Source organism: Curtobacterium sp. MCBD17_026 (assembly GCF_003234895.2).
Taxonomy (GTDB): Bacteria; Actinomycetota; Actinomycetes; order Actinomycetales; family Microbacteriaceae; genus Curtobacterium; species Curtobacterium flaccumfaciens.
In genome coordinates this window covers 2,625,585-2,851,883 of record NZ_CP126281.1, presented here as the reverse complement: position 1 = coordinate 2,851,883, position 226,299 = coordinate 2,625,585, and the positions used below count along the sequence as shown (strand labels likewise).

The following is a 226,299-nucleotide window of genomic DNA, read 5'->3' as shown; positions in this document are numbered from 1 at the left end:
ATCAACTCCGACCCCACGTCGCTGCTGCCCGTCGGGTTCAGCCTGGGCGGGTTCGAGCGGGTCTTCGGCCTGCAGTCCACCGAAGAGGCGTTGGCACAGGGGGGCTCCGGCGCCGCGCTGAACTTCTGGCGCTACCTGCTCAACTCGATCCTGGTGTCGACGCTCGTCACCGTCGGCCAGGTGTTCTTCTCGGCGGCGGCCGCCTACGCCTTCGCCCGGCTGCGCTGGCCCGGTCGCGACAAGGTGTTCGGGGTGTTCCTGGCCGGGCTGATGGTCCCCGCGATCTTCACGCTGCTGCCGAACTTCACGCTCATCAAGCAGCTCGGGCTCGTCGACAACCTGCTCGGCATCGCCCTGCCGACGATGTTCATGACCCCGTTCGCGGTGTTCTTCCTGCGGCAGTTCTTCCTCGGCATCTCGAAGGAGGTCGAAGAGGCGGCGCTCATCGACGGCGCCGGCAAGGTGCGCGTGTTCTTCCGGCTCGTCATCCCGATGGCGGCCGCCCCGATCGCCACGCTCGCCGTGTTGACGTACATCACGAGCTGGAACGACTACTTCTGGCCGCTCATGGTGTCGTACACCGACAACTCTCGGGTGCTGACCGTCGCGCTCGGCGTCTTCAAGTCGCAGACCCCGCAGTCCGGCACCGACTGGGCCGGGCTGATGGCCGCGACCCTGGTGGCGGCGCTCCCGATGATCCTGCTGTTCGGCGTCTTCGCCAAGCGGATCGTCAACTCCATCGGCTTCTCCGGGATCAAGTGACCCGGCTGTCGGACAGGACGAACACCATGACGAACCAACTGACCCGCCGCACGCTCTTCGCCGGCGGCGCCTCCGCCCTGGCCCTCGGCGCGCTCGCCGCCTGCTCGTCGCCCGGTCGCCGCACGACGAACCGGTCGGGTGCGCGCACCGTGAGCTACTGGCTCTGGGACGCCAACCAGCAGCCCGCGTACCAGGCCGTCGCCGACGCGTTCCACCGCGCGAACCCGGACATCACCGTGCAGATCACCCAGCTCGGGTGGAACGACTACTGGACCAAGCTCACCGCGGGCTTCATCGCCGGCACCGCGCCCGACGTCTTCACCGACCACCTGACGAAGTTCCCGCAGTACGCCGACCTCGACGTGCTCTACAAGCTCGACGAACTCGACGCCACGAAGAGCATCCGCGACGACGACTACCAGTCCGGGCTCGCCGAACTGTGGAAGGGCCAGGACGGCCACCGCTACGGCTCCCCGAAGGACTGGGACACCGTCGCGATGTTCTACGACGAGAAGGCGATGGCGAAGGCGGGGGTCTCCGCCGAGGAGCTCGGGTCGCTCGAGTGGAACCCGGACGACGGCGGCACGTTCGAGCGGATGCTCGCGCGGCTGACGGTGGACTCGAAGGGCCGACGCGGCGACGAGGACGGCTTCGACAAGGACGACGTCGCCGTCTACGGCATCTCGTCGAACGGCTCGGGCGGTGACGGCTTCGGACAGACCCAGTGGTCGCCGTTCACCGGATCGGTCGACTGGTTCTACACGAACGAGAACCCGTGGGGCGACAGGTTCCGCTACGACGAGCGGGTCGTGCAGGACACCCTCGCCTGGTACTACCGGCTGGCCGAGAAGGGCTACATGGCGAAGTACGGGGTGTTCTCCACCACGACCGGGCCCGAGGTCCAGCTCGGCGCCGGCAAGTGCGCGCTGTCCTTCAACGGCTCGTGGATGATCGGCTCGTACCTGGGCATGGAGGACCTCGACGTCGCGGTCGCGCCCACGCCGATCGGCCCGTCGGGTCACCGTGCCTCGATGTTCAACGGGCTCGGCGACTCGATCACGAAGCAGGCGAAGGACCCCGAGGCCGCGGCGAAGTGGGTGGCGTTCCTGGGCAGTGATGAGGCGCAGCGGATCGTCGGCGAGAGCGGCATCGTGTTCCCGGCCCGTCCCGCGGGCACCGAGGCCGCCGTGGCGTCGTTCCGGAAGCGCGGCCTCGACGTCTCGGCGTTCACCCGGCAGGTCGAGGAGGACACCACGTTCCTGTTCCCGGTCACGAAGAACCCCGCCGACGTGCAGGCTCTGCTGCAGCCCGCCTTCGACGACGTCTACGCGAACGGCAAGCCGATCTCGACGCTGACCGGGGTCAACGAGCAGGTCAACAACCTGCTCGCCCTCACCTGATCGACGCCCTGCTGGTCCGCCCGTCGTCCGCATGCCGCGCCGTCCGGTGCGGTGTGCGGACGACGCGTTGACCGTGCCGCCGACCACGATCCAGACTGCAGGGGATGACTTCCCTCACCTCCCTCGTCTACATGTCCGTCGCCGTCGACGACCTGACCGACGACCAGCTGGTCGCCATGCTGCGCGAAGCGCGCCTCCGCAACCACGCGCTCGGCGTCTCCGGGCTCCTGCTCGCCAAGGGCGGCCGCTTCATGCAGGTGCTCGAGGGCCCGGTCTGGAGCGTCGAGGACCGCTTCGCCGCGATCGAGCGCGACCCGCGGCACACCGGCGTGAAGTCGCTGTCGCGTGAGTCCATCAGCACGCGTCGGTTCGACGGGTGGGCGATGGCGTTCGGCAGCCCGACCGGGGACGAGCTCCGTGACGAGCCCGGCTTCAGCACCTTCCTGAGCGACCGCACCGGTCTTCCGACCGGGGTGGCGGGCACGCCCGCCGACTGGCTGCTCCGCTGGTTCCGTGGGCGCGACCTGCAGGACCTGCCCGAGGAGCGCGTCACGCTCGGCCGGCACGCGGCCTGAGACGCACCACCCCTCGGACTGGTGGCGCGGTGCCAGCTGGCACCGTCCCTCCAGACTGTGAGACTGGTCCCGTGGAACGACGTGAGCAGATCCTGGTGGCCGCGGCGGAGGAGTTCGACCGCGTCGGCTTCGCCGGCGCGACGATCGCGGGCATCGCCCGCACGGCGGGCGTCTCGCAGGGCACGCTGCACTTCCACTTCCCGACGAAGCTCGCCCTGGCGCTCGGCGTCATCGGCGAGCAGAACGCCCGCACCTTCGACGTCGTCAGCCACACCGACAGCTCACCGGTCGCCGCGCTGGTCGGAGCGTCGCACGGCATCGCCGACCTGCTCCGGACCGACCCGATCGTGCGGGCGGGCATCCGGCTGTCGCTGGAGCGCGGCGAGTTCCAGACCGCGACGCTGAGCTTCTACGAGCAGTGGATCGGCGGGATCGTCGACGTGTTCCGGTTGGCGATCGCGAGCGGGGAACTCCGGACGGACCTGACCGCGGAGCAGCTCGGATCAACGGTGGTGCCCTACTTCACCGGCGTGCAGCTCGTGTCCGACGTCCGGACGCGGCGCACCGACCTGATGCCGGCGGTGGCGACGATGTGGCGCGTGGTGATCGCGGCGACGGCGGACCCGAAGCACCGCGACCGGCTGCTCGCGGTCGTCGAGGACGCGTTCGGCGCTGACTGAACCGCTGGTACGGCGATGCGGACGGGTGCGGCGCTGCCGGCGGGTCAGCGGTCGTGCAGCTCGCGGTCGCGGAACCACTTCAGCAGCCAGGCCGCACTGGTCCGGTCGAACGATCGCGGGAAGTCCATCGTGCCGGACAGGAACGGGCTGAAGCCGTCCTCCAAGCGGACGTCGTCGTCGTCCAGCGCCCGGTAGGCCATCGACCAGCCGTCGAAACGTCGGCGCTCGATGTCCTCGCGCACCAGTGACTTGACCTCACCGTGACGTCGGTCCTTCGCGATCACGTCGTACCGGTCCTGCACGCTCCACGCCGGCCCCTCGAGCAGCTGCATGAAGCGGCCGCCCTTGGCGAGCAGGAGTCCGGAGACCCCGAGCGCTTCGTTGCGCAGCCGGGACTCCGCGAGCAGCACCGCCATGGCCTGGTCGTCGAAGGGGACGACGGCACGGCTCATGTAGACGATGGAGACGAGCACTCCTCCATCCTGCTGGGTGGAAGGCCGCTGCGCGAAGTGGATGTCCGCAACGCGCCCTCCGGATCGGCGCTGCGGATCAGCCCTGCGGCAGCTCGTGCGCGGTGACGTCCTCGTTGCGCTTCTTCCGCCACGGGCGGGCCGGGGTGTTCGGACCGTCCCAGACCAGGATCGCGCCCCAGGCGGCGGCGAGCAGCGGCACCGAGATGATCGCGCCCGTGATGCCGGCCAGGACGGTGCCCGCGGTCAGACCGATCAGGATGACGAGGCCGTGCAGCTTGAGCGTGCGACCCATCAGGACCGGCTGCAGGAAGTTGCCCTCGAGCTGGTTGACGACGATCACGATGCCGATCACGAAGAGGGCCTGCACCGGGCCGAGGGCCACGAGCGCGACGAGGGCGGCGAGGATGCCGGCCGCGGTGGCACCGACGATCGGGATGAACGCCGTGATGAACACGATGACGGCCAGCGGCAGGGCGAGGGGGACGCCGACGATCGCGATGCCGACACCGATGCCGATCGCGTCGACCGCAGCGACGGTGGCGGTGCCGCGGACGTACCCGCCGAGGGTCGAGACGACCCGGTCGCCGACGCGGCGTGCACGGGCGTAGCGCTCACCGGTGAAGGGGCGGAGCAGGAACTCCCAGATGCTCGGGCCGTCCTTCAGGAAGAAGAACAGCACGACGATCATCAGGACGAGCCCGGTCAGGAAGTTCGCGGTGGCCGAGGCACCGGCGAGGGCACCGGAGCCGAACTGCGCGCTCGTGACGAAGTCGGAGGCGCCGGCGACGGCGTCGTCGATCTGCTTGTCGGAGATCGAGAACGGCAGGGTCTTCGCGAACGTCTGCAGCTGCTGGAACCCGTCGACGGCGGACTTCTGCAGCTGTGCCCACTGGTTCTCGACCGCGACGACGATGAGCCAGCCGATCAGGCCCAGGACCGCGAGGACGCCGATGAGCACCGCGAGGGTGGCCAGCACCGACGGCACCCGGTGCTTGCGGAGCCACGACACCACGGGGTGCATGGCCGACGCGATGATGAGCGCGAGGAGCACGGGGATCGTGACGACGCTCAGGATGTTGCTCGCCCAGACGATGCCGGCGACGACCACCACGACGATGATGAGCTGCAGGCAGCGGGTCGCGAGGTGCCCGGCGGAGTCGGACCACGCGGCCTGGACCCTCGACGGAACGGGCGGAGCGGTCGGGCGTGGAGCGTCGCGGAAGAACGGCATGCCCGAGACGCTACCGACCGGACGGCCGACGCGCCGGTTCCGCCGGCTCGATCGTCCGCCCGGTGTCCTCTCCCCGCGTCGCCGGGGCGACCACGAACGCCGCGACCAGCAGGACGAGGGGCACGAGCATCGCCGTCTGCAGGCCGAGGTGCTCCCCGACGAACCCGAGCAGCGGCGGCCCCACCAGGAACGCGATGTACCCGGCGGTGGCCACCACCGACACCCGGCGGTCGCCGTCGGTGGGGTGGTCGCCCGCGGCGGAGATCGACAGGGGGAACCCGAGGGCGATGCCGAGACCCCAGACGCCGGCCGCCGCCGCGGTGACGACCGGACTCGGTGACAGCACGACGAGCAGGACCCCCACCGCACCGACGGCTGCACAGACCCGGACGACCGGGGCGCGACCGAACCGGGCGACGAGCGGGGTGCCGGCCGCGCGACCGATGAGCATGGCCAGGGCGAACCCGGTGAACACGAGGGACCCGACGGACTCCGGAGCGTCGTGGTCGGTGGTCATCAGCAGCGGGAGCCAGTCGCTCGCGGCACCCTCGGCGAAGGCCATCGCCAGGGTGATCACGGCGATCATGGCGAGCTGCACGGTGAGGACGGAGCGGCGGGCTCCCCGACGGGTGCCCGGGGCATCGGCCGGCGCATCGGTGGGTGCGTCACGGGGCACCGGCCGCAGGTTCAGGGCCGCGAACACCGCCAGCGCGGCCATCACCGCGGCACCGACGAGCAGGTGCACCCCGACCGGGGTCCGCGCGGCCGTCATGGCGATGCCGACGACCCCACCGACCACGCTGCCGAGGCTGAAGCAGGCGTGCAGCACCGGCACGACCGGTCGTCCGATCTGCCGTTCGACCGCCGCGGCCTCGACGTTCAGCCCGATCTCGGCGACCCCCGCCCCGAAGCCGATCAGGAACAGTCCGGCCCAGACCCCGGCGGCGACCTGCGCCGGGGCGAGCAGCGCGACGAGCACCATGCCGACGACGGGCAGCGCGCCCCCGAGCAGGATGAGCGGGCGGTTGCCGAGCCGCCGCACCAGGGCCCCGGCACCGAGGATCCCGATCATCGACCCGATCGACAGCCCGAGCAGGACGAGGCCCATCGCCTCGATCGAGGCACCGAGCTCGTCGCGGATCGCGGGCGTCCGGGTGATCCACGTCGCGATCCCGAACCCGGTCACCGTCGACGTGGCGAAGAGTGCGAGTCGATGCCGCCCGGCCATGCCCCCATCTGATCGGTCCCCGGGCGGCCCGTCAAGGGCGACCGCGTCCCGCGCCTAGGATCGGGCGCATGGCGACCGTCCTCCTCGTCCGTCACGGACGCACCACCGCGAACGCCACCGGCGTCCTCGCCGGACGCACCGCCGGCGTGCGACTCGACGCCGTCGGCCGCACCCAGGCGGAGCGGACCGCGGAGCGCATCGCCGCGGTGCCCGTCGTCGCCGTGGTGTCGAGTCCGCTCGAGCGCTGCCGGCAGACCGCCCGTGCGATCCTCGACCGGCAGACCGACCGGCAGACCGACCGGCAGACCGGGTCACCCGCCTCGCTGATCGAGCGGGCCATCACCGAGGCCGACTACGGGCAGTGGCAGGGCCGGAAGCTCGCCGACCTGGCGAAGGAGCCCCTCTGGCGCACGGTGCAGGCGAACCCGAGCGCCGTCGTGTTCCCCGGCGGTGAGTCCATGCAGACGATGCAGTCCCGGGCCGTCGCGGCCGTCCGGCGCATCGACGCCGAGGTCGAGGCGGAGCACGGACCCGGCGCGGTCTGGGTCGCGGTGAGCCACGGCGACATCATCAAGAGCGTCCTGGCCGACGCGTTCGGCATGCACCTGGACCTGTTCCAGCGCATCGGCGTCGGCCCGGCCTCGGTGTCCGTCGTGCGCTACGGCGAGCACCGCCCCGAGGTCGTCGCGACGAACACCGAGTCGGGCGACCTGTCCTGGCTGCGCACCGCCCAAGCACCCAGCGGGGACGCCGCGGTCGGCGGCGGCGCGGGCCATCCGGAACCCGATGCGCACACCGGCACCGGGCGTCCGGCACCCGACGCGCCCGCGGGTCCTGCCCGACCCTGAACGGGCGGAGCCGAGCGCTCCTACAATGCGGGTATGCCCACCATCGTCCACGGCTTCGACTGGCCGGACCGCCTCGTCGTCGGCACCATCGGCCGTCCGGGTGAGCGCGCCTTCTACATCCAGGCCCGCTCCGGTCGACGCGTCACCAGCGTCGCGCTCGAGAAGGAGCAGACCGCCGTGCTCGCCGACAAGATCGACGAGCTCCTCGACGAGGTCGCGACCGTCGACGACAACCGCTTCAGCGTGCCGCCGTCGGTGCCGGTCGAACTCCGCGACCCGGAGCCGCTCGACCAGCCCGTCGAGCCCGAGTTCCGCGCGGGAGCACTGAGCCTGGGCTTCGACCCCTCCACCGCGCAGGTCGTCATCGAGGCGTACCCGATCGACGACGAGATCGAGATCGTGTCCGAGGAGAGCGAGGACGGCATCGAGATCGAAGCCGTCGTCGAGATCCCCGAGCCCGCGGAGCTGTTCCAGGTGAAGATCCCGGTCGGCACCGCCCGGGCCTTCGTCGAGCGCACGCGCGAGGTCGTCGCCGCCGGTCGTCCGCCCGGCGACGCATGAGCGACGGCTCGCTGTCCGTCCGGGCGCGCATCCGCGAGGCGTCCAACGCCACCTTCCTCGCCGAACTCGACGGCGCGACCGTCGTCTACAAGCCCATCGAGGGCGAGCGCCCGCTGTGGGACTTCCCGGACGGCACGCTCGCCGGCCGCGAGATCGCCGCGCACCTGGTCTCCGAGGCGTTCGGCTGGGGTGTCGTCCCGCCCACGTGGATGGGCGACGGTCCGTTCGGCCCTGGCATGGTGCAGCGCTGGCAGGACGTCGACCCCGAGCAGGACGCCGTCGACCTGGTGGCGCCGGAGCTCGCCGAGGCGGACGATTCGCCCTGGCTGCCCGTGCTCGAGGCGATCGACGAACAGGACCAGCCCGTCACGCTCGTGCACGAGGACTCCGAGGCCCTGCGCCGGATGGCCGTCTTCGACGTGGTCGTGAACAACGCCGACCGCAAGGGTGGGCACGTGCTCGCGATGCCCGACGGCCACCGCTTCGGCGTCGACCACGGGCTCACCTTCCACGTCGAGCACAAGCTCCGGACGGTCCTGTGGGGCTGGATCGGGGAGCCGCTCGGGCCGGACGAGCTCGAGGGCCTCGACCGGGTGTCCGAAGCCCTGCGCGGCGGTCTCGGCGACGAGCTCGCCGAGCACCTGACGGACGAGGAGATCGACACGCTCCGAGCGCGCTGCGCGGCCCTGCGTGCCGTCGGGATCTTCCCGCCGCCGCCCGGTCACGGCCCCGCCGTGCCCTGGCCACTGTTCTAGACGCACCCGACAATGGACTGGAGGCCCGTGGCGGTCTCGCCACGGGCCTCCAGTCCGTCCCGTGAGGGCTTCAGAGCCCCCGGTCGTCGCGGAAGAGCGCGCCGTCGGCCCCGCGACGCGAGCCGAGGTACGAGCCGACCACGGCGACCCCGAGGTCGTCGTTCTCCGGTGCCACGACGCTGCCGTCCACCCGCTTCGCCATCGCGTCGATGAACCGGGCGAGCCCCGGGTCCTCGCCGAGGCGGAAGAACGTCGTCTGGGCGCCGAGGCGTCCGGCGTTCTCGAGCTCCCGCACGGTCAGCGCGATCGTCACCGGGTCGGGTGGGTAGTCGAACCAGACCTGCCCGTTCGGCTCGAGGTGCGACGTCGGCTCGCCGTCGGTGACGATGAGGAGCACCGGCTGGGCCGTGGGGTGCTTCCGGAAGTGCCGGTTGGCGAGCAACAGGGCGTGGTGCAGGTTCGTGCCCTTGTCCCACATCGCGTCGAGACCGACGAGCTGTTCGACGTCCATCACCTCGGCCTCGCGACCGAAGGCGATGAGCTGCAGGTCGTCGCCGCGGAACCGGGTCGACACCAGGGTGTGCAGCGCGAGGGCGGTGCGCTTCATCGGCACCCAGCGGTCCTCCATCGCCATCGAGAACGACGTGTCGACGAGCAGCGCGACGCAAGCCTGGGTGCGCGCCTCGGTCTCCTGCACCTCGACGTCCTCGATGCTCAGGCGCACGCCCGCACCCCGTCGACCGCTGGCCGCCGTCCGCACCACGGCGTTCGTGATCGTGCGGGGGATGTCCCACGGCTCGGTGTCGCCGAACGCCCACTGCCGCGACGCCCCCGAGGGTTCGCCCGCGGCGCCCGAGCGACGGAGGTCCCGCGCGCCCTGGCGACCGGACATCCGCTGGGCGACGTCCTTGAGCAGGCTCTTGCCGAGCTGCCGCATCGCCTTCGGGGTGAGCCGGAGCTGCCCGTCGGCTCCACGGCGCATCGCCCCGGAGTTCCGGAGCGCCTGTTCGAGGCGCTGCAGGGTCTTCGCGTCGACCGCCGCCTCGTCGCCGAGCTGCCGGGACAGCGCGTCGAGGTCCAGGTCGTCGAGCTCCGAGCCCGGCCCGGACTGGGCGAGCTGGTCGGCGAGGGCGTCGAGGTCCGCGATGTCCTGGAAAACCCCGGTGCCGTCGCCCAGCCCGAGGCCCTGTTCGCCGTCCATGCGTTCCGATCCGCCCCAGTCCTCGCCGGGACGCAGTGCGCGAAGGTTGCCGTCGAGCTGGGACAGCTGCCCCATCAGGTCGGGGGAGCCGAAGGCCTGCTGGGCGAGGGCGTCGAGTTCGTCCCGCTGCTCCTGGGTCATCGAGTTCCGCATGCGCTGCGCCGCGGCCGCGCGGGCTGCCAGGTCGTCGAGCAGCTCGTCGACGTTCGCGGGGTCCGACGGGAAGTACTCGCCGTGCTGGTCCATGAACTCGTCGAACTGCTGCTGGGTGTCCTCGCCGCGGGCGTGCGCCTCGAGCAGGGCGTTGAGGTCCTGCATCATCGCGCTGACCGCGGCCCGGTCCTGGTCGGTGGCGCCCTCGAGCGCCTGCTTCATGCCGGCGAAGCGCTGGTCGAGCACCTCGCGGCCGAGCAGGTCCTTGATCTCGTCGTACTTCCGGCGCGCGGTCGGGCTCGTCCAGTCGTAGTCGCCGAGCTCCTGCACCGCGGCGGCGGGGGAGGGTGACAGGCTGTCGAGCTGCAGTTCGGCCAGGGCCCGGTCGCCGTCGTCGAGGTCGACGTTGCGGGCGAGCTCCCCGCGCTCGGCGAGCAGCGCCTGCTCGAGGAGCTCGCGCACCTGCTGCAGGGTGCCGTCGAGGTTGTTCCTGCTCGTCAGCTCACGGCGGCGCTCGGCCACCCGTCGGGCCAGGTCGTCGAGGCCGCGCTGCGTCCGGCCGCCGCGCCGCAGGAACTCCCGCATCGCCCGCTCGGGCGACGTGCCGCCCATCACGTCCTGCCCGATGGCGTCGAGCGCCTCGGCCAGGTCGACCGGGGCGGCGAGCGGGTCGGGTCCGTCGGTGTAGCGGCCGTACCGGGTGTCGCGCGTCAGGCGCCGGTTCTGCCTAGCCATAGACGGCTTCGCCCCCGCCGGACTCCTTGCTGATGCGCCGGGCCAGGAACAACCCCTCGAGGGCGAGCTCGATCGCGCCGGCGCGTTCGCCGTCGTTCGTCGCACCCATCCGGTCGCACACCTGGTCGTACAGGTCGGACTCACCGATCGACGGCAGGCCTTCGAGGAACGCCCGGGCGCTGACCTGCTCGCCCGTGGTCACCATCGTGCCGCCCTCGAGCGCGTCCACGAGCACCGTGAAGTCGAGGCCCTTGAACCGGGAGCGCACGGTCTCGGCGGTCGCGGTGCGGAGCAGGTGCTCGAGGACCTCGTCGGCCCGGTCCTCTTCGCCGTTCTCGAACTCGATCTTGCCGCCGAGGACGTCCACCGCGGTCTCGAGGTCGATCGGCCGCGCGACCGCCTCGTCCTCGCCCTGGCGAGCTGCGCGGTGCACCGCGGCGGCGGACACCGTCTCGGCACCGGCGATCGCGAACCGGGCGCTCACACCGCTGCGCTGGTCGACGGCGCTCGAACCACGCAGTGCCCGGGTGAACCGGGCGAGGATCTCGATCAGGGCGTCCGGGACCTCGGCCGTCAGCTGCGCCTCCTGCCGGATGACGGCGATCTCGTCGTCGAGCTCGATCGGGTAGTGCGTGCGGATCTCGGCGCCGAAGCGGTCCTTCAGCGGCGTGATGATCCGGCCGCGGTTCGTGTAGTCCTCGGGGTTCGCGCTCGCCACGACGAGCACGTCGAGCGGCAGCCGCAGCACGTAGCCGCGGATCTGGACGTCGCGCTCCTCCATCACGTTGAGCATCGCGACCTGGATGCGTTCGGCCAGGTCGGGCAGCTCGTTGATCGCGACGATGCCACGGTGCCCACGGGGGACGAGCCCGAAGTGGATGGTCTCCGGGTCGCCCAGGCTACGGCCCTCGGCGACCTTCATCGGGTCGACGTCCCCGATCAGGTCGGCGACGCTCGTGTCCGGCGTCGCGAGCTTCTCGACGTAGCGGTCGTCCCGGTGCCGCCAGCTGATCGGCAGGGCGTCGCCGAGGTCGTCGGCACGCCGGATGCTCGCGGTGGTGATCGGTTCGTACGGGTGCTCGCCGAGCTCGGAGCCGGTGATGACCGGCGTCCACTCGTCGAGCAGGCCCTGCAGGGTGCGGAGCAGCCGGGTCTTGCCCTGGCCGCGCTCGCCGAGCAGGACGACGTCGTGGCCGGCGATCAGGGCACGTTCGAGCTGGGGGATGACGGTGGTCTCGAAGCCGTGCAGCCCGGGCCACGGATCGGTGCCCTGGCGCAGGGCGGTGAGCAGGTTGTCGCGGATCTCGGCGCGGACCGTCTTCTGGACGTGACCAGAGGTGCGGAGCTCGCCGACCGTGCGGATGTCAGGTCGGGTCACGTTCTGGACGTTACGCCGTTGCGGACCGGAGGCGCGGTGTCAGCCCGCACCGCGCCTCCAGCCCGCTTGTGGGTTCCCATCGCACTTGCGATCATTGGGATCCCGGCGACGGAGCCGGATTCGAAGTAGGGGGATCCGGCTCCGTCCCCGGTTCCTCGTTCCGCATCTGAACCACATCGGCGATCTCGGCGTACGGTCCCATTTCGTGAGCAGCGCGAACGCAACCATCAAGAGCCTGGTGCCCGCCAGGATGGACCGCTTGCCGTGGACCCGGTTCCACTGGAGCGTCGTCGTCGGACTCGGCGTGTCCTGGATCCTCGACGGTCTCGAGATCCAGATCGTCTCGAACGCGGGCTTCCAGGCGGACCTGAACCTGTCCACGCAGCAGGTGACGTCCCTCGGCACGATCTACCTGGTCGGCCAGGTCGTCGGTGCCCTGGTGTTCGGGCGCATGTCCGACCGACTGGGGCGGCGCAAGCTGTTCATCCTGACGCTCGCGATCTACCTGATCGGTTCGGGCATCGCGGGCCTCGCGCAGGACTTCTGGTTCCTGGCGGCCTTCCGGTTCGTCGCGGGGTTGGGCATCGGCGGCGAGTACGCGGCGATCAACTCGGCGATCGACGAGCTCATCCCGGCGAAGTACCGCGGGCACGTCGACATCGCCATCAACGGCACGTACTGGGGCGGTGCCGCACTCGGCGCGTTCGCGAACATCTACCTGCTCGACACGTCCTACTTCGCCGAGAACATCGGCTGGCGCATCGGGTTCTTCCTCGGCCCGGTGCTCGGCATCGCGATCATCTTCCTGCGACGGCACATCCCGGAGAGTCCGCGGTGGCTGATGACGCACGGGCGCGAGGAAGAGGCCGAGGCCACCGTCTCGCGCATCGAGGAGTCGGTGGAGAAGGCGACCGGCAAGCCCCTGCCGGAGGTCGACCAGTCGAAGGCGATGACGGTCACGCCGACCGACCGCGTCGGGTTCCTCGCCATCGCGCGCGTGCTGCTGAAGCAGTACCCGACCCGCACGCTCGTCGGCGCGACGATGATGATCACGCAGGCGTTCCTGTACAACGCGATCTTCTTCACCTACGCCCTGGTCCTCACGAACTTCTTCGGCCTGAAGACGGCGGAGACGGCGGTCTACTTCTTCCCGTTCGCGATCGGCAACCTGCTCGGCCCGATCATCCTGGGGCGCTTCTTCGACACCTGGGGTCGACGCCAGATGATCTTCCTGACGTACCTGGTGTCCGGCCTCGTGCTCGCCACGTCGGCGTTCCTGTTCCGGGCCGACGCGATCTCGGCGACGGTGCAGGTCGCGTTCTGGTGCGTCTCGTTCTTCTTCGCCTCGGCCGGGGCGTCGAGCGCCTACCTGACCGTCAGCGAGATCTTCCCGCTCGAGCTGCGGTCGCAGGCCATCTCGTACTTCTTCGCCCTGGCGCAGATCTTCGGTGCGGTCGCGCCGGCCATCTACGGCGCCTTCATCGGTGACGGGTCGTCGCGGGAGCCGCTGTTCTGGGGGTACCTGCTCGGATCCGCGGTGATGATCGGTGGCGGCGTGGTGGCCTTGATATTCGGGGTCGACGCCGCGCGGAAGGGGCTGGAGGACGTCACCCAACCGCTCTCGGTGCTCACCGGGGACGCGAAGTCCGACCGGAGGTGAGCCCGGCGGCGGCGGTCTGACATTCTGTATTCAGAGTGTTTAGCGCCGCCGTCGCCGCGCTGTCACTGTGCGTGCATGGCACTCCTCCACAGCACGACACCGGCCACCACGATCCACGGCAGCGACCGCCCTCGCCTCGGGGGTGCCGCCCGTGCGTGAGCCTGGGGTGATGGAGCACACCCCCACCCGAGCCGGTGCCGACGGACTCGATCCCCACGGCCTGCGCCGCAGCCTGCTGCGCGACGCGGTGTTCCTGCGACTGCTCGACAACGTCCTGCGGGGGGAGTACCGCCGCGGGCAGCGGCTGCGGCTCGACACCCTGGCATCGGACATGCGGGTGTCGCGCACACCCGTGCGCGAAGCCCTCGTGACCCTCGAGTCCCTGCAACTGGCCAGCGTGCAGCGGTACGTCGGTGTCGTGATCTCGCAGTGGTCGGTCGACCAGATGATCGAGCGACTGCGGATCGCCCAGGCCCTGCTCGTCGATCCGCCGTCGAACTCCGTCGGGTACCACGACCGGTTCGACAAGGCGTGGCTGCGCGACTGCTGGACCGAAGCAGGTGCCTTCGTCGAACTCGGGGCCTGGTACCTGCGGCGCCGCGGGTCGTCGGTCAGCGGCGACTGGTTGCTGTCGCAGCGCATCGTGCTCGACATGTTCTTCACCGACGACGTCGCCCTGGCGAACGGCATCGATGCGGTGGTCGACCGCCGACGACGGGTCGCGATCGTCGAGCGGGCCGTGGACGCGGCGGAGCGAGACGCCCTCGACGACTGCGCCGCGGCGCTCCTCGACCTGTCGTCCGCCCTGATCGCGCTGCCGGACCGCTTCCGGGTGGTCGTGTCGGCCTGAACCGGCGGCGGCTGCGGATCCGCTCAGCTCCGCTCCCACCGCCATGGTCCACGGGTCCCGACGCCGCGCAGTGAGCGGTGCCGGTGCCCCTCGCACTGGATCGTCAGGCAACGTCGTGGCAGCCTTGACCGGTTGCCGTCCCCGGCGTGTCCACCGACGACAGGAGTGCCCGTGAACGACGTCCGCGATCGATCCCACCGCTTGAACCGAGCACCGGGGATCGCACGGCACGGACGTCTGCGGCGCTCGAGCCCCCTCGCGACCGCTGCCAAGACGGTGTCCGGCGTCGTCGCAGTGGCCCTGGTGAGCTCGGTCTCGGTGACGGCGATCGCGGCGAAGCAGGTCACGGACGACCTCGGTGACGGCGTCGAGATCCAGGGCCAGCCCGCACCGCAGGCGCAGGGCGGTGCGAAGCCGCTCAGTGCCTTCACGGGCGGGTTCAACATGCTCGTCGTCGGCACCGACAACGACCCTGACCAGAGCCCGGCGTTCGGAGAGCGCGACGCGACCCTCAACGACGTCAACATCCTGCTGCACGTCTCGGCCGACCACACCAACGCGACCGCGGTGAGCATCCCGCGCGACCTCGTCACGCCGATCCCGGCCTGCAAGAAGACCGACGGCACGGGCACCGCGCCGGCGATGGCGGCGCAGCCGATCAACACCTCGTTCGGCGAGGGCGGCCTGAACTGCGTCACGCAGACGGTCGCCGGGCTGACCGGACTCGACATCCAGTACTCGGCCGCGGTGTCCTTCAAGGGCGTCATCGAGATGTCGAACGCGATCGGTGGCGTGCCCGTCTGTGTCGCCCAGCCCATCACCGACTCCTACTCAGGGCTGGACCTGCCCGCCGGCACCTCGACCCTGCAGGGTGACGATGCCCTGGCGTTCCTGCGCACCCGGCACGGGGTCGGCGACGGGTCGGACCTCGGCCGGATCTCGAGCCAGCAGGTGTTCCTGTCGTCGCTGCTCCGCACCGTGAAGTCGAACGACACCCTCGGTTCGCCGGCCCGCCTGTACAAGCTGGCCCGGGCGGCGGCGTCGAACATGCAGCTGTCCCAGAGCCTGAACGACATCGGGACGATGGTGCAGATGGGCCTGGCGCTGCGCGATCTGCCGCTGGCGCAGGTGAACTTCGTGCAGTACCCGGGCACCACGGGCGGCACCGGTGTCTACGAGGGCAAGGTCGAGCCGACGACGTACCTGGCCGACCGGCTGTTCGCGAAGATCAAGGCCGACCAGTCGTTCTCCCTCGGGGCGGACAGCACGGGCATCGGGTCGGAGACGAGTCCGACGCAGCCGAACCCGACGCAGCCGACCGCTGCGCCGTCGTCGCCGGCCGCTGCGCCGGAGCCGGCGACCCCGGCAGCGCCGTCGTCCGCTGCGCCGCGCACCCCCTCGGCGACGCCCGAGACCATCGACGGGCTCGAGGGGCAGTCCGCCGACCAGCAGACCTGCTCGAAGGCGTTCGGGTACTGAGGCGCGGCGCAGGCGGTCCCTTGCCGTCCCCGAGTCTCGGCTGCGCGGACTCTTTGCGGCCTTCAGCGCCCGTGCACTGTCCGCGGGGACGAGTCTCGGCTCGGTGCCTCCCCGCCCCGAACCCAGAAACGGGGGCGCGGTGGTGGGCCGCGCCCCCAGGGGAAGTCGCTCCCCGCCGGGCGCCACGCGATCGGGCGCGCCGGGCCCGCACGGGGAACGACGTCGGGTGCTGTGTCGCGACGACGGGGACGAGCCCCGGAACGTGATTGCCGCGTCCCGATGATGCTATGCAGTGGGGTACGCCCCGACAACCCCCACGTGTCCCCACTTCGGGGGACCGCGCGCGACGGGTCGTGCCACGCGCGGGCGTGCGTCGGGTCGAGAGTGGCGCGGTCCTCCTGTATGGTGGTCGCAGCGCTCGCGAGAGTGCTTGGAGACGTCGCATAGTCCGGCCGAGTGCACCACCCTGCTAAGGTGGAGTCCCCTTTGAGGGGACCGAGGGTTCAAATCCCTCCGTCTCCGCACTGCACGAACTGCAGCACGAAACCCCGGTCCGATCGGACCGGGGTTTCGTCGTTCCCGGGCGCCTCGCATGGTGGCCGAGCCCGCTGGAACCAGGTTCCGGACACCACACCGCGGAAACGCCCGGTGCTGTGTCCGGAACCAGGTTCCGCGGCTCGAGGGCGCGCGCGTCTGACCTCGGGTCACCTCGCACCCGGCCTGGAGGCTCGGCGCACCTCCGCCCCGCCGGCGTCGGCCCCGGCGTGGTCGCCACTCAGGCGCGCGGCGGCCCCGTCGTCGACCGCACGACGAGCGTCGGCGGCACGAGCGTCCGGATGGGATCTGGGGGAGCCGCCGCGACCGCGCCGATCCGCTCGACCAACCGCGCAGCCGCCAGGCGCCCGACCTCGTCGTTGTGCGGGTCGACCGTCGTCAGGCGCAACAGGGGTGACGCGGCGAGCGGGGTCTCGTCGTTGCCGATCACCGAGATGTCCTGCGGCACGCGGAGTCCGGCTTCCTGCACGGCGGCGATCGCGCCCATCGCCATGACGTCGTTCGCGGCGAACACCGCGGTCAGGTCGGGGTGCTCCCGGAGTGCGAGCCGCACGCCCTCGTAGCCGGTGGTCTCCGAGGTCGGGCCGGAGCCGTAGACCAGCGGCTCGATGCCGGAGGCGACCAGCTGCGCGACGGTGGCCTGACGGCGGACGGCAGCCGGGCCTCCCGAGCCGGTGACGTGGGCGATGCGGCGGTGACCCAGGCCGATCAGGTGATCCGCTGCCAGGCGTCCGCCGGCGGCTTCGTCGGAGGCGACCACGTCGAGTCCGCCCGGTACGTCCTCGCGCGCGCCGGCGATCACGACCGGGGTGTCGGCGGGGACGACGACCTCGGGGAAGCCCTCGGCGGCGAGGACCACGCCGTCGACCCGCAGGGAGACCAGGTCGTCGAAGGGCGAGGAGTCGAGGTGGGCGTTGGCGCGGGTGTCGGCGAGGGTGAGGCGGAGTCCGTGCGGGGCGAGGGCCTCACGGATGCCGTCGAGCATCGGGACGTACCAGGGGTTCCGGAAGTCATCGACGATGACCCCGATGGTGCGGGTCCGGGTGCCGGCGAGGATGGCGGCGGCGCGGTTCGGGCGGTAGCCGAGCTCCGCGACGGCGGCGAGCACCGCGGACCGGCGAGCGGGGGAGACCCCGGGGTCGTCGCGCAGCACCATCGACACCAGCGACTTCGAGACGCCCGCGCGTGCGGCGACGTCGATGATCGTCGGCGGGCGAGGGGTCACGCTGAGCCTTTCCGGCACGGTGCTTGACAGGACATGGGCTGGTGCGGTTACAGTCTACCGACACGTTCTGGAACGTTCCAGAATCGGGATCCAGCGACCTTCTCGAAGGAGAGAACATGAGCGACAGCATCGGCGTCGCCGTCATCGGTGCGGGCATGGCGGGCAAGGCCCACATGGCTGCGTGGCGGAACGCCCCCTCCCTCTTCGCCCCGACGCTGCCGCCCGTCCGGCTCGTCTCGGTCGGCGACATCTACGAACCGCTGGCCGCCGAGGCCGCACGTCGCTTCGGCTTCGAGCGGCACGACACCGACTGGCGGGCCATCGCGGCGGCCGACGACATCGACGTGGTGAGCGTCGTCGTCGCGAACACGCTGCACCGCGAGATCGTCGAGGGGCTGCTCGCCGCCGGCAAGCACGTGCTGTGCGAGAAGCCGCTGTCCGACTCGCTCGACGACGCACGCGCGATGGCGACCGCCGCTGCCGACGCCGCACAGCGCGGGGTGCTCGGCCGCATCGGGTTCACCTACCGCAGGGCTCCCGGCCTCGCTGCCATCAAGGAGCTCGTCGAGGACGGCACGCTCGGCCGGGTCCTGCACGTCTCCGGCCGGTACTGGACCGACTACGGCGCCTCGCCCGACGTCCCGTTCTCGTGGCGCTTCGCGGGGGAGCCGGGGTCGGGCGCGCTCGCCGACGTCGGCTCGCACCTGACCTACGTCGCGGAGTTCCTGGCCGGCCCGGTCCGGAGCGTCAGCGGTGGCACGTTCACCACGTCGATCACCGAGCGCCCCGTCGCCGCCGGACACGCCCTGCGGGGGCAGGCCGTCCCGCTCACCGGTGAGACCGCGGCCGTCGGCAACGACGACTACGCCACGTTCAGTGCACGCTTCGGTGACGGCACGGTCGTCGGGTCGCTCGAGGCCTCCCGCGTCGCGGCCGGGCACCCGAACGGGCTCGTCGTCGAGGTGTTCTGCGAGCGCGGCGCCGCCCGATGGGACCAGGAGCGCGCCTCCGAGATCGGCCTCGCCCTGCGGTCCGACGGCTCGCGCCTGGGCGGGTACCGCCAGGTCGTGCTCGGCCCGGACCACCCCTACGTCGCGGGCGGGATGGCGATGGACGCCCCGGGCGTCGGCTGGGGGCAGAACCAGATGTTCGAGTACCAGGCGCGGGCGTTCCTCGACGAGATCGCCGGGCTGTCCGGCACCGTGTCCGACGCCCTGCCCGCGAACGCCACGTTCGACGACGGCGTGCACAACATGGAGGTCCTCGACGCGGTGGCACGGTCCGCCGCGGCCGGGGGCACCACCGAGACGATCAAGGAAGCAGTGACGGCATGAAACTCGGTCTCTACGACGCGATCCTGCACGACCGGCCCCTCGCCGACGCGATCCGGGTCATCGCGGCCAACGGCCTCACCGGCATCGAGCTGAACACCGGCGGGTTCCTGCCCCCGGTGCACGTGCCCGACATCGACGCGATCCTGCAAGACGACGGGGCGCGTGACGCGTTCCTCGCGCAGTTCGCGGGGACCGGCGTCTCGATCGCCGGGCTCAACTGCAACGGCAACCCGCTGCACCCCGACCCGGCGATCGGTCCCGCGCACGCCGAGGACGTCCGGCGCAGCATCCGCCTCGCGGCCCGCCTCGGGCAGGACCGCGTGGTCACGATGTCCGGACTGCCGGCGGGGGAGCCGGGCGGGACGCGACCGAACTGGATCGTGAACGCCTGGAACTCGGCCGCGCTCGACGTCCTCGAGCACCAGTGGAGCGTCGCGGTGCCGTTCTGGCAGGAGATCGACGCCCTGGCCCGGGAGCACGGCGTCAAGGTCGCGCTCGAGCTGCACCCGCAGAACCTCGTGTTCAACCCGGCGTCGATCCGGGAGCTCGTCGAACGCGGCGGGCTGACCAACGTGGGGGTCGAGCTGGACGCCTCGCACCTGTTCTGGCAGCAGATGGACCCGGTGGCGGTCGCCCGCGACCTCGGGCCGCTCGTGTTCCACGCCGCCGCCAAGGACGTCCGGATCAACCCGCACGCTGCGATCAACGGGGTGCTCGACAACTCGTTCCGCCGGTTGTCACCGGACGAGTCACGCACGAACCTCGGCGGCGACGAGTGGGCGAACGAGTGGCCGAAGCCGTCGGCGTGGGACTTCGTCGCGCTCGGCAAGGGGCACGACGAGGCGTACTGGACGACGTTCCTCGAGGCCCTGCGTGCGATCGACCCGGACATGTGGGTGAACATCGAGCACGAGGACACCGAGCTCGGGCGCGAAGAAGGGGTCGCGGTCGCTGCGCGCGTGCTCCGCGCCGCGGACGCGGCGCTGGCGCCCCGGTCCTGACCGTCCGGCAGCTGACCCGGACACTGCCTGGAGGCCCGTGGGTCGTTCCGCGCACGAGGTGACGGATCGGCGTGTGGTGGGCCGTGCCTCCCGGCCCCACCACCCGCGGATCGGCCGCCGGTGCGCGGAACGACCAGTCCGTGCACCCGTACCGGGTGCTGTCACCGGCCCGATGTAGCATGCACGACACCTGTCCCCGACGATGGAGCCCTGCGTGCCGGACCCGACCGACCCCGCCTTCCCGCTCGAACACGTGCGGGCGGTGGGCGACGACATCGTGGCCTCCGTGGCCACGGTGATCGACGGCAAGGCGGAAGCCATCCGCACGGCCCTGACGGTGATGCTCGCCGAGGGGCACCTGCTCGTCGAGGACGTCCCCGGCGTCGGCAAGACCGTGCTCGCCAAGGCGCTCGGTGCCTCGGTCGGCGGGTCGGTGAACCGCATCCAGTTCACCTCGGACATGCTGCCGTCCGACGTCACGGGCGTGAACATCTTCGACCAGTCGTCCGGCACCTTCCGGTTCTCGCCCGGCCCGGTGTTCGCGAACGTGGTCATCGGCGACGAGATCAACCGCACCAGCCCGAAGACCCAGTCGGCCCTGCTCGAGGCGATGGCGGAGTCGCAGGTGACCGTCGACGGTGTGACGCGCCCGCTCGACCGTCCCTTCATGATCGTCGCGACGCAGAACCCGATCGACATGGAGGGCACGTACCCGCTGCCCGAGGCGCAGCGGGACCGCTTCATGGCGCGCATCGCGATGGGCTACCCGAGCGTCGACGCCGAACGGCAGATGCTCGCCAACCGCGGCGGCAGCGACCCGCTGTCGCGCCTGCGGCCGATCGTCGACGTCAGCACACTGCGGGCGATCATCGAGACCGTCGCCGGGGTGCACATCGCCCCCGACGTCGAGGCGTACATCATCGCGATCGTCCGGTCGACGCGCACCCACCCCGACCTCGTGCTCGGTGCGAGCCCCCGCGCGACGCTGCACCTGGCGCAGGCCGCCCGTGCGCACGCCGCCCTGCTCGGCCGCCCGTTCGTCACCCCCGACGACGTCGCGACGCTCGCCCCGATCGTGCTCGCGCACCGGCTCGTGCCGGTCGCCCGTGGGCTCGGCGGCACCGGCGAGGACACCGTGCGCGAGATCGTCGTCCGCATCGTCTCCGACACCGCCATCCCGTTCACGGCCACCCCCGTCCGCTCCTGATGGCCAGTCCATCGGCACCGCCGTCGCTGCTGCGACGCGTCGGTGCCGCGCGGTCCACGGCGGCCCGGTTCGGCCGCCGCGGGCTGTCACTCGCACGCCGCACCCCGTTCCCGCGCCCGACGATCCGGGGCTGGACGGTCATCGCCGTCGGCATCGGCCTGGTCGGCGGCGGCCTGGTCGGCACCACGAGCGTCGCCGTCACGGCCGGCCTGCTGCTGCTCGTGCTGGTCGTGCTGGGCATCGTGATGGCGTTCGTCGTCGCCACCCCGCTCCGCGGCAGCCGCAGCACCGCTCGGGCGATCGTCCAGGTGGGCGAGGTCTACCGGGAACGCATCACCCTCGGCAGCACCAGCCTGCGGATCGGCCCGCGGGCGACGCTGCTCGTCCGCGAACAGCTCGAGGACGCCTTCGCCAGCCTGGCCGAGGCGGAGACCTACGCCGAGGTCGGGCCGAACCTGCCGCCGGCGGTGCTCGACGTCGAGGCGCTCGCGATGCACCGCGGCCGCACCCTGGTCGGGCCCGTGACGATCCGGGTGGAGGACCCGTTCGGCCTGCTCCGGATCGACCGTCCCGTCGTCCCGGCCGAAGAGGTCGTCGTGGTCCCGGCCTCGGCACCCCTCGGGGCGATCGACGCCGGGGCGCTCGCGGGTGCGGTCTCGGCCGACGAGGGCCGGGTCGGACAGGGTGGTTCCGCCGACGACAGCGAACTCCGCCCGTACCGCCCGGGTGACCCGATCCGCCGGGTGCACTGGGCCCAGAGCGCACGGCGCGGTGAACTCCACGTCCGCCAGACCACCCAGGCCCAGCCGCCCGAGGCCGTGATCGCACTGGACGTGCGGCGCGAGTCCTACCAGCGGCTCGGTCGGGAAGACCTCGCCGAGCTCTCCGACCTGGGCGGCGACCAGGCCTTCGAGCACGCCGTCGTGGTGGCCGCCAGTGTCGCCCGCGCGCTCGCCGCCCGGACCTCGCGTGTCGTGCTCGTGTTCGACGGTCCCGAAGGCGCGACCCGGCACGCGGGCGACGTCGGCGGGCTCACCGACGTGCTCGTCGGGCTCGCCGACGTCCGGCTGCGTACCGATGCCCGACAGGTGACCGACGTCCTGCCCGAGGTCCGTGGCCGCGACGTGCACGGCATGACCGCCGTCGTGACCGGCACCTGCACCGCGGCGGAGGCCGCCGAGCTCGTCGGCGCGACCAGTGGGTCGAGCCGCGGCATCCTGGCGACGATCGTGCCGCCGGACCCGGCCGTCCGGGGCATCCTCGACCGTGGCGGCTGGCGGACCCTCGTGGTGCCGGTCGTCGGCGCGACGCCGTCCGGAGCCGCACGGTGACCGGGGTGAGTGCACCGGCGCGTGGTCATGCCGACGTACGCGAGATCCTGGACCGCGACGACGACCTGCGTGACGTCCCGAGCGCCTGGGTCGTGGCCCTCGCGCCGGTGCCGGTGCTCCTCGCCGCGCTCGCCATCCGGCCGCTCGTGCAGGGCATCGCCTGGTGGGCATCGGGCGTCGTCGTCGTCGCCGTGCTCGTCGCCGTGATGCTCGCGGTGCGCCGCCAGACACCCGGGATCCGCTTCGTCGTGCTGGTCGGCACGGTCATCGCCTGCTCGTGCGCGGCCGCCCTGGTCAACGACATCCAACCGCTCGGGTGGCTCGACGCCGACGGGGCCCTCGGACAGACGCTCGCCGCGATCCGCCTGAACCCCGCACCGCTGCCGCAGACCGACGCGATCCGGCTCGTCGTCACCGCGTCGATCGGCTGGGTGGCGGCCGTCTCGCTGTTCCTCGCCGCCATCGCCCGGATCCCGTCGCTCGCCGCCGCCCCGGCCCTCGTCATCCTGATCGTGCCCGGTGTCATCACCGGGCAGCCCGCCGGCACCCCGCTCGTCATCACCACGGCGGTGGCGTTCCTCGCCCTGCTCTGGCTGTCCGTCCGCCCGGTGCAGCGCGCACTGCCGGCCGCCGTCGTCGGGGCGATCGGGCTCGTCGTGGCCATCGGGCTGCCGACGATCGTGCCGCTCAACGCCAGCTGGTTGTCCGGCGTGACCGGTGCGATCCAGTCGCCGATCCAGCCCGGACGGCCCGGCACCCTGCTCGAACTCGGCAACGACCTGCGCCGCCCGAGCGAGCTCGAGGTGTTCCGCTACCGCTCGTCGAACGGGCAGCCCGAGTACCTCAAGCTCGCCGACCTCGACGAGTTCGGCACGGGGGACTGGGTGCCGACCGTGACGAACGCGGCCGAGGCCGACACCGCCGACGAGCAGCAGTGGGCCGAGGGCGTCAACCCGCGCCTGGCGAGCCGTGGCGACGTGACGGTCCGGATCACCGGGCTGTCCAGCACCTACCTGCCGGTGCCGTCGGGCGCGGTGTCGATCGAGTCGCAGTCCACCAACCTCGACCTGTCGCAGTGGCGGTGGATGGGGAACTCGAGCACCGTCCGGTCGACCGGAGCCGCGACCGCCCGCGGTGCCATGTACGAGGTCTACGGGGCCTCGACCTTCGCCAACGACTACCTCGACGCGGTCGCCGCCTCGGGGGTGCTCGCCCGCTCCGACGGCCGTGGCTTCCGGGAGCCCAGCCGCCAGCAGTTGCGCACCGACCTCGCCCTGCCCGACGACCTGCCCGCCAACATCTCGACCGCCGCCACCCGCGTCGCCGCCGCCGCGACCGACGACTACGGGCGGGCGCGGGCGCTCGAGCAGTGGTTCCGCAGCGACCTGTTCACGTACTCCGAGACGGCACCGGTGGAGCAGGGGTACGACGGCGACAGCATGGACGTCGTCTCGACGTTCCTGCGGGTCCGCGACGGGTACTGCGTGCACTTCTCGTCCGCGATGGCTGTGATGGCCCGCACGCTCGGCATCCCCTCGCGCATCGCGGTCGGGTATCGGGCCGGTTCGCCACAGCCCGACGGCGAGTACGCGGTGTCGAACCGGCAGCTGCACTCCTGGCCCGAGCTGTACATCCGGGGCGCCGGGTGGGTCGCCTTCGAGCCGACGCCCGACTCCGACGAGGCCGCGCCGTCCGAGGAGCCCTCGGCTTCGCCGACCGCGGTGACGCCGGAGACCCCGCTGCCGGCGCCCGAGCAGACCACCCCGGCGCAGGATTCAGCGTCACCGACCCCGTCGGCGTCCCCGGCACCGGGTGCCGCGGGTGCGTCCGGAACGGGTGGCACAGGCGGCCCGGTCGGGCTGCTCGTGGGCCTGTTGCTCGTGCTCGCGGTCCTCGTCGCTCCGGGCCTCGTGCGGGCAGTTCGTCGCCGGTCGAGGCTGTCGGCGATCGCCGCCGGGCGCTCACCCGCCGTGCAGGCGTGGCGGGAGTTGCTCGACGACGTCGCCGACCACGGGTACGCCCCGGGCATCGCGCCGCCGGGTGATGCCGCCGCGGTGGCCCGGACCGCCCGAGCGGTGCTCGGACGCCTGCGGCCCGGGTTGCCGGCGTCGGTCGTGCCGCACCTGGAGGCCACGGTCGACGCGGTCGACCGCGAGCGCTTCGCCGCCGACGGGATCGCGTCGGTCGACAGCGCGGCGCTGGAGCGTCACGTCCGCGAAGCTCGTGGCGCTCTCGACGCGTCCGTGCCCGCTCTGCGAGTCGTGCGGTCGCGCCTGCTGCCGCCGAGCCTGCTGCCGTCGTCCGCCTGGTCCCACGACGGGCCGAAGCCCCGCCGTCGGGATCGTCGCACGGCCTGACGCGGGCGCGTGCGCGTCAGCACCGTGCGAGGGTCCGCCCACCGCACCCCGCGTCAGCGCCGGCGGACGACCGCTTCGACCAGGGCGGCGATGAGCTCGCCCGGGTCGACGCCGGGCAACGCCGGCGTGTCGAACACCAGGCCGACGTTCGCCCCGATGAGCACGGTCGCGAACTCCTCCGGGGTCATGCCGACGTCGACCTCGGGGTGTGCACCGAGCCACAGCCGCACCAGCTCGAGCACCCCGTCCTGCAGGACCCGGCGCTGCCGGATGAACTCGGGCAGGAACTCCGGGTGGCGCACGGCGTACCCGCGGAACGCCGAGAGCAGCGCGAACTGCTCGCTCTGGTCGTGCTGTCCGAACGCAGCGCGCAGGACGTCGCCGACGTCGACGGCGGCGATGTCGGCGTGCACGAGCTGCTGCAGTGAGCCGAGCACCAGGTTCGTGGACCGCTGCATGACCTGCGCGAGCAGGTCCTCCTTGGACGAGAAGTTCGAGTAGACCGCACCCTTGCTGAACCCCGCGCGCGCGGCGACGTCGTCGAGCCGGGCGCCGTAGACACCCTGTTCGGCGAAGACCGCGGCTCCGGCGGCGAGCAGGCGTTCCCGGACCTCGGCACGCGGGATGCGCTGGGTGCGGGAAGCGTCGTCGCTCATCGGTTGCTGCTCCGACCTGTGGTGGTGGTCGTCGGGGGGGAGCATCGTGGTGGAGACCTGCCGCGCCGCGCGTCTGATCCCGCGCGGCATCAGCGAAGCCCCCATCCCCACGTCTGCTCGGAACCGGCGCGTTCGGGTCGCGTCGGTGCTGTGCGGACAGCGTTCACCGGGATCATCCCCGGCAGAACTGCCAGGACGATACCCGGCGGTACTGATCGTACCGTCGCGGAGGCGCGGAAGACAGCCCCTCAGTCCTCGTGCTCTTCTCGGACACTGCCGGCACCGGTTCGACGGCCCGGCCGGCGGAGCAACCGGAGCGCGTCCGGCCGCAGGCTCCGACCCCGCCGGAGCAGCGAACCGAGGGTCGACTTCGGCTGCCAGTCACGGCCGTTCGGCAGCCCCCAGCCCCGGCGGACCGCTCCCCAGCGGAGCCCGAGCGACAGGGTGATCGCGAGCAGGATGCCGAGCGACGGCGACCCGAGCGCCGAGGCGATCACCATCACGGCCGACGCGGCGACGGCCACGGTGGCGTACAGCGCGTTCCCGCCGAACACCGCCGGCACCCGCCGCAGCAACAGGTCGCGCATGGCCCCGCCGCCGACCGCGGTGATGGTCCCCATGATGATCGCCGCGGGCCAGTCGAGCCCGGCGTCGTAGGTCCGCTGCACGCCGACCACGGCCCAGAACCCGATCACGGCGGCGTCGAGCACGGTGAACAGCCGGTCCCACGTCACCTCGGAGAACGACACGAGGAACGCGATCAGCGCCCCGGCGACGGCGACCGGCACGTACAGCGGGTCGACGAGCGCGACGGGTGGTCCGTTCTGCAGCAGGGTGTCGCGGAGGATCCCGCCGCCGAGTCCGGAAACGAACCCGACGACCAGGAACCCGAACAGGTCGAAGTCCATCGCGCGGGCGATGGAGCCGCCGAGCAGGGCGGACGCGAACACCCCGGCGAGGTCGAGCACGTTCGTGACCGACGCCAGGCCGTCGACGGACAGCAGGTTCATGAGAACCATCAAACATCACGTCGCACGGCTGGCGGGCCGTTCGGCGGTTAGGTTAGCCTCACCTTCGTCATGCTCGCCACTCTCGTCATCGGTCTCCGTGAAGGCCTCGAAGCCACGCTCATCGTCGGCATCATCGCCGCGTTCCTGCGTCGCAACCGCGTCCCGCTCGCCCCGATGTGGTCGGGCGTCGGGCTCGCGGTGCTGCTCAGCATCGCCGTCGGCTTCGGGTTGCAGGCCGTCGAGCAGGCGCTGCCGCAGGCCCAGCAGGAGGGCATGGAGGCGGTCATCGGCATCGTCGCCGTCGTCTTCGTCACGGGCATGATCGTCTGGATGCGCACGCACGCACGCACCCTGACTGCCGACCTCGAGGCCAGTGCGACCGCGGCACTCGGCCGGGGCACCGCCTGGGCACTCGCCGGCATGGCGTTCCTCGCCGTCCTGAAGGAGGGCTTCGAGACCTCGGTGTTCCTCCTCGCCACGTTCCAGGCGTCGTCGGACACCGGCCTCGCCGCCCTCGGGGCCGTGATCGGCATCGCGGCCGCGGTCGTCGTCGGCTTCGGCATCTACACCGGTGGCGTCCGCCTCGACCTGTCGCGGTTCTTCACCGGCACCGGGGTCTTCCTGGTCTTCGTCGCCGGCGGCCTGGTGCTGACCGTCCTCCGCCGCGCGCACGAGGCCGGCTGGATCGTCATCGGCCAGCAGCGCACCGTCGACCTGTCGTGGCTCGCCCCGAACGGTTCGGTGCAGGGCGCCCTGGTCACCGGCGTGCTCGGCATCCCGCCGGACCCGCGGGTCATCGAGGTGCTCGGCTGGTTCCTCTACGTCGTCCCGGTGCTGGCCCTGACCCTCTGGCCGCGCGCCTGGCGTCCGTCGCCGGAGCGCGTGCCCCGGGTACGCGCCGTCGTCGCCGGTGCACTCGCCGTGGCCGCAGCGGCGCTCGCGATCGCCGTGCCGACGGGCGGGGTGGACCTGCCCCGCACGACCGCGGTCAGCGGCGACGCCAGCTCCGTCTCCGCCAACGTCGACGGTGCGTCCGGCGTCCTGCGGGTGGCCGGCACCGGAACCGGCCAGGAGGCCCCGATCGCCCTGCCGACATCGGCCCACCGCCGCGTCACCCGCGCGGGCGTGACCGCCGACCGGTGGCGCGTCGTGCAGGCCGGCACCGGTGTGCAGGACGGGGCCGGCGATCAGGGGAGCGGTGCCGACCGTCCGTCGACGCTGACCCTGGACGACCTCGTCACCCTGTTCGGCCGCCTGCCCGTCGGGGTCTCCCCGTCGACGAACCCCGGTCCGTTCGCGGCCCGCTGGGCCGTGCGCGACACGGTGACCCTGTGGACGGTCCGCGGTGGGGTCCTGGACGCGACCCGCGACCAACGCGAGGTGCTGACGCTGAGCGGTGGGGGCCTCCCGTCCGCGCGCACCACGACCCTGGACCGCACCGTCTGGTCCGTCCCCGACGCCCGCGTCGAGCGGTCGGCCGCCTCGGTGGCCGCAGCGGACTCGCGATCAGCCGACCTGCTGCTCTGGAAGGCCTGGCTGCCGATCGCCCTCGGCACCGCGGCCGCCGTCCAGGCGCTGCTGGCCCTCCGTGACCGGCGTCGCCGGCGCCTCCCCACCATCCCCACCCCCGAACCCGTCCCCGCTCGTGGCCCTCCGGCCGCGGACCCTGCAAGGAGCACCGACCATGTCCTTCGGTAAGCCCGTCCGACCCCTGATCACCCTGGGCGCCCTCGGCGCCGTCACCGCCCTCGCACTCACCGGGTGCGCCGGTGGGTCCGCCGACGCAGGCGGCTCCGGCTCCGGCGACGACGCGAAGGTCTCCCGCGTCACCATCACGCTCACCAACGACGGGGAGGACGCCTGTGCGGTGTCCTCGACGAAGGTCCCGGCGGGCCCCGTCACCTTCACGGTGAAGAACGAGTCGTCGACCGCGATCACCGAGGTCGAGCTGCTGCAGGACCAGCGGATCCTCGGCGAGAAGGAGAACCTGGCGCCTGGCCTCGACGCCGTCCGCTTCACCGCGACGCTGACCGGCGGGGAGTACCAGGTGTACTGCCCCGGAGCCGAGACCGAGCTGACGGACTTCACCGTCACCGGCAAGGCCGCGTCGACCGCGAACAGCAGCGCCTCGACCCTGCTCCGCGACGGGGCGAAGGGCTACGCGACCTACGTCGACGGCCAGGTCACCGACATGGTCGCCGCGGTCCAGCAGCTGCAGAAGGACATCGACGCCGGCGACCTCGACGCGGCGAAGACCGACTACGCGAACGCCCGCCCGTTCTACGAGCACGTCGAGAGCGACGTCGACGGCTTCGTCAAGAAGGGGTTCAAGGCCACCGACAACGCCGGCAACCTCGACTACCTGATCGACATGCGCGCCTCGAACCTCGACCCGGCCGTCGGCTGGAGCGGGTTCCACGCCGTCGAGAAGGACCTGTTCCAGGCCGGGAAGATCACCGCTTCGACCAAGCAGACCGCCGCGGACCTGACCGAGGACGTGCAGCTGCTCGCGAAGCTCGTGCCGACCCTGGACTACAAGCCGGAGGACCTGGCGAACGGTGCCGCCGGCCTGCTCGAAGAGGTGCAGTCGAACAAGATCACCGGCGAGGAAGAGGCGTACAGCCACATCGACCTCGTCGACCTCGCCGCCAACGTCGAGGGTGCCCGTCAGGCCTTCGCGTACCTCAAGCCGGGGCTGACCAAGCTCGACCCGGCCCTGACGAAGCAGATCGCGAAGCAGTTCGACGCCACGAACACGCTGATGGACGGCTACCGCGACGCCGACGACCTGGGCGGCTTCGCGAGCTGGGACGCCGCCACCAAGCAGTCCGACGCGAACACGATCTCGCAGCAGATCCAGGCGCTCCAGGACCCGCTGTCCCGCCTGGCCGAGAAGGTCGCGACCGCGTGACCGAGCCGGACGAGGCACCCCGGGCGAACGTCTCCCGCCGCGGACTGTTCGGCGCCGGCCTCGCGGTGGCCGGTGCCGGGGTCGGCGCGGCAGCGGGCGTCGGCGGCGCCACCGCGGCGACCGGCGTGAACCCGTTCACGGCGGCGACGAACGGCGACGAGTCGATCGACCTGTCGCAGAGCCAGCCGTTCTACGCCACCGCGGCACGGCAGCCACAGGGCGGGATCCGCACCACCCCGCAGCGCTACTGCGTCTACATGACGTTCGACCTGTCGACGACCGTCACGACCGAGTTGCAGGTGCTCCTCGCCCGGTGGTCGGCCGCGATCGCCCAGCTGCAGGCCGGCAAGACCGTCGGCAGCGTCGAACCGGCGCACGGCAACGGGGTCGGCGCCGACACGGGCGAGGCGCTCGACCTCGGGCCGGCGTCCCTGACCGTGACGGTGGGCCTCGGCCCCGGCGTCTTCGACGAGCGCTTCGGGCTGGCCGACCGGCGCCCGGCGTCGCTCGCCGACATCCCGACGCTGCCGAGCGACAACCTGCAGGAGGGGCTGAGCGGCGGTGACCTGTCCCTGCAGGCCTGCGCCGACGACCCCCAGGTGGCGTACCACGCGGTGCGCGACCTGGCACGGATGGCCCGTGGCACCGCGACCGTCCGCTGGACCGTGCTCGGCTTCGGCCGCGCGTCGGCGGGGCCGCACCAGAGCACGCCCCGCAACCTGATGGGGTTCAAGGACGGCACCCGGAACATCACGACCGACGCCGACCACGACCGGTTCGTCTGGCTCGACCGCGACGCCGGGTGGATGGCCGGGGGCAGCTACCAGGTGGTGCGGAAGATCCGGATGAACATCGAGACCTGGGACGCCGACGTCGTCAGCGACCAGCAGCGGGTGTTCGGGCGGACGAAGATCCAGGGCGCACCGCTCTCCGGCGGACAGGAGCACACCACCCCGGACTTCCACGCGAAGGACGACGACGGTGCGACGAAGATCGACGCGACGTCGCACATCGCCCTCGCCGCCCACGAGGCGAACGGCGGCGTGAAGATCCTGCGGCGGCCGTACAACTACACCGACGGGCTCAACGAGTACGGCCAGCTCGACGCCGGGCTGCTCTTCATCGCCTACGTGAACGACCCGGACCACTTCACGCGGCTGCAGCGGAAGCTCGGCGCCTCGGACCGGCTGAACGAGTACGTCTCGCACATCGGGTCCGCGGTGTTCGCCGTCCCGCCGGCACCCCGCAAGGGCTCGTACATCGGCGAGCAGCTGTTCCACTGAGACGGGGAGTGGGCGCCCTCCGCCGTTTCCCTGGAGGCGGAGGACGCCCGCGTCGCGGAGTCTCGCCGAACGGAACCACCGTCGACTTGCTGAAAGCGACCCGGCACGACGCGTCGCGGTGCGACACTCCCGAGAGTACCCCGCGGATCCGCGGATCCGCAGCGATCGACCGGGATGGGACAGCAACCGTGACCGCCGGGGTGCGCGACGTTCGCGCCGGGCGTGTCCCGGGCCTCCTGACCGACGCGAACGGGCCGCCTCACCAGGGTGAGACGGCCCGTTCGCATCGTGTGCCCGCAGGCTCGCGGTCAGTCCGTCAGGACCGTCGCGCCACGTCGTGCGCGGTTGCGGCGGAGGACCACGAGTGCCGTGATCCCGGCGAGCAGGAGCAGGCCCGCCGCGATCGCCGGAGCGGTCAGGTCCGCACCCGTGTAGGCGAGGTCGCCACCGGCGCGCGGGTCGTCGACGGTCCCGCCGACGCCACCGATGCCGGCGTCGTCACCGGCACCCGCGCCGGGGCCGGGGGTGACCCCGCCGCCCGTGCCCGGGGTCGGGTCGACCGGGTCCGTCGGGTCCGTCGGGTCCGTGGGGTCGGTCGGGTCGACCGCTGCGGCCACCGGGATGGTCACGGCGAGGGTGATGGTCTGGCCCGGCAGGGTGACCACGAGCGGTGCGTCCGTCGTGGCGACGGGCTCGGCCACCGCGGCGAGCGAGACGGAGCCGGCGGTGCGGGCGGCGGCGCGTGCAGCCGGGGCCTCGATCTCGGGGACCGTGACGGTCAGGGTCGCGCGACCCTGCTCGTCGTTCTTGTCGGTGATCGTCGGGTCGATCGCGGCCGATGCCAGCTCCTTGCCGTCCGCGCTGACCGAGACGGTGCCGGCCTTCGCGGGGTCTTCGCTGCTGAACACGAGCGACGACAGGTCGAGCTGGATCGCGTCACCGGGCTGGAACCCACCAGCCGGGGTCGGCGTGACCGTGACGCCGACGGCGCGCTGGTCCTTCAGGGGTTCGACCTTCGGGTGGGCGAGGAAGTAGTCCACCTGGGCCTGCAGGTCGACCTGGCCGGAGTCGGCGACGTTCGTGCCGGTCGCGAAGGCGGCGAAGTTGTCGCCACCGGTCGACAGGAACGAGTTGACGGTCACCTTGAGGGTGTCGGTCAGCGCGATCGCCTCGCCGTCGAGGGTCATGCCGGTGATGCGCTCGCCGCGGCCCTTCGACGGGTCGTAGGTGTACGCGAAGCCGTCCGAGACGCCGAGCTTCAGGAACGGACGCTCGAGTCCGTCCGGCTGCCACTGCTGCTCGAGGGCGTTCTTGATCTGCTGGCCGGTCATGTCCTTCGTCACCAGGGTGTTGGCGAACGGCTGGACGAGCGCGGCTTCCTTGTAGGTGACGGTGCCGTCCGGGTCGCCGGCGCCGCTGGACGCGTAGACCATGTCGGTGCGGAGGCCGCCCGGGTTCATGAAGGCGATCTTCGAGCCGTTGCGGGCGGTGGCGCTGCGCTGGACCTCGGCGATGTAGTTGCCGAGCACGGACTCGCCACCGCGGTTCTCGGCCTTGCGGTCGGACTGCACGGCGCGACGCAGGTCACCCGTGATCTCGCCGAGCTTCTCGCTGCCCTTGACGTCGGCGACGGCCTTCGCGGCGGTCACGATGCCGCTCACGGCGTTGACCGAGGTGGCGTCGACGGGCACCCGGGTCTCGGCGTTGACCGACTTGACCTCGGACGTGATCCCGGTGAGCTGCTTGTCAGCGTCCACCGTGAGCCGCAGGTGCCCGAAGGCGACGCCGTAGGAGCCGGCCTGGATCACCGGACGCTTCGTGCCGCCGGGGCCGGCGATGGAGTGGTCGTACGTCGCGTGGGTGTGCGCCGAGACGATTGCCGAGACCTTCGACGAGACGCCGGAGGTGATCTTGCCGAACGAACCGGTGCCGGTGGCGTCGGCGAGCGCGCTCGTGGTGGCGCCCTCGTGCACGAGCAGGACGAGCACGTCGGCCTCGCCGTTGTCGTCCTCGCCGTCGGTGAGCTGCTCCGCGTACCGGTTGACCTGGCTGACGATCGGCGCCATCGCGAGGCCCTCGACCCCGCCGGGGCTGACGAGTCCGGGGATGAGGTCCTCGGTGGTCGCGCCGATGAAGCCGACCTTGACGCCGCCCTTCTCCACGATGGAGTACGGCGTGAACGCGGGGTCGGTGGTGCCGGCCTTGACGATGTTCGCCGAGACGTACGGCCAGTCGGCACGGTCCTCGATTCGGCCGGTCAGGTCGCTCTGACCCTTGTCGAGCTCGTGGTTGCCGATCGCGCTCACGTCGAGGTCCATGGCGTTCAGGGCGTCGATCGTGGGGGAGTCCTGCTGGATGAGCGAGGTGAAGGTCGAGGCGCCCACGTTGTCGCCGACGCTGGCGAAGATCGTGTTGGGGTTGGCCTCGCGGTACGACTGCACGACGCCGGCGAGCTTCGCGGCGCCGGCGGCCTTGTCGGCGGCGGTGCCCTCGGACTCGATGCGACCGTGGAAGTCGTTGACGTCGATGATGTCGATCGTCGTGTCACCCTCGGCGGCGACGGCTGCGGACGGGACGGACAGTGCGACCAGGACCCCGGCGGTGGCGAGGGCCGCGCCGGCGCCGAGGCGTCGTCGGGTCTTCGCACCGGCGGTTCCGGTGGTGTGGGAAGTGTTCATCGCCGTCGAACCTACGAAGGCGCACAGGCGACTCGCCAGACCCCATCGCAAGTCGTCACACGACGTTCACACGGCCGTCCCCCCTCGCACCGCCCGACCCGGTTCAGTCGCGGCCGAGGGCGCCCTTCACCCGCTCGGTGACCTCGGTCGCCATCGCCTTGGCGGAGTCCTTCACGACGTCGAACTCGACCGGGTCGCCCTTCAGCAGGCTCTTCGCCGTGTTGATCGCGTACTCCTTCGTGATGTGCGGGGGCAGCGGCGGGACGCTCCGGCTGACGTAGGCGTCGATGAGGGTCACCCCCTGATGGGCGAACGCCCGCTCGACCGCCGCCTCGACCTCGGAGTCCTCGTGCACCGCGATGCCCTGGAACCCGAGCAGCGTCGCGTACCCGGCGTAGTCGATCGACTCGACGTCCTGCGAGCCGCGCCACATCGGGTTGCCGTCCTCGGTGCGCATCTCCCACGACACCTGGCCGAGGTCGTCGTTGTGCATGACCACGATGACGAGCTGCTGGTTCGGCCAGGCCGCCAGGTACTTCTTCACGGTGATCAGCTCGTTCATGCCGAGCATCTGGAAGGCCCCGTCGCCGATCGTGCACACCGCCGGACGGTCCGGGAACGCGAACTTCGCCGTCACCGCGTACGGCATCGCCGCGAGCATCGTCGCGAGCCGGCCGGACATGTCGCCGCGCATCCCCTCGCGCAGCCGGATGTGGTGGCCGTACCAGTCGGCGGTGGTGCCGGCGTCCGCGGTGACCGTGACGCCGTCGGGCAGCCGGTCGTTCACGGCCTGGATCACCCGGCGCGGGTTCACCCCGTCGTCGTAGGCGACCTCGGACTGCGCACGCATCTCCGACTCCCACTCGCGCATCTCGTGGGCGACCGTCTGCTGGAAGGACCTGTCGGTCTTCTGCTCGAGCAGGGGGAGCACGGCGTCGAGCGTCGAGCCGACGTCGCCCCACAGGTTCAGCTCGGTCGGGTACCGCAGACCGAGCTGCTCCGGCTTGATGTCGACCTGGATGCCCCGGGCCTGCCCGGACTTCGGCATGTACTCGCCGTACGGGTAGTTGGTGCCGAGGAGCACGAGGGTGTCGCAGTCGCGGATCTGGTGCAGCGACGGCAGCGACCCGAGCAACCCGAGCTGCTGCGAGTGGTACGGCACGTCGGACGGGATCACGTCCTTGCCGCGGAGCGCCGTGATGATCCCCGCGCCCGCCTTCTCGGCCGCGGCGAGCACCTGGGCCGTCGCACCGCGCGCACCGGCGCCGACCAGGAACGTCACCTTCGACCCGGCGTTGATGATCTCCGCCATCTTCCGCACCTCGTCGGCGGGCGGCGTGATCCGGGTGGACGCGGGGACGTCGCTCGATCGCGAGGCCCAGTGCTCCAGCGGCGGTGCGTCGTACGTCATCGCCTGCACGTCGTGGGGCAGCACGACGACGGCCGGCTGCTTGCGGAGCGACGCCGTGCGGAAAGCGGTGTCGAGCACCACGCCGACGGCTTCGGGAGTGGCCACCGTCTGCACGTAGCAGGCGACGTCGGCGAAGACGCGCTCCAGGTTCGACTCCTGCTGCGTGAACGAGCCCATCGCGGCGAGCCCCTGCTGACCGACGATCGCCACCACCGGCTGGTTGTCCATCTGCGCGTCGTACAGGCCGTTCAGCAGGTGGAAGGCGCCGGGACTCGACGTCGCGACGCACACCCCGACCTCGCCGGTGAACTTCGCGTGCGCGGTCGCCATCAGCGCCGCGATCTCCTCGTGCGTGGGCCGGACGTACTCCAGGCCGTCACCCTTCGACGCCGCCTTGCCGAGCGCGCCGTCGAAGGCGCCGATCCCGTCGCCGGGGTAGCCGAACACGCGGGAGACCCCCCACGCCTTGATGCGGTCGATGACGAAGTCGCTCACGGTCGTGCTCATGGCACCAGCGTGCGCGGGCGCGCACGGGTCCGTTCACAGGCTCTGGTCGGGAGGCCCGGATCGCGTGACCGACGTCGGTCACGTGGTCCGGGCCTCCCGGCCAGTGCCCGTGGTCGCTACGGCTCCTGCGCGATCAGCGGACGGAGCGTGCGGTGCGCGATGCGCAGTCCCTCGAGCACCCTGTCGTCGGTGCCGCCCCAGAGCGGGTCCTCGTGCTCGACGCTCAGCGTGCCGTCGAAGCCCGCTTCGTAGAGGCGGTCGACGACGTGCGGCCAGTCCACCACACCGCGGCCGGGCACCCGGAACCGCCACCACCCCATGTCCCACGGGTCGTCGCCCTTGTCGACCTTGCCGAAGAACCCGTAGGCGTTGCGCCGCTCGGGGAACAGCTCGAGGTCCTTCGCCTGGGCGTGCACGATGTGCTCGGCGAACGGCAGGATCGTCTCGACCGGGTCGATCCCGATCCACGTCAGGTGCGACGGGTCCCAGTTCAGGCCGAAGCCCAGACCGGTCACCCAACCCCAGAGCTCGGGGGAGTACGCGATGTTGCCGGGGTAGCCGTCGGGGTGCCAGCCCTCCATCACGCAGTTCTCGATGATCAGCCGCACGCCGCGCTCGCCGGCGTAGTCGACGATCTCGGGCAGGACCCGGTCGCCCTCGCGCATGTTCTCGCGGACGGACTTGGTGGTGTCACGGCCGATGAACGTGCCGACGTAGGGGATGCCGAGCGCCTGCGCGGTGTCGATCGCGTGCTTGAGGTGGGTCCGCACCGCGGCACGGCGCTCCGGGTCCTGGTGCAGGTTGTTCTCGTAGTACGCGAGCGCGGAGATCTCGAGGCCGGTGCGGTCGAGCAGGTCGCGGGTGGCCAGGGCGTCCTCGTCGGTGAACGTGGCGACCGGCAGGTGCGCCGCCTCGAAGTCACGGCCGCCGGTGCCCGGCCAGACGGCGACCTCGAGCCGCTCGTAGCCCTGCTGCTGGGCGAACCCGGCGATCCGGTCGAGCGACCAGCCGGGCAGGCAGGCGGTCAGCATGCCGAGCTTCACCGGATCTCCCGCCACGTCGTCTCGGCCGCGCTGCCGATCACGGCCTCGATGATGTCGGCAGAGCGGGCGCCGTCCGCGAAGGTCGGCAGCCCGTCGGGAGCCACCCCGGTGCGGACCGCGGTGTAGGTGTCGGCGACGAAGGCCGCGAAGGCGTCGAGGTACCCCTGCGGGTGCCCGGCCGGCACGACCGCCAACCGGCGCTGGTCGGGGTACCCCTGCGACGGGTCGCGGACGACGATCTGTGCGCCGCGCTCGTTGCCGAACCAGGCGGACTCGGGCTGCTCCTGGTCGAAGGCCGCGCTGCCGCGGGTGCCGTCGACCTCGAACCACAGGCGGTTCTTGCGGCCGGAGGCGACCTGCGAGATCACGACGTTGCCGATGCGGCCCGTGGCCGTGCGGAAGGTGGCGACGGCGGTGTCCTCGGTGGTGACCTCGGCGCGCTCGGCCGCGTCGGCCACCGGGTCCGGGTCCGGGGATCCGGAGAACGACGGACCGGACGCCGCCGGCCGGGTCGGGTAGACGATGTCGGTCGCCGCGGACACCGAGGCGAAGCGTTCGCCCGTCACGAACTCGACCAGGTCGCACCAGTGCGACCCGATGTCGGCGAACGCGCGGGACAGCCCGCTCGAGGTCGGGTCGACCCGCCAGCTCGAGGCGTCCTCGTCGAGCATCCAGTCCTGCAGGTAGTGGCCGTGCACCGCGAGCAGCCGGCCGAGCTCCCCGTCGGCGATGCGCGCCCGGATCTCGCGGACCATCGGATGGTACCGGTACACGAACGGCACCGTGGCCACGACACCGGCCTCGGCAGCGGCGGCGACGAGCTCGGCGGCCCGGGCGGGGTCGATCGCCAGGGGCTTCTCGCACACCACGTTGATGCCGGCCGCGATCACCGCGAGCGCCTGCGGGTGGTGCTGGTCGTTCGGGGTGCAGACGTGCACGACGTCGGGGGCATCGGCGATGACCTCGTCGAGCGAGGCGTAGCCGCGGGGCAGGTCGAGCTGCGCGGCCACCTGCTCCGACCGGGCGGCGTTCCGGCCGAGGACACCGAGCACCTCGGCACCGGAGGCCCGGGCCGCCCGGGCGTGGACCCCGGCGATCATGCCTGTCCCGACCACGGCGACACGGAGGCGTCGCCCTTCGTACCCACTGCTCATGGTGCTCCCTCGCGCCGGACTGACACCACCGTAGCGGCCCGGCCGTCCCCGGGGGACGGTGAGTACGGTCTGGTGCATGTCGAGCCTCCAGACCAGCCTGCTCATCCTCGGCGCCAGCGGCGACCTGTCCAAGCGCCTGCTGCTGCCCGGCCTCGCCACCCTGCTCCAGGTGAAGGACGACTGGGACGTCCAGCTCGTCGGGGCCGGTGTCGAGGACCTGTCCGACGCCGACTGGAAGGCGCAGGTGCGCGAGTCCTTCGAGAACGCGCAGGCGTCGAAGAACGAGGAGGACGAGGGCGCCTCGGGCGAGACGTCGCTGCCGGCCCGACTGCAGGCCGTGGTCGACGCCTCGACCTACCGGAAGGCCGACGTCACGGACCCGGACGACCTGCGGGCACTGCTCGCCGCGTGCGACCACGACCCGGCGATCTACTTCGCACTGCCGCCGGCGGTCACCGAGAAGAGCTGCGAGCAGCTCGCCCACCTCGACCTGCCCGCCGGCACCCGCCTGGCGCTCGAGAAGCCGTTCGGCACCGACGCCGACAGCGCCTCGCACCTCAACGACCTGCTGCACTCGTTCATCCCCGAGGAGCGCATCCACCGCGTCGACCACTTCCTCGGCCGCTCCACCGTGCTCAACCTGCTCGGGCTGCGCTTCGCCAACCGCATCATCGAACCGCTGCTGTCGTCGCAGCACGTCGAGCGCGTCGACATCGTCTACGACGAGACCCTCGGGCTCGAGGGCCGGGCGCGCTACTACGACAAGGCCGGGGCGCTCACCGACATGATCCAGAGCCACCTGCTGCAGGTGATGGCCGTCGTCGCGATGGAGGCCCCCGCCTCGATCAAGGCCGACGACCTCCGCACCCAGAAGGAGCTCGTGCTGCGGGCCGTCCGGCCGTGGGGCGGCGACGTCGTCACCGCGGGCAAGCGCGCCCGGTACACCGCCGGCACCGTCGGGGACCGCCAGCTGCCGTCGTACGTCGACGAGGACGGCGTGGACCCGTCGCTCGGAACCGAGACCCTCGCCCAGCTCACCCTGGAGATCGCGAACTGGCGCTGGGCCGGCGTCCCGTTCACCCTGCGGTCCGGCAAGGCGCTCGCCGCGCAGCGCCGCGAGATCGTCATCACGTTCAAGGACTCCCCGCACGTGCCCGAGGGGCTCACCGGCACCGAGCTGCCCGACCGGCTGCGCATCTGGATCGCCCCGGACGAGATGCAGCTCGAGCTCAACGTCAACGGTGCCGGCGACCCGTACACGATCGACCACACGAGCCTCGAGGTGACCTTCAACCCCGGGCGCCTGAGTGCCTACGGCGAGGTGCTGGCCGGCGTGCTCGAGGGCGACGCCACGCTGTCGGTCCGCGGCGACAGCGCCGTGCAGGGCTGGAAGGTCGTCGGGCCGTTCCTCGACGCGTGGAAGGCCGGCAAGGCACCCCTCGACGAGTACGCCGCCGGGTCCGTCGGCCCCGACGGCTGGGACAACATCGAGGCCTGAGCCCGAGCGGCGGCGTAGCGTCGGGCGACGTGAACACCACCGACGACGTCCTGCAGACCGTTCCCGAACCCGCCGGCGCCGACATCCGTGTCGACGACGTCTCCTACGACCACGAGGGCACCGAACTGCTCGGTGTGCTCGCGAAGGACGCCGCGATCGCGGGCCGTCGTCCGGCCGTCCTCGTCGTGCACGACTGGCACGGCGTGAACGAGCACGTCGAGGCCCGGGTGACGATGCTCGCCCGACTCGGCTACGTCGCCTTCGGCGCGGACATCTACGGTGCGGGCATCCGCCCAGGTGACGACACCGCGGCCCAGGTCGCCGGCGGTTTCTACCGGGACCTGCCGCTGCTGCGGGCCCGCGCCACCGCCGGGCTCGAGCGACTGCTCGCCGACCCGGACGTCGACCCCGCCCGCGTCGTCGTGATGGGGTACTGCTTCGGCGGCTCGACCGCACTCGAACTCGCACGGACCGGGGCCGACCTGGTCGGTGCCGTGGCGTTCCACGGCGGCCTCATCGCACACGACCCCTCGGACGCCGCGGACATCCGGGCGAAGCTGCTCGTCCTCACCGGGGGCGCCGACCCCGTCGTGCCGGACGATGCCGTGCACGCGTGGCAGGACGAGATGCGGGCTGCGCCGGACGTCGACTGGCAGGTCGTGACGTACTCCGGCGCGATGCACGCGTTCGCGGTGCCCGGCACCGACGCCCCGGACCACGGCGCGCAGTACCAGGAGCGTGCCGACCGCCGATCGTGGCAGGCGCTCCGGGTGTTCCTGGCCGAGGTGTTCGACGAGGAGCCCGCGGCGCTGTGACGGTGCGGCCGTCGGAGACCGCTCGCGACACGCCGAGCACGGGGGCCGGAGCGCCTCGATTGGCGCCCGGGCCGCACCTGTTGTAGAGTCTTCCACGGCCGCAAGGCCACGCGCTCGTAGCTCAATGGATAGAGCATCTGACTACGGATCAGAAGGTTGGGGGTTCGAGTCCCTTCGAGCGCACAGGCAAGCAGAACGACGAAGGGCCCCGGTGGATTCCACCGGGGCCCTTCGTCGTTGCACGGCTGCGGGTCCGGGCCCGTGCGTCGCGTCACGTCCGTGCGACTCCGTTCCTGCTCACGAAGTGGCGGGGGAGTACGGTTCCGCGGCCGCGACGACCTCCGACGCACCGGCGATGCCGAAGGACGTGAAGAGCGGTGCCACAGCGCCCTGCGCTACGCCGAGCTGGGCGCGTCCGGTGAAGCGCTCGGTCCCGCACGACCGACGGGAGGCCCGTGGCGGTGTCGCCACGGGCCTCCCGTCCGATCTGTCGGTGCGTCGACTACGCGACGGTCGCGCGCGCCTCGGCCAGCGACGGGTAGTCGGTGTAGCCCTCGGCGGTCGCGCCGTAGAAGAGCTCCGGACGGGGCTCGTTGAGCTCGGCGTCGTGCTCCCAGCGGTGCGCGAGGTCCGGGTTGGCGATCGCGGCGCGGCCCACCGCGACGGCGTCGGCGTGGTCGCCCTCGACGATCGCGATGGCCTCGTCGCGGGTGGTGAGCGACGAGAAGCCCGAGTTCACGATGAACGGCGCGGCCGCGGTGCGGCGGACGTGCTGCACCAGGTCGCCGGTCGGCTCGGCGTGCAGGACGTCGACGAAGGCGAGCCCCAGCGGCGCGAGGCCCTCGGCGACGGCGGTGTAGGTGGCGCGGACGTCGTCGGCGTCGTCCTCGATGACGCCCTGGATCCCGTGCTCGGGCGACAGGCGGATGCCGGTGCGGTCGGCGCCGATGGCCTCGGCGATGGCGGTGGTGACCTCGATCGCGAAGCGCGCGCGGTTCTCGGGGGAGCCGCCGTACTGGTCGGTGCGGGTGTTCGACACCGGCGACATGAACTCGTGCACCAGGTAACCGTTGGCGCCGTGGACCTCGACACCGTCGAGCCCGGCGGCGATCGCGTTGCGGGCGGCCTGCACGAAGCCCTGCACCGCCTCCTGCACCTCGGCGGTGGTCAGTTCGTGCGGGACGGGCATGTCGGCCTTCGAGCCGTCGGCCAGGTGCGTCTGCCCGGGGGCGGCGATGGCGGACGGGGCGACGATGCGCGGGGTCTGCGAGATGTCGGTGTGCGAGACGCGGCCGCCGTGCATGAGCTGCATGACGATCGTGCCGCCGGCGGCGTGCACGGCGTCGGTCACGCGGCGCCAGCCGGCGATCTGGTCGTCGGTCTCGATGCCGGGCTGCCCCGGGTAGGAGCGGCCCTCCTGCACGGGCCAGGTGCCCTCGGTGATGATCATGCCGAGGCCGGCGCGCTGTCGGTAGTGCTCGACGAGCAGGTCGTTCGGGACGCCGTGCTCGCCGGCGCGGGTGCGCGTGAGCGGGGCCATGACGACGCGGTTCGACAGGGACAGGGCGCCGATGGAGGCGGGTTCGAAGAGCTTCACCTCAGGGCGAACGACGAGTTGTCCGATGCAATTCCACCTCGGAGCACTTCTTCAGGCAGTGCGGTCAGTCGCGCGGGCACACCAGCGTCGACGAGCGGACCTGGCCCTCGGGCCGGATCACCTGGTGCTGGGAGAGGGGCTTGCCGCACAGGGGGCACCCCCGGTCGATCGTCCGGTCGTCGATGCCCTCGGGGCGACCGGCGCCGATCTGCGAGGGGCCCATCTTGTCGATGAGCGTCGTGTTCCACCGTTCGTACCACTGGCCGAAGCGTCCCACGGTGCATCCTTTCGTTCGTGCACGAACCATTATGGCACTGATGGCCACGGATCACACCTGGTCGACGCGCTCCAGCAGCTCGGTCAGCTCGTCCTTCAGGGACTCGAGCCGGGCGAGTGGCCACCCGAGCCGGTCGGCGACGGCGAGCGGCACCGCCTGGGCTCGGTCGCGCAGGGCGTGCCCAGCAGTCGTCAGGGAGACCTCGAGCTGGCGTTCGTCGGCGGCGCTGCGGGTGCGGCGGACGTAGCCGGAGGCCTCGAGCCGCTTGAGCAGCGGGCTCAGCGTCGCCGAGTCGAGTCGCAGCTCGCCGGCGATCTCGCGCACCGACCGCGGGTCCCGCTCCCACAGGGCGAGCATCACGAGGTACTGCGGGTGCGTCAGCCCCATCGGTTCGAGCAGGTCGCGGTACAGCCCGATGACGCTGCGGCTCGTCGCCGCGAGTGCGAAGCAGAGCTGCCGGTCGAGCGCGAGCGGGTCCGGTGCGGTCTGGGTCATGGGCCCAGGGTACTTCGTTCGTGCACGAAGTGGTGTGCGCCGAGTGGGTGCGACGCTTCGATGCGTGTGCATCTTCCGACATTCCACCCGTCGATCGACGCGTGGAACGTCGGAACATTCGTATGCGGGAGGGGCACCGCCCCGGGGCGGTGGGCGCAACGGCCTGGAGGCCCGGTGCCGGTCTCGTGGACCGGCACCGGGCCTCCAGGGTGGTGGCGCTGGTGCGTCGACTACGCGCGGTGCGCGGGCGGGTGCCCCGAGTCGTGCGTGGTCGCGTCCGGCTCCACGGGGAGCGCGTGGGTGCCGGTGTGCGTGTCCTCGTGGCCGGCGACCGGGTGGGTGCGCTCGAGCTTCGCGCCCTCCACGTCGACGTCGGGCACGATGCGGTCGAGCCACTTCGGGAACCACCAGGCGCTCTTGCCGAGCAGGTGCATCGCCGACGGGATGAGCAGCATGCGGACGACGAAGGCGTCGATCAGCACACCGAACGCCAGCCCGAAGCCGATCGGCTTGATGGTGGACGAGTCCGAGAAGATGAAGCCCGCGAACACGGAGATCATGATGATCGCCGCCGCCGTGACCACCGCGCGACCCGCGTGCAGACCGCGCTGGACGGCCACCTTCGCGCTCGCACCGTGGGCGTAGGCCTCACGCATGCCGGACACCAGGAACAGCTGGTAGTCCATCGCCAGACCGAACAGGATCCCGATCTCGATGATGGGCAGGAAGCTCAGGATCGGTGCCGGGTCGTGCACACCGAAGACCGAGCCGAGCCAGCCGAACTGGTAGATCGCGGTCAGACCACCGAACGAGGCCAGGACGGACAGGATGAACCCGGCGGTGGCGGTGATCGGCACGAGGAACGACCGGAACACGATGATCAGGATGATCAGCGACAGCCCGACGACCACCACGAGGTAGAGCGGCAGCACGTTCGAGAGCTTCTCGGACACGTCGATGTTCGCCGACGCGTTGCCGGCGACGCCGAGGGTGACCTTGCCGTCGTCGGTGGAGACCGTCTGCTCGCGCAGGTCCTTCACGACGTCCTCGGTGGAGATGCTGTCCGGGCCGCCGGCGGGCTTCACCTGGAACGCGATGATGTCGCGGTCCTTCGAGGCGCCGATGGGCAGTACGGCCTTGACGTCGTCGTTCTTCGCGATCGCCTGGCCGATGGTGACCTCGGTCGCGGTGACGTCGCTCTTGCTGATCGACTCCGGCAGGGTCGCCACGACGAGCAGCGGGCCGTTCTGACCGGCGCCGAACTCCTTCTCGAGCGTCTTGTACGCCTTGTACTGGCTCGACTCGACGGCCTCGGACGAACCGCTCGGCAGGCCGAGGCGCATCTGCGTCGCGGGCAGGGCGATGGTGCCCAGCACCGCGACACCGAGGACGAGCGTGATGACCGCGCGCCAGCTCGACATCGGCTTGTTCGGGATCCGCGTGGAGTCGGTGTTGCCGATCTTCGCGCGCTCCTTCTTCCGCAGGATCCGCATGCCGATGAGCGACAGCAGGGCCGGGGTGAACGAGGTCGCGATGAGGATCGCGAAGAGCACCGCGACAGCACCGACCGTGCCCATCAGGCCGAGGAACGGGATGCCGGTGATGTTCAGCGCGAGCAGCGCGACGATGACCGTCGCACCGGCGAACACCACGGCGTTGCCCGAGGTGCCGTTCGCGAGCCCGATCGACTCGTGCACCTGCATGCCCTGCTTCAGCTGGGTGCGGTGCCGGTTCAGGATGAACAGCGAGTAGTCGATGCCGACCGCCAGGCCCAGCATCACCCCCAGCACCGGCGTGACCGAGATGAACTCGACGACGCTCGAGAACGACAGGGCGGTGAGCGAGGCGACGCCGACGCCGAGGACAGCGCTGACGAGCGGGACCGCGGCGCCGATGACCGTGCGGAGCATCAGGAGCAGCACGATCGCGGCGATGATGACACCGCCGATCTCACCCGGGCCGAGGATCGACGGCACACCCTGTGCGATGTCGTTCGAGACGTACACGTTGACGCCCTGGATGTCGGCCGACTCAGCGTCGTCCGCGATGGCGGTCTTCGTGTCCGCGGGGACCTCGTAGGTCGACTTCGTGAACTGCACGGTGCCGATCGCTGCGCTGCCGTTGTCCGACACGAAGCGGATGTCCTTCGACAGGTCGAGCAGGTCCGAGCCCTGTTCGAGCTCCTGCTCGTTGTCGTCGAGCTTCTGCTTGTTCGTGTCGATCGTCTTCTGGGCGTCGGCGAGCTGCTGCTCACCGGCGTCGATCTGGGCCTGCTGGGCGTCGATCTGCGCCTGCGCCTGCTGGAGCTGGGCGGCCGCAGCCTGGGCCTGGGCAGCGGGGACCGCTGCGCCGCCGGCTGCCTGTGCCTGGGCCTTCTGCGCGTCGAGCTTTGCCTGGGCGTCCGCGATCTGCTGCTTGCCGGACTCGAGCTGCGCCTTCTGCGCGTCGAGCTGCTGCTGGCCGGTCTCGATCTCCGCGCGACCGGACTCGATCTGGTCACGCCCGTCGACGATCTTCTGCCGCTGGTCGTCGAGCTGCTGCTGGGTGTCGAAGCCGCTCGTCGTGCCCTTGACGCCGTCGAGCTCCTCGAGGCCGGTCAGGAAGTCGTCGATCTCGGACTGCTGCGACGACGAGAACGCCTTGCCGTCCTTCGTCTCGAAGACGATCGTGCCGTTGCCGCCGTTCGCCGACGGGAACTTGTCGGCGAGCTGGTCCTGCACCTGACTGGTCTTGGTGTTCGGGATCGTGATCGACGACGAGATCGTGCCGGCGAAGAGCGTGTACGTGACGCCCGCGACGGCCATGATCGCGACCCAGGTGATGATCACGAGCCAGTGGCGTCGTGCGGAGAACCGTCCGAGACGGTAGAGGAGACCGGCCATGCGGTTGCCTGCGGTCCTTTCGTTGTCAGGTGCTGGTGGTGCGGGGTGCGCCGGTGGACCCCTGGGGGATGAGGAGGTGGGGCGGTGTCAGTCGTCGGCCATGTAGCCGCTGCGGACACTGTGCACGAGTCGTGCGAGCAGGTCGTCCCACGCGTCGAGCGCCGGTTGGTCGAGCTCGGGGCCGGACGTCGCCAGCCAGTGCTCCGCGATGACGACGATGCCGCTCATGAGCGACTCGACGAGCAGCGCGGCGTCGAGGGGGTCGGCGGCCGGGTAGCGCCGGGCGACCTCGTGCCGGAGTCGTTCGGTCACACGCGAGAACGCCGTCTGGGTCAGGACCGCGGCCTTCGGGTCGTCCTTGCCGGGGTCGCCGAGGATCCGGTACATGCTGGCGATCGCCGGAGCCAGGTCGGCGCCGCGGGCCGCGGACTCGAGCTCGTCGAACATCGACGCCCGGCTGCCGTCGCCCACCGGGGTCCGGGCCATGTCGGCGAGGAACCGGTCGATGATGACGGACAGCTCCTGTTCGCACACGGCCAGCAGGACCTCGTCGAGCGAGGCGAAGTGGTTGAAGACGGTGCGCCGGGCGATGTCGGCCCGGGCGGCGAGGTCGTCCACGCTGAAGTCGCGGCCGCCGCGCTCGTCGATCAGGTCGCGAGCGGCCTGCAGGATCGCCGCACGGTGCTTCGCCTTGAGGGCAGCACGGCGGTCGGTCGCGATGGTCACGAGATCGAACACTAGGTGCATCGATGCACTCGGTGCAACGAGGTTGAGTGCATCCCCAGGTTCGTCTCCCGGTGCGGAACGCCCGTGCTGCACCGTTGTTCTGTCGGAGGTGTCGGGTGCCAGACTGGACGGACGAACCGCCGCGTCACCGTCTGCGGATCCGCCGCCGTACGAAGGAGTACCCGATGCCCGTCCGCCTGTCCCCGGAGACCCTCGACGAGATCGCCGCGAGCGGTGTCGCCGTGCCCACCTACGACCGCGACGGCATCACCGCTGGCATCGTCCACTTCGGCGTCGGCGGGTTCCACCGCGCGCACCAGGCGATGGTGATCGACCGGCTCCTGCAGCGTGGCGAAGCCCGCGAGTACGGCATCTGCGGCGTCGGCGTGCTCGAGCAGGACCGTCGGATGGCGACCGCGATGGCCGAGCAGGGCGGCCTGTACACGCTCGTCCTCAAGCACCCGGACGGCACCCGCGAGTCCCGTGTCATCGGCAGCATCGTCGAGTACCTGCTCGCCGTCGACGACCCGCACGCCGTCGTCGAGAAGATGGCGCACCCGGACACCAGGATCGTCAGCCTGACCATCACCGAGGGTGGCTACAACTTCGACCACGTCACCGGCGAGTTCGTCGCCGACGAGCCCGGCGTCGCGGCCGACCTGCGCGGCGACGGCCCGCCCCGCACGGTGTTCGGCCTGGTGGTCGAGGCGCTGCGTCGCCGACGGGACCGCGGCCTCGACCCGTTCACCGTGATGTCCTGCGACAACATCCAGGGCAACGGGCACGTCGCGCGGTCGATGTTCACCGCCTACGCCCGGCTGCAGGACCCGGCCTTCGCGGACTGGATGGACGAGCACGTGGCGTTCCCGAACTCGATGGTCGACCGCATCACCCCGGTCACCGCCGACGAGGACCGCGCCTGGGTCCGCGACGAGCTCGGCATCGACGACGCCTGGCCCGTCGTCGCCGAACCCTTCTTCCAGTGGGTGCTCGAGGACGACCACCCCGCCGGCCGCCCGCCCTACGAGGACGCCGACGTCCAGCTCGTCGACGACGTCGAGCCGTACGAACTCATGAAGCTCCGGCTGCTCAACGCCAGCCACCAGGGGCTCTGCTACTTCGGGTACCTGTCCGGGTACCGCTACGCGCACGAGGCCACGCAGGACCCGGCCATCGCGACCTTCCTGCGCCGCTACATGGACGAAGAGGGCACGCCGACGCTGCACCCGGTGCCCGGCATCGACCTGGAGGACTACAAGTCGACCCTCATCGAGCGCTTCCAGAACCCCGAGGTGCGCGACACCCTCGCCCGGCTCTGCGCCGAGTCGAGCGACCGGATCCCGAAGTGGCTGCTCCCCGCCGTGCGTGAGAACCTGGCCACCGGTCGGCCCGTCACGCTGTCCGCCGGCATCGTCGCGTCGTGGGCCCGCTACGACGAGGGCACCGACGAGGCCGGTGAACCCATCGAGATCGTCGACCGGCTCGCCGAGCCCTTGCACCGCATCGCCCTGACCCAGCGCGAGGACCGCCTCGCCTTCATCGCGAACCGCCAGGTCTTCGGCGACCTGGTCGACGACGAACGGTTCGTCGCCGCGTACCGGGACGCCCTGGACGGGCTCATCGCGGACGGCGCGCACGCCACCGTTACGCGCCTGTCGCGGTCCTGAGACGCGACCGAAAGGCGGACGGGAGGCCCGTGGCGGCGCCGCCACGGGCCTCCCGTCCGCCTGCTGCCCGCGTGACGGGCGTGGGACGGCGGTTCGTGTCCGCGCGCTGACGGTTCCGGTTCGCGAACCCCGAGGATCGTGAACCAGAACCGTCAGCCGCTCACTGCGCGACGTCGTCCCACGGCACCGGGGTGGTCTCGCCCGTCTCCCAGTCGCGGCGCAGCACGCCGTAGCCGACCGACCCGACGGCCGGGCCGCCGTCGACGGGCCACGCCTCGCGGTAGTGGGCCTCCTGCGCCCACCCGGCGCGGACGAAGACCCGTCGCATGGCGGTGTTGTCCTCGCGGGTCTGCCCCTCGAAGCGGGTGATCGCAGGCATCGTCCGGAACACGTGGTCGGTCACCGCACGCAGGGCGGGGACCCCGAGGCCCCGACCCCGGAACCGACCGGCCAGGCGCAGGTCGAACAGGGGGACGGGGTCGGCCAGGTCCTCGAGGCGGACCAGACCGATGCGGCCGTGGTCGTCGTGGTCGAGCCAGGAGGTGTCGTGCTCGTCGTCGCGGTAGGCACCGGAGTCGACGGCGCTCGCCGCGTCGGCCGCGCTGATGCGGCGTCGGACGTGGAACGGGAACTCCTCGGAGGTCAGGAACGCGAGCAACTCCTGGCGGTCGGCGCCGGCGGGGTCCAGGCGGGTGAGTCGGACGGCGGGAGCTGGCATGCCGCTCAGGGTAGTTGCACGATCGTCGGGCAGGCTCGGGGTGTGCGAGGTGGGACGAAGACGACGACCGCGGCCCTGACGGTCCTGGTGCTGGGCGGGCTGGTGGGGTGCTCCGGCGGCCCGGGTGGGGCGACGACCGGGCCGACGTCGTCGGCGTCGGCTTCTGCAACGGCTTCTGGTTCTGGGTCGGCTTCCGAGTCCGTGGCGCCGTCGACCGACCCGGCCACCGCCCGGGTCTTCGCGGCGCTGGAGCAGCGGTACGACGCACGGCTCGGGGTCGTCGCCGTCGACACCGGGAACGGTCGGACGATCGCGCACCGCGCGGGGGAGCGGTTCGCGTTCGCGTCGACGATCAAGGTGTTCATCGCGGCGGCGGTCCTCGACGCCTCGTCCGACGCCGACCTGGCGGCCGTCGTGCACTACGACCGCGGCGACCTGCTCGAGTACGCGCCCGTGACGAGCGAGCACGTCGACACCGGGATGACGGTGCGCGAGCTCATCGACGCTGCGCTCCGCTCCAGCGACAACACCGCGGCGAACCTGCTGGTGGAGCGGCTCGGCGGGCCGGACGCCGTCGAGCGGTGGCTCCGCGGCGTCGGGGACCGGACGACGCATGTCGACCGGGTCGAACCCGACCTGAACGAGGCGACTCCGGGCGACCGGCGGGACACGACGACGCCGGAGCGGTTCGCGGCGGACCTCCGGACCGTGCTGCTCGGGGACGCCCTCGACGCCGCCGACCGGCGGGTGCTCCGCGAGGCGATGCTCGGCAACACGACCGGCGACGCGACGATCCGTGCCGGGGTGGACCCGTCGTGGCGGGCCGCCGACAAGACCGGCACGGCGTCCTACGGGGTGCGGAACGACATCGCGATCGTGACGCCGCCGGGCCGGGCACCCATCGTGCTCGTGGTGATGACGAGCCGGGCCGATCCCGACGCGGAGCCGTCGGACGCGCTCGTCGCCGCGGCGACCCGTGCCGCGGTCGCCGGTTTGACCGACTGAGTCGCCAGCGTCGCGGGACTAGCGGAGCGTGGTCGCCCAGCGCCCGATGGCGTCGTACGCCCGTTCCCGCACCTCCGGCGCGGACAGCACGACGTCGTGCAGGGCGCCTTCGAGCCGGCGGACCGTCACCTCTTCGCCGAGGGAGAGCGAGCGGTGCGCCACCGTGTCGACGTTCAGGGCGACGTCGGCCCGCGCCATCCCGGGGTCCCACCGCGGCTGGAGCATGCTCTTGTCGCTCAGCATCACCAGGGTCGGGACCCCGATGCCGAGGCCCTTCTCGACCTGTGCCTGGCCGTCGAAGACCGCGGCGAGCCAACCGGGGTGCAGGGGGAACCCGCGCTCCGGCCGCCACTTCTGCTCGTAGGTCCACGACCCCTCGCCCTCGGCCGAGACGGTGCGGGTGTAGAAGCCGGGGTCGACGGCGGGCATGGGAGCGAGGGGGTTCCGACGGGCGCCGAGCTTGATGACCGGTGCGACGATGGCCCGGCCGACCGCGGTGGCCTGGAACTCGAGCCAGGGGCTGTTCAGCACGAGGCCGTGCACGAGCTCCGGGTGCCGAGCGGTCCAGAGAGACAGGGTCAGGCCGCCTGTGGAGTGGCCCATCGGGACGAGCCGGCGGCGGTCCGAGCCGGGGTGCTCGGCCGAGATCGCGTCGAGCGCTGCGGCGATGTCCTCGTCGTACACCGCCAGGTCGTCGACCATGCCCGGGGTCTGGTGGGGGCGCAGGCTCCGACCGTACTTCCGCAGGTCCAGCGCGTGGAACCGGGCACCGAGCCGCTCGAGGCGTTCGGCGAGCTCGACCTGGAAGAAGTAGTCCGACCAGCCGTGCACGTAGAGCACGTCGACCCCGTGCAGGGGCCCGCGACCGTGCAGCAGCAGGTCCGTCGGGGTGTGCCGGCGGCGGACCAGGGTGGCGACGACGGGGCCCTCGGAGTCGGTGCCGAGCGGCAGTTCGAGCCGTTCGTACGGTGCTCCGAGCACGTCCTCGTGCCACCCCTGGTCCGTCATGCGCCGAGCGTATCCGGCGGTGCTGCGGGTGGTGCTGGTGCGGCGGGGTCGTGCGGCGGTCACCCGGCCAGGACCACGACCTTGCCGCTGATCCGTCCCGCGGCCGCCTCGGCGTGCAGCGACGGCAGTTCCGTCAGCGGGATGCGCCGGGTGACCTCGACCGTGAGCGCCCCGGCGTCGACCAGGGACACCAGCTCCGCCAGGCGTTCTCGGTTGCGCAGGACGAACACCGTCGCCGCCCGGACCCCGCGGGACTCGTCGCCCGGTGTGGCCATGAACGCCGTGGTGCTGACGACCGCGCCGCCGTCGCGCACGACGTCGACCAGTGCCGCGAAGTCCTGCGGGTCGATCGGGGCGAGGTTGAGCAGCACGTCGACCGGCTCCGTCACGGCGGCGCGGACGTCGGTGGTGGTGTGGTCGATCACCTCGTGGGCGCCGGCCGCCCGGACGGCCTCGATGCTGCGCGGGCTCGCCGTCGCGATGACGTGGACCCCGGCGCGGACGGCGAGCTGGATCGCGTACTTCCCGACGACACCGCCGGCGCCCATCACGAGGACCCGCTGGCCCGCCTCGAGCCGACCGTCGTCGAACAGGGCCTGCCACGCGGTGAGTGCCACCGAGGGCAGTGCCGCCGCGTCGGCCAGCGGGATGCTCGTCGGTGCGGCGACCACCGCGTCCGCCGGGGCGATGACGTACTCGGCCGCCCCGCCGTCGAGTTCCATCGGCAGGAACGCGATGACGGCGTCCCCGATCGCGATCCCCTCGACACCGTCGCCGAGCGCATCGACGGTGCCGGACACGTCGTAGCCGGGGACGTGCGGCAGCTGGACCGGGATCGGCAGGAACCCGCCCCGCATCCCGTTGTCCGCGGCGTTGAACGCCGAGGCGGCGACGCGGAGTCGCACCTGCCCGGCACCCGGGGTGGGCTGCTCGACGTCCTCGGTGCGGAGCACCTCGGGACCGCCGACCTCGTGGAACCGTACTGCCTGCATGATCGTGCCCTTCGTCGGTGTTGCTCGTTGTGCTTCGAGTTCGAAGCAACTGACGATGACGCTAGCACTGCTTCGAACTCGAAGCAACAGGTAGGATGGGTTCCGTGACGGATGCGCCGAACTCCCTGACCCCGACGCAGCTCGGGGCGTACTTCGCCTTCACCGAGGTGAGCAGCTTGCTGCGCCACGCGGTCGAGCGGCAGCTGCGCGACGTGGGCGGCCTGAGCTACGTGCAGTTCCAGCTGCTCGCCCGGCTCGGTGACGCACCGGGCGGGCAGCAGCGCATGACCGACCTCGCCGACGGGGTCGTCTACAGCCGCAGCGGTTTGACGTACCAGGCGCAACTGCTCGAGCAGCGTGGGCTGGTCACCCGCGGGCCCTCGCCCGACGACGAACGCAGCACGGTCGTGACGATCACCCGGGGCGGTCGTGACGTCCTCGCAGCCGTCTTCCCCGGTCACATCGAGGCGCTGCACACCCTGCTGTTCGCGTCGATGTCGGACGCGGACGTCGACGACCTCGCGCGGATCCTCGGGGGAGCGGCGGAGCACCTGCGCGCGAACCCACCACGGTCCGCGGGCGCGCGGCGGCGCAGCTGACGGAACGCTTGCGCTGCGCCGTCGCGCCAGCCGGGGCTCGCGGTCTAGCTGCGGGGTGCCCGCACCAGGAACAGCGTGACGGCGCCGAGGACGACCGCGGCGACGATGAGCGCCCAGGCGAGCACGATGACCGGCCCGTCCCAGGGGGTGAAGAGCAGTCCGACCCCGATCACCAGGGCCACGGCGGCGCCGATGAGGGCGAGGCGATGCGGTCGTACCGGAGCGGTGCGTGTCACAGCGCCCACGGTACGCGCGCCGGGCTGGCAGTGCGGCGTCGAGCGGGCACGCCGGTCACACGGTCGTGCGCATCACCCACCGCCACTTCGCGATGCGGCGGTCGCGCACGAACCCGAACTGCGTGAACAGTTCTTCCGGTCCGGTGTGCAGGTAGGCCCCGCGCTGCGGCTTCCGCTCGACCGTCTGCTCCGGGTAGGCCTCGACCGTCCCGCCGCCCGCCCGTCGGATCTGGTCGAGCGCGGTCGTGACCGCGGCGCGTGCGACCCCCTGGCCGCGGTGTCGGGACTCGACGAACACGCAGCCGATCCGCCAGTCCGGCGAGGTGCCGGCCTCGCGGGCGTAGGCACCGGGGTTCAGGATCGTCGGCAGCTCGACCGGCCGCCCGAACTGGCACCAGCCGACCGCCGTGCCGTCGGCGTAGACGAGCACCTGGTGGTTCGTGCCGTTCCGCACGTGTCGGTGCTTCGCCTCCTGGTGGGACACCGTCGGGTCGGGCGTCCCGCGTGGGCCGTCCGGGTGGAAACCGATGCACCAGCACCCGCCCCACACGCCGTTGCTGCGGGTCACGAGCGCGGCGAAGTCGGGCCACGTCTCCTCGGTGAGCATCGCCGTCGAGTACTCCATGGGCCGATGATCCTCCGGTCCGGGTGATCCCGCCACCGGAACGGAACCACGAACGGCCTGGAGGCGCGGTGCCAGCTGGCACCGCGCCTCCAGGCCGCCGTGGGTGTGGGTCCTAGGACAGCTTCTTGCTGTCCTCGAGCCACCCCGCGAGCTTGGTCATGTAGTCGGCCTGCGACGCGTAGTCGAGGGCCGGGAACGTCCAGCTGTGGACCTGGCCCGCCTCGAGTGCGGCGTTGTCGGCGAAGGTCGGCTGCTTCTCCAGATCGGCGACCTGGTAGCCCTGCTGCGACAGCAGCAGCACGTCACCGGTGATCTGGCCGGCGTTCTCCCACGAGTAGATGCCCCAGTAGAAGCCCTCGGGCTTCGGGTTGACGAAGTCGACCCCGTACGACGCGTACATCTGCAGCGACGGCTCGTCGGTCGGGCGGGTGACGTAGGCGCCGTCACCGTCGGCGTACATCGAGACGACCGACAGGTCCTTCTCCTTCGAGACCTTCTCGAGCTCGTCGGCCGCGGTGTCGAAGCGCTCCTCGGCGGCGTCGACCGTCGACTCCTTCGCGCCGAGGGACTCGGACAGTTCCGCGATCTTCTCGATGACGTCCTCGCCCTTGCCGCCCCACTTCACCTGGACGACGGGCGCGATGGCCTCGATCTGCTTCTCCTGCGCCGTGTCCTTGAAGCCGTAGCCGGGCTGCTTCGTGTCGAGCGTGCCCTTGGCGTCGGTCGGGTAGACCGAGGTGACGACGAGGTCGGGCTTGAGCGCGGCGAGCTGCTCGAGGTCGATGTCGCCGTAGGCGGTGCCGAGCTGCGTGATGCCGTCGGTGTCCAGGCCCTCGAAGCGGGCGTCCTTCGCCATCGTCAGCTGCCCGAAGGTGCCGACGGGCTTCAGGCCGTACTCGATGAACGACAGGGCGATGTCGTTCAGCACGACGACACGCTTCGGCGTGTGGTCGACCTTCACGGTGGCGCCCGTGGCGTCCTCGTAGGACCACGCCTTCGACGCGGCGGTGCCGCCGTCGGAGTCGGAGTCGTTCGAGTTGCCGGTGCTCGAGCAGCCGGTCAGGAGGAGTGCCGAGACGGTCACGGAGGTCAGGAGGGCGGCGCGCAGGTGGCCACGTCGGGAGGTCTTCACGTTAGGAGAGGCTAACCTAAGTTCGCGGCACTCGCCAGCACGTCTTCGGTTTTCGTCGAGACCGTGTGCTCGGTCGGGGCACTCGGGACCGTGTGCTCGGTCGGGGCACTCTGGACGGGGTCGTGCTCGTCCGCCTCGGGCACGATCATCGGTGCACCGGTCACCGGGTCGGGGAACACCCGGGCGTGCAGGCCGAACGCGTGCTCGAGCAGTGCCGGGGTGAGGACGTCGTGGGGTGTGCCGTCGGCGACGACCCCGCCGTCGTGCAGCACCACGAGCCGGTCCGAGTACCGCGCCGCGAGCGACAGGTCGTGCAGCACCATCACGATCGTCGAACCCTGCTCGCGGTTCAGCCGCCGGACGAGCCGCAGCACCTCGAGCTGGTGCGCGAGGTCCAGGTAGGTCGTCGGCTCGTCGAGCAGGAGTGTCTGGGCCTGCTGCGCAACGACCATGGCGATCCAGGCGCGCTGACGCTGCCCGCCGGACAGGCTCGTGACGTCGCGGTGCGCGACCTCGGTCAGACCGGTGGCGGCGATGGCCGCTTCGGCGACGGCCGCGTCCTCGGCGGTCCACGGCTTCGCCCACGACTGGTGCGGGTTCCGGCCGCGCATCACCAGGTCGAGCACGCTGGTGCCCGCGGGGGCGACGGGGGACTGCGGCAGGATCGCGAGCTTGCGGGCCACCTGGCGGTTCGGCTCCCTGCGGATCGGGGTGCCGTCGAGCAGGACCTCGCCGGCCTGCGGCTTGAGCACGCGGCCGAACGCCTTGAGCAGCGTCGACTTGCCGCAGCCGTTCGCACCGAGGAACGTCGTGACGGTGCCGCGTTCGATGCGCAGGTCCAGGTCCCGCAGCACGGGCTGGCGGTCGTAGCCGACGGACAGGCCCGTGGCTTCGAGGACGGGGGTGTCGTGCTGGTGCTGGTTCTGGTGCTGGTGCTGGTGCTGGTGCTGGTGCTGGTTCTGGTGCTCGTGCTCGTGCTGGTTCTGGTGCGGTGCTGTCATCGGGACATCTCCTTGCGGTGACGGACGAGGAGCCAGATCAGGTACGGCGCCCCGATCACGGTGGTGATGATGCCGACCGGCACCTGCCACGGGAACGCGGAACGGGACAGCAGGTCGGCGGCGAGCACGAGCACGGCGCCGAGGGCACCGGCGAGCAGCAGCGGCGGCCGGTTCGTGCCGGCGAGCCGGAGCCCGACCTGCGGCACGACGAACGCGACGAAGCCGACCGGCCCCGCGGCGGCCACGGCGGCGGCGGTCAGCACGACCGCGAGCGCGATGACGAGCAGCCGGTGCCGCTGGACGCCGAGTCCGACGCCCGTCGCGACCTCGTCGCCGAGCTGCCCGATGCCGAGCGCCGCACTCGTCGCCAGTGCGATCGGCACCGCGACGGCGGCCACCACGAGCAGCGGCCAGACGCTCTCCCACGAGGTGCTCGACAGGCTGCCGACGAGCCACTGCGACGCCGCGGTGGCGACGGTGATCTTCGCGCGGACGAGCAGGTAGCTGGTCACGGCGTCGAGCGTCGCGCTCACGCCGATGCCGACCAGCACGAGCCGGTAGCTCTGCACGCCGCCGCGCCAGCCCAGGCCGTACACCAGGACCGCAGCGACCAGGGCGCCGATCGTGGCAGCCACCGGGATCCCGCCACCGAGCAGCAGGGACGAGACCGAGTACGTCCCGCCGCCGAGGACGATGGCCGCGACCGCACCGACGCTCGCGCCCGCGGTGACACCGATGATGTCCGGGGTCCCGAGGGGGTTTCGGGTGAAGGTCTGGGTGAGCGCGCCGGCGACCCCGAGTGTCAGGCCGACGAGAGCCCCGGTGAGCACGCGGGGCAGCCGCAGGGTGGTGATGATGAAGGCGTCCGGCCCGGACTCCAGGCCGAGCAGGGACCGGATGACGACCCCGGGAGCGATCCATGTGGAGCCGAACGCCGTCCCGATCACGATGAGCACCAGGACGGTGGCGAGCGAGGCGACGGTGTACCAGAACACCCGCGGGCGCCAGGCGAGGCCGACGGGGCCGATGCGGATGCCGGCGCGGCCGGGGGCGTGGGCGGCGGGGGCGGGCGTGCCCGGCGTGGTGGTCTCGGGCGTGCTGCCGGGCGTGCTGCCGGGCGTGCTCCCGGTGCTGCGCACCGCTGCCCCGCTCACAGCGACACCAGCGATCGGCGACGGGCCACGGCGACGAACACGGGGCCACCGATGACGGCGAGCACGATGCCGACCTCGACCTCGGAGAACCCGCCGATCAGGCGACCGATGACGTCGGCGAGCAGCACGAGGGCGGCGCCGACCAGGCCGGAGACCGGCAGGGTCCAGCGGTGTCCTGTGCCGACGAGCGCGCGGGCGACGTGCGGCACGGTCAGGCCGACGAAGCCGATCGGGCCGGCAGCAGCGGTCGCCCCGGCGGCGAGCAGCGTGATCCCGCCCAGGCCGACGAGCCGGGCGACGAGCACGTTCTCGCCGAGCCCCTTCGCCAGCTCGGACCCGAGCCCGAGGGCGTCGAGGGCGCGGACGTTCAGCACCGCGAGCACGAGCCCGGCGGCCAGGAACGGCCATACCGCCCCGAGGATGTCGAGCTGGCGTGCGGCGAGCGATCCGACGACCCAGAGCCGGTACGCGTCGAGCGAGGCCTGGTCGGTCAGCACGACGAAGGAGGTCAGGGCCGCGAGGAGCGCCGAGACCGCGGCCCCGGCGAGGGCGAGCGGCACCGGACTGGCCGTGCCGCTGCCGGCGATGGTCACCGAGAAGACGACGACGCTGGCGACCAGGGCCCCGACCAGGGCGAACCAGACGGTCGCGCTCGTGCTCGTCACCCCGAACACGTAGACGCCGAGCACCACCGCGAGCCCCGCTCCCGACGAGACGCCGAACAGGCCTGGGTCGGCGAGCGGGTTGCGGGTGTGTCCCTGCATGAGCAGCCCGGCGATGCCGAGAGCCGCACCGACCGCAGCACCGATCAGCGTGCGCGGGATGCGGGAGCCCCAGACGATCGCCTCGTCGGTGCTCGACCCGGAGCGTGTGAGCCCCGCCCACACCTCGGCGACACCGATGCGGTTGCTGCCGAGCAGCATGCTGGCCACGGCGACGAGCACCAGGGCGACGACGAGTCCGACGATCACCGCGGTGCGCCGCCGCATCGCGGTCCGGTGGACGCCGACGGCGCGCGACGCATCGCCGTCTCGGGCGCTGGACGCGACGGGTTCGGGGGCCTCCGGACCGGAAGCCAGAACGGGATTGGGGGCTGGCACGGAAGTCATCTTAGGTTAGCCTTGCCTCATGGCGAAGACCCCGCGGCTCCTGCCGACGAACCCCCGGCTCTTCCGCGCCCGTGTCCTCCGGACCCAGCGGGTGACCCCCTCGATGCAGCGCGTCACCGTCACCGGGGACGACCTGCACGAGTTCGGTTACCTCGGCTTCGACCACTGGTTCCGCCTGTTCGTCCGACGCCCCGACCAGGACGCCTTCCGGATGCCCGACCTGGACGGCAAGAAGTGGTGGCCGACGTTCCTCGGCATCCCCGAGGACATCCGCCCCCACTGCGCGAACTACACCGTCGCCGCGTACCGCCTGCTCGCCGACGGCACCGCCGAGCTCGACATCGACTTCGTCGTGCACCTGGACCACCGCGGCGAGCTCGAGGGCCGCGCCGCGATCTGGGCATGCGCCGCACGTCCCGGCGAGGAGCTCGCGATGCTCGACCAGGGCTGCATCTTCGATGTCCCCGCCGGCACCAGCGAGGTCGTCGTCGCCGCCGAGGAGACCGGCCTACCCGGCGTCGTCGGCATCGCCGCCTCGTTGCCGCGTGACACCGTCGGCCGCATCATCCAAGAGGTCCCGACCGCCGCCGACATCCGCGACCTCGACGCCCCCGCCGGCGTGCAGGTGACCTGGATCGTCCGGCAGCCGGGCACCGTCCCGGGCAGTGGCGCCCTCGCCGAGCTGCAGCGGCACGTGCCGTCCGACGACCAGGGTTACGCGTTCGTCGTGGGGGAGTCGCGACTCGCAACGGAGGGCCGCCGCCACCTGCACCGTGCGGGCCTGCCCAAGTCGCGCATCACGTTCTCCGGGTTCTGGAAGCACGATACGAAGGTCTCCGTCCCCGCCTGACCCGCGCGGTGCCTGGTGCTTTCGCGCGTACCGCCCCCGGAACTTCCGCCCCGGTACGCCCGTTTTGCCCAGGTATGCCCGCTTCGGCCAGGTACGCCCGGTCCTTCCCCTAGCGCGCGTGGTGCCTGGTGCTTCCGGGCGTACCGCTACAGAACTTCTGCCCAGGTACGCCCGTTCTGCCCAGGTATGCCCGGTTCCGCCAGGTATGCCCGCTTCGGCCCGGTACGCCCGGTCCTTCCCCTGGCGGGCGCGATGCCTGGTGCTTTCGGGCGTACCGCCACAAAACTTCCGCCCAGGTATACCCGATTCCGCCAGGTATGCCCGACTCCGCCAGGTACGCCCGATCCTTCCCCCGGCGCCCGCGATGCCTGGTGCTTCCGGGCGTACCGCTCCAGAACTTCCGCCCAGGTACGCCCGAAAGCACCAGGTGCGCCGCGCACGCGACGCGACCCACGGACGGACGGGAGGCCCGGTGCCAGCTGGCACCGGGCCTCCCGTCCGTGGTGGGGTGGCGTCAGCCCTTGAGGCCCGAGCCCGTCACGCCCTCCACGATCTGCCGCTGGAAGATCAGGTAGAGGATGATCAGCGGCAGCGCCGCGAGGATCGCACCGGCCTGGATGTCGGCGTAGCGCTGACCGAAGCTGCCCTGGACCGTGGCGAGCCCGACCGGGATCGTCATGAGGTCCGGGTTGGACAGCACGAACAGCGGCAGCAGCAGGTTGTTCCACACCCCGACGAAGGTCAGGATCGTCACGGCCGCGATCACCGGACGCGACAGCGGCAGGATGACCGACCAGTAGACCTTCCAGATGCCGGCGCCGTCGATGCGCGCCGCCTCTTCCAGCTCCTTCGGGATGCCGTCGAAGAACTGCTTGAAGATGAACACCGCGATCACGGCTGGCACCTGCGGGAAGATCACCGACCAGTAGGTGTTGAGCAGGCCGACCGCGTTGAGCTCCTGGAAGATCGGGATGATCAGCACCTGCGTCGGGATCATGATCCCGAGGATGATGAGCAGGAACGCGATGTTGCGGCCGCGGAACACCAGTCGCGACAGCGCGAACGCCGCCATCGACGCGAACAGCACGGTGAGTGCCGCCGTGACGACGCTCGTGATGGCGCTGGCGAGGTACCAGTTCCAGATGTCGCCCGCCTGGAACAGCGACGAGTAGGAGTGCAGCGTCGGGTTCCAGTTCGACAGGATCGCGTTCGCGCCGAGGGCGGCGACGCCGTTTTCCGACAGCGACGTCTTCAGGGCGAACACGCTCGGGATGAGCCAGATGATCGCGAAGATCGTCAGGACGATCCCCGACGCGATCGTGAAGCCACGACCGCTGACGCCGATCTTCGCGGCGCTCGTGGGAGCGGCCGAGGAGACGCCGGTGCGGAGTTTGCGGCCGGTGGTGGTGATGCTCTCGGTGGCGGTCATGTCAGGCCCCGATCTCTCGCTTGGCGGCAGCGCGCTCGACGAGCTGCCGGATGACCGCGATCGCCACGATCACGATGAACAGGAGGACCGACGCGGCCGATGCGGCACCGAGTCGGTTGTCGGTGAAGCCGACGCCGGTGATGAGCTGCAGCGAGACCTGGGTCGAGATGCCCGGCCCGCCGTTCGTCATCAGGTAGACCTGGTCGAAGATCTTCAGGCTCGCGATGATCTGCAGCAGGACGACCAGCGTCGTGGTGCGGCCGAGCAGGGGGAGCGTGATCGACTTGATCTGCTGCCAGTTCGACGCACCGTCGACGGCGGCGGCCTCGTACAGTTCACGCGGGATCTCCTGCAGGCCGGCCAGGTAGAGCACGAAGTTGAAGCCGAGGGTCCACCACACGGTGGCGATCGCGACACCGATCATGGCGGTGTTCGGGCTCGACAGCATGCCGGAGCCGGGCGTCATGCCGATCGCCGACTGCAGGCTCGCCCACAGACCGGTGCTCGGCGTGAAGATGAACACCCAGATCAGCGAGATCGTCGCCGACGGCAGGATGAACGGCAGGAAGAACGCCAGGCGGAAGAACCACTGCCCGCGGTTCATCCGGTTCGTCAGCACGGCGAACACGAACGCCAGGATGACGAGCGGCGGGGTCGTGTACAGCGTGAACTGCAGCGTGTGCCAGAGCGACGACCAGAAGTCGCTGCGCCCGAGCATCTCGGCGTAGTTCGCGAACCCGGCGAAGCTGCCGAGTCCGGTGCGGACGGTCGAGGTGTTGAAGAAGCTCGTGACGATCATCCAGATCGTCGGGCCGAGCAGGAAGGCCACGTAGAACAGGCCGAACGGGGCGAGGAACAGCCAGCCGCTGCGGCCCTGGCCGCGGTTGACGCTGGAGCCGTAGGAGCGGTTCCGGCGGAGACGCGGCGCGGTGGCCGCGTCGGTCGGCCGGTCGAGGACAGGTGCTGTGGTCACGTCATCGTGCCTTTCGCGCGGTGTTCACGGCGATCGCGGTGGTCGTCTGCCCGGAGTGGTCCTGCCGGGCGGTCGCGTGCCGGGTCACAGGGGGCTCGGGGTGTTGAGGTAGGTCGCGAGCTGCGACTTGATGGCGCGCAGTGCCTGCGCGGGGGACGAGCTGCCCTGCTGCACGAGGGCGAGCTGAGCGCCCACCGTGCCCTCGAACGTCGAGCCGGATCCGCCGTACCAGGCGGCGTCGTCGAACACGGCGGTCTCGGCTGCGGCCGCGTAGTTCGACTGCGGCGTGAGCTTCTTGTACGCGGAGCTGTCGAACGTCGGGATGTAGGCCGGCACGTGCCCACCCTCGGCCCAGGTCAGGCTCTGCTCGAGCATCTGCTTGATGAAGAGCATGTGCTGCTTGCGCTGCTCCGGCGTGCGGGCCTTCTTGGGCAGGACGAACGTGTGCGAGTCCGCCTGGGTCGCCGGCTTGTCGTAGAGCTGCGGGATCGGCGCCATGCCGAAGTTCAGGCCCTTGATCGACTGCGCGGTGCTGATCTCCCACTCGCCCTGCATGAAGAAGCCGGCCTTGCCGTCGAACATGAGCGACTGCGCGGTGGCGTAGTCGAGGGCCTTGTTCAGCCAGCCCTCCTTCACCCACTTCTGGGTGCGGCTCGTGACCTCGTTGTAGGCGTCCTCGTTGACGGTGAGCTTCGAGCCGCCGTCGCTGATGAACGGGGTGGCGTCCTTCAGCTGGTTGTACATCGTCCAGAAGAAGCGCCACGGGGTTGCCGTCTCCGGCACCACGTTCGCGACGTTGAGCGCCGTGCCGCCGGTGACCTTGGCCACCGCGGCGAGGGCCTTCTCGAAGTTGTCCATGCCGTTGAGGTCGACGAGGTTGCCGTCACCGTCGATCAGGCCGGCCTTCTTGCAGACGTCGACGTTGTAGAACAGGACGAAGGGGTGGGTGTCGAGCGGGACCGCGATGTTGTTGCCGTCGGTCTTCTGCGCCGCCCAGGCCTTCTGGTTGAAGTCGGCGGCGCTCAGGCCGACGCTCGCCAGGTCGTCGGAGGTGATCGGGTCGAGCAGGTCACCGTCCCAGAGCGGCTTCGCGCGGGTCAGGTGCGCGACCGCGACGTCCGGCGGCTTGTTCCCGACGGTCGCCAGTGTCAGCTTCGAGTAGTACGGGTTGCCCCACGCGAACGTGGTGCCCTGCAGCGCGCTCGAACCGCCGTGCTGCTTCGCGTAGCCGTCCTCCATGGCCTGCATGCGGACGCCGTCGCCGCCGCCGAACAGGTTCCAGAAGACGAGCGTCTCGGGGTTGAGGGCGCTGCCGGCGAGACCGGCGGCGAGGGGGCTGGAACAGGCGGCGAGCGGCAGGACCGTCGCGGCCGCTGCACCGGCGGCGAGGAAGCCCCGGCGCGACAGGCGCGACGCGGGTGTTGCGGGTGGGATCGGCATGGCATCACTCCATCGGGATGGGCCGGGCTCGGGAACAGGGTCGGTGCTCCCGCCGGAGCATCGCTGCTCCGGACCCGGAGCACTGCTGCTCCGGACGCGGAACGACCTTCCGGTGCTCCGTGAGCGCTCACATTAGCGCTCGCTCCCGGCATCCGCCACCCCTTTCGCGACGGCGCGGAACCCGGTAGCGTTTCCGGCAGGTGAGCGCTCACTTTCGTGACGGCCCGCTTCGGTTCCCGAAGTGTCCTCCGCCCAGCACGCCACCCTGCTCACCGCACGAACCGCACTGCCACGATCGAAGGAGATCCATGCCCCGCACACACCTCGTCCTCGACGCCGCGTTCACCGTGGGGCCGGTGCGACGTCGCCTGTTCGGCGGGTTCGTCGAGCACCTCGGCCGCCACGTCTACGACGGCATCCACGAGCCCACCCACGAGACCGCCGACGAGCACGGCTTCCGCGGGGACGTCGTCGAACTCGTCAAGGAACTCGGCGTCTCCGCGATCCGCTACCCCGGTGGCAACTTCGTCTCCGGCTACAAGTGGGAGGACGGCGTCGGCCCCGTCGAGCAGCGCCCCCGCCGCCTCGACCTCGCCTGGCACTCGACCGAGACGAACGAGGTCGGCCTGCACGAGTTCCAGCACTGGCTCGACCAGGTCGGTTCGGAGCTCATGCTCGCCGTGAACCTCGGGACCCGCGGCACGCAAGAGGCCATCGAGCTCCTGGAGTACGCCAACATCGACGCCGGCACCGCACTGTCCGAGTACCGTCGTTCGAACGGTCGCCAGGAACCCTTCGCCATCAAGATGTGGTGCCTCGGCAACGAGATGGACGGCCCGTGGCAGCTCGGCCACAAGAACGCCGACGACTACGGCAAGCTCGCCGCCATGACCGCCAAGGCCATGCGCCAGATCCAGCCCGACCTCGAGCTCGTCGCCTGCGGTTCCTCCGGCGCATCGATGCCGACGTTCGGCGAGTGGGAGCGCACCGTCCTCGAGCACACCTACGACGACGTGGACTACATCTCCGCGCACGCCTACTACGAGGAGGACGACGACCTGCCGTCGTTCCTCGCCTCGGGCGTCAACATGGACCACTTCATCAAGACGGTCACCACGGCCGCCGACCACGTCCAGGCGCAGAAGAAGTCCGACAAGCGCATCGACATCTCGTTCGACGAGTGGAACGTCTGGTCGATCAAGAAGTGGGAAGCGAAGGCCAAGACCTTCACGCTCGACGAGTGGCCGGTCGCCCCGCGTCTGCTCGAGGACGTCTACACCGTCGCCGACGCCGTCGTCGTGGGTGGCCTGCTCATCTCGCTGCTCCGCCACGCCGACCGTGTCGCTTCGGCCTCGCTCGCCCAGCTCGTCAACGTGATCGGCCCGATCATGACCGAGCCCGGTGGCCCGGCCTGGCGCCAGACGACGTTCTTCCCGTTCTCGGTCACCTCGCGCCTGGCGCAGGGCACCTCGCTGCAGGTCAAGGCCTCCGGTGACACGGTCGACGGCGGCAAGCACGGTGAGGTCCCGGTCGTGGACTCCGCCGCCACCGTCTCCGAGGACGGCAAGGCCGCGGTCTTCCTGGTCAACCGCCACCCGTCCGAGCCGACCACGGTGACGATCGACCTCGCCGGCATCGGTGCGACGGGCGACGTCCACGCCGAGGGCGTCTGGGACGACGACCTGCACGCCGTGAACGACCTGGAGAACACCTCGCGCGTGGGACTCCGCACGAACGAGTCGGTCCGCCGCGAGGGCGACACGGTCACGATCGAGCTCCCGCCGGTCTCCTGGACCGCCGTCTCGATCGGCTGACAAGACGCCTCGGCGCACGCCACGGCGGGCGTCGAGTGAGCACAGAGGACGTCGGGCGCTCGCGCCCGACGTCCTCTGCTCGTTGCGCGGGTGCGGCGGGCGCGAGTTCACGGGGTGGGCGACACCTCACGGGGTGACGGGCGCGTGGACTGTCGCTGGGCCCGAAACGTGGCCCGCGCGGCGGCCGGGAGGCCCGTGGTGGCCTGGCACCGGGCCTCCCGGCCGGCGTGCGGTCGCGGCCACGGGCCGAATCTCGTCTGGGCGGACGGGATGCGGCACGCGCACGGCACAGTCTGTCCGCGTGGCCGAGTCTCGGCGCGGCCGTCAGCGCGCCGGCGGCGCCGCCGTGCTCGCGCGCTCGACGAGCCGCACCGGCACCAGGTCGGCCGCCACGCTGACCCGTTCGCCGTCGATCTGGGCGAGCAGGTTCGCCACCGCTCGGCGGCCGACCTCGTCGAAGGACTGGTGCACGGTGGTCAGCGGCGGCCAGAACGAGTCGGACTCGGGGGAGTCGTCGAACCCCACCACGCTGAGCGACGACGGCACCGGGCGACCGGACTCGTGTGCGGCGCGCAGGACCCCGAGGGCGGTCTGGTCGTTCGCGGCGAACACCGCGGTGATCTCCGCCCGTGCGGCGATCTCGAGCCCGGCCTCGTACCCGTGCTCGGTCGTCCAGCCGCCGCGGAACACCGGGGGCACCTGGCGTCCGGCGCGTTCGAGGGTGTCCTGCCATGCGGCGAGGCGACGGGCTGCCGAGTACGACGACTCCGGGCCGGCGACGTGCCAGACGGTCTCGTGCCCCAGGTCGAGCAGGTGCTGCGTGGCCTGCCGGGCGCCGTCGGCCTGGTCGGTGTCGATCGCGGGGTGGTCGGTGCTGCCCGTGGAATCGATGATGACCATGGGCACGCCGTCGGGCAGCACGACCTCGGCGGTGTCGATGATGTGCGACTCGATGATGATCACGACGCCGTCGACGGCCTGTTCGTGCAGGCGCGAGAAGGCCGACCGGACACCGGCCTCGGTACGCGAGGCCATGGGCAGCAGGGTGATCGTGAAGTCGGCGACGCCGGCGGCGTCGGCGATCGCCTCGAGCGTGCGCATGTTGCCGAAGGAAGCGAGCGTGAACATGATCACGCCGATGGTGCGGAAGCGGCCGGAGCGCAGGGCGCGGGCGGCACGGTTGGGCCGGTAGCCGAGGGACTCCATCGCGCGCTGGACGCGGTCGCGGGTCTCCGGGCTGACGTTGTCGAAGCCCCGGGCGACGCGCGAGACCGTCTGCATCGACACCCCGGCGGCGTCGGCCACGGCGGCCATCGAGGGTGCGCGGCGGGTGCCGGCGGGGGACTCCATCGTCACGCTGGCGCTCCTTCCGGATCGAGGTGGCCGAGCGGTCGGCCTCCCCGGACGCTAGCGCATGTTGACGTTGCCATGCTATCGTCGCGTCGTTCGATGTTGACGTCAACATCGGTGACCGCCCGGACACCCTGATCCGGCCCGGGCCGAGCCGCCGACATCGACCACCCGAACGCAGCAGACGAAGGAGTCACATGAGCACGCTCGCAGCGCGCCCCGGTGAGGCAGCACCGCGCCCCACCGCCGAGCGCCCCGCCGGCCGCCGCCCAAAGCCGCGGGGACGGTTCACCGGATGGCTGTTCGTCGGCCCGTTCGTCGTCGTCCTGGTCCTGATGCTCATCGTGCCGATCGGCTACGCGCTCTGGCTCAGCCTGTTCCGCGACCAGCTCATCGGCGGCAACCAGTTCGTCTGGTTCGCCAACTACGTGCAGCTCTTCCAGGACGCCAAGTTCTGGTCCGGGTTCGGTCGGGTCGCGATCTTCCTGGTCGTCCAGGTGCCGATCATGCTCGGCCTCGCGCTCGTCGCCGCCCTGGCCCTGGACAGCGCCCGACTGTGGGGGACGAGCTTCTTCCGCATCGCGGTGTTCCTGCCCTACGCCGTCCCCGGGGTCGTCGCGGCTCTGATCTGGGGCTTCATCTACGGCAACCAGTTCGGTCTGACGGGCGCCGCGAACGACGCGCTCGGCATCGACCTGCTGCAGCCGTTCAGCCCGAGCTGGGTCCTGACGTCGATCGGCAACGTGGTCACGTGGGAGTTCCTCGGCTACAACATGCTGATCTTCTACGCCGCACTCCGCACCGTCCCCGGTGAGCTGTACGAGGCGGCCGAGCTCGACGGTGCCGGCCCGATGCGCACGGTCTTCTCGATCAAGCTCCCGGCGCTCCGCGGCCCGATGGTCATCGCCACGATCTTCTCGATCATCGGCAGCTTCCAGCTCTTCAACGAGCCGAACCTGCTCAAGACGCTCGCCCCGAACGTCATCGGCAGCGCCTTCACCCCGAACATGTACGCCTACTCGCTGTCCTTCAGCGGACAGCAGTTCAACTACTCCGCCACGGTCGCGATCGTGATGGGCGTGATCACCGCGGTGATCGCCTACGTCGTCCAGGTCCGCGGCACCCGCGAGGAGAACCGATGAGCACCATCCAGCACCCCGCCGGGCCCGCAGCGGCCACGGTGACCGAGGCGACCACGACGCAACGTGCGCCGCGCACCCGCTCGATCCGGGCCTCCAGGAAGGCGGAGCAGCACGTCGACGGACGCAAGCCGAAGCGTTCCGGCCTGCTCACCGCGGTCATGGTCGTCTTCGTCGTGTACTCGTTCGCGCCGCTGTTCTACCTGCTCGTGAACAGCACGAAGACGCAGGCGTCGCTGCTCTCCACGTTCGGTCTGTGGTTCGGCGGGGACTTCAACCTCTGGCAGAACATCGTCGACACGCTGACGTACAACGACGGCATCTTCCTGCAGTGGTTCGGCAACACGCTGCTCTACGTCGTCGTCGGTGCCGGCGGGGCCACCCTGCTCGCCACCGTCGCGGGCTACGGCATGGCGAAGTTCCAGTTCCCCGGTCGCCGCGCGGTCTTCGCCGTCGTCCTCGGCGCCATCGCGGTCCCCGGCACGGCCCTGGCGGTCCCGACCTTCCTGCTCTTCTCGCAGGTCGGCCTGACCAACACCCCGTGGGCGATCATCCTGCCCTCGCTGATCAGCCCGTTCGGCATGTACCTGATCTGGACGTACGCGGTCGACGCGATCCCGGCAGAACTGCTCGAGGCCGCCCGCATGGACGGCGCCGGTGAGTTCCGGATCTTCTTCACCATCGCGCTCCGCCTGCTCGCGCCCGGTGTCGTCACCGTCCTGCTGTTCGCGGTCGTCGCCACCTGGAACAACTACTTCCTGCCGCTCATCATGCTGAGCGACCCGAAGTGGTACCCGCTGACGGTCGGCCTGAACCAGTGGAACGCGCAGGCCACCGGGTCCGGCGCGCAGCCGATCTACAACCTCGTCGTCACGGGATCGCTCCTCACGATCATCCCGATCGTGGTCGCGTTCCTCTTCCTCCAGCGCTTCTGGCAGTCCGGCCTCGCGGCCGGGTCGGTCAAGGCCTGACCCCTCGGACACCAGGCTCGTGGCGACCCCGCCACGCGCCGGCCGGTCCGGCACACAGCAGCACCACCCCCTCCACGAAGAAGTGAAAGGCACTCCCATGAACAAGCGTCTCCGGCGCGGGCTCAGCGCCCTCGCCATCGGCGTCACCGCCGCGATCGCCCTCGCCGCGTGCGCCTCCGGCGGCTCCGGCTCCGGCGGTTCGGCCGACGACATCGACAAGGCCCTGAAGGACGGCGGCACGCTGACCTACTGGTCGTGGACCCCGTCGGCCAAGGCCCAGGTCGCGGCGTTCGAGAAGCAGTACCCCAAGGTGAAGGTCAAGCTCGTCAACGCGGGCACCGGCGCCGACCAGTACACGAAGCTGCAGAACACGATCAAGGCCGGCTCGGGCGCCCCCGACGTCGCCCAGGTCGAGTACTACGCCCTGCCGCAGTTCGCGCTGTCCGAGTCGCTGCTCGACCTGTCGAGCTACGGCTTCGACTCGCTCGAGAAGGACTTCGCGAAGAGCACCTGGAGTTCGGTGTCGATCGACGGCAAGGTCTACGGCCTGCCGCAGGACTCCGGCCCCATGGCGCTGTTCTACAACGAGAAGGTCTTCGACAAGCACGACATCGCCGTGCCGAAGACGTGGGACGAGTACGTCGCCGCTGCCAAGAAGCTGCACGAGGCCGACCCGAAGGCCTACATCGCGGCGGACTCCGGCGACGCCGGCTTCACCACCAGCATGATCGCCCAGGCCGGCGGCACCCCCTTCGCCACCGACGGTGACAAGGTGACCATCAACCTGCAGGACGAGGGCACCAAGAAGTGGACGAGCACCTGGAACGAGCTCGTCGAGCAGGGCCTGCTGTCGAAGACGGTGGGCTGGACCGATGACTGGTACAAGCAGCTCGGCAACGGTGAGATCGCCACGCTGATCACCGGCGCCTGGATGCCCGGCAACCTGGAGTCCGGCGTCGCCCAGGCCTCGGGTGACTGGCGCGTCGCCCCGATGCCGACCTACGACGGCGGCACCGCCCAGACCGCGAACAACGGCGGCAGCGCCCAGGTCGTCATGAAGCAGTCGAAGAACCCGGCCCTCGCCGCGGGCTTCCTCAAGTGGCTGAACTCGTCGAAGGAGTCCACGAAGGTCTTCATGGAGTCCGGCGGCTTCCCGTCGACCACCGCGGACCTCGAGTCGTCGGCGTTCCTCGACGAGAAGCCGGAGTACTTCGGCGGCCAGCAGATCAACAAGGTGCTCGTCGACGCGTCGAAGTCCTCGGACAACGACTTCACCTACCTGCCGTACCAGGTGTACGCGAACAGCGTCTACGCCGACACCGTCGGTCAGGCGTACGAGAACGGCACCTCGCTCGACGCCGGCCTCGAGGCCTGGCAGAAGGCCCTCGCCAAGTACGGCAAGGACCAGGGCTTCACGGTCTCGTCGAAGTAGTTCGAGGTATCCCCGCGGGGCCGTGCGGACACGTCCGCACGGCCCCGCTCCACGCCCGGCACCCCCGGCAACGAAAGAGTCACACCATGCGCTTCGCCATCGGCGACACCGACTTCCTGCTCGACGGCGAGCCGCACCGGGTCCTGTCCGGCGCGATCCACTACTTCCGCGTGCACCCCGACCTGTGGGCCGACCGGATCCGCAAGGCGAAGCTGATGGGCCTCAACACCATCGAGACCTACGTCGCCTGGAACGCACACGCGCCGTCGCCCGGGGTGTTCGACCTGTCGGGTGGCCTGGACCTCGGTCGCTTCCTCGACCTCGTGGCCGCCGAGGGCATGCACGCCATCGTCCGCCCCGGCCCCTACATCTGCGCCGAGTGGACGAACGGTGGTCTGCCGTACTGGTTGTTCGCGGACGGCACCGTGGGCGTCCGGCGCAACGAGCCCGGGTTCCTCGCAGCGGTCGAGACGTACCTGCAGCACCTGGCCCCCGTGCTGGTCCCGCGGCAGATCGACCAGGGCGGGCCCATCGTCCTGGTGCAGGTCGAGAACGAGTACGGCGCCTACGGCTCCGACCCCGAGTACCTGCGCGCACTCGAGCAGATGCACCGCGACATCGGGCTGACCGTCGCCTTCACGAGCGTCGACCAGCCGATGGGCACCATGCTCGAGGACGGCTCCCTGCCCTCGCTGCACAAGACCGGTTCGTTCGGCTCACGCTCCGCCGCCCGGCTCGAGCGCCTGCGGCAGGCCCAGCCCACCGGGCCCCTGATGTGCTCGGAGTTCTGGGATGGCTGGTTCGACAGCTGGGGCGAGCACCACCACACCACGCCGGCGTCCGCCAGTGCCGAGGACCTCGACGTCCTGCTCGCCGCCGGCGGCTCGGTGAACATCTACATGTTCCACGGCGGCACGAACTTCGGCTTCACGAACGGCGCGAACGACAAGGGCGTCTACCGCCCGATCGCGACGTCGTACGACTACGACGCCCCGCTCGACGAGGCCGGCCGGCCGACCGAGAAGTTCCACGCGTTCCGCTCGGTGATCGCGCGGTACGCGCCCGTCCCGCCGCTGCCCGCGACGATGGAGCCGGGTGGATCGGGTCGACTCGCGTCCGATGCGGCGGACGGAGTCGGTCTGGAGGCCCGGGTCACCCCCGCCACGGACCTCGCCGTCCGCCTGGACCGCGTGGCGTCGCTCCGCTCCCTGCTGCCCGCCCTCACGGCGTGGTCCGCGCACGACGAGCCGCCGACCTTCGACTCCCTCGGGGCCGCGAGCGGCTTCGTCGCGTACCGCGCCGAGGTCGACCTGCCCGCCGGAGGGGTGCTGACCGTCGGCACCGAGGTGCGCGACCGAGCGATCGTGTCGGCCGACGGTGTCGTCGTCGGGGTCCTGGAGCGTGAGCACCACGACCGCGCGATCGCCCTGCCGCCGGTGACCGGCACGCTCGAACTCCTCGTCGAGGACCAGGGCCGCGTCGACTACGGCGTCCGCATCGGCGAGCCGAAGGGCCTGATCGGCGGCGTCTCGATCGACGGCGCACGGGTGGCCCGGTGGACGGCATCGCCGCTCGCCCTCGATCCGATCGCCCCCGCTGCGATGACCGCGCTGTCCGAGGTCGCTCCGACCGGTGGCGAGGTGCTCGCCGGACCGACGTTCGCGGCTGGCTCGTTCGACCTCGACACCGTGGACGATCGGTACCTGTCGCTCGACGGGTTCCGGAAGGGTGTCGCCTGGGTCAACGGGTTCTGCCTCGGTCGGTACTGGTCGCGAGGCCCGCAGCAGACCCTGGCGATCCCGGGGCCGGTGCTCCGCCACGGTCGCAACGAGCTCGTCGTGCTCGAACTGCACGCCGCCGCTTCCCGCACAGCGTGCCTGCTCGTCGAGCCCGACCTGGGCCACACCGAGGCTTAGTCGCGCGCCTGGTCGAACCGGGCGTACCTGGTCGAATCGGGCGTACCCGGTCGGAAGTTTCGACCAGGTACGCCCGATTCTGCTCTCCATCGCGGGCGTTATGGGAGGGATCAGTCGGCGTCGAGGGCGTCCAGGTCGGCGAGGGCGCGCTCGGCGTCGGCGATCCGGTCGGCCTCGGGGCGGGACCACCACTCGGGGCCGCGTTCGCCCAGCCCGTGCTTCGCCAAGCCGTTCCGGTGCCGTGCCGCCGCCAGGGCCTCGTCGTTGCCCGCGCGCTTCGCGGTCTTCACCGCGTTCCGCCCGCGCCCCAGGTGGGAGCGGAGTGCGGCGGCGAGTTCCTCGGGCAGGGCGGGGTCGGTGCGGCGCCAGCGTCGGCCGTCCACGACGAAGAAGTGGTCGTCGGGTTCGGCGGTCATGGTCCGAGTCTGCACCGTCGGTGGTGCCGGGTAGACAGGAGCCGATGAGCCACGAACGCGTCCGCCCGATGCTCGACGTCCGACGCATCTACGCCGAGCCGGCCGCCCTCGAACTGCAGCGCGGGCAGGAGATCGTCGGGCGTTGGCCGGACGCCGAGATCGTCCCGGTCGAGTCGCACTGGAACATCCCCGAGGTGCACGGCGACGAACGGAACGTCCAGCGCTGGGTGCGGATCAAGACCGAGGCGCTCGTGCTCGGCGTGAAGAAGTCGCTGGTGACGCGGCCGAACGGTCGCTCGGCCGACTTCATCGCACCGTCCACCGCGAACGGCTGCGCGATGGCGTGCGCGTACTGCTACGTGCCGCGGCGCAAGGGCTACAGCAACCCGGTGACCGTGTTCGCGAACATCGACCAGATCACGAAGCACGTGGCGCGGAACATCGCCAAGCAGGGACCGAAGACCGAACCGAACCAGTGCGACCCGGAAGCCTGGGTCTACGACATCGGCGAGAACAGCGACTGCTCGGTCGACGCGATGATCAGCGACAACGTCCGTGACCTCTGCGACCTGTTCCGGATGACCCCAACGGCCAAGGCGTCGTTCGCGACCAAGTACGTCAACCGTGACCTGCTCGACTGGGACCCGATGGGCCGGACCCGGATCCGCTTCTCACTGATGCCGCACGAGACCGCGAAGGTCACCGACATCCGCACGAGCCCGATCGCCGAGCGGATCGCCGCGGTGAACGACTTCGTCGACGCCGGGTACGAGGTCCACCTGAACTTCTCGCCGGTCATCCTCACGCCGACGTGGGAGTCGGACTGGGCCGAGCTGCTCCGGCAGGTCGACGACGTGCTGTCCCCGGCCGCCAAGGCGCAGCTCGCGGCCGAGGTGATCTTCCTGACCCACAACCAGCCCCTGCACGAGGTCAACCTCGGGTGGCACCCCAGGGCCGAGGACCTGCTGTGGCGTCCGGACCTGCAGGAGCAGAAGGTGTCCCAGAACGGTGCCGTGAACGTGCGCTACCGGTCCGGCATGAAGGGGCAGCTCGTCGAGCGCTTCCGCGAACTCGTGGCCGAGCACCTGCCGTCGTGCCGGATCCGGTACGCCTTCTGATCGGCGACCTCCCCGATCAGGGGATGAGCCGGTCCGTCCGGTACCGGTCGAACAGGTCCGCGAAGGCCTGCTCGGTCCGGCGGAACGCCGTGAACCCGGCGTCGCGGCTCTTCCCCATGTCGGTGACGACCTCCATCGCTCGACCGAGGTCGGCGTCGGTGTGCCACCACGAGGCGAGCCGGGTGATGTCGGCCTCGGCGAGACCGTGGCGCTCGGCGATACCGGCCCACTCGGACTCGTACGGCGCCATCTGCTCCTGGAGCGGTCGCGGAGCGTCCTCGTAGCCCACCACGCGCGTGGGATCGACACCGAGGTGCGCGGCCAGGCGCGGCCACATCCAGCGCCACCGGAAGACGTCGCCGTTGACGATGTTGAACGGCTCGTCCGCACCCTCGGGCGACGTCGAGGCCCACACCATGTGCTCGGCGAGGATCCCGGCGTCGGTCATGTCGGTCAGGCCGTTCCACTGCGCCTCACTGCCCGGGAACACGAAGTCCAGGTCGAGTTCCTTCGCCAGCGTGGCCTGCACGGCGAGCGTGAGGCCCATGTTCATGGCGTTGCCGACCGCGTGCCCGATCACGGTGTGCGAGCGGTGCACGGACCAGGTGAACCCCTGGCGCTCGGCGGCGGCGAAGAGTTCGTCCTCTTGCGCGTAGTAGAAGTTCGGGGTGTCGAGGCGCGGCTCCTCCTCGTGGAAGGGGGTGTCGGGCATCTCGCCGGCGGCGTACGCCTCGAACGGGCCGAGGTAGTGCTTCAGGCCGGTGACGAGGGCGACGTGCTCGAGCGGAGCGTGCGACAGCGCCGCGAGCAGGTCGCGGACCATGCCGCCGTTCACGCGGATGTTCTCCGCCTCGGTGTCCTGCCGCTGCCAGGCGGTGAAGAAGACGTGGGTCGGGTGCTCGTCGGCGAGTGCGGCCGCCAGGCTGTCGGGAGCACGCAGGTCGGCCGCGACGGTGCGGACGCCCTGTTCGGCGAGCGGCCGGCGGGAGAGTGCCGTCACGTCCCAGCCGAGGTCGAGCAGGTGGCGTACCAGGGCGGAACCGGTGATGCCACTGGCTCCGACGACCAGGGCTTCGCGGCGGGCAGGAGTCTGTTCGGTCGATCCGGTTGCAGTCATCCCTCGATGCAACCCACAGTGGACGACACGTGTTCCCTCACTGCGTCCCGGTCCCAGTCCAGTGTGCACAATAACGCACCACTTGTACCGTTGAGCGGTACACTCCTTGCGGAGGACTCGACATGCAACTCGTGCAACCACTCGCCACGCTGCTGGGAGCCACACAGGCCGACGCGCTCCGCGTCCTCGCCCGGACCGATTCCGGCATGACCGGACGACAGGTTGCACGGGTCGCGGGCGCTCCGCAGCACACCGGCATCAAACGAGCGCTCGACAAGCTCGAGGCAGCAGGGCTCGTGCAGGTCGAGCGCGGTCTGCAGCACTCGGCCTACCGGGTCAACCGGGAACACCTGCTCTGGCCGGCGGTGGAACTCGGACTCGAAGCCGGCGACGAACTCGAACGTCGCATCGGCGCGTACGTCGAGTCGGCGCGGGCCGGGGTCCTCTCGGTCTCGATCTTCGGTTCAGTGGCCCGGGGCACCGCGACGCCGACGTCCGACCTGGACCTCCTCGTCGTCTTCGAGCAGACCGTCGACATCGACGTCGTCGTCCGCCTCGGTGACCTCGTCCGGCGGTGGACCGGCAACGAGTGCCAGGTCTTCGACGTGACCCGCGCTGATCTCCGTCGGTTCGTGGCCGAGGGAGACCCGCTCGTCGGGTCGTGGCGAGAAGAAGCCCGAACAGTCTTCGGCGAGGAGATCAGGACGTACATCTGATGGGTGCCCGCGTGCGCGCCGTCGACAGGGCCGCAGTCGCGATGCGCCGAGACGAAGCGGAGTCCTACCTCGAGGTCGCGCTCCTCTACGTCGAGTCGACGAGTCACGCGGATTGGAAGGCCGCCGGCGCGAACGCTGTGCTCGGCGGGATCGCGGCGTCGGACGCGATCTGCGGTGCGATCCTCGGCTACCACCACCTCGGCGACGACCACGCCGCCGCTCGACGCCTGCTCGACGCGGCCTGCGCACCGGACACGCGACCCGGCCTGCACTTCAAGCGCCTGACCGATGAGAAGACGAACTTCCAGTACTCGACGTCGCGTGTGACGCAGGAGAAGACACGGGCGCTGGTGACCGCACTCGAACGGCTCATCCGTACGGTCCACGAGCGCACCTGAAACGGGCACGCCGCGCCCCTGATCACCGCGGACGGCGGATGCGGATCGGACCCTTGGCGCTCGACGGGTCGACGACGGACCCGCCCTGGGTGATCTCGACCTCGCCGCGCGCGACCATGCGCCGGGCGGCTCGACGTGCCGGCTCCATCAGCGGTCGCCAGTCGTCCGGGTCCAGCGAACGCGCGACCTCGGACGGGCAGATGCTCGAGGTCCGTGCCCGTGCCGCGAGCAGTTCGTCGATGCGCTGCTCCAGAGCCCGGTCGACGTCGTCGAGGCCGTGTCGACGGCAGGCTCCGGAACACCACTTCGCCTCCGGCGCCGCCGACGACGGCATCCGTCGCCCGCACGAGGCGCAGGTGCGCTCGGCGTGTGCCGACTCCGACGCCGACGCATCGGCTTCCGTCCTGATCGCCCGTCCCATGGCCCCCATCCTCGTCCTGCTCGGCATGGCGGTACACAGCGACCACGCACACGGTCCAGGTGCGCCTGGCAGCATCGGAGCGGTGAACCCCGACACCGTCCCTGCCCGTCCGTCCGAACCGGCCTGGGTCCAGCACGTGATGTGGTGGCACGTCTACCCGCTCGGCTTCGTCGGCGCCGAGGTCCGTCCGACGTCACCGGTGGGGGAGCGTCCGCTCGAACACCGCCTCGACCGCCTGACCGAGTGGCTCGACCACGTCGTCGACCTCGGTCTGAACGGCCTGTTGCTCGGCCCGGTGTTCGCGAGCTCGACCCACGGGTACGACACGGTCGACCACTTCCGCATCGACCCGCGCCTGGGCGACGACGCCGACTTCGACGCCCTGGTCTCCGCGGCGCACGAGCGGGGCGTGCGGGTGCTGCTGGACGGGGTGTTCAACCACGTCGGCCGTGAGCACCCGGCCTTCCGAGCGTTGTCCGACCACGGCCCGGAGGCGCCGACCGCCGACCTGTTCGCCATCGACTGGTCCGGGTGGCAGCCGGGGGAGCCCGTGCCCGTCGGGCTGTTCGAAGGCCACGACATCCTCGTCGCGCTCGACCACGACAGCCGCGCCACCGAGGACCTCGTCGTGCAGGTCATGACGCACTGGCTGGACCGCGGGGTGGACGGCTGGCGACTCGACGCGGCGTACGCGGTGCCGCCGGCGTTCTGGGCGCGGGTGCTGCCGCGGGTGCGGGAGCGGTTCCCGGACGCCTGGTTCAGCGGCGAGGTGATCCACGGTGACGCGGCGGCGATCGCGCGCGACTCGACGATGGACTCGCTGACCCAGTACGAGCTGTGGCAGGGGATCTGGCACGGCATCGCGGACCGCAACGGCCACGAGCTCGCGCACGCGATCGAGCGGCACGACGCCCTGCTGCCCACCTTCGCCCCGACGACGTTCGTCGGCAACCACGACGTCACCCGGATCGCGAGCGCGGTGGGGGACCGGTTCGCCGGGCACGCCGCCGCGGTGCTGTTCACGGTGGCGGGGACCCCGGTGGTCTACGCGGGCGACGAGTACGGCTGGGCCGGGGTGAAGGAGGAACGCGAGGGCGGCGACGACGCGGTCCGCCCGGAGTTCCCGGCCGAGGTGCCGGAGCCGACGGACCTGACCCACGCGTACGAGGCGCTCATCGCCCTGCGTCGCCGGAACCCGTGGCTGCACCGCGCGCACACCGACGTCGTGCACCTGACCAACACCGCCGTGGTGCTGCGGACCGCGACGGCGGACGCCGCCGTGGTGACCGCCCTGAACCTGTCGGACGATCCCGTCGAGGTGCCCGTGGCCGACGCGACGCAGGTCGAGGCGGGCGGTGCCGATCTCGGGGACGGGACCCTGCGCCTCCCGGCCGGGGGTTGGGCCGTCCTGTCGCGATCGTGAGCAGAAACGGTCGGGTCCCCATCGAGGACCCGACCGTTCCTGCTCACGAAGCGAACGCGCGAACGCGCGAACGCACGACCGCTACTTGCGCGCGGATGCCGCCCGGCGCTTGTTGAACACGTCGAACGCGACGGCGGCGAGCAGCACCAGACCCTTGATCAGGGACTGGAACTCGGTGCCGACACCGAGGATCGACATGCCGTTGTTCAGCAGGCCGATGATCAGACCACCGACGATGGCACCCGGCACGGTGCCGATGCCGCCGGTGACGGCAGCACCACCGATGAAGACGGCGGCGATGGCGTCGAGCTCGAAGCCGTTGCCAGCGCCCGGCGCCGCCAGGTTGAGCTGGCCGGTGAAGACCACGCCCGCCAGGGCCGAGATGACACCCATGTTGACGAAGAGCAGGAACGTGACGCGCTTCGTCTTCACACCCGACAGCTGCGCGGCCAGGGCGTTGCCACCGATCGCGTAGATGTGGCGGCCGAACACCGCGCTCCGCATGACGACCGAGTAGATCACCACGAGGGCACCGAGCACGACGAGCACGATCGGGGTGCCGTTGTAGCTGGCGAGCAGGAGTGCCACGTAGATCACGAGCACGGCGCCGAACGCCGTCTTCACGATGAACCAGGCGAACGGCTCGCTCTCGAGCTGGTACTTGCGACGCGTGATGCGACCGCGGAACGCGGCGATCACCATGACGGCCGCGGCGGCGAAGCCGAGGATCATCGTGAGCGGCTCGTACCCGGTGGTGCCGAAGGACGGCAGGAAGCCGGAGCCGAGCGAGCGGAAGCCGGCGGGGAACGGCGAGATCTGCTGGTTCTGCAGGACGATCTGCGCCGCACCGCGGAACGCGAGCATGCCCGCCAGCGTCACGATGAACGCCGGGATCCCGAAGTACGCGATCCAGAAGCCCTGCCAGGCACCGACGAGCGCACCGACCACCAGGCAGAGCACGACCGCGATCGGCCACGGGATGTTCCACTGCGTGATCATCACGCCGGCCATGGCACCGGTGAAGGCGACCACCGAGCCGACCGACAGGTCGATGTGGCCGGCGATGATGACCATGACCATGCCGATGGCCAGGATGAGGATGTAGCTGTTCTGGACGATCAGGTTCGAGACGTTGATCGGGGCCAGCGTGATGCCGTTCGTGGTCACCTGGAAGAAGATGACGATGACGATCAGCGCGATGAACAGGCCGATCTGTCGGAGCTGCCCGGTGAGGTAGCCGACGGCGGACTTAAGCGCGTTCATTGACAGGGGTCTCCCGTTCCTGGGTCATGTACTGCATGAGGACCTCGGGCGTCGCCTCGGCGCGCGGGACGTCGGCCGTGATGGTGCCCTCGGAGAGGGTGTAGATGCGGTCGCAGATGCCGAGCAGTTCGGGGAGCTCGGAGGAGATCACGATGACCGCCTTCCCCTGGTCGGCGAGCTGGTTGATGATCGTGTAGATCTCGTACTTCGCGCCGACGTCGATGCCGCGGGTCGGCTCGTCGAGGATGAGCACGTCGGGGTCGGCGTACATCCACTTCGACAGGACGACCTTCTGCTGGTTCCCGCCGGAGAGCTTCCCCGTCACGACGTCGACGTTCGGCGCCTTGATGTTGAGGCTCTTGAGGAACTGGCTCGCCACCGTGGTCTCCTCGGAGGAGTTCACGAAGCCCCAGTTCGCGAGCTTGCCGAGCGCCGACCCGGAGATGTTCCGCTTGATGTCGTCGATCAGGTTCAGGCCGTAGCGCTTGCGGTCCTCGGTGACGTAGGCGATGCCGTTGTCGATCGCCTGCGAGACGGTGTGCGTCTTGATCGGGGTGCCGCGCTTGTAGACGGTGCCGCTGATGCCGGTGCCGTAGGACTGGCCGAAGACGCTCATCGCGAGTTCCGTGCGGCCGGCGCCCATGAGCCCGGCGATGCCGACGACCTCGCCGGCGCGGACGTTGAGGTTGGCCTGGTGGATGATCTCGCGCGACGAGTCGAGCTGGTGGTGGACGGTCCAGTCCTCGATCCGCAGCAGTTCCTCGCCGATGACGGGGTTCTCGCGCTCGGGGTACCGGTTCGACAGGTCACGGCCGACCATCCCGCGGATGATCCGGTCCTCGGACACGTCGTCGGCCCGCATGTCGAGCGTCTCGATGGTCTTGCCGTCGCGGATGATCGTGACCTTGTCCGCGATCGCCTTGATCTCGTTGAGCTTGTGGCTGATGATGATCGCCGTCATGCCCTCGGCCTGCAGCGAGCGGATGAGCTCGAGCAGGTGCGCGGAGTCGTCGTCGTTCAGCGCGGCGGTGGGCTCGTCGAGGATGAGGAGCTTCACCTCCTTCGAGAGCGCCTTCGCGATCTCGACGAGCTGCTGCTTGCCGACACCGAGGTCGACGACCTTGGTGACGGGGTTGTCCTTCAGCCCGACCCGCTTGAGCAGTTCGGCGGCCGTCAGGTTCGTCTTGTTCCAGTCGATGAAGCCGCCCTTGGACTGCTCGTTGCCGAGGAAGATGTTCTCGGCGATCGACAGGAAGGGGCTGAGCGCCAGCTCCTGGTGGATGATCACGACGCCCGCAGCCTCGGAGTCGTTGATGTTCGCGAACCGCACGGGTTCGCCGTCGAGCAGGATCTCGCCGTCGAAGGAGCCGGCCGGGTAGACACCCGACAGCACCTTCATGAGCGTCGACTTGCCCGCGCCGTTCTCGCCGCAGATCGCGTGGACCTGGCCGCGCTCGACCTCGATCGAGACGCCCTGCAGGGCCTTGACGCCGGGGAACGTCTTGGTGATGTCCCGCATCTCGAGGATGGTGTCCGCCATGTGGACGCCTTTCCGTCGTGCGCGCGTGGGCGCGCTGGTGGAGACGGACTGGAGGCGCGGTGCGCAGCTGGCACCGCGCCTCCGGTCCGTGAGATGGGCCTGACTACTTCAGGTCGGCTTCGGTGTAGTACCCCGAGTCCACGAGGACTTCCTTGTAGTTGTCCTTCGTGACGACCGTCGGCTGGAACAGGAAGGTCGGGACGACCTTGACCTTGTTGTCGTAGCTCTTCGTGTCGTTGACCTCGGGCTTCTTGCCGGTGAGCAGGTCCTCGGCCATGGTGACCGACTGCTTGGCGAGCTTGCGCGTGTCCTTGTAGATCGTCGAGTACTGCTGGCCGGCGATGATCGACTTGACCGAGGCGGCCTCGGCGTCCTGGCCCGTGACGGTCGGGAGCGGACGGTCGCTCGTGCCGTACCCGGCGCCCTGGAGCGCCGAGATGATGCCGATCGAGATGCCGTCGTACGGCGAGAGCACGCCGTCGAGCGTGGTGCCGCCCGAGTAGGACTTGGCCACCAGGTTCTGCATGCGGGCCTTGGCCGTGGCCGGGTCCCACTGCTGCGTCGCGGCCTGGGACAGCTCGTCCTGGCCGGACTGGATCTTCAGCGTGCCGTCCTCGAGGTACGGCTTGAGCGTCTTCATGGCGCCGTTGAAGAAGAAGCCCGCGTTGTTGTCGTCGAGCGAGCCGGCGAAGACCTCGATGTTGAAGGGGCCCTTCTCGCCGGTCTTCTCGCCGTCCGCGTCGAGCACACCCAGGCCGGTGAGCAGGCTGTTCGCCTGGTCGACGCCGACCTTCTCGTTGTCGAAGGACACGTAGTAGTCGACGTTCTCGTTGCCCGTGAGCAGACGGTCGTACGAGATCACCTTGATGCCGGCCTTGGCGGCGGCGTCGAGCTGGTCGGAGAGCGCGCCACCGTCGATCGACGCGATGATCAGGACCTTCGCGCCCTTGGTGATCATGTTGCTGACCTGCTGGGCCTGCTGCTGGACCTTGTTGTCGCCGTACTCGAGGTCGACCTTGTAGCCGGCCTTCTCGAGGTCGCTCTTGACGGCGTTGCCGTCCTTGATCCACCGCTCGGAGACCTTGGTGGGCATGGCGACGCCGACGAGGGCGCCCTTGTTGTCGCCGCTGCCGCCACCATCGGTGGACGCACGGCCGCCGGCCGAGCAAGCGGCCAGCGAGATCGCGATGCCGACGGCTGCGACGCCCGCGATGATCCTGCGCTTCATCATCGAAGTACCTCTGTTCCTTCGCGTCGTCCTCGACGCGGTCGGGTGCCGGGGCTGCTGTGCCCCGCGGGATGCGCTCGTGTGAGCGCTCACATCTTGTGGGTTCCGTGACGGGGTGTCAACTCAACACCGCCGTTTCGTGATCTTGCCGCGGCGGCCGGACCGAGCGGTACGGTTGGCCACGTGAGCACCACGACCGCCCCCGAGGGCAGGGGCGGCAAACGCCGGAAGGCCCCGACGATCTTCGACGTCGCCGAACGCGCCGGCGTGTCCCACCAGACCGTCTCCCGCGTGATCAACGGCGACCCGACCGTCCGCGAGCAGTACCGGACGCAGGTCACCGACGCCGTCACCGAGCTCGGGTACCGGCCCCGCGCCGCCGCCCGGGCCCTCGCCGGTGGGCGGAGCAAGGCGCTCGGCATCATCACCGCCGGCGACGCGCTGTACGGTCCGTCGAGCACCTCGATCGGCTTCGAACGGGCCGCGCGATCCGCGGGGTACCACGTGCTGCTGTCGACCCTGCCGGAGGAGCCGCGGCCGTCCGACCTGTCCGGGGCGCTCACCACGCTGCTCGCGCAGGACGTCGCCGCGATCGTGCTGGTCGCCGCCGACAACCGGGTGCTCGACGCCCTCGCGTCGCTCACCGTTCCGGTCACGGTGCCCGTCGTCGTGTCGAACGCCGTGCAGCGCGACGCGGTCCGGACCCCGGTCGCGCCGAGTGTCGCCGCCGTCGCCATCGACCAGGCGGCGGGCACTTCGCTCGTCATGCAGCACCTGTTCGACCGCGGGCATCGCCGGATCGTGCACATCGCCGGGCCGCACGTGTCGCAGGAGTCCGAGGTGCGCCGCGCCACCTACGTGCGGATCATGCAGGACGCCGGGCTCGAACCGGTCGTGCTCGAGGGCGACTGGACCCCGGCGAGCGGCTTCGCGGCCGCACGGCACATCGACGTGGGGACGGTCGACGCCGTCTTCGCGGGCAACGACCAGATGGCGCTCGGCGTGCTGCACGCCTTCGCCGACGAGGGGCTGCGGGTGCCCGACGACATCGCGGTCGTGGGGTTCGACGACGTCCCCGAGGCCGCGCACTTCACGCCGCCGCTGACCACCGTGCGGCAGGACTTCCGGGCGATGGGGGAGCGGGTGCTCGACACCGTGCGGGCCCTGGTCGAGGGGGATCCCCGCGACGAGACGCTGCTCGCGCCCGAGCTGGTGGTGCGGCGCAGCACGTAGCGACCCCTCGCACCGTGCGAGGTCCGCACCGCGCCGGCTCCGCGGCGCGCTCGGCGGCGCGCTCGGCGGCGCGCTCGGCGGCGCGCTCGGCGGCGCCCCTCGCACGGTGCGAGGGGCGCCGCCGGCGAGCTGACCCGACCGTCAGCCCTTCAACGCCCCGGACGACAGCCCGGCGACGTAGAACCGTTGCAACCCGACGTACAGCGCGATGCACGGGATCATCGCCACCACCGACCCGGCGACGAGGTTGCCGTACGACACCTGCCCGTACGCCCCGGTCTGCAGGTTGAGCAGCGCGACCGGCAGCGTGTACAGCGAGTCCTTCGTCAGGAACGTCAGGGCTCCGAGGAACTCCGTCCACGACGCCAGGAACGCGTAGAGCGCCGCGGTCGCCGCCCCCGGCAGGAGCAGCGGGCGGAGCACCGACACCACGACCCGGAAGCGCGAGGCCCCGTCGACGAAGGCCGAGTCCTCGAGCTCGGTGGGGATCGACTCGAACGCGTTCCGCATCACGAACACCCCGAACGGCAGGTTCACGGTCGTGTAGAACAGCACGAGCCCGAGCAGCGAGTTCGTCAGCCCCATCGCGTTCATCTCGAGGTACAGCGGCGTGAGGATGGCCTGGAACGGCACCATCATCGTCAGCAGCACCAGGCCGAACACGAGCCCGGCGCCCCGGAACCGGAAGCGGGCGAACCCGTAGCCGGCCATCGTCGCGATCACCGCGGTCAGCACCGCCGTGGCGATCGACACGATGAGCGAGTTCACGACGCCGGTGAGCAGGTGCGAGGACGAGGCGAACACGGCGGTGAAGTTCTGCCACCCGAGCTGGAAGAACGTCGCCGGGTCCGGGGCCTGCGTGATGACGGCCTCGGACTGGAACGCCCGCAGGATCGACCAGACGAGCGGGACGCCGAACACGAGGGCCGAACCGATGCCGGCGATCGCGTACAGGGTGCGCTTGACGGTGGTGTCGCGGGGGTGCTGGACGCTGCCCTGCTGGTGGCGCCGACGTCGGCCGTCACCCGTGGTGGTCAGGGCCCTGGTGGACAGGTCCGGCGCCGCGAGGGCCGCACGGGAGGTCGTGGTGCTCATGGCGTCAGTCCTTCTCTCGCAGTGCCCAGAACTGGAACACCGTCACGGCGGCGATCACCACGACGAGGGCGATCGACTGGGCGGTCGCGGCCCCGAGCTGCAGGTTCACGAACCCGCGGTTGTAGATCGCGTTCACGATCGTGGTGGTCTCGGTACCCGGCCCGCCCTGGGTCAGGATGTAGAACTGGTTGAAGGCGAGCAGCGAGCCGATCACCGAGATGATGACGCTCAGCGCGACGGTCGAGCGGATCATCGGGAACGTGATGAGGCGTTCGGTCTGCCACCAGGAGGCCCCCTCGAGCTGCGCCGACTCGTAGACCTCGTCGGGGACGCCCTGCATCGCCGACATGAGCAGCACCATGGTCAGCCCGGACACCGCCCAGACCACGAGCACGCAGATGAGCAGCGTCGCCAGCGGACCGTTCACGAGCCACGCGGTGCTGCCGTCGGTGATCCCGAGCCACCGGAGCACCATGTTGACGGCCCCGGAGTTCGGCTGCGCCTCGAGCACGAGCATGAACGAGAGCGTCGTCAGCCCGACCACGTACGGCAGGAAGAACACCGTCCGCAGCACCGTGCTGCCACGGCGGCGTGCGCGGACGAGCACGGCGAGGAAGTACCCGAGCGCCAGGATCGGCAGGGTCACGATCGCCGTGTACAGCAGCGTGTAGCCGATCGCGTGCACGAACGTCGGGTCCTGGAACAGCGTCAGGTAGTTCTGCAGCCCGATGAACCGGTACGGGCCGATCAGGGGCCAGTTCGTGAACGAGATGTAGAGCGCGAACACGAGCGGGACGAGCACGAAGACGGCGACGAACAGGATCGCCGGGGCGACGAGGACGGCGCCGGTGCGCGGCGGGTGGGTGAGCGAGTTGCGGGTCCGGACGGAGCCGCCACGCCCCGGGCCGCGGCCCACGGTGGGGCGGCCCGCGCCGGTCCGGCCGGCGGGGCGCCGGGTGGAGATGGTCGACATGCGTGCACCTCTCTGTGCATCAACAAGAGCGAGACGAGCGAGACGAGCGAGACGAGCGAGACGAGCGAGACGAGCGAGACGAGCGGAGCAGGAGCAGGCTCAGGCCTGCACCTGGTCGAGGATCCGCTGGTAGTCGGACTGCGCCGTCCGCATGGCGGCAGCGCTCCCCGACCCGAACACGGCCTCGCGGAACATCGCGAAGTACGGCGACGACGGCTGGTTGTTGAGCAGGTTGTACGCCAGCGTCTGCGGTGCGTAGCCCTTGTCGATGGCGTCGAGCGGCCCGTACGCCAGCGGGAACCGCTTGCGGTACTCCGGGGTGGCGGCGTCGGACCGCGTCGGGAAGTACCCGCCGTCCGGCAGCGCCTGCTGCTGCTGGAGCCCGTTCGCGTACTGCATGAACGCCCACCCGCCGGACGGGTTCGCCGCCCCGTTCGGGATGCACATGTTGTCGCCGCCGTCGAAGAACGACCGCTGGCCGTCCCACGACGGGATGAGCACCGTCTGCATCTTCGCCCGCATCGCCTTCGTGGCCGCGGGCACGGTCGCCCCGTACGAGGTCGGGAAGATCCCCACCTTGCCGGCCCGGAAGTCGGCACCCCACGTGGTGCCGGCGTCGGAGTACGTCGCCTTCGACAGCACCCCGTCCTTCCACAGCTGCCGGTAGAACTCGAGCATCCGTTCGAGGGCCTCGTTGCCGGTGATGTCCGCCCGCTGGGATCCCACCTCGCCGGTCATCATGTCGACCCCGGTCGCCCAGACGTGCGGCTGCGTGACGAAGCCGATGATGCCCGCGGCGTTGCCGGAGATCGACCAGCCGTACACGTCGTCGTCGAGCTTCCGGATGGCCTTCGCCGCGTCGAGCAGCGTGGACAGGTCCTTCGTCGACTCCTCGACGTCGAGGCCCGCACGGTCGAACAGCTCGGTGTTCACGAACAGCTGCGAGTTGTCGGCCAGGTACGGCAGGCCGTAGTAGCGGTCGCGGTACTCGAGCAGGCGCAGGTGCCCCGGTGAGATCGCGTCGAAGTAGTCGAGGCCCTCGACCACGTCGGTCAGGTCGGCGAACGCCTCGCGGAAGATGAACAGCTGCGAGTTGATGTCGTCGATGTCCACGACGTCCGGCGGCTCACCCCCGCGGATCGCGGTCGCCAGCTTGGTCACGTACTGCGCGTCCGGCACCGGCGTCAGCTGGACCTGCAGTTCCGGGTTCGCCTTGTTGAACCCGGCGACGGCCGACGTCAGGCCGGCCTGGGTCGCCGACCGGCACCACACCTGCACGGTGCCGGTCGCGTTCTTCCCGAAGCTCGCGGGCTTCGCGACGACCTTCGGCAGGGTGCCGGAGCACCCGGCCAGGGCGAGGGCGGCCCCGCCGGCGACGCCGCCGACGAGGAACGCACGGCGGTCCACGCCGGTCACCGCGCCAGCGGGAGCCAGACGCGCATCGGCGCGGCTCCCCGGTTGGCCCACGCGTAGTACGGGACCGCGGTCGCGGTGACGTCCTGGAGGCCCGTGGTGGCGCCCTGCGGACCGGCCGCGTCGTCGACGTTGGTCGCGTCTCCGGCGTGATCCGCGCCTCTCCCCACGTGCTCGGCCGCCACGTCGCTCCGCAGGCTCCGCGACGCGTCGGAACCGGCACGCGTGGGCCCAGACCGGGTCGCGTCGAGACGCTGGTACGGCCAGGCCGGCTGCACGTGCTCGGCCGGGGCGTGCCCCGGGATCCGCAGCGTGACGACGCCGTCGAGCAGGTCGTCGCGGCGCTCCTCGGTGATCGGCGCGTCCGCGTCGACCGTCAGGTCGTCGACCGTGAAGCCCTGCTGGTCCGCCTGCTCGACCGCGTACACGAGCGGGCCGCGCTCGATCGCGACCTGCCCGCGGGCGGCGTCGATGCGGGCGTCGGCGACGTAGCGGTGCGGCGTCGTGTCGAAGACGAGCTCGACCGTGTCGCCCGCCGACCACTCGCGGTCGACGACGTGCAGCGTCCCCGCCGTGGGGCTCGCGGAGCCGTCCGGACCGGTGACGGTCGTGGTGTCCGACCAGGCCGGGATCCGCAGGCCCAGGGAGAGCGGGCCGTCCTCGGTGACCGTGACGCGGACGCGGCCGTCGTGCGGGTAGTCGGTCTCGACCCGCACCGGACCGAGGTCGGCGGTGGCGTACTGGTGGACCTGCAGCCCGCCGTCGGTCGCCGTGGCCAGGTAGCCGTCGAGGCTCGCGAAGGTGCGCATGATGTTCGGCGGGCAGCAGGCGCAGTCGAACCAGCCGCGTCGCCCGTGGGCAGGGGAGCGGTTCTCGTCCTGGTGGGCGTGGTCGCGCTGCTGCAGCGGGTTCACGTAGAAGTACTCGGTGCCGGCCAGGCTCACCCCGGCGAGGAACGCGTTGTAGAGCAGTCGCTCGATCGCATCGGCGTAGACAGGCTCGCCGGTCGCGAGCAGCAGGCGCCAGGCCCACTGCACCCCGCCGATGGCCGCGCAGGTCTCGGCGTAGCCGCGGTCGGTGGGCAGCTCGTACGGGTCGCCGAACGCCTCCCAGTCCCAGCGTGCGCCGAGGCCTCCGGTGATGAAGGCCTTCGTCGCCATCATGTCCGCGAACTGGCGCTCGCTCGCGGCGAGGAGCTCGGTGTCACCGGTCTCGATCGCGACGTCCACGGCACCCGCCGCCAGGTACACGGCGCGGACGGCGTGCCCCTCGACGGTCGTGGCCTGCCGGCTCGGCACCCGGTCGGAGAAGTACGTCGGCTCGCCGCCGGCGCGCTCGATGATGCCGTGTCCGCGGGCATCGACGAACCAGTGCGCCAGGTCGAGGTAGTCACGGTTGCCGGTCTCGCGGTACAGCTCGACCAGGCCCATCTCGACGACGGGGTGGCCGTCGACGTCGCGGGTCTTCGGCGTGCCGTCCGGTGCGGTGCCGTCGCCGAACGTGCGGACCAGGTGGTCGGCGTTCTTGATCGCGACGTCGAGCAGCCCGGTGTCGCCCGTCGCACGGTGCTGGGCCACGGCCGCCTGGTACAGGTGCCCGGCGCAGTACATCTCGTGGCTCCACTTGAGGTCCGTGTACCGCTCACCCTTCCCGCGCACCTGCTGCACGGAGTCCAGGTACCCGTCGTCGGCCTGTGCCCGGGCGTACAGGGCCGTGACCTCGCGCTGCAGGTCGAGCAGGTCCTCGGCGGGGGCGCGGCCGTACTCCCACGCCACGGCCTCGAGCCACTTCGTCACGTCGGAGTCCATGAAGATCGGGCCGACGGCCTCGCCCTCCTCGAGCCCGGCGGCGATGCGGAGGTTGCGGAAGTTGCCTGCCGTCTCCAGCTGCTGGTAGCCGCTGCGGACGGCGTCGCGGCCGTTGCGCTCCTGGCGGAGCGCCCAGAAGCCGCCGGTGATCCGGGCGTCGCCGGTCGGCAGCGGCCGGAGCGTGAGGTGCGCGTCGGCGGTCGGGAGGACCGGGGTCGCGGTGTGCGCGCCGCGATCGGTCGCGAGCGTGGTGGTCATGTCGCCTCCTTGCGATGTGACTGGAGCCGTCCGAATGGTTCGAGCCAGCCGGAAAACGGTTTCTGCCGTGGACGTTACGACACGGGGTGCACGCCGCGCAAGGGTGTCCCGGCGGTTTTGTGTAAGGTCATCGGCACGTCCTGATCGTCGGAAAGGTGGTTGCCGTGACGCTCGAACGCACCGGTCAGCCGATCCGGATCACCGACGTGGCGGCGCTCGCCGGGGTGTCGATCGGCACCGCGTCGAAGGCGCTGAACGGCACCGGGCAGCTGCGGGACGCCACCCGGCTGCGGGTGAAGGAAGCCGCCGAGAAGCTCGGGTTCGTCGGCGATGCCCGGGCCCGTGCGCTGTCGTCGGGGCGGACCTACACCGTCGGCATGATCACCACCGACTCGTTCGGCCGGTTCTCGATCCCGGTGCTGCTCGGCGCCGAGGACGCCCTGTCCGCCGGGCGGATGGCCGTCCTGCTGTGCGACACCCGCGACGACCACGTGCGCGAGGCCCACTACCTGCGCTCCCTGGCGGCCCGCGGCGTCGACGGCATCATCGTGACCGGCCGTTCCGCCGACGCCCGACCCCCGATCGACGTGTCGATCCCCGTCGTCTACGCCTTCACGCCCTCGACCGACGACGCCGACGTGTCGATCACCCTCGACGACGCCGCCGGTTCGGCACTCGTCGCCTCGCACGTGCGTTCGCTCGGGCGGCAGCGGGTCGCGATCGTGACGGGGCCGGCGCGACACCGGTCCGCGGCACGACGGGTTGCCGGTGCCTCGTCGGTCCTCGGGTCGCACCTGGTCACCGACCCGCTGTACGGCGAGTGGTCGGAGCGCTGGGGGCGGCAGGCGGTGGACGTGCTCGCTCGGGAGTCGCCCGACGTCGACGCGATCGTCTGTGGCAGCGACCAGATCGCCCGGGGAGTGTGCGACCGGCTGCGGGAGCTCGGGCGTTCGGTGCCCGGAGACGTCGCGGTGACCGGGTTCGACGACTGGGACGTGATGGCGCTCGCCTCGAGGCCGCCGCTGACCACCGTGGACCTGCGGCTCGAGGAGCTCGGACGCGTCGCGGGGCAGGCGCTCCTCGCCCTGATCGACGGCGGGACGGCGGCGTCGGCGGCCGTGACCCCGTCGCTCGTCATCCGCGAGAGCACCGTCGGCGCGTAGGGCGGTCACGACACCCCGTCCGCCGTGGTCGTGCGGTCACGACACCCCGTCCGCCGTGGTCGTGCGGTCACGACTCGTCGCTCGGCGCACCTCCAGCCGACAGTTCGTGACCGCGCGGTCACGAGACCTCGTCCGCCGTGGTCGGGCGGTCACGACACCCCGTCCGCCGTGGTCGTGCGGTCACGACTCGTCGCTCGGCGCACCTCCAGCCGACAGCTCGTGACCGCGCGGTGGGGAGGCAGCGGGGTGTCGTGACCGTCCCCGGCGCCGCGGTTCGGGGTGTCGTGGGGTCGGCGGGCCGGTGGTCGGGACTTGCGCGGGTGGGGGTGGCGGGTGGTCGAGGGCTTGCGCGGGTGTGGGGTGGCGGGTGGTCGGGACTTGCGCGGGTGTGGGGTGGCCGGTGGTCGGGACTTGCGCGGGTGTGGGGTGGCCGGTGGTCGGGACTTGCGCGGGTGTGGGGTGGCGGGTGGTCAGGACTTGCGCGGGTGGGTAGCGGATGGTCGCACGTCGTCGTCGACCTCGTTCGTCGCGCGGTCAAGACCCGTCGTGCGTTGGGCGTCGAGTGGTCAGGAACGGTCGTCTGCCGATGCGCCGGACGACGGTTCGTGACCGGTCGGGGGAACTGAGCGGGGTGTTGCGACCGGTGGGGCTGGCGGGAGAGCGGGACGGGCGGGAGGGCGGGACGAGCGGGACGAGCGGGAGGGCGGGACGAGCGGGACGAGCGGGACGGGGGCAGCCAGTCGCGGGCGGGGGAGCGGGGCGGGCGGGGGGACGACCGGACGACCGGACGACCGGACGACCGGACGAGCGGGACAGACCGGACGGACGGGCGGCGCGCCGCGGCGTTGCGTGAGTGAGCGCTCACGTGCCAGGATGTGAGCGCTCACTGGGGACGACGAGGTTCTGGAGGAACGCATGGGTGACGACCGCCGACAGCGGATCGTGGACGGCCGCACCACACTCGGGATCGAGCTCGGCTCCACCCGCATCAAGGCCTGCCTGGTGGACGAGGACCTCGTGCCCATCGCGGCCGGTTCCCACGAGTGGGAGAACGAGTACCTCGACGGTCGCTGGACCTACTCGCTCGGCGCCGTCGAGACCGGACTCCGCGCTGCGTACGCCGCCCTGGTGGCCGACGTCGAGGCGCAGTACGGAGTCACCCCGACCACGTACCGCGCCGTGGGCGTGAGCGCGATGATGCACGGCTACCTGGCGTTCGACGCCGCGGGCGAGCTGCTCGTGCCGTTCCGCACCTGGCGCAACACCTCCACGGGCCCCGCGGCCGAACGGCTCAGCGAGGCGCTCGGCTTCAACATCCCGCTGCGGTGGTCGATCGCGCACCTGTACCAGGCGGTCCTCGACGACGAGCCGCACGTGGCCGGGATCGCCGGTGTCACGACGCTGGCCGGCTACGTGCACCGCCGCCTGACCGGGCGGAACGTCCTGGGCGTCGGTGACGCGAGCGGCATGTTCCCGATCGAGGGCGGCCCCGTCGACAGCGGCCCCGGCGACCCCGGCGCGAAGGACTTCGACCACGCCATGCTCGCCACCGCGCAGGACCTGATCGGCGTACCGGACCTGCGGTCCCTGCTGCCCGAGGTCCTCGTCGCCGGAGCCGAAGCCGGCGAGTTGACCCCCGAGGGCGCGGCCTGGCTCGACCCGACCGGCACACTCGAACCCGGCGCACCGCTCTGCCCGCCCGAGGGCGACGCCGGAACCGGCATGGTCGCGACGAACGCCGTCGCCCCGCGCACCGGCAACGTCAGCGTCGGCACGAGCATCTTCGCGATGGTCGTGCTCGAGCAGCCGCTGACCACCGCGCACGAGGAACTCGACGTCGTGACCACACCAGCCGGCGACGCCGTGGCGATGGTGCACTGCAACAACGGCGCGAGCGAGATCGCGAGCTGGGCCCGGGTGTTCGGACGCTTCGCCGAGGCCTCGAGCGAGCGGACCGGCGCGACGCCGATCGGCATCGACGACGTCTACGCCACCCTGCTCGCCGAGGCCGTCGCCGACGACACCGACTCGGACGCCGGCGGCCTGCTCTCCTTCAACTACCTGGCCGGCGAACCCGTCACCCACGTCGAGGACGGTCGGCCCCTGCTGCTCCGCACCCCCGGCGCACGTTTCACGCTCGGCAACCTGGTGCGCTCCGAGGTGCACGGAGCCTTCGCGACCCTGGCCATCGGCATGGACGTCCTGCACGGCGAACAGGTGCAGGTGGACCGGATGACCGCGCACGGCGGGCTCTTCCGCACGCCCGGCAGCCCGCAGCGGCTCCTCGCCGCGGCGTTGCGCGTGCCGATCGCGCTCGAGGAGACCGCGGGCGAAGGCGGCGCGTGGGGGATCGCCGTGCTCGCCGCCTACCTCGAGCACACCGACCAGCAGCTCGCCGACTACCTGTCCGACACCGTGTTCGGCGGGGACGCCGTGCACGTGGCCGAACCCGAGCAGGCGGACGTCGCCGGGTTCCAGACGTACCTGGAGCGCTACCGGGCCGCACTGCCCGTGCAGGACGTCGCCGCGGCGGCGACCCGCCCCGGCGCGACCACAGGACCGACCGAGCAGACCGACGGCGCCGACCCGCGCCTCCAGACAGAGGAAGTGACCCGATGACGGACGCGATCGACGAGACCACACGCCAGGCGGTGGCGACGACGCGGGAGCGCGTCGCGCGCCTGCACGGCGAACTCGTCCGCTACGGCCTCGTGATCTGGACCGGCGGCAACGTCTCCGAGCGCGTGCCAGGGACGGACCTGTTCGTCATCAAGCCGAGCGGGGTGTCGAGCGACGACCTGACGCCGGAGAACCAGGTCGTCTGCACCCTCGACGGCGTGCCGGCCGAAGGCTGGGGCAACGAGCACGGCCCGTCCAGCGACACCGCCGCGCACGCCTACGTGTACCGGAACATGCCCGAGGTCGGCGGCGTCGTGCACACCCACTCGACCTACGCGACCGCCTGGGCCGCCCGCGCCGAGGCGATCCCCTGCGTGATCACGGCGATGGCTGACGAGTTCGGCGGACCCATCCCGGTCGGCCCGTTCGCGATCATCGGCGACGACTCGATCGGCCACGGCATCGTCGACACCCTGAGCGGCCACCGCAGCCGTGCGGTCCTGATGCAGAACCACGGCGTCTTCACGATCGGCAAGGACGCGAAGGACGCCGTCAAGGCGGCCGTGATGTGCGAGGACGTGGCACGGACCGTCCACATCTCGCGGCAGCTCGGCGACGCGGTGCCGATCCCCGAAGCCGACATCGATCGACTCTTCGATCGCTACCAGAACGTCTACGGACAGAACCCCGAAGGAGCCATGCGATGACGCAGGACACCACCGTCGACCCCCAGGCCACGCTCGACAGCTACGAGGTCTGGTTCCTCACCGGCTCCCAGGGGCTCTACGGCGAGGAGACCCTGCGCCAGGTCGAGGAGCAGAGCAAGGCGGTCCACGCGGAACTCGCCGGGCACCTGCCGGTGAAGCTCGTCTGGAAGCCCGTGCTCAAGGACGCCGACGGCATCCGCCGGGCGCTCATCGAGGCGAGCGCCGACGACAAGGTCATCGGCGTCACCACGTGGATGCACACGTTCAGCCCGGCCAAGATGTGGATCGGCGGCCTGCAGGCGCTGACCAAGCCGCTGTTGCACCTGCACACGCAGGCGAACGTCACGCTGCCCTGGGCGGACATCGACTTCGACTTCATGAACCTCAACCAGGCCGCGCACGGCGACCGTGAGTTCGGCTACGCCCTGGCCCGCCTCGGCGTCCGGCACGCCACGGCCGTCGGCCACGTCTCGGACCCCCGCGTCCAGCAGCGCGTCGCGAACTGGACCCGTGCCGCCGCCGGTGCCGCCGCTGTCCGCGAGCTGAAGCTCACCCGCTTCGGCGACAACATGCGCTACGTCGCCGTCACCGAGGGCGACAAGACCGAGGCCGAGATCGAGCTCGGCGTGCAGGTCAACACGTGGGCCGTCAACGAGCTCGCGGCAGCGGTGGAGGCCGCAGAAGCGGACACGGCAGCGGTCGACGCGCTCGTGGCCACGTACGAGCGCGACTACGACGTGGACCCGTCACTCCGCAGCGCCGGCGGCGAACGGCACGCCGCGCTCCGCGACGGTGCCGCGATCGAGATCGGCCTCCGGACGCTCCTGCAGCAGAACGGCAGCGCCGCGTTCACCACGAACTTCGAGGACCTCGGCTCGCTCAAGCAGCTGCCGGGCCTGGCGGTGCAGCGCCTGATGGCCGACGGCTACGGCTTCGGTGCCGAGGGCGACTGGAAGACGGCGGTCCTGGTCCGCGCGATGAACGTCGCCGGTGCCGGCCTGCCCGGTGGTGCCTCCCTGATGGAGGACTACACCTACGACCTCACCCCGGGTGCCGAGAAGATCCTCGGGGCGCACATGCTCGAGGTCTCGCCGACGCTCACCGCCACGAAGCCGACGCTCGAGATCCACCCCCTCGGCATCGGTGGCAAGGACGACCCGGTCCGCCTGGTCTTCACCGCCGACTCCGGCGAGGCCGTCGTCGTCGCGCTGTCCGACACCCGCGACGGTTTCCGCCTCACCGCCAACGTCGTCGACGTCGTGCCCCCGACCGAGGCCCTGCCGAAGCTGCCCGTCGGCCGCGCGGTCTGGGAGCCCCGGCCGTCGTTCCCCGTCGCCGCCGAGGCCTGGCTCACCGCCGGCGCCGCCCACCACACCGTGATGACGACGGCGGTCGGCCTGCAGGTCGTCGAGGACTTCGCGACCATGGTCGGCACCGAGTTCCTGGTCATCGACGAGTACACCACCGCACGCGGGTTCCGCGACGAGCTGCGTCTCCAGCAGACGTGGCACCGTCTCGACCGCGGCTTCTGAGGAGTCAGGACACCACGATGAGCGACGTGATCGCGGCCGAGCGCACCCGCACCAACTGGGCGGGCAACGTCACCTACCGCGCCTCGGCGCTGGCGCGGCCGACGTCGGTGGACGAGCTCCAGCAGCTCGTCGCCTCGACGCCGCGCCTGACGGCGCTCGGCTCGCGACACTCGTTCAACACCATCGCCGACACCGATGCCGTCCAGGTGTCGCTGTCGGACCTGCCGCCCGTGCTCGACATCGACACGTCGCGTCGCGTCGTACGGGTCGCTGCCGGCATGACGCACAGCCAGGTCGCGGCCGGTCTGGAGGCCCGTGGCTGGGCCCTCGGGAACCTCGCGTCCCTGCCGCACATCTCCACGGCCGGGGCCGTCGCCACGGGAACGCACGGCTCCGGCGTGCGGAACCCGTCGCTCGCGCAGGCGGTCGTCGGCCTCGACGTCGTCCGCGCCTCCGGTGAGCTCGCGCACGTCGACGCCTCGTCGCCGGACGGGCTGCTCGACGCCCACCGGGTGGGGATCGGCGCGCTCGGCGTCGTCACCGCGGTGGAGCTCGCGATCGAGCCGACGTTCCAGGTCGCCACGACGGTGCACCTCGACCTGCCGTGGGACGCCGTCGCCGAGCAGTTCGACCAGGTGATGTGCGACGCGTACTCGGTGTCGATGTTCACGTCGTTCGACGACCGCGGCGCCCGGCAGGTCTGGGTCAAGCAGCGCGTCGACGAGGCCGCACCGACGGTCGACCTCGTCGCCCTGGGGGCCCGAGCGGCCTCGGGTCCGGTGCACCCGGGCGAGAACGACCCCGCCGGCGTCACCGAACAGGGCGGCGTGCCGGGGCCGTGGTCCGAGCGGCTGCCGCACTTCCGGTCCTCGTTCACCCCGTCGACCGGGGCCGAGATCCAGGCGGAGTACCTGATCCCTGCGGCGTCTGCCGTTGCGGCCCTCGAGTCGCTCCGACCGCTGGCGTCGCTGTTCGCCCCGATCCTCATCGCCGCCGAGGTCCGCACCATCGCAGCCGACACCGCCTGGCTCGCGCCGTCGTCCGGACGGCAGTCGGTCGGCCTGCACTTCACGTTCCGTCGCGACCCCGCCGCCGTGGCCGTGGCGGTGGCCCGGATCGAGGACGTCCTGGCACGGTTCGACCCGCGGCCGCACTGGGGCAAGGTCTCCGCCGCGAGTGCCGAGCGGCTGCACGAGGCGTACCCGCGGCTGTCCGACTTCGCCGCGCTCGCCCGCGACCTCGACCCCACGGGGCGGTTCCGCAACGCGTTCCTGGCGCGCATCCTGTCCTGACGCGATGGACAGGTGCCCCGCACCACCGGCTGCGATGCGGGGCGCCCGGGTCCTGAGTCCTTGCGGGACAGGTCGATCAGGAGCCTGACCACGGTCACGAGCAAGCTCGCGACACGTGGATGTGTCCGCTCGAATGCAGGGCGGTTCTCACAGGGGATCCCCATCGGATGCCCTGGCGAACCCCCGGCTCGGTGCCGGTCGCTCACATGTGAGGACGTAAAGGTCGGGGCATGGCGAACCTCAACCGCATCCTCGGCATGGCCTCCAAGGCCATCGACAAGCAGCTCCAGAAGCGTGGGCAGGGGGGAACGGCACCCGGCGGAGCGCAGCAGGATGGGACCGACTGGCGCGGCATCGTGCGCAGCGCCGCGGACAAGCTGACCGGCGACGACCGGAACCAGCAGCAGCCGCAGCCGCAGCAGTACGGCCAGCCGCAGCAGTACGGCCAGCCGCAGCCGCAGCAGTACGGCCAGTCGCAGCAGTACGGCCAGCCGCAGCCGGCGCAGTACGGCCAGCCGCAGCAGAACGCTGGCACGCCGCAGCACGGGGCCGACGCCGACAAGGTCGCCCTGGCGAAGTACGACTACCTGCTCCGCACCTCGTCGCCGGAGCAGCTCGAACAGGTCCACCACGACGCCTTCGCGCGGCTCACCCCCGCGCAGCGCCAGCAGGTCCGCGACCGCCTCAACTCCGAGCTCCCGCCCCACGAGCACCTGCGCGACGACTCGGCGGGCGGCATGGCCCGTGCGATGACCCGCGGTGAGATGTCGCGTCCGGGTCTGGTCCGACGGGTCCTCGGCGGTTCCGGCGGCTCGGGTCGGTCGGGTCCCGGCCGGGGCCGTGGCGGCGCCTTCGCCGGTGGTGCAGCGGTCGGCGCCGGCGCGATGGCGTTCGGTGGCCTCGCCGCCGCGGTGGCAGGGGGAGCGGTGCTGAGCGCCGCCGCCGGGCCGGTCCTGGCAGGGGCCGCCGACCTCGGCGTGGACTTCGAGGGCATCGCCTCGGGCATGGGCGACCTCGGGCTCGGTGACCTCGGTGGTGGCGTCGAGGGGCTCGTCGGTCAGGGCGAGCAGCTCCTCGGCGGGTTCGGCGAGCAGGCCGCGGGCTTCGGCGAGCAGGCGTCAGGTCTCGGCGAGCAGGCATCGAACCTCGGCAACGACTTCCTCGGTGGGCTCTTCGACCGCTGACGCACCGCTGTGCGAACGCATCGGGAATAGCGGGACGGCGTGCGGCGCTTGCAATGTTTCGTCGTGCGTCGTCCGAGGCGCGCGAGATTCGGACGGGCCACCGTCGCGGTGTCAGGATGGACGCCGCCCGGCGGGTGAACCGTTCCGCCGTCGCAGCGACCGCCACCGCGATCGCGACCCCCTTCCCCGAGGAGCAGCACCGTCATGAGACGCCCCAACCGCCTGACGATCACCGCGGCCGTCGCCGCAGCAGCAGCCCTGGTCCTGACCGGCTGCTCGGGTGGGGGTTCGTCCGACGACGGCGCCGAGGGCACGGCGAAGGGCGGCACGCTCAACATCCTGACGCCGCAGACCTCGTTCCACCTCGACCCCGCGACCAGCCAGAGCCTCGGCATCACGTCGCTGGGCCTCGTCGCCCGACGGCTCACCACGTGGGACGTCGAACCGGGCAAGACGGCGAAGGTCGTCCCCGACCTGGCGACCAACACCGGGGTCTCGAGCGACGACGGCAAGACCTGGACCTACACGCTGAAGGACGGCGTCGAGTTCCAGGACGGCACGCCGATCACGACGAAGGACATCAAGTGGGGCATCGAGCGCTCGTTCGCGCCGACGCTGAGCGGTGGCCTGAGCTACCACAAGTCGCTCCTGGTGGGCGGTGCCGACTACAAGGGTCCGTTCGACGGCGAGTCGCTCGACAGCATCGAGACCCCGAACGACAAGACCATCGTCTTCAAGCTGAACGACGCGTACGGCGACTGGCCGTGGCTCGCGTCGATGCCGGCCTTCACGCCGGTGCCCGAGGGTGACGGCAAGGACACCGGCGCCTACGACCTGAAGCCGGTCGCGTCCGGTCCGTACCAGGTGCAGTCGAACACGCAGGGCTCGCAGGTCACGCTCGTCCGCAACGAGAACTGGAGCGCGAAGACCGACGAGGTCCGCACCGCCGGCCCGTCGAAGATCGTCTTCAAGGAGAGCCAGGACCAGTCCACGGTGACGCAGACGCTGATCGCGGACAACGGGGACGCCAAGAACTCGTTCGGCGCCATCTACCTGGGTGCCGCCGAGCTCAACCAGGTGCGCAGCAACCCGGCAGCCCAGGAACGCCTGGCCACGTCGAAGGCCGGCCCGATCAGCTACATGGCGATCAACACGCAGCGCGGTGAGCTCAAGGACCTCAAGGTCCGCCAGGCGCTGCAGTACGCGGTCGACCGCAAGTCCTTCCGGATCGCCGCCGGCGGCGCGATCGCCGGTTCGTACGCCTCGACGCTCATCACCCCGGGCATCGCCGGTCGCCAGGACTACGACCTGTACGAGACGAAGGCCACGGGCGACGTCGACAAGGCGAAGCAGCTGCTCAAGGAGGCCGGTGTCACGGGCCTGAAGCTGACCCTCGTGACGCAGAACGACCCGACCTACCTCGCCCAGGCCCAGGCGCTGCAGTCCGGCCTGAAGCGCGCTGGCATCGCCGTGACGCTCAAGCCGCTCGACTACGACTCCTTCACCCAGGCGACCACCAACGGCACCGACTTCGACCTGTCGCTGTCGAGCTGGCAGCCGGACTTCCCGAGTGCGAACGCCAACCTGCAGCCCCTCTACGACTCGTCGCAGATCGGCGGCGGTGGCTACAACGTCTCGAAGTACAGCAACCCCGAGGTGGACGCCCTCATCGCGAAGGCGAGCTCCACGGTCGACCAGGACGACGCGCAGAAGCTCTGGGCCCAGGCGGACCAGAAGATCATGGCCGACGCCCCGGTCGTGCCGTTGATCTACGCGAAGCAGTCCTTCCTCGCCGGTTCGAACGTGCAGAACTTCCAGATCGCGGACTTCCCCGCGTACCCGAACTACCTCAAGGTCTCGCTCGAGCAGTGACCGAACCGATCCTGCAGGTCGAGGGGCTCCGCGTCGCGTTCGGTGACGCGGAGCCCGTCGTCCGTGACGTCTCCTTCGACCTGACGCCCGGCCGGGTCCTCGCCCTGGTGGGGGAGTCCGGTTCGGGCAAGTCCGTCAGCGCCATGAGCGTGCTCGGGCTCCTGCCGCCGCAGGCCTCGGTGTCGGGCAGCGCCCGGTTCCGTGGCGAGGAACTCATCGGTGCCCCCGTCGAGACGGTCCGCGCTGTCCGGGGTGCGGGCATCGGCGTGGTGTTCCAGGAGCCGATGAACTCCTTCACGCCGGTCCTCTCGATCGGCACGCAGATCGCCGAGGCCGTCCGGGCACACCCGACCGGGCTCGACCGCGCCGGGGTCCGGGCACGCGTCGACGAACTGCTCCGTGACGCCGGGCTCACCGACCCGGAGCGCATCCGGAAGGCCTACCCACACGAACTCTCCGGCGGCCAGCTCCAGCGCGCGATGATCGCGATGGCCCTGGCCGGCGACCCGGTCGCACTCTTCGCCGACGAACCCACGACCGCGCTCGACGTCACCGTGCAGGCCGGCATCCTCGACCTGCTGCGGCGGCTCGGCCGCGAGCGTTCCCTCGCCGTGCTGCTCATCACCCACGACATGGGCGTGGTCGCGGACGTCGCGGACGACCTGCTGGTGCTGCGCCGCGGCGACCCGGTCGAGCACGGCACCGTCGCCGAGGTCTTCGCCCACCCGACCGCCGACTACACGCGCGAGCTCCTGGCGGCCGTCCCCAGCCTGGAGGCGCGCCCCGCCTCCGACGAGCCGCTCGCGTCGACCGAGACTCGGCCTGCCGGACAGGATGCGGCCTCCGAAGGCCGCGATCTGTCCGCAGCGGCGAGTCTCGGACGGGCGCAGGCCGGCCCCGCAGCGGCGAGCCGCGCCTCCCGGCCGCCCGTGGCGCGCCTGCGCGACGTCGCCGTGCGGTACTCGCGCCGGGGCGGACCGACCGTGTCCGGCATCGACCTCGACCTGCACGCCGGCGAGACCGTGGGCCTGGTGGGCGAATCCGGTTCCGGCAAGTCCACGATCGGGCGTGCGCTCGCGGGGCTGGTGCCCGTCGTCGCCGGCTCGGTCGAGGTGGACGGCAGCGACCTGCGCACCGCTCGCGGACGACGACTGCGCGAGCTGCGCAGTCGGGTCGGCATCGTGTTCCAGGACCCGGCGTCGTCGCTCAACCCGCGACAGACCATCGGCTGGAGCATCGCGGAACCGCTGCTCGTGCACGGTACCGACTCCGCCGCCGACCGCGCCGAGCGGGTCCGAACGCTGCTGACCGCCGTCCAGCTCGACCCGACGTGGGCGGAGCGGTTCCCGCACCAGCTGTCGGGCGGACAGCGGCAGCGCGTCGCCGTCGCACGTGCGCTCGCACTGCGGCCGGCACTCCTCATCGCCGACGAACCGACCTCGGCACTCGACGTGACGGTGCAGGCCGCCGTGCTCGACCTGCTCGCCGGGCTGCAGCGGGAGTTCGGCTTCGGCATGCTGCTCATCAGTCACGACCTCGCCGTCGTCCGCCAGCTCGCCGACCAGGTGATCGTGCTGCGCGACGGCCGGGTCGTCGAGCGGGGGAGCACCGACGCCGTGCTCGACGACCCGCAACAGGACTACACGCGCATGCTCCTCGCCGCAGCACCCGTCGCCGATCCCGTGCGACAGGCCGCTCGCCGCGAGGCGTGGCGCGCGTGGGAAGGAGTGGCCTCGTGACGGCCAACGTCGTCGACCGACCGGTCGCACCGTCCGGCCGCACGACCGGCTTCCGGGCCGTGGTGCGACGCGTCCGGCAGGACCGCTGGGCGGTGGCCTCGGCCGTCGTCATCGCGGTGTTCCTGGTGGTCGCCGTGGCGGCCCCGCTCATCGCGAAGGCGTCCGGGCAGGACCCGTACTCGTACGACATCGACGCGCTCAACTCGTTCGGTGCACCCCGGGGCGCCGGCGGCGGCATCAGCGGCGAGCACTGGTTCGGCGTCGAGCCCCTGACCGGGCGTGACCTGTTCTCGATCGTCACGTACGGTGCACGGACCTCGCTCGGCATCGGACTCGCCGCGACCCTGGTGTCGATCGTCATCGGCGTGCTCGTCGGCGTCACGACCGGGTTCTTCGGTGGCTGGTACGACCGGGTGCTCTCGCGGGTCGTCGACGTGATCTTCGGGTTCCCGTCGCTCGTGTTCATGATCGCCCTCACCGCGATCGTGCCGTCGACGTTCCCGAAGCCCGTGCTCGTCGTGCTCGTCATCGGGTTCTTCGGCTGGCCGGCCGTGGCCCGTGTCGTGCGGGGGCAGACGCTGTCGCTCGTCAGCCGCAACTACGTCGTCGCCTCCACCGCGATGGGCGCCGGGCGCTGGCACGTCATCCGCACGCAGCTGCTGCCGAACCTCGCCGCGACGATCACCGTCTACGCCACCATCTCGATCCCGTCGATGATCGGCGCCGAGGCCGCGCTCTCGTTCCTGGCCGTCGGCGTCAACCCGCCGACGCCGTCGTGGGGTCGCAGCATCGGCGACGCCATCGGCTGGGTGCAGACCGATCCCATGTACCTCGTGTTCCCCGGAGCCGCACTGTTCCTCATCACCCTCGCCTTCAACGTGCTCGGTGACGCCCTGCGCGACGCCCTCGACCCGCGAGGGGGCACCGCGTGAACGCCGCCACCCTGCGGTTCCTCGCGATCCGCGTGCTCGGGGCCGCCGTCGTGCTGCTCGTCGTCGCGGCCATCACGTACGCGCTCTTCATGCTCCTGCCGACCAACCCGGCTCGGGCGATCTGCGACAAGCCCTGCACCGCCGACCGGTTGCGTGAGGTGCAGGCGTTCCTCGGTACCGACAAGCCCTGGCTCGCACAGTTCGGCGCCTACCTCGGCGGCATCTTCGCCGGCCGGACCTTCGGCAGTGGCAACAGCGTCATCGAGTGCGCGGCGCCGTGCTTCGGGTACTCGTTCCAGCTGCACGAGAGCGTCACCGAGCTGATCCTGGCGCGCCTGCCCGTCACCGCCTCGATCGCCGTCGGCGCCGCCGTGCTGTGGCTCGTCGCCGGGGTCTTCGGCGGCACCGTCTCGGCGCTGCGCCGCGGCACCTTCGTCGACCGGGCCGTGATGACGGTCGCGGTCGCCGGCGTCTCGTCCCCGGCGTACCTGGTCGGGCTGCTCGGCATCCTGCTCTTCGGCTTCGTGCTCGGGATCCTGCCGACCAGCGGGTACGTGGCCTTCAGCGACGACCCGGTCGGCTGGTTCACCCACCTGATCCTGCCGTGGTGCGTGCTCGCCTTCATCAGCGCTGCGATCTACGCCCGGTTGACCCGTGGTGAGATGCTCGAGTCGATGTCGCAGGACTTCGTGCGGACCGCCCGGGCCAAGGGGCTGCGGGAGCGCCAGGTCGTCGTGCGGCACGGGCTCCGGACGGCGATCCTGCCCGTGGTGACGCTGTTCGGGCTCGACCTCGGGTCGCTGCTCGGCGGTGCGGTCATCACCGAGAAGGTGTTCTCGATGCAGGGCCTCGGTGCACTGCTCATCGACGCGGTGCACACCCTCGACCTGCAGGTGGTCGTCGGCTTCACGGTGTTCTCGGCGCTGCTGATCGTCACGGCGAACGTCATCGTCGACGTGGTCTACGCGTTCGTCGACCCGCGGGTGCGACGCCGGGCGTAGAGCCGCCTCCGCTCGCGCCCCACCACGCGGGCGACGTCCGTCAGAAGTACGTGATGCCGTGCGGCGTCCGCGGCGGCAGCAGCATCGCGCGGAGCAGCTCCACCGACGCCTGGTCCGCAGCGCGGACGAGCCCCGCGGCGGCCAACGTGACGGGGGAGACCGAGCCGATCAGCAGCGCACCGAGCTCCGCGACGTCGAGCTGGACGTCGGACCCGGCCACGTCGACGTCGTCGGCGACGCGCGTGACGGTGCCACGGGCCTCCTGGACGTCGAGGCGGTACGTGCCGGTGGTGAAGCCGAGCGCGTCGGTGACCCCGAGTGTCAGGGACCCGTCGACGGCGAACGGCCGCGAGGCCAGCACCGCCGGTACGTCGAGCACACGCAGCCAGACGTGGTCCTCTTCGTGGTCGACGTCGTACGCACGGTTGTCGCCGAGCGCGGCGACGATCGGGTCGTCGAGGCGGGAGCGGTTGTACTTCACGACGTCGTTGAGGTCGACCGAGAGCAGGAACTCCCACAGAGCGGTGTAGGCCTGGTCGTCCGCGTACACCAGGTCGACGATCTCGACCGCGGTGTCGGAACCGCGGTCCTCCTTGACGCGCCAGGTGACGTAGCCGTCGATCTCGTCGGAGCCGTCGGGACGGTGCACCGCCGCACGGACGTCCTTCGCCTTCTGCCCGTCGTGGCCGAGCAGGCCGAACGCGACCGGCCAGGTGCCGGTGTTGCGGACCATCGAGCCGGGGGTGCGGACGTGGAACCGGTCGAAGACCGCCTTGCCCGGGCCGTCGGCCAGCCACTGCGGCGTCACGACCGACACCGTGCCGGACGTCGGGGCGAGCAGGGGGAGCGCACGCTCGCGGCGCACGTGCACGGCACGCTCGCGGATGGCGCAGCCGAAGCCGAAGCGGCGGTAGATGGTGCCCTCGGACGCGGTCAGCGACGCGACGGCGTACCCCTCGGCGACCCCGCGCTCGAGCGCGTGCGTCATCATCCGGCGCAGGATGCCGCGGCGACGCTCGGTCGGGCGGACGGTGACCGCGGAGATCGCCTGGGTGTCGACGGAGGAGCCGTCGCCCCAGCTCAGCGCCTTGCGGAACCACGTGAAGGTACCGGCCGGCCACGTCTCGTCGACGGACCCCGGGAACGGCTCGCGCACGTAGACCCCGAGGAACGTCTCTTCGTCGGCGATGAAGTACGACGCCATGCGGGCCGCGCCCTCGGGGTCGGGGTCGGCTTCGTGGAAGCCCATCCCGACGGCCTGCATCCACGCTGCCGTCTCGGCGTTCGGTGCCCCCTTGTCGTCCGTCCCGGGCGCGAACTCGCGCAGCTCGTAGCGGTCGTCGAATGCCTCGTTGCTCACGTCCCGACACTATCGGGACCGGGTGACGTCGCGACAGGCGCGTGGTCGGTCCGGTCGGCCTGGAGGCCCGGATCGCGTCCGGTGGACCGTGTGCCGTGTGGGGTCGGCCGGCTCAGGGCCCGTGCCCGGTGCCGCGTCAGTCGGTCGCGCCCCGCGGGGGATCGACGAGCAGCCCGACGCGGTCGTCCAGGTAGTCGGCGAGGGGGACGGCGGCGCCGGCCGTCGGGGACCACCGGACCGACGGCACGTCGTCGATGACGACGAGCACGCCCTCGGCGTCGAGCAGGGAGTCGTCGACGGGGATCGGGGCGGCGCCGTGGTTCACCGTGTCACCGGCGCTGAAGTGCCCCTTCGCGGCGGCGGCTCGGTAGGCGCGACGGACCTCGGCCGAGACCGACTGGTACTGCGACCGACCGGGTTCGGTGACGCGGGTGATCGACCCGGTGGCCCAGACGCGGCCGGCGGTCTCGGGGGACGACCCGATCAGGAGTGCCCCGACCCGCCACACCCGACCGAGGGGCCGCATCGTCGGGTCACGACGGATCCCGAGGACGGCCTTCGGCTGCACGTACTCGCCGAGTGCTTCGTCCGGGACGTCCGCGGCGCGGAGCCGTCGGGCCGCTGCGTCGAGGAGCTCCCGCGCCCGCTGCACTCCGTCCGTCACGTCCACCGAGCCTAGACCGGGTGGTGGTCGTCGTCTCGGTGGTGGTCCGTTCGACGTGGTGCGCTGCGCTGCGTCGTCCGTGGCTGGTGCCGACGCGGCGGGTGTCGGCGCGGCTGGTGTCGGCGCGGCGACGGCGTGCGGCGCTCACGAAGCCCGCGGTCATCATGACCGCCCCGTAGGTCAGGAGCACGCCGGCGACCGCGGGGACGAGCCAGCTCCGCGACCCGTTGACGACCTGGTTGACGATGCCGATCTCCGGCACGGAGTACCAGACCACGCCACGGATCTGCACGGCGGTGACCGGTGCCGGGTCGGCCTCGGCGTTGTTGTCGCCCTTGAGCACGAAGGTCCGCTCGCCGTCCGACGACGACGACACCGAGACCACGCGGTGGCTGACGACCGCGGGCTGGCCGGACACGATCTGGTAGGTGACGACGTCGCCGACCCGGATGTCGTCGATCGGGGTCGGACGGACCACGAGCAGGGTCCCCGGGGGCAGGGTCGGCTCCATCGACTGCGTCAGGACGGTGAGCGGCATCGAGCCCGTGGCCTTCGGCACGACGATCAGCACGACCGCCAGGGCAGCGACGAGCAGCAGGAGCCCGGTGCTGAGGCCGAGCACGACGGCGTGGACGACGGCGCGCCAGCCGGACCGCGGGGTGGGGGTGCTCATGCGCCGCATCGGATCGCCGCCCCGTTGTCCTGCGTGAAGAGCGTGACCTTGCCGGTGCCCGCGACGGTGCTCGTGGGGTTGCCGGCGCTGTCGAGCACCTTGACGGTGACGGTCAACGTGCCGGAGGTGCCGGCGCTCGCGGGGACGTCCGTCGGTGCGATGGTGATGAACGCGGAGTAGTCCTGTGCCTTCTGTCCGACCGGGGTCGAGCCGACGAAGGCCCCGTACCAGGTGTCCATCGGGCGGTTCGCGGCGTCCCACCGGATCTCGACGTACCAACCGCCGTGGTCGGTGCAGACCAGCGCGGGGGTCGTGTCGACGACCGCAGCCGGGGTGGTCAGGGTGAAGCCGCCCGCCACGACGCCCGAGGTCCAGGTGCCGCTCGTGACGGTGAGGTTGACGTTCACCTTGGCGGTCGAGGCAGCCGGGGCCGACGACTGCAGGGTACTGCGCGTGCACCAGACGGCGGAGGCACCGGCGGCGAGCTTCGCGCTCATGCTCGGCAGCGACGCCCAGGTGCCGGTGACGGACCCGGAGCCCACGGCCGTGCTCGTGGTGCAGCCCGCGGTCGAGGCGACCGGCCAGGCGACGACGGTGACGGCCTTGGCGAGTGCGGTCGAGCTGCCGGACACGACGGAGACCGTGGTGGTGGCGGTGCCGGCGAGGGTGCCCGAGTCGGTCAGGGTGATCGGCTTCGTCGTCGAGGTGACGCTCGACGAGAACGCCGTGGTGAGGGCGCTCGTGCCGCTGATCGACGCCGTGACCGTGCCGACGGTGGTGCTCGCCGCGGTGGTGCCCGACGCGCTCCACAGTGCCCACGCGGCGCTCGAGGTGCCACCGACGAACACGGCGGTGAGCAGCACGGTGACGAGGAGTCGGAGGCGGCGGTTCATGCGGAGACCTGCGTTCCGGTGACGGTGAGGGTGAAGTCGGTGGTGGCACCGGCGACGGTCTGCGGGGCGTCGGCGTCGAGGCCCATCTCGAGGCACGCGATCCCGCTGACCCCGGCCGGCAGGGTGAGGGACCCGGTGCCGGTGTCGAAGGTGGCCAGCCGACCGCTCGTGCCGGTGAGTCCTGGTGCGCACTTCGCGGCCGACGACACCATCGCGAGGTGGAGCGTCAGTTCACCGGTCGCCGCCGCGACGGACGACTTCGAGGCCGTCGTCGTGACGCGCACCGACAGGGGGACCGACCCGGTGTTCCGCACCGTGAAGGTGCCGGTGGTGCTCGTGCCCGGCCCGAGGACCGCGGTGTTCATCGCCGTGGTGCTGCTGACGCTGACGGTCGCCGTGGCGGAGCGCACCGTGGTGGCCGCCGTGCTGGCGGTCCCGTTCCAGAGCGCGTACGTGCCGCCGGTGCCGAGGAGCGCTGTTCCGACCGCGACGACCAGGGCGAGCGCGACCGGCCAGACCCAGCGGTGCCGTCGGGCTGCGCGGTGGCGTCCCGTCGTCCGCGGTGTGGCGGTCATGTGCCTGCTCCTGGTCGTCGTGGTCGGTGGGGTGCGATCGGTGGATCAGGAACCGATCGCGGTCTGGGTGAGCGTGAAGGCCAGCGCGCTGAGGTTGATCGAGCCGCCCTGACCGGTGGTCGCCGACGCGGGGAGCGTCACCGTGAAGACGACCTTGACGGTCGACGTGGACGAGGACGGCGAGACCACGAAGGTGTTCGCGTTCGACGAGGACTGCACCACCGAGGCGCTCGTCGAGGTGACGGCCAGCGTCTTCGTCGTGGCGGCGAGCAGCGCGGCGTCACCGGTGATGCTCTGGTTGGCGTAGGTCAGGTTCGCCTTGAGGTCCTGTCCGGTCGCGCCGATGTTCAGCGTCTGCGTGAACTGGAACGTGTTGCCCGGGACCATCAGGGCCTTCGTCGGGTCGATCGCGGTGGAACGACCGTTCGTGATGTCCGTCCAGGCGCCGTCGTTGTTGGCGCTCAGCGTCAGGGTGCCGGCGCTCACGGCGGACGCGGCGCTCGAGGCGCTGGCGTTCCAGAGGGCGAACGTGCCCGCACCGCCGAGGAGGAGTGCGACGCCTGCTGCGCCGGCGATGGCACCGGTGACGATCTTGTGCATGGGGAGGATCCGTTCCTGCGTGCTCGGGGCACGCTGAAGCCCACCGGGGACATTCGGGCGTCGTGTCCGGTGGGGAGGTTGTCATCGACCCAGTGGTTGGAGGGGGTCGCGGCTGACCGGTGCCGAGAGCGGTCGCCGGGCCCCGGAGCGCATGTGCTGCTGCTCGGGCGGGCTGGACTCGCTCTGGTGTCGACGTTACCTGTCCCCCAAAGTGCGGACAAGTGAGAACGATCGTTCACGTGAACCCAGAACGGGGGTCATTTTGGTCCCCGACAAGGAGGACACGTTTTGTACCCCGATATTCTGAGCGTGCGCTTTGCGTGCGCAGAGCGATCACAGAAGGAATGCCGGTAGGCACGGCGTCGTTGCACCGTCCGGAAACGAGGAGGGCCCATGGACATCGTGCGCTGGTTGTTCGACGCGCAGATCGTCATCGGTGACCAGACGGTGCTCTGGCGCGAGGTGATCGGCAACGTCTTCGGGCTGCTCAGCGCGTTGGGCGGCATGCGTCGGAAGGTCTGGGCCTGGCCCGTCGGGCTGGTCGGCAACGCCCTGCTCTTCACCGTCTTCATGGGGGCGCTCTTCGACACCCCGAACCCCGTCAACCTGCTCGGGCAGGCCGGCCGCCAGGTCATGTTCATCATCGTGAGCATCTACGGCTGGTACCGGTGGACGCACCGCCCCGAGGACGCGACGACCGTGATCGACCCGCGCTGGGCCTCCTGGCGGTCCCGTCTGCTGCTCGTCGTCGGGATGATCGGCGGCACCGCCCTGCTGACCCCCGTGTTCCGGGCGCTCGGGTCGTACGAGCCGGTGTGGAGCGACGCGTGGATCTTCGTCGGCTCGCTGCTCGCCACCTACGGCATGGCGAAGGGGTGGGTCGAGTTCTGGCTCATCTGGGTGGCGGTCGACCTGGTCGGCGTGCCGCTGCTCTTCTCCGCCGGGTACTACGCCTCCGGGCTGATGTACGTCTTCTACGGCGTCTTCACCCTGACCGGGTTCTTCGTGTGGATGCGCCAGCGGGTCCGCCCGCCGGCGGCGCCCGTGACCGTCGGCTGACCGCCGTGGTGGCGGCGCGCTGACGCGGCAGGGAGCACGGCCCCCGCTCTGGGACGAGACAAACGGCCCGGAATGCGCTGAGATGGTCGGATGGAACCCCTGCACGGCGAACGCGTCGAGGACGACGAGTCCCTCGCAGAACGCACGGTGCGCGCGGCGATCCGCGCCTACCGGTTGCACCCGTTCGACGACGTCGACGCGGCAGTCGTCGCCGACGTCGCGGGCATCCCGCTCGAGACCGTCGAGCGGCTGTTCCCGACCTGGGACGCCCTGCTCCTGGTCACCTACGACCGGTGGTCGCAGCTGCGGGGGACCCGGCGGAAGAACCCGCCGGCGTGCACGATCGAGCACGTCCGCCTGACCCTCGCCGAGGACGTCGCGGACCCCGGGCTCGTCCGGGTGCTCGCGGGGCTGATCACCGTGGCCAGCTCGGAGTCCGGGTTCGCCGAACTGTTCCGCAAGCGGTTCGAGGAGTACGCCGAGCAGCTGACCGTCGGGCTGCAGCGTGACTTCGACAAGGGCGCGGAAGAGGCCGGCATCCCCGCCTACCAGGCAGCGACGCAGCTGCTCGCGGTCTTCGAGGGGCTGCAGATCCAGATGCTCGTCCGCCCGCACATCGACGTCCTGGTCGAGTTCGACCGTGCGGCGAACACCCTGCGCCAGGGATGGAAGCGGCACGCTGTCCCGTCGTGGGACCTCGACGAGGCACCCGTCCGCGTCTGACGCCGCGCGGCGACGACCGACGGGGTCAGCCCCGCCGCCCCCGCCACGACAACACCTGCCGCACCGTCACCTTCGACCCGTACTGCGCGACCGAGTGCCGGAACAGGTACTCCGCGAACCACAGCAGCAGCCCGGCGACGACGAACACCTCGACGATGCAGACCACCGACTCCGTCACGGTCAGGGCCCCGACGGCGTTCCGCACCATCGCGGTGATCGGCGTGAAGGTCGGGAAGTACGTGAAGAACTGCGCGACGGGCGACGTCGGCGTCGTCATCACGAAGAACGCCGCGTACAGGGGGATGATCAGCGCGAAGATCGCCGCCGACTGCAGGGCCGAGGCGTCCTTGATCGACGGCACGGCGGCGCCGACGGCGACGAACAGCCCGGACGCCAGCAGCACCCCGCCGACGAGCAGCAGTGCCCCGGTCACCATCCGCCACGGGTCGACCGTCAGCCCACCGAGCTGCGACGACACCAACGGCAGGGCGACGAGCAGCCCGACCAGGCCGGGCACGACGAACACGCTGACCTGCACGAAGCCGACGAGCAGCATGGCGACGACCTTGCCGCGGATCAGGTCACCCGCGGTCACCGTCGTCAGGATCATCTCGGAGATCCGGTTCTCCTTCTCCTCGACCACGACGGTGACCATCCGGGCGGCGAGCAGGATGACGAGCCCGAAGAACGCCGCGACGAACAGGAACGGCGGCACGACCGACAACCAGCCCGGCGCGACCCGGCCGTCGGCGTAGGTGGTGACGTCGGTGGCGGGTGGACTGCGGAGCAGCTCCACGGTCTCGGGGTCGTCGACCGAAGCGGCGACGCTCTGCTCGAGCACCCGTTCCGCCAGCGACGACCAGACCCCGTTGGCGAAGAGCCCGCGGTCGGCGGCGTCGACCCGGATGGCCGTCGTGGACGGCGACGACGGGAACACGATGAAGGCGTCGAGGTCGCCGGACCGCACGGCGGCGCGGTCGGCGGCGGCATCGGTGGACGGGGTCCCGCCCCACTTCGCAGCGACGGACTCCGACACCAGGCCGGACTCGTCGACGTAGTGGAACGGGGTCTTCGTGGCGGACGACCCGGACACCACGGAGTTCGTGCCGGCGGCCTGCCCGATGCCGACGAGCAGCGAGACGACCACGATGACGACCGGCAGCGCGAGGGTGCCGATCCAGAACGCGGGCTTCTTGACCGCGCGGACGAACTCGAACCGGACGACCGTGCCGAGGTTGCTCATGCCGCGGCTCCGTCCGACGAGGCAGCGGCGAGGGCGTCGTGCCCGTAGACCTGCACGAAGATCTCGTCGAGCGGGATCCGGCGCATCTCGAACGCGGTGACGTGCACCCCGGCCGCGACCAGTTCTGCCAGGACGTCCGCACCGTCCGGAGCGGCGGCCCGGGTCGGGACCAGGTAGGCGACGTGCCCCTCGTGGCGGGCGAGTCGGTACAGCGGCGACTTCGGCACCGGGCCGTCGAGCCCCACGCGGGCGACGGCGCCACCGAAGGCGTCCTGCACGTCGGGCACGGATCCGTACGCGGCGGCCCGCCCGTCCTTGAGGAGCAGGATGCGGTCGCAGAGCCGCTCGACCTCGTCCATGTGGTGCGTCACGAGGACCACGGTCGCGCCGTCGGCCTTCCGTTCGTCGACCAGGTCGAGCAGGAGTCGCCGGTTCACCGGGTCGAGCCCCTTCGTCGGCTCGTCGAGGATGAGCAGCCGCGGCCGGTCCATGATCGTGATGCCGAGCTGCACCTTCTGCTGCTGCCCGCCGGACAGCTTGTCGACGCGCAGCTTCGCGCGGTCGGCGAGCCCCACCCGGGCCAGGTAGTCCATGCTCCACGCGGTCGCCTCGGCACCGCGGAGCCCGCGCAGGCGCCCGAAGTAGGTCATCACGTCGATGACGGACTCCTTGCGGTACAGCCCGCGCTCTTCGGGCAGGTAGCCGATGCCGCCGGTGGCCGGCCGGTAGGGGAGGCCGTCGATCGTCAGCGTGCCCGCCGTCGGGGTGGTGATGCCGAGCAGGGCCCGGATCGTCGTGGTCTTGCCGGAGCCGTTGCTGCCGAGCAGCCCGAACGTCTCACCGGGGGCGACGTCGAACGACAGCCCGTCGACCACGTTGCGGTCGCCGAACCGCATCACGAAGTCCTGCACGCTGATGCTCGCCCCGCTCATGCGGCGACCCTACCGGGACTTTCTTCCCAGAACGGCCGCGATGGGATGCGAGAACGGGCGTACCTGGTCGGAACTTTCGACCCAGTACGCCCGTTTCCGGCAGGTACGCCCATTTCCGGCAGGTACGCCCGTTTCCGGCGGACGGGAGGCGCGGTGTCAGCCGGCACCGCGCCTCCCGTCCGTCGTCCGCTCGCGCCCAGGGCGCGAGCGTCGCGTCAGGAACGCAACCAGGCCGTCCCCACGCCCGACAGGGCGCCGTCGACCACGGGGGCCGAGGCGAGCAGCAGCTCGCCGGCCGGCAGCGCGAAGGGGTCGTCGCCGAAGACCGTCACGCTGGTCCAGCCGTTCGGCCGACGGAATGCCAGCACGTCGTCTCGGCCGGTCTCGATCCACTCGAGCTGTTCCTCGGACTGCAGCTGGCCTCGCAGGCCGAGCGCCTTCCGGTACAGGTTCAGGGTGGAGTCGGGGTCGGCGTCCTCGGCCTCGACGCTGGAGTCCGCGAACCACGCCGGCTGCGGCAGGTGCGATCCGTCCGGACCGAAGCCGAACGACGAGCCGGTGCGCGTCCACGGGATCGGCACGCGGCAGCCGTCACGACCGACGTCGACGCCGGGGTTGCGGAAGAACGCCGGGTCCTGGCGGTCGGCGTCCGGGATGTCACCGACCTCGTGCAGGCCGAGCTCCTCGCCCTGGTACAGGTAGGCGGAGCCGGGCAGGGCGAGCTCGAGCAGCGTGGCGGCCTGTGCGCGGCGCAGGCCGAGCGACCGGTCGAGCGCGTCCTGCGAGCCGCCGGCGAGCAGCCAGGCGCTGCCCTGCTTGTCGGTGCCACCGGCGCGGGGCGGCAGGGCGTAGCGGGTGGCGTGCCGGACGACGTCGTGGTTCGAGAACACCCACGTGGTCGACGAGCCGGACTGCTCGGCGAGGCCGAGGTTGAACTCGATGATCGTGCGGAACTGGCCGGCGTCGAAGTCGGCCTCGAGCAGGTCGAAGTTGAACGCCTGACCGAGTCCCTCGGCGCTGGCGTAGCGGGCGCGGCGGTGGGCGGGGACCCAGGCCTCGGCGACCGCGGTGCGGGCCGGCGTGTACTCGTTGAAGACCGTCCGCCACTCGGCGTAGATCTCGTGCACGTCATCGCGGTCCCAGAGCGGGTGCGTGCCGTCCTTCGGCATCTCGGCGAGCTCGGCCCAGGTGGGCAGGGTCTCGCCCAGGTCCTTCGCCAGGCCGTGGGCCACGTCGATGCGGAACCCGTCGACGCCGCGGTCGGACCAGAAGCGCAGGGTGTGCAGGAAGTCGTCTCGGACCTCGCGGTTCGCCCAGTTCAGGTCGGGCTGCTCCTTCGCGAAGCTGTGCAGGTACCACTGGCCGTCGCCGACGGCGGTCCAGGCCGGGCCGCCGAAGATCGAGATCCAGTCGGCGGGGGCGTCCTCGCCGGAAGGTCCGCTGCCGTCGCGGAACACGTAGCGGTCGCGGGCGGGGGAGCCCTTGGGTGCCGCGAGGGCCTCGCGGAACCACTCGTGCCGGTCACTCGTGTGGTTCGGGACGACGTCGACGATCACCCGGATGCCGGCGGCGTGCAGTGCCTCGACCATCCGGTCGAAGTCGTCGAGTGTGCCGAGGCGCGGATCGACGTCGCGGTAGTCGTCGACGTCGTAGCCGCCGTCGGCCAGGGCGGACGGGTAGAAGGGGCTGAGCCAGACGGCCTCGATGCCGAGCGAGGCCAGGTACGGCACCCGCTCGGTGATGCCGGGCAGGTCGCCGATGCCGTCGCCGTTCGCGTCGGCGAACGAGCGGGGGTAGATCTGGTAGACGCTGGCCTGGCGCCACCAGGTCTCGTCGTGCGTGGTGGCGGCGGGCTGGGCGAGGGTGTCGGTCACGTCGGGCCTTTCGTGGTTCGAGGGGTTCGAGGGGTGTGTGTCGGTCGGGCCTGCGCCGGCGATCGCGGTCGGGCCCGCACCGGCGGTGTCGGTCACTTGATGGCGCCCTGGGTCACGCCGGCCATCACCCACCGCTGGGTGACGAGGTAGACGATGATCGCCGGGGCCATCGCCATCAGGTACGAGGCGAACGACACGTTGTAGTTGTTGCTGAACTGCGTCTGGAACATCTGCTGCAGCACCGGCAGGGTCTGCAGCGCCGGGTCGGAGGTGATCAGTGACGGCATCACGAAGTCGTTCCAGGACGCGAGGAACGCGAAGATGCCGACGGTGGCGCTCATCGGTGCCAGCAGCGGGAACACGAGTCGCCAGAACACCTGCCCCGTGCTCGCACCGTCGATGCGTGCACTCTCCTCCAGCTCCGCCGGGATCGACCGCAGGAAGGCCGTGAAGAGCAGCACGCTGAAGGACAGCTGGAACATGACGTGCAGGATCGCGACGCCGAGCGGGTTGTCCAGGTGCGCGAGTCCGGTGAGCTTCACCTGCGACAGCGCGAGCACCGGGAACGGCAGGAACATGGCCGCGAGCAGGTAGAAGAACGACCAGCGGAACAGTCGTCGGTCCCAGTTCCGGGCGATCGCGTAGGCCGTGAACGAGGCGAGCAGGATCGTGCCGACGACGGTGATCGCGGCGACGAACACCGAGACCGCGAAGGCCCGCGGGAAGTCCGTCAGCTGCCACGCCTGCACGAAGCCGTCGACGCTGAACGGTGCCGGCAGCGAGAACGCGTTGCCGTCGACGGCCTGGCCGGTCGTCTTGAACGCCATCGTCAGGGTGACGTACAGCGGCACGAGCACCGACAGCGCGCACAGCACGAGGACGACGGTGACGGGCCAGTTCGAACGACCCCGGCCGGCCTTGCCCGAGCCGGAGGACCGGTCGGCGTCGACGGAACGGATGCTGCCGGTCGCGGTGGTCCCCGGTCGCAGGGGTGCTTGCAGGGACATCAGAGCGCTGCCTTCCCGCGGGTCGCCCGCAGCTGGATCACGGCGATGACGACCGCGATGACGAAGAAGATCGTGGCGTTCGCCATCTGGTAGGCGTAGTCGCCGCCGTTGAAGCCCTTGAAGATCGACATCGCGACACTGGTGGTCGAGGTGCCGGGGCCGCCGTCGGTCAGGCCGACGATGATGTCGTACGAGTTCAGGAAGTTCTTGAACCCGATGACCAGGTTGATCAGGATGTAGCCCGCCGTCAGCGGTGCGGTGATCGAGACGAGCTGCCGCCAGGCGCTGGCACCGTCGAGGGCGGCTGCCTCGTACACCTCGCCGGGGATCGAGAGGACACAGGCGATGTAGATGAGGAGCGTCGACGGGATCGCCTGCCAGGCCGTGACGACCACGATCGCCAGCCAGGCCAGGTCGGGGTTCGCCAGGATGCTCTGCTCGAGCGGCCCGAAGCCGATCGCGGTGGCGAAGGCCGGCAGACTGTTCGCGAACAGGAACGAGAACACGTAGGCGATGACGATCCCCGAGATCACCATCGGCAGCACGAACACCGCACGCAGCGCGATCTTGCCGCGGATCTTCGACGTCAGCGCGATGGCGAGCAGGAACGCGATCGCGTTCACGACGATCACGGTGACGAGCGAGAACCCGAGCGTGAACAGGTACGCCTGCAGGATCGCGGGGTCGGAGAACACCGCGACGTAGTTGGTGAGCCCGGTGAAGCGGAACTCACCGAAGCCGACGGAGTTCGTGAAGCTCAGCACGATGCCCATCACCGCCGGCAGCGTGATGGCGAGCGTGAAGAGCACCAGGGTGGGCAGCAGGAACGCCAGGAAGAGCGGGTCGACGCGGGGCTTGCGTCGTCCGTTCGGTCCTCCGGCCTGGAGGCCCGTGGCGGCTCCGCCACGGCGGCGGCGGTCCGCCGTCGTGATGGATTCGGTGGTCGTGGTTGCCATTCGGACGTCTCCTTACGCGGCCGTGCGGAGCGCGAGACGCGCCCAGTCGGCGTCGAGGGTGCGGAGCTGGCGCTGCGGGTCGCCGCCGAAGGCGATCGACTGCGCGTAGTTCGCGACCGGGATCTCGGCGGGGATGAGCTGCGAGGCGCCGAGGTAGAAGGCTGCGTCGTCGTAGTACGACTGCATGCCACGGAGGGCGGGGTTCGACGCCGGGGGAGCGTCCTTGCGCACTCCGAAGCCGTTGTTGTCCGCGTTGTACTCGTCGTTGACCCGCTTGGACATCAGGAACGACAGGAACTCGCGGGCGGCCTCCTGCTTGCGCGACGCCTCCGGGATCCAGAGCGCGAGGTCGACGTTCACGCGCACCTTCCGGTCGGCCGGGTCGTCGGTGACGGGCAACGGGAAGGTGCCGAGGTCCATGTCCTTCGTGGTCTTGGCGATCTCGCCGAGGGCCCATGGTCCCTGCAGGTACATGCCTGCCTTGCCCTGGGCGAAGGCGAGGTTGCCGTCGCCGTACCCGCGGCTCGCTGCGCCGTCCTGGTGCCAGGCGCGGAGCTGCACCATGCGCTCCATCGGCTTCCGCAGGTCGCGCTCGAACGAGACGGCGGATCCCTTGCCGACGTTCGTGCCCTCGCGCCGGAGTGCCTCGAAGGTAGCCGGGGTGTCGATCATGCCGCCGATCGAGTAGTCGAACATGCCCTGGGCGATCGTCCAGTTGTCCTTGAACGTGCCGTAGATCGGCGCGATCCCGGCCCTGGTCAGGCGCTCGCACACGTCGGCGAACTCGCTCCACGTCGTCGGGACCTCGAGCCCCTGCTGCGCGAAGAGCGCCTTGTTGTAGATCACCGACGCCGCGGTCACCGAGTACGGCAGGGCGCTCTTCCGGCCGGGGTAGTCGGCGGTCTGCTCCATGAGCGGCCACAGGTCGGGGTTGATGGTGTCGGCCTGCGGCAGGTCGGACAGGTCGGTCAGCGCGCCGTGCTCGACGAACGGCACGACCGAGAAGTTGTAGTTCCAGCAGCCGAGGTCCGGCGGCCGGTTCCGCACGAAGTTCGCGGACATGCTCGAGGTCGAGTCGCGCACGACCCGGACCTTCGACTGGGTCTGGTGGAACTGCGCGATGACGTCGTCGAAGTAGCCGATGACCTCGGGCTTCGACACGTAGAACGTGATGGTCTCCGGCTTGGCGCTGGAGGACCCGATCGGGGCGCATCCGGCGAGCGCGAGCCCGCTTGCGATGCCGCCCGCTCCGAGCAGGAACCCGCGTCGGCTGACCGATGCTGCGCTCCTGGCGGTGGCGTGTGCTTGCACGTCGTCTCCGTCCGTCCGGACCCGGCGTCCCTGCCGTTCCGTCCCGCGGGTGGCTCCGATGCCACCCGCGGAACTAAATGTAGCGAGAAAATCTAATTCCGCAAGGAACTCGTCGCGCGATAGGGTCACGACATGCCGCCACCCCGTGGAACGAGCGCAGAGACGCTGCTCGCGTACGCCTTCGACTCGTCGGCGTTCACCGCGACCGAGGCGATCGACGCCACCGGCCTGACCCGGTCGACCGTGCTGGGGGCGGCCGAGGAACTCGTGCGGCTCGGCTGGCTCCGCGAGCTCGACGACGCCCGCGCCGCGGGGGAGTACCGGATGGGACGCCCCGCCCGCCGCTACGAGCTCGACACGGTCGCCGGGGTCGTCGTCGGTGTGGACGCCGGCCAGCACCGGGTCACGGCCTTCGTCGCCGACCTGCGCGGCACGGTGCTGGGTCGTGCCGAGGGCACGCTCGGTGAGTCGGGCCTCGACGTGCCCGTGCGGCTCGGGGTCCTCGCCGACACCGTGGCCGCCGCACTCGCCTCGGCCGACGTCGACCGCGCCCGGGTCCTGGTCACCGTCGTGGGCATCCCGGCACCGGTCGACGCCGCCGGTGCCTCGCCCGATGATGGCGGCTTCTGGGTCCGGATGAACCCGGGGTTCGTCGACGCCGTGCCGGACGGGCGGGTGCTCGTCGAGAACGACGCGAACCTCGCCGCGCTCGCCGAGCGGCCGTCCTCGGGTGACGCCTCGTTCGCGGCGTTGCTGTCCGGGGAGCGGTTCGGCGCGGGCCTCGTCGTCGACGGGGTCCTGCTGCGCGGTGCCCACGGCGGTGCGGGCGAGATGCGGGTGCTCGAACTCGTCGAGGGTGTCGGCTCGTCCGACGGCATCGGCGCCGTCGCCCGCACCTTCGTGGCCGACGCCGTCGCCGCCGGGCACATCCCCGCGGACTCCGCGCTCGCCGCCGACGCCGCCCTGGTGTTCGCGGCCGCACGGAGCGGTGATCCGGTCGCGCGCACCATCGTCGACCGCCTGGGGGACCGCCTGGCCAGGGTCTGCATCCTGCTCGCGAGCCTGCTCGACATCGACCGCGTGGTGGTCGCCGGCGCGATCGCCCAGCCCGCGGTCGCCGTCATCGACCGCGCGCGTGACCTGCTCGCGAAGGGGCACTTCGACCCGGTGCCCGAACTCGTCGCGTCCTCGCTCGGGGCCGACGTCGTCGTCATCGGGGCCGTGGCCCACGCGGTCGACGCGGTGCGGGCCGACCCGCTGTCGTTCCCGGTGCTCAGTCGGGCAGCGGCACCTCGAGGGTCCGGTCCCACGGTTCCGTCCAACCGAGTCGGTCGAACAGCGCATCCAGCAGCATCGCGGTGAAGCCCCACACCAGGTGCTCGTCGCCGTCGGCCTCGATGGTGAACGCCGGTCCGCGCCACTCCTGACCACTGCGGCGGAGCACGGTCACGCCGCGGTTCGCCGGGTCGAGCAGGTCGGCCACCGGCACCCGGAACACCGCCGCCGACTCGTGCTCGTCGACGACGCGGATCGGTGAGGGGTCGCGCCACCAGCCGATGACGGGCCGGACCAGGTGGTTCGAGAACGCCAGGGGCACGGCCGGCAGTGTGCCGAGCACCTCGACGCCGGCGGGGTCGAGTCCCGTCTCCTCCTGTGCCTCGCGGAGTGCGGCGGCGACGGCGTCCGCGTCACCGGGGTCGATGCGTCCACCGGGGAACGCGACCTCGCCGGCGTGCGCGCGCAGGGTCGTGGCCCGGGCGAGGAGCAGGACGTCGAGGTCGCGCGGGACCCCGGGTGCTGCTGCCGGTCGGTCGCTCGGCGCGTGGTCGAGCGCGCCGAAGAGCATCAGGACCGCGGCCCGTCGTGGCGAGGCCGTGCTGCCGGGTTCGACGAGCGGCCCACCGTCACCCCAGCCATCCGCTGCGACCGCCGCGAGTGCAGCCCGTACCGATCCGTCGTGCGTCACCCGTTCACCCTAGGTGTGCGCCACCGAGAGGTCTGGCGGCACCGTCACACCGGACGCTGCGCTGGGGGTTGTTCGAGTGCCGCCTGAGAGCCGAACAGGTGGGAGCTGTGCGAACCGGAAGCGCCTGGGTGCCCCGTTCGCAGCGGGCCGCCGCCACGATTGCATCGTCCGCCGGGAGGCCCCATGTTCCACGATCTGCTCCGACCCCTGTTCCACGTCGCCGTCGTCGCACCGGCCGTGCTCGTCCCGGTGGACGTCGCCGCCGGGCTCCTCGCCGTCGCCGCGCTGCTGCCGGCGTTCGGTCGTCGCTCCCGGCACCCGGTCCGGGGGCTGGTCTGGCGGCTCGGTGCCGTGGCCGTCGGTGCCGTGATCGGCCTGGTCGCGGTGTGGTGGTTCGGGGACGTGCAGGACCTGTACGGGGTGTCGTTCACCCCGATCACCCGGATGTGGGTGGCCCTGGCCTTCGGCGCTGCCGGCCTGCTCGTGGTGACGGTCGTCCAGGGCGGCTGGGTCCGCCGCGTGCTCGGCGTGCTCGCGGCGGTGGCGGTGGCCCTGGCCGCCGTCCTCGGCGTCAACGTCGACTCCGGGGCGTACCGCACGATCGAGCAGGCCGTCGCGACGGATCCGTACCCGTCCGGTCCGCTGGCACACGAGACGGGGGTGGGGCGCGCCTCCAGTCCGGTGGTCGACCCGGCCACCTGGCGGGCCCCCGCCGACATGCCGCCACGCGGGAAGGTGCTCTCCGTCGCCATCCCGTCGACCGTCTCCCACTTCCACGCGCGGCCGGCGGACGTGTACCTGCCGCCGGCTGCCCTGACCGACCGACCACCGACCCTGCCGGTCCTGATCAGCCTGGCCGGACAACCCGGCCAGCCGAGCGACATGTTCCAGGCCGGTCGGCTCGGCGCGGTGATGGACGCGTTCGCCGAGGCCCACCACGGACTCGCCCCGATCGTCGTCGCGCCCGACCAACTCGGGGCACCGGACCGGAACCCGATGTGCGTCGACTCGCCCCTCGGGCACTCCGCGACGTACATCACGACCGACACCACGGACTGGATCCGGCAGCACCTGCGCGTCGGGGCAGCGCCCTCGGCCTGGGGCATCGTCGGGTTCTCGCAGGGCGCGACGTGCGCCATGCAGTTCTCCACCGCGCACCCCGGCGCGTTCGGCACGACCTTCGCCATCTCGAGCGAACTCGCACCCCTGAACGGCTCCGTCCAGCACAGCATCCAGGTCGGGTTCGGCGGCTCCGCCAGCCGGTACGCCGCAGCGGCACCACGGGCGATCATGCGGGCGCACGGTCCCTACCCCGGGCGCCTGACGGTGTTCGCCTACGGGAGCGAGGACGCACCCTACGTCGCGTCGACCACGGCGCTCCGCGCAGCTGCGGACGCCGCGGGGATGCAGACCCGACTGTTCGTGTCCGAGGGCTCCGCGCACGACTGGAACACCGTCCGCTACGCCCTGCGCGTCGGGATGCCCGGCGTCATCGCGCACCTGGGCCTCCGGTGAGCGCGGTGACCGCGGCCCTCGCGGGGGCGACCCCGAAGCGTCTCGTCCCGGTGGCTCGTCGGTACCCACTGACGAGTGTCGTCTCGGCCCTGACGATCGTCGCCGGCATCGCCGCCGTGGTGCTCCGCTGCATCGGCGCGCTCAGCGGTCGGACGCCCGACACCCTGGGCGGGACGATGGGCCCGCTCGGCGTGGTCGCGGTGACGAGCAGCGTCGTCGGGTTCCTCGTCACCTTCGTCGCCGTCGTGGTGTGCACCGGGGCGTCCGAACGGTTGCTCGGCTGGCGGCGCACCCTGCTCGCGATGGTCGTCACGACCGTCGTGGGGACCGGCCTCGCTGCCGTGCTGCAGCTGTTCGACGGTGCCCCGGCGACCCGTGGCTTCCTCGTGCACCTGGGACACGTCGGCCCCTGGACCTGGATCGTCGGGACCATCGCGACCGCGAGCGCCTTCGCCGGCGCGCTGTGGCGACGCCGGATCCGGGTGGTGTCGATCGCCGTCGTCGCCGCGCTGCTGCTGTACTCCGGGCACGCGTCCGACCTGCACGCGGCGCTCGCCCTGCTCATCGGCCTGGTGCTCGGCCGCGTGTTGCGGCGGTCGCCGGTGCGGAGCGGCTGGACCCGGAGTTCCTCACGCGAGACCCGCGTGCTGCTGGTGGCCGCGGTGACGGTGTCGGCCGTCGGCCCCGTCCTCGCGCTCGTCACCGGTGCCCAGCTCGGGCTGCTCGCCCCGCTCGCCGTGGTGCTCGACACCGGGCCGACCGGGCGGATGCCGCACTGCTCGGTGACCGGGGTGACCGCCAGCTGCGTCCGGGCGCTCGCCGCGGTGCACCCGCACGGCCCGCTCCAGTCGCTGCTGGCCGTGATGCCGCTCGTGGTCCTGGCGGTCGGTGCGGTGGGGCTCCGACGCGGCAGCCGGTTCGCGCTGTGGCTCGTCGTGACCGTCGACCTGATCACAGGCGTCGCGACCGCGGTCTCGTACGGGGTGCTGCCCGAGCGGCACCACGCCGTCGTGCAGCGTCTGGCCTCGGACCACCTCGCGGTCTCGCTCTCGCTCGTCGCGTCGGTGCTGGTGCCGATCGCCACCGCCGTGGTGCTCGTCCTTCGCCGCGCGGACTTCCCGGTGCGGACCGACCGGCGACGACTGCTGGGGTTCGCCGTCACGGTCGCCGGATCGGCCGTGGTGCTCGCGGTCGTCGTCGTCGGCGTCGCCGTGGCTTCGGGCGACAGCGTGCGCGCGCCCCTCCACCTGGCGCTCGCCGTGCTCGGTCCGATCGCACCCGTGACCCTGCCCACGCACCTGGCGCAGGCCGAGCCGGCGCTGCGGTTCGTCGTGGGCATCTCGGGCCCGCTCCTGTGGCTCGCGGTGGCGATCGCCGCGGTCCGGCCGACCGGGGCCGGGCCCTCGGACAGCGACCTCGACGGGCAGGACGCCGCGCGGGTGGCCGCTCGGGCGCTCCTGGTCGCCGGCGGCGGCGACACCTTCGGGTGGATGACGACCTGGCCCGGCAACGAGTACTGGTTCACCGAGGACGGTCGCGCCGGCGTCGCCTACCACCGCACCGGCAGCGTCGCCGTGACGACCGGCGGCCCCTTCGGGCACGAGGACGCACGGCTTGCGGCGCTGGAGGGCTTCGCGCGGGCCGCGGACGACCACGGCTGGACGCCCGTCTTCTACGGCATCGACGCCATCCTCGGTGCTGCACTCGCACGACTCGGATGGACGACGCTTCCCGTGGCCGAGGACGCCGACCTCGACCCGCGCACCTGGACCACGACCGGCAAGCGCAAGCAGGACGTCCGCACGGCCGTCAACAAGGCCGCACGGTCCGGCACCACTGCGCTCTGGTCGGACTGGGCTTCGCTGCCCGGATCGGTCACCCGCCAGATCGAGGCGATCTCGGAGGAGTGGGTCGCCGAGCGCGAACTGCCCGAGATGGGGTTCACCCTCGGCGGCATCGACGAGATGCGTGACCCCGCCGTCCGCACGCTCGTGGCCCTGGGCGAGGACGACACCGTGCTCGCCGTCACCAGCTGGCTGCCCGCGTACCGTGCCGGGCAGGTGGTCGGGTGGACGCTCGACGTGATGCGCCGCGCGCCGGACGCGCCCAACGGTGTGATGGAGTTCCTGGTCGCGAGTGCGGTCGACCGGATGCGCACCGACGGTGCCGAACGGCTCAGCCTGTCCGCCGCCCCGCTCGCGTCCTCGGCGGAACCACAGTGCGCCGGCCGGAGCGGCGTCGAATCGGTCCTCGACGTCGTCGGTGGTGCGCTCGAGCCGGTCTACGGGTTCCGCTCCCTGCTGCGCTTCAAGGCGAAGTTCGGCCCCGACCTGCACCCCCTGGTGATGGCGTACCCGGACCCGGTGGCGCTGCCCACGATCGGCGTCGCGATCGTCCGCACCTACCTGCCGGGGCTGTCGCTGCGCCAGGCGGTGGCGATCGTGCGGGAGCGGCGTCCGGCACACGGAGTCCGGGCCGAGCCGCCGGCGGAACGAGTGGGCTGACCCGGACGGGCCCGCCGCGCCGTCGGTACGTTCGGAGCATGGGAACCGAACGGGCCGACGGACCGGCCGTGGACGAGCACGGGCACGAGCACGATCCGTACGAACGCCGTCCCGGGTACGTCACGAGTGTCGACGGCCGGACCGACCGGATGACCACGGACATGTTCGTGGGCATCGCGGTCGGGTTCGTCCTGGTGATCGTCTTCGGGTCCTTCCACATCGTCGAGTGGATCGCCATCGGAGCTGCCGTCGTCATCGGTGGCGCGGTGTGGCTGCTCCTCCGCGGTCGGCGACGGCGTGCAGATCGCCGCGCGGGTCGGTCGCCCGACGCCGTCCCTCGTGCTCGGGACCGCGCGATCGCCGAAGCGAACGGTGGGCGCCGGTTCTTCGTCGCGCAGAACCCGGTCGTCGTCATCGTGATGGGCGCAGTCTTCATCGGTGTCGCGGTCGCCCCGCTGCTGTTCGGAGGGGTCTCCATCGGCCGGATCGTGACCGGCGTCGTCGTCGTCGCGAGCGGTGTCGTCTGCATCGTCCAGGGGATCGGCACCCTGCGGGTGCGTCGTCGTGAGCGCAGCGGCGGTTGAACCGCGGTCGACAACCGCCGCCCGAAGTGGGCGCATCCGCGTGCCCCGCGGACCGATACGCTCACCACCGTGACTGCACTGCACGCTGGGCGACGCTTCGGCACCACCCGAGGCGAGTTCGCGCTCCTGATGACCGTGACCGTCGTCCTCGGACTCGTGGTCCCGGCAGGCGGGCTGCTGGCCGCGTTCGGTTCGCTGCTGACCGGCGTCCGTGACGACCGTCGCCGCGTCCGGGCCCTGTTCATCGCCGGCCTGATCATGTTGGTGCTGCAGGTCGCGTGGGTCGTCCTCAGCATCTGGGGGCCGGTGGAGGTCTGCGGCTCGACGAACGGCGGCCCCGAGACCTGCCAGACGTACTGGCCCTGGGAAGGCTGACGCGTCGTCGACGCGACCACGGGACGGACGGGAGGCCCGGTGCCAGCTGGCACCGGGCCTCCCGTCGGTACCGGGTGGACCATCGGGCGTCAGGTCGCCAGTGCTCGCATGTTGCGGGACCGTGACCCGGCAGGGCGTCTCGTTGCCGTACTTCGTCCGGACGGGTGGTGCAGGGTCCACGGTGGCGTCGACAGCGGCCTACGACACCTGCGGCCAGGTTGGGTGGAGCGAGTAGGAGTGCACGGACTGCGGCGCCGTGCTCACGGGGTTCCGCCGGGCCCTGCGGCGAAGAGCCCGCCGCGACGAAGCGGCGCCCGCACGCTGAGCAGGCCGAGGCCGGAGCGAACGGGGGCAGCGCCGGCGCGAACTCCGAATCGTGTTGCTGGTTACCGCAATGTCGCTGAGGAACCATCGCGTGCGCCGGTTGTCCGGCAGTACGGTCCGGGAACAGCCTGACTCGAGGCTGCGCGAAGCCGAGCCGAAGGCGACCCGATGGAAAAGCGCGACAAGCGACGGCCTCGCGCCCTCGCGTTCAAGAAGGATCTCGGCGCGCAGTTCAGCGATGATCCGATGCGGACGAGAGCAGCTCAGGTCGCGCCACGACTCCTCGGTGCGGCGAAGGCGAGTGCTACGCGAACGCACACCGCAGGCGGCTCGACAGCGAACGGCGGACTCCGCAAGGTCGGCGCTGAGCCGGTCCCGTCGCAGCTCGGTACGGCGCGCGAGGGGCTCTTCCTCGCCAGCAGGAGCGTCCCGATCGGATGTGGTGTCGCGCGCACGATCAGCCCGCAATCCCTGCCGGTCGCGAGGATCGTGGATCTCGAGTTGCGCGATGCAGAGCTCGACGAGCGCGGCGGGTCCGAGTGGCAGGCCGTCGAGGTGCTCACGGAGTCCTGGCCTCCGGTCATCGAACTCGCTGCAGAGGAGCTGGCGGCGGACACCATCGTCATGCCCGTCGTCGGCGATCGCGTGCACTACAGCCGCGGTTCGGGGCACCTCATCGGGCTGCAGGGAGTCGTCGTCGCGTCCGATGACGGACGAGCTCTGCCGCGGGGGCTGCGGTCCGTGCAGCTCGATGATGAGGCGTGGCCGATCGTCGTCGCGGTGGTGTGCCTGGATCGGATCTAGCTGATGCTGCGACCCGGTCCCGGTCCCGGTCCCGGCATGAGCGCCATGATCCGCTCGTGCCGGGGCCGCTGTCAAACGGCCGGGCCGAGGAGGCGCCCGGTGAACTCGCGCAGGGCCTGCACGGCCCGCTGCGACAGCGTCGCGTCCGGCATCATGCTCGTCGATCCGTGGAACGCTCCCGGCCACACGTGCAGTTCTGCCTGGATCCCTGCCGCCCACAGCGAGCTGGCGTAGGCGACGGTCTCGTCGCGGAACACCTCGGTGCTGCCGCAGTCGATGTACGCGGACGGGAGCCCGGTGAGGTCGGTCGCGCGCCCGGGTGCAGCGTAGATCGACACGTCCTCGCCACCACGCCGGTCACCGAGGTAGGCGTCCCAGCCGAACCGTGTCATCTCCCGGTCGGCGACCCCGACACCGTCGAACTGCCGAGCCGACAGGGTCGCGTCGCGGTCGTCGAGCATGGGACTCACGAGCACCTGGCCGATGACGGAGGGCCTCTGTCGGTCGCGGGCGAGGAGGGCCGTGCCGGCGGCGAGACCTGCCCCGGCGCTCTGCCCGACGAGGACGATGCGCTCCGGGTCGATGCCGAGTTCGTCGGCGTGCTCGGCTGCCCAGAGGAGACCGGCGTAGCAGTCCTCGACCGGGTACGGGTCCGGGTGCTCCGGCGCCAGACGGTAGCCGGGGCTGACCAGGACGACATCGTGCACCAGCAGCCACTCGTCGTAGGAGTCGAGGTTGCCGAGGTGGTGGCCGAACACCATGCCGCCGCCGTGGATCGCGTAGGCCAGGGCAGCTGTACCGGTACGGCCGGTGCGTTGGATCACGGCGAGATCGATCGGGGCGCCGCGGTGCCCCGGGATCGTGATGCTGCTCCGTTCCAGGCCGCGAGCATGCAGCCCTTCGTCGAGCTGCGCCTCCGTCATGTCCAGCTGTCGCATCTGCGGCAGCATCTGGGTCGTGAGGTGGAAGCGGCCTCGCGTGTCCATCGCGGTGAGGAAGGGCACGAACTCGGGATCGAACGGCGGGCGGGGAAGGGCGATGGTGTCAGGCACGGGAGGTCTCCTCGGTGATGGTGGTCCGGTCGGTGTGTGCAGGGGTGGTGTCGGCAGGTTCGGCCGGGGCTCCGTCTTCCGGTTCGACGGTGGGCCGGGCTCCGAGCATGCCGAGCACGACGAGCAGTGCTGCGACCGCGGCGAGGCCGAGGCCGGCGACGGTGAGGGCGTCCTGGAAGCCCTCGATCCGGGCGGCGGTCCAGGTGGTCGTGGTGATGCTCCCGGCGACGAAGGCGGCGACGATGGTCCCCGCCGCGGCAACGGCGGCACCGCCCGCGAGCTCGCTCGAGGTGTCGACGAGCGCCGCTCCGACGGAGGTGCGGTCCGCGGGCAGGCCCGTGAGGACCGACGCGCCGGCGACGACGCCGACGACCCGCATGCCGGCGGCGACGAGCACGAGCGCGACGAGCACCCACGGGTACCCGTACCGGCTCAGGGCGCCGAAGACCGCGAGACCGGAGACGACCGAGACGGCGCTCATCCAGGCGGCGCGGCCCAGGCCGACCCGTTGCACGAACGGCCCGACGAAGCGGCCACCGACGAGCAACACGACCACCTGCGGCAGCGTCCCGACCGCGGCCAGGGCCGGCGACCACCCCCAGGCGAACTGCAGCTGCAGGGTCACGAGGTACGACAGTCCGGCGACGGCCAGACCCGACGCGGCCTTGAACGCGAGGCCGCTCGAGACGAGTGGTCGGGCGAGCAGGTGCAGGTCGATCAGCGGGTGCCGCGCGGTCCGCTCGCGGGCGACGAACCCCACCCCGCAGGCGACGGCGAGCGCGAGGACGCCCCACCCCCACCAGCCGGCGGCTCCGGACTCGACCAGGATCGTCGGCGCCACGAGCGCTCCAGCCGTGGTCACGGTGCCGAGCAGCGCTCCGACCACGTCGACCGGATCGCGACGGAGCCCTGCCGCCTCGTCGCGGGTGACACCGAACCGGATGCCGACGAGCGCGAGGACCGCGATCGGCACGTCGGCCAGCAGCAGCACCTGCCACGGGGCGACGGCGAGCACGAACCCGCCGACGGTCGGACCGATGGCCAGGCCCACGAGCCCGGCCGTCGAGATGACGGTGAGCGCCCGCACCCGGAGGCCTTCGTCGTCGAAGAGGCGGAACGCCAGCGCCATCGACCCGGGCGTCGTCATCGCCGCGGCGACGCCCATCGTTCCCCGCACGGCGATCAGTTGCTCGGTCGACGTGACCACCGCCGTGGCGAGGCTGGCCAGGGCCAGCAGGACGAGCCCGGCGAGCATGACCCGACGGCGTCCGATGCGGTCGGCGACGGCGCCGAAGAGCAGCATCAGCCCTCCGAAGGCGACCGAGTAGGCACCCGAGACCCACTGCAGTCCCGTCGTCGACGAGCCCAGGTCGCGGCCGATCGTCGGCAGGGCGACGTTGAGCACGGAGTTGTCGAGCATCTCGAACAGGAACACCGCGGACAGCCCGGCGAGGGCGATCCAGGCGTCGCGCAGACGAGGAGACGAGTCACCGGCAGGCACGTGCCCGGTGGTGAGAGCGGGACTGGGGGACACGATGGCGCACTCCTTCGAGGGAAGAAGTGGCGACTCGTTCGATGCCGCGTGCGGGTGCGTCGCAGATCGCGGCGCCTTTTACCTCAGTGATCGAGACCATACCCGGACTGCTCGCGCGAAGGAAGTCGGCGGTCGGAGCCCCTCTCGCTACCGGGGCCACTCCTCGCCGTTGGCGAGCTCCGAGCCAGTCTCGCCAGCCGTGGCAGCGGTCGGCGGCGGTTCCCCGACATTACAGTTCGAGGTGGGAAGTGGCAGGACCTACCCTGGACGGATGCTCTCCCGCCGCGAAGCCGCCGTCCGGCTCGACATCCCCCTCGAGATGGCGACCCGCCACGGCATCCCGTCGCGCCTGAGCGAAGCGGAGCTCGACGCGATCGAGCAGGACCCGCCCGCCTGGCTCGTGCAGTCCCGCGCCAACCGCACCGGCACCAAGAAGGTCTGGACGCGCCTGGAGTGCGTGGTCTGCGGCTTCGACGAAGAGGCGCGTCCGAAGAAGTGGTGGCCCGAGTGGGACTACCTGATGTGCGACTACCACGCCCCGTACCAGGCGCCCGAGCCCACCGCCGGCCTGACTCGGCGTGAGGTCGAGGGCATCGGCAGCCGTTTCATCGCCCTCGTCGACGAGAAGCACTAGCCCACAGGCTCCGCAGGGCGCGCTGCGGCAAGCAGACGCGACCACGCAGACGGACGGGAGGCCCGGTGCCAGCCGGCACCGGGCCTCCCGTCCGTCTCGGGTGGAGCTGCGGACGCTACTCGGTCGTCGAGACCCAGTCGATGAGCAGGTTGCCCTTCTCGCCCCAGTTGCCGACCTGGAACATGAAGCGGTGCGGGGTCGTCGGCACGTCGTGCGTGACGGTGCCGAGGACCTTGCCGTCGACGCTGTACGTGACGGACTCACCGGGAACCCAGTCGACCTTGTAGGTGTGCCAGTCGCGCCACGAGACGCCGGTGCCGAGCTGGACGCGCTCGGCTTCCTTGCCCGGGGTCATCGAGTGGTGGAACACCGAGGGGCTGTCCTCGAAGTTGCCCTCGGGGAAGTCGATCTCGCCGTCGGCCCACACGTTCGACGTCGGCCACAGCATGAAGGCCGCGCCGTTGCCGTCGCCGCCGGTCGCCTTCGCGCGGACCGAGAACGAGCCACCGACGTGGTCCCAGGCGCCGTCGGAGGACCCGAAGGTGCCGGCCGCTCCGGCACCGGTGCCGAGGGCGACGTCCATCACGCCGTCGTGCACCGACACGGTCTTGCTCGGCGCGTAGATGCCCGAGGTGCCGTCGGGGTAGGCCTGCCACGACTGCGGGTAGAGCGACGAGACCAGGCCGGTGACCGCGTTCTTGGTGAAGTCCTCGACGAACGAGGCGTCCGGTGCGATCGCGGAGAGGTCCGCGGGGGATCCATCCGCTTCGGGTGCCGCCTCCGGCGCGGCCTCGGGCGCGGGCTCGGCGACGGGGGCGGAGTCCTCGATCGGCGCCGAGTCCTGCTCGGCCTCAGCATCCGGGGTCCACTCGTCGGTGGGGGCCGGGGTCTCCGTCTCGTCGGGGGCCGGCGTCGGGGTGGGGTTCACCGGGGCGTTGTGCCAGCGGCGTTCGCCGTCCCAGCCCCACCAGGTGCGGGCGGAGGCGGCGGTGGGGACGCCGAGGACCAGGGCGCCGGCGGTCGCGATCGCGAGGATCGCGCGGTGGCGGATCATCGGGTGCCCCCTCGGGTGGTCAGGGGCGTGGACGTGTTCCGTGGGGTCGTGCCGCGCGAGGGCGTGCACGTGCTTCGGGTCGAGATGTCGGGCTCCTCGTGGATGCTCGGGCGCAGGATGCGGGGAGGGACGGACGCATCAGCCGGCCGGATGCCGAGGGTTTCGTTGACACGTCCACGGACATCTTGCATCATTTGTGACCCGTTCGGGGGGCGTCACGGAAATCGACCGACGAACGCCCGGTGTCCGACCGTCGAACGTGCACGGTGCAACGCGCGGCGAGCCGACGGGTCAGACCCGGGGGATCGGCTGCAACCGCTGCAGCTGCGTCACGTGCCCCGGCTCGAGCTCATCGAGCGAGGCCACCCCGAGCAGCCGCATGGTCCGCTCGATCTGCTCGGACAGGATCTGGATCATCCGGTCCACCCCGGCCTCGCCGCCGGCCATCAGCCCGTACAGGTAGGCACGGCCGACCATCGTGAACTTCGCGCCGAGGGCCACGGCAGCCACGATGTCGGCGCCGGACATGATGCCCGTGTCGAGGTGCACCTCGGTGTCCTTCCCGACCTCCTTGACGACGGAGGGCAGCAGGTGGAAGGGCACCGGGGCGCGGTCCAGCTGCCGGCCGCCGTGGTTCGACAGCGTGATGCCGTCGATCCCCAGGTCCGCCAGGCGCTTGGCGTCGGCCAGCGACTGCACGCCCTTCACGACGACCTTGCCCTGCCACTGGTCACGGATCCAGGCGAGGTCCTCGTAGGTGACGGTCGGGTCGAACATGTGGTCGAGCAGCTCGCCGACGGTGCCGGACCAGCGGTCGAGCGACGCGAACGCCAGCGGCTCGGTGGTCAGGAAGTCGAACCACCACCACGGCCGCGGGATCGCGTTCACCACGGTCCGGGCACTCAGCTGTGGCGGGATCGAGAACCCGTTCCGCTTGTCCCGCAGCCGCGCACCCGCGACGGGGACGTCCACGGTGACGAGCAGGGTGTCGAAGCCGGCCTGCTGGGCGCGGGAGACCAGCGCCATCGACTTCTCGCGGTCCTTCCACATGTACAGCTGGAACCAGTTGCGCCCGTGCGGGTTGGCGTCGCGGACGTCCTCGATCGCGGTGGTGCCCATGGTGGAGAGCGAGAACGGGATGCCGGCACGTCCGGCGGCCCGGGCACCGGCCCGCTCGCCCTCGGTCTGCATCATCCGCGTGAAGCCCGTCGGCGCGATGCCGAACGGGTAGGACACCGGCGCCCCGAGCACCTGACGCGAGGTGTCCACCCTCGACACGTCCCGCAGGATCGCCGGGGTGAACTCGATGTCCTCGAACGCCTGCCGGGCACGGGCGAGGGAGATCTCCGCCTCGGCCGCGCCCTCGGTGTAGTCGAACGCGGCCTTCGGGGTGCGACGGGCGGCGATGTCCCGCAGGTCCCAGATCGTCAAGGCCTGCTCGAGGCGCTGACGCCGACCCGGCAGCGAAGGCTTCTTGAACTGCATGAGCGGCGCGAGGTCCCGCACCGTCGGCAGCTGCCGCTTGACCCGCGTGCGGGCGGCGGACGCGGCGCCGGTCGCGGGTGCCGGTGCGCCTGTCGCGGGGTCGATCCGGTGCTGGTCGTCGGTCGTGGTCATGCGTGGCTCCTGACGGGGGATCGATCGGGATCGGCGCGCGACGACGCCGAGGGGGTGTACCGCACGGGCTCGACGCTCCGTGCGACGATGCTGCGGAGTGCCTCCAGTGAAGCCCCTCCGAGGCCCGCGAGTCCGACGGCGCGCGCCTGCACCAGCACGTTGCCGAGCGCGGTGGCCTCGACCGGCCCCGCCACGACCGGCAGGCCGGTCCGGTCCGCGGTCAGCTGGCAGAGCAGCCGGTTCTGCGAGCCGCCGCCCACGACGTGCACGACCCGGATGGCCTTGCCGGTCACGTCGGCGATGGTGCGCAGGGTCTCGGCGTACGCCGTCGCGAGCGACTCGAGGATGCTCCGGACGAACTCCGCGCGCGAGGCGGGGGCGCTCATCCCGTGCGCCGCGCACCACGCTGCGATCCGCGCCGGCATGTCGCCGGGTGCGGTGAACGACTCGTCCGCGGGGTCGAAGACGGGGACCGGGGCGGTGACGGCCGCGGCGGAGGCGAGCAGGGCCTCCAGGTCGACCTGGTCGCCACCGCGCTCCCAGGTGCGGACGCTCTCCGACAGCAACCACAGTCCGGACACGTTCTTCAGGAACCGGACGCGACCGTCGACACCGCCCTCGTTCGTGCAGTTCGCGCGTCGCGCCGCGTCCGACAGGACGGGCGCGTCGAGCTCGACGCCGACGAGCGACCACGTGCCCGACGAGATGTAGGCGAAGTCCGGCTCCGTCGCGGGGACCGCGACGACGGCGCTCGCCGTGTCGTGCGAGCCGACCAGCGTCACGTCGGCCTGCCCGCCGACGAGCTCGGCAACGGACGGCAGCAGGGGGCCGAGTCGGTCGCCCGGGTCGCGCAGCGTGGGCAGCAGCCCGGCCGGGAGGCCCGCAGCAGCCCGCACCGCCGGGTCCCACCCACGGGTGGTCGCGTTCAGTGCCCCGGTCGTCGAGGCGTTCGTGCGTTCGGCCGCCTCGACCCCCGTCAGCCAGTACCCGAGCAGGTCGGGCACGAGCAGCGCACGCTGTGCGAGTTGCAGCGACGGGTCGGCAGCCCACTGGAACAGGGTGTTGAACGGCAGGTGCTGCAGGCCGTTCCGGGCGTACAGCTCGGCGGCGTGCATCCGGTCGTGCACGGGGACGACACCGCCCTGGTGCCGGTCGTCGCGGTAGTGCGACGGCAGCCCGAGCAGTCGGCCGTCGCGGAGCAGGCCGTAGTCGACCGCCCACGAGTCGATGCCGACGCTGGCGATCGCGGGGTGCTCGGCGAACGCACGCCGCAGCCCCTCGGTCACCTGCCGGTACAGCTCGACGACGTCCCAGTGCAGGGCGTCGCGGCCGGTGTCGTCGTCGCCCTCGTGCAGGGTGACGGGGCCGTTCGGGAACCGTGCGACGTGGTCCATCCGGACCCCGTCCTGGTCGACGTGGCCGACGATCACCCGGCCGCTGGTGGCCCCGAGGTCGACCGCGGCGACGCTGCCGCTGGTGTGCATGCTCGTGCTCCTGCTCGTCGCTACCGCAGGAAGGCCGCGGCGACGCCCGCGTCGACGGGCACGTGCAGGCCGGTGGTGTGCGAGAAGTCGTCGGTGCAGATGGCGTAGACGGCGTTCGCGACGTTCTCGGGCACGACCTCACGCTTCAGGATCGTGCGCTGCGCGTAGAACCTGCCGAGGTCCTGCTCCTCGATGCCGTACGTCTTGGCGCGGTTGGCACCCCAGCCGCTCGCGAAGATGCCGGAGCCGCGCACGACCCCGTCGGGGTTGATGCCGTTGACGCGGACGCCGTGCTCACCGAGCTCGGCCGCGAGCAGCCGCACCTGGTGGGCCTGGTCGGCCTTCGTGGCGGAGTAGGCGATGTTGTTCGGCCCGGCGAACACCGAGTTCTTCGACGAGATGTAGACGATGTCGCCGCCCAGGCCCTGCTCGATGAGGACCTTCGCGGCGGCCTTCGACACCAGGAACGAACCCTTCGCCATCACGTCGTGCTGCAGGTCCCAGTCCTGCTCGGTGGTCTCGAGCAGGCTCTTGGACAGCGACAGCCCCGCGTTGTTGACGACGAGGTCGAGGCCGCCGAAGTGCAGCAGGGTCTGCTGGATCGCCCGGTCGATCGCGGCGGCGTCCGTCACGTTCGCGGCCACGCCGATCGCGCGGTCGCCGTCGCCGATCTCGGCGGCGGTCTCCTGCGCCTTCGCCAGGTCGAGGTCGGCGATGACGACGGCGGCACCCTCGGCCGCCAGGCGCTTCGCGATCGCCTTGCCGATGCCGGACGCTGCCCCGGTGACCAGGGCGATGCGCGTCGCGAGCTTCCTGGGCGCGGGCATCCGCTGCAGCTTCGCCTCTTCGAGTGCCCAGTACTCGATCCGGAACTTCTCGGCCTCGTCGATGGGGGCGTAGGTGCTGACGGACTCGGCACCGCGCATCACGTTGATGGCGTTGACGTAGAACTCGCCGGCGACGCGGGCGGTCTGGGCGTCCTTGCCGTACGAGAACATCCCGACGCCGGGGACCAGCACGATGAGCGGGTCGGCGCCGCGGATCGCGGGGGAGTCCGGCGCCCGGTGCCGGTCGTAGTACGCCTGGTAGTCCGCGCGGTACTGCTCGTGCAGTTCGTGCAGGCGGGCGGTCTGCTCGTCGACGCTCGCCGTTGCGGGCAGGTCGAGGACGAGCGGCTTGACCTTGGTGCGCAGGAAGTGGTCCGGGCAGCTCGTGCCCAGCGCTGCGAGGCGCGGTGCCTGCTCGCTCGCCAGGAAGTCGAGCACGACGTCGGTGTCGGTGAACCGACCGACGACGGGCTTGTCGTGTCCGGCGATGCCGCGGATCGTCGGGGCGAGGGCGGCGGCGCGTGCACGGCGTTCCTCGGTGGGCAGGGCCTCGTACCCGGGACGGACCGGGCCGAACGGGTCGGCGGTGCCGTTGGCCGCGAGGTACTGCTCGGCGGTGTCGATGATCCAGCGGGAGTTCGCTTCGGCTTCGTCGCTCGTGTCACCCCAGGCCGTGATGCCGTGGCCGCCCAGGATCGTGCCGACGGCGTCCGGGTGGTCGCGCTGCACGGCGGCGATGTCGAGCCCGAGCTGGAACCCGGGTCGGCGCCACGGCACCCAGACGACCCTGTCACCGAAGATCCGCTCGGTCAGGGCCGGACCGTCCGCCGCCGTGGCGATCGCGATGCCGGCGTCGGGGTGCAGGTGGTCGACGTGGGCGGCGTCGACGAGGGCGTGCATCGCGGTGTCGATCGACGGCGCGGCACCGCCCTTGCCGTGCAGCGTGTAGTCGAAGGCGGCGACCATCTCGTCCTCGCGCTCCACCCCGGGGTAGACGTCCTGGAGGGCACGGACGCGGTCGACGCGCAGGACCGCGAGGCCCGCCGGGGTGAGGGTGCCGAGGTCGCCCCCGGAGCCCTTCACCCAGAGCAGCTCGACCGGTTCGCCCGTGACCGGGTCGGTGTCGGTGCCCTTGGCGGAGGTGTTCCCGCCCGCGTAGTTCGTGATCCGCGGATCCGAGCCGAGCGCGTTCGAGCGCGCGACCAGCGCCCGGATCGTGGTGTCTGCGTCGGTGCCGTGCATTGCGGGGTCCACCCGTGCCTCCACTGTGTTCGTCATGTTCCTACGCGCCCCAGCCGGCCTGGACGCCGCCGACGCGGTCCGCTGCGATCGACTGCTGGTACCCGGACTCCAGGTAGGCGCGCATCGGGTTCGCAGGCAGTCCGCGGGACTCGCGCCACTCGGCCAGGTCCTTCCGGACGTCGGTCTGGTACGCGTCCATGAAGACCTCGTTCGCGCCGAGGACGTCGTGCGCCTCTTGCGCGGCGGTCAGTGCGACGCGGTCGAGGAGCAGCGCGCGAGCCGTCATCTCCTGCACGTTGAGCACCGAGCGGATCTGGCCGGGGATCTTGTCCTCGACGTTGTGGCACTGGTCGAGCATGAACGCCACGTCGGGGTTGTCGTAGCCGCCGCCGCGGATGACCTCGACCAGGATCCGGAACAGCTGGAACGGGTCTGCGGCGCCCACGATCAGGTCGTCGTCGGCGTAGAAGCGCGAGTTGAAGTCGAAGGAACCGAGCTTGCCGAGACGCAGGAGCTGCATCACGATGAACTCGATGTTCGTGCCGGGGGCGTGGTGCCCGGTGTCGAGGCAGACCATCGCCTTCGGCCCGAGTGCCGCCGTCTGCACGTAGCTGGTGCCCCAGTCGGGAATGTCCGTGTGGTAGAACGACGGCTCGAAGAACTTGTACTCGAGCACCAGTCGCTGGTCGGCGCCGAGGCGGTCGTAGATCGTGCTGAGCGACTCGTGCAGGCGGTCCTGGCGGGAGCGCATGTCCTCCTGGCCGGGGTAGTTCGAGCCCTCGGCGAGCCAGATCTTCAGGTCGCGGCTGCCGGTGGCGTCCATCACGTCGATGCAACGCAGGTGGTGGTCGATCGCCTTCTGCCGGATCGTCTCGTCGACGTGGGTCAGGGCGCCGAACTTGTAGTCGTCGTCCTGGAACGTGTTCGAGTTGACGGTGCCGAGCGACACCCCGTGCTCCTCGGCGTGGCGCTTGAGGTCGGCGAAGTCGTCCACCAGGTCCCACGGGATGTGCAGCGCGACGGTGGGGGCCAGGCCGGTGTACTTCTGCACCTGGGCGGCGTCGGCGATCTTCTCGTAGGGGTCGCGCGGAGTGCCCGGCGTGCTGAACACCTTGAAGCGGGTGCCGGAGTTGCCGAAGGCCCAGCTGGGCAGCTCGATCTGCTGTCGTGCCAGCTGGTCGGCGATGCCGGCGAAGCTCGGGGTCGATGTCATCGTGTCACTTCCTCGTGTGCGATTGAATCGTTTCATACGGTACGCGCTGCGCGGGGGCCGCGCAAGCGTGGTGGGTGGGGTGGTGCCGCAAAACACCGGTGTTCACGTGTTGAACACGCGCGTTCGGGGGTTCGACGCGCGAACACCGGTGTTTTGCGAGCCAGGCCCCTACGCGGCGGGGACCGCGGCGGGGGCGCGCAGGTCGTGCGTGCCCGCGCCGACGCGCTGCTCGGGGGCACCCGGCAGGCGCACCAGGGCCGAGACGCCCTCGGGCACGGTCGCCCGGACGCGCAACTCCCCGTCGACGAGCTCCCACCGCACGGCGACGTGCCCGTGCACCGTGTCGAGCGAGGTCTCCGCCCACGTCAGTCCACCGCCCGGCTGCGGCGCGATCAGGACGGCCGAGTACCCCGGTGACAGCGGCGACAGGCCACCCACCACCCGGTGCATCCAGTCCGCCACGGCACCGAGTGCGTAGTGGTTGAACGAGGTCATCTCACCCGGGTTGATCGTGCCGTCCGGCAGCATCGAGTCCCAGCGCTCCCACACCGTCGTCGCGCCCATCGTCACCGGGTACAGCCACGAAGGGCACTCGGTCTGCAGCAGCAGTCGGTAGGCGTCCTCCAGGTGGCCCGTCTGCGTCAGCGCGTCGGTGATGAAGGGCGTCCCCGCGAAGCCCGTCGAGATCCGGTACCCGGACGCCTCGACCAGCTCGGCGAGACGCTCGCCGGCCACGGCCTGCTCCTGCTCGGACAGGATCCCGAACACGATCGCCAGCGTGTACACCGTGGTCGCGTCCGACAGGATCCGCCCGTCGTCCTGCAGGTAGTGGGTGCGGAACCCGGCCTGGAGGCGCGTGGCGAGTTCCCGGAACTCCGCCGCTTCCGCCTCGTGACCACCCAACAGCTCCGCCGCGTCCGCCACGATCGTCGCGGACCGGTAGGCGCAGATCGTCGCGACGACGCCCTTGTCGGCCTTCGCGTCGGCCGGGGCCTCGGGCGGGGCGTCCGGGTCGAGCCAGTCGCCGAACTGGAACACGGTGTCCCACAGGTCCTCCGGGGACAGGTGGTCACGGACCCGGCGCAGGTGTGCGGCCATCGAGTCGAACTGCTCCTCGAGCACCGCGGTGTCGCCGTACGCCTGGTACAGGGTCCACGGCACCCAGACGCCGGCGTCCGACCAGACGGCGGTCGCGTCGGGCTTGCCGAAGTCCTCGGCGGGGGAGTACTTCAGCACGTCCGGCACCACGAACGGGATGACCCCGTCGGCGTGCTGCTGCTCGAGCCAGACGTCGCGCAGCCAGTCGGCCAGGAAGGTCCGCGTGTCGAACAGGTACGAGGCCGTCGGCGCGAACGCGGCGATGTCGCCCGTCCAGCCGAGTCGCTCGTCGCGCTGCGGGCAGTCCGTCGGCACGCTCAGGAAGTTGCCCTGCATGCCCCGGACGACGTTGTCGTGGAAGGTGTTCAGCAGTTCGTGGCTCGATTCGAAGGTGCCGGTGCGGGTGAGGTCCGAGCCGACCTGCACGGCGGTGACCGCGGCGCGGAGCTCGTCGTGCGTGCCCGGGAACCCGTCGACCTGCGCGTAGCGGAACCCGTGGAACGTGAAGCGGGGCTCGAACGTCTCGGGCTCGTCGTCACCGCGCAGGGTGAAGTGGTCCGTCGCCTTCGCGGTGCGCAAGGGGCGGGTGCCGAGCTCGTCGTGCTCGAGCACCTCGGCGTGCTGCAGGGTGAGCACCGTGCCGGCCGGGCCGGTCGCGGTGACCCGGACCCAGCCGACCAGGTTCACGCCGAAGTCGACCAGGGTCGCTCCCGACGGGCTCGTCCAGATCTCGACCGGGGCGATCTCGGCGAGCGGACGCACCGGCGGCACCGTGTCGGCGACGAGTTCGCGCTCGCCGATGTCGACCGTGTGCACCGTGCTCGTGCGGCCCTGGTGGCCGTCGACGCTGGGCACGGTGACCTCGCCGGGCGTCAGGAACGAGCCGTCGCGGAGTCGGGCGTCGATGTCCTGCCCGTCGTAGAGCTGGTCCGCGGTGATCGCACTCGACAGGGCCTGCCAGTCGGTGTCGGTCGTCACGCGCTGCTCGTGCCCGTCGGTGAAGGTGATCCGGAGTTCGGCGAACCCGGCGCGCTCGTCCGTGTACCAGCCGCCACCGCCGCCCCAGGCCAGGCGTCCGGCGGCCCAACCGTTGCCGACGATGAGCGCGAGCACCGCGGGATCGCCCGGTGCCGCGTCGACGAGGTGTGGCGTGACGTCGTGGGACACGACGCGGATGCGCCACTCGTAGCTCGTCCACCCCGGTTCGAGCAGGTGGTCGGAGACGCGCTGTCCGCCGAGCCAGGCCTCGACGACGCCGAGTGCGCTGACGTCGAGCGTGGCGGCTGTGACGGCGCCGTGCCCGTCGTCGAGGGTGAACTCCCGACGCAGGATCGGGGCGCTGCCGAGGTCGCTGTCGGCCGCGATGAACGGTGCGGTCCAGGTGGTCATGTGATGGTCCTTTCACGCGACCGGTCGTCGTCGACCGGTGCGGGGTCGTTGGCCCGGCCGTGCGCCCGGGCGGGCGGTGTGGCGGAGGCGCGTCGCGCCTCCAGACCGGGGTGGGCGGTCAGCCCTTGACGGCGCCGCTGGTCATGCCGGCGACGATCTGACGGTTGAAGAAGACGTAGAGGATCAGCGGCGGGATCGTGATGAGCAGCACGTCGGTGAACAGCAGGTTCAGCTGGCTGACCGACTGGCTCTGGAACGCGTAGAGCGTCTGCTGCACCGTCGCGTTCTCGGACCCCGGCAGGAAGTACAGCGGGTTGGTGAAGTCGTTGAACACCGTCACCGACTGCACGAGCACGACCGTGATGATCACCGGCTTGAGCAGCGGCAGCACCACCCCGAAGAACAGGCGGATCGGGCCGGCGCCGTCGAGCACGGCGGCCTCGTCGAGTTCCTTCGGGATCGTCGCGACGAACGCCCGGAACAGCAGGATGCAGAAGGACAGGCCGAACGTCGCCTCGATCAGGATCATCCCGCCCATGGTCTTGAACAGGTTGAGCCCCTGCAGCACCCAGATGGTCGGCACGATCGCCGGCGGCACGATGAGCCCCGCCAGCACGAAGAAGTTGATCAGGCCGTTCCACCGGCTCGGTCGCCGCTGCAGGACGTACCCGACCATCGCGGAGAACACCACCATCACGGTCACGCTGCCGACGGTGAGCAGGGCACTGTTCCAGAACGCGCGGAGGATGCCTCCGTCGCCGCTCTGGAACACCGCCTGCAGGTTCTGCCACAGCTGCCAGTCGGTCGGCAGGCTGAAGCCGAGCTGGTTCGCCTCGGCCGGGTTCTTCGCCGCCTGGAGCAGGACGAAGACGAACGGCACCAGGAACACGACGAAGCTGACGACGATGGCGATCGAGCCGATGATCCACCTGCGGGCGCGCCCGGGGTGGCGGTTCCGGCTCGCCGGTGTGGGGCGGCGGCTGCCGGACGCCGACGCGTGACCGGTTCCGGGGGTGGTGACGGCGGTCACAGGTCCGCCTCCTTGCGGTTGAGGAGCCATGAGACGGGCACCATGATCGCCGTGACGACGACGAACAGGACCACGTTGCCGGCGGTGGACAGGCCGTAGAAACCGGCCTGGTACTGCTTGTAGATCACGCTCGCGATCACGTCGCTCGTGAACCCCGGCCCGCCGCCGGTCATCGCCCAGATCAGGTCGAACGACCGCAGGCCGCCGATGAGCGACAGGATGATGACGGTGCCCATCGCGGGGCGGGACAGCGGCAACGTGATGTTCCGGAAGATCGACCACGCGCTCGCGCCGTCGACCCGTGCCGCCTCGAAGTACTCCTGCGGGATCGCCACGATGCCGGCGATGAAGATGAGCGTCGCGATGCCGACGCCCTTCCAGACGTCCACCGCGGCGACGCTCCACAGCGCGAGCGCCGGGTCGGTCAGCCACCCGGGGGTGGGCAGGCCGACCGAACCCAGCACACCGTTGATGATCCCGTGGAACGGGTCCATCAGCGCCTTGAACGTGATGCCGATGCCGATGGTCGACACGAGCACCGGGAAGAACACGACCGCCCGCAGGTAGCCGCGCCCCAGCACGGGCGACGTGAGGAGCAGGGCGAGGGCCAGTCCGAGGACCACCTTCGCCGCGCTCGTCACGAAGCCGTACTGGAAGGTGTGCACGAACCCGGAGACGAGCTGCGGGTCCTGGAAGAACCGGACGAAGTTGTCGAAGCCGATGAAGGTCTGGTCGAACAGCGTCCAGCGGGTGAGCGAGAAGTAGAACCCGGCGAAGGTCGGGACCGCGAAGAACACGACGTACAGCGCGATCGCCGGGATGAAGAACCACGCGGGGTAGAACGAGCGCATCCGCTTGCGCGCTGGTCCGGGCCGGCCGGCCTTGCGGGTCTGCGGCGGGGCCACCGCCGTCGTGAGGGTCGCGGTCACGCCGGTCACCAGCCCTTGATGCCGAGCTGCTGTGCCTGCTGCACGACGTCGTCGTCGTACTGGTCAGCACCCTTGGCCGCGGTGGTGATGCCCGAGCCGACCTGCACGCAGATCTTCTCGAGGTTCGGGCCCTTGATCGGGGACAGGAACTCGAGCGCCGGGCTCGCCTTGCCGTCGTCCAGGTACTTCTGCAGGTCGTCGATCATCGGGGGCACGTCGTCCGGCAGCGAGCAGGTCGAGATGACGTACGGGCCACCGGGGGTGCCGGTGTCGTTCTGCACCTGGCAGCCCTCGGACGAGTTCGCGAAGGCGATGAACTTCTTCGCCGCCGCCAGCTTGTCACCCGTGGTGGTCTTCGGGATGTACAGGCCGTTCGGCTCCCAGATCGTCAGGTTCGTGTCCGCGGCGTCCTCGGCCGGCAGGGCGAACGCGCCGATGTCCTCGACCGCGTCGGGGGAGTCCTGCTGGATCGCCGAGATCGCGTTCGTGAGCATCGGGTACTGCGCGCCGGTGCCGTCGGCCAGCATCTTCAGGCCGTTCGCCTGCGTGGCCGAGGCGTAGTCCTCGTTGTACAGGTCCTTGTCCTTGCCCTCGGCGAGGTGCTCGAACCCGGCGAGTGCGGGTTCGTCGGCGTAGGACTCCTTGTTGGCGGTGTAGTCGTCCGCCCACTTCTCGTCCTGTGCGGTGATGTTCGCGAAGTCGCCGAGGACGAACAGCTGGCTGGTCCAGGTGTCGCCGTAGGTCTGGATGATCGGGGCGACGTCGCCGGCGTCCTTGATCTCCTCGCTGTTGCTGATGAACTCGTCCCAGGTGGTCGGGACCTTGAGACCGAGGTCGTCGTAGACCTTCGTGTTGTAGAGCACCGCACCGCCGAAGCTCGTGCCGAACGGGGCGCCGTACATGCCCTTGTCGGTGCTGACGACCTTGGTGAACTGCGGGTCGACGTCGCCCGCCCACTTCTCGTCGGACAGGTCCACCAGGGTGTTGTCCGGGTTGAGGGCCTGCATGAGCGAGCCGGAGTTGTAGTTGAAGACGTCGGCGGCCTCGCCGGTCGACAGTCGGGTCTTGATCAGGTTGTCGCCGTCGGTGCCCTGGGGTCGGGTGTCGAACTTGACGGTGATGTCGGGGTTGGCCTTCTCGAAGGCCTCGATGAGCGGCTTCGCGGTGGCCGCGGTGGCCGGCGCGTTGTCGGCCTGGTAGGTGATCTCGACCTTGCCGCCGCCTTCGTCGGCGGAGCCGCCGGACGAGCACGCTGCGAGCCCGCCGATCAGGACCGTCGCGCCGCCGATGGCGATCGCGCGCTTGGTCATGGAACGAACTGACATTCCTTACCTCCTCGTAAGGCCCGGGGCTGGGTACCCCGGGTGAAACGGACCCGGATCCCGCGCCGTCGCGGGGTCCGGTTACTGCGTTTTAGAACGTTTCAATCAGGATGGAACCACGCGGATTGAAGCGTGTCAATCGCTGTGCCGATTTCGTTACGCGATCCCGCGGAGCGGGTGCGGTGCGGTGTACGGGGTGGTCGCTCGCTTGTCCATTCGTCCGCCGACGCGCGGCGCTGCACCGTGCGCTGGTCGCGCCGCCCGCCGGCCGGGAGGCCCGTGTCGGCGCCGCCCCGCGCCTCCCGTCCGGTGCCGGGTCGCGTCCGCAGGCCGAGTCTCGGCTCCGCGGGCACGATGCGGCCGTGCGAGGGCGAGTCCTGTCCGCCTGGCCGAGTCTCGGCTGACGTGGTCAGGCCTCGGTGCGCCTCGGGTCGCTCGACGTGATCGTGCCCGCGACGACGGCTGCGGCGGCTGCTGCGGCCGCGCCCTCGCGACCGAGCGTGCTCTCGCGCGGCACCAGCTCGCTGCCGAGCACGACGGTCCGGTGCACGTGCATCGGGTCGGTGAGTTCCTCGAGCAGCAGCTCCACCGCGGCCGCACCCATCTCCGAGCCGTGCATCGTCACCGAGGTCAGCGGCACCGCACCGCCCCACGCCACGGAGTTGTGGTCGCAGCCCGACACGGGGATGTCCTCGGGGACACGGATCCCGGCGGCTCGGAGCTCGGAGACGACGGCCATCGCGAGCAGGTCGGTCACTCCGAGCACCCCGTCGGGGCGTTCGTCCGCGGGCATCCGGGCGATGCGGAGCCCCGCGTCGGTGCCACCCGGAGGGTCGATGTCCCCGGCGTCGACGTCGACGAGCTCGACCCCCGGGTGTGCCGCGACGGCCCGCAGCACGCCGGCCCGTCGCCGGTCGACGGGCTGCAGGTCCGGACGGGCGCTCACGAACCCGATGCGTCGGCAGCCGCGCTCGATCAGGTGCTCGGTCGCCAGGAACCCGGCCTGCTCGTTGTCCACGACCACCGCGCACGCGTCGAGTTCGGTCGGCTCGTGGTTGACGTACACGACGGGTCGGCCGTGGCGCCGCGCGACCTCGACCTGGTCGCGGGACTCCGTCATCGAGGCGAGCAGGATCCCCGACACCCGGGCGCTCTCGAGGTAGGCGAGGTGTTCGCCCTGTGCCTGCAGGTCGTCCTCGCTGCTGGCGATCAGCAGGGTGAAGCCGCGTTCCCGCGCGGCCAGCTGTGCGCCGTTGACCATGTCGCTGAACAGGGAGTTCCGCAGCGACATCACCACCAGGCCGATCGCGCGCGTGCTGCCGGACACCAGCGCCCGGGCGTTGCGGTTCGGTGTGTACCCGAGCGCGTCGATCGCGTCCCGCACGCGTGCGGCGGTCGCGTCGGCGACCCGCTCGGGGTGGTTCAGGACGTTCGAGACCGTGGCGAGCGACACCCCGGCCCGGGCTGCGACGTCGTGCACGCTCGGCGGACCGTCGCGCCGGGGGACATGCACCATGCTCCGATCGTAGGCGGCGGGGGAGCCGTGTCCGGACCTCGCCCTAGGCGTCGGCGACGGAGGACTGCCGCACCACGAGCTCCGGTGTGAACTCCACGTGCTCGAGGTCGATGTCCTGCCCCTGCTCGACCTGCTTCGTCAGGAGTTCGATCGCGCGGCGACCGAGGTCCTGCGCGGGTTGCCGCACCGACGTCAGCGGGACCACGGCGGACTCGGCGAACGCGATGTCGTCGTAGCCGACGATGGCGATCTGCTCGGGCACCGCGATGGTGCCGCGCATGATGAAGGCCTGTTCCAGCCCGACGGCGAGCAGGTCGTTGGCGGCGAAGACGGCGTCCGGGCGTTCGGCGGCCGGGCGGGCCTGGATCGCTTCGCCGATGCGGCGCCCTTCGAGCACGGACAGCGAGGTGGTCGGCAGGGCTTCGAGCCGGATGCCCGCGGCCTGTGCGGCGGCGAGTGCCCCGGCGTGCCGGTCGGCGACCTGGCGGATGCCGAACGGCCCGCCGACGAAGGCGATGTGCGTGCGGCCGATCGCCGCGAGGTGCTCGACCGCGATGCGGCCGCCGGCGATGTCGTCGACCGAGACCGAGGCGAAGTGCTCGTCGTCGGCGCGACGGTCCACCAGCACCACGGCGGTGCCCTGGTCGCGCAGCCGCGCGAGCCGGGACAGGTCGTCGCCGGCGGGGGAGATCAGGAGTCCGGCGACACGGCGTTCCTCGAACAGGTCGACGTAGGTGCGTTCGCGGTCGGTCGACTCGTCGGAGTTGCCGATCAGCACCGCGAGGCCGTTGTCCATCGCGGCGTCCTCGGCGCCCCGGGCGACGTCGGTGAAGAACGGGTTGCCGCCGTCGAGCACGATGAGCCCGACGGTGGAGCTGCGTCCGGCCCGGAGCTGCCGTGCGGAGTCGTTGCGGACGAACCCGAGCGTCGCGATCGCCGACTGCACGCGTTCCACCGTGCCGGGAGCGACCTTGTCGGGGCGGTTCAGCACGTTCGACACCGTGCCGAGGGACACGCCCGCGAGCGCCGCCACCTCTCGCACACTGACCGCCATGTGGCCATCCTGGCATCGGCGCGGTCCGCGCGGTCGGCCCGCGCCGTGATCGGTGGAAAACGCGGACGGGAGGCGCGGGGCGGGCCGTACCGGGCCTCCCGTTCGTGGCCTGGTCGCGTCGACTGCCCCCCGCACGGTGCGAGGACCGGCGCGGCGAACCCGCTCTTGCCAGCGCGCACACCGGAGCGCTATCGTCCTCGTCGTCCCGTTGAAACGATTCACCGACGAACACGCGAACGGAGGACCAATGGCGGTCCGCATCGGAGCCCGGAACACCACCGGCTGGAAGGCCACCGTCTCGGTGGCCATGTCGAACTACATCGAGTCGGGGTCGATCATCGCGATCGCCACGAGCCTGAGCCTCTGGCAGGCCGAGTTCCGGATCGGCGACCTCGAGGTCGGCCTGCTCGCGAGCCTGTCGGCGAACGCCTTCGGTGCCGCCGTCGGCGCGATCGTCGGCGGACCGCTGTGCGACCGGTACGGCCGGAAGTTCATCTACACGTACGACCTGCTCCTCTACATGCTCGGCATCCTGCTCGCGGTGTTCGCCGGCAGCTACGGCATGCTCCTGGTCGGCTTCATCCTGACCGGCATCGCCGTCGGTGCGGGCGTGCCGGCGAGCTGGACCTACATCGCCGAGCAGGCCCCCGCGGACAAGCGTGCGGCCCACGTCGGCACGGCACAGCTCGCGTGGTCGATCGGGCCGATGGTCGGGTTCGCCCTGGCGATCGCCGCGGCACCGCTCGGCCTGCTCGGCAGCCGGCTCATCTTCGCCCACCTGTTCGTCGTCGCCGCGATCGTGTGGTGGCTCCGCCGCGGGCTGCCCGAGTCGGCGATCTGGAAGGACGAGCGCGCGGCCACCGGCACGGCGAACTTCTTCCACGGGATCACGCAGCTGTTCAGCCGCCGGAAGAACCTGACCGCGATGCTGTTCCTGTTCGGCGTCTACGCGCTCTGGAACACCGTCGCCGGGCAGGCCGGCATCTTCCAGCCCCGGGTGTACGCGGCGACCGGGGTCACGAGCGTCACCGAGCAGTACGGGTTGCAGATCCTGGTCTGGGGCTGCACCGTGGCCGCGACGTACTTCGGCTTCATGCGGTACGCCGACCGGGTCAGCCGCCGCGCGCTCTACGCCGCCGGGGCCGTGCTGGCGATCATCGCGTGGGCAGTCCTCATCTACGCGCCCGCCAACCTCGGCACCCTGCTGTTCTTCGCCGTGGCGTGGGGCGTCTCGTCGGGCATCGGCGCACAGGCGTTCTACGGCCTGTGGACAAGCGAGCTCTTCGCCACCCGGTACCGCGCCAGCGCCCAGGGCGTGCTGTTCCTGGCCGCCCGCGTCATGGTCGGACTGCTGAGCATCTGGTTCCCGCTGCTGCTGTCGGACATCGGGCTGCGGGCCCTCGGCGGCCTGATCCTCGGGCTCCTCGCGCTGTCGTTCCTGGTCGGCACGATCTGGGCACCGCGCACCCGGGGCAAGACCCTCGAGGCGATCGAGGCCGAGCGCTACGGCACCGTCACGACGGTCACCGGGACGGTCCGCACCGCCGACGAGCGCACCGTCCACGACGCCGAGCAGCGTCGCCGCGAACAGGCCGGCCGGTGACCCGCGTCTGCTTCCGGCTGCAGGTGCAGGTCGAGCTGCTCGACGCCTACCGCGAGCGGCACGCCGCCGTGTGGCCGGCGATGCTCCGCGCGATCGCGGCGGCGGGACGGCGGAACTACTCGCTGTTCCTCGACGACGACGGGCTGCTCATCGGGTACTACGAGACCGACTCGGTGGCCGATGCCGATGCGGCACTCGCGGCGTCCGAGGTGGCCACGGCGTGGGAGGCGCACATGCAGGACCTCTTCGCCGGAGCCACCGGGCGCGCCGACCAGATGGCGCGGGTGCTGCCCGAGGTGTTCAACCTCGAGGACCAGCTGGCGGCAGCACCGGAGTGACGGGGGCCGTGGCTACCGTGGACGCATGCAGCCGCCAGCAGCCGGGACCCTCCGCATCCTCCACCTCTCCGACACCCACTTGACCGGCGACGGCGCCCTGCACCAGGGCGCGGTCGACACCACGGCCGCGCTCGAACGCCTGCTCGCCCACGTCGACGGCGTGCCCGGCATCGGGCTGGTGGTCGTGTCCGGCGACGTCTCCGAGGACGGCAGCCCCGAGTCCTACGCGACCGTGCGGGACCGCGTCGGCGGCTGGGCGGAGCGGCACGGAGCGGCCTTCGTCGCGGTTCCCGGCAACCACGACCTGCGCGAGGGCTTCCGTCAGGTCCTGACGAACGGGCACGTCCTGGGCCAGGGCGGCACGGCGCTGATGCACACGATGGAGTACCTGCCGCCGACGGTCCCGGTCTCCGGGCAGTCGGTCGTCGACGGGCGTCGGATCGTGACCGTCGACACGAGCGTGCCGGGTGCCGGGTACGGCGAGCTCAGCGACACGGCGCTCGAGCACCTGCGCGCGGCCCTGGCCGAAGGCGCCTGCAGTGGCACAGCCGATGCCCCGCACGGCACCGTCGTCGTCCTGCACCACCCACCGCTGCCCGCCCCGACCGAGCTGCACGAGGCCCTCCGCCTGCAGAACCCCGAGGCCCTTGCCGACGTGATCCGCGGTTCCGACGTGCGGGTCGTCCTCGCCGGCCACTACCACCACCACTTCGCCGGGTCGCTCGCCGGCGTCCCGGTCCTCGTCGCACCCGGTGTCGCGAACGACACCGACGTCGTCGGCCCGTACGACGAGGAATCAGCCGTCGTCGACAGCGGCGCACTCGTCGTCGACCTCGCCGCGGACGGCTCCGTCTGGTCGACACCGGTCCGCGTGCCCCGGGGCGACGCCGACCCGCGGGCGTTCCGCCTCGACCCCGAGACGGTCCGCGCCGTCATCGCGGCCGCCGGCAAGCACTGAGCCCGGTCCCCACGCGCGGCGGACGTGCGTGACGGCGGACCGGAGGCCCGTGGCGGCGTCGCCACGGGCCTCCAGTCCGCCGTCTGGTCCCGTCCACAGCCGCGGTACCCCACGTCTTCGGGTTGCGTGCGGGAACACCGAGTAGCACGGACGCACACCTGGAGCGAAGGAGCACCCATGCGAGTCGGCAGTGCAGTGCAGTACGACCGGTACGGCGACTTCGACGTCGTCGAGCTCGTCCCCCAGCAGAAGCCCGAGGCCGGACCGGGCGAGATCGTCGTCGAGATCGTGGCCGCGGGACTGAACCACATCGAGCGGTTCCTGCGCGAGGGCAAGCTCCGCGACCACGTCGACCTCGAGTTCCCCGCACACCAGGGCGTCGACTTCGCCGGCATCGTGCGTGCGCGGGGCGACGGTGTGAAGGACCTCCGCATCGGGGACGAGGTGATGGGGCACGCGCCGACCGGCGGCGCCCACGCCACCTGGATCGCGGTGCCGCGCGGCGCCGTCATCAAGAAGCCGGAGCACGTCGGGTGGGAGGTCGCCGGCGGCCTGTACCTGGCGGGCTGCACCGCGGTGTCGGTCGTCCGGTCGCTCCGGCTCGGACCGCAGGACACCGTCGTCATCTCGGCCGCAGCGGGTGGCGTCGGACACATCGAGTGCCAGCTGGCGCACGACGCCGGCGCGACCGTGATCGCCCTCGGCAGCCCCCGCAACCACGACTACCTGCGACAGATCGGCACGCTGCCCGTCGCCTACGGCGAAGGCGAGGAGGACCGCATCCGCGACATCGCCGACGGCCGGCCGATCACCGCGTTCATCGACAACCACGGTGAGAGCAATGCCGAGCTGCTGGCCGAACGTCTCGGCGTCGGCCAGGAGCGGTTCGTGTCGTCGGAGGAGCGCCGTGACATCGAGGTCCGGTTCCTCCGTGCGCCCGCCGAGGACGAGGAGACCCGCGAGCTGCTCACCCTGCTGGCGAAGGCCGTGCAGGACCGTCGGGTGCAGGTCCTGATCTCGGGCTTCTATCCGTTCGAGTACATCGTCGAGGCGTACGAGGACCTGGCGGAGATGAAGTCCCGCGGCAAGGTCGTGATCGGGATGCAGACGGTGGAGACCGGGGCGCGGCTCGACTGGTACCGCTCCGAGAAGGCACGTGACCTGCGCGACCGGTACGCCGATGCGCGGGGGACCGACACGGAGACGATGGCCGGCGGATCGGCGTCGCCCGCGAGCTGAGCGAGCTGATCGTTGCAGGGGCCCGACACCTTCGTGTCGGGCCCCTGCCGCGTCAGCTCAGGATGTCCTTCGAGGCGAATCGGCTGTACGCCAGCGCGCCGAACACCACCACGTACCCGAGCTGCAGCACCGCGTTCGACCCGAACGAGTCGAACGAGATCGGGTCGCGAAGCAGGTCGCCGAACCCGAGCCACTGGTGCGAGAACAGGAACGGGTGCAGCCAGTCGAGCTGGGGGAGCTGGTCGAGCACCTGCGACGCCCCGGCGAGCACGACCGTCGCGGCCATCGCGCCGACCGGCACGTTCGTCAGCGTCGAGGTGAACATGCCGATCGCCACGAGCCCGAGCATCGACATGGCGACGTACAGCGCGAGCAGCAGGGCGCGGCCGGCGTACGACCAGCCGCCCACCTGGGTGCCGGACAGCAGCGTGACGGGGCCGATCGGGAACAGCACGGCACCGATCGCCGCACCGACCAGCACCACCAGCAGGGTGGCGGCCAGGCAGAACGCGACGGCACCGGCGAACTTGACCAGGACGAACCGCACGCGGCCCGTCGGTGCGACGAGCAGGTAGCGGATCGTGCCGTGGCTGGCCTCGCCCGCGACGGTGTCACCGGCGACCACGCCGACCGTCAGCGGCAGGAACAGCGGGATCGACACGGTCAGTGCCGTGAACGCCACGAACAGACCGTTGTTGGTGATGTCGCCGAGGAACGCCGGCCCGCCGTCGTCGCCGTCGGTGGTGAGCTTCACGGCGACCGCGATCAGGATCGGCACGAGCGCGAGTGCCCCGAGCATCGCCCAGGTGCGGCGACGCCGGAACACCAGCGCGAGTTCGGAACCGAGCAGTGCGAACGGGCGCTGCCGGCGTCGGACGGGCAGGTCGCGCACGGCCGCGTCAGGCTGCGACATCGAATCCCTCTCCGGTGAGTGCGACGAACAGGTCCTCGAGGGTGCCGCCGCCCACCGTCAGGCCGCGCACCCGGACGTCGGCGCGCACGAGTTCCGCGGTGATCGTCTCCGGCAGCAGCGCGTTCGGCAGGTCGGCCACCAGCACGTCGGCCCCGCCGTCGTGCCGCGGGGTGAGCCCGAGCCGGGTGAGGACGGTAGCGGCCTGCCCGATGTCGGGCGTCCGCACGGTCACGGTCCGGGCCCCGGCTGCGCGCAGCTCGTCGAGGGGGCCCTGCGCGACGATCTTGCCCGTCCGCATCACGGCTGCGTGCGTGCAGACCTGTTCGATCTCGGCCAGCAGGTGGCTCGACACGAACACCGTGGTGCCGTCGTCGGCCAGGGAGCGGATGAGGTTGCGGACCTCGCGGGTCCCCTGCGGGTCGAGGCCGTTGGTCGGCTCGTCGAGCACCAGCAGGTCACGCGGTGACAGCAGGGCGTTCGCGAGGCCGAGCCGCTGCTTCATGCCGAGGGAGTACGCGTGCGCCTTCTTGTCGGCCGCGTGGGTCAACCCGACGCGGTCGAGGGCTCCGGCCACGCGGGCCTTGCGGGTACGCGGGTCCGACGTGGGGTCGGCGGCGTCGAAGCGCTGCAGGTTGGCCCGACCGGACAGGTACGGGTAGAAGGCCGGTCCCTCGACGAGCGCGCCGACGCGGGGCAGGACGTCGTGCAGCGCCTTCGGCATCGGTTCGCCGAGCAGCTCGATGGTGCCGCCGCTCGCGCTCGAGAGCCCGAGCAGCATCCGGATCGTGGTGGTCTTGCCGGAACCGTTCGGCCCGAGGAACCCGAACACCGCGCCGCGCGGCACCGCCAGGTCGATCCCGTCGACCGCACGCTGCTTGCGGAACACCTTCTGGAGGCCCGTGGTGCGGATCGCCAGGTCAGGTCCCTGCCCGGCCGTGCTCACCTCGTGGTCGGCTGTGCTCACCTCGTGGTCGGCTGTGCTCACCTCGTGGTCGGCTGTGCTCACTTCGCGGCGTCGACCAGGGAGGCGACCGGCACGGCACCCGCGAGCACGCGGCCGTCGGCGGTCAGGTAGACCGAGACGAGCGACGTCTGCACGGCACGGCCGCCGTCGACGGGCTTCGTCAGCTGGTCGAGCAGGCCGGATGCCTCGCCCTCGAGCCCGGACCGGTCGACCGTGCCGGCGGGGAGCTCGGCGATGGTGCTCCAGCCCGTGCCCGTGAAGGTCGGCTCGTCATCGCTCGGGGTGCCACGGTGGTCGCTGTGCTCGCCCTTCGCGTGCGACCCGGCGTCGGACAGGTCCTTCTCGGTCACCTTCGCGTTCGACGGCGGGGTGAAGTCGAAGAGCCGGGCCGCCGGGGCGCCGTAGTCGAGGCTCGTGAACCCGACCTGCACCGCGGGGTCGTCCGCGCCTGCGGCCTCGACGCTCGCGCGGAGCGGGAGTCCGGTCTGCTGGTCGACGGCCAACCGGACGGCTCCGACGAGGGTGTCGGACGACTTCGGCGTCAGGGCGATCTGCCAGGCGTCGTGTCCGGCGACGCTGACCTCGGTCGGCTTCGACACGGTGGTGGTCGGGGTGATCGCGTCGATGGCCTGCCGGGCGATGTCGGCCGGTGTGGTCGTGCCGTCCTGCAGGTCCGTCGCGGTGTCGCTCGGCAGGGTCACGTGCGTGGCCGAGCGCTCCTTCGAGTCCCAGGTCCAGACGTCCGAGCCGTTGCGGACGACGTCCTGCTCGGCGAGCTGCTGCGTCAGCTGGACGCGCTGCTTGTCGGGGCCGTCGACGTAGACACGGGCGGTGTGCGACGCGGTGAGCAGCCCGAGCACGTCGGAGGCGTCGCCCTCGAGCGAGGAGCCGCCGGACCCGGTGGGCAGTTCGGGGAGGCCCAGCGCGCTCGTCTGCGAGAGCTTGCCCGAGTACTGGGCGTCCGACGACTTCGCGATGCTGGCGATGACGGCCGCGGCGCTGGGATTCGTCCCCGCGATCGGGTCGTTCGCGGCGTTCGCGATCATCGGGGCGGCAACGGCGCCGGCGACGACGACCGGTGCGATGACGGCTGGCAGCCAGGCTGACTTCTTCATCGGGTTCCCCTCGTGGAGCATTGGAGTCGTGGGTACGGTACGTCCGGCCCCCGACAGGCAGCTGGGCGTTGCGCGGCGGCCTAACCCCGTGCGTCGACGCCCGCGGGAGCGCTGCCGTCGTACGCACAGATCGCGTTGACCTTCTCGGCACTCGCGCTGGAGGTGTCGAAGGTGTAGCCGAGCCACTCCTTCGCCAGACGACGCGCGAGCTCGATGCCGACGACGCGCTGCCCCATGCAGAGGACCTGGGCGTCGTTCGACAGGATCGAGCGCTCCACGCTGTAGGAGTCGTGCGCGGTGACGGCACGGATGCCCGGCACCTTGTTGGCGCTGATCGCCACGCCCAGTCCGGTGCCGCAGATCAGGATCGCCCGGTCGGCCTCGCCGTTTGCCACCAGCCGTGCGGCGTCGACGGCGACGTGCGGGTAGGCGGTGTGGCCGTCCGCGTCGACGCCGACGTCCCGCACGTCGGACACCCGGTCGTCGGCGAGCAGGTCGGCCTTGATGATCTCCTTGTAGTCGAACCCGGCGTCGTCGGACCCGATCACGAGACGGTACGTCATGTCTGTGCTCCTCCCGCGCCCCGAGGTTCCGGGCGCTCCCGAACCAGTCTGCGACGGCCGTGGACATCTGTCCAGCACACAATTTCTGCGCTGCGCGTGGCGGTAGCATCGCACCATGTCGGCCGAGACCCCCACCCCGGACGGAGCCCGCACCCGGTTCCCGCTGGACACCGTCTACCAGGCGGCGCGGATGTACTACCTCGAGGACGCCACGCAGGTCGAGATCGCCTCGCGCCTCGGCGTCTCGCGCCCGACCGTCTCGCGGCTCGTCGCCGAGGCCCGCAAGGCCGGACTCGTCCGCATCGAGGTCGTCGACCCGTTCCAGGACGAGACCGTGGCGCTCGCCGAACGCCTGCAGGTCGTGCTCGGGCTGCGCGCGGTCCACCTCGCCGCGGTCACCCACGCCGCCACGCTCGGCGCCGACCTGGCCGCCCCGCTGGCCGCCGCGGTCGAGGGCATGGGACTCGTCCCCGGCGACGCCGTCCTGATGTCGTCCGGCCGCACCGTGTACGACGTCGCACGGTCCGGCATGCCGACCATGCCCGGCGTGCAGCTCGTGCCCACCGTGGGCGGGCAGGCCGACCCGATGCCGTGGTTCCAGACGAACGAGATCACCCGGACGGCCGCGGAACACTCCGGCGCGATCCCGGCGTTCCTGTTCGCCCAGGCGCTGCCGTCCCCGGTGATGCGGTCCACCCTCGACGAGGACCCGGCGTTCCAGCACGTCGTCGGGCTGTGGAGCCGGGCGAAGGGCGCGATCCTCGGCATCGGGGCGCCGACGCACACGCGGGACGCCCTGGCCCGGGGCATCCCGGTCGAGGACGTGGCGTTCGACCGTGCGGCAGGCGACGTCTGCCTGAACTTCTACGCCGCGGACGGATCGGCGATCGAGTTCCCCGGGAGTGACCGGATGGTGCGGACCTCGCGCGAGATCCTGTCGACCGTGCCGCACGCGGTCGGGGTCGCCGTGGGCGGCGCCAAGGTGACGAGCATCGTGGCTGCGGTGCGGGGCGGGCTGGTCAACGAGCTGGTGACGGACGCCGCGACGGCGCGCGCCGTGCTCGACGCACTCGCCTGAGCGAGCCGGCGCCGCGCCCGATCCTTCCCATCACGCGTGAGATGGAGGGTGGATTCGGGCATACCTGGTCGTTTCTTCGTGGCAGGTACGCCCGGTTTCGGCAGGTACGCCCGGTTTCGGCAGGTACGCCCGATTTCGGTAGGTACGCCCGGTCAGGGGGCGACCGCAGGCGGCCTGGAGGCGCGGGGCGGGGCCGCATCTCGCCTCCAGGCCGGTGGTCCCCACGTCTAGGGCGTGCGCCGCACGTCCCACAGGTGGTGCACCGGGTCGTGCGCGTAGTAGGTGGCGAGCGTCGCGACGGTGAAGGCGCTGCCGTCGGACCGGAGCCCGGTGCGCTCGAGCACCTCGTCGGGCACCGCCGCGAAGGCCCGGGCCGCGCGGTCGGCCGACTCCCGCAGTTCCTCGGCGACGACCGCGGGGTCCTGCTCGCCGTAGCGGTCCTCGACGGCGGTGGCGTCCTGGTCCCAGTTCGGGAACGTGGGGGCGTCCTCGGTGAGCATCAGCTCGAGGCGCTCCGCCATCTTCCGGTGCACGTCCCGCACGTGGGCGCCGTACTCGAGCGGGGACCACGTGTGGTCGTCGGGGCGGTCCCGCACGTCGTCGCGTCCGAGGATCGCGGGCCAGCCGGCCGTGTTCTCGTCGATGATGCCCGGCACGTCGCGGACGGTCACCGCACTGCCGTCGTAGCCGCACTCGGGACACGCGGACTCGATGACCCACGTCCAGTTCTTCGTCTCGGGTTCGATCGCCATGGGCCGATGGTACGGCCTCGTTACTCAGCTTCCGGGTTCGCCGGACCGGTGCGGATCGGCGGCACACTGCGACGATCCACGCGTCGTTCGACTCGCGTTCTGTCGCAACATGCGCACGCACCGGATGCGTCCGCACCCGCCCGCGGCCCTCCACGCTCACTCGTGCCGGTGCTCCGATGCCGGGTCCACCGCGGGCCACACCGGGAACGGGTCCGGCCAGCCGCGCCACACGTCCGGCCCGGCGAGCAGCTCCGACGGCGTGAGCAGCGCCCCGTCGAGCGCCCGCTCGATCGCCCGGACGTCGAGCTGCTCGCCGACGAACCACAGCGCCTGCCCGATCGGGGCGTCGGCGTCCCACGACGGGTTCGCGGTGGGGTCGAGCGCGAGCATCGACCCGAAGCTCGACCACGAGCCGACGTGGTCCGGCCGGGACGCCAGGCGGAAGAACCCCCGCGACCGCAGCACGCGGCCGTTCACCCCGGCGGACAGGTCGTCGGCGATGACGGACGACAGCCGTCCGGGGTGGAACGGCAGCGGCTCCCGGTAGCGCATCGAGACCAGGGCGTCGCGGGCCTCGCGCCCGGTGTCCGCACCGCTCGACAGCGCCCGCATCCAGCCCGCACCGGTGGCGAGCACCCGCGCGGCTCCACCGTTCGAGGCCGGCAGGTCGGCGGCGCTGCGGATCGCGGGCAGGGCGACGATCACGGCCTGGGGCGCCATCCGGTGCAGCAGTGACACGAGCGCCCGACGCCGACGGCCCGACAGCGGTTCGATGCGGTCGAGGGCGATCACCGTCGCGTACTCGACGAGTGCGGCCATCCGGTCCGCGGCCACGAAGGCGTCGTCGACGTCCGACCACAGCAGGTGCGCGACGTCGTCCGCCCGCAGCACCCCGACGACGTGCCGGAGCACCCGGTCGTCGCCGGTCTCGGACCGTGCCGCGTTGGCGAGCAGCATGCCGACCGCTCGGGCGTCGGCCCCCGGGTGCAGGGTGACGACGAGCCCGTGGCCCGCGTCGGGCCCGCAGACCCGGTCGAGCTGGTCGGCGCGGTCGGCCACGGCGCGGGCGGTGGCGAAGGCACTCCCGGCGACGTGCATCCGGTGCCCGTCCGAGATCCGGGCGGCGACGCGGTCGGCGTCGACCTGGTGCAGGGCGGTGACGAGGGTGATGGCAGCAGCACGCATGTCCGCTACTGTAACTGACAACCGTTCTCAACAAGGAGGCTCGTCGTGAAGGTCCGCAACTCCCTCAAGGCCCTGAAGCAGATCCCCGGCTCGCAGGTGGTCCGACGTCGGGGCCGCGTCTACGTCATCAACAAGAAGAACCCCCGCTGGAACACCCGGCAGGGCTGACGTCGGCGGCGGTCCGTAGGGTGGCGGGATGCGACTGCTGCTCATCCGCCACGGCCAGACCCCCGCGAACGTGCACGGCATCCTCGATGCCGTGGTGCCCGGACCGGGGCTGACCGAGCTCGGGCAGCAGCAGGCCGACGCCCTGCCCGCAGCGCTCGCCCACCGGGGGATCGAGCGGCTGTTCGTGTCGTCGATGGTCCGCACGCAGATCACCGCGGCGCCCCTCGCGACCTCGCTCGGCCTCGAGCCCGTGGTGCTGCCGGGCCTGCGCGAGATCGAGGCGGGCGACACCCAGGGTAAGAACGACGAGGTGTCCGTGCAGACCTACATCTCCACCGTGCACGGCTGGTCCGGCGGCGACCGGACGACCCGGATGCCCGGTGCCGAGAGCGGCACCGAGTTCTTCGAGCGCTACGACGACGCCGTCCGGCAGATCGAGGCCACCGGGGTCGCGGTCGCCGCTGCCGTCAGCCACGGTGCTGCGATCCGCACATGGGCGAGCGCAGCTGCGCAGAACACCCCGGACCACTTCGGCACGAAGCGGCACCTGGAGAACACCGGCATCGTCGAGCTCGAGGGCTCGTTCGCCGACGGCTGGCGCCTGGTCGACTGGGAAGGCGAGCCGGTCGGCGGCGACCAGCTCATCGACCGCACGGCGCTCGACCCCACCGGCGAGCGTTTCTGACGCGACCAGCGGGTCGCCGACGCGACCAGCCGCTCGCGAACGCGACCACGAACGGACGGGAGGCGCGGTGCCAGCCGGCACCGCGCCTCCCGTCCGTGGTCGGTCGCGTCGACTACGCGAGCTGCGACGCCGATGCGGACGTCAGCGGCACGATCACGCCGTGCGACTCACGCAGCACGTCGAGCGTGCGCTGGACCTCGTCCGCGCGCTCCTCGGTCGTCCAGCCGAGCGCCTCGGCGAGCACGTCGGCCAGCTCGTCGAGCAGGTCGATCGTGACCCCGCCGACGAACGCCAGGTTGGTGCGGCGCAGGACGACGTCGACCAGGTGGACGGCCTGCTCGTGGCGGGCGAAGTACGCGACCTCGGCGCGGGTGAGCGACGGGTCGGACTCGAGCGGCTCGACCGGGCCGTCGGTCAGGACGTCCACGACCTCGGCGGCACGGGTGCCGTAGCGCTCGAGCAGCCCCTCGACCAGGGACTCGTCCAGGCCGTCGCGGTGCGACTTGATCCACAGGGCGCGCTGGGCGTCGGTGGTCGGGAACTCCTTGCCACCGCCGATCGGCATGCCGGTGGTGTCGACCTTGCGGCTCATGCCGAGCTTGGTCGTCGCCTCGGTGGACAGGTGTGCAGCAAGGGCACGGAAGGTCGTCCACTTGCCACCGACGAGCGACAGCACGGTCGACTTCGGCAGCCCGGCGATCTGGGTGTCCACGATCCGGTAGTCACGGGACACGAAGCCGGGGGCGGTGTCCTCGTGGCGGGGGAGCGGACGGATGCCGGAGTAGCTGTAGACGATGTGGTCGCGGGTGACGTCGATCTGCGGGAACACGTGCTTCACGAGCCCGAAGAAGTAGTCGATCTCCTCGTCGGTCGTCGTGACCGGCTTCGCGGGGTCGGCGTCGATGTCGGTGGTGCCGATGAGCACCCGGCCCTTGAGCGGGTAGATGAGGACGATGCGGCCGTCGTCGTTCTCGAAGAACAGCTCGCGGCCCTTGGTGGCCTCGAGCAGCTCGTCGTTGTGCACGACGATGTGCGAGCCCTTCGTGCCGCCCATGAACTTCGTCTCGCCGCCGAATGCCTCGTTCGTCAGGTCGGTCCAGGGGCCGGAGGCGTTGATCACGACGTCGGCGGTGAAGACGAACTCGTCGCCGGTCTCGCGGTCGCGCAGCAGGACGCCGCCGTCGCGGGTGCCGGCTGCCTCGACGTAGTTGGTGGCGCGTGCGGTCGCGGCGGAGCCGGTCCCGGTGCCGGCGGTCAGGCCGTCCTTCAGGACGTCGAGGGCCAGGCGCTCGGGCTCGTGCACGCTCGCGTCGTAGTAAGTGCCCGTGTACTTCAGGTCCTTGTTGAGGGCCGGCATGTCCTCGAGCGCGGCCTTCTTGGTGCGGAAGACGTGCTTCGGGACGGAGCCGCCGTCGCGCGAGAAGGAGTCGTAGATCGTCATGCCGATCTTGATGAGCATCGCCCCGCGCTCCTTGGTGGAGCGCTGCTTGTGCGTCAGCATGCGCAGCGGGGCGTTCATGATGCCGGAGAACGTCGAGAAGATCGGCATGGTCGTCTGCAGCGGCTTGACGTAGTGCGGGGCGATGCGGATCAGGCCGTTGCGCTCCTGCACGCTCTCGCGCACCAGTCGGAACTCGCCGTTCTCCAGGTAGCGGATGCCGCCGTGGATCATGTGGCTCGAGGCCGCGGAGGCGCCGGAGGCGTAGTCGCCACGCTCGACCAGGGCGACGTCGACGCCCTGGAGCGCCAGGTCGCGGAACGTCGCGATGCCGTTGATGCCGCCGCCGACGACGAGGACCTGCGCGTTCGGGCGCTCGGTGAGGGCGGTCACCGTGTTCCGGGGCTGTGTCTTCTTCGACATGGTTCGTCGCTTCCTTCGTCTGTTCGTGGGGTCAGGATCGATCGTGCGCTCGTTCGACAGGGCGGGCAACTCGCGTGCACGAACGTGCAGCACACGTGTCGTCCAGGCCCGAGACGGCGGTCGGGAGGCGCGGCAGGGGTTGCAGAGGCCCTGCACGTCCGTGCATGGTTGCGTTCGACAGATCGGAGCACCATGAGCGATGCGGCTCAGCCCATGCGCACGCAGCAGGCGCTGCGCGCCGCCCACCTGTACTACCTGCAGGACCTGACGATGGACGCGATCGCCGACGAGCTCGGCACCTCGCGCTCGTCGGTGTCGCGGCTGCTGAAGTACGCCAGGGACACCGGGCTCGTCGACATCCAGATCCGTTCTCCCCTGGACCAGGCCGCTGCGCTGAGCCGGAGCATCCGCTCCCGCTTCGGGGTGCACGCGCACGTCGTCCCGGTGCCGGACCACACGAGCGACGTCGACCGGCTCGAGCGGGTCGCCCTGTCCGCCGCCCGGATCCTGACGCAGTACGTCGAGTCGAACATGGTGATCGGGATCTCGTGGGGCTCGACGGTGAGCGCGGTCAGCCGCTACCTGGTGCCGAAGACCACCCACGGCTCGACGATCGTGCAGATCAACGGCGCCGCGAACACCCGCACCACCGGCATCGTCTACGCGTCCGAGATCCTGCGCCGGTTCGGCGAGGCCTACGGGGCGTTCGTGCAGCAGTTCCCGGTGCCGGCGTTCTTCGACGACCCCGCGACGAAGGAGGCCCTGTTCCGCGAGCGATCGATCCGCCGTGTGCTCGACCTGCACGAGCGGATGGACCTCGTGGTGTTCGGCGTCGGTGCCCCGCAGGCCCCGGTGCCCTCGCACGTGTACTCCGGCGGGTACCTCGACCCCGAGGACCGCGACGAGCTCACGCAGGCGGGGGTCGTCGGCGACGTCTCGACGGTGTTCTACCGGGCCGACGGCTCGTGGAAGGACATCGGGGTGAACGCACGGGCCGGCGCTCCGGACCTCGACACGATCAAGCGCGCGCCGCGGCGGGTCTGCGTCGTCGCCGGGCGGTCGAAGGCGGCGTCGCTGCGGGGCGCGCTGGCCGCCGGGCTCATCACGGACCTGATCCTGGACGAGAGCGTGGGGCAGGCGATCCTGCAGCCCTGAGTCAGGACCTGACGCAGTTTGTCGGTGGTCCGTCGTAAGTTCTCGAGCATGGTGCTTTCTCTCGAACAGCCCGGTGAGCGGTACTTCCGACGGATGGTCGGCAGCGACGTCGACCAGGCGCTCGCGTTCTTCACGGGCGACTACGACTTCCGTGCACCACTGGTCCGTCGCACCCACGAGAACGCCTACTGGGACTTCGCCGGCGTCGGTGACGAACGGATGTCGCTGCGGGCGTCGCGGTTCATGGTCGACCTGCGGAGCGAGAGCCAGGTCGACGACGAGTTCCTGGTCGCCTGGATGCGGAGCGGTTCGAGCCGGATCACCTCGGGCGGCGAGACCCACGAGCTCGAGGCCGGGGTGCCGGTCGTGCTGCCCTTCGCCGAGCCCTACGCCCTGCACCACCGGGACATCGCCCTGAACCTGGTGCACCTGGACCGCGACTTCGTCCGGGCGGTCGCCGGCGACGACGACTTCGCCTTCGAGCCCATGCGCCGTCCGACGGCCGACGGCATCGCGCTGTGGCGTTCGGTGGTGCGGAAGTACTCCGCCACGTGGCTCGACGTCGACCGGTCGATGAGCCCGAGCGTGCAGCACGACATCGCCGAGGCGTTCGCCACCGCGGCGATCCGGGCGTTCCCGCAGCGCAGCAAGTGGCGTGCGACGGTGTCCGGCAGCGGCCCCGAGCACGACCGCCTGCGTCGGGCGCTCGAGTTCGTGCACGAGCACGCGCGCGAAGCGATCGGTACCCCGGACATCGCTGCGGCGGCGGGACTCAGCCCGCGCGGGCTGCAGCAGTCCCTCCGCCGGCACCTCGACCAGACGCCGGGGGAACTCCTGCGCGGCGTGCGACTCGACGGTGCGCGGACCGACCTGGTCGGCAGCGGCCTCGACGAGACGACGGTGGCCGAGGTCGCCCGGACGTGGGGCTTCGGGCACCTCGGGCGCTTCTCGGCGACCTACCGCAGCCGCTTCGGCGAACTGCCGAGCGAGTCGCTGCGCGGGCGCTGACCGACCGACACTGGGGGCCGTTCCGCCGAATACCGTGACACGGATCGCGCTGCGGTTGTCCGGATGTTCGGCTCGGTGCTGCTGTGGGCGAATCCGGTGCTCAATGGTGGGGACGAACGCACCGCCCACGAAGGAGTCAGCATGCGCATCGGCGTCCCCACCGAGATCAAGAACAACGAGTACCGCGTCGCCGCCACTCCGGCCGGCGTCGCCGAGCTCGGGTCGCACGGCCACCAGGTGCTGGTGCAGGCCGGTGCCGGGTCCGGTTCGGCGTTCACCGACGACGAGTACCGCACCGCCGGGGCCACGATCGTCGACACCGCGGCCGAGGTCTGGGAGCGCGCCGAGCTGATCCTCAAGGTGAAGGAGCCGGTCGCGTCGGAGTACCCGATGATCCGGCCGGGCCAGATGCTCTTCACCTACCTGCACCTCGCCGCCGACCGACCGCTGACCGACGCGCTCATCGACTCGGGCGCGACGGCGATCGCCTACGAGACCGTGCAGCTGCCGGACCGCTCGCTGCCCCTGCTGTCGCCGATGTCCGAGGTCGCCGGGCGACTGTCCGCCCAGGTCGGCGCGTTCCACCTGATGCGCACGAACGGCGGGCGCGGGCTGCTGCTCGGCGGCGTCCCCGGCACGCCGAAGGGCCGGGTGGTCGTCATCGGCGGCGGCGTCGCGGGAGAGCACGCCGCCACGATGGCGCTCGGCATGGGTGCCGACGTCACGGTGTTCGACATCAGCCTGCCGCGGCTCCGGGCACTGGACGCCCGGTTCGACGGCCGCCTCACGACCCTGCGCTCGTCGGCGCACGCCATCGCCGAGGCACTGCGCGACGCCGACCTGGTGATCGGTTCGGTCCTGATCCCCGGGGCGTCCGCGCCGAAGCTCGTCACCGACGCGATGGTCGCCGACATGCGGCCCGGATCGGTCCTCGTCGACATCGCGATCGACCAGGGCGGCTGCTTCGAGGGCTCCCACCCGACCACCCACGACGACCCCACGTTCGCCGTGCACGACACCGTGTACTACTGCGTGGCGAACATGCCCGGCGCCGTCCCGCGCACGAGCACGATCTCGCTGACGAACGCCACGCTGCCCTACGCCGTCGCGATCGCCGACCGTGGCTGGGAGGCCGCGCTCGAGGCCGACCCCGCGCTCGCCGCCGGCCTGAACGTGCACGCCGGCCGGGTCACGAACGCCGCGGTGGCCGCCGCCCACGGGTTGGTGGCGTCCGCGCGCTGAGGGTGTGCGAGTCTTCGCGCTGAGCGACACCTCACGGGCCAACGGCCGCGTGAGGTGTCGCTCAGCACGAACGACGCGCAGGAGGACCCGTGTCAGGCCGCCACGGGTGCCGCCGCCCGACCGGCACGCCCGCCGACCCAGCCGACGCGGGCACGCACCACCACCGTCACGACGACCACGGCCGCCGCAGCCACCATGGCCGCGACCGCCGTCGGCACGGAGACGAGCGGCCCCTCGAACCGGGCGACCGCGACCCACGCAAGACCCCATGCGAGCGAGGCCATCGGCGCCAGGCGTCCACGACCCCACAGCGCGATGAGGACCCCGACGAGCCCGGCCACCGCGGCGACGACCACGCCCCACGGGTCCTGCCCGAGTCCGAAGCCCCGGAAGCCCGCCGCCGTCAGCACCGCAGCGGTGTTGGCGGCCGTCGCGACGCAGACCCACCCGAGGTACAGCCCGAAGGTGCCGTCGGTCAGGATCGCCTCCACCACGCCGCGGGACGGGGTGCGCCGCAGGATCATGAACGTCCAGATCAGCACGACGAGCAGTGCGACGATGATCGGCTCGCTCGCCCACAGGAACCCGAACTGCACCGACAGGATCCAGGCGGCGTTGAGCAGCAGGGACAGCACCGCCGGCACCACCAGCCGCTCGTGCCGCTCGTCGTTCTCGGTGCGGAAGAGCTGCAGCACCGCGTAGCCGATGAGCCCGGCGTAGACGACACTCCAGATCGAGAAGGCCGGGCCGTCCGGGGCGATCGCGGTGGAGGACGCCGACAGTGCGCCACCGGCGGCGTCCTGGATGGGCGTCCCACCGGCAGCGCCCGACCCGACGTACGCGCCGATGACGGCGACGACCGCGCTCACGGCCACCCCGATGCGCTTCCAGATCCTCTTCATGACAGTCCCTTCGTCAGCATGCTGATGACCTGCACGGTAGGCGGCCGGCGCTGACGGTCGTGCAGCGCGCGTTCAGGCAGGACGCCGGCGCATGGCGGGCGTGCCACGGGCCTCCAGGCCGGAGACCGGCCACCCTGCGTACGGTGGTCGCGTGAGCGTCGAACTGAACACCGTCTACATCGACCGGATCGCCCCGATCGCGAGTCCGTCCCTCGACGACACCTTCCGGATGCTCGACGAACAGGGCGCCAGCGCGTGCATCGTCCTGCACCAGCCCGACGCCCAGGAACTCGGCGACGTCGCGGTCGCCCTCGGTCTGCACGAACTCGCCGTCGAGGACTCCGCCGAGGGGCACCAGCGGCCGAAGCTCGAGCGCTACGGCTCGACGCTGTTCGTGGTGCTCAAACCGGCGCTGTACAACGACCAGCAGGAAGAGGTGGCGTTCGGCGAGGTGCACGCCTTCGTCGGCGAGACCTTCTTCCTCGCCGTCGTGAAGGCCGACCCCCGAGGCAAGCAGACCGTTCCCCGGGCGCTGCAGCGGTTGAGCGGCAAGCCGGGACTGGTGACCGTCGGGCCGCAGGCGCAGCTCTGGGCGCTCATGGACTCCATCGTCGACGGCTACGTGCCGGTGATCGACGGACTCGAAGAGGACATCAACCAGATCGAGGACCAGCTGTTCTCGGGCGAGGCCGGGGTGTCCCGGCGCGTGTACGAGCTGTTCGGCGAGGTCGTCGACTTCCAGCGTGCGGCGCGTCCACTCGTCTACATGATCGAGAACCTGCACCGCGGTGCCGAGAAGTACCACCTGCCGATCGAGATGCAGCGGCGGTTCCGCGACGTCCTCGACCACGCGATCCGGGTGGTGGAGCGCCTCGACACGTTCCGGCAGCTGCTGCAGAACGCCCTGACCGTCGACTCCACCCTGGCGGCGCAGAAGCAGAACGACGACACGAAGAAGATCTCCGGGTGGGCGGCGATCCTGTTCGCGCCGACGCTCATCGCCGCGATCTACGGGATGAACTTCACGCACATGCCCGAACTCGGTTGGACGTGGGGGTACCCGCTGTCGATCGTCGCGATGGTCCTGTTCGCCGCGATCCTGTACGTGGTGTTCAAGGTCAAGCGCTGGTTCTGAGCCGCGCCGCAGCCGGAGCCGCGCCGCAGCCGGAGCCGCGCCGCAGCCGGAGCCGCGCCGCAGCCGGAGCCGCGCCGCAGCCTGAGCCGCGCCGCAACCGGAGCCGCGCCGCAGCCTGAGCCGCGCCGCAACCGGAGCCGCGCCGCCGCCGGATTTGCAGCGGACGGCTCCGGACCGGAAAGCTCTGACGTGCAACGACGCCGACTGGAGCCCGCATGCCGCACGAACTCGTCCACCTGACCGCCGGCGGCGTCTCGCTCGTCCTGGACTGCCGCGACGACGCGCTCCCCGCCGTCGTGCACTGGGGAGCGGCACTCGGACCGCTCGACACCGACGCGCTGACGGCCCTCGCCGACGCCGACGTCGTGCCCGTCGCACCGAACGAGATGGACGACCCGGTGCGCCTGTCGGTGCTGCCCGAGCCGCACCGGGGCTGGAGTGGTCGTCCGGGACTCGCCGGGCACCGTGACGGGGCCGACTGGTCGCCGGCGTTCACGGTGACGTCGCTCGCGGTCACCGACACCGCGGTCACCGCCGATGCCGAGGACACCGTCGCCGGGCTCGCCGTCCGGGTGACGATCGAGATGCTCGGTTCCGGGCTCGTGCGGGCCCGCGCGAGCGTGACGAACACCGCCGACGGCGTCTACACCGTCGACGACCTGACGCTCGCGATGCCGATCCCGTCGGGGGCGCGCGAGATCCTGGACTTCGCCGGCCGCTGGGGCAAGGAGCGGACCCCGCAGCGCCGCGAACTCGTCGTGGGGACCCACCAGCGCGAGGGGCGGAAGGGCCGCACGGGCACCGACGCCGCGACCGTGCTGACGGTGGGGGAGCCGGGCTTCGGCTTCGCGCACGGTCAGGTCTGGGGCGTCCACGCCGCCTGGAGCGGGAACCACCGGCACCACGCCGAACGGCTCGCCACCGGCCGCCAGGTCATCGGCGGCGGCGAACTCCTGCTGCCCGGCGAGGTCCGGCTCGCCACCGGTGCCACGTACGAGGGGCCGTGGGTGTACTTCGCCCACGGTGACGGCCTCGACGACCAGGCCCGACGGTTCCACCGCTGGCTCCGCAGCCGCCCGCAGCACCCGACGACGCCCCGCCCGATGACGATCAACGTGTGGGAGGCCGTGTACTTCGACCACGACCTGGCCCGCCTCGTCGACCTCGCCGAGCGTGCCGCAGCCCTCGGCGTCGAACGGTACGTGCTCGACGACGGCTGGTTCCGTGGCCGCCGCGACGACCACGCCGGCCTCGGTGACTGGTACGTCGACGAGGACGTCTGGCCGGACGGACTCGGCCCCCTGGTCGATCGCGTCCGTGCGCTCGGCATGGAGTTCGGCCTGTGGTTCGAACCCGAGATGGTGAACGAGGACAGCGACCTCGCCCGCGCCCACCCAGAGTGGATCCTGCAGGCCGACGGCCGGCTGCCCGCCCGGTCCCGCGACCAGCAGGTGCTCAACCTGGCGATCCCCGAGGCCTTCGACCACGTGCTCGAGCGGATGACCGCGATCATCGGCGAGTACGCGGTCGACGCCGTGAAGTGGGACCACAACCGCGACCTCGTCGAGGCGGGGTTCCCGGGCGGCGGCGCAGCGGTCCACGAGCAGACCCTCGCCGCGTACCGGTTGATGGCGACGCTCGGCGAGCGGTTCCCGTCGCTGGAGATCGAGTCGTGCTCGTCGGGCGGTGGTCGGGTCGACCTCGGCGTCATCGAGCACACCGCGCGGGTGTGGGTGTCCGACGACATCGACCCGCTCGAGCGCCAGCAGATGCACCGGTGGACGCAGCAGCTCCTGCCGCCGGAGCTGCTCGGCTCGCACATCGCGAGCGGCCGGAACCACACGACCGGTCGCGTCCACGACCTCGCCTTCCGTGCCGGCACCGCCCTGGTCGGCCACCTCGGCATCGAGTGGGACCTGGCCCGCGCGACCGCCGACGAGTCCGCCGCGCTCACCGAGTGGATCGCGCTCTACCGCGACCTCCGCCCGCTCCTGCACGGCGGTGACCTGGTGCGGTCGGACGAGGTCGACGACGCGCGGCTCGTGTACGGCACGGTCGCGCCGGACCGTCAGCAGGCCGTCTTCTTCCTCGCCAGCATCGGCCGCTCCGAGGTCTCCGGCACCGGCCGGGTCACCTTCCGCGACCTCGACCCCGACACGGCGTACCGCGTCGACCCCGTGGTCATCGGCGACGGCCACGACCTGGTGCGACCGGACTGGTGGTCCGGCCCGCGGGTGTTCAGCGGACGGGTGCTCGGCACCGTCGGCCTGCAGCCGCCGCTCATGCCGGCCGACTGCGTGGTGCCGTTCCGGGTGACGGCCGTCTGACGACGGGTGGTCGGGGTGCCCGGCCTGGAGGCCCGCCCCGCGTCCGGCGGCCCCGTCGCCGTCCGTCATGGGGTGCGTGCAGCCCGTTAGGCTTCCGGTCATGCCGCACTCCGGACACGCGACCCCGGTCTGGGCCCTCAAGCTCGCGGTCGTCACCGCCCTGGTGGGCGTCTCCGGCGGCATCGCCGGCATCGCGGTCTGGCTCGCGCTCCAGCTCATCCAGTTCGTCGCCTTCGGCTACGGGTTCGGCGGGCACCTCGAGGCGGCCGACGCATCGTCCGGGCTGAACCGGTTCCTCGCGCTCACGGCGGCCGGCGTCCTGACCGGGTTCGCCTGGTGGGCGCTCCGTCGGTGGGGGCGCTCGATCGTCTCGGTCACCGCGGCCGTCGACGGCAAGCGGATGCCGGCCCTGGCGACGCTCGCGAACGCCGGTGTCCAGATCCTGGCCGTGGGGCTCGGCGCGTCCATCGGCAAAGAGGTCGCGCCGCGTGAGGTCGGGGCCTGGCTGGCCCAACTCGTCACCCGTCGTGCTGGGCTGACCGCACGCGAGACGAAGATCCTCGTCGCCTGCGGGGCCGCGGCCGGCCTCGCCGCCGTCTACGACGTGCCCCTCGGCGGTGCGCTGTTCGCGGTCGAGGTCCTGCTCGGCGAGATCAGCTTCGCGACCGCCCTGCCCGCCTTCGCCACGAGTGCCGTCGCCGCCATCACCGCCCGGCTCGTGATCCCGGACGAGGTGCTGTACCACGTGCCCGCGATGCACCTGTCGCCGTCGCTGCTCGTCTGGGCGGTCGTCGTGGGGCCGGTGCTGGGGCTCGCCGGGGTCGGGTTCGTCAAGCTGACCAACCGGCTGCAGGGCATCGCCCCGAAGGGCTGGCACCTGCTCGTCGTGCTGCCCGTGGTCTTCGCGATGGTCGGGCTCATCGCGATCCCGTTCCCGGAGATCCTCGGCAACGGCCGGGCCCTCGGCCTCGTCGCGATGAACAGCACGCTCGACGACGCCTCGTTCGCCAGCCTGTCGCCGATCGTCCTCCTGCTGCTGCTCGGCGTCCTGCGGACCGTGACCACCTCGGCCACCATCGGCGCGGGTGCGGTCGGCGGCACCCTGACGCCCTCGATCGCGATCGGGTCGGCGATCGGCGGTGGCCTGGGCGGAGCATGGCTGCTGCTGTGGCCGGCCGACGGTCCGAGCCTGGCGGCCTTCGCGTTCGTCGGTGCGGCGGCCTTCCTCGCCACCACCATGCGGGCACCGTTCACCGCCCTGGTGCTCGTCGTCGAGTTCACCCAGCAGGGCACCGACATCCTCGTGCCCTCGCTGCTCGCGGTGTCCGGCGCGGTCGCCGTCGGCTACGTGCTCGCCCGCCGTCGCAGCGCACAGATGGTGTGAAGACACCGAACATCTCGGTACGGACGGCTGCCCGGCGGCCTACTGTCGGCGCCAGGACGGAGCGACGGGCTCCGCACCGAGACGAGGAGCAGCCGATGGCGGGGTTCGACGACATCACGAAGAAGGCCCAGGAGTTCCTGAAGGACGGAAAGGTCCGGGACGCCCTGCAGAGCGAGAAGGCCGAGGGCGTCAGCGACAAGGTGCTCGGCGGCGTGGCCGACGCGGTCAAGAAGGCCACGGGCGGCAAGTACGACGACAAGATCGACGGTGCCCGCGACGCTGCGGACAAGAAGCTCGGCAACGAGTAGCGACCGACGTGCAACGGCCCAGGACCCGGCGTGGTCCTGGGCCGTCGCGGTGCCGACTGGACGTGGTCGGGAACAACGGACACCATGGACGGGTTGCTCCGGACAGCAGCACCAGGAGGACGAGACGTGACAGTCGTGGCGCCGAACCAGCCGCTCACCGAGACCGAGGTCGAGGCGATCAAGCGGGACTTCCCGATCCTCGCGCAGGACGTGAACGGGCAGCCGTTGGCGTACCTGGACTCCGGGGCGACGGCTGAACGCCCGCGCCAGGTCCTCGACGCCGAGCGCCGGTTCCTCGAACACGACAACGCCGCCGTCCACCGCGGGGCCCACACGCTCGCGGCGCTCAGTACCGACGCCTACGAGGACGCCCGCGCCACCGTCGCCGGCTTCATCGGCGCCGCCGCCCCGACCGAGGTCGTGTGGACCGCGAACGCCACCGACGCGCTCAACCTCGTCGCGTACGGCATGGCCAACGCCAGCCGTGGCCGCGGCGGTGCCCAAGCCGAGCGCTTCCGCCTGGGCGTCGGTGACGAGATCCTCGTGACCGAGGCCGAACACCACGCCAACCTCGTGCCGTGGCAGGAGCTCGCCGCGCTCACCGGTGCCACCCTGCGCTGGATCCCGGTCGCCGACGACGGCACCTGGACCGCCGACGACGCCGCGGCGCTGATCACGGACCGCACGAAGGTCGTCGCGTTCTCGCACGTCTCGAACGTCACCGGGATGATCGCCCCGGTCGAGCAGGTCGTCGGCCTCGCCCACGCCCGCGGCGCCCTCGTCGTGCTCGACGCCTGCCAGTCCGCACCGCACCGTCCCCTCGACGTGCAGCAGCTCGGGGTCGACTTCGCCGCGTTCTCCGGGCACAAGATGCTCGGCCCGAACGGCATCGGCGTGCTCTGGGGCCGTGCCGAGCTGCTCGACGCCCTGCCGCCGTTCCGGACCGGTGGCTCGATGATCACCACCGTGACGATGGAGGGCTCCGAGTTCATGCCGGCGCCCGAGCGGTTCGAGGCCGGCACGCAGCCGGTGTCGCAGACCGTCGCCCTCGCCGAGGCCGTCCGGTACCTGCAGGGCATCGGCATGGAACGCGTCCGCGCCCACGAGGAACACCTGGCCCGCCGGATGCTCGACGGTCTCGCCGCCGTGCCCGGCATCCGGGTGGTCGGCCCGCCCGCCGGCGTCCCACGCTCCGGTCTGGTGTCGTTCGACGTCGACGGGGTGCACGCCCACGACGTCTCGCAGTACCTCGACGCGCAGGGCATCGCGGTGCGTTCGGGCCACCACTGCGCCCAGCCCCTGCACCGCCGCCTCGGTCTCGTCGCCACGAGCCGTGCGAGCACGTACGTCTACACGACCGAGCACGACGTCGACCGGTTCCTCGCAGCCGTCGCCGAGGTCCGCGACTACTTCGGAGCCACCGCGTGAACGCCCTCGACAGCCTGTACCAGCAGGTCATCCTCGACCACGCGAAGGCGCGTCACGGCGACGGTGCGATGCCCGACGCGGATGCCTCGCACTTCGAGCGGAACCCCACGTGCGGCGACGAGATCACGGTCAGCCTGCGGCTCGAACCCGGCACCGACCGCATCGCCGGGCTCGCCTGGCAGGGCGACGGCTGCTCGATCTCGATGGCCTCGGCGTCCGTCCTCACCGACATGGCGGTCGGCCGCACCGTGCCCGAGTTCCTCGCGCTGACCGAGGAGTTCCGCACCATGATGCGCTCGCGCGGCGTCGGTGAGCCCGACGAGGACGTCCTCGAGGACCTCGTCGCCTTCCACGGCGTCTCCAAGTTCGTCATGCGCGTCAAGTGCGGCATGCTCGCGTGGGTCGCGGCGGAAGCCGCCGCGCGCGAGGCGACCGCGTCCCGCTGACCCGTGTGCGGCTCGCGATCGCGAGCACCGGACAGTCGGGAGGCCCGTTGCGGGCCCGCCCCGCGCCTCCCGTCCGCAGCACGGTCAGCGGCAGACGTCCTGCGTTGCCGCCTTCGTGTCGTTGATGACGATCGTCGTCACGATGTCCTCAGCGCCGGAAGCGCCACCCGTGGTGTCGAAGTGCAGCCAGTGGCCATCCGTGGTCGGTGCCACGTACTCGCGGTAGCCGCCGATCGGTGGCTCCCACGTGTCGATCGTCTTCTCGAGCCCGGGGTACGCCGCGCGCACGTCGTCTGCGGTGGAACCGAGCGCGATGCCCGTGGACGTCAGCACGGGCGACGAGAACGCTCCGGGGTCGGTTGCCTGTCCCGCAACGCTGATGTAGCGCACTCCGGGTCCGGAGTCGTCGGACGTGACCAGGATCCGGTACCCGGACCCGCTGGGGGTGGACAGGTCGGCGGACTGCCACTCCCAGAACGTCGGGCAGCCGCTCGACGGCTGCCGCGAGAAGCCGGCAGCCGGCAGCACCGTGCTGGCGTCCGTGGCACCGAGCTGGACGGGACCGAAGGACGCGTCGCCGAATACCCAGCTCGAGGGGCCGCTCGGGCTGGATGACGGCCGGACGCTCGTCGGGGTCGGGGTCGGGGTCGGGGTCGGGGTCGGGGTCGTCGTCGGCGTGACGGCCGTCGCTGTCTGCGTGGCGCTCGGAGCGCTCGGCCCGGACGCTGTCGCGCAGCCAGCCGCCCCGATGAGGAGCGTGGCGATGCCGACGGTGAGGATGGTGGTGCGGAGCGTGGTCATGATTCTCCCTTCTCCTTGCAGTGTCGTCGTCCCGGCGATCCTGACGGACGTCGGCGCGGACTGATGGCGGTCACGAGCACGAGCACGAGGATGGACCACATGATCGTCGAGACAGCGCATCCCGGCTCGGCGGGATCCGACGTGATCGTGCGGGACTACCTGACGGAGGTCGCGTCGCGGTGGTACGGGCGGGCGGCGACGTCGGCCGAGGTCGACCGGGCACTCGACGAGGAGCCGTACGACGACCTGCATGGGGACTCGGGGGTGTTCCTCGTCGCCGCCGACGGGGGAGCCGTGGTCGGTTGCGCCGGCGTGCGCTTCGTGGGCGTCGTCGGCGAGCTGACGAAGGTGTTCACGCTGCCGGAGCACCGAGGCCGAGGCGTCGGTTCGGGGCTCCTGCGCCACGTCGAGGACGTCTGCCGCGGACGCGGTATCACGTCGTTGCGGCTGGGCACGCGGGCCGGGCTCGCCGAGGCCTGTGCGCTCTACGAACGGCTCGGCTTCGTCCGGGTCCCGCCGTTCAGCGACGACCCGTACTCCGACCGCTGGTACGCGAAGTCGCTCGCTACGGAGTAGCGATCAGGCGAAGACGCCGATCTCGCGGAGCGCGTCGCCGACGGTGATGCGCTCGTCGCGTTCCTGCGCCCGTGCCCAGCGGGACTTCGCGAGCGCGACGGCCTGGTCGTCGAGACCGAGGAGTTCGTAGAGGCCGTCCAGCTCTCGGGGAACGAGATCGGCGAGCGGCAGGGGGAACTTCCGTTCGGGGCTCGCGTAGCCCTGCTGGGCGAGCTGTTCGAGGACGCCCGGGTCGGTCTCTCGCTGTTCCATGAGCAGGACGACGGTTCGTGACCTCGTCGCCATAAGGAAGACGGACCGCACGTTCTCGTCCGGGTCGGTCGCCAGGGTGATCTCGACGGCGAGGGGGAGGTCTTCTTCGCACGCGAGCTCCCAGCGCTGCGAGGTGTCCCCGTGGATCGCCGTGAGCATGTCCGGGTGGACGCCGAGGCCGCGCTCGCCGCGTTGCGGTCGCAGCGAGGTCGGCCGTGGGCCGTCCCCGACGCGCGCCGTGGGGAAGCCGACACCCGTGTACGCGGTGTGAGCGATCGGCAGGAAGTGGAGCGCCTGGTGCAGCGCGGTCGCGGCGTCCTGCACGGCCGGGGCCGTCACGTCACCGTCGGCGGCCTCGATGGCGGTGGCGTAGTCGGACAGTGCGGTGTGCTGCTGGTCGATCGCCAGTGCGAACATCTCCTTGCCCCTGGCGGTGTCGCCGAGGAGCCGCGGGTCCAGGTGCAGCGTTACGGCGCTCGGGTCCTGCAGGTGCCCCCGCGGCGTGGCACCGCCCGACATCATGATCTCGAACGTCTCGTCGTCTTGCTCGTCGGAACCGGTCACGTCGCTGACGCTACCGGCTCAGGGGAGCGTCACGACGAGCTTCCGGGCGGAGACACCCGCGCGGAGCTCGGCGAGGGCGTCCGGGATCGCGGCGAGCCCCGATCCGACGACGGATGCGGTCGGCGTCGCTCGGTACCGACCGGTGCGGAGCGCCTCGGGCAGGAAGTCGCGGTAGATCGCGGGGCCGACCTCGGACTCAGTCGGACGGCCACCCCAGATCGCGGTGATGTTGACCCCGCGTCGACGCTCGAGACGTGCACGGATCGTCGTCACCGGCGTCGGGTAGGCCGATGCGAGTCGGCCGGAGCCGGTGGCTGCCCGGACGATCGGGAGCGTGCGGGTCAGCGAGCCCTGGCCGAAGGCGATGGTGCCGGCGAGCTCCCGGTCGGCGAGTGTCTCGAGGATGCGGCGTGCGGCACCGTCGTCGCGGTAGTCGAACACGGCTTCGGCCCCGAGGTCCTGCACGAACCCATGGTTCTTCGGCGATGCGGTGCCGATCACGGCGTACCCGGCGGCCCGGGCGAGCTGGACGGCGTTGGCGCCGACGCTCGTGGACGCGCCCCACACCAGGACGACCCCGTTGCGCTCGGCGGTGTCTGCGGTCGGGAGCGACAGCGCGAGTTGGTCCGGCTCGAACAGGCCTGCGGCGGCGGTCGAGACGGCGAGTGGCAGGACCGCTGCCTGCTCGGCCGGCAGATCATCCGGCACCGAGGTCGTCACGCGTTCGAGCAGCAGGACCTGGTGCTGGAAGGCGCCTTCGGCAGCGCTGTTCCGGTGCTGCTCCTGCCCCGCCGCGTGCCCGACGACCCGGTCGCCCACACGGAACCGCTCGACGCCGGGGCCGATCGCGATCACGGTGCCGGCGACGTCCGAGCCGAGGACCGCGGGGAACCGCAGCTTCGGGTACACCAGGTGCCGGAAGAGCCCGCCGACGGCGTCGACCGGGTTGACGGCGACGGCCTCGGCGCGGACGACGAGTTCGCCGGGGCCGGGCTGGGGGGCCGTGGCGGGCCCGACGGCGAACCGCCCGGTCGACGTGGTCCAGAGTGCTGCGTTGCCCGATGACGACATGGTGTCCCGATCTCTTGCTCGAAGTGGATCATGACACGGCGTGTCATCACCCAGTCAATCATGACACGACGTGTCATCACCAGTAGTCTTGCCCCATGCGTTGGTCTCCGGATGCCCGAGGGCGACTCGAACGAGCGGCGTTCGAGCTCTTCGCCGAGCAGGGCTACCAGGCGACGACCGTGCCGCAGATCACCGCACGGGCCGGCCTGACGACCCGCACCTTCTTCCGGTACTTCGCCGACAAGCGCGAGGTGATCTTCGCCGGCGACGAGATCCCCGACCTCGCCCGGGCCGCCATCGAGGGAGCGCCGGCCGGGATCAACCCGCTCGACATCGTCGTGCACGGCCTCCGGCAGGTCGCCGACGAGCGGTTCGAGGGGCGTCACGACGAGGTCGGTGCGGTGCGGCGGGTGGTGCTGTCCGAGCCGTCACTCCGGGAGCGCGACGCCCGGAAGCGTGCCGACCTGACGGACGCGGCGCGCGAAGCCTTCGTCGTTCGCGGGCTCGATCCGTCCGAGGCGGCGGTGATCGCCGAGACGTGCGTGATGCTGTTCCACCTGGCCCTCGAGGCCTGGGTCACCGGACCGGCCGAGCGCCGGATGGCCGACGTCGTCGACGAGCAGCTCAGTGCACTTCGTGGGGTGCTCGATCGGCCGCGCGCAGCGTCATGAAGACGTCGACGCCGTCATCGGTGTCGAGCACGAAGCCGTGTCGTTCGTAGAGCCGACGGGCGGGGCTGCCCACCAGCACGTTGAGCCGCGTCGGGCCGTCGTGGGGCTCGTCGAGGACGGCGTGCAGCACGGTCGACCCGACTCCACGGCCCTGGACCTCGGGCACGAGGTAGAAGTGCTCGACCCAGCGGACGTCGTCCTCGTCCCGCACGGTGATCGACCCGACGTCGCGGCCGTCGACCACGACGATGCGGGTCAGTCGCGGCCGGAACGCGTCGCGGAGGCGCTGTCGGACGCGCAGCTCGTCGAACACCCCGAGCCGCGTCAGGTCGTCGCGCAGCACCACGGCCCGGAGCTCGACGAGCCACTCGAGGTCCTCGGGGGTGCTGTCCCGCAGAGCGACGTCCATCCGCCCAGCCTACGAACACCGCGAGCGCTCAGGTCTCACTACGGAGCGATGCGACCATGCTCCGCAGGATCTGGCGGGCCTCGGTCTGCTGGTCGGTGGTCAGATCGGCGAGCATCCGCTGTTCGACACCGCGGATCGCCGCACTCGCCTGCGCCAGGCTCCGACGCCCGCTGTCGGTGAGCTGCGTGGGGAGCGCCTTGCCGACCGACGGCTCGGTGGCGCGGGTGACGAAACCGTCCCGCTCCAGGGTCTGCAGCAACACGTTCATCGACTGCCGGGTGACGAAGGTGCCCCGCGCGAGTTCGGAGTTCGACAGGCCGGGGCGCTGTGCGAGCAGTTCGAGGCAGGAGTAGTGCGTCACCGTCATGCCGAGCGGGCGCAGCACGGCCTCCATCGACGCACGGAGGGCGCTGGCGGTCTCCTTGAGCAGGTAGCCGATCGACGTCTCGAGGTGGATGCCGGTGTCGTCTTGACGCATGTCAGCAGTCTGACATAGGTTTGCCGTGTGTCAGAAAACTGACACAAAGATCAAGGAGTGCACCAATGCCCGTCACCGGCCCCGACTTCATCTCACTGCAGACCCGCGACCTCGATGCCTCACAGGCGTTCTACGAGCGGTACCTCGGCCTCGTCCGCTCGCAGGCCGGCCCGCCGCACGCCGTCGTGTTCGAGACCACGCCGATCGCCTTCGCCCTGCGCGACCTGGTACCCGGCACGGACCTCGACGCGGTGGCGCAGCCCGGCCTCGGCGTCGCGATCTGGCTGCACGCGACGGACGTGCAGGCGATCCACGACGCGCTGGTCGCCGACGGGCACCGCATCGTCTCGGCGCCGATCGACGGTCCCTTCGGTCGGACGTTCACGTTCGCCGACCCCGACGGTTACCACGTCACGCTCCACGACCGCGCCTGAGCCCTGGAACGAGCCACGCGCCCGGCGCGGGCGGCGCGCCGGGCGCGGGGCGGGCCTCCAGGCCGATGCCGGAGCCGACCGTCACGCTTCGTCACGATCCGTGACGGTCCGGGGTGTCCGACGTAGCGTCTCGACCCGTGACCACCAGCAGCGAGCACCGGCAGATCCGCTTCAACGCGTTCGACATGAACTGCGTCGCGCACCAGTCCTCCGGGCTGTGGCGGCACCCGCGTGACCGGTCGCGGGACTACCGCGATCTGACCTACTGGACGGACCTGGCGAAGACGCTCGAGCGGGGTGCGTTCGACGGCATCTTCATCGCCGACGTCCTGGGCACGTACGACGTGTACGGCGGCTCGAACGAGGCCGCGCTCCGCACCGGGTCGCAGGTGCCCGTGAATGACCCGATCCTGCTCGTGTCGGCGATGGCGTCGGTGACGGAGCACCTGGGCTTCGGCATCACGGCGGGCACCGCGTACGAGCACCCGTACCCGTTCGCCCGACGCATGTCGACGCTCGACCACCTGACCAAGGGCCGGGTCGGCTGGAACGTCGTCACCGGGTACCTGCCGAGTGCCGCGCGGAACATGGGCCAGACCGACCAGCTGTCGCACGACGACCGGTACGACGTGGCGGACGAGTACCTCGAGGTCCTCTACAAGCTGTGGGAGGGCTCGTGGGAGGACGACGCCGTCGTCGCCGACCGCGAAGCGGGGGTCTTCACGGACCCGGCGAAGGTGCACCCGATCGAGCACCACGGCACGCACTTCGACGTGCCGGGCATCCACCTGTCCGAGCCGTCCGTGCAGCGCACGCCCGTCATCTACCAGGCGGGCGCGTCGCCGCGCGGCATCCGCTTCGCCGCTGAGAACGCGGAAGCGGTCTTCGTGGGCGCACCGACCGTCGAGCAGCTCGCGTCGACCGTCGCGAAGGTCCGGGACGCCCTGGAGGCAGCTGGTCGCGACCGGTACGCCGCCCGCGTCTACACGCTGCTCACCGTGATCACGGACGCCACCGACGAGCTGGCCCAGGCGAAGTACGAGGACTACCTGTCGTACGCGTCGGAGCTCGGTGCGCTGGTGCTCAACTCCGGCTGGATGGGGGTCGACCTGTCGCAGTGGGACCCGGACCAGCCCCTCGGTGACGTCGAGTCGAACGCGATCCAGTCGGCGGCGGCGAACATCGCGGCGGCGACGGGGGAGGACGGGTCGAAGTGGACGATCCGTGACCTGGCGCGGCAGACGGCGATCGGTGGACTCGGCCCGGTGGCGGTCGGCGGGGGAGCGACCATCGCCGACCGGCTGCAGGAGATCCAGGAGCTGACCGACGTCGACGGCTTCAACCTGGCGTACGCGGTGACCCCGGGCACGTGGGAGGACGTCATCGAGTTCGTGATCCCGGAGCTCCGTGCCCGTGGGGCCTACCCGGAGGAGTACGGGTCGGGGTCGCTCCGCCAGAAGCTGCACGGCCGCGGGGACCGGCTGCCCGACGAGCACCGTGGGGCGTCGTTCAGGATCGGGAGCCGGGCGGTCGTAGGCTGATCGGGTGATCGAGTCCTCCGTGGTCGTGCGTCCTGCGACCCCGGACGAGACCGACACCTGCATCGACCTGTGGGCCGCGGCCGTGGCCGCGCGTGACGGCGCCGCCGAGGACCCGGCGGTGCGGGAGCGTGCGCGGCAGAAGTTCGCCGCGGAGCACGTCGCCTGGTTGGTGGCTCCCGGCCCGGACGGTGCGGTCGACGGCTTCGTGCTCGTGACGGCGCCCGGCACCGGGCGGTCGACGGACCCGGCGGACGCCGCCTACCTGTCGTTGCTCGCGGTGCGCCCAGGGGTGCAGGCCCGCGGGGTCGGACGGTCGCTGCTGTCCGAGGCGGTGCACGATGCCCGTGCTGCCGGGCACCCACGCGTCGTGCTGCACGTGCTCGGCGACAACGACCGGGCGGTGCGGCTGTACGAGGCGGGCGGCTTCGTGGCGACGGGCGACGAGTTCGCGCACGCGCTGAGCGGGGTCACCACCCGCGTGTACGTCGCGGGCTGACGCTGGCTACGCGTCCTGCCTGCGCACCGGCGTCCACGTGGGGTGGGTCGCCGAGCGCCCGTCGCCCGACGACGTGCGGGTGATCCGACGCTGCACCCACGGCAGGACGTACTCGCGGTAGTAGCGGAGTTCCTCGCCCAGGCGGGCCCGGGCGGCACCGGCGTCCGCGGGCTCGACCGGCGCGGGGCCGTCGAGGACCGCGTGCAGCGCCAGGTCCGCGACGCGCTGGTGCCCGGTGGCGTTCATGTGCAGCCGGTCGTCCGACCAGAACTCCGCACGGCCGAGGTGCGGGTCGCGCGAGACGTCGACGAACGGCAGGCCGCGGCGTCGGGCGAGCGTGCCGAGCGCTTCGGCCCAGGCGTCACCGCGGCGGTTGATGAGGGAGCCGAGGGGCAGGCGGGCGCTCGGGTCGGCCGGGCTGAGGAGCGCCAGGCGTGCCCCGGTGGCCTCGACGCGGTCGGCGGCTGCCTCGACCTGCCCGATGAGCGCGTCCACGTCGAAGCGCGGGCGCAGCAGGTCGTTCCCGCCGGCGCAGAAGGTGATCAGGGTCGGCGCCGGGTCGAGCGCGAGTGCGGCCCCGAGCTGGCCGTCGAGGACCCCGGCGAGCAGTCGGCCGCGCACCGCGAGGTTCGCGTACGAGACGTCGGCGTCCGAGGCTCCCGCCATCGCGCTCGCGAGTCGTCCGGTCCAGCCGGGGAACGGAGCGGGTCCGGCGTCGCCGATGCCCTCCGAGAAGCTGTCGCCGATCGCGACGTAGCGGATGGTGTCGTGCATGCGCCCATCATCGTGCACACGCCTGTGCAGGTTCCCGGCACTCCGTGCTCACGAAGGGCTCGTCACCCCCAGCGAACCCTCACAGCACCGCCTTCGGCACCCGGTGCAGGGTGACCGCGCCGACGGCGGCGAAGGGGTGCAGCGGGTCCGGGGCGGTGGAGCCGGTCGGCCCGCCGAGCTTCGAGTCACCGACCGCGCTGAGCACCGCGTAGGCGTCCTCGGCGGTCCAGCCGTGCTCGTCGACGAGGAACGCGAAGGCGTCCTCGTACCCGCGCCGGACGCTCTCCTGCACGGGGTCGCCGAGGCCGACGAACAGCCAGTCGTCGGCGGTCTCGATGCGGGGTGCGCGGAGCACCGGGCCGCCCTTCACCAGGTCGACGGAGACGATCGCGGTGCCCTGGGCCTCGATGGCGACGAACGACGACTCGCCCTCGGCCATGAGTGCGTGGATGTCGCCGATCGACAGCAGCGCACCGGGGACCCGGACGGGCAGGGACACGCTCGAGCCGGGGCGGGCCTCGGTGACGTCCATGTTGCCGCCCTCCGGGTAGGCCGGCATGATCGTCGAGTTCTCACCCTCGGCCGGGGCCGTCCCGATGCACCCGATCATCGGCCGGACGGGGAACCGGTGCCGCTCGGACACCTGCACCGTGCCGTCCGAGATCGGGCAGCGGCGGGCGAAGACCCGGTCGCCCATCACGTGCTGCAGGGCCCCGGAGCCGGGCAGGGACACCGACCAGCCGTGCGTGGTCAGCTCGATGGCGTGGATGGTCACCACGAGGGTGTCGCCGGGTTCTGCCCCCTCGACGAACACCGGGCCGGTCACCGGGTTGATCGGCGCCTGCAGCTGCGCCATGTCGTGGTGCTGGTCGAGTTCGGCGTAGACGGCGTCGGTGGTCTCGAAGCCGATGGTCTCGCCGGTGCCGGGGCGGACCCGCAGCACGGGCTCCCGGTCGGCCGAGAACCCGGGGCGGCCGAGGGTGTTCGGCAGGAAGTGGTCCGGGGTCATCGTGCGTCCTCCGTCGTCGGTTCTGCTTCGGAGCCGACCTCGGTGGAACGGCCGGTGCGTCGGTAGTACAGGAACACGGCCGCGCCGACGATCAGCCAGATGATCCCGCCGACCTTCGCCTCGACCGCGGCGTTCAGCAGGACGTACCCGATGATCAGGAACCCGACCAGCGGCACGACCAGGTGCAGCAGCCAGTTGCGCGACTTCCCCTTGACGACGTGGTGCACGAAGACGGACACGTGCAGGAGCATGAAGCCGAACAGCGCGCCGAAGTTCACGAGCGACGAGATCGTGTCGATCTGCCCGACGAAGAACAGCACCAGGATCGCGGAGAGCACCGAGACGACGATGATCGCGTTCTGCGGCACCTGGCGCCCGTTGAGCTTGTGCAGGAACGCGGGCAGCTGACGGTCGCGGCTCATCGAGAAGAGCAGACGGCTCGTCGCGGCCTGTGCGGCCATGGCGTTCGCGATGCCGACGGCGAGCACGTTGACGGCGAAGAACGCGGTCGCCCAGCCGCTCGACGAGGCCTGCTCGACGATGGTGAAGAAGGCGTTGCCGGCCTCGCTGTCCGAGAACGAGTCCCGCCCCGCGGCCAGGGCGGATGCGAGCCAGGTCTGCAGGATGAACAGGAACGCCACGATGACGAGCGCCAGGATCATCGCCGTGCCGGCTCCGCCACGACGGCCGGTGGACTCCTCGGACAGCGTCGAGATGCCGTCGAAGCCCAGGAAGCTCAGCACCGCGATCGACAGGGCCGAGGCGATGAGCGGCGCCGACACCTTGGCCGGGTCCCAGATCTGCTCGGTGCCGAAGGACGCGTCGGGGATCGTGCCGCCGGTCAGTGCGACGATCGCGATGACGACGAAGATCGCGACGAAGACGAGCTCGATGAGCAGGAAGATGCGGTTCGCGAGCTTGAGCGAGGACACCCCCGCCAGGTTGATGACGGTGTTGATCGCGACGAACACGAGCGCCCACAGCCAGCGGGGCGTGCCCGGGAAGATGCCGACCATGCTCTCCGCGGCGAACACGTAGAGCAGCGTCGGGACGAGCAGGTAGTCGAGCAGGATCGCCCAGCCGGCGAAGAACCCGGCGGTGGGGTGGATGCCGCGGCCGACGTACGAGAACACGCTGCCGGCGAGGGGGATCGACTTCGCCATCTGCGCGTAGGCCAGGGCGGTGAAGATCATCGCGACGAGGCCGACGAGGTACACCAGCGGCACCATGCCGCTGGAGGCGTTGTAGACGGTCCCGAAGATCGCCCACGGGGCGATCGGGACCATGAAGACCAGGCCGTAGATGAGCAGGTCGGTGGTGGAGACGGAGCGCTTGAGCTCCTGCTTGTAGCCGTAGGCCTCGAGCTGCTGCTGTGCGGAGAGCTCGCTGTGCTGCTGCGACATGTCGGGTTCCGTTTCGGGTGGATGGACGGGTGCAGGGGGCGGTGCTGGGGGAAGGGGAGCGGGTGGTGTCGTCGGGAAGGCGGGTGCGGCTGTGGGGGTGGGGGACTTCGGTCTGGAGGCGCGGGGCGGGCCCGTCCCGCGCCTCCAGGGAAGGTGGTGGCCGGGTCAGGCGTCGTCGTGCGCGGCCAGGAAGGTCGCGACGACCCGGCGGAACTCCGCCGGCTGCTCCAGATGCGAGCAGTGGCTCGCGCCGGGGAAGACGTGCTGCCGGACGTCGGCGATCCGCTCGACGAACGGGGCCCACGTGGAGGGGGTGGCCTCGTCGTGCTCGCCGGCGACGACGAGCGTCGGCACGGCGATGCGGTCGAGCCGGTCGACGATGGTCCAGTCGCGCATCGTGCCGATGACGTGGAACTCGTTCGGGCCGTTCATCGTGTGGTAGACCGTCGGCTCGCGCTCCATCTGCTCCTCGGAGTCGACGAAGTCTTGCGGCATCGGGACCACGCGGCAGACGTGCCGCTCGTAGAAGACCTGCGTCGCCGCCAGGTACTCGGGGTCGTCGACGGTGCCGGCCGTCTCGTGCCGGGTCAGGGCGTCCTGCACGTCGGCGGGCAGCTGCGCGCGGAGCTCGGCGGCGCCGTCGACCCAGAGCTGCATCGACGCGGGGGAGTTGCAGATCGCCAGCGAGCGGAGGCCCGCGGGCTGCCGCACCGCGATCTCGGCACCGAGCATGCCGCCCCACGACTGCCCGAGCACGTGGTGGTCGCCGAGCCCGAGGTGCTCGACCAGGGCGGCGTACTCGTCGACGAACAGCTGCGGCTGCCAGGTGTCGACCGGGGCGTCCGGGCGGTGGCTGCTCCGGCCGCAGCCGAACTGGTCGTGGTGGACGACGGTCCGGCCGGTCTCGTCGGCCAGGGCGGCGAGGTTCCGGAGGTAGTCGTGGGCCATGCCGGGCCCGCCGTGCAGGACGACGAGGGGCAGTGCGCCGGCGACCGGGGTGTCGGGCGTGGTGACCCGGTACCAGGTCTCGCCGTCACGGAACGGCATCGTGGATTCGGTGATGCTGGACATGGGGGTCAGCATGGAGCGGAAAAAGGTCCCACGCAATACCTTTTCTGCTGCCTTAACGTGGTCGTAACACCGCGAAGGGGGTCCGTGTGTCCGATCGTGCGACCGAGACGCGCGTCGACGAGGTCGAGGACCGCCTCGTGACCGCCGTCGCCGTGGGCGAGTACCTGCCCGGCGCGAACCTGCCGCCGGAGCGCGAACTGGCCGGCCTGCTCGGCGTCGCCCGGGTCACCGTGCGGGGTGCGATCGCCCGGCTCGTCGAACGGGGGCTGCTCGAGACCCGTCGGGGCCGGGGCGGTGGCACGTTCGTCCGCACCGAGTGGCCGGACAGCTCCTCGGACGCGGTCGGGCGGGTGCTGCTCGCCCGGTGGGAGGCGATCCAGGACGCCGCCGACGCCATCGCGCTGCTGCACGGGGCGCTCGCGACCGCCGCTGCGGAACGGGTCACCCCGGACGACGCCGCCCTGATCCGTGCACGGCTCGAAGTGTTCCGCGACGCCACCTCGGGTCTCGAGAAGCAGCAGGCCGACGCCGTGCTGCACCGGACGATCATCGACGCCGCGCGGAACGACGCCCTGCGGACGGCGCTCGCCGGGTTGGAGGCGCAGATCTCCATCGCCGCTCCGGCGCACCTGTGGGGCACGGCCGAGGGCATGGCGGAGATGGAGACCCGCGCGCTCCACGAGCACGAGTCGCTGGTGGACGCGGTGTGTTCGGGGCGGGCGCCCGAGGCGGGCGTGATCGCCCGGCAGCACGTCGGGATCGACGTCGAACTGCTCGAACGGGCCGTGCGGCGGACGGGGCAGGTGCCCCGGCACTGAGGGGGCGGTCTGTCGTCAGTGCACGGCGGGTGCCGGCACCGGGTAGACGTCGTCCGGCATCGGCCACGGCGCCCACTTCGGCCGCGGCGCGTACACCAGGTACGGCTGCGGCGTCGGGTAGCTGACGAGCTCGAGAGTCGACCCCCACGGCGTGCGGGTGTACACGAACCGGTTGCCGGCACCCGCCTCGTCACCACGCAGGTCGCGCGGGTCGGAGTTCCGGGTACCGCCGGCCGCCTCGACCCGCGCGAGCGTCTCGTCCAGGTCGTCGGCGTACATCGCCAGGTGCTGCCACCCCAGGTCGGACGGGTGTGCGGCGTTCCGCTGCTCGGGCCCCAGGTACTCGAACAGCTCGAGCCCCGGCCCCTCCGGCAGCGCGAGCATCCGCATGGCCCCCTGCGCCATGGTGCTCGGGATGCCGAGGTAGCCGTGCGCCTCGGAACTGCTGTTCGGCGTCTCGTCACGACGTCGCATGTCGTACAGGACGACGGCGTCGAACGCCGCCTCGAAGAACTGCGTGGCTGCGTCGATGTCCGGCACCGTGACGCCCACGTGGTCGATCCTGATTCCCCTGCTCATGGTCGATTCGTACCACCGGCGGTCACCGCCGCTCGGGTCCGGGCGGGGTCCGTGCGGGGTCCGTGCCCATCGATGCGGCAAGCCGCAGCGCGGGTCTCCTGCCCGGTTCCGGAACGGTCGTTCCAGGACGGGGTGCGGGACACACGACCGTTACACGAGGGAAACGGCGGGAGCGAAGTCGCTCCGTAGCTTCGTGCTCAAGCACGCACCGCCCCGCTTCCCACTCCCTCGGAGGACGCCATGGCTACCGACATCGCGACACCAGTCGCCGCGCCCCACGCCCCCACCACGACCGCCGCTCCCGCCCCAGCGGGTGCCGGTGTCGTCAAGCCCGGGTACGACCCGGCGCTCACGAACGAGGACCTCGCCCCGCTGCGCGAGCAGCGCTGGACGAGCTACAACTTCTTCGCCTTCTGGATGTCCGACGTGCACTCCGTCGGCGGCTACGTCACCGCCGGGTCGCTCTTCGCCCTCGGCATCGCGAGCTGGCAGGTGCTCATCGCCCTGGTGGTCGGCATCCTCATCGTGCAGGTCTTCGCCAACCTGGTCGCCAAGCCGTCGCAGCGCACCGGTGTGCCGTACCCGGTGATCAACCGCGCGGTGTTCGGGGTGCTCGGCGCGAACGTCCCCGCCATCATCCGCGGCCTCATCGCGATGGCCTGGTACGGCGTGCAGACCTTCCTCGCCGCCCAGTCGCTGAACATCATCTTCCTCAAGTTCATCCCGGCGTCGGCGGGGCTGCTCGACCACTCGTTCCTCGGGCTGTCGGCCCTGGGGTGGATCTCCTACGCGATCCTCTGGGTGGCGCAGGGCGCGCTGTTCTGGATGGGCATGGAGGCCATCAAGCGGTTCATCGACTGGGCCGGACCGGCGGTCTACGTGGTGATGATCGCGCTCGCGGTCTACCTGGTCAGCCAGGCGGGCATCGCCAACATCTCGTTCACCCTGTCGGTCGGCGAGCCGCTGTCGTTCGGGGCATCGATCCCGGTGATGCTGTCCGCGGTCGCCCTGGTGGTCAGCTACTTCTCCGGCCCGATGCTGAACTTCGGTGACTTCTCGCGCTACGGTCGGTCGTTCCGTGCGGTCAAGCGCGGCAACTTCTGGGGGCTGCCGATCAACTTCCTGTTCTTCTCGGTCCTGACGGTGCTCTGCGCCAGTGCGACGGTGCCGGTGTTCGGCAAGCTCATCACCGACCCGATCGAGACCGTGCAGGCCATCGGCGCCCCGTTCGCGATCCTGCTCGGTGGCCTGACGTTCGTCACCGCGACCGTCGGCATCAACATCGTGGCGAACTTCATCAGCCCCGCGTTCGACTTCTCGAACGTGGCACCCCGGAAGATCTCGTGGCGGGCCGGCGGCATGATCGCCGCGGTCGGTTCGGTGCTCCTCACCCCGTGGAACTGGTACGGCAACGACCAGGCGATCCTGTACACGCTCGGGGTGCTCGGTGCGCTGATCGGTCCGCTGTTCGGCATCCTCATCGCGGGCTACTACATCGTCGGCAAGCAGCGCATCGCGGTCGACGACATGTACTCGACGAGCCGCACCGCACGGTACTGGTACCGCGGGGGGTTCAACCCGAACGCCATCTGGACCCTCGTGGTCACCGGTGCGATCTCGGTCGCGAGCGCGGTCCTGCCCCCGGCACTCGGCGTGCTGCCCTGGCTGGCGAGCTACAGCTGGTTCATCGGCTGCGGCCTGGGCCTCGTCGTCTTCTGGGCACTCGAGCGTGCCCGGCCGAGCATGCCCGTGCTCGACGCGGACGACCCCTCGGTCGACGACGGCGCGGCCGTCGGTCGCGCCTGACCAGCGGCGTCGCGGCTCGTCCTCCACAGGGCGGGTCGCGACGCTCGGTCGTCCACAGATCGCAGACCACGGCCGGGAGGCCCGCCCCGCCCCCGCCACGATGGTCACCACCCAGCCCCACCCGTTCCACCGCTCCACTCGCTCCACCGGAAGGACCCCGATGCGCATCCGCGTCGTCAACCCCAACACCACCGCGTCGATGACGCGGGCGATCGGCGTCGCGGCCGGTGCGGTCGCCGCTCCAGGCACGCTGATCGAGGCGGTCGAGCCCACGATGGGGCCGGCCTCGATCGAGAGCCACTACGAAGAGGCCCTGGCCGTGCCCGGGCTGCTCGAGCAGATCGCCCGCGGCGAGCAGGACGGCGTGGACGCGTTCGTCGTCGCCTGTTTCGGGGACCCGGGGCTCGACGCCGCGCGGGAGCTCGCGACGGTGCCGGTGATCGGGATCGCCGAGGCCGGTTTCCACGCCGCCGCGATGCTCGGCCGTCGGTTCGGGGTCGTCACCACCCTGGCGCGGACGACCGGCCGCGCGCACGAGCTCGCCCAGCGCTACGGCTTCGCCCCGCTCGTCACGGAGATCCGGGCGTGCGAGGTCCCGGTGCTCGAGCTCGACGATCCCGGGTCCGGTGCACGTGCGCTCGTGACCGAGGAGTGCCGAGCGGTGATCGACGGGGGAGCGGACGCCGTCGTGCTCGGCTGCGCGGGCATGGCTGACTTCTGCGCCGAGGTCTCGCTGGCGATCGGGGCACCGGTCGTCGACGGCGTCGCGGCGGCCACGGTCCTGGCGGAGTCGCTCGTCCGGCTCGGGTTGTCCACGGGCAAGCGCGGCGAGTACACCCTGCCGCCGGTGAAGGCGATGTCGGGGCTGCTGGCGGGCTTCGAACGCCACCCGGCGGCGGTCGCGACGGCCGGGGCGGGCGTGTGACGGGCCTCCCGGCGGGCGACACGGCAGACCTGGTCGTCCGCGCCCAGCGAGCCTGGGTCGACGGCACGTTCCGCCCGGCCGCGGTCGTCGTCCACGGCGGCCGCATCACCGGCGTCCTGCCCGTCGACGTGGTGGTCGACGCCGTGCAGGACCACACCGTGCCGGACGGGCAGGTGCTGCTCCCCGGGCTCGTCGACACGCACGTGCACGTCAACGAGCCCGGACGCACCGAGTGGGAGGGCTTTGCGTCCGCGACCCGGGCCGCTGCGATGGGCGGGGTCACCACGATCGTGGACATGCCGCTCAACTCGATCCCCGCGACGACCACGGTCGAGGCGCTCGCCGTCAAGCGTGCGAGTGCCGAGGGCCGGGTGGCGGTCGACGTCGGGTTCTGGGGTGGCGCGGTCCCCGCGAGTCTCGGGTCGCTCGACGCCCTGCACGACGCCGGCGTCTTCGGGTTCAAGTGCTTCACGGCGCCGAGCGGTGTCGACGAGTTCCCGCACCTCGACCCCGAGCAGCTCCGAGCCGCGATCGCCGAGGTCGCCCGGATCGACGCCCTGCTGATCGTGCACGCCGAAGACCCGGAGCACCTCGTGCCGCACCGGGCGCTCGGTGGCCGGTACGCCGACTTCCTGGCCACCCGGCCCGTCGCCGCCGAACGGTCCGCGATCGCGCAGGTCATCGACGGTGCGCGGGCGACCGGTGCGCGGGTGCACGTGCTGCACCTGTCCGACGCGGGCGCGCTGCCGATGCTCCGTGCCGCGAAGGACGACGGCGTCCGGATCACGGTCGAGACGTGCCCGCACTACCTGTCGTTCGAAGCGGGCACGATCCCGGACGGCGCGACCGCCTACAAGTGCTGCCCACCGATCCGTGACGACGCCAACCGCGACGCGCTGTGGGCGGGCGTGCTCGACGGCACGATCGACCTCGTCGTGTCGGACCACTCGCCCTCCACCGCCGACCTGAAGACCGACGACTGGGGTCTGGCCTGGGGCGGGGTCGCCGGCTTGCAGGTCGGGTTCCGGGCGGTCTGGACCGAGGCCGAGCGTCGCGGGATCCCGCTCGAGGCGCTGCTGCCGCTGTTCACGACCGGTCCGGCCGCCCTGGTCGGGCTGCCCGACCGCGGGGTGATCGCTCCCGGTGCCCTGGCGCACTTCGCCGTGTTCGACCCGTCCACCGAGTCCGTCGTCGACGTCGCCGGGCTCGAGCACCGCAACCGGGTGTCCGCGTTCGACGGGCTGCGCGTGCGCGGCAGCGTCATCGAGACCTGGCTCCGCGGCCGTCGCATCGCCACGGCGGCTGGCGGCGTGGCCGGCGTCGAGGGGCAGCTGGCCGGACGGCCAGTGCTCGCGGCGGAAACACCCCTGTAACGATCGTTCCGGTATCTTCGGATCAGGAACGGAAGGAACCACCATGCTCCCAGTGAACCCACCCGCCCGTCTCCTCATGGGGCCCGGTCCGATCGACGCCGACCCGCGCGTGCTCCGTGCACTGTCGACGCCGCTCGTCGGCCAGTACGACCCGTGGATGACCGCCACGATGAACGAGACGCAGGCGCTCTACCGCCGCGTGTTCGGCACCCGGAACGACGCGACGCTGCTCGTGGACGGCACCTCGCGCGCGGGGATCGAAGCGGTGCTGGTGTCACTGCTCGCCCCGGGCGACCGCGTGCTCGTGCCGGTGTTCGGCCGGTTCGGGCACCTGCTCGCCGAGATCGCCGGCCGCGCCGGTGCCGAGGTCCACACCATCGAGACCGACTGGGGCCAGGTCTTCACGCCGTCCGCGATCGAGTCGGCGGTCGCCCGCGTCCGGCCGAAGGTGCTGGCCGTCGTGCAGGGCGACACCTCGACCACGATGAACCAGCCGCTCGAAGAACTCGGTGCGATCTGCGAGCGGTACGGCGTCCTGCTGTACACCGACGCCACGGCGACGGTCGGCGGCAACCCGCTCGAGGTCGACGCCTGGGGGATCGACGCCGTGAGCGCCGGGCTGCAGAAGTGCCTGGGCGGCCCGTCCGGCAGCGCGCCCGTCACGCTGTCGCCGGAGGCCGTGGCCGTGCTCGACGAGCGGCGGAGCGTCGAGGCCGGCATCCGCGAACCCGGTGACGACGTCGCCGACGAACCGATCCGCTCGAACTACCTCGACCTCGCGATGATCCTCGACTACTGGGGTCCGCGCCGACTGAACCACCACACCGAGGCCGCGTCGATGCTCTACGCCGCCCACGAGTGCGCACGCATCCTGCTCGAGGAAGGCCGCGACGCCGTCGTCGCCCGCCACGAGACCGCCGGGCGCGCGATGCTCGCAGGGGTGCAGGCCCTCGGGCTCCCGGTCTTCGGTGACGTCGCCCACAAGATGCACAACGTCGTCGCCGTCGAGATCCCGTCCGACGTCGTCGGCGACCAGGTCCGCGGCGCGATGCTCGACGACCACGGGATCGAGATCGGCACCTCGTTCGGTCCGTTGCACGGACGGGTCTGGCGCATCGGCACCATGGGCTACAACGCCCGGAAGGACACCGTGATCACGACCCTGGCCGCCCTCGAGCACACCCTGCGTCGGGCCGGGCACGCGGTCCCGCACGGCGGCGGTGTCGATGCCGCCCTCGACGTCTTCCGCGACGACACCGCAGCGGTCGCTCGCGCCGGAGCCGAGGTGCTCGCGTGAGCGCCGTGCCCGTCCTGAACGCCACCGCCGTGGGCGCCGCGGACGCCGAGCTCGTCGCCCGCTGGTGCGACGAGCTCGCCACCCTCAGCGCCGAGCCGGGCCGCATCACCCGCGTCTACCTGTCACCCGAGCACGCCCGGGCGAACGCCCTCGTCGCGCGCTGGATGCAGGACGCCGGACTGTCCACCTGGCAGGACGCCGCCGGCAACCTGCACGGCCGGGCCGAGGGCGCGACGCCCGACGCGCCCGTGCTGCTGCTCGGCTCGCACCTGGACACCGTGGTGGACGCCGGACGGTACGACGGCGTCGTCGGGGTGCTCATGGCGATCCGCACCGCCGCACGGCTCACCGCCGCCGGCCCGCTGCCGGTCGCGCTCGAGGTCATCGCGTTCTCCGATGAAGAGGGCACGCGCTTCGGCAAGGCCCTGCTCGGTTCGTCCGCGGTCGCCGGCGTCTGGGACGACGCCTGGTGGGACCTGGCCGACGGTGACGGTGTCACGCTCCGGCAGGCCTTCACCGACTTCGGCCTCGACCCGGAGCGCGTCGGCGACGCCGCCGTCGACCCGGCATCGGTGATCGGCTACCTCGAGGCGCACATCGAGCAGGGTCCGCACCTCGAACAGGCCGGGCAGGCCCTCGGGGTCGTCACGAGCATCGCGAGCGCCCGGCGGTTCTCGGTCGAGGCGGTGGGCGAAGCCCGGCACGCCGGCGGCACCCCCTACGAGCGCCGGCACGACGCCCTGCTCGCCGCCGCCGAGGCCGCGCTCGCGGTGGAACGGATCTGCCGGGCCTCGCACCAGGTCGGCACCGTCGGGACGATGACCGTCGAACCCGGAGCCGTCAACGTCGTCCCCGGGCTCGCACGGTTCTCCGTCGACCTGCGCGGCGAGTTCGACGACGAGCGCGACGAGGTCTGGGACGAACTCACCAAGGCCTTCACGCTCATCGGTGAACGGCGCGGGGTGAGCGTCACCCCGACCGAGGTGCACCGTGCGCCCGCGGTGTTCTGCTCGCCCCGGCTCATGGACGCCGTCCGCGCCGGGATCGTCTCGACGGGCGAGACAGCGCCCATCGAGCTGTTCTCACGGGCCGGCCACGACGCGATGTCGCTCGGGCTCGTGACCGACGTGGCGATGCTGTTCCTCCGCAACCCCGACGGCATCAGCCACCACCCGGACGAGTTCGTGTCGACGCCGGACATCGCCCTCGGACTCGACGCCCTGGCCGTCGCCGTCGACCGAGTGGCCCGCGCATGAGCACCGCCGGCCCCGACGTCCGCGCCCGGATCGACTCCGTGTGGGAGCAGCTCTCACCCGCCGAACGACGGGTCGCCGCCATGGTCCGGCACGATCCGGAACTCCTGCTCGTCGGCACCTCCGCCGAACTCGCGGCCGAGTCCGGCACCTCGAAGGCAACGGTCTCGCGACTCGTGCGGTCGCTGGGGTTCCAGGACGCCGCCGAGGTCCGGCAGAACCTGATGTCCGCACGGGGCTCGGGCCTGCCGTGGGTCGCTGAGGACGCTGCCCACGTCGACCAGCGCGCGGTCGAGGCGCGCAACCTCGACGCGGCCTTCGCGTCGCTCGGCCGAGCGGACCGCCCGCGGCTCGCCCGTCGGATCGTCCGCGCCCGCCGCGTGCTCGTCCTCGGTGAACGCGGCGCGTACCCGATCGCGCTGCAACTGCGGTCCCAGCTGGCGCAGGTGCGGTCTGACGTCCGGGTCGGTCCGTCACCCGGGCAGCGGCTCGGGGAAGAGGTCGCCGACCTCGACCGGCACGACCTCGTGGTCCTGGTGACCGTGCGTCGGCACACCGCCGGGGTCGAGCGGATCGTCCGGCACTGCGTCGACTCCGGGGCGGACGTCATCGTCCTCGGCGACCCGACGGCCGCGGTCATCGCCGCCCCCGCGGCCACCGCGATCCTCTGCCCGGTCGACTCGCCGTCGGCGTTCGACTCGATGGCCGCGCTGTTCGCCGTCGTCGCCGCGATCACGAACGACGTCTACGACGCCTCGGGTCCCGGTGGCCGGGTGCGGGTCGACGCCGTCGCCGCCGCCTACGACGCGCTGGGGGAGCTCGCCGCGCCCTGATCGCCGTCCGACCCGGCGCGCAGCTCGGCGCGCAGTTCGGCGGCGAGCGAGGCGTTCCGGTCGGCGATGAGCCGCGGCATGTACCGAGCCAGCGCGAGCACCTCGGCCAGACGGCCCAGCGGGCCGAGCGGAGCGCGGAACGTGATGGTGTCGACCATGCGCGTGCCGCCGGCCGACGGCTCGAACCGGTGCTCGTGGTGGAACCGGGCGAACGGCCCACGCACCTGTTCGTCGACGAACCGGTGGGGTGCCTCCAGGTCGGTGATCCCGCTCGTCATCCGCCAGACGATCCCGAAGTGCCGCGCACGCCAGGTGACGGTCTCGCCCAGGCCGATCGTGCCGGCCGTCGTGCCGGCGACGGCGCGTTCATCGGTCGCGGCCATCGATCGCTCGTGCGCGCCGATGTCGAGCGACAGCGCGAAGGCGCGCTCCGGTGGAACAGGCAGGTCCGTCACGACCCGGAACGAGACGGTCACGACGCCGGCCAGCCCGTCGGGGTCGACCGGTCGTCGTCGTGCAACGCGGCGGCGAGCAACTGGTCGTGCCGGCTGCCGCGGTGCAGCACGCTCGACCGCGTACGTCCTTCGAATCGCAGACCGAGTCGTTGGGCGACCGCGGCCGACGCGGTGTTCGTGGCGATCGCGCGCCACTGCACCCGGACGAGACCGAGTCCCTCGGGCGGACCGGCGAAGGCCCACTGCAGCACGCGCTCGGCGGCCTCGGTCATGATGCCGGAGCCACGACCGTCCGGGTGCATGGCGTACCCGATCTCGGCGGCCCCGTCGGCGAAGGCGAACAAACCGACCGTGCCGAGCAGCCGGAGGTCGTCCGCGCGTCGGATCCCGAACTCGTACCGGCTGTCCGCCGCCCAGCCGGCCACGACGACGTCCGTGATCCAGTACCGTGCCTCGGCGTGCCCGTACGGTACCGGCACCGGGGTGTACGCGATGACGTCCGGGTCGTTGGCGTAGGCCATCACGTCCTCGGCGTCGCCGAGCTCGGGGACCGAGAGCACCAGTCGTTCGGTGCGGAGGGTGACGGGCTGCACGGGTCGAGCCTAGCCACGACGGCGCGGGCGGTAGCGTCGGGGGATGACGTTCGACGCGCTCCCGTTCCCGGTCATCGACGGCCACAACGACCTGCCCTGGGAGCGCCGGGACAGCCACGACTCCGGTGTCGAGGGCATCGACACCGAGACCGACTCGCTGCACACCGACATCCCGAAGCTCCGTGCCGGCGGCGTCGTCGGGCAGTTCTGGTCGGTGTTCGTGCCCGCGGACGACCCTGACCCCGTGCGTACGACGCTGCAGCAGGTCGACCTCGCGCACCGCATCATCGAGCGCTACCCCGACGACCTCGCGCTCGCCCGCACCGCCGCCGAGGTCCGTGCCGCCGTCGACTCCGGCCGGATCGCGTCGCTGCTCGGCGCCGAGGGCGGGCACTCGATCGGCGACGACCTCGCGGTCCTCAGGACCCTCGCCCGGCTCGGCGTCCGCTACATGACGCTCACCCACAACGACGACACCCCCTGGGCCGACTCCGCGACCGGGGAGCGGGCACACGGCGGCCTGACCGACCGCGGGCGGCAGGTCGTCGCCGAGATGGAGCGGATCGGCATGCTCGTCGACCTGTCCCACACCGCCCCGGCCACCATGCGGGACACCCTCGACGTGGCGACCCGGCCCGTCGTGTTCAGCCACTCGTCGACCGTCGCGATCGACGACCACCCGCGGAACGTGCCCGACGACGTGCTCGCCCGGCTGGCCGACAACGGCGGCGTGGTGATGATCACCTTCGTGCCGAAGTTCGTGTCGCGGGCGTGGGCGGACTGGGAGGAGTCGGGCATGTCCGGCGAACCGCCCCTGGTCACGGTGTCGGACGTCGCCGACCACGTCGAGCACGCGCGCGACGTCGCCGGTGTGGCGCACCTGGGCCTCGGCGGTGACTACGACGGCACCCCGGTGCTGCCGCCGGACCTGCGGGACGTGTCGCGGTACCCGGTGCTCGCGGCGGAGCTCGTCCGGCGCGGCTGGGGCGAGTCGGACCTGCACGCGCTGGCCGGCGGCAACGTACTGCGGGTTCTGGAAGCGACCGACGAGCGGTTCGCCCGGACGGCGTTCGTGCGCTGACGCGGTGGGGCGAACGCCTCGCATCCGCCGTGCACACCGAGTGATGGACAGGGCCGCCGACGGCGTGGAGGCGCGACTCGCGTCCCGCGCGCAGGCGCCGTCACGGACAGGACCGCCTGGGGTCCGGTCGCTAGGATCGGGCGCACACCGCGCCTCCAGGAAGAGCGATGCGCGACCTGAGCTGCGAAGGACGGACCGGATGAGCGGCACCATCTACGAGAACATCTCCCAGGCGTTCGGCAACACCCCCCTCGTCAAGCTGAACCGGCTGCCGAAGGCGGGCGGGGCCGAGGTGCTCGCGAAGCTCGAGTTCTACAACCCGGGCGCCAGCGTCAAGGACCGCCTGGGCGTCGCGATCATCGACGCCGCCGAGGCCTCCGGCGCGCTGCAGGCCGGCGGCACCATCGTCGAGGGGTCGTCCGGCAACACCGGCATCGCCCTCGCCCTGGTCGGCGCCGCACGTGGCTACCGGGTCGTCATCACGATGCCCGAGACGATGAGTGTCGAGCGCCGCGCGGTGATCCGTGCGTACGGTGCCGAGATCGTCCTGACCCCCGGGCCCGAGGGCATGAAGGGTGCGGTCGCCAAGGCCGAGTCGATCGTCGCGGAGACCCCGGGCGCGATCCTCGCCCACCAGTTCGAGACGGCTGCGAACGCTGAGATCCACCGGAAGACCACGGCGGAGGAGATCCTGCGCGACACCGAGGAACACGTCGACGTGTTCGTCGCGGGTGTCGGCACCGGCGGCACGATCACCGGTGTCGGGCAGGTGCTGAAGGAGCGAGTGCCCGGCGTGCAGATCGTCGCCGTCGAGCCGAAGGACTCGCCCCTGCTCTCCGAGGGCAAGGCGGGTCCGCACAAGATCCAGGGCATCGGCGCGAACTTCGTCCCCGAGGTCCTCGACCAGAGTGTCATCGACGAGGTGTTCGACGTCGAACTCGACGACGCGCTCCGGGTCGCCCGCGCCCTGGCGACGCAGGAGGGCATCCTGTCCGGTATCTCGTCCGGCGCGATCATCCACGCTGCCCTCGAGATCGCGGCACGCCCCGAGAACGTCGGCAAGCGGGTCGTCGCCATCGTGTGCGACACCGGAGAGCGCTACCTGTCGACGGTGCTCTTCGAGGGGCTCACTGCGTGAGTCGTCCCCTCCGACGAGGCGTGCTGCGGACCATCCGTGAGGACTTGTCCGCAGCACGCCGAGGTGACCCCGCTGCCCGGGGCGACCTGGAGAACGCGATCGTCTACTCCGGGTTGCACGCCATCTGGACGTACCGGGTGACCCACCGCCTCTGGCACGCCCAGGGGTTGCCCGGGTCCCGGTTCGCGGCCCGCCTGCTCGGGCAGGTCGCGAGGTCGGTCACCGGCATCGAGATCCACCCGGGGGCCCGCATCGGCCGTCGGTTCTTCATCGACCACGGCATGGGCGTCGTCATCGGGGAGACCGCGGTGATCGGAGACGACGTGCTCGTGTTCCACGGAGTGACCCTCGGCGGGCGCGGGGGCGACCACGGGCCGGGGGCTCGACGGCACCCGGTGGTGGGGGACCGCGTGGTGCTCGGCGCCGGGTCGTCGTTGATCGGGGCGATCACGATCGGTCCGGACTCCGTCGTCGGTGCCAACACCGTGGTGACGAAGGACGTACCGGCGGGGTCGGTCGTCACCGGCGTCGCCGGGACTCCGCGTCCCCGGTCCGGGCACGAGGGCGTCCCGACGCTCTGAGCGCGTCGCCCAGCGCCGCGCCGGGCGCACACCGGGCGTGGCAGGCCGCAGGACACCGGTGTTCGCGCGTCGCAACGCGGTGTGCGGGTGTTCAGGGCGCGACCACCGGTGTCGTGCAGGTGTCACCGAGCGCCAGCGAGCGTCAGCTCTTCTCGCAGGCGATGCCGTCCTTGTCGCGGTCGAGCTTGACGTTCGCCTTGTACAGGGCGTCGTCCTTCTTCACCGTGCCCTTGAGCGCGCGCGAGGTGGTCTTGCCGCCGGAGACGACCTTGTTGCTCGTGACGGACTTCTTGGCGATGCCGCCGGAGTACACCTTCTGCACCGCTGAGCAGTTGGCGTAGGACTTCGGCGCTGCCTGCGCGGTCGAGGTCCCGCCGACGACGACGGTGGTCGCGAGGACAGCGGTGGCGGCGGCGATGCCGAGGGTACGGATGATGCGCACGGGTTCCCCCTGGAACTGGTGGTGGTCGCGCGAGCGACCGCCGCGTCGGGTACGCGGCGTGGTGATCCTACGACGTGACCGAGGCGCACGACCCGCCCCCGAACGGGTGCGCTGTCGGCGGCCTGCGCCATGCTGGTCCCATGGACGGCCAGCAGCTGCACGAGATCGCGAGCCGCACGGCCCTGGGGCTGCCGGCTGCCGTCGAGACCCAGCCGTTCGGCGAGGGCTCGCTCGTCTACAAGGTCGTCGGCAAGATGTTCGTGATGATCAGCGAGGTCCGAGGCACCCCGATCGTTAACCTCAAGTGCGCACCACCGCACGGTGCCGCGCTCGTTCGCGACCTCGCCGAGATCACGCCCGGGTGGCACATGAACAAGCGGCACTGGATCACGCTGACACCGGGCGATGGCATCGACGAGACCCTGGTCGAGGACCTCGTGGCGAACGCCTACGACCTGGTGGTCGCCGGGCTGCCTGCGGCGAAGCGTCCGATCGACCCGTCGCGCGGCGTGCTGCCGGGCTGACCGGGCGCAAGGGGCTCGAAGGGCTCGACGGGCTCGACGGGCTCAGGCCCGCGCGGCGACCTTCGACAGGTCCTGGACGACCTTCGGTGCCAGCCGCTCACCCGAATCGAGCACGGCCCGTGCACGCTCGGGCGACAGGTCGCTGAAGATCTCGCCGATGGTCACCCCGTGGTCGGGCCGGTGGGTCACCTCGATCGGGTCGCCCGCCGCGACCGAGCCGGACTTGACCACGCGGAAGTACGCCCCCGGCCGCCCCTCGTCGGCGAACCGCTTCACCCACCTGTCGATCCCCATCCGCCGGGCGAAGGTGCCGCAGGGCGTGCGGGGGATCGTGACTTCGAGCACGAGGGTCTCGCCGATCCGCCAGCGTTCCCCGGTCACGGCCCCGGTGACGTCGATGCCGCTGGTGCGGAGGTTCTCGCCGAACAGGCCCGGCGTGACCTCGCGGTCGAGCAGGTCGGCGAAGTACGCGGCGTCCTCGTCGGCGTAGGCGTACACGGCCTGGTCCACACCGCCGTGGTACTTGCGGTTCGCCTGCACGTCGGCGCGCAGGCCGAGGGGTCGGACCCGGACGCTGCCGGTGACCGGGCGCTTGTCGATCGCGGTGACGCCGATTATGCCGGAGTCCGGCAGCAGGCGGTCGACGCGGCAGACGGCGGTGACGAGCGACATGGAGCCACTCTGGCGCACCCGGGTCGGTGCGCCAAACCCCGACCGGCAGCTGGTGCTGATGTGTGACGAAACGGGTGCGACGCACGTCCCATCGTCGACCACACCACGAGGAGACGACATGACCCGCACCGTCGCAGTCCCCAGGAACGCCCCCGCGCACGTGCTCGCCCTGGCGCGTGTCCGGTCGCTCACCGCCCGGCCGGTCGGACCGCTCAAGGTCGTGCCGGCCCACCGGCGCACCCAGCCGTTCTCCATCCACCACCAGTAGAAGGAACGCGTGCACCACCAGTCCCTCGCCGAGCTCGACGACGCGGTCCTCGCCGGCCGGTCGTCCGACGGTGACGTCCGGGCCTTCGAGGTCCTGATCCGTCGCCACACCCCGCTGCTCCGCGCCTACGCTCGTCGGACCCTCGGTTCCACCGATGAACTCGACGACGTCGTGCAGGAGACCTTCATCACCGCCTGGGACCGCCTCGACAGCCTCGAGGACCTCGCGCGGGTGAAGTCCTGGTTGATGCGCATCCTCAGCCGGAAGTGCCTGGACCGCATCCGCGCACGTCGCATCCACGACGACGTCACCGAGCTCGAGGTCGCCGCGCCCGCCGACGACGCACCCGACCGGGTCGCCGAGGCTCGCTCCCGCGAGGACGCGGTGGAACGTGCGCTGGCCGAACTGCCCGAAGCCCAACGACGGTGCTGGATCATGAAGGAGGTGCTCGAGTACCGGTACGACGAGATCGCCGCCGAACTCGACCTGCCACCGTCGACGGTCCGGGGACTGCTGTCCCGAGCGAGGAAGAACATGATCCGACTCATGGAGGGATGGCGATGACCGACCACGACGGCATCCGACCGGACCTGCCCGACAGCCCCGAAGCACTCGACTCCCTGGAGCCGGGTGACCTGGACGGACACTCGATCGACGAGCTCGCCGACTACCTCGACGCGGGCATGCAGCCGGCCGACCCGAGCATCGACGACTCGCCCGCCTGCCAGAACGCCCTCGCCGCGATCATCCGCGTCCGCCACGCCTCGCTCCGCTCGCTCGAGGCGGCTGCGCGCGACGAGGCCCCGGCCGACGAGTCCTGGATCACCGGCGTCCTGGCGAACATCTCGATCGAGTCCCGCTCCGGACGCGACGTCCCGCTCCGCCCGCTGTCCGAGACGGAGCGCCCCGTGATGACCGAGGGCGCCATCCGCTCCCTCATCCGCCGCACCGGCGACGAGGTCCCCGGGGTGCTCGTGGCCCGGTGCCAGCTGGACGGTGACGTCACCGAGCTGGCATCCCCGATCCGGGTGCTCGTGGAGATCGCGATCGCCGCCGGTCCGTCGATCCCCGCGACCGCCGAGCTGGTCCGCACCGCCGTGGCCGGTGCCCTGGCCGAGCAGACCGACCTGCTCGTCGAGGCGATCGACGTCGTCGTCCGCGACCTCCTGCCGGACCCCGAGCCCGGCACCGACCCGGAGGAGGCCCGATGAGCGCCACCGACGAGACCCTCGCCGCGATCGAGTCCGCAGTCCTGCAGGTCCCGGGCGTCGACGACCTCTACCGTTCCCGCCCGACGGTCGCGAGTGCGGTCCATGCGGTCCGCAGCATCGCGACGAACACCGGCCCGCTCCGGGTCGTCGTGGACGACGACGCCCTGCGCGTCGTCATCGGCACCGATGGCTTCCGCCCGGCCCCCGAGGTCGCCCGCGCCGTCCACGACGTCGCCCTGGCGACCGCCGCAGCCCACGGCCTGGCGCTCAGCCGCGTCGACGTCCGCGTCGCCCGGGTGGGTTGACCGCGACCACGAAGCGGACGGGAGGCCCGTGGCGGATCCGCCACGGGCCTCCCGTCCGTCTGCCGGTCGCCTTCGCGACCCGCGCCGATCAGTAGAAGTTGTTCGCCTGCGAGTGCCCCCACGCTGCGCACGGGGTGCCGTACGCCGAGCTGATGTACTGCAGACCCCAGGTGATCTGGGTGGTGGCGTTGGTGCGCCAGTCGGCGGCGATCGTGGCCATCTTCGAGCCGGGGAGCGCCTGCGGGATGCCGGTCGCGCCGCCGTTCGCGTTGACGGCCTGGTAGTTCCAGCCGGACTCCTTGGTCCACAGGTTGTCCAGGCACTGGAACTGGTCGGCACCCCAGCCGTACTTCGACGACGCGAGCGAGGTCGCCGTGGCCTTGGCGCCGGCGACGGTGTTGCCGGCGGCGAGCTTCCGGGCGGCCTCCGCTGCCTCGGCGGCCGCCTGCCGCTCGGCTGCGGCCTTCGCTGCGGCTGCGGCCTTCGCGTCGACGTCCCGCTTGTCCTGCGTGGCGCTCGCCTGCGCGACGTCGGTGGTCGACGCGACCGTCGTCGAGATCCGGTTCGTCAGCGCAGCGCCGGACAGGTCCGGGTAGTCGCTCAGCGCGTCGACGCGCTGTTCGAGCGCCGAGGTGTCGACCCTGTCGTTCGCGGTCTGCATGACGGTCTTCGCCGTGGTGATCGTGGCGGCTGCCTGGGCGCGGTCGAGCGCGGTGCCGCGCAGGGCGGGCTGTGCGGTCGCCGAGGCGCTCGCGGTGCCGGTGGGCATGCCGAGGGCCTCGCCGATGGCGGGCTGCGTGCCGACGGTCAGCGCGCCTCCGGCGACGGCGAGGACCGCGGCGCCGCCGGCGATCAGCGTCGCGCGGTGCCGTAGGGCCCGGCGCATCCGGCGGTTGGGGGTGTTCAGGGCCTCACGTCGGGTCGAGGCGGTGGTGGTGGGGAGCTCAGGGGTGTGTCGCATCGGTTCCGCAGGTCGGCGGCTCGGTGGGGGAGGGACTCCTGCTCGCGCGAACGAGGTCGTGCGGGCACGCCGGAGGCTGGCGGTGTCGGTGACACCGTCGGCGACGACGAGGAGTCCTCGAGCCGGTGAGGATCGGACGGTGGTGTGGGGCCCGTCCGTCCGCCGGGAGCAGCCGTGGGGTGGCCGCGATCAGGCGGAGCCGACACCATGACCGGTCAGACTGGGCAGCGCGTTCAGGAACGCTGGCAGAACGGTCCGTCCACCGCTTGGTAACGGTTCGGTAACGGTCGTGCGCGGTCTAGAAGGTGTGAGGTTCCTGGGCGTGCTCGCCCTGGGCGACGCGCTCGAGCGCGGCCAGGGCTCCGGCGATCGCCTGGACGTCCGACTCGTCGAGCTCGGCGATGAGTTCGGCGACGATCCCGGTGCGGTTCGCGCGGGCCTGCTCGACCGCTTCGATGCCCTCCGGCGTGGCCGTCACCATGAACGCCCGGCCGTCGCGCGGGTCGGCCTCGCGCTGGATGAAGCCGCGCTGCTCGAGCTCGGTCAGGATGCGGGTCATCGTGGGCTTCGTGACCACCTCGATCCGCGACAGGTCGCCGGGGCGCAGGGGTCCGTGCCGTTGGATCGACGCGAGCGCCGACACGATGCCGTACCCGAGCGAGGCCGAGTCGGTACGGGCCCGTCGGTTGATCCGACCGACCGCGGCGGCCAGGCGTGCGGCGACCTCGGTACGGTCCGTCGGGCGGGGGTTCATGTGCTGCTCCGGGTGCCTGGTTCAGGTGGTCGCCAGCGATGCTATCGGTCCGCGCGGCCCTGGGACTGGGAGCGTCACGCGCGTGCCCGAGCCACCGGCCGGGAGGCCCGTGGAACGTCGACCGCCCGCCTCGCGTCGGCGAGACGGGCGGTTCCTGTACGCGGGTACAGGTGAGCTCAGTGCTTCTCGCCCGGCAGCTGGTGGATCGCCTCGGTCGCGAGCTCGGCCGCGACGTTGTCGCCGGACTCGGTCGCCGCCCGGAGTCGTCGGAAGTCCTCGGTCATCCGGTCCCAGTCGACCAGCTCGTCGAGGTTGGGCAGACGCAACCGGAACGCCAGGCCGTCCATCGTGTCGCGGCAGACGCGCTGCAGGTTCTCGTTGCCGCACTCGGCGACGTACAGGGCGAAGACGTCGAGGGCGTCGTGGTTGACGGCGGCGACCTCGTGGGCCTCGAGCTCGGTGATCGTCTTGTCGAGCTGCGCGAGGATCTTCTTCCGGCCTGCCGACCCCAGGCGCGGGACCGCGAGTCGGACGACGCCGCCGAACAGCACGCCGAGGGTCTGCATCGCCTCGACGACCTCGGTCGGGTCCGGCGTGGTGACGCGGGTGTACCGGTTCGGGGCCATCTCGATCAGGCCGGCGCGGGACAGCTGGCTGAGGGCTTCGCGGATCGGCGTGCGGGAGACGCCGAGCCAGGCGATGAGCTCGTCGTCGTTCAGGCGTTCCCCGGGCAGGAGCGTGCCGTCCATGATCGCGTCGTGGATCTTGTGGCGGACGGTGTCACGGAGCAGCTGGTGCTCGGTCGGGGCGCTGCGGGGGACCGGCATGCGTTCTCCTTCGGGGGCGGTGGCGTCGGGGCGCCGGGCGAACGGGCACGGTCGACATCGCACGTGCTCGCATCACCGTACCTGATATGACAACGGCGTTCCGATCGGCTCAGCGCGTGTCAGCGTCGACGTGTCAGGTGCCGGTCATGCGCGTCACTCGTGTCCGGAGCGTTCACCGAGCAGGCGGAGCGTGGCCGGGTCCTCGGCGCCGTCGTACCAGCGGTCGAGCACGGCGAAGAACGGCCGCGGGTCGGCGGCGACCCGGGCGAAGAGCGTCATCGACGACCGGAGCTTCACCGCGTCGATACCCCCGAGCAGGGCGTCGGCGGAGTGGGCGGGGGCGTGGTGTGCGACGTCGGTCGCCGCGAGCAGGCGGGGACCGAGCACCGGGTGTGCCAGGTAGGCGCGGGCTTCGTCCGCGCCGGTGATCGCGTAGCGCACAGCCGTGGCGCTCCGGCCCAGGCCGGCCAGCTGCGGGAACACGAACCACATCCAGTGCGACGACTTCCGGCCCCGACGGAGTTCGTCGAGCGCGACGTCGTGGACACCCTGCTGGGCCCGGACGAAGCGGTCGAGGTCGAACGGGTCGTCGGCCTGTGCGTCGGTCGGTGCGTCCGTCACCGCACGACCCCGCCCCAGCCGTACAGGACGGTCGTGCCGTCGACCACGAGCAGGGAGTCCGGCGCCCGGTCGAACAACCCCGGCATGCCGACGGCGTCGGGCAGGTCGCCCTCGAGTCGGTCGAGCGTGGCCGAACGGGTGGTGAGCACCGGGTGCTGCCGCTGCCAGAACAGGGTCTGCGCCAGGTACCGCGCGTGGATGCCGGCGCGGGTGGTGAGCTCCGCGGCCAGCGGGGTGTCGACGGCCTCGCCGGCGGTCACCCGCACCGAGGCCGCGTGCTTCGGCCGCGCCGCACCGGTCGGGCGTTCCTGCCGGAGCGACCGCGCCCACCGCACCGGGTGCAGTGCGCGGGTCGGGTGCCGGACGGATCGGTGCGCCACCGCGTCACCACGGCGACGGGAACCTGCGTGCGCGAACGTGTACGGCACGCCGAGCAGCGCGTGCGCGGCGACGATGGCGGGCACGTTCGCGGTGTCGACCGTGCGGTAGGTCACCCCGCGCCGCCCCTGGTCGTCCACCGTGAGCACCTCGATCGTGACCTCGGTCATGGTGCCGAGCCGCCCGGCGGACGGGAACGGCGGCACCCGGGTCTCCCGGAACACGTACGCCGACAGCCCCACCCAGGCGCTGCCGTCGACCACGTCCGGACGGGTCCCACGGGGGACGAGCCGCTGCAGCGACGCCGGGTCGTGCCGCCAGTGCGCGAACACGATGTCCTCCCAGGCGTGCTGGGTGACCGGGCGGTGCAGCAACGGCACCGCCGCGCGCGTCCACGACGGCTCGGTCACGGCTTCGGTGCGTGCCGACCGACGCGCACGCCCCACAGCACCAACGGGGCCTGCAGCGGGAGCCGCAGCACCGAGACCAGCCGCGCCGCCCGGCTCGAGCGGGGGTGGTCGAGGAGGTCGTTCGCCATCTTCACGTTGGCCGGGAACACCGCCGCGAACAGCGCCGCGGCTGCCCACCCCGAGGCACGGCGGGTCGCGGGGAACGCCAGCCCGGCGGCGATGCCGAGCTCGGCCACGCCGGACGCCAGCGTGGTCAGCCGCGGGGGCAGCGGGTCCGGCACGATCCGGTCGTACCCGCGGGGGCGCAGGAAGTGGGTGACACCGGCAGCGCCGAGGATCACCGCCAGGAGGGTGGCCGTGCGGTTGGCACGGCGGACCCGCTCACGTCGTCGCATGCGCCCCATCGTGCTCGCCGGTCCTCGGAACCAGGTCAGTGCGCCGGTTCACGTCGGTGTCCCTTCACGTCAGTGCGGTCGCGACGAGGTCGAGGACCGCCGTCGCCACCTCGGCCTTCGAGCCGGAGGTCTCGCGGACCACCTCGCCGCCGGGCACCAGGACCTCGATCGCGTTCTCCTCGCGCTCGAAGCCGGCCGACCAGCCGACGTGGTTCACGACGAGCAGGTCCGCGGGCTTCCGGCTGATCTTGGCGCGCCCGAGCTCGATCCGCGCGTCGCGGTCGGGTTCGGTCTCGGCGGCGAACCCGACGATGATCTGCCCCGTCCGCCGTGCCGCCACGAGGTCGGCGAGCACGTCCGGGTTCCGCACCAGCTCGAGCGTCATGCGCTCGCCCTGCGAGTCCTTCTTGAGCTTCTCCGTGAGCACCTCGGCCGGACGGTAGTCGGCGACGGCGGCGGTCATCACGACGACGTCGGCTTCGGTGGCGGCGGTGTGCACGGCCTCGGCGAGTTCGAGCGCAGACCCGACGGCCACCACGGTCGCGTCCAGCCCGGCGGTCAGCGAGCCCTCGACGTTCGCGGCGACGAGGGTCACGGACGCGCCCCGACGGACGGCATCGGCGGCGATCGCGATGCCCTGGCGGCCGCTCGAGCGGTTGCCGACGAACCGCACCGGGTCGAAGGGCTCGCGGGTGCCGCCCGCGCTGACGACGACGCGGACGCCGGCCAGGTCGCCCTGTTCGCCACGGGCTCCGGTGCCGGCCACCGAGCCGTCCGCGTCGCGGCGACCGGCCGGTGCGGGGTGCTGGTCGAGCACGGCGAGCGCGGCGGCGACGATGTCCTCGGGCTCCGCCATCCGACCGATGCCCGCATCGTCGCCGGTGAGCGCGCCGACGACCGGGCCGACCAGGTGGACGCCGCGGTCACGCAGCGTGGCGACGTTCGCACGGGTCGCGGGGTGCTCCCACATCTGCGGGTGCATCGCGGGGGCGACCACCACGGGTGCCTCGGTCGCGAGCAGTGTCGTACCGAGCAGGTCGCTCGCCAGGCCGTGCGCCATCCGGGCCAGCGAGTCCGCGGTGGCTGGGGCGATGACGACCAGGTCCGCCCGGCGACCGAGCGCGACGTGGCGCACCTCGGCGACGTCGTCCCACACGCTCGTGGTGACGGGGTTGCGGCTGAGGGCCTCGAGCGTCGGCAGTCCGACGAAGCGCAGGGCGCCCTCGGTCGGGACGACGTGGACGTCGTGGCCGCGCTTGACCAGGTCGCGGACGACCCCGACGGCCTTGTAGGCGGCGATGCCCCCGGTGATCCCCACGATGACGGTCAGGGCGCGCTCTGCTGCTGCGTTCACCTGGCTCACGCTACCGGGGCCACGTGCGAGGATCGACGGCATGTGCACCGTCGTCGTCCGCGTCGACCCCGGGTCCGCGTGGCCCGTCACCGTGCTCGCCCTGCGGGACGAGTCGCCCGAGCGTCCGTGGGACCCGCCCGCTGCCTGGTGGCCGGACCGCGACCCGGACCTCCGTGGTGTCCGTGACCGCTCCGCCGGTGGTGCGTGGCTCGCCGCGTCCGACCGAGCCGGCCTGGCCGTGGTGCTCAACCGCGCCGAACCCGTGACGAGCGTCGACGGCACGTGGACGACCCGCGGCGTGGTGCCGGTGGACGCCGTCGCCGACGACCTGCTGCCCGGACACGACGGCACACTGCCGACCACGCGGGCCTTCAACCTGGTGCGCGCCACGGCCGAGGGCGCCTCGGTGCTGACCTGGGACGGCGAACAGGTCCGCACCACCGACCTCGGCCCCGGCGTCCACATGGTGACGCACGGTGCGGCCGACGATCCCGCGGCGCCGCGCATCGGTCGGTGGCTCGAGGCCTTCCGTGCCGTCGACGCCCCGGCCGGCCCGCCGGTGCTCGGCCCGTTCGACGAACTCCGCACCGTGGACTCCGGTGGCGACGCCGGGGACGGCTGGGGTGGTTGGTTCGGCGTGCTGGCGGAGTCCGCAGCGCTGCCGAGCGACCACCCCGACGCGATCCTCCGCGACGTGCACGAGGCCGAGGGCCACATGACGACCCTGTCGATCGTCGCCGCGGCGATCGCGCCGGGCCGCACCGTCATGCAGCACGCCCGCCTGACCGAACCCGGTCGGCTGGACGGGTCGGTGGAACTGCACCGCGCCTGACGCTGGCGACGTGCCGGACCCGCCCCGGGCCTCCCGGCCGCGCCCCGCGCCCGCGTCCCAGCGCGCACGACGTCCGAGCGGTGCGAGGTTGCGTCCGTGGTGCGACCCGCGTCCCCTCGCACCACGTCCGGAACCTCGCACGGCCGCGGCGCCCCTCGCACCGTGCGAGGGGCGCGACCAACACGACCCGCGCCGCGCCCGCTCAGAGCGGCGGACGCGTCCCGGTGAGGTCCTCGGCGACGGCCCAGAGTGAGCGGGCGAGGTCGGCGCTCCGCGCGGACCCGGGGATCGAGACTGTGGTGGTCGGACCGGTCATGCCGAACGGACCCGAGGGGCCGTAGTACGCGCCGCCCACGGCGTTCGGCCCGACCGCCGCGTACAGCAGCGGCTCGGTGCCCTGCTCGACGGCCTGGGTGAACGGCAGGGCGCGGTTGCTCGACCGCACCGGCTTCGACCGACCGAGCGAGCGTCCCGCGGCCTGCAGGTTCGTCCGGGTGTAGCCGGGGTGGGCGGCGTTGCTGACCAGGGGCACGTCGGCCTCGACGGTCAGACGGTGCAGGTGCAGCGCGAGGAGCAGGTCGGCGAGCTTCGACTGCGCGTAGGCGCGCCAGCCGTTGTAGCCGCGCTCCCACTGCAGGTCGGCGAAGCGGATCCGGCCGGGGATCGCGGCGAGGCTCGACATCGTGACGACGCGGGGCGCCTGGGCCAGGGGCCCGTCGGCGAGGGGTGCTCGGGCACGGAGCAGCGACGGCAGCAGCAGGTTCGTCAGGGCGAACGGGCCGAGGAAGTTCGTGCCGAACTGCAACTCGAAGCCGTCGACGGTCTCGAAGCGTTCCGGTGGGGCCATCACGCCCGCGTTGTTCACGAGGACGTCGATCGGGCGTTCCTCGTCGACGATGCCGCTGGCGAAGCGGCGGACGCTCGCCAGGTCGGCGAGGTCGAGTTCGCGGACCTCCACGTCGGCTGCGGGGTGGGCGGCGCGGATGCCGGCGGCGGCGGTCTCGCCCTTCTCGGTGCTGCGGACGGCGAGCACGACGCTGGCGCCGGCTCCGGCGAGGCGCAGGGCGGCCTCCTGTCCGGTGCCGCTGTTGGACCCGGTGACGACGATGCGACGTCCGGTCTGGTCGGGGAGGTTCGGCATGCGGGCGACCGTACTCGTGCGGGCTGGCCGACCCCGCCCCGACCCCGAGCCGACCCCGGCCCGACCCCGAGCGGGCCCCGAGCGGGCCCCGAGCGGGCCCCGCGGCGGCCCCGTGCGCGCGGACCCACGTCGTGCTATGTTTATGCAAACGCATGGAAGTGCGATCAGGAGGACACCATGAGCAACGCATTCGGCACCGACCGTCCCTCGGACGTCCCGCCGCCCGCACCCGAGCGGATCGGGCCGCTGCAGCTCGGCCTCGACACCTTCGGCGACGTCACCGAACGCGCCGACGGCAGCCTGCAGTCCGACGCGCAGAGCATCCGCGACGTCGTCGACCAGGCCGTCCTCGCCGACCAGGTCGGCGTCGACTTCATCGGCGTCGGGGAGCACCACCGAGCCGACTTCGTCGTGAGCGCCCCCGAGGTCGTCCTCGCCGCGATCGCCGCCAGCACGGAGCGCATCCGGATGGGCTCCGCGGTCACGGTGCTGTCCTCCGACGACCCCGTCCGCGTGTACGAGCGCTTCGCCACCGTCGACGCCCTGTCGAACGGCCGCGCCGAGGTCATCCTGGGTCGTGGCTCCTTCACCGAGTCGTTCCCGCTGTTCGGCTACGAGCTGAGCGACTACGAGGTCCTGTTCGAGGAGAAGCTCCAGCTCTGGGCAGCCCTGCGCGGCGGCGACGCCGTGACCTGGTCCGGCACGAAGCGCGCGGGCCTGGTCGACCAGGACGTCTTCCCGAAGCTCGAGCACGGTGCCATCCCGACGTGGATCGGCGTCGGCGGCTCCCCGCAGTCGGTCATCCGTGCCGCGTCGTACGGCCTGCCGCTGTTCCTCGCCATCATCGGCGGGCAGCCGGCGCAGTTCGCCCCGTTCTCCCGCCTGTACCGCCAGGCCCTCGCGCAGCTCGACCTGCCGCAGCAGCCCATCGCGATGCACTCGCCGGGCTTCGTGGCCGCCACCGACGAAGAGGCCGCCGAGCGCTACTGGCCGTACCACAAGGCCGTCACCGACCAGCTCGGCCGGGAGCGCGGCTGGCCGCCCCTCGACGTCGCCGGGTACCGCGCGAGCCTGTCGGCCGGCGGGTCGCTCTACGTCGGCTCGCCGGAGACCGTCGCCCGGAAGGTCGCGCGCAACATGCGGATACTCGGCGCCTCGCGCTTCGACATGCGGTACGCGACGGGTCGCCTGCCGCACGCCGACATGATGCGGTCGATCGAGCTCTACGGCACCGAGGTCGCACCCCGCGTGCGCGAGCTGCTGGCGCAGCCCGTCCCCGTCGCCTGACGGTCGCGGGTCCGGTCGGGGTCCGCAAGACACCGGTGTTCGCGCTCCACACCACCCTTCGCGGGTGTTCGGAGCATGGACACCGGTGTCTTGCGTGTGGACTCCGTCCGGTGCCGCACGCAACGGCCGGGAGGCCCGGGGAGGCCCACCGAGATCGGCTCACGGGGGCCGCGGGTACGGTCCAGGGCATGTCGTCACGCCCCGACCACGCCTCCGGTCCCGCTGCTGGTCACGCCTCCGACTCCGTCGTCGAACGCCGGTTCCGCGGCCGGATCATGGGCGTCGGCACCACCTCGGGCGTCCGGATCGTGGTCGGGATGTGGGACCGCTCGCCGTTCGGCCCGTTCACGGACGTGTTCCTCGAGCTCCCCGACGGCACCAGCGTGCTGCTCGCGCCCGACGAGATCGTCGCTGCGTACGTCTCCGGCACCTACCGCTTCGACACCGTCTCGGTCGTCGACGTCCGCGCCCGCCGCACCGCCAGCGGCCTCGAGCTGTCCGCCGGGGCACTGCAGGCCTCGATCGACGTCGGCGGCATCTCGCCGCTCGGCCGGATCCTGCGCATCGTCCCGAAGCCGATCGCCCGCGACCCGCGCTGGCTCGCCGCGATCGACCCCGTGGCACGGCTGCTCGCGCCGGGGTCCGGCACGGCGGGGTCGGCGGGCAACGGTCGCCGCGAGTACTACGGCGTGACCGGGGCGCACGACGTCACCGGCGTGCGGGGGACCTGGGCGGGGGAGCCGCTCGGGGACCTGGCGCCGCTCGACCCGCCCGTGGCGTTCGGCTTCGCCTCGATGCCGAAGATCCCGCAGGTCGTCGACGTCGAGACCACCATCCGCGAACCCGCCTGACCCTCCGCGGGAGCCGTTCTCGGGTGCGTGCGTGTGCATGTTCCGACGATCCACGCGTCGATCGACTCGTGCCCGGTCGCTCGATGCACACGCATCCGGTGCGTGTGCATGCAACGACGTTCCACCTGTCGATCGACGCGCGTGGTGTCGCTTCATGCGCACGCATGCACGGCCCGCTGGCCGTGACGCGCCGGGCCGGGGGCGGCGTGGCGGAGGTGCGCCGGGCCTCCAGGCCGACCGGGACCGGACCACCTGGACGCGCCGGGCTGACGCGTCCAGCGCCGGAGGGGCACACTGGTCGGAACGGTACAGCCCCGTGCACCGACGGTCGCACGTCGCGCGGAGCGGGGCGCATGACGCAAAGGAGCACCATGACCGACACACAGACGGACCAGCGCGCCGCCATCTCGGACATCGTCCACGGCGCCCACACGGCACTGCTCACCACGGTGAGCGAGGACGGGAACCTGCACGCCAGGCCCCTCGCGGTGCAGGACAAGACGTTCCACGGGACCCTGCGGTTCCTGGTGCAGGACGGCAGCGAGAAGGTCGAGGACATCGCGCGGAACCCGCACGTCAACGTCTCGATCGAGTCACAGGGCGGGTACCTGTCCATCGCCGGCACCGCCACCGTGACCCGCGACGACTCGGTGGTCGACGAGCTGTGGTCCCCGTTCGCCGAGGCCTGGTTCCCGAAGGGACGCCAGGACCCGTCGATCCGACTGCTGACGGTCGAGGGGGTCTCGGTCGAGTACTGGACCCAGGACACCGGGCCGGTCGGCAGCCTGGTGCAGATGTTCAAGGCGGCGCTCGGCAAGCAGAGCCAGCCGGACACCGGCGACCACGGCACGATCGAGCTCTGAAGCGCGACGCGACGCCGTCGTCCTGTCGGGACGGCGGCGTCGTGCCGTGTCGGGACGCGCCGCGCGGTGCTCGTGCGCGGTGCCGCGGCCCGGGCCTGCTCGGGCTGCGCGTCAGCCGCTCACGGAGGGCCGAGCAGCCACAGCACCGCGACCAGCACCGGCTGCCCGGCCAACGCGGCCGTCACGAAGGTCCACCGCATCCAGGGCTTCGCGACCAGCTCGGGCGACCCGAACAGCGGCGCGAGCGGCATGAGCAGCCGCGGGGTCGAGGCCATCGGCAGCGACACCGCGAAGATGTACAGCGCGTACGCGGCCGAGTACAGCACCGTCGTGGGCCCGAGCCGCAGCGTCGAGCGGCGGAGCAGCCAGATCGGGTACGTGACGAGCAGGAACACCACGATCAGGATCCCGCCCACGCCGAGCCAGCGACCCGCGATGAGGAACCACGGCGTCAGCGGCACGAAGTCCACCCGGCCGATGAAGTTCACCCACCAGGACATCTCGGTCTCCAGGTAGGCGTTCGGCGTCCCGGTGACGTGCGAGGCGATCACCGGCCAGGCGAGCCCGGCGAGGACCATGGTCAGCCCCGCGGCGACGACCCGGACCTGCTCGCGGAGCGGGAAGCCCTCGAACACCCGGCCGGTCTCGCGCCGTGCACGCACCCACCGCACGAGCGCGACGACGCCGAGCACGAGCGGGATCGCCAGGGCGCCGGGGCGGGTGAAGGCCGCAGCGACGCCGAGTGCCGTCAGGAGCCCGTAGCGCCGACGTTCCAGGGCGAGCAGCGCCCCGAACGACAGCGCGAGGAACATGCTCTCCGCGTACCCGACCTGCAGCAGGAACGAGAGCGGACCGCAGCTGAAGAAGAAGACCGCCCACATCGCCGCGGCGTGCCCGGCGCGGTCCCGCACCAGGCGGTGCAGCAGGTAGGTGGCGAGCAGCCCGGCGACGACCGCGACGAGCGGGGCGCCGAGTTCGAACGGCACCCCGGTCGAGGCGGTCAGCGCCCGGATCGTGAAGGGGAACGCCGGCAGGAAGGCCCAGGCGTTCTGCGCGACGTTGCCGGTGGCGTCGAGCGGCAGCGCGTCGGGGTACCCGTGCAGCGAGATCTGCTCGTAGTACTGCCCGTCCCAGGCCACCAGGAAGGCGCCGAACCCGTGCTCGTTGCCCCAGATCGCGTTGCCCGGAAGCGCACGACCGATGAGCGGGTACGCGAGCGCGAGCCACAGGGTCGACAGGACCCGGCCGCCCGTCCAGACGAGCAGGACCGCCGCCCACGCCGGCAGGGAGGCCACGGTGTCCAGGACGCGTCGTCGACCGCCGGCCGTGCCCGCGGCGACCACACCGGCGCTGTCGGTGCGGCTCACGCGCGAGTTCCTCGGCGTTCGGGTGGTCGGGTCGGCACCCGGCCAGGGTAGTCGGCCCGAGCCTGAGGATCACACGGAACCCCGCCTGGAGGCCCGTCCCGCGTCGTGCGTGCCGCCTCGCGTTCGGTGGGTGGCCGGTGCGGCGTCCGGCGGGTGGGCGGTGCCGCGCACGGTGCCGCGTCCGGTGGGCGGCCCGTCCGTGACGGCGCGGACGTCCGCGGGCATAGTCTCGGTGGGCGATGACGACGACGGCGACGACACCCAGACGACGGACGGGCAGCACGGCGGTCGCCGTGCTGGTGGCCGGGACCTTCTTCATGGAGCTCCTGGACGGCACCATCCTGGCGACCGCCGCCCCGGCGATGGGGCGTGACCTCGGGGTCGACTCCGCCGCGGTGGGCGTCGCGATCACCGCCTACCTCGTGACCCTCGCGGTGTTCATCCCGGTGTCCGGCTGGCTCACCGACCGGATCGGCTCGCGGACGGTCTTCGCCGGGGCCATCGCGCTGTTCACGATCGCGTCGGCCCTGTGCGCGCTGTCCACCGGGCTGGTCGAGCTGACGCTGTGGCGCATCCTGCAGGGTCTCGGCGGAGCGCTCATGGTGCCCGTCGGCCGGCTCGTCGTGCTCCGGAGCGCGGGGCGCGAACAACTCGTCACCGCCATCGCCATCCTGACCTGGCCGGCCCTCGCCGCACCGATCATCGCGCCGTTCATCGGCGGGGTCCTCGTCGAGACGCTGACGTGGCACTGGATCTTCCTCATCAACATCCCGCTCGGCGTCATCGCCTTCGTCGCCGCCCTGGTGCTCGTGCCGCAGGAGCGTGCGGCGCAGCGCGTGCCGTTCGACTGGTTCGGGTCGCTGCTCGCCTGCGTCGGGCTCGGCTCGCTCGTGGTGATGGCCTCGCTGCTCGCGCTCGACGCCGTGCCGGTCACCGCGGTCGTCGTCTCCGGGGTCCTCGGCGCCGTGTGCTGCTGGCTCGCGATCCGGCACTTCCGCCGGGCTCCGCACCCGATCATGGGACTCGACGCGTTCCGACTCGAGACCTTCCGGGTGTCGCACGCCGGCGGCAGCCTGTTCCGCCTGGCGGTGTCCGCGGTGCCGTTCGTGCTCCCGCTGCTGTTCCAGGACGCCTGGGGCTGGAGCGCCGTGCTCGCCGGGTCCGCGGTGCTCTGGGTGTTCGTCGGCAACCTCGGCATCAAGCCGATGACGACCCCGTTCCTCCGCTGGTTCGGCTACCGCCCGGTGATCATCGTGTCGTCGGCCGTCGCCGCGCTGACCGTGGTCGCGATGGCGTTCATGACCGAGGACACCCCGTTCTGGCTGCTCGCCGTGCTGCTCGTCGTCAGCGGTGCAGCCCGCTCCGTGGGCTTCACGGCGTACAACACCATCGCCTTCGCCGACGTCGAGCAGGCCGACATGACCCCCGCGAACACGCTGTCCTCGACGCTGCAGCAGACCGCCGCGGGCTTCGGTGTCGCCGTCGCCGCCGTGGTCATCCGCGCGGCTTCCGGCCTGGGCGGCGACGGACCGTACGCGGCCGCGTTCTGGGTCATCGCCGCCCTGCTCGTGGTCGCCTGCATCGAGGGCATCCTGATGAGTCGCACAGCGGGCGACACCGTCCGCCCGGTCCGCCGTGTCCGCGCCTGATCCCGCCGCTGTCCGTTTCCGTCACGGTCACACGGACGAAACCCGGCAGGCGTTACAGTCTCAGCAACCGTCCGCGGTACCCGAGTACGGTGACCGCGGCAGGGTGACCGGAACACCCGGACAGGAAGGCAGCATGGCCGCGCCAGAGCAGCAGAGCACGATCGCACCAGAGCAGACCGTGCAGCCCACGCAGCTCCGTGTCGTCAGTTACAACCTCCGCGAGCACACCGCGAACGGCGAGCTCGCTGCACTGGCCGAGGCCTCCGAAGCCGACGTCCTGTGCGTGCAGGAGTGTGACAGCAACGACCTCGCACCGTCGATCGGCGGCCTCTCGCTCGCCGCGTCGACCCGTACCAACCGACTCGGGCTCGCGATCTACAAGCGTGACGACCGCTTCGAGGTGCAGGACTTCAGCATCCACTCGCTGCAGAAGTCGCTGCACGACCGGGTCCTCGCACCCGCGCACGAGCGGCTCATCGCGATGCACCTGCGTGACACCGAGGCTGACGCCGAGGTCGTCGTCGCCTCGTTCCACGCCTCACCGCTGACCGCGACGAACTCCCTGCGCCGCAAGCAGATCGAGGCGGCGCACCAGTTCCTGCGCGAGCTGGCGAAGGACGTCCCCGCGGTCATGGTCGGTGACTTCAACTACCCGTGGTTCCAGACGAACCTGCGGCGCAAGATCGAGCAGCACGGCTTCGCCCTGTCGCTGTCCGACCAGCCGACGTACCTGCGCTACCGCAAGTTCACGGGCCACTTCGACTTCGCGACGAGCGTCGGCCTGCACATCGCGGGCGTCGAGACCCTGCCGGCCGGCATCTCCGACCACCGCCCGATCCTGGTGCGTGCGCACTACGAGCACCCCGGCGAGACCGGCGCCGTCACCACCGTCGAGGCTCCCGCCGCCTGACCCGGTGCTGCTGCTCGCGGCGCCGTCGCGCGGCGTGCCGCGGGCGTGGCGCCGTCGCGTGGCGTGCCGCGGGCGTGGCGCCGATTGGTCGGGAACTGTCGGTTGCGGGGGCGGCGGGCGACGGTTCGTGCGCCTTCGGCGGAGGTGAGCGGGGAGTCATGACCGCTCGGCAGTCGGCGGTGGGTGCGTCGTCGGGCGTGTGGCGAGGTCGCGGCGTGCCGCGGGCGTGGTGCCGAGTGGTCGGGACTGTCGGTTGTGGGGGCGTCGGGCGACGGTTCGTGCGCCTTCGGCGGAGGTGAGCGGGGAGTCGTGACCGCTCGGCAGTCGGCGGTGGGTGCGTCGTCGGGCGTGTGCTGAGGTCGCTCGACGTGCCGCGGGTTTGGCGCCGAGTGGTCGGGAACTGTCGGTTGTGGGGGCGGCGGGCGACGGTTCGTGCGCCTTCGGCGAAGGTGAGCGGGGATTCGTGACCGCTCGGCGGTCGACGCTGGGCGCGCCCGTCACGCCGGCGACGCACTGGAGGCCCGGTGCCGGTCTCGTGGACCGGCGCCGGGCCTCCAGGCGGTGGCGTTGCCGAGTGGTCAAGAACTGTCGCCTGCAGCCCCGCCGGGCGACACTTGGCGACCGCTCGGCGGACGTGAGCGGGGAGTCGTGACCGCCCCGCACCGCCCCGCACCGTCCCGACCTCCCCGCGAGCCCGCGTCAGCGACGCAGCGTCGCGCGAGCCAAGCGGTTGCCGATGAACTGGCCGAGCTGCACGATGACGACGATCGCCGCCACCGAGACGTAGACCACCCACCAGTCGTAGCGCTGCGAGCCGTAGGTGATCGCGTACTCACCGAGTCCGCCGCCACCGATCAGCGCGCCCTGCGCCGTCATGTCGACGATGCCGATGTAGATGAACGTGTAACCGAGGATCAGGGGGCCGAGACCCTCGGGGATGAGCACCGTCAGCAGGATCGACACGGGATGCGCACCCGAGGCCCGAGCAGCCTCGACGACACCCGGGTCGACCGACAGCAGGTTCTGCTCGACGATCCGGGACACCGCGAAGGCCGCGGCCAACGAGATCGCGAAGGTCACCGCGGGGACACCGATCGTGGTCTGCACGACGACCCGCGACAGCGGCGCGATCGCGGCGAGGAAGATCACGAACGGGATCGGGCGGATCAGGTTCACGAACACGTTGAGCACCGTGTACGCGGTGCGGTTGCCGAGCACGTTGCCCGGCCGGGTCGCGTACAGCAGCAGGCCGAGCGCGAGGCCGATGACCCCGGCGATGACCAGCGAGACGAGCGACATCACGATGGTGTCGCGGATGGCGGCCAGGAAGACGTCGAACGTGTCGATCACGCTCTGGAACGAGTTGTTGTTCACGCGGCGGCCTCCTCGTCGGTCGTGACGCCGTCGGCGCGGAGTGCGGCGATCGCGGCGTCGATGGCGCCGGGCGCACCGGTTGCACCGGACGCACGCGAGCCGCCGGGGCCGCCAGGCCCGCCAGGCCCGCCGCTGGCGTCGCTCAGCTCGTAGGTGAGCGACCCGATCCGACGCTCCCGGATCTCCCCGACCCCGCCGTAGACGAGCTCGGCGGTGACCCCGGCGGCGCGGAACGCGGCGTCGATGCGGTTCTGCAGCCCGGCCTCGTCGGTGATCTGCACCGTGACGAGCCGACCGGGGTGACGGTCCCGCAGGCGCCGGAGCGTCTCGGGGGAGGGCCGGTCGTGCAGCGCGGTGCGGACGAAGCGCTGCGCGGCGCCGGTCTTCGGGGTCGAGAACACGTCGTAGACGTCCCCGACCTCGACGACCCGGCCCTGCTCCATCACGGCGACCCGGTCGGCGATCTGCCGGACGGCGTCCATCTCGTGGGTGATCACGATGATGGTGACGCCGAGCTCCCGGTTGACCCGCCGGAGCAGCGCGAGCACCTCGGAGGTGGTCTCCGGGTCGAGGGCGCTGGTCGCCTCGTCGGCGAGCAGCAGGTCCGGCGACGCGGCGAGGGCGCGGGCGATGCCGACGCGCTGCTTCTGCCCGCCGGAGAGCTGCTCCGGGTAGGCATGGGCGCGCTCGAGCAGGCCGACGAAGTCGAGCAGCTCGGCGACGCGGCGGTCCCGCTCGGCCTTCGGCACACCGGCGACCTTGAGCGGGTACGCGACGTTGCCGGCGATCGTGCGGGACCGGAACAGGTTGAACTGCTGGAAGATCATCCCGATGTTGCGACGTGCCGTACGGCGGTCCCGCTCGGGGATCGCCGTCAGCTCGCGGCCCGCGACGGTCACCGTGCCGGAACTCGGCAGTTCCAGCGCGTTGACCAGGCGGACCAGGGTGGACTTGCCGGCACCGGAGTACCCGATGACGCCGAGGACCTCTCCCTGGTGCACGTCCAGGGAGACGTCCTCGACGGCCACCACGGTCTCGCCGGTGTCGGCGCGGCGGTAGTGCTTCGAGACGCCGCGGAGTTCGACGAGGACCGGCACTACTGCTTGGCCGCCTTCGCGTCCTGCTCGACCTGGGCGAGCTCGTCCTGCAGCTTCGAGGCGCTCTCGTCGCGGGCGACGGCCTCGGGCAGGTCCTTCTCGAAGGCCTGCTGCACGGCGTCGTCCTGGAACAGCTCCGCCAGCTCGAGGTAGGTCTTGTTGCCCTTGTCCTCGTCGCGGACGGCGAACACGTTCACGTACGGGGCGGCACTCGCGCTCGAGGGGTCGTCCTGGTAGATCGCGTCCGAGATCGGCAGGCCGGCGGCGGTGGCGAAGTTGTTGTTCACGACCGCGGCGGCGACCGAGCCCTGCTGCAGCGCGTTCGCGGTCTGCGAGGCGTCGAGGGGCTGGACGTCGACCTTCTTCGTCTCGATGTCGTCCGCGGTGGAGAACGCCGAGCCGCCGTCCTTCAGCGTGATCAGGTCCGCCGCCTGCAGGATCAGGAGCGCACGGGCCTGGTTGATCGAGTCGTTCGGGATCGCGACCTTCGCGTTCGCGGGCAGCTCGGAGGGCTTGTCGTACTTCGTCGCGTAGAGCGGCAGCGGGTAGACGGCGGTGGAGCCGATCGGCTGCAGGTCGTCGTTCGAGGTGACGTTGTAGTCCGCCAGGTACTGGATGTGCTGGAACTGGTTGATGTCCAGCTGGCCGTCCTTGAGCGCGGGGTTCGGCAGCGAGTAGTCGGAGAAGTTCGTCAGCTTGACGGTGACGTTGAGCTTCTCCTTCGCGAGCTTCGTGTAGGTGCTCCAGTAGCCGAGCGACTTGTCCGCGACACCGATGGTGACGGTCTTCGGGGCGGCGTCGCCGGCGGCACCGGCGTCGTTGCTCCCGGAGCGGACGGCTCCGACGATGACGGCGACGACGATCGCGACGACGACGATCGCGGCGGCGACGATCCAGCCGATCGGACGCTTGCCCTTCGGCTTCTCGGGCAGTGCGGGGGCTGCGGACATGCTGGTGCTCCTCGTGGGCCGTGCGTGTGGGGGAGCCGCGGTGGTCCGCGGCGTGGAGACGAGTGTGACGTGCGGTCCACCCCCGGGGCGAGTTCCGTTCCGCTGTGTTACATCGCCGTCACGGAGCGCGTCGCGGGACGCGTTACGGAGGGCGTCACGGGACGCGTTACAGAGCGCGTCGTGGGACGCGTTACGGACGCGGCGTAGGACGCCTCGCGGTCCGGGTTGGTTGACTCGGATCGTGCGCAGCATCGAACTCGTCCTCGGCCCGGAGTCGGACGCCGCCGTGCGGTCCGCCTGGCAGGCCCTCATCGATGCCGACCTGCCGAGCCTCGGTCGGCACCCGTCGCCGTCGAACGCCCCGCACGTCACCCTGGCCGCCGGGGACTCGCTGCCCGTGCCCGCGGGGTTGCGAACGCCGGCCCCGACGTCGATCCGGCTCGGTGGGCTCCTGCTCTTCCCCGCGGGTGCCGGTCGGTCGGTGCTCGTGCGAGCGGTGGTCGTCGACGCAGCGCTCACGACCTTCCACGGCGAGGTGCACGCGGTCGCCCCCGGCGGCGTCGAGACCTCGTTGCCCGGACACTGGTCACCGCACGTCACGCTGGCCCGCCGGGTGCGTGACGAGGACCTGCCGCGCGCCGTTGCTGCGCTGCGCGCCGTGCCGTTGCCCGAGGCGCTCGACGTCGGCGGCGTCCGGCACTGGGACGGCGAGACGCGGACGATCACGCCGCTCGCGTTCACGTCGATCTGACCGCTGGCGGGTCGGGCGCGTTCCCGCATCCCGGAACCAGGTTCCGGACACAGCACCGTGCGATCCCGTGGTTCGGTGTCCAGAACCTGGTTCCGGGTGCGGCGAGCGGCGCGGCGAGCGGTGCGGCGAGCGGCGAGCAACGGAACGCTGGGCACGGCCTGGAGGCCCGGGTCAGGTCCCGAGCACCCGCTCGCCGAACGCGGATGCGAACGTCCGCTCCGGGTCGGCCCGGGCGACGAGCTCGCGGAAGTCCGCCAGTCGCGGGTACAGCCCGGCGATCGCCGCGTGGTCGAGCGAACTCATCTTGCCCCAGTGCGGTCGGCCGTCGAAGACCGCGAGCCGGGACTCCAGGTCGGGCAGGAGCGCGGCGACCTCGGCCGGGTGCTTCTTCCAGGTGAACGCGATGCAGAGCACGTCCTCGCCCTGGGTCGGGCTGAGCCACAGGTGATCCGCTGCCATCGTCCGGAGTTCGCAGACGTGCAGGTGCGGCTGGATCCGGTCGGCGAGCCCCCGGAGCGCGTCGAGGGCGGCCGCTGCGTGCCGGAGCGGGACGAAGTGCTCGCTCTGCACCTCGGACCCGTGGCTCGGGACGGACCCGATCGGGAAGTGCGGCAGCCGGTCCCACCAGGGTCCGACCGAGCCGTCGCGGGCGGTCCGGTGGTCGTCGCCGGGGGTGCCGGGCAGCCGGGCTGCGCCGGCCAGCGCGTCCGGTACCGGGACGTCGTCGGCGCCGTCGGGCACGCGCGACTTCACCAGGACCTCGGTGATCGCGTCGCCGAACACCGTGTAGGCGCACACGGAGTACGCGGCGGCGTGCACCTCGGCGACGTTCGCCGTGAAGGTGTCCCAGGGGATCGCGCCGTAGACGTCCTGACGCATCCGGTAGGCCGGTTCGACCTCGAGGGTCACCCGGGTCACGATGCCGAGCAGTCCGAGGTGCAGCACGCCGCCGTCGAACGCGGGGTCCGTCCGGTCGATCGTCCGGGCGGTGCCGTCCGGACCGAGCACCTCGAGCGCGCGCACCGCGGTGGCGAGCGAGCCCAGTGTCGTGCCGGAGCCGTGGGTCCCGGTCGCGACCGCACCCCCGACCGAGATGTGCGGCAGGGACCCCGTGTTGTGCACGGCGAACCCGGCACGGTCGATGTCGGCCGCGACGTCGCCGTACCGGGTGCCGGCCCCGAGCGTCACGGTGCGGTGCTCGGCGTCGACGACCAGGTCCGTGGGGATCCCGGTCAGGTCGAGCAGGATGCCCGCGGTGTCGGCGACGTCGTTGAACGAGTGGCGGGTGCCCAGCCCGTGCACCCGTTCGGCCTCCGCCACGACCTGAGCTGCCTCGTCGATCGACGACGGACGGACGACCCGTTCGGCCGTGTACGTGACCGTGCCGGACCAGTTGAGTTCGCTCGTCGTCGACCGCATGCCGCCCACACTGCCATGCGGGCCCGCGACGGGGTCAGTGCACGGGCGGGGGCGTCGGCGCGCCTTTGGGCACCTCGGGCCGGCGGACGAACACCGACGCCAGGATGCCGAACAGGGAGATGATCGCGCCGACCATGAAGGCGGTGCTGACGCCCGAGGCGGTGGCCACCTGGACCCCACGGGCACCGGAACCCTCGACGGCGGTGGCCGCACCGATCGTCAGCAGCGTGACGAACAGGGCGGTGCCCGCCGCACCGGCGAGCTGCTGCGCCGTGCCGAGCACCGCGCTGCCGTGCGAGTACAGCTTCGGGGGCAGCCCGCCGAGCGCCGCGGTGAACAGCGGCGTGAAGGTCAGGGCCAGACCGATGCTCAGCACCACGTGCGCACCGAGGACGAACCACACGCTGGTGTCGACGCCGACGGTGGAGAGCGCCCAGAGCACGGCGCTGACGATGATCGATCCGGGGATGAGCAGCACGCGCGGGCCGCGGCGGTCGTAGATGCGACCCACGATGGGGGAGAGCAGGCCCATCAGCAGACCACCGGGGAGCAGCAGCAGGCCGACCTGCAGGACCTCGAGTCCGAGGACGCGCTCCAGGTAGATCGGCAGCAGGATGAGCGTGCCGAACATCGCCATGAAGCTCAGGCCCATCGCGACGATCGGCACCGTGAAGCCACGGGTGCGGAAGGTCCGGAGGTCGAGCAGGGCGCTGTCGGTGCGCTGCAGGCGCGTCTGCCGGACGATGAACACCGCGAGGGCGACGGCACCGACGACCAGGGCGGTCACCGGGACGAGCGGTCCGGTCGCGCCGGCTTCACCGATGCTGGACAGCCCGTAGACGATGCCACCGAACGCGAAGGCGGAGAGCACGACCGAGACGACGTCGATCGGCGCCTTGCGCGGCGTCGAGACGTTCTGCACCTTGACCATGCCGAGGATGAGCGCCGCGATCGCGATGGGCAGCACGAAGCCGAACAGCCAGCGCCACGAGAACGCGTTGAGGATCAGGCCGGAGATCGTCGGGCCGATGGCCGGAGCGACCGAGATGACGATCGAGATGTTGCCCATGATGCGGCCACGGTGCGCGGGGTCGACGAGGGTCAGGACCGTCGTCATCAGCAGCGGCATCATGATCGCCGTGCCGCTGGCCTGCACGATGCGGCCGACGAGCAGGACGGTGAAGCCCGGCGCGAGCAGGGCGATCAGCGTGCCGACCGAGAACAGGCCCATCGCCCAGACGAAGACGGGGCGGGTGTTGAAGCGCTGCAGCAGGAACCCGGTGATCGGGATGACGACCGCCATGGTGAGCAGGAAGCCGGTGGTCAGCCACTGGCCGGTCGCGGCGCTGATGTCCAGGTCGTCCATGAGCCGGGGCAACGCCACGCCCATGATCGTCTCGTTCAGGATGACGACGAACGCGGAGACGAGCAGCAGCCCGATCACGAGTCGGGTCTCGGCAGCGGACGGCTGCGAGACGCTTCCCGTGCGGGGGGCGGAATCGACGGCCTGGGTCATGCGGGTGCTCCTGGTGGGTCACGACGGGTGGAACGGGTGTGGCGCAGGACGCGCAGACAGGCCAACTCCCTGAGTGGATGCGATTATTCCGCCTTCGCTCCGACATCCGCAGGTGAACGATCGGTGCCGAGCGCGCCGGACGCCGGCACCGCTCCCACCCACGTCCGCTCAGTGCAGGATCGCGAACCCGTCGGCGTCCCCGTGCGGGACGACCGAGCGCAGGGTGACGTCGGTCACGGTCGCCGACGGTGGTCCGGTCCGCAGGCACTCCACCAGGGAGTCGACCGCGACCGACGGTCCCTCGGCCTCGACCTCGACGGTGCCGTCCCAGAGGTTCCTCGCGTAGCCGACGAGGTCGAGCCCGTCGGCCTTCCGAGCGGTCCAGTACCGGAAGCCGACCGCCTGGACCGTCCCCGACACCACGGCATGCACCCTCGTCACCGTCGTCATGTCCTCCACGCTAACCGCGGCTGGCCGTCGGGAGTTTTCGGCCCCGTGACGATCTGTTTCCGGCTCGTGACGAGCGCGCCGTGTCGACAGTGATAGTGTCATCTCGACCCGAACACTTCGAGTCAGATTGACACTATCTCCACCATGGACGAAGCAGGCATCCGCGTCGCGGTCTCCACCGTGATCGTCGCGCTGCGCCCGCACCCCGACACCGGGGCCCCGGCGCTGTGGATGCCGCTCGTCCGTCGCGTCGCCGAACCGTTCGAGGGTTCCTGGGCGCTCCCCGGCGGCTGGGTCGGCGACGACGAGGGGTTGGAGGACTCGGCGGCCGCCCGACTCCGCGAGACGACCAACGTCCAGCCGCGGTACCTCGAGCAGCTCTACGCGTTCGGCGACGTCGGACGCTCCCCGAGCCGGGTCGTGTCGATCGTCTACTGGGCACTGGTGCACCCGGACGAGGCGAACGTCGTGCCCGACGACTGGAACGTCCGGTGGTTCCTGGCCGACGAGCACCCGCCGCTCGCCTTCGACCACGACCGCATCGTGGAGTACGCCCTGTGGCGGCTGCGCAACAAGATGTCGTACTCGCGGATCGCGCAGGCGTTCCTCGGCGACCGCTTCACCCTCGCCGAACTCCGGGGCGTGTACGAGGCGGTGCTCGGCCGAGCACTCGACCCCGCGAACTTCCGTCGGCAGGTCGAGAAGACCGACGCGGTCCTGCCGACCGACGAGACCACGAGCGGGGGCCGGCACCGTCCGGCCCGGCTGTACCGCTCGAACCCCGACCTGGCCTACGCGGACAACGGCCCGCTGCGGACCGGGGCCGATCAGCACCAGCAGCGGAACCGATAGGAAACCCCGTGTCCATCGCCACGACGATCGAACTCATCTCCAACGGCCGGGCCGGCGGGAGCACCTGCACGCCCGACCTCGCCGTGCCGACGTGGGACTTCGACTCGCGCCCCGGGTACGGCCCGGGGTCGTCGATGTCCGACGTCATCCCGACGAGCGCCCCGCGTCAGGGTGTGCTGCCCGACGAGTACAAGACGGCCCCGACCGACGAGCTCCACGAGCGCATCGAGCGGGCGAAGGCCACCCTCGGCGACCGGGTCGTCGTCCTCGGGCACTTCTACCAGCGCGACGAGGTCGTCCGGCACGCGGACTTCCTGGGCGACTCGTTCCAGCTCGCGAACGCCGCCCTGACGAAGCCCGACGCCGAGGCGATCGTGTTCTGCGGTGTGCACTTCATGGCCGAGACGGCCGACATCCTGGCGCGCGACGACCAGCGCGTGATCCTGCCGAACCTGGCGGCCGGGTGCTCGATGGCCGACATGGCCGACATCGACAGCGTCGAGGCCGCGTGGGCGGAGCTGACGGCGGTGTACGGCACCGAGCCCGACGCCGACGGCCGCGTCCCCGTGATCCCGGTCACCTACATGAACTCCGCCGCCGACCTCAAGGCCTTCTGCGGTCGCAACGGTGGCATCGTCTGCACCTCGTCGAACGCCGCGACGGTGCTCGAGTGGGCCTTCGAGCGCGGGCAGCGCGTCCTGTTCTTCCCCGACCAGCACCTCGGCCGCAACACCGCGAAGGCGATGGGCATCAGCACCGACCTGATGCCGATGTGGAACCCCCGGAAGCCCCTCGGCGGCAACGAGACGAGTGACCTCGAAGCGGCCAAGGTCATCCTCTGGCACGGCTTCTGCTCGGTGCACCGCCGCTTCACGGTCGACCAGATCGACCAGGCACGCCGCGAGCACCCGGGCGTGCAGGTCATCGTGCACCCGGAGTGCCCGATGGCCGTGGTCGACGCCGCCGACCACGCCGGCAGCACCGACCTGATCCGGAAGACCGTCGCCGCGGCCACCGAGCCGACCACCTTCGCGATCGGCACCGAGATCAACATGGTGAACCGGCTCGCCGCCGAGTACCCGCAGCACACGATCTTCTGCCTCGACCCGGTCGTCTGCCCCTGCTCGACGATGTACCGGATCCACCCGGGCTACCTCGCCTGGGTGCTTGAGGCACTCGTCCGCGGCGAGGTCCTCAACGAGATCGTCGTCCCCGCCGACGTGCAGGCCGACGCCAAGGTGGCACTCGAGCGCATGCTCGCCGCGAAGCCGCGCGGCTGAGACGCGGACCCGACCGAACGAGGGAGACCACCGTGCACGTCGTCATCGTCGGGTCCGGCATCGCCGGCCTGACCGCAGCCATCCGTGCGAGTGCCCTGCACGACGTCACCCTGGTGACGAAGGGGGCACTCGCCGACAGCGCCACCGCGTACGCCCAGGGCGGCATCGCGGTGGCGCTCGGCGCCGACGACTCCGCGACGCTGCACCAGGCCGACACGCACGTCGCCGCGGCCGGCAGTGCCGACGCCCGGGCCGTCGAGGTCCTGTGCACCGACGGCCCGGCCCGCGTCCGCGACCTGCTCGCGCTCGGGGTGCCCTTCGACCGCTCGTCGGACCCGGCGTCACTGGACCGGTACGGCGACGACCTCGCCCGCGGTCGCGAGGCCGCGCACGGCCGGTGGCGCGTCGTGCACGCGGACGGTGACGCGACCGGGGCCGCCATCGAACGCACCCTCATCGCGGCACTGCACCGACGGCACGTCACGATCCTGGAGCGCACGAGCCTGACCGACCTGGTCGTCCGCGGCGGAGCGGTGGTCGGCCTCGACGTCCTCGACCTGCTCGGAGAACCCCGCCGGCTCGACGCGGACGCCGTCGTCATCGCGTCCGGGGGAGCCGGACACCTGTACCGCGAGACGACGAACCCCCTGGTCGCGACGGGCGACGGGGTCGCCGCCGCCTGGCGCGCCGGCGCCGTCCTCGCCGACCTGGAGTTCGTCCAGTTCCACCCGACCCGACTCGCAGTCCCCGACGGGGGACTGGTCTCCGAGGCCGTCCGTGGCGAGGGTGCCGTGCTCCGCGACGCCGCCGGGCACCGCTTCATGACCGACGCGCACCCGGACGCCGAGCTCGCCCCGCGTGACGTCGTCGCCCGTGGGATCGCCGCCGCGGTGCGCGACCAGGGCGGCGCGCCCGTGCTCCTCGACGCCACCGGTCTCGACGCCGGGTTCCTGGTCTCGCGGTTCCCCGGACTCACCCGGGCCACCCGCGCCGCCGGGTTCGACTGGACCCGCGAAGGCGTCCCCGTCGCACCGGCCGCGCACTACTCGATGGGCGGCATCGCCACCGACGCCGAGGGCCGCACCAGCCTGCCCGGACTGCTCGCCGTCGGCGAAGCCGCCTGCACCGGGGTGCACGGCGCCAACCGGCTCGCCTCGAACTCCCTGCTCGAGGGACTCGTCTTCGCGGTCCGCGCAGCGGACGCGGTCGCCGCACCGCGACCCGGCCTGCTTCGCCTGCGCGGGGACGCCGGTCTCCACGTGACCAGCGTGCCCCGAGCGGCCGACGCGATCCGTGCCTCTCCCCACCTGCTCGGCCGTCACGCCGCTCCGCAGGCTCCGCAGGCTCCGCAGCGCGCCGGAACCGGCAGGCGTGGGCCCAGTCCGACCCTGCCTGGAGGCGCGACCCACCTCGACGACGTCGGTGCCGTCCGGCTGGCGGTCCAGTCCGTCATGACGGACCGTGTCGGGCTGCTCCGTGACGCCGTCGGGCTTGCGAGCGCACGCCGCGACCTCGACGCGCTGACCGCGCCGACCGGCGGCGGCGTGCGTGAGCACGAGGACCGCGCGCTGCTCGACCTGGCACGACTCGTCGCGCTCGCCGCTGCAACCCGCACCGAGTCCCGCGGGGCGCACGCCCGCACCGACCACCCCGACACCGACCCCGCCGCCCCGGCCTCGTACGCCTGGGTCGTCGACCACACCGACGCACACCCCGACGAGCACACGGACGAACGTGCCGACGGCTCCGCAGTCTTCCCGCAGGAGGTACCCGCATGACCACCGACCCCGGCACCATCCCGCCGCACGCGCTGCGTCGCGTGATCGAGACCGCGCTCGAGGAGGACGCGCCCTGGGGCGACGTCACCAGCGAGACCCTGATCCCCGCCGAGGCGACCGCGACCGCGACCCTCGGCGCGCGCGAGCCCGGAGTGCTGAGCGGCGGTGGGGTCTTCGTCGCCGTGATGCACGCCGTCGACCCGGCGGTCGATGCGGTCGTGCACGTCGCCGACGGCACACACTTCGCGGCCGGCGACGTCCTCGCGACCGTGACCGGGTCGGCGCGGGCCGTGCTGCGGGCCGAACGGGTCGCCCTCAACCTGGTCCAGCGGATGTCGGGCATCGCGACGGCCACCGCCGCCCACGTCGCGGCCGCCGCGGGCACCGCTGCGCGGATCGTCGACACCCGGAAGACGACGCCGGGCCTCCGTGCGCTCGAGCGGTACGCCGTCCGGTGCGGCGGCGGACACAACCACCGCACCTCGCTCTCCGACGCCGTGCTGGCCAAGGACAACCACCTGGCGGTGCTCCTGGCCGGCGGCATCGGCATCGGCGACGCGATCGCCCAGGCCCGCGTGCGTCTCGGACACACCGTGCACGTGGAGGTCGAGGTGGACCGCATCGACCAGATCGAACCCGTCGTCGCGGCCGGGGTCGACACGATCATGCTCGACAACTTCACCACGGACGAACTCGTGACCGGGGTCGGCATCGTCGCCGGACGCGCGCTCGTCGAGGCCTCGGGCGGAGTGTCGCTCGACACCGTCGCGGCGATCGCGGCCACCGGCGTCGACGTCATCTCGGTCGGGGCGCTGACCCACTCGGCGCGGGCGCTCGACCTCGGGCTCGACATCGACGTCGCGGTGCCGACGGAGCACGTCGCGGTTCCCGTGCGGGACTGACCGTGTTCTACCTGGACCGCGCCGCCACCACCCCGGTCCGCCGCGAGGTGCTCGAGGCGATGTGGCCGTACCTGACGGGGGTGTTCGGCAACCCCTCGTCGACGCACGGGTTCGGGGACGAGGCCGCGCGGGGTCTCACCGCCGCACGGGCCGCCGTCGCCGGGGTGCTCGGGTGCCGGCCCGCCGAGGTCGTCTTCACCACCGGCGGCACCGAGGGGGCGAACACCGCGATCAAGGGGATCGCCCTCGCCGCTCCCCGCGGTCGGCACGTCGTCACGAGCGCCATCGAGCACGAGGCGGTGCTGGAGAGCTGCGCGTACCTCGCCCGCTTCCACGACTTCGACGTCACCGTGCTGCCCGTCGGACCGGACGGCCGCGTCGACCCGGCGGTGCTGCGTGCGGCCCTTCGCTCGGAGACCACGCTCGTCTCGATCGCGCACGCCGACAACGAGATCGGCACCGTGCAGGACGTGCCGGCGCTCGCCGCGGTGGCGCACGAGGTCGGGGCGCGCTTCCACACCGACGCCGTGCAGTCCGCGCCCTGGCTGCCGATCGGTCTCGGGCCCCTGGGCGTCGACGCGCTGTCGTTGTCCGGGCACAAGCTCGGCGCCCCGAAGGGCACCGGCGTGCTCGCCGTGCGCTCCGGCGTCCCGCTCGAGCCGCTGCTGCACGGCGGGGGACAGGAGCGGGGGCGGCGGTCCGGCACCGAGGACGTGGCCGGTGCCGTGGCGGTGGCGACCGCCCTCGGGCTGGCGGCGGAGACGGTGCGGTCGGGGGAGGGCACGGCGACCACCGTGCGCGACGCGGTGCTCGACGGCGTGCTTGCCGCGGTCCCCGCTGCATTCGTCACCGGATCGCGGGAGCACCGACTGCCCGGGCACGCGTCGTTCTGCTTCCCGGGTGTCAACGGCGAGACCGTCCTGCTCGAGCTCGAGCAGCGCGACGTCGTGTCGTCGTCGGGCAGTGCCTGCGCGGCGGGCAGCACCGAGGCCTCGCACGTGCTCACGGCGCTCGGGGTCCCCGAGGACGTGGCCCGGACCGCGCTGCGCCTGACGTTCGACGCCTCGCTGACGGCCGACGACGTCCGGGTCGTCGTCGGAGCGGTGGCCGACGCCGTGGCGACCGTCCGTGACCTCCGCTGAGGTGTACTAGACGTTCTACTCCATCTCTGGGTACGTGTCCCCCCTTCTGCGGACAACCGATCTGCGTCAGAGTGTCGTCATGGCAAACGCGATGATGACCAGGACCCGACGGGACGACCGCTTCCGAGCGGTGCAGCTCCTGCCGGCGCCGGCCACCCTCGTCGCGCTCGCCCTGGCAGCGCAGCACGACCTCGGCACGGCCCCGCTCGGGCTCATCGCCGTGGTCGGAGCGCTCGCGACCGCCGGGAGTGCCCTGCTCCCGATGGTCCGGCCAGCCGCCGCCCACCGGTCGATGCCCGCACCGACCGAGACGGACCGGTACCGAGAGGACACCGAACACCCTTGAGGTCCACCACCGTGCGGTTCCCCTGAACCGAGCCGCGCGGTGGACCCAGACCGGATGTCGACCCCCTGATCGACGTCCGGCGCGGGGCGCGACGTTCCCCCTGTCGTCGTGTCCCGCCGTACACCGCGATCCCGCCGTGGGTCGACGTCCGCACCCCTGAGCGGCGTCGGTTCCCCTGCAGCCCACGGCGGGTTCCGGTTCCCCGGTAGCGTCGTCGCATGCCCTCGTACCGCGTGACCCTGGCGATCGGTGCCCTCGCGACCGGCACCGCACCGGACGCCGTCCTGCCCGCCGCGGCCGCCCTCGTGCGCGAACACGCCGTGGTCGAGGCCGAGGACGTCCGCCTGCTCCGTGGCGTCCCGTGCGCGGTCGTGCGCTTCGAGGCCGAGGACGACCGTGTCGCCGCGGCCGTCCGCGACGTCGCGGTCGACGGGCTGCGGGACGTGGTCGAGATCCGCTCCGACGTCGTCACGCGGCGCGAGGGTGGTCGCTGGATCCCGGTCGCCTGACGATCAGGCGGTGTGCGTCGCCGGTGCCGGTGTTCCCGGCCAGACGTAGTCCAGGTCGTCCGGCACGTCGGGGAACAGCTCCCGGTAGTGCTCCGGCGCCTTCTGCACGAGCTTCGAGCGGTGCGAGACGTGCAGGGCCTCGTCGTCGTTCCACGGCGGGATCGGCACGTCACCGCGCTCGTACGCCGCCAGGTCCTCCGGCACACGGCCCAGGTCGAGCAGAGTCTTCTCGAGGCACGTGTCGGCGTACCCGCGCTCGGCCCAGACGCGGCACGTGGCCTCCTGGTAGGCCATCAACGCCGGGCGGTAGCCGCGCCACATCGCCGTCACCGGGTGGTGCTGCCAGCCGTAGTCGGGAAGCGTCAGTGCGCGCATCACCTGCAGGGTCTCGACCCGCTGCTTGCCGAGCCGCCGGTCGTCGAGGACCTCGGCGGATGCCCGGAAGTCGGCGTACGGCAGGAAGGTCTGCATGGCGCGGACGCTACCCCGACCGACTGGCACCCGACACATGTCGTCACGAACGTGCCGCCCGCCCCGGCAGCGTGTGAGCATCGACCGCATGAGCGGAGAACTGGTCGTCGGCGTCAGTGGCAGCCCATCGGACCCCTCGCGGACCTCGACCCTGGTCGCGGCGACGGTGGCCCGGTTGGCTGAGGAGATCGACGGCGCCCGGACCGAGACGATCGAGATCGGCCCGCTGCTCGCCGACCTCGGAGCGGCCTCGGGTCGCGAGACGATGTCCGACCGCACCCGCCGGGCCCTCGAGACGGTGGAGGCCGCGGACGTGCTCGTCGTCGGCAGCCCGGCCTTCCGGGCGGCCTACTCCGGCGCCTTCAAGCTGTTCTTCGACTGGGTCGGGCAGTACGACCTCGTCGACACCCCGGTGCTCCTGACCGCCACCGGTGGCAGCGACCGGCACGCCTTGCTCGTCGAGCACCAGATGCGCCCGCTGTTCGGGTTCTTCCAGTCCACGACCCTGCCGCTCGGGGTCTTCGGCAACGAGCGGGACTTCACCAAGCGCGAGGGCGGGTACGACATCGCGAGCGTCGACCTGGAGCTCCGCATCGACCAGGCCGTGCGCCGGGCCGTGCCGCTCATCCGCGGGGGCTTCGCCACCGCCGGGGTCGCCGACGTGCCCCGTCCCGCGGACTTCTGACCCGCGGTGCTCTCAGTCCGGTCGGTGACGTCGTCCGCTGCGGACGGGCCGTCGCGCCTGCGGCAGGGTCTCGACGACGAGCTCGTACGAGTTGCGGACGAGGTCGCCGACGAACGCCTCGGTGACGCCGGCCCCGCCGTGGAGCGTGATCCAGTGCTCCTTGTTCATGTGGTAGCCGGGCGTGACGGTGTCCCGCTCCTGTCGCAGGGCCTCGGAGTGCTCCGGCTCGGCCTTGAGGACCACGACGGGCTCTCCCGGGACCTCGGTGACCAGCAGGAACACCTTGCCGACCACCTTGAAGACCTCCCAGTCGGGGCCGAAGGGGTGCTCGTGGGTCACCGCTGGCAGACCGGCCGCGACCTCCATCGCGTGCTCCTGCACGGCGGTGCCGTCCAGGTCGTCGGGGTGGCCTGAGTCGTCGCCGTCGTGCGCCTGTGAGGAGTCCGTCCGCGGTGCGCCCGTCATCCGGCCACCGTCGTGAAGCCGAGCACGGCCGCGGCGACGGAGAGGACGGCCAGGACGAGCGGTGGCACGACGGGTTCGTGGCGCCGGGCGTGCACGACGACCGCCCCGATCATCAGCACGGCGAGCCCGACAGCGGCGATCGGGGTGAGGACCTGCGCGGTCGAGGTGAGCAGCGGCAGGACGAGGCCCAGGGCGCCGACGACCTCGAGGGCCGCGATCAGCTTGATCGCGGCGGGGGAGAAGTCTGCGGCCCAGGGCATCTCGCCGTCGATCAGCGCCGATCGGGGGCGGACGAGCTTCATGACGCCGGCGCCGAGGAAGGCGAGGGCGAGGAGGCCGGAGATGATCCAGAGTGCGATGAGCATGGGGTGTCTTCCTGTTGGTGAGCGTGGTGAGCGTGGTGAGCGTGGTGAGCGTGGTGAGCGTGGTGCGCGGTGGTTCAGTCGTGGTCGTCGGGGCGATCGGCGTCGGCGTCCCGCTGGTCGAGGTGGTGGTGCAGGGTGGCCGTGAGTGCCCGCATGGTCTCGAGCTGGTCGGGTGTGAACGCGTCGACGAACACCTGGCGGACCAGCCGGAGGTGCGCGGCGGACGAACTGCGGAAGACGCTCGCCCCGGTGCCGGTCAGGGTGACGGCGGCGCCGCGAGCGTCACCGCCGACCCGTCCCCGGAGCACGAGCCCGCGTTCCTCCATGCGTTTGAGGTGGTGCGACAGGCGGCTGCGCTCCCACCCGATCCCCGTCGCCAGGTCCGACGACCGCAGGGTGCGGTCCTCGGCCTCGCTCAGGGCGAGCATCACCGAGTAGTCCCCGGGTGAGATCCCCGAGGTGTCCAGGAACGCCGTCGACAGTGTGCGCCGGACGCGCTCCGACGCCTCGACGTAGGCGCGCCAGGTCGCCAGTTCGTCCGCGTTCGGTGATCGCCGTCCGGGTCGGTGCTCGTCGGTTCCGTGCACGGTGCCTCCATCGTTGACAAGCCGACCCTATCCGCAGATGATTGACGCGTCAATTACATGATTGACACGTCAATGAAATGAGGGCCACCATGTCCGACATCACCTTCGGCCTCGACACGTTCGGGGACGTCCCCACCGATGACCACGGCGCCCAGGTGGGTCACGCGAGGTCGATCCGGCAGCTCGTCGACGAGGCGGTCCTGGCGGACCAGCTCGGCGTCGACGTCTTCGCGGTGGGCGAGCACCACCGGCCGGAGTACTCGGTCTCCTCGCCCGAGACCGTCCTGGCCGGCCTGGCAACGGCGACCGAGCGCATCCGTCTCAGCTCGGGCGTCACGGTGCTGAGCTCTGACGATCCGGTCCGTGTGTTCCAGCGCTTCGCGACGGTGGACGCGCTGTCGAACGGACGGGCCGAGGTG

General features: G+C 71.5%; 212 protein-coding genes and 2 tRNA genes (2 of these 214 running past the window's edge). 107 read left to right on the top strand and 107 right to left on the bottom strand.

The features are described 5' to 3' along the window. The 4 genes from DEI85_RS13480 to DEI85_RS13465 form a co-directional block, all read left to right on the top strand. A protein-coding gene (locus DEI85_RS13480; protein ID WP_175475023.1) for a carbohydrate ABC transporter permease crosses the window boundary here: on the top strand, positions 1 to 762 show its 3' portion. Its footprint begins 180 nt before the window's first position; the window shows 762 of its 942 coding nt (coding positions 181–942); its start codon lies off the left edge, out of view; the stop codon is at positions 760 to 762. Between the two features lie 26 nt (positions 763 to 788). After that, a complete protein-coding gene (locus DEI85_RS13475) occupies positions 789 to 2,162 on the top strand; it encodes an ABC transporter substrate-binding protein (RefSeq protein ID WP_220036897.1) in 1,374 nt (457 codons plus the stop codon). 104 nt (positions 2,163 to 2,266) lie between these two features. Then, positions 2,267 to 2,737, top strand: a complete 471-nt coding sequence (locus tag DEI85_RS13470; protein WP_110862432.1) for a BLUF domain-containing protein — start codon at positions 2,267 to 2,269, stop codon at positions 2,735 to 2,737. A gap of 71 nt (positions 2,738 to 2,808) precedes the next feature. Continuing rightward, the gene (locus DEI85_RS13465) at positions 2,809 to 3,417 is read left to right on the top strand and encodes a ScbR family autoregulator-binding transcription factor (RefSeq protein ID WP_181420156.1); all 609 of its coding nucleotides are present in this window, start codon (positions 2,809 to 2,811) and stop codon (positions 3,415 to 3,417) included. Positions 3,418 to 3,461: 44 nt separating this feature from the next. On the opposite strand, the gene DEI85_RS13460 is transcribed toward DEI85_RS13465, so the two are convergent. The 3 genes from DEI85_RS13460 to DEI85_RS13450 all read right to left on the bottom strand — a co-directional run bounded on the left by DEI85_RS13460 (position 3,462) and on the right by DEI85_RS13450 (position 6,349). Beyond that, positions 3,462 to 3,890, bottom strand: coding sequence for a BLUF domain-containing protein (locus tag DEI85_RS13460; protein WP_111122929.1), 429 nt, complete (start codon positions 3,888 to 3,890; stop codon positions 3,462 to 3,464). A 76-nt stretch (positions 3,891 to 3,966) separates the two neighbouring features. Then, positions 3,967 to 5,121 carry an AI-2E family transporter gene (locus DEI85_RS13455; protein WP_111122930.1) on the bottom strand — a complete coding sequence of 385 codons (1,155 nt, stop codon included), beginning with the start codon at positions 5,119 to 5,121 and terminating at the stop codon, positions 3,967 to 3,969. 10 nt (positions 5,122 to 5,131) lie between these two features. Further along, positions 5,132 to 6,349: an MFS transporter gene (locus DEI85_RS13450; RefSeq protein ID WP_111122931.1), complete on the bottom strand. Its 1,218-nt coding sequence runs from the start codon at positions 6,347 to 6,349 to the stop codon at positions 5,132 to 5,134. Positions 6,350 to 6,417: 68 nt separating this feature from the next. Between DEI85_RS13450 and DEI85_RS13445 the strand changes: the two genes are divergently transcribed. From DEI85_RS13445 to DEI85_RS13435, 3 genes are read left to right on the top strand one after another with little or no spacing between them, the layout of a single operon-like run. Beyond that, on the top strand, positions 6,418 to 7,197 hold the full coding sequence (locus DEI85_RS13445) for an MSMEG_4193 family putative phosphomutase (protein WP_111122932.1): 780 nt from the start codon (positions 6,418 to 6,420) through the stop codon (positions 7,195 to 7,197). 33 nt (positions 7,198 to 7,230) lie between these two features. Continuing rightward, positions 7,231 to 7,758 carry a DUF3090 domain-containing protein gene (locus DEI85_RS13440; RefSeq protein WP_111122933.1) on the top strand — a complete coding sequence of 176 codons (528 nt, stop codon included), beginning with the start codon at positions 7,231 to 7,233 and terminating at the stop codon, positions 7,756 to 7,758. Next, complete coding sequence (locus tag DEI85_RS13435) at positions 7,755 to 8,513, top strand: SCO1664 family protein (protein WP_110862439.1); 759 nt, start codon at positions 7,755 to 7,757, stop codon at positions 8,511 to 8,513. Before DEI85_RS13440 ends, DEI85_RS13435 begins: the two co-directional genes overlap by 4 nt. A gap of 70 nt (positions 8,514 to 8,583) precedes the next feature. Here the strand turns inward: DEI85_RS13435 and DEI85_RS13430 are convergent, their stop codons facing one another. Both DEI85_RS13430 and DEI85_RS13425 read right to left on the bottom strand, forming a co-directional pair. Continuing rightward, positions 8,584 to 10,602: a vWA domain-containing protein gene (locus DEI85_RS13430; RefSeq protein WP_111122934.1), complete on the bottom strand. Its 2,019-nt coding sequence runs from the start codon at positions 10,600 to 10,602 to the stop codon at positions 8,584 to 8,586. After that, entirely contained in the window at positions 10,595 to 11,980 is a 1,386-nt protein-coding gene (locus DEI85_RS13425) for a MoxR family ATPase (RefSeq protein ID WP_110862441.1), read from the bottom strand. Before DEI85_RS13425 ends, DEI85_RS13430 begins: the two co-directional genes overlap by 8 nt. A 205-nt stretch (positions 11,981 to 12,185) precedes the next feature. Between DEI85_RS13425 and DEI85_RS13420 the strand changes: the two genes are divergently transcribed. The 4 genes from DEI85_RS13420 (at position 12,186) to DEI85_RS13405 (ending at position 16,491) form a co-directional block, all read left to right on the top strand. Further along, positions 12,186 to 13,640 (top strand): MFS transporter, encoded by a 1,455-nt coding sequence (locus tag DEI85_RS13420; RefSeq protein ID WP_375231882.1) that lies wholly within the window; start codon positions 12,186 to 12,188, stop codon positions 13,638 to 13,640. Positions 13,641 to 13,809: 169 nt separating this feature from the next. After that, positions 13,810 to 14,490: a GntR family transcriptional regulator gene (locus tag DEI85_RS13415; RefSeq protein ID WP_110862443.1), complete on the top strand. Its 681-nt coding sequence runs from the start codon at positions 13,810 to 13,812 to the stop codon at positions 14,488 to 14,490. 201 nt (positions 14,491 to 14,691) lie between these two features. After that, positions 14,692 to 15,969, top strand: a complete 1,278-nt coding sequence (locus DEI85_RS13410) for an LCP family protein (protein ID WP_258376232.1) — start codon at positions 14,692 to 14,694, stop codon at positions 15,967 to 15,969. Positions 15,970 to 16,401: 432 nt separating this feature from the next. After that, positions 16,402 to 16,491: transfer RNA gene (locus DEI85_RS13405), tRNA-Ser, on the top strand. A 253-nt stretch (positions 16,492 to 16,744) separates the two neighbouring features. On the opposite strand, the gene DEI85_RS13400 is transcribed toward DEI85_RS13405, so the two are convergent. Then, a complete protein-coding gene (locus DEI85_RS13400) occupies positions 16,745 to 17,749 on the bottom strand; it encodes a LacI family DNA-binding transcriptional regulator (protein WP_111122936.1) in 1,005 nt (334 codons plus the stop codon). A gap of 116 nt (positions 17,750 to 17,865) precedes the next feature. Between DEI85_RS13400 and DEI85_RS13395 the strand changes: the two genes are divergently transcribed. The 5 genes from DEI85_RS13395 (at position 17,866) to DEI85_RS13375 (ending at position 24,979) form a co-directional block, all read left to right on the top strand. Then, entirely contained in the window at positions 17,866 to 19,083 is a 1,218-nt protein-coding gene (locus DEI85_RS13395) for a Gfo/Idh/MocA family protein (protein WP_111122937.1), read from the top strand. Continuing rightward, positions 19,080 to 20,084, top strand: coding sequence for a sugar phosphate isomerase/epimerase family protein (locus tag DEI85_RS13390; RefSeq protein ID WP_110862447.1), 1,005 nt, complete (start codon positions 19,080 to 19,082; stop codon positions 20,082 to 20,084). The genes DEI85_RS13395 and DEI85_RS13390 overlap by 4 nt, the downstream gene beginning before the upstream one ends. Before the next feature lie 202 nt (positions 20,085 to 20,286). Next, complete coding sequence (locus tag DEI85_RS13385; protein ID WP_111091172.1) at positions 20,287 to 21,291, top strand: AAA family ATPase; 1,005 nt, start codon at positions 20,287 to 20,289, stop codon at positions 21,289 to 21,291. After that, positions 21,291 to 22,622 carry a DUF58 domain-containing protein gene (locus DEI85_RS13380; protein WP_111122938.1) on the top strand — a complete coding sequence of 444 codons (1,332 nt, stop codon included), beginning with the start codon at positions 21,291 to 21,293 and terminating at the stop codon, positions 22,620 to 22,622. The genes DEI85_RS13385 and DEI85_RS13380 overlap by 1 nt, the downstream gene beginning before the upstream one ends. A gap of 5 nt (positions 22,623 to 22,627) precedes the next feature. After that, a complete protein-coding gene (locus tag DEI85_RS13375; RefSeq protein WP_146248962.1) occupies positions 22,628 to 24,979 on the top strand; it encodes a transglutaminase TgpA family protein in 2,352 nt (783 codons plus the stop codon). Positions 24,980 to 25,032: 53 nt separating this feature from the next. Here the strand turns inward: DEI85_RS13375 and DEI85_RS13370 are convergent, their stop codons facing one another. Beyond that, entirely contained in the window at positions 25,033 to 25,635 is a 603-nt protein-coding gene (locus tag DEI85_RS13370) for a TetR/AcrR family transcriptional regulator (RefSeq protein WP_181436285.1), read from the bottom strand. Between the two features lie 248 nt (positions 25,636 to 25,883). Further along, complete coding sequence (locus DEI85_RS13365) at positions 25,884 to 26,645, bottom strand: trimeric intracellular cation channel family protein (protein ID WP_110862452.1); 762 nt, start codon at positions 26,643 to 26,645, stop codon at positions 25,884 to 25,886. 69 nt (positions 26,646 to 26,714) lie between these two features. On the opposite strand from DEI85_RS13365, the gene efeU reads away from it, so the two are divergent. Genes efeU through efeB form a run of 3 tightly spaced genes read left to right on the top strand, consistent with a single transcriptional unit; the run spans position 26,715 to position 30,839 of the window. Then, positions 26,715 to 28,343, top strand: a complete 1,629-nt coding sequence (gene efeU, locus DEI85_RS13360; RefSeq protein ID WP_111091174.1) for an iron uptake transporter permease EfeU — start codon at positions 26,715 to 26,717, stop codon at positions 28,341 to 28,343. Continuing rightward, entirely contained in the window at positions 28,330 to 29,556 is a 1,227-nt protein-coding gene (gene efeO / locus DEI85_RS13355) for an iron uptake system protein EfeO (protein WP_111122941.1), read from the top strand. Before efeU ends, efeO begins: the two co-directional genes overlap by 14 nt. Continuing rightward, positions 29,553 to 30,839, top strand: a complete 1,287-nt coding sequence (gene efeB, locus DEI85_RS13350; protein WP_111122942.1) for an iron uptake transporter deferrochelatase/peroxidase subunit — start codon at positions 29,553 to 29,555, stop codon at positions 30,837 to 30,839. Before efeO ends, efeB begins: the two co-directional genes overlap by 4 nt. 308 nt (positions 30,840 to 31,147) lie before the next feature. On the opposite strand, the gene DEI85_RS13345 is transcribed toward efeB, so the two are convergent. From DEI85_RS13345 to DEI85_RS13330, 4 genes are all read right to left on the bottom strand, one after another. Next, positions 31,148 to 33,517: a bifunctional metallophosphatase/5'-nucleotidase gene (locus tag DEI85_RS13345; protein ID WP_111122943.1), complete on the bottom strand. Its 2,370-nt coding sequence runs from the start codon at positions 33,515 to 33,517 to the stop codon at positions 31,148 to 31,150. Positions 33,518 to 33,620: 103 nt separating this feature from the next. Then, positions 33,621 to 35,435: a thiamine pyrophosphate-requiring protein gene (locus tag DEI85_RS13340; RefSeq protein WP_110862615.1), complete on the bottom strand. Its 1,815-nt coding sequence runs from the start codon at positions 35,433 to 35,435 to the stop codon at positions 33,621 to 33,623. Positions 35,436 to 35,551: 116 nt separating this feature from the next. After that, complete coding sequence (locus tag DEI85_RS13335) at positions 35,552 to 36,478, bottom strand: sugar phosphate isomerase/epimerase family protein (protein ID WP_111091177.1); 927 nt, start codon at positions 36,476 to 36,478, stop codon at positions 35,552 to 35,554. Next, positions 36,475 to 37,632 (bottom strand): Gfo/Idh/MocA family protein, encoded by a 1,158-nt coding sequence (locus DEI85_RS13330; RefSeq protein WP_181420173.1) that lies wholly within the window; start codon positions 37,630 to 37,632, stop codon positions 36,475 to 36,477. The genes DEI85_RS13335 and DEI85_RS13330 overlap by 4 nt, the downstream gene beginning before the upstream one ends. Positions 37,633 to 37,708: 76 nt before the next feature. Here DEI85_RS13330 and DEI85_RS13325 point away from each other — a divergent pair, with 76 nt between their 5' ends. The 3 genes from DEI85_RS13325 (at position 37,709) to DEI85_RS13315 (ending at position 40,128) form a co-directional block, all read left to right on the top strand. After that, positions 37,709 to 39,130 carry a glucose-6-phosphate dehydrogenase gene (locus tag DEI85_RS13325; RefSeq protein ID WP_111091179.1) on the top strand — a complete coding sequence of 474 codons (1,422 nt, stop codon included), beginning with the start codon at positions 37,709 to 37,711 and terminating at the stop codon, positions 39,128 to 39,130. Between the two features lie 29 nt (positions 39,131 to 39,159). Further along, positions 39,160 to 39,945, top strand: coding sequence for a dienelactone hydrolase family protein (locus tag DEI85_RS13320; RefSeq protein WP_111091180.1), 786 nt, complete (start codon positions 39,160 to 39,162; stop codon positions 39,943 to 39,945). 110 nt (positions 39,946 to 40,055) lie between these two features. Continuing rightward, positions 40,056 to 40,128 (top strand) — tRNA-Arg (locus tag DEI85_RS13315). A gap of 319 nt (positions 40,129 to 40,447) precedes the next feature. Here the strand turns inward: DEI85_RS13315 and DEI85_RS13310 are convergent. From DEI85_RS13310 to DEI85_RS13290, 5 genes are all read right to left on the bottom strand, one after another. After that, positions 40,448 to 41,542 (bottom strand): alkene reductase, encoded by a 1,095-nt coding sequence (locus DEI85_RS13310; RefSeq protein ID WP_110862610.1) that lies wholly within the window; start codon positions 41,540 to 41,542, stop codon positions 40,448 to 40,450. Between the two features lie 64 nt (positions 41,543 to 41,606). Next, positions 41,607 to 41,819 (bottom strand): hypothetical protein, encoded by a 213-nt coding sequence (locus tag DEI85_RS13305; RefSeq protein WP_017888356.1) that lies wholly within the window; start codon positions 41,817 to 41,819, stop codon positions 41,607 to 41,609. A gap of 51 nt (positions 41,820 to 41,870) precedes the next feature. Then, a complete protein-coding gene (locus tag DEI85_RS13300; RefSeq protein WP_017888357.1) occupies positions 41,871 to 42,314 on the bottom strand; it encodes a MarR family winged helix-turn-helix transcriptional regulator in 444 nt (147 codons plus the stop codon). A 230-nt stretch (positions 42,315 to 42,544) separates the two neighbouring features. Further along, positions 42,545 to 45,196: an MMPL family transporter gene (locus tag DEI85_RS13295; protein WP_111122944.1), complete on the bottom strand. Its 2,652-nt coding sequence runs from the start codon at positions 45,194 to 45,196 to the stop codon at positions 42,545 to 42,547. Between the two features lie 87 nt (positions 45,197 to 45,283). Continuing rightward, positions 45,284 to 45,922: a TetR/AcrR family transcriptional regulator gene (locus tag DEI85_RS13290; RefSeq protein WP_027466131.1), complete on the bottom strand. Its 639-nt coding sequence runs from the start codon at positions 45,920 to 45,922 to the stop codon at positions 45,284 to 45,286. 185 nt (positions 45,923 to 46,107) lie between these two features. Between DEI85_RS13290 and DEI85_RS13285 the strand changes: the two genes are divergently transcribed. Next, positions 46,108 to 47,589: a mannitol dehydrogenase family protein gene (locus tag DEI85_RS13285; RefSeq protein ID WP_111122945.1), complete on the top strand. Its 1,482-nt coding sequence runs from the start codon at positions 46,108 to 46,110 to the stop codon at positions 47,587 to 47,589. Between the two features lie 160 nt (positions 47,590 to 47,749). Here DEI85_RS13285 and DEI85_RS13280 read toward each other — a convergent pair whose 3' ends face one another. Further along, on the bottom strand, positions 47,750 to 48,307 hold the full coding sequence (locus tag DEI85_RS13280; RefSeq protein ID WP_111122946.1) for a GNAT family N-acetyltransferase: 558 nt from the start codon (positions 48,305 to 48,307) through the stop codon (positions 47,750 to 47,752). Positions 48,308 to 48,409: 102 nt separating this feature from the next. On the opposite strand from DEI85_RS13280, the gene bla reads away from it, so the two are divergent. Continuing rightward, the gene (gene bla, locus DEI85_RS13275; RefSeq protein WP_502868686.1) at positions 48,410 to 49,312 is read left to right on the top strand and encodes a class A beta-lactamase; all 903 of its coding nucleotides are present in this window, start codon (positions 48,410 to 48,412) and stop codon (positions 49,310 to 49,312) included. An 18-nt stretch (positions 49,313 to 49,330) separates the two neighbouring features. Here the strand turns inward: bla and DEI85_RS13270 are convergent, their stop codons facing one another. Next, positions 49,331 to 50,320: an alpha/beta hydrolase gene (locus DEI85_RS13270; protein WP_110862622.1), complete on the bottom strand. Its 990-nt coding sequence runs from the start codon at positions 50,318 to 50,320 to the stop codon at positions 49,331 to 49,333. Positions 50,321 to 50,379: 59 nt separating this feature from the next. Next, positions 50,380 to 51,312, bottom strand: a complete 933-nt coding sequence (locus tag DEI85_RS13265; RefSeq protein WP_111091187.1) for an NADP-dependent oxidoreductase — start codon at positions 51,310 to 51,312, stop codon at positions 50,380 to 50,382. Between the two features lie 104 nt (positions 51,313 to 51,416). Between DEI85_RS13265 and DEI85_RS13260 the strand changes: the two genes are divergently transcribed. Next, positions 51,417 to 51,911, top strand: a complete 495-nt coding sequence (locus DEI85_RS13260; protein WP_110862621.1) for a MarR family winged helix-turn-helix transcriptional regulator — start codon at positions 51,417 to 51,419, stop codon at positions 51,909 to 51,911. Positions 51,912 to 51,955: 44 nt separating this feature from the next. On the opposite strand, the gene DEI85_RS13255 is transcribed toward DEI85_RS13260, so the two are convergent. The 6 genes from DEI85_RS13255 to DEI85_RS13230 form a co-directional block, all read right to left on the bottom strand. Further along, a complete protein-coding gene (locus tag DEI85_RS13255; RefSeq protein ID WP_110862603.1) occupies positions 51,956 to 52,147 on the bottom strand; it encodes a hypothetical protein in 192 nt (63 codons plus the stop codon). Between the two features lie 55 nt (positions 52,148 to 52,202). Then, positions 52,203 to 52,772 (bottom strand): GNAT family N-acetyltransferase, encoded by a 570-nt coding sequence (locus DEI85_RS13250; RefSeq protein WP_220032969.1) that lies wholly within the window; start codon positions 52,770 to 52,772, stop codon positions 52,203 to 52,205. A 112-nt stretch (positions 52,773 to 52,884) separates the two neighbouring features. Continuing rightward, entirely contained in the window at positions 52,885 to 53,904 is a 1,020-nt protein-coding gene (locus DEI85_RS13245) for an ABC transporter substrate-binding protein (protein ID WP_111122948.1), read from the bottom strand. Positions 53,905 to 53,915: 11 nt separating this feature from the next. After that, the gene (locus DEI85_RS13240) at positions 53,916 to 54,905 is read right to left on the bottom strand and encodes an ABC transporter ATP-binding protein (RefSeq protein ID WP_111122949.1); all 990 of its coding nucleotides are present in this window, start codon (positions 54,903 to 54,905) and stop codon (positions 53,916 to 53,918) included. Next, on the bottom strand, positions 54,902 to 56,044 hold the full coding sequence (locus DEI85_RS13235; RefSeq protein WP_111122965.1) for a FecCD family ABC transporter permease: 1,143 nt from the start codon (positions 56,042 to 56,044) through the stop codon (positions 54,902 to 54,904). The genes DEI85_RS13240 and DEI85_RS13235 overlap by 4 nt, the downstream gene beginning before the upstream one ends. 11 nt (positions 56,045 to 56,055) lie before the next feature. Continuing rightward, positions 56,056 to 57,159 carry a FecCD family ABC transporter permease gene (locus DEI85_RS13230; RefSeq protein ID WP_258369991.1) on the bottom strand — a complete coding sequence of 368 codons (1,104 nt, stop codon included), beginning with the start codon at positions 57,157 to 57,159 and terminating at the stop codon, positions 56,056 to 56,058. A gap of 28 nt (positions 57,160 to 57,187) precedes the next feature. Here DEI85_RS13230 and DEI85_RS13225 point away from each other — a divergent pair, with 28 nt between their 5' ends. Beyond that, positions 57,188 to 58,018, top strand: a complete 831-nt coding sequence (locus tag DEI85_RS13225) for a siderophore-interacting protein (protein WP_110862598.1) — start codon at positions 57,188 to 57,190, stop codon at positions 58,016 to 58,018. A 514-nt stretch (positions 58,019 to 58,532) separates the two neighbouring features. Here the strand turns inward: DEI85_RS13225 and DEI85_RS13220 are convergent. The 3 genes from DEI85_RS13220 to DEI85_RS13210 all read right to left on the bottom strand — a co-directional run bounded on the left by DEI85_RS13220 (position 58,533) and on the right by DEI85_RS13210 (position 61,860). After that, positions 58,533 to 59,447: a carbohydrate ABC transporter permease gene (locus tag DEI85_RS13220; protein ID WP_110862597.1), complete on the bottom strand. Its 915-nt coding sequence runs from the start codon at positions 59,445 to 59,447 to the stop codon at positions 58,533 to 58,535. 1 nt (position 59,448) lies between these two features. Then, on the bottom strand, positions 59,449 to 60,420 hold the full coding sequence (locus DEI85_RS13215; RefSeq protein ID WP_110862596.1) for a carbohydrate ABC transporter permease: 972 nt from the start codon (positions 60,418 to 60,420) through the stop codon (positions 59,449 to 59,451). Between the two features lie 84 nt (positions 60,421 to 60,504). Then, positions 60,505 to 61,860: an extracellular solute-binding protein gene (locus DEI85_RS13210; protein ID WP_111122950.1), complete on the bottom strand. Its 1,356-nt coding sequence runs from the start codon at positions 61,858 to 61,860 to the stop codon at positions 60,505 to 60,507. A gap of 308 nt (positions 61,861 to 62,168) precedes the next feature. Between DEI85_RS13210 and arfA the strand changes: the two genes are divergently transcribed. Beyond that, positions 62,169 to 63,674, top strand: coding sequence for an arabinosylfuranosidase ArfA (gene arfA / locus DEI85_RS13205; protein ID WP_111091189.1), 1,506 nt, complete (start codon positions 62,169 to 62,171; stop codon positions 63,672 to 63,674). A 324-nt stretch (positions 63,675 to 63,998) separates the two neighbouring features. Here the strand turns inward: arfA and DEI85_RS13200 are convergent, their stop codons facing one another. Continuing rightward, positions 63,999 to 65,024: a LacI family DNA-binding transcriptional regulator gene (locus DEI85_RS13200; protein WP_181435612.1), complete on the bottom strand. Its 1,026-nt coding sequence runs from the start codon at positions 65,022 to 65,024 to the stop codon at positions 63,999 to 64,001. Between the two features lie 197 nt (positions 65,025 to 65,221). Between DEI85_RS13200 and DEI85_RS13195 the strand changes: the two genes are divergently transcribed. The 4 genes from DEI85_RS13195 (at position 65,222) to DEI85_RS13180 (ending at position 70,482) form a co-directional block, all read left to right on the top strand. Next, a complete protein-coding gene (locus DEI85_RS13195) occupies positions 65,222 to 66,166 on the top strand; it encodes a carbohydrate ABC transporter permease (protein WP_027466150.1) in 945 nt (314 codons plus the stop codon). Continuing rightward, positions 66,163 to 67,134, top strand: a complete 972-nt coding sequence (locus tag DEI85_RS13190) for a carbohydrate ABC transporter permease (RefSeq protein ID WP_220032968.1) — start codon at positions 66,163 to 66,165, stop codon at positions 67,132 to 67,134. The genes DEI85_RS13195 and DEI85_RS13190 overlap by 4 nt, the downstream gene beginning before the upstream one ends. A gap of 97 nt (positions 67,135 to 67,231) precedes the next feature. After that, a complete protein-coding gene (locus tag DEI85_RS13185; RefSeq protein ID WP_181420171.1) occupies positions 67,232 to 68,566 on the top strand; it encodes an ABC transporter substrate-binding protein in 1,335 nt (444 codons plus the stop codon). Between the two features lie 86 nt (positions 68,567 to 68,652). Continuing rightward, entirely contained in the window at positions 68,653 to 70,482 is a 1,830-nt protein-coding gene (locus DEI85_RS13180) for a glycoside hydrolase family 35 protein (RefSeq protein ID WP_111122952.1), read from the top strand. A 110-nt stretch (positions 70,483 to 70,592) separates the two neighbouring features. On the opposite strand, the gene DEI85_RS13175 is transcribed toward DEI85_RS13180, so the two are convergent. Continuing rightward, positions 70,593 to 70,898, bottom strand: a complete 306-nt coding sequence (locus DEI85_RS13175) for a biopolymer transporter Tol (RefSeq protein WP_111122953.1) — start codon at positions 70,896 to 70,898, stop codon at positions 70,593 to 70,595. Between the two features lie 44 nt (positions 70,899 to 70,942). On the opposite strand from DEI85_RS13175, the gene DEI85_RS13170 reads away from it, so the two are divergent. Beyond that, entirely contained in the window at positions 70,943 to 72,016 is a 1,074-nt protein-coding gene (locus DEI85_RS13170; RefSeq protein WP_111091193.1) for a spore photoproduct lyase family protein, read from the top strand. 16 nt (positions 72,017 to 72,032) lie between these two features. On the opposite strand, the gene DEI85_RS13165 is transcribed toward DEI85_RS13170, so the two are convergent. After that, positions 72,033 to 73,133 (bottom strand): SDR family oxidoreductase, encoded by a 1,101-nt coding sequence (locus tag DEI85_RS13165; protein ID WP_111091194.1) that lies wholly within the window; start codon positions 73,131 to 73,133, stop codon positions 72,033 to 72,035. A gap of 122 nt (positions 73,134 to 73,255) precedes the next feature. On the opposite strand from DEI85_RS13165, the gene DEI85_RS13160 reads away from it, so the two are divergent. Together DEI85_RS13160 and DEI85_RS13155 are read left to right on the top strand one after the other, a co-directional pair. Then, positions 73,256 to 73,849, top strand: coding sequence for a nucleotidyltransferase domain-containing protein (locus DEI85_RS13160; protein WP_110862586.1), 594 nt, complete (start codon positions 73,256 to 73,258; stop codon positions 73,847 to 73,849). 11 nt (positions 73,850 to 73,860) lie between these two features. Beyond that, entirely contained in the window at positions 73,861 to 74,247 is a 387-nt protein-coding gene (locus DEI85_RS13155; protein ID WP_146238617.1) for a hypothetical protein, read from the top strand. Positions 74,248 to 74,269: 22 nt separating this feature from the next. Here the strand turns inward: DEI85_RS13155 and DEI85_RS13150 are convergent, their stop codons facing one another. Continuing rightward, positions 74,270 to 74,668, bottom strand: coding sequence for a DUF3253 domain-containing protein (locus DEI85_RS13150; RefSeq protein WP_110862584.1), 399 nt, complete (start codon positions 74,666 to 74,668; stop codon positions 74,270 to 74,272). 82 nt (positions 74,669 to 74,750) lie between these two features. On the opposite strand from DEI85_RS13150, the gene DEI85_RS13145 reads away from it, so the two are divergent. Continuing rightward, a complete protein-coding gene (locus DEI85_RS13145) occupies positions 74,751 to 76,091 on the top strand; it encodes an alpha-amylase family glycosyl hydrolase (protein WP_258369988.1) in 1,341 nt (446 codons plus the stop codon). Between the two features lie 81 nt (positions 76,092 to 76,172). Here the strand turns inward: DEI85_RS13145 and mmsB are convergent, their stop codons facing one another. From mmsB to chvE, 3 genes are all read right to left on the bottom strand, one after another. Next, on the bottom strand, positions 76,173 to 77,354 hold the full coding sequence (gene mmsB, locus DEI85_RS13140; protein WP_027466160.1) for a multiple monosaccharide ABC transporter permease: 1,182 nt from the start codon (positions 77,352 to 77,354) through the stop codon (positions 76,173 to 76,175). Beyond that, complete coding sequence (gene mmsA / locus DEI85_RS13135) at positions 77,341 to 78,894, bottom strand: multiple monosaccharide ABC transporter ATP-binding protein (RefSeq protein WP_110862583.1); 1,554 nt, start codon at positions 78,892 to 78,894, stop codon at positions 77,341 to 77,343. The genes mmsB and mmsA overlap by 14 nt, the downstream gene beginning before the upstream one ends. 103 nt (positions 78,895 to 78,997) lie before the next feature. After that, positions 78,998 to 80,125, bottom strand: coding sequence for a multiple monosaccharide ABC transporter substrate-binding protein (gene chvE, locus DEI85_RS13130; protein ID WP_110862582.1), 1,128 nt, complete (start codon positions 80,123 to 80,125; stop codon positions 78,998 to 79,000). A gap of 180 nt (positions 80,126 to 80,305) precedes the next feature. Between chvE and DEI85_RS13125 the strand changes: the two genes are divergently transcribed. Continuing rightward, the gene (locus DEI85_RS13125; RefSeq protein ID WP_110862581.1) at positions 80,306 to 81,355 is read left to right on the top strand and encodes a LacI family DNA-binding transcriptional regulator; all 1,050 of its coding nucleotides are present in this window, start codon (positions 80,306 to 80,308) and stop codon (positions 81,353 to 81,355) included. Positions 81,356 to 81,496: 141 nt separating this feature from the next. Here the strand turns inward: DEI85_RS13125 and DEI85_RS13120 are convergent, their stop codons facing one another. From DEI85_RS13120 to DEI85_RS13105, 4 genes are all read right to left on the bottom strand, one after another. Then, on the bottom strand, positions 81,497 to 82,450 hold the full coding sequence (locus DEI85_RS13120) for a carbohydrate ABC transporter permease (protein WP_110862580.1): 954 nt from the start codon (positions 82,448 to 82,450) through the stop codon (positions 81,497 to 81,499). Positions 82,451 to 82,454: 4 nt separating this feature from the next. Beyond that, positions 82,455 to 83,423 (bottom strand): carbohydrate ABC transporter permease, encoded by a 969-nt coding sequence (locus tag DEI85_RS13115; protein ID WP_111091197.1) that lies wholly within the window; start codon positions 83,421 to 83,423, stop codon positions 82,455 to 82,457. Positions 83,424 to 83,522: 99 nt separating this feature from the next. Beyond that, entirely contained in the window at positions 83,523 to 84,839 is a 1,317-nt protein-coding gene (locus tag DEI85_RS13110) for an ABC transporter substrate-binding protein (RefSeq protein WP_258376234.1), read from the bottom strand. Continuing rightward, complete coding sequence (locus DEI85_RS13105; protein ID WP_111122956.1) at positions 84,836 to 86,902, bottom strand: glycoside hydrolase family 127 protein; 2,067 nt, start codon at positions 86,900 to 86,902, stop codon at positions 84,836 to 84,838. The genes DEI85_RS13110 and DEI85_RS13105 overlap by 4 nt, the downstream gene beginning before the upstream one ends. Positions 86,903 to 87,066: 164 nt before the next feature. Between DEI85_RS13105 and DEI85_RS13100 the strand changes: the two genes are divergently transcribed. From DEI85_RS13100 to DEI85_RS13055, 10 genes are all read left to right on the top strand, one after another. After that, on the top strand, positions 87,067 to 88,065 hold the full coding sequence (locus DEI85_RS13100) for a LacI family DNA-binding transcriptional regulator (protein WP_110862576.1): 999 nt from the start codon (positions 87,067 to 87,069) through the stop codon (positions 88,063 to 88,065). Between the two features lie 915 nt (positions 88,066 to 88,980). Further along, positions 88,981 to 90,684: a xylulokinase gene (locus DEI85_RS13095; RefSeq protein WP_111124374.1), complete on the top strand. Its 1,704-nt coding sequence runs from the start codon at positions 88,981 to 88,983 to the stop codon at positions 90,682 to 90,684. After that, positions 90,681 to 91,391: an L-ribulose-5-phosphate 4-epimerase gene (locus DEI85_RS13090; RefSeq protein WP_110862339.1), complete on the top strand. Its 711-nt coding sequence runs from the start codon at positions 90,681 to 90,683 to the stop codon at positions 91,389 to 91,391. The genes DEI85_RS13095 and DEI85_RS13090 overlap by 4 nt, the downstream gene beginning before the upstream one ends. Then, positions 91,388 to 92,923 (top strand): L-arabinose isomerase, encoded by a 1,536-nt coding sequence (gene araA, locus DEI85_RS13085; protein WP_111124373.1) that lies wholly within the window; start codon positions 91,388 to 91,390, stop codon positions 92,921 to 92,923. The genes DEI85_RS13090 and araA overlap by 4 nt, the downstream gene beginning before the upstream one ends. Before the next feature lie 17 nt (positions 92,924 to 92,940). Then, the gene (locus DEI85_RS13080) at positions 92,941 to 94,215 is read left to right on the top strand and encodes an FAD-binding protein (protein ID WP_111124372.1); all 1,275 of its coding nucleotides are present in this window, start codon (positions 92,941 to 92,943) and stop codon (positions 94,213 to 94,215) included. A gap of 230 nt (positions 94,216 to 94,445) precedes the next feature. Then, on the top strand, positions 94,446 to 95,399 hold the full coding sequence (locus DEI85_RS13075) for a cation-transporting ATPase (protein ID WP_110862336.1): 954 nt from the start codon (positions 94,446 to 94,448) through the stop codon (positions 95,397 to 95,399). Between the two features lie 204 nt (positions 95,400 to 95,603). Further along, entirely contained in the window at positions 95,604 to 97,271 is a 1,668-nt protein-coding gene (locus DEI85_RS13070) for an ABC transporter substrate-binding protein (protein ID WP_111124371.1), read from the top strand. Then, positions 97,268 to 99,010 carry a dipeptide ABC transporter ATP-binding protein gene (locus DEI85_RS13065; protein WP_111124370.1) on the top strand — a complete coding sequence of 581 codons (1,743 nt, stop codon included), beginning with the start codon at positions 97,268 to 97,270 and terminating at the stop codon, positions 99,008 to 99,010. Before DEI85_RS13070 ends, DEI85_RS13065 begins: the two co-directional genes overlap by 4 nt. Next, positions 99,007 to 99,942, top strand: a complete 936-nt coding sequence (locus DEI85_RS13060; RefSeq protein WP_111091270.1) for an ABC transporter permease — start codon at positions 99,007 to 99,009, stop codon at positions 99,940 to 99,942. Before DEI85_RS13065 ends, DEI85_RS13060 begins: the two co-directional genes overlap by 4 nt. Beyond that, positions 99,939 to 100,943, top strand: coding sequence for an ABC transporter permease (locus DEI85_RS13055; protein ID WP_111124369.1), 1,005 nt, complete (start codon positions 99,939 to 99,941; stop codon positions 100,941 to 100,943). The genes DEI85_RS13060 and DEI85_RS13055 overlap by 4 nt, the downstream gene beginning before the upstream one ends. A 40-nt stretch (positions 100,944 to 100,983) precedes the next feature. Here the strand turns inward: DEI85_RS13055 and DEI85_RS13050 are convergent, their stop codons facing one another. The 6 genes from DEI85_RS13050 to DEI85_RS13025 all read right to left on the bottom strand — a co-directional run bounded on the left by DEI85_RS13050 (position 100,984) and on the right by DEI85_RS13025 (position 105,708). After that, positions 100,984 to 102,303 (bottom strand): GNAT family N-acetyltransferase, encoded by a 1,320-nt coding sequence (locus tag DEI85_RS13050; RefSeq protein WP_111124368.1) that lies wholly within the window; start codon positions 102,301 to 102,303, stop codon positions 100,984 to 100,986. A gap of 136 nt (positions 102,304 to 102,439) precedes the next feature. Further along, on the bottom strand, positions 102,440 to 102,871 hold the full coding sequence (locus DEI85_RS13045; protein WP_110862330.1) for a hypothetical protein: 432 nt from the start codon (positions 102,869 to 102,871) through the stop codon (positions 102,440 to 102,442). Then, positions 102,837 to 103,640: a signal peptidase I gene (locus DEI85_RS13040; protein WP_258376413.1), complete on the bottom strand. Its 804-nt coding sequence runs from the start codon at positions 103,638 to 103,640 to the stop codon at positions 102,837 to 102,839. The genes DEI85_RS13045 and DEI85_RS13040 overlap by 35 nt, the downstream gene beginning before the upstream one ends. Beyond that, complete coding sequence (locus DEI85_RS13035; protein ID WP_110862328.1) at positions 103,637 to 104,533, bottom strand: hypothetical protein; 897 nt, start codon at positions 104,531 to 104,533, stop codon at positions 103,637 to 103,639. Before DEI85_RS13035 ends, DEI85_RS13040 begins: the two co-directional genes overlap by 4 nt. Further along, a complete protein-coding gene (locus tag DEI85_RS13030; RefSeq protein ID WP_110862327.1) occupies positions 104,530 to 105,108 on the bottom strand; it encodes a TasA family protein in 579 nt (192 codons plus the stop codon). The genes DEI85_RS13035 and DEI85_RS13030 overlap by 4 nt, the downstream gene beginning before the upstream one ends. A 45-nt stretch (positions 105,109 to 105,153) precedes the next feature. Then, positions 105,154 to 105,708, bottom strand: a complete 555-nt coding sequence (locus DEI85_RS13025; protein ID WP_110862326.1) for an alternate-type signal peptide domain-containing protein — start codon at positions 105,706 to 105,708, stop codon at positions 105,154 to 105,156. A 393-nt stretch (positions 105,709 to 106,101) separates the two neighbouring features. On the opposite strand from DEI85_RS13025, the gene pnuC reads away from it, so the two are divergent. Then, a complete protein-coding gene (gene pnuC, locus DEI85_RS13020; RefSeq protein ID WP_111124366.1) occupies positions 106,102 to 106,767 on the top strand; it encodes a nicotinamide riboside transporter PnuC in 666 nt (221 codons plus the stop codon). Positions 106,768 to 106,857: 90 nt separating this feature from the next. Further along, positions 106,858 to 107,490: a TetR family transcriptional regulator C-terminal domain-containing protein gene (locus DEI85_RS13015; protein WP_110862313.1), complete on the top strand. Its 633-nt coding sequence runs from the start codon at positions 106,858 to 106,860 to the stop codon at positions 107,488 to 107,490. Positions 107,491 to 107,515: 25 nt separating this feature from the next. On the opposite strand, the gene DEI85_RS13010 is transcribed toward DEI85_RS13015, so the two are convergent. The 6 genes from DEI85_RS13010 to DEI85_RS12985 form a co-directional block, all read right to left on the bottom strand. Further along, positions 107,516 to 108,733: an ABC transporter permease gene (locus tag DEI85_RS13010; protein ID WP_111124365.1), complete on the bottom strand. Its 1,218-nt coding sequence runs from the start codon at positions 108,731 to 108,733 to the stop codon at positions 107,516 to 107,518. Further along, complete coding sequence (locus DEI85_RS13005; protein WP_111124364.1) at positions 108,730 to 109,665, bottom strand: ABC transporter ATP-binding protein; 936 nt, start codon at positions 109,663 to 109,665, stop codon at positions 108,730 to 108,732. The genes DEI85_RS13010 and DEI85_RS13005 overlap by 4 nt, the downstream gene beginning before the upstream one ends. A gap of 215 nt (positions 109,666 to 109,880) precedes the next feature. Then, positions 109,881 to 111,539, bottom strand: coding sequence for a glycoside hydrolase family 13 protein (locus DEI85_RS13000; RefSeq protein WP_111091281.1), 1,659 nt, complete (start codon positions 111,537 to 111,539; stop codon positions 109,881 to 109,883). A 92-nt stretch (positions 111,540 to 111,631) separates the two neighbouring features. Continuing rightward, on the bottom strand, positions 111,632 to 112,546 hold the full coding sequence (locus tag DEI85_RS12995; protein ID WP_027466185.1) for a carbohydrate ABC transporter permease: 915 nt from the start codon (positions 112,544 to 112,546) through the stop codon (positions 111,632 to 111,634). Beyond that, positions 112,546 to 113,502 carry a carbohydrate ABC transporter permease gene (locus tag DEI85_RS12990; RefSeq protein ID WP_111124363.1) on the bottom strand — a complete coding sequence of 319 codons (957 nt, stop codon included), beginning with the start codon at positions 113,500 to 113,502 and terminating at the stop codon, positions 112,546 to 112,548. The genes DEI85_RS12995 and DEI85_RS12990 overlap by 1 nt, the downstream gene beginning before the upstream one ends. A gap of 12 nt (positions 113,503 to 113,514) precedes the next feature. Then, positions 113,515 to 114,813, bottom strand: a complete 1,299-nt coding sequence (locus DEI85_RS12985; RefSeq protein WP_110862309.1) for an extracellular solute-binding protein — start codon at positions 114,811 to 114,813, stop codon at positions 113,515 to 113,517. 132 nt (positions 114,814 to 114,945) lie between these two features. On the opposite strand from DEI85_RS12985, the gene DEI85_RS12980 reads away from it, so the two are divergent. Next, a complete protein-coding gene (locus DEI85_RS12980; RefSeq protein WP_111124362.1) occupies positions 114,946 to 116,175 on the top strand; it encodes an ROK family protein in 1,230 nt (409 codons plus the stop codon). Here the strand turns inward: DEI85_RS12980 and DEI85_RS12975 are convergent. After that, positions 116,087 to 116,779 (bottom strand): NUDIX hydrolase, encoded by a 693-nt coding sequence (locus DEI85_RS12975; protein ID WP_258376412.1) that lies wholly within the window; start codon positions 116,777 to 116,779, stop codon positions 116,087 to 116,089. The two genes, DEI85_RS12980 and DEI85_RS12975, sit on opposite strands and share 89 nt — an antisense overlap. Positions 116,780 to 116,962: 183 nt before the next feature. On the opposite strand from DEI85_RS12975, the gene DEI85_RS12970 reads away from it, so the two are divergent. The 5 genes from DEI85_RS12970 to DEI85_RS12950 all read left to right on the top strand — a co-directional run bounded on the left by DEI85_RS12970 (position 116,963) and on the right by DEI85_RS12950 (position 122,885). Then, a complete protein-coding gene (locus DEI85_RS12970; RefSeq protein WP_111124361.1) occupies positions 116,963 to 118,294 on the top strand; it encodes an alpha/beta hydrolase in 1,332 nt (443 codons plus the stop codon). Between the two features lie 5 nt (positions 118,295 to 118,299). Beyond that, positions 118,300 to 120,798, top strand: coding sequence for a bifunctional lysylphosphatidylglycerol flippase/synthetase MprF (locus DEI85_RS12965; RefSeq protein WP_111124360.1), 2,499 nt, complete (start codon positions 118,300 to 118,302; stop codon positions 120,796 to 120,798). Positions 120,799 to 120,836: 38 nt separating this feature from the next. Further along, on the top strand, positions 120,837 to 121,382 hold the full coding sequence (locus DEI85_RS12960; RefSeq protein WP_111124359.1) for a hypothetical protein: 546 nt from the start codon (positions 120,837 to 120,839) through the stop codon (positions 121,380 to 121,382). Positions 121,383 to 121,451: 69 nt separating this feature from the next. Continuing rightward, on the top strand, positions 121,452 to 121,757 hold the full coding sequence (locus DEI85_RS12955) for a hypothetical protein (protein WP_111124358.1): 306 nt from the start codon (positions 121,452 to 121,454) through the stop codon (positions 121,755 to 121,757). An 825-nt stretch (positions 121,758 to 122,582) separates the two neighbouring features. After that, the gene (locus DEI85_RS12950) at positions 122,583 to 122,885 is read left to right on the top strand and encodes a hypothetical protein (protein ID WP_146249052.1); all 303 of its coding nucleotides are present in this window, start codon (positions 122,583 to 122,585) and stop codon (positions 122,883 to 122,885) included. 71 nt (positions 122,886 to 122,956) lie between these two features. Here the strand turns inward: DEI85_RS12950 and DEI85_RS12945 are convergent, their stop codons facing one another. Together DEI85_RS12945 and DEI85_RS12940 are read right to left on the bottom strand one after the other, a co-directional pair. Beyond that, the gene (locus DEI85_RS12945) at positions 122,957 to 123,937 is read right to left on the bottom strand and encodes an alpha/beta hydrolase (protein WP_111124356.1); all 981 of its coding nucleotides are present in this window, start codon (positions 123,935 to 123,937) and stop codon (positions 122,957 to 122,959) included. After that, a complete protein-coding gene (locus DEI85_RS12940; RefSeq protein WP_349815117.1) occupies positions 123,930 to 125,471 on the bottom strand; it encodes an MFS transporter in 1,542 nt (513 codons plus the stop codon). Before DEI85_RS12940 ends, DEI85_RS12945 begins: the two co-directional genes overlap by 8 nt. Before the next feature lie 271 nt (positions 125,472 to 125,742). Between DEI85_RS12940 and DEI85_RS12935 the strand changes: the two genes are divergently transcribed. Continuing rightward, positions 125,743 to 126,105 (top strand): hypothetical protein, encoded by a 363-nt coding sequence (locus DEI85_RS12935; RefSeq protein WP_111038207.1) that lies wholly within the window; start codon positions 125,743 to 125,745, stop codon positions 126,103 to 126,105. 115 nt (positions 126,106 to 126,220) lie between these two features. Here the strand turns inward: DEI85_RS12935 and DEI85_RS12930 are convergent, their stop codons facing one another. The 11 genes from DEI85_RS12930 to DEI85_RS12880 all read right to left on the bottom strand — a co-directional run bounded on the left by DEI85_RS12930 (position 126,221) and on the right by DEI85_RS12880 (position 141,880). Continuing rightward, complete coding sequence (locus DEI85_RS12930) at positions 126,221 to 127,159, bottom strand: glycoside hydrolase family 16 protein (RefSeq protein WP_284183430.1); 939 nt, start codon at positions 127,157 to 127,159, stop codon at positions 126,221 to 126,223. A 291-nt stretch (positions 127,160 to 127,450) separates the two neighbouring features. Next, positions 127,451 to 128,776, bottom strand: coding sequence for an alpha-hydroxy acid oxidase (locus tag DEI85_RS12925; protein WP_181436448.1), 1,326 nt, complete (start codon positions 128,774 to 128,776; stop codon positions 127,451 to 127,453). Further along, positions 128,773 to 130,260 (bottom strand): rhamnulokinase, encoded by a 1,488-nt coding sequence (locus DEI85_RS12920; RefSeq protein ID WP_111124298.1) that lies wholly within the window; start codon positions 130,258 to 130,260, stop codon positions 128,773 to 128,775. Before DEI85_RS12920 ends, DEI85_RS12925 begins: the two co-directional genes overlap by 4 nt. A 20-nt stretch (positions 130,261 to 130,280) precedes the next feature. Next, a complete protein-coding gene (locus DEI85_RS12915) occupies positions 130,281 to 132,329 on the bottom strand; it encodes a bifunctional aldolase/short-chain dehydrogenase (RefSeq protein ID WP_111124299.1) in 2,049 nt (682 codons plus the stop codon). 40 nt (positions 132,330 to 132,369) lie between these two features. After that, entirely contained in the window at positions 132,370 to 133,542 is a 1,173-nt protein-coding gene (rhaI, locus tag DEI85_RS12910) for an L-rhamnose isomerase (protein WP_111124300.1), read from the bottom strand. 168 nt (positions 133,543 to 133,710) lie between these two features. After that, positions 133,711 to 136,029 (bottom strand): family 78 glycoside hydrolase catalytic domain, encoded by a 2,319-nt coding sequence (locus DEI85_RS12905; RefSeq protein WP_110862294.1) that lies wholly within the window; start codon positions 136,027 to 136,029, stop codon positions 133,711 to 133,713. A 118-nt stretch (positions 136,030 to 136,147) separates the two neighbouring features. Beyond that, positions 136,148 to 136,954, bottom strand: coding sequence for a carbohydrate ABC transporter permease (locus DEI85_RS12900; protein ID WP_258366682.1), 807 nt, complete (start codon positions 136,952 to 136,954; stop codon positions 136,148 to 136,150). Positions 136,955 to 137,055: 101 nt separating this feature from the next. Continuing rightward, the gene (locus tag DEI85_RS12895; RefSeq protein WP_232536511.1) at positions 137,056 to 137,988 is read right to left on the bottom strand and encodes a carbohydrate ABC transporter permease; all 933 of its coding nucleotides are present in this window, start codon (positions 137,986 to 137,988) and stop codon (positions 137,056 to 137,058) included. Between the two features lie 5 nt (positions 137,989 to 137,993). Continuing rightward, entirely contained in the window at positions 137,994 to 139,313 is a 1,320-nt protein-coding gene (locus DEI85_RS12890) for an ABC transporter substrate-binding protein (protein WP_111091253.1), read from the bottom strand. A gap of 406 nt (positions 139,314 to 139,719) precedes the next feature. Then, complete coding sequence (locus DEI85_RS12885; RefSeq protein ID WP_111091252.1) at positions 139,720 to 140,826, bottom strand: LacI family DNA-binding transcriptional regulator; 1,107 nt, start codon at positions 140,824 to 140,826, stop codon at positions 139,720 to 139,722. Positions 140,827 to 140,869: 43 nt separating this feature from the next. Next, positions 140,870 to 141,880, bottom strand: a complete 1,011-nt coding sequence (locus tag DEI85_RS12880) for a LacI family DNA-binding transcriptional regulator (protein WP_071247721.1) — start codon at positions 141,878 to 141,880, stop codon at positions 140,870 to 140,872. Between the two features lie 247 nt (positions 141,881 to 142,127). Here DEI85_RS12880 and DEI85_RS12875 point away from each other — a divergent pair, with 247 nt between their 5' ends. The 4 genes from DEI85_RS12875 (at position 142,128) to DEI85_RS12860 (ending at position 146,018) form a co-directional block, all read left to right on the top strand. Next, a complete protein-coding gene (locus DEI85_RS12875) occupies positions 142,128 to 143,483 on the top strand; it encodes an MFS transporter (protein ID WP_220038957.1) in 1,356 nt (451 codons plus the stop codon). Beyond that, the gene (locus DEI85_RS12870; RefSeq protein ID WP_111124301.1) at positions 143,480 to 143,821 is read left to right on the top strand and encodes an L-rhamnose mutarotase; all 342 of its coding nucleotides are present in this window, start codon (positions 143,480 to 143,482) and stop codon (positions 143,819 to 143,821) included. Before DEI85_RS12875 ends, DEI85_RS12870 begins: the two co-directional genes overlap by 4 nt. A gap of 25 nt (positions 143,822 to 143,846) precedes the next feature. Then, positions 143,847 to 144,779, top strand: a complete 933-nt coding sequence (locus tag DEI85_RS12865) for a metallophosphoesterase (protein ID WP_110862288.1) — start codon at positions 143,847 to 143,849, stop codon at positions 144,777 to 144,779. 177 nt (positions 144,780 to 144,956) lie between these two features. Further along, positions 144,957 to 146,018, top strand: coding sequence for an NADP-dependent oxidoreductase (locus DEI85_RS12860; RefSeq protein WP_051596869.1), 1,062 nt, complete (start codon positions 144,957 to 144,959; stop codon positions 146,016 to 146,018). A gap of 52 nt (positions 146,019 to 146,070) precedes the next feature. Here the strand turns inward: DEI85_RS12860 and DEI85_RS12855 are convergent, their stop codons facing one another. The 4 genes from DEI85_RS12855 to DEI85_RS12840 all read right to left on the bottom strand — a co-directional run bounded on the left by DEI85_RS12855 (position 146,071) and on the right by DEI85_RS12840 (position 149,573). After that, positions 146,071 to 146,931, bottom strand: a complete 861-nt coding sequence (locus DEI85_RS12855) for an ABC transporter permease (RefSeq protein WP_110862287.1) — start codon at positions 146,929 to 146,931, stop codon at positions 146,071 to 146,073. Next, entirely contained in the window at positions 146,918 to 147,895 is a 978-nt protein-coding gene (locus DEI85_RS12850) for an ABC transporter ATP-binding protein (RefSeq protein WP_111124312.1), read from the bottom strand. Before DEI85_RS12850 ends, DEI85_RS12855 begins: the two co-directional genes overlap by 14 nt. Before the next feature lie 38 nt (positions 147,896 to 147,933). Next, the gene (locus tag DEI85_RS12845; protein WP_146244803.1) at positions 147,934 to 149,010 is read right to left on the bottom strand and encodes a LolA family protein; all 1,077 of its coding nucleotides are present in this window, start codon (positions 149,008 to 149,010) and stop codon (positions 147,934 to 147,936) included. Positions 149,011 to 149,090: 80 nt separating this feature from the next. Beyond that, complete coding sequence (locus tag DEI85_RS12840; RefSeq protein ID WP_110862284.1) at positions 149,091 to 149,573, bottom strand: ribose-5-phosphate isomerase; 483 nt, start codon at positions 149,571 to 149,573, stop codon at positions 149,091 to 149,093. A 115-nt stretch (positions 149,574 to 149,688) separates the two neighbouring features. Between DEI85_RS12840 and DEI85_RS12835 the strand changes: the two genes are divergently transcribed. Then, positions 149,689 to 150,651, top strand: a complete 963-nt coding sequence (locus tag DEI85_RS12835) for a sugar-binding transcriptional regulator (RefSeq protein WP_111124303.1) — start codon at positions 149,689 to 149,691, stop codon at positions 150,649 to 150,651. 227 nt (positions 150,652 to 150,878) lie between these two features. Here DEI85_RS12835 and DEI85_RS12830 read toward each other — a convergent pair whose 3' ends face one another. Together DEI85_RS12830 and DEI85_RS12825 are read right to left on the bottom strand one after the other, a co-directional pair. Continuing rightward, positions 150,879 to 151,403 (bottom strand): DinB family protein, encoded by a 525-nt coding sequence (locus DEI85_RS12830; protein ID WP_111091247.1) that lies wholly within the window; start codon positions 151,401 to 151,403, stop codon positions 150,879 to 150,881. Between the two features lie 156 nt (positions 151,404 to 151,559). After that, positions 151,560 to 152,588, bottom strand: coding sequence for a GTP-binding protein (locus DEI85_RS12825; protein ID WP_071405048.1), 1,029 nt, complete (start codon positions 152,586 to 152,588; stop codon positions 151,560 to 151,562). Between the two features lie 45 nt (positions 152,589 to 152,633). On the opposite strand from DEI85_RS12825, the gene ykgO reads away from it, so the two are divergent. Both ykgO and DEI85_RS12815 read left to right on the top strand, forming a co-directional pair. Then, positions 152,634 to 152,756: a type B 50S ribosomal protein L36 gene (gene ykgO / locus DEI85_RS12820; protein ID WP_071247691.1), complete on the top strand. Its 123-nt coding sequence runs from the start codon at positions 152,634 to 152,636 to the stop codon at positions 152,754 to 152,756. Between the two features lie 28 nt (positions 152,757 to 152,784). Then, positions 152,785 to 153,441, top strand: a complete 657-nt coding sequence (locus DEI85_RS12815) for a histidine phosphatase family protein (RefSeq protein ID WP_111124304.1) — start codon at positions 152,785 to 152,787, stop codon at positions 153,439 to 153,441. 112 nt (positions 153,442 to 153,553) lie between these two features. On the opposite strand, the gene DEI85_RS12810 is transcribed toward DEI85_RS12815, so the two are convergent. Next, positions 153,554 to 155,302 carry a glycerol-3-phosphate dehydrogenase/oxidase gene (locus tag DEI85_RS12810; RefSeq protein WP_111124305.1) on the bottom strand — a complete coding sequence of 583 codons (1,749 nt, stop codon included), beginning with the start codon at positions 155,300 to 155,302 and terminating at the stop codon, positions 153,554 to 153,556. Between the two features lie 192 nt (positions 155,303 to 155,494). Between DEI85_RS12810 and DEI85_RS12805 the strand changes: the two genes are divergently transcribed. The 3 genes from DEI85_RS12805 to ald all read left to right on the top strand — a co-directional run bounded on the left by DEI85_RS12805 (position 155,495) and on the right by ald (position 158,707). Continuing rightward, positions 155,495 to 156,457: a sugar-binding transcriptional regulator gene (locus DEI85_RS12805; RefSeq protein ID WP_027466231.1), complete on the top strand. Its 963-nt coding sequence runs from the start codon at positions 155,495 to 155,497 to the stop codon at positions 156,455 to 156,457. Positions 156,458 to 156,505: 48 nt separating this feature from the next. Then, entirely contained in the window at positions 156,506 to 157,465 is a 960-nt protein-coding gene (locus DEI85_RS12800) for a helix-turn-helix transcriptional regulator (protein ID WP_111124306.1), read from the top strand. A gap of 141 nt (positions 157,466 to 157,606) precedes the next feature. Continuing rightward, positions 157,607 to 158,707 (top strand): alanine dehydrogenase, encoded by a 1,101-nt coding sequence (gene ald, locus DEI85_RS12795; protein ID WP_111124313.1) that lies wholly within the window; start codon positions 157,607 to 157,609, stop codon positions 158,705 to 158,707. A gap of 92 nt (positions 158,708 to 158,799) precedes the next feature. On the opposite strand, the gene DEI85_RS12790 is transcribed toward ald, so the two are convergent. Continuing rightward, on the bottom strand, positions 158,800 to 159,609 hold the full coding sequence (locus DEI85_RS12790; protein WP_111124307.1) for a TspO-related membrane protein: 810 nt from the start codon (positions 159,607 to 159,609) through the stop codon (positions 158,800 to 158,802). Positions 159,610 to 159,760: 151 nt separating this feature from the next. Between DEI85_RS12790 and DEI85_RS12785 the strand changes: the two genes are divergently transcribed. The 6 genes from DEI85_RS12785 (at position 159,761) to sufU (ending at position 166,637) form a co-directional block, all read left to right on the top strand. After that, the gene (locus DEI85_RS12785) at positions 159,761 to 160,744 is read left to right on the top strand and encodes a magnesium and cobalt transport protein CorA (protein WP_111124308.1); all 984 of its coding nucleotides are present in this window, start codon (positions 159,761 to 159,763) and stop codon (positions 160,742 to 160,744) included. Between the two features lie 215 nt (positions 160,745 to 160,959). Further along, the gene (locus tag DEI85_RS12780; RefSeq protein ID WP_111124309.1) at positions 160,960 to 163,071 is read left to right on the top strand and encodes an alpha-galactosidase; all 2,112 of its coding nucleotides are present in this window, start codon (positions 160,960 to 160,962) and stop codon (positions 163,069 to 163,071) included. Positions 163,072 to 163,171: 100 nt separating this feature from the next. Then, positions 163,172 to 164,455, top strand: a complete 1,284-nt coding sequence (locus DEI85_RS12775; protein ID WP_110862273.1) for a chloride channel protein — start codon at positions 163,172 to 163,174, stop codon at positions 164,453 to 164,455. Between the two features lie 95 nt (positions 164,456 to 164,550). After that, on the top strand, positions 164,551 to 164,763 hold the full coding sequence (locus DEI85_RS12770) for an antitoxin (protein ID WP_110862272.1): 213 nt from the start codon (positions 164,551 to 164,553) through the stop codon (positions 164,761 to 164,763). Between the two features lie 135 nt (positions 164,764 to 164,898). After that, a complete protein-coding gene (locus tag DEI85_RS12765; protein WP_110862271.1) occupies positions 164,899 to 166,191 on the top strand; it encodes an aminotransferase class V-fold PLP-dependent enzyme in 1,293 nt (430 codons plus the stop codon). Next, on the top strand, positions 166,188 to 166,637 hold the full coding sequence (gene sufU / locus DEI85_RS12760) for a Fe-S cluster assembly sulfur transfer protein SufU (protein ID WP_071405057.1): 450 nt from the start codon (positions 166,188 to 166,190) through the stop codon (positions 166,635 to 166,637). The genes DEI85_RS12765 and sufU overlap by 4 nt, the downstream gene beginning before the upstream one ends. An 84-nt stretch (positions 166,638 to 166,721) precedes the next feature. Here the strand turns inward: sufU and DEI85_RS12755 are convergent, their stop codons facing one another. After that, a complete protein-coding gene (locus DEI85_RS12755; protein WP_284183429.1) occupies positions 166,722 to 167,438 on the bottom strand; it encodes a hypothetical protein in 717 nt (238 codons plus the stop codon). 99 nt (positions 167,439 to 167,537) lie between these two features. Between DEI85_RS12755 and DEI85_RS12750 the strand changes: the two genes are divergently transcribed. Beyond that, on the top strand, positions 167,538 to 168,014 hold the full coding sequence (locus DEI85_RS12750) for a GNAT family N-acetyltransferase (protein ID WP_111124440.1): 477 nt from the start codon (positions 167,538 to 167,540) through the stop codon (positions 168,012 to 168,014). A 3-nt stretch (positions 168,015 to 168,017) separates the two neighbouring features. Here the strand turns inward: DEI85_RS12750 and DEI85_RS12745 are convergent, their stop codons facing one another. Beyond that, a complete protein-coding gene (locus DEI85_RS12745) occupies positions 168,018 to 168,830 on the bottom strand; it encodes a hypothetical protein (RefSeq protein ID WP_111124436.1) in 813 nt (270 codons plus the stop codon). An 18-nt stretch (positions 168,831 to 168,848) separates the two neighbouring features. Then, the gene (locus tag DEI85_RS12740) at positions 168,849 to 169,901 is read right to left on the bottom strand and encodes a zinc-binding alcohol dehydrogenase family protein (protein ID WP_111091239.1); all 1,053 of its coding nucleotides are present in this window, start codon (positions 169,899 to 169,901) and stop codon (positions 168,849 to 168,851) included. A 95-nt stretch (positions 169,902 to 169,996) separates the two neighbouring features. Here DEI85_RS12740 and DEI85_RS12735 point away from each other — a divergent pair, with 95 nt between their 5' ends. Beyond that, positions 169,997 to 170,572 (top strand): TetR/AcrR family transcriptional regulator, encoded by a 576-nt coding sequence (locus tag DEI85_RS12735; protein WP_111124437.1) that lies wholly within the window; start codon positions 169,997 to 169,999, stop codon positions 170,570 to 170,572. On the opposite strand, the gene DEI85_RS12730 is transcribed toward DEI85_RS12735, so the two are convergent. Together DEI85_RS12730 and DEI85_RS12725 are read right to left on the bottom strand one after the other, a co-directional pair. Continuing rightward, complete coding sequence (locus DEI85_RS12730) at positions 170,526 to 170,981, bottom strand: GNAT family N-acetyltransferase (protein ID WP_111124438.1); 456 nt, start codon at positions 170,979 to 170,981, stop codon at positions 170,526 to 170,528. The two genes, DEI85_RS12735 and DEI85_RS12730, sit on opposite strands and share 47 nt — an antisense overlap. A gap of 28 nt (positions 170,982 to 171,009) precedes the next feature. Then, positions 171,010 to 171,459, bottom strand: a complete 450-nt coding sequence (locus DEI85_RS12725; protein WP_111124439.1) for a MarR family winged helix-turn-helix transcriptional regulator — start codon at positions 171,457 to 171,459, stop codon at positions 171,010 to 171,012. Between the two features lie 65 nt (positions 171,460 to 171,524). Between DEI85_RS12725 and DEI85_RS12720 the strand changes: the two genes are divergently transcribed. The 3 genes from DEI85_RS12720 (at position 171,525) to DEI85_RS12710 (ending at position 173,930) form a co-directional block, all read left to right on the top strand. Beyond that, positions 171,525 to 171,893 (top strand): VOC family protein, encoded by a 369-nt coding sequence (locus tag DEI85_RS12720; protein WP_110862264.1) that lies wholly within the window; start codon positions 171,525 to 171,527, stop codon positions 171,891 to 171,893. Between the two features lie 137 nt (positions 171,894 to 172,030). Then, positions 172,031 to 173,434 carry an LLM class flavin-dependent oxidoreductase gene (locus tag DEI85_RS12715; RefSeq protein ID WP_220032959.1) on the top strand — a complete coding sequence of 468 codons (1,404 nt, stop codon included), beginning with the start codon at positions 172,031 to 172,033 and terminating at the stop codon, positions 173,432 to 173,434. Positions 173,435 to 173,438: 4 nt separating this feature from the next. Further along, positions 173,439 to 173,930, top strand: coding sequence for a GNAT family N-acetyltransferase (locus tag DEI85_RS12710; protein ID WP_110862263.1), 492 nt, complete (start codon positions 173,439 to 173,441; stop codon positions 173,928 to 173,930). Positions 173,931 to 173,936: 6 nt separating this feature from the next. On the opposite strand, the gene DEI85_RS12705 is transcribed toward DEI85_RS12710, so the two are convergent. The 4 genes from DEI85_RS12705 to DEI85_RS12690 form a co-directional block, all read right to left on the bottom strand. Next, positions 173,937 to 174,704 (bottom strand): SGNH/GDSL hydrolase family protein, encoded by a 768-nt coding sequence (locus DEI85_RS12705; RefSeq protein WP_258369953.1) that lies wholly within the window; start codon positions 174,702 to 174,704, stop codon positions 173,937 to 173,939. A 79-nt stretch (positions 174,705 to 174,783) separates the two neighbouring features. Further along, positions 174,784 to 175,713 (bottom strand): acetamidase/formamidase family protein, encoded by a 930-nt coding sequence (locus DEI85_RS12700; RefSeq protein ID WP_110862262.1) that lies wholly within the window; start codon positions 175,711 to 175,713, stop codon positions 174,784 to 174,786. Beyond that, complete coding sequence (locus DEI85_RS12695; RefSeq protein ID WP_071405068.1) at positions 175,710 to 177,116, bottom strand: APC family permease; 1,407 nt, start codon at positions 177,114 to 177,116, stop codon at positions 175,710 to 175,712. The genes DEI85_RS12700 and DEI85_RS12695 overlap by 4 nt, the downstream gene beginning before the upstream one ends. Before the next feature lie 165 nt (positions 177,117 to 177,281). Further along, positions 177,282 to 178,187: a proline iminopeptidase-family hydrolase gene (locus DEI85_RS12690; protein ID WP_258369979.1), complete on the bottom strand. Its 906-nt coding sequence runs from the start codon at positions 178,185 to 178,187 to the stop codon at positions 177,282 to 177,284. A gap of 86 nt (positions 178,188 to 178,273) precedes the next feature. Between DEI85_RS12690 and DEI85_RS12685 the strand changes: the two genes are divergently transcribed. After that, entirely contained in the window at positions 178,274 to 179,005 is a 732-nt protein-coding gene (locus tag DEI85_RS12685) for a FadR/GntR family transcriptional regulator (RefSeq protein WP_110862513.1), read from the top strand. Positions 179,006 to 179,020: 15 nt separating this feature from the next. Here the strand turns inward: DEI85_RS12685 and DEI85_RS12680 are convergent, their stop codons facing one another. Continuing rightward, complete coding sequence (locus tag DEI85_RS12680) at positions 179,021 to 179,584, bottom strand: VOC family protein (RefSeq protein ID WP_035808811.1); 564 nt, start codon at positions 179,582 to 179,584, stop codon at positions 179,021 to 179,023. Between the two features lie 240 nt (positions 179,585 to 179,824). Between DEI85_RS12680 and DEI85_RS12675 the strand changes: the two genes are divergently transcribed. The 6 genes from DEI85_RS12675 (at position 179,825) to DEI85_RS12650 (ending at position 187,071) form a co-directional block, all read left to right on the top strand. After that, complete coding sequence (locus DEI85_RS12675) at positions 179,825 to 181,390, top strand: NCS1 family nucleobase:cation symporter-1 (RefSeq protein ID WP_111124443.1); 1,566 nt, start codon at positions 179,825 to 179,827, stop codon at positions 181,388 to 181,390. 160 nt (positions 181,391 to 181,550) lie between these two features. Continuing rightward, complete coding sequence (locus tag DEI85_RS12670; protein WP_111124137.1) at positions 181,551 to 182,315, top strand: aspartate/glutamate racemase family protein; 765 nt, start codon at positions 181,551 to 181,553, stop codon at positions 182,313 to 182,315. Further along, positions 182,312 to 183,688 carry an allantoinase AllB gene (gene allB / locus DEI85_RS12665; RefSeq protein WP_111124136.1) on the top strand — a complete coding sequence of 459 codons (1,377 nt, stop codon included), beginning with the start codon at positions 182,312 to 182,314 and terminating at the stop codon, positions 183,686 to 183,688. The genes DEI85_RS12670 and allB overlap by 4 nt, the downstream gene beginning before the upstream one ends. 43 nt (positions 183,689 to 183,731) lie before the next feature. Continuing rightward, positions 183,732 to 184,985 carry a pyridoxal-phosphate-dependent aminotransferase family protein gene (locus DEI85_RS12660; RefSeq protein ID WP_111124135.1) on the top strand — a complete coding sequence of 418 codons (1,254 nt, stop codon included), beginning with the start codon at positions 183,732 to 183,734 and terminating at the stop codon, positions 184,983 to 184,985. Beyond that, the gene (locus tag DEI85_RS12655; protein ID WP_111124134.1) at positions 184,982 to 186,241 is read left to right on the top strand and encodes an allantoate amidohydrolase; all 1,260 of its coding nucleotides are present in this window, start codon (positions 184,982 to 184,984) and stop codon (positions 186,239 to 186,241) included. Before DEI85_RS12660 ends, DEI85_RS12655 begins: the two co-directional genes overlap by 4 nt. Beyond that, positions 186,238 to 187,071, top strand: a complete 834-nt coding sequence (locus DEI85_RS12650) for a MurR/RpiR family transcriptional regulator (protein WP_027466258.1) — start codon at positions 186,238 to 186,240, stop codon at positions 187,069 to 187,071. Before DEI85_RS12655 ends, DEI85_RS12650 begins: the two co-directional genes overlap by 4 nt. On the opposite strand, the gene DEI85_RS12645 is transcribed toward DEI85_RS12650, so the two are convergent. After that, positions 187,038 to 187,547, bottom strand: coding sequence for an SRPBCC family protein (locus tag DEI85_RS12645; RefSeq protein WP_111124133.1), 510 nt, complete (start codon positions 187,545 to 187,547; stop codon positions 187,038 to 187,040). The two genes, DEI85_RS12650 and DEI85_RS12645, sit on opposite strands and share 34 nt — an antisense overlap. Further along, positions 187,544 to 188,119: a GNAT family N-acetyltransferase gene (locus DEI85_RS12640; protein WP_111124132.1), complete on the bottom strand. Its 576-nt coding sequence runs from the start codon at positions 188,117 to 188,119 to the stop codon at positions 187,544 to 187,546. The genes DEI85_RS12645 and DEI85_RS12640 overlap by 4 nt, the downstream gene beginning before the upstream one ends. Positions 188,120 to 188,162: 43 nt before the next feature. On the opposite strand from DEI85_RS12640, the gene DEI85_RS12635 reads away from it, so the two are divergent. The 3 genes from DEI85_RS12635 (at position 188,163) to epsC (ending at position 190,919) form a co-directional block, all read left to right on the top strand. After that, on the top strand, positions 188,163 to 189,200 hold the full coding sequence (locus DEI85_RS12635) for a dipeptidase (protein WP_111124131.1): 1,038 nt from the start codon (positions 188,163 to 188,165) through the stop codon (positions 189,198 to 189,200). Between the two features lie 199 nt (positions 189,201 to 189,399). Next, entirely contained in the window at positions 189,400 to 190,338 is a 939-nt protein-coding gene (cysK, locus tag DEI85_RS12630; RefSeq protein ID WP_111124130.1) for a cysteine synthase A, read from the top strand. Further along, positions 190,335 to 190,919 (top strand): serine O-acetyltransferase EpsC, encoded by a 585-nt coding sequence (gene epsC / locus DEI85_RS12625; RefSeq protein ID WP_258376390.1) that lies wholly within the window; start codon positions 190,335 to 190,337, stop codon positions 190,917 to 190,919. Before cysK ends, epsC begins: the two co-directional genes overlap by 4 nt. A gap of 142 nt (positions 190,920 to 191,061) precedes the next feature. Here epsC and DEI85_RS12620 read toward each other — a convergent pair whose 3' ends face one another. Next, positions 191,062 to 191,361, bottom strand: coding sequence for an excalibur calcium-binding domain-containing protein (locus DEI85_RS12620; protein ID WP_220032965.1), 300 nt, complete (start codon positions 191,359 to 191,361; stop codon positions 191,062 to 191,064). 140 nt (positions 191,362 to 191,501) lie between these two features. Here DEI85_RS12620 and DEI85_RS12615 point away from each other — a divergent pair, with 140 nt between their 5' ends. Further along, positions 191,502 to 191,885 carry an MmcQ/YjbR family DNA-binding protein gene (locus DEI85_RS12615; protein WP_110862502.1) on the top strand — a complete coding sequence of 128 codons (384 nt, stop codon included), beginning with the start codon at positions 191,502 to 191,504 and terminating at the stop codon, positions 191,883 to 191,885. A gap of 42 nt (positions 191,886 to 191,927) precedes the next feature. On the opposite strand, the gene DEI85_RS12610 is transcribed toward DEI85_RS12615, so the two are convergent. Further along, positions 191,928 to 192,557, bottom strand: a complete 630-nt coding sequence (locus DEI85_RS12610; RefSeq protein ID WP_258369977.1) for an MOSC domain-containing protein — start codon at positions 192,555 to 192,557, stop codon at positions 191,928 to 191,930. Between the two features lie 118 nt (positions 192,558 to 192,675). Between DEI85_RS12610 and DEI85_RS12605 the strand changes: the two genes are divergently transcribed. From DEI85_RS12605 to DEI85_RS12590, 4 genes are read left to right on the top strand one after another with little or no spacing between them, the layout of a single operon-like run. Next, on the top strand, positions 192,676 to 192,825 hold the full coding sequence (locus DEI85_RS12605) for a hypothetical protein (protein WP_181420165.1): 150 nt from the start codon (positions 192,676 to 192,678) through the stop codon (positions 192,823 to 192,825). 9 nt (positions 192,826 to 192,834) lie between these two features. Continuing rightward, complete coding sequence (locus DEI85_RS12600; RefSeq protein ID WP_110862500.1) at positions 192,835 to 193,389, top strand: RNA polymerase sigma factor; 555 nt, start codon at positions 192,835 to 192,837, stop codon at positions 193,387 to 193,389. After that, positions 193,386 to 194,036, top strand: coding sequence for an Asp23/Gls24 family envelope stress response protein (locus tag DEI85_RS12595; RefSeq protein WP_146244806.1), 651 nt, complete (start codon positions 193,386 to 193,388; stop codon positions 194,034 to 194,036). The genes DEI85_RS12600 and DEI85_RS12595 overlap by 4 nt, the downstream gene beginning before the upstream one ends. Then, positions 194,033 to 194,341, top strand: coding sequence for a hypothetical protein (locus DEI85_RS12590; protein WP_110862498.1), 309 nt, complete (start codon positions 194,033 to 194,035; stop codon positions 194,339 to 194,341). Before DEI85_RS12595 ends, DEI85_RS12590 begins: the two co-directional genes overlap by 4 nt. Positions 194,342 to 194,429: 88 nt before the next feature. On the opposite strand, the gene DEI85_RS12585 is transcribed toward DEI85_RS12590, so the two are convergent. The 7 genes from DEI85_RS12585 to DEI85_RS12555 all read right to left on the bottom strand — a co-directional run bounded on the left by DEI85_RS12585 (position 194,430) and on the right by DEI85_RS12555 (position 200,017). Beyond that, positions 194,430 to 195,302, bottom strand: a complete 873-nt coding sequence (locus tag DEI85_RS12585; RefSeq protein ID WP_111124127.1) for an aggregation-promoting factor C-terminal-like domain-containing protein — start codon at positions 195,300 to 195,302, stop codon at positions 194,430 to 194,432. Positions 195,303 to 195,600: 298 nt separating this feature from the next. Continuing rightward, positions 195,601 to 196,056 (bottom strand): MarR family winged helix-turn-helix transcriptional regulator, encoded by a 456-nt coding sequence (locus tag DEI85_RS12580; RefSeq protein ID WP_027466277.1) that lies wholly within the window; start codon positions 196,054 to 196,056, stop codon positions 195,601 to 195,603. 176 nt (positions 196,057 to 196,232) lie between these two features. Next, positions 196,233 to 196,883, bottom strand: coding sequence for a GntR family transcriptional regulator (locus tag DEI85_RS12575; protein WP_110862496.1), 651 nt, complete (start codon positions 196,881 to 196,883; stop codon positions 196,233 to 196,235). A 153-nt stretch (positions 196,884 to 197,036) separates the two neighbouring features. Then, the gene (locus DEI85_RS12570) at positions 197,037 to 197,504 is read right to left on the bottom strand and encodes a DUF1810 domain-containing protein (protein WP_111124126.1); all 468 of its coding nucleotides are present in this window, start codon (positions 197,502 to 197,504) and stop codon (positions 197,037 to 197,039) included. Continuing rightward, the gene (locus DEI85_RS12565; RefSeq protein ID WP_181436428.1) at positions 197,501 to 198,292 is read right to left on the bottom strand and encodes a YqjF family protein; all 792 of its coding nucleotides are present in this window, start codon (positions 198,290 to 198,292) and stop codon (positions 197,501 to 197,503) included. The genes DEI85_RS12570 and DEI85_RS12565 overlap by 4 nt, the downstream gene beginning before the upstream one ends. Continuing rightward, positions 198,289 to 198,687, bottom strand: a complete 399-nt coding sequence (locus DEI85_RS12560) for a DoxX family protein (protein WP_111124124.1) — start codon at positions 198,685 to 198,687, stop codon at positions 198,289 to 198,291. The genes DEI85_RS12565 and DEI85_RS12560 overlap by 4 nt, the downstream gene beginning before the upstream one ends. Before the next feature lie 64 nt (positions 198,688 to 198,751). Further along, positions 198,752 to 200,017, bottom strand: a complete 1,266-nt coding sequence (locus DEI85_RS12555) for a bifunctional phosphopantothenoylcysteine decarboxylase/phosphopantothenate synthase (RefSeq protein WP_111124140.1) — start codon at positions 200,015 to 200,017, stop codon at positions 198,752 to 198,754. A gap of 64 nt (positions 200,018 to 200,081) precedes the next feature. On the opposite strand from DEI85_RS12555, the gene DEI85_RS12550 reads away from it, so the two are divergent. Then, a complete protein-coding gene (locus tag DEI85_RS12550) occupies positions 200,082 to 200,873 on the top strand; it encodes an NRDE family protein (RefSeq protein WP_181420163.1) in 792 nt (263 codons plus the stop codon). Between the two features lie 202 nt (positions 200,874 to 201,075). Here DEI85_RS12550 and DEI85_RS12545 read toward each other — a convergent pair whose 3' ends face one another. Continuing rightward, on the bottom strand, positions 201,076 to 202,014 hold the full coding sequence (locus tag DEI85_RS12545) for an SDR family oxidoreductase (protein ID WP_111124123.1): 939 nt from the start codon (positions 202,012 to 202,014) through the stop codon (positions 201,076 to 201,078). A gap of 177 nt (positions 202,015 to 202,191) precedes the next feature. On the opposite strand from DEI85_RS12545, the gene DEI85_RS12540 reads away from it, so the two are divergent. From DEI85_RS12540 to DEI85_RS12530, 3 genes are all read left to right on the top strand, one after another. Further along, positions 202,192 to 203,301: an LLM class flavin-dependent oxidoreductase gene (locus tag DEI85_RS12540; RefSeq protein ID WP_258369976.1), complete on the top strand. Its 1,110-nt coding sequence runs from the start codon at positions 202,192 to 202,194 to the stop codon at positions 203,299 to 203,301. Between the two features lie 188 nt (positions 203,302 to 203,489). After that, positions 203,490 to 204,152, top strand: a complete 663-nt coding sequence (locus DEI85_RS12535) for a hypothetical protein (protein WP_071405092.1) — start codon at positions 203,490 to 203,492, stop codon at positions 204,150 to 204,152. A 371-nt stretch (positions 204,153 to 204,523) separates the two neighbouring features. Further along, on the top strand, positions 204,524 to 205,015 hold the full coding sequence (locus DEI85_RS12530) for a pyridoxamine 5'-phosphate oxidase family protein (RefSeq protein WP_181420162.1): 492 nt from the start codon (positions 204,524 to 204,526) through the stop codon (positions 205,013 to 205,015). 119 nt (positions 205,016 to 205,134) lie between these two features. On the opposite strand, the gene DEI85_RS12525 is transcribed toward DEI85_RS12530, so the two are convergent. Beyond that, positions 205,135 to 206,382, bottom strand: a complete 1,248-nt coding sequence (locus tag DEI85_RS12525) for a putative hexosyltransferase (protein WP_110862488.1) — start codon at positions 206,380 to 206,382, stop codon at positions 205,135 to 205,137. A gap of 239 nt (positions 206,383 to 206,621) precedes the next feature. On the opposite strand from DEI85_RS12525, the gene DEI85_RS12520 reads away from it, so the two are divergent. Further along, positions 206,622 to 208,031 (top strand): MFS transporter, encoded by a 1,410-nt coding sequence (locus DEI85_RS12520; protein ID WP_111124121.1) that lies wholly within the window; start codon positions 206,622 to 206,624, stop codon positions 208,029 to 208,031. Positions 208,032 to 208,164: 133 nt separating this feature from the next. Continuing rightward, on the top strand, positions 208,165 to 208,941 hold the full coding sequence (locus tag DEI85_RS12515; RefSeq protein ID WP_110862486.1) for an endonuclease/exonuclease/phosphatase family protein: 777 nt from the start codon (positions 208,165 to 208,167) through the stop codon (positions 208,939 to 208,941). 699 nt (positions 208,942 to 209,640) lie between these two features. Here DEI85_RS12515 and DEI85_RS12510 read toward each other — a convergent pair. The 3 genes from DEI85_RS12510 to DEI85_RS12500 are packed head-to-tail and all read right to left on the bottom strand — an operon-like array spanning position 209,641 to position 212,362. Continuing rightward, positions 209,641 to 210,315, bottom strand: coding sequence for a methionine ABC transporter permease (locus DEI85_RS12510; RefSeq protein WP_214529670.1), 675 nt, complete (start codon positions 210,313 to 210,315; stop codon positions 209,641 to 209,643). After that, entirely contained in the window at positions 210,312 to 211,412 is a 1,101-nt protein-coding gene (locus tag DEI85_RS12505) for a methionine ABC transporter ATP-binding protein (protein WP_111090256.1), read from the bottom strand. Before DEI85_RS12505 ends, DEI85_RS12510 begins: the two co-directional genes overlap by 4 nt. After that, positions 211,412 to 212,362: a MetQ/NlpA family ABC transporter substrate-binding protein gene (locus DEI85_RS12500; RefSeq protein ID WP_110862484.1), complete on the bottom strand. Its 951-nt coding sequence runs from the start codon at positions 212,360 to 212,362 to the stop codon at positions 211,412 to 211,414. The genes DEI85_RS12505 and DEI85_RS12500 overlap by 1 nt, the downstream gene beginning before the upstream one ends. A 241-nt stretch (positions 212,363 to 212,603) precedes the next feature. Between DEI85_RS12500 and DEI85_RS12495 the strand changes: the two genes are divergently transcribed. Further along, positions 212,604 to 213,113, top strand: coding sequence for a 2'-5' RNA ligase family protein (locus tag DEI85_RS12495; protein ID WP_181420161.1), 510 nt, complete (start codon positions 212,604 to 212,606; stop codon positions 213,111 to 213,113). A gap of 171 nt (positions 213,114 to 213,284) precedes the next feature. Here the strand turns inward: DEI85_RS12495 and DEI85_RS12490 are convergent, their stop codons facing one another. The 3 genes from DEI85_RS12490 to DEI85_RS12480 form a co-directional block, all read right to left on the bottom strand. Continuing rightward, the gene (locus tag DEI85_RS12490) at positions 213,285 to 214,532 is read right to left on the bottom strand and encodes an FAD-binding protein (protein WP_111124120.1); all 1,248 of its coding nucleotides are present in this window, start codon (positions 214,530 to 214,532) and stop codon (positions 213,285 to 213,287) included. Between the two features lie 34 nt (positions 214,533 to 214,566). Next, on the bottom strand, positions 214,567 to 216,048 hold the full coding sequence (locus DEI85_RS12485) for an MDR family MFS transporter (RefSeq protein WP_111124119.1): 1,482 nt from the start codon (positions 216,046 to 216,048) through the stop codon (positions 214,567 to 214,569). A 168-nt stretch (positions 216,049 to 216,216) separates the two neighbouring features. After that, positions 216,217 to 216,498 (bottom strand): acylphosphatase, encoded by a 282-nt coding sequence (locus tag DEI85_RS12480; protein WP_181436427.1) that lies wholly within the window; start codon positions 216,496 to 216,498, stop codon positions 216,217 to 216,219. Positions 216,499 to 216,642: 144 nt separating this feature from the next. On the opposite strand from DEI85_RS12480, the gene DEI85_RS12475 reads away from it, so the two are divergent. From DEI85_RS12475 to DEI85_RS12445, 7 genes are all read left to right on the top strand, one after another. Then, on the top strand, positions 216,643 to 217,350 hold the full coding sequence (locus tag DEI85_RS12475) for an NUDIX hydrolase (protein ID WP_110862481.1): 708 nt from the start codon (positions 216,643 to 216,645) through the stop codon (positions 217,348 to 217,350). Positions 217,351 to 217,358: 8 nt separating this feature from the next. Next, positions 217,359 to 218,630: a quinolinate synthase NadA gene (gene nadA / locus DEI85_RS12470; protein ID WP_110862480.1), complete on the top strand. Its 1,272-nt coding sequence runs from the start codon at positions 217,359 to 217,361 to the stop codon at positions 218,628 to 218,630. A gap of 32 nt (positions 218,631 to 218,662) precedes the next feature. Next, a complete protein-coding gene (locus DEI85_RS12465; RefSeq protein WP_111124118.1) occupies positions 218,663 to 220,408 on the top strand; it encodes an L-aspartate oxidase in 1,746 nt (581 codons plus the stop codon). Next, positions 220,405 to 221,310, top strand: coding sequence for a carboxylating nicotinate-nucleotide diphosphorylase (gene nadC / locus DEI85_RS12460; RefSeq protein ID WP_110862478.1), 906 nt, complete (start codon positions 220,405 to 220,407; stop codon positions 221,308 to 221,310). Before DEI85_RS12465 ends, nadC begins: the two co-directional genes overlap by 4 nt. Before the next feature lie 2 nt (positions 221,311 to 221,312). Further along, on the top strand, positions 221,313 to 222,452 hold the full coding sequence (locus tag DEI85_RS12455; protein WP_111124117.1) for a cysteine desulfurase family protein: 1,140 nt from the start codon (positions 221,313 to 221,315) through the stop codon (positions 222,450 to 222,452). 79 nt (positions 222,453 to 222,531) lie between these two features. Continuing rightward, entirely contained in the window at positions 222,532 to 222,798 is a 267-nt protein-coding gene (locus DEI85_RS12450) for a hypothetical protein (protein WP_146249020.1), read from the top strand. A 218-nt stretch (positions 222,799 to 223,016) separates the two neighbouring features. Further along, complete coding sequence (locus DEI85_RS12445) at positions 223,017 to 223,307, top strand: hypothetical protein (RefSeq protein ID WP_111124115.1); 291 nt, start codon at positions 223,017 to 223,019, stop codon at positions 223,305 to 223,307. 3 nt (positions 223,308 to 223,310) lie between these two features. Here the strand turns inward: DEI85_RS12445 and DEI85_RS12440 are convergent, their stop codons facing one another. Further along, the gene (locus DEI85_RS12440) at positions 223,311 to 223,778 is read right to left on the bottom strand and encodes an MSMEG_6728 family protein (RefSeq protein WP_110862474.1); all 468 of its coding nucleotides are present in this window, start codon (positions 223,776 to 223,778) and stop codon (positions 223,311 to 223,313) included. Between the two features lie 88 nt (positions 223,779 to 223,866). Between DEI85_RS12440 and DEI85_RS12435 the strand changes: the two genes are divergently transcribed. After that, positions 223,867 to 224,463 (top strand): NAD(P)H-dependent oxidoreductase, encoded by a 597-nt coding sequence (locus tag DEI85_RS12435; RefSeq protein WP_110862516.1) that lies wholly within the window; start codon positions 223,867 to 223,869, stop codon positions 224,461 to 224,463. A gap of 12 nt (positions 224,464 to 224,475) precedes the next feature. Here DEI85_RS12435 and DEI85_RS12430 read toward each other — a convergent pair whose 3' ends face one another. The 3 genes from DEI85_RS12430 to DEI85_RS12420 all read right to left on the bottom strand — a co-directional run bounded on the left by DEI85_RS12430 (position 224,476) and on the right by DEI85_RS12420 (position 225,880). Then, positions 224,476 to 224,928 carry an MmcQ/YjbR family DNA-binding protein gene (locus tag DEI85_RS12430; RefSeq protein WP_258369973.1) on the bottom strand — a complete coding sequence of 151 codons (453 nt, stop codon included), beginning with the start codon at positions 224,926 to 224,928 and terminating at the stop codon, positions 224,476 to 224,478. Beyond that, entirely contained in the window at positions 224,925 to 225,293 is a 369-nt protein-coding gene (locus DEI85_RS12425) for a DoxX family protein (RefSeq protein WP_111124114.1), read from the bottom strand. The genes DEI85_RS12430 and DEI85_RS12425 overlap by 4 nt, the downstream gene beginning before the upstream one ends. A gap of 74 nt (positions 225,294 to 225,367) precedes the next feature. Further along, complete coding sequence (locus DEI85_RS12420) at positions 225,368 to 225,880, bottom strand: MarR family winged helix-turn-helix transcriptional regulator (RefSeq protein ID WP_110862472.1); 513 nt, start codon at positions 225,878 to 225,880, stop codon at positions 225,368 to 225,370. An 89-nt stretch (positions 225,881 to 225,969) separates the two neighbouring features. Here DEI85_RS12420 and DEI85_RS12415 point away from each other — a divergent pair, with 89 nt between their 5' ends. Continuing rightward, positions 225,970 to 226,299 carry the beginning of an LLM class flavin-dependent oxidoreductase gene (locus DEI85_RS12415; RefSeq protein WP_111124113.1) on the top strand. Its footprint extends 729 nt past the window's final position, so the window shows 330 of its 1,059 coding nt (coding positions 1–330); it begins with the start codon at positions 225,970 to 225,972; the stop codon falls past the right edge of the window.

Excerpts from the sequence above, each read along its gene's own strand:
- DEI85_RS13435 (WP_110862439.1), top strand. The coding sequence starts at position 7,755 with ATGAGCGACGGCTCGCTGTCCGTCCGGGCGCGCATCCGCGAGGCGTCC.
- DEI85_RS12515 (WP_110862486.1), top strand. The coding sequence starts at position 208,165 with ATGGCCGCGCCAGAGCAGCAGAGCACGATCGCACCAGAGCAGACCGTG.
- DEI85_RS13365 (WP_110862452.1), bottom strand. The coding sequence starts at position 26,645 with ATGAACCTGCTGTCCGTCGACGGCCTGGCGTCGGTCACGAACGTGCTC.
- DEI85_RS12650 (WP_027466258.1), top strand. The coding sequence starts at position 186,238 with ATGAGCACCGCCGGCCCCGACGTCCGCGCCCGGATCGACTCCGTGTGG.
- DEI85_RS12580 (WP_027466277.1), bottom strand. The coding sequence starts at position 196,056 with ATGAACCCCCGCCCGACGGACCGTACCGAGGTCGCCGCACGCCTGGCC.
- DEI85_RS12660 (WP_111124135.1), top strand. The coding sequence starts at position 183,732 with ATGCTCCCAGTGAACCCACCCGCCCGTCTCCTCATGGGGCCCGGTCCG.
- DEI85_RS12905 (WP_110862294.1), bottom strand. The coding sequence starts at position 136,029 with ATGACCACCTGGACCGCACCGTTCATCGCGGCCGACAGCGACCTCGGC.
- DEI85_RS13300 (WP_017888357.1), bottom strand. The coding sequence starts at position 42,314 with ATGACCCAGACCGCACCGGACCCGCTCGCGCTCGACCGGCAGCTCTGC.
- arfA (WP_111091189.1), top strand. The coding sequence starts at position 62,169 with ATGCCCCGCACACACCTCGTCCTCGACGCCGCGTTCACCGTGGGGCCG.
- DEI85_RS13175 (WP_111122953.1), bottom strand. The coding sequence starts at position 70,898 with ATGACCGCCGAACCCGACGACCACTTCTTCGTCGTGGACGGCCGACGC.
- DEI85_RS12705 (WP_258369953.1), bottom strand. The coding sequence starts at position 174,704 with ATGCACGACACCATCCGCTACGTCGCGATCGGCGACAGCTTCTCGGAG.
- DEI85_RS12800 (WP_111124306.1), top strand. The coding sequence starts at position 156,506 with ATGGTGCTTTCTCTCGAACAGCCCGGTGAGCGGTACTTCCGACGGATG.
- DEI85_RS13115 (WP_111091197.1), bottom strand. The coding sequence starts at position 83,423 with ATGTCGACCATCTCCACCCGGCGCCCCGCCGGCCGGACCGGCGCGGGC.
- DEI85_RS12540 (WP_258369976.1), top strand. The coding sequence starts at position 202,192 with ATGAGCAACGCATTCGGCACCGACCGTCCCTCGGACGTCCCGCCGCCC.
- DEI85_RS12845 (WP_146244803.1), bottom strand. The coding sequence starts at position 149,010 with ATGAAGAAGTCAGCCTGGCTGCCAGCCGTCATCGCACCGGTCGTCGTC.
- DEI85_RS13270 (WP_110862622.1), bottom strand. The coding sequence starts at position 50,320 with ATGACGGACCAGGGGTGGCACGAGGACGTGCTCGGAGCACCGTACGAA.
- DEI85_RS12440 (WP_110862474.1), bottom strand. The coding sequence starts at position 223,778 with ATGCAGACCTTCCTGCCGTACGCCGACTTCCGGGCATCCGCCGAGGTC.
- DEI85_RS12530 (WP_181420162.1), top strand. The coding sequence starts at position 204,524 with ATGACCGACACACAGACGGACCAGCGCGCCGCCATCTCGGACATCGTC.
- DEI85_RS13190 (WP_220032968.1), top strand. The coding sequence starts at position 66,163 with ATGAGCACCATCCAGCACCCCGCCGGGCCCGCAGCGGCCACGGTGACC.
- chvE (WP_110862582.1), bottom strand. The coding sequence starts at position 80,125 with ATGATGAAGCGCAGGATCATCGCGGGCGTCGCAGCCGTCGGCATCGCG.
- DEI85_RS12880 (WP_071247721.1), bottom strand. The coding sequence starts at position 141,880 with ATGGCGGTCAGTGTGCGAGAGGTGGCGGCGCTCGCGGGCGTGTCCCTC.
- DEI85_RS12860 (WP_051596869.1), top strand. The coding sequence starts at position 144,957 with ATGCGAGTCGGCAGTGCAGTGCAGTACGACCGGTACGGCGACTTCGAC.
- mmsA (WP_110862583.1), bottom strand. The coding sequence starts at position 78,894 with ATGGCGGACACCATCCTCGAGATGCGGGACATCACCAAGACGTTCCCC.
- DEI85_RS12735 (WP_111124437.1), top strand. The coding sequence starts at position 169,997 with ATGCGTTGGTCTCCGGATGCCCGAGGGCGACTCGAACGAGCGGCGTTC.
- DEI85_RS12430 (WP_258369973.1), bottom strand. The coding sequence starts at position 224,928 with ATGACGGGCGCACCGCGGACGGACTCCTCACAGGCGCACGACGGCGAC.
- DEI85_RS13070 (WP_111124371.1), top strand. The coding sequence starts at position 95,604 with ATGAGACGCCCCAACCGCCTGACGATCACCGCGGCCGTCGCCGCAGCA.
- nadC (WP_110862478.1), top strand. The coding sequence starts at position 220,405 with ATGACCACCGACCCCGGCACCATCCCGCCGCACGCGCTGCGTCGCGTG.
- DEI85_RS13380 (WP_111122938.1), top strand. The coding sequence starts at position 21,291 with ATGGCCAGTCCATCGGCACCGCCGTCGCTGCTGCGACGCGTCGGTGCC.
- DEI85_RS13330 (WP_181420173.1), bottom strand. The coding sequence starts at position 37,632 with ATGAGCAGTGGGTACGAAGGGCGACGCCTCCGTGTCGCCGTGGTCGGG.
- DEI85_RS12920 (WP_111124298.1), bottom strand. The coding sequence starts at position 130,260 with ATGCACACCAGCGGCAGCGTCGCCGCGGTCGACCTCGGGGCCACCAGC.
- DEI85_RS12605 (WP_181420165.1), top strand. The coding sequence starts at position 192,676 with ATGACCCGCACCGTCGCAGTCCCCAGGAACGCCCCCGCGCACGTGCTC.
- DEI85_RS12995 (WP_027466185.1), bottom strand. The coding sequence starts at position 112,546 with ATGTCCCTGCAAGCACCCCTGCGACCGGGGACCACCGCGACCGGCAGC.
- DEI85_RS13195 (WP_027466150.1), top strand. The coding sequence starts at position 65,222 with ATGAGCACGCTCGCAGCGCGCCCCGGTGAGGCAGCACCGCGCCCCACC.
- DEI85_RS13165 (WP_111091194.1), bottom strand. The coding sequence starts at position 73,133 with ATGACTGCAACCGGATCGACCGAACAGACTCCTGCCCGCCGCGAAGCC.
- DEI85_RS13105 (WP_111122956.1), bottom strand. The coding sequence starts at position 86,902 with ATGACCACCACGCTCGCGACCGATCGCGGCGCGCACACCGCGACCCCG.
- ald (WP_111124313.1), top strand. The coding sequence starts at position 157,607 with ATGCGCATCGGCGTCCCCACCGAGATCAAGAACAACGAGTACCGCGTC.
- DEI85_RS13185 (WP_181420171.1), top strand. The coding sequence starts at position 67,232 with ATGAACAAGCGTCTCCGGCGCGGGCTCAGCGCCCTCGCCATCGGCGTC.
- DEI85_RS12740 (WP_111091239.1), bottom strand. The coding sequence starts at position 169,901 with ATGTCGTCATCGGGCAACGCAGCACTCTGGACCACGTCGACCGGGCGG.
- DEI85_RS13395 (WP_111122937.1), top strand. The coding sequence starts at position 17,866 with ATGAGCGACAGCATCGGCGTCGCCGTCATCGGTGCGGGCATGGCGGGC.
- DEI85_RS12615 (WP_110862502.1), top strand. The coding sequence starts at position 191,502 with ATGGACGGCCAGCAGCTGCACGAGATCGCGAGCCGCACGGCCCTGGGG.
- efeU (WP_111091174.1), top strand. The coding sequence starts at position 26,715 with ATGCTCGCCACTCTCGTCATCGGTCTCCGTGAAGGCCTCGAAGCCACG.
- DEI85_RS13265 (WP_111091187.1), bottom strand. The coding sequence starts at position 51,312 with ATGCAGGCAGTACGGTTCCACGAGGTCGGCGGTCCCGAGGTGCTCCGC.
- DEI85_RS12680 (WP_035808811.1), bottom strand. The coding sequence starts at position 179,584 with ATGAGCAGGGGAATCAGGATCGACCACGTGGGCGTCACGGTGCCGGAC.
- DEI85_RS12675 (WP_111124443.1), top strand. The coding sequence starts at position 179,825 with ATGGCTACCGACATCGCGACACCAGTCGCCGCGCCCCACGCCCCCACC.
- DEI85_RS13075 (WP_110862336.1), top strand. The coding sequence starts at position 94,446 with ATGGCGAACCTCAACCGCATCCTCGGCATGGCCTCCAAGGCCATCGAC.
- DEI85_RS12855 (WP_110862287.1), bottom strand. The coding sequence starts at position 146,931 with ATGTCGCAGCCTGACGCGGCCGTGCGCGACCTGCCCGTCCGACGCCGG.
- DEI85_RS12450 (WP_146249020.1), top strand. The coding sequence starts at position 222,532 with ATGGCAAACGCGATGATGACCAGGACCCGACGGGACGACCGCTTCCGA.
- DEI85_RS12810 (WP_111124305.1), bottom strand. The coding sequence starts at position 155,302 with ATGTCGAAGAAGACACAGCCCCGGAACACGGTGACCGCCCTCACCGAG.
- DEI85_RS12775 (WP_110862273.1), top strand. The coding sequence starts at position 163,172 with ATGCCGCACTCCGGACACGCGACCCCGGTCTGGGCCCTCAAGCTCGCG.
- DEI85_RS12575 (WP_110862496.1), bottom strand. The coding sequence starts at position 196,883 with ATGCCGGTCCCCCGCAGCGCCCCGACCGAGCACCAGCTGCTCCGTGAC.
- DEI85_RS12585 (WP_111124127.1), bottom strand. The coding sequence starts at position 195,302 with ATGCGACACACCCCTGAGCTCCCCACCACCACCGCCTCGACCCGACGT.
- efeO (WP_111122941.1), top strand. The coding sequence starts at position 28,330 with ATGTCCTTCGGTAAGCCCGTCCGACCCCTGATCACCCTGGGCGCCCTC.
- DEI85_RS12840 (WP_110862284.1), bottom strand. The coding sequence starts at position 149,573 with ATGACGTACCGTCTCGTGATCGGGTCCGACGACGCCGGGTTCGACTAC.
- DEI85_RS12535 (WP_071405092.1), top strand. The coding sequence starts at position 203,490 with ATGTCGTCACGCCCCGACCACGCCTCCGGTCCCGCTGCTGGTCACGCC.
- DEI85_RS12690 (WP_258369979.1), bottom strand. The coding sequence starts at position 178,187 with ATGTCCAGCATCACCGAATCCACGATGCCGTTCCGTGACGGCGAGACC.
- DEI85_RS13280 (WP_111122946.1), bottom strand. The coding sequence starts at position 48,307 with ATGCCAGCTCCCGCCGTCCGACTCACCCGCCTGGACCCCGCCGGCGCC.
- DEI85_RS13345 (WP_111122943.1), bottom strand. The coding sequence starts at position 33,517 with ATGAACACTTCCCACACCACCGGAACCGCCGGTGCGAAGACCCGACGA.
- DEI85_RS13415 (WP_110862443.1), top strand. The coding sequence starts at position 13,810 with ATGGAGCACACCCCCACCCGAGCCGGTGCCGACGGACTCGATCCCCAC.
- DEI85_RS13370 (WP_181436285.1), bottom strand. The coding sequence starts at position 25,635 with ATGAGCGACGACGCTTCCCGCACCCAGCGCATCCCGCGTGCCGAGGTC.
- DEI85_RS13250 (WP_220032969.1), bottom strand. The coding sequence starts at position 52,772 with ATGGAGTACTCGACGGCGATGCTCACCGAGGAGACGTGGCCCGACTTC.
- DEI85_RS12520 (WP_111124121.1), top strand. The coding sequence starts at position 206,622 with ATGACGACGACGGCGACGACACCCAGACGACGGACGGGCAGCACGGCG.
- DEI85_RS12445 (WP_111124115.1), top strand. The coding sequence starts at position 223,017 with ATGCCCTCGTACCGCGTGACCCTGGCGATCGGTGCCCTCGCGACCGGC.
- DEI85_RS12960 (WP_111124359.1), top strand. The coding sequence starts at position 120,837 with ATGGGAACCGAACGGGCCGACGGACCGGCCGTGGACGAGCACGGGCAC.
- DEI85_RS13285 (WP_111122945.1), top strand. The coding sequence starts at position 46,108 with ATGCCCGTCCGCCTGTCCCCGGAGACCCTCGACGAGATCGCCGCGAGC.
- DEI85_RS12485 (WP_111124119.1), bottom strand. The coding sequence starts at position 216,048 with ATGACCCAGGCCGTCGATTCCGCCCCCCGCACGGGAAGCGTCTCGCAG.
- DEI85_RS12490 (WP_111124120.1), bottom strand. The coding sequence starts at position 214,532 with ATGCGGTCGACGACGAGCGAACTCAACTGGTCCGGCACGGTCACGTAC.
- DEI85_RS13005 (WP_111124364.1), bottom strand. The coding sequence starts at position 109,665 with ATGAGCGGGGCGAGCATCAGCGTGCAGGACTTCGTGATGCGGTTCGGC.
- DEI85_RS13220 (WP_110862597.1), bottom strand. The coding sequence starts at position 59,447 with ATGACCGCCACCGAGAGCATCACCACCACCGGCCGCAAACTCCGCACC.
- DEI85_RS12770 (WP_110862272.1), top strand. The coding sequence starts at position 164,551 with ATGGCGGGGTTCGACGACATCACGAAGAAGGCCCAGGAGTTCCTGAAG.
- DEI85_RS12865 (WP_110862288.1), top strand. The coding sequence starts at position 143,847 with ATGCAGCCGCCAGCAGCCGGGACCCTCCGCATCCTCCACCTCTCCGAC.
- DEI85_RS13170 (WP_111091193.1), top strand. The coding sequence starts at position 70,943 with ATGAGCCACGAACGCGTCCGCCCGATGCTCGACGTCCGACGCATCTAC.
- DEI85_RS13180 (WP_111122952.1), top strand. The coding sequence starts at position 68,653 with ATGCGCTTCGCCATCGGCGACACCGACTTCCTGCTCGACGGCGAGCCG.
- DEI85_RS12550 (WP_181420163.1), top strand. The coding sequence starts at position 200,082 with ATGTGCACCGTCGTCGTCCGCGTCGACCCCGGGTCCGCGTGGCCCGTC.
- DEI85_RS13450 (WP_111122931.1), bottom strand. The coding sequence starts at position 6,349 with ATGGCCGGGCGGCATCGACTCGCACTCTTCGCCACGTCGACGGTGACC.
- DEI85_RS12915 (WP_111124299.1), bottom strand. The coding sequence starts at position 132,329 with ATGCACGGCACCGACGCAGACACCACGATCCGGGCGCTGGTCGCGCGC.
- pnuC (WP_111124366.1), top strand. The coding sequence starts at position 106,102 with ATGGACATCGTGCGCTGGTTGTTCGACGCGCAGATCGTCATCGGTGAC.
- DEI85_RS12425 (WP_111124114.1), bottom strand. The coding sequence starts at position 225,293 with ATGCTCATCGCACTCTGGATCATCTCCGGCCTCCTCGCCCTCGCCTTC.
- DEI85_RS13015 (WP_110862313.1), top strand. The coding sequence starts at position 106,858 with ATGGAACCCCTGCACGGCGAACGCGTCGAGGACGACGAGTCCCTCGCA.
- DEI85_RS12930 (WP_284183430.1), bottom strand. The coding sequence starts at position 127,159 with ATGATCCGCCACCGCGCGATCCTCGCGATCGCGACCGCCGGCGCCCTG.
- DEI85_RS12780 (WP_111124309.1), top strand. The coding sequence starts at position 160,960 with ATGCCGCACGAACTCGTCCACCTGACCGCCGGCGGCGTCTCGCTCGTC.
- DEI85_RS13090 (WP_110862339.1), top strand. The coding sequence starts at position 90,681 with ATGACGGACGCGATCGACGAGACCACACGCCAGGCGGTGGCGACGACG.
- DEI85_RS13025 (WP_110862326.1), bottom strand. The coding sequence starts at position 105,708 with ATGCACAAGATCGTCACCGGTGCCATCGCCGGCGCAGCAGGCGTCGCA.
- DEI85_RS13240 (WP_111122949.1), bottom strand. The coding sequence starts at position 54,905 with ATGACAGCACCGCACCAGAACCAGCACGAGCACGAGCACCAGAACCAG.
- DEI85_RS13160 (WP_110862586.1), top strand. The coding sequence starts at position 73,256 with ATGCAACTCGTGCAACCACTCGCCACGCTGCTGGGAGCCACACAGGCC.
- DEI85_RS13010 (WP_111124365.1), bottom strand. The coding sequence starts at position 108,733 with ATGAGCAACCTCGGCACGGTCGTCCGGTTCGAGTTCGTCCGCGCGGTC.
- DEI85_RS13430 (WP_111122934.1), bottom strand. The coding sequence starts at position 10,602 with ATGGCTAGGCAGAACCGGCGCCTGACGCGCGACACCCGGTACGGCCGC.
- DEI85_RS12750 (WP_111124440.1), top strand. The coding sequence starts at position 167,538 with ATGATCGTCGAGACAGCGCATCCCGGCTCGGCGGGATCCGACGTGATC.
- DEI85_RS13150 (WP_110862584.1), bottom strand. The coding sequence starts at position 74,668 with ATGGGACGGGCGATCAGGACGGAAGCCGATGCGTCGGCGTCGGAGTCG.
- DEI85_RS12885 (WP_111091252.1), bottom strand. The coding sequence starts at position 140,826 with ATGGTGCATGTCCCCCGGCGCGACGGTCCGCCGAGCGTGCACGACGTC.
- DEI85_RS12815 (WP_111124304.1), top strand. The coding sequence starts at position 152,785 with ATGCGACTGCTGCTCATCCGCCACGGCCAGACCCCCGCGAACGTGCAC.
- araA (WP_111124373.1), top strand. The coding sequence starts at position 91,388 with ATGACGCAGGACACCACCGTCGACCCCCAGGCCACGCTCGACAGCTAC.
- DEI85_RS12935 (WP_111038207.1), top strand. The coding sequence starts at position 125,743 with ATGCTCTCCCGCCGCGAAGCCGCCGTCCGGCTCGACATCCCCCTCGAG.
- DEI85_RS13120 (WP_110862580.1), bottom strand. The coding sequence starts at position 82,450 with ATGAGCACCACGACCTCCCGTGCGGCCCTCGCGGCGCCGGACCTGTCC.
- DEI85_RS13030 (WP_110862327.1), bottom strand. The coding sequence starts at position 105,108 with ATGACCGCCACACCGCGGACGACGGGACGCCACCGCGCAGCCCGACGG.
- DEI85_RS12670 (WP_111124137.1), top strand. The coding sequence starts at position 181,551 with ATGCGCATCCGCGTCGTCAACCCCAACACCACCGCGTCGATGACGCGG.
- DEI85_RS13455 (WP_111122930.1), bottom strand. The coding sequence starts at position 5,121 with ATGCCGTTCTTCCGCGACGCTCCACGCCCGACCGCTCCGCCCGTTCCG.
- DEI85_RS12890 (WP_111091253.1), bottom strand. The coding sequence starts at position 139,313 with ATGTCAGTTCGTTCCATGACCAAGCGCGCGATCGCCATCGGCGGCGCG.
- DEI85_RS13470 (WP_110862432.1), top strand. The coding sequence starts at position 2,267 with ATGACTTCCCTCACCTCCCTCGTCTACATGTCCGTCGCCGTCGACGAC.
- DEI85_RS12805 (WP_027466231.1), top strand. The coding sequence starts at position 155,495 with ATGAGCGATGCGGCTCAGCCCATGCGCACGCAGCAGGCGCTGCGCGCC.
- DEI85_RS12875 (WP_220038957.1), top strand. The coding sequence starts at position 142,128 with ATGGCGGTCCGCATCGGAGCCCGGAACACCACCGGCTGGAAGGCCACC.
- DEI85_RS12590 (WP_110862498.1), top strand. The coding sequence starts at position 194,033 with ATGAGCGCCACCGACGAGACCCTCGCCGCGATCGAGTCCGCAGTCCTG.
- DEI85_RS13095 (WP_111124374.1), top strand. The coding sequence starts at position 88,981 with ATGGGTGACGACCGCCGACAGCGGATCGTGGACGGCCGCACCACACTC.
- cysK (WP_111124130.1), top strand. The coding sequence starts at position 189,400 with ATGAGCGGCACCATCTACGAGAACATCTCCCAGGCGTTCGGCAACACC.
- rhaI (WP_111124300.1), bottom strand. The coding sequence starts at position 133,542 with ATGACATCGACCCCGAGCTTCGCCGGCATCGCCGACCAGCTGGCACGA.
- DEI85_RS13040 (WP_258376413.1), bottom strand. The coding sequence starts at position 103,640 with ATGAGCACCCCCACCCCGCGGTCCGGCTGGCGCGCCGTCGTCCACGCC.
- DEI85_RS13340 (WP_110862615.1), bottom strand. The coding sequence starts at position 35,435 with ATGAGCACGACCGTGAGCGACTTCGTCATCGACCGCATCAAGGCGTGG.
- DEI85_RS12720 (WP_110862264.1), top strand. The coding sequence starts at position 171,525 with ATGCCCGTCACCGGCCCCGACTTCATCTCACTGCAGACCCGCGACCTC.
- DEI85_RS13440 (WP_111122933.1), top strand. The coding sequence starts at position 7,231 with ATGCCCACCATCGTCCACGGCTTCGACTGGCCGGACCGCCTCGTCGTC.
- DEI85_RS12730 (WP_111124438.1), bottom strand. The coding sequence starts at position 170,981 with ATGGACGTCGCTCTGCGGGACAGCACCCCCGAGGACCTCGAGTGGCTC.
- DEI85_RS13445 (WP_111122932.1), top strand. The coding sequence starts at position 6,418 with ATGGCGACCGTCCTCCTCGTCCGTCACGGACGCACCACCGCGAACGCC.
- DEI85_RS12970 (WP_111124361.1), top strand. The coding sequence starts at position 116,963 with ATGTTCCACGATCTGCTCCGACCCCTGTTCCACGTCGCCGTCGTCGCA.
- DEI85_RS12595 (WP_146244806.1), top strand. The coding sequence starts at position 193,386 with ATGACCGACCACGACGGCATCCGACCGGACCTGCCCGACAGCCCCGAA.
- DEI85_RS12725 (WP_111124439.1), bottom strand. The coding sequence starts at position 171,459 with ATGCGTCAAGACGACACCGGCATCCACCTCGAGACGTCGATCGGCTAC.
- DEI85_RS12925 (WP_181436448.1), bottom strand. The coding sequence starts at position 128,776 with ATGACCACGACCGACGACCAGCACCGGATCGACCCCGCGACAGGCGCA.
- DEI85_RS12755 (WP_284183429.1), bottom strand. The coding sequence starts at position 167,438 with ATGACCACGCTCCGCACCACCATCCTCACCGTCGGCATCGCCACGCTC.
- DEI85_RS13225 (WP_110862598.1), top strand. The coding sequence starts at position 57,188 with ATGGCGAAGACCCCGCGGCTCCTGCCGACGAACCCCCGGCTCTTCCGC.
- DEI85_RS12790 (WP_111124307.1), bottom strand. The coding sequence starts at position 159,609 with ATGAAGAGGATCTGGAAGCGCATCGGGGTGGCCGTGAGCGCGGTCGTC.
- DEI85_RS12480 (WP_181436427.1), bottom strand. The coding sequence starts at position 216,498 with ATGACGACGGTGACGAGGGTGCATGCCGTGGTGTCGGGGACGGTCCAG.
- DEI85_RS12695 (WP_071405068.1), bottom strand. The coding sequence starts at position 177,116 with ATGTCGCAGCAGCACAGCGAGCTCTCCGCACAGCAGCAGCTCGAGGCC.
- DEI85_RS13210 (WP_111122950.1), bottom strand. The coding sequence starts at position 61,860 with ATGCCGATCCCACCCGCAACACCCGCGTCGCGCCTGTCGCGCCGGGGC.
- DEI85_RS12980 (WP_111124362.1), top strand. The coding sequence starts at position 114,946 with ATGCCGCCACCCCGTGGAACGAGCGCAGAGACGCTGCTCGCGTACGCC.
- DEI85_RS12500 (WP_110862484.1), bottom strand. The coding sequence starts at position 212,362 with ATGTCCGCAGCCCCCGCACTGCCCGAGAAGCCGAAGGGCAAGCGTCCG.
- DEI85_RS13295 (WP_111122944.1), bottom strand. The coding sequence starts at position 45,196 with ATGGCCGGTCTCCTCTACCGTCTCGGACGGTTCTCCGCACGACGCCAC.
- DEI85_RS13200 (WP_181435612.1), bottom strand. The coding sequence starts at position 65,024 with ATGGAGTCCCCCGCCGGCACCCGCCGCGCACCCTCGATGGCCGCCGTG.
- DEI85_RS12545 (WP_111124123.1), bottom strand. The coding sequence starts at position 202,014 with ATGCCGAACCTCCCCGACCAGACCGGACGTCGCATCGTCGTCACCGGG.
- DEI85_RS13385 (WP_111091172.1), top strand. The coding sequence starts at position 20,287 with ATGGAGCCCTGCGTGCCGGACCCGACCGACCCCGCCTTCCCGCTCGAA.
- DEI85_RS12635 (WP_111124131.1), top strand. The coding sequence starts at position 188,163 with ATGACGTTCGACGCGCTCCCGTTCCCGGTCATCGACGGCCACAACGAC.
- DEI85_RS12435 (WP_110862516.1), top strand. The coding sequence starts at position 223,867 with ATGAGCGGAGAACTGGTCGTCGGCGTCAGTGGCAGCCCATCGGACCCC.
- DEI85_RS12475 (WP_110862481.1), top strand. The coding sequence starts at position 216,643 with ATGGACGAAGCAGGCATCCGCGTCGCGGTCTCCACCGTGATCGTCGCG.
- DEI85_RS13390 (WP_110862447.1), top strand. The coding sequence starts at position 19,080 with ATGAAACTCGGTCTCTACGACGCGATCCTGCACGACCGGCCCCTCGCC.
- DEI85_RS12610 (WP_258369977.1), bottom strand. The coding sequence starts at position 192,557 with ATGTCGCTCGTCACCGCCGTCTGCCGCGTCGACCGCCTGCTGCCGGAC.
- mmsB (WP_027466160.1), bottom strand. The coding sequence starts at position 77,354 with ATGAACGCGCTTAAGTCCGCCGTCGGCTACCTCACCGGGCAGCTCCGA.
- DEI85_RS13035 (WP_110862328.1), bottom strand. The coding sequence starts at position 104,533 with ATGAACCGCCGCCTCCGACTCCTCGTCACCGTGCTGCTCACCGCCGTG.
- DEI85_RS13475 (WP_220036897.1), top strand. The coding sequence starts at position 789 with ATGACGAACCAACTGACCCGCCGCACGCTCTTCGCCGGCGGCGCCTCC.
- DEI85_RS12830 (WP_111091247.1), bottom strand. The coding sequence starts at position 151,403 with ATGGCGATCGAACCCGAGACGAAGAACTGGACGTGGGTCATCGAGTCC.
- DEI85_RS13325 (WP_111091179.1), top strand. The coding sequence starts at position 37,709 with ATGTCGAGCCTCCAGACCAGCCTGCTCATCCTCGGCGCCAGCGGCGAC.
- DEI85_RS12835 (WP_111124303.1), top strand. The coding sequence starts at position 149,689 with ATGTCGGCCGAGACCCCCACCCCGGACGGAGCCCGCACCCGGTTCCCG.
- DEI85_RS12990 (WP_111124363.1), bottom strand. The coding sequence starts at position 113,502 with ATGGCAACCACGACCACCGAATCCATCACGACGGCGGACCGCCGCCGC.
- DEI85_RS13080 (WP_111124372.1), top strand. The coding sequence starts at position 92,941 with ATGAGCGACGTGATCGCGGCCGAGCGCACCCGCACCAACTGGGCGGGC.
- DEI85_RS12825 (WP_071405048.1), bottom strand. The coding sequence starts at position 152,588 with ATGCGTGCTGCTGCCATCACCCTCGTCACCGCCCTGCACCAGGTCGAC.
- DEI85_RS12700 (WP_110862262.1), bottom strand. The coding sequence starts at position 175,713 with ATGACCCCGGACCACTTCCTGCCGAACACCCTCGGCCGCCCCGGGTTC.
- DEI85_RS12560 (WP_111124124.1), bottom strand. The coding sequence starts at position 198,687 with ATGCGACGACGTGAGCGGGTCCGCCGTGCCAACCGCACGGCCACCCTC.